191 protein-coding genes, 4 tRNA genes and 1 pseudogene (1 of these 196 running past the window's edge) are annotated in these 230,686 nt (G+C 45.2%); 127 read left to right on the top strand and 69 right to left on the bottom strand.

The features are described 5' to 3' along the window. Nucleotides 1–2: 2 nt before the first annotated feature. Together amrA and amrB are read right to left on the bottom strand one after the other, a co-directional pair. Entirely contained in the window at nt 3–602 is a 600-nt protein-coding gene (gene amrA / locus ACVA6Q_RS05730) for an AmmeMemoRadiSam system protein A (protein ID WP_446646831.1), read from the bottom strand. After that, complete coding sequence (gene amrB, locus ACVA6Q_RS05725) at nt 577–1,371, bottom strand: AmmeMemoRadiSam system protein B (protein WP_353499119.1); 795 nt, start codon at nt 1,369–1,371, stop codon at nt 577–579. The genes amrA and amrB overlap by 26 nt, the downstream gene beginning before the upstream one ends. A gap of 122 nt (nt 1,372–1,493) precedes the next feature. Here amrB and amrS point away from each other — a divergent pair, with 122 nt between their 5' ends. After that, entirely contained in the window at nt 1,494–2,558 is a 1,065-nt protein-coding gene (gene amrS / locus ACVA6Q_RS05720; RefSeq protein WP_446646830.1) for an AmmeMemoRadiSam system radical SAM enzyme, read from the top strand. A 137-nt stretch (nt 2,559–2,695) separates the two neighbouring features. Continuing rightward, complete coding sequence (locus ACVA6Q_RS05715) at nt 2,696–2,845, top strand: hypothetical protein (RefSeq protein ID WP_239670984.1); 150 nt, start codon at nt 2,696–2,698, stop codon at nt 2,843–2,845. A gap of 113 nt (nt 2,846–2,958) precedes the next feature. On the opposite strand, the gene ACVA6Q_RS05710 is transcribed toward ACVA6Q_RS05715, so the two are convergent. Both ACVA6Q_RS05710 and ACVA6Q_RS05705 read right to left on the bottom strand, forming a co-directional pair. Beyond that, nucleotides 2,959–3,465 carry a hypothetical protein gene (locus tag ACVA6Q_RS05710; protein ID WP_446646829.1) on the bottom strand — a complete coding sequence of 169 codons (507 nt, stop codon included), beginning with the start codon at nt 3,463–3,465 and terminating at the stop codon, nt 2,959–2,961. A gap of 509 nt (nt 3,466–3,974) precedes the next feature. Next, nucleotides 3,975–4,592 carry a TfoX/Sxy family DNA transformation protein gene (locus ACVA6Q_RS05705; RefSeq protein ID WP_446646828.1) on the bottom strand — a complete coding sequence of 206 codons (618 nt, stop codon included), beginning with the start codon at nt 4,590–4,592 and terminating at the stop codon, nt 3,975–3,977. Nucleotides 4,593–4,858: 266 nt separating this feature from the next. On the opposite strand from ACVA6Q_RS05705, the gene ACVA6Q_RS05700 reads away from it, so the two are divergent. The 3 genes from ACVA6Q_RS05700 to ACVA6Q_RS05690 all read left to right on the top strand — a co-directional run bounded on the left by ACVA6Q_RS05700 (nt 4,859) and on the right by ACVA6Q_RS05690 (nt 6,968). Then, complete coding sequence (locus tag ACVA6Q_RS05700) at nt 4,859–5,179, top strand: cupin domain-containing protein (protein ID WP_353499123.1); 321 nt, start codon at nt 4,859–4,861, stop codon at nt 5,177–5,179. 46 nt (nt 5,180–5,225) lie between these two features. Beyond that, the gene (locus tag ACVA6Q_RS05695; protein WP_353499124.1) at nt 5,226–5,441 is read left to right on the top strand and encodes a DUF3820 family protein; all 216 of its coding nucleotides are present in this window, start codon (nt 5,226–5,228) and stop codon (nt 5,439–5,441) included. Nucleotides 5,442–5,714: 273 nt separating this feature from the next. After that, a complete protein-coding gene (locus ACVA6Q_RS05690; RefSeq protein ID WP_446646827.1) occupies nt 5,715–6,968 on the top strand; it encodes an alpha/beta fold hydrolase in 1,254 nt (417 codons plus the stop codon). A gap of 62 nt (nt 6,969–7,030) precedes the next feature. On the opposite strand, the gene ACVA6Q_RS05685 is transcribed toward ACVA6Q_RS05690, so the two are convergent. Beyond that, the gene (locus ACVA6Q_RS05685; protein ID WP_446646826.1) at nt 7,031–10,207 is read right to left on the bottom strand and encodes an HD domain-containing phosphohydrolase; all 3,177 of its coding nucleotides are present in this window, start codon (nt 10,205–10,207) and stop codon (nt 7,031–7,033) included. Nucleotides 10,208–10,551: 344 nt separating this feature from the next. Between ACVA6Q_RS05685 and ACVA6Q_RS05680 the strand changes: the two are divergent. The 8 genes and pseudogenes from ACVA6Q_RS05680 to ACVA6Q_RS05645 all read left to right on the top strand — a co-directional run. Next, nucleotides 10,552–10,620 (top strand): annotated as a pseudogene (locus ACVA6Q_RS05680) (putative quorum-sensing-regulated virulence factor); the annotation flags it as partial. 90 nt (nt 10,621–10,710) lie between these two features. Then, nucleotides 10,711–10,953 carry a hypothetical protein gene (locus tag ACVA6Q_RS05675; protein WP_446646825.1) on the top strand — a complete coding sequence of 81 codons (243 nt, stop codon included), beginning with the start codon at nt 10,711–10,713 and terminating at the stop codon, nt 10,951–10,953. Nucleotides 10,954–11,119: 166 nt separating this feature from the next. Beyond that, nucleotides 11,120–20,335, top strand: a complete 9,216-nt coding sequence (locus ACVA6Q_RS05670) for a T1SS-143 repeat domain-containing protein (RefSeq protein WP_446646824.1) — start codon at nt 11,120–11,122, stop codon at nt 20,333–20,335. 26 nt (nt 20,336–20,361) lie between these two features. After that, nucleotides 20,362–22,509, top strand: a complete 2,148-nt coding sequence (locus tag ACVA6Q_RS05665; protein WP_446646823.1) for a type I secretion system permease/ATPase — start codon at nt 20,362–20,364, stop codon at nt 22,507–22,509. Continuing rightward, on the top strand, nt 22,499–23,824 hold the full coding sequence (locus ACVA6Q_RS05660) for an HlyD family type I secretion periplasmic adaptor subunit (RefSeq protein ID WP_446646822.1): 1,326 nt from the start codon (nt 22,499–22,501) through the stop codon (nt 23,822–23,824). The genes ACVA6Q_RS05665 and ACVA6Q_RS05660 overlap by 11 nt, the downstream gene beginning before the upstream one ends. A gap of 18 nt (nt 23,825–23,842) precedes the next feature. Then, on the top strand, nt 23,843–25,174 hold the full coding sequence (locus ACVA6Q_RS05655) for a TolC family outer membrane protein (protein WP_418642331.1): 1,332 nt from the start codon (nt 23,843–23,845) through the stop codon (nt 25,172–25,174). Next, nucleotides 25,174–25,812, top strand: a complete 639-nt coding sequence (locus ACVA6Q_RS05650; RefSeq protein WP_446646821.1) for an OmpA family protein — start codon at nt 25,174–25,176, stop codon at nt 25,810–25,812. Before ACVA6Q_RS05655 ends, ACVA6Q_RS05650 begins: the two co-directional genes overlap by 1 nt. Continuing rightward, nucleotides 25,805–26,734 (top strand): PstS family phosphate ABC transporter substrate-binding protein, encoded by a 930-nt coding sequence (locus tag ACVA6Q_RS05645; RefSeq protein WP_446646820.1) that lies wholly within the window; start codon nt 25,805–25,807, stop codon nt 26,732–26,734. The genes ACVA6Q_RS05650 and ACVA6Q_RS05645 overlap by 8 nt, the downstream gene beginning before the upstream one ends. A 58-nt stretch (nt 26,735–26,792) precedes the next feature. On the opposite strand, the gene ACVA6Q_RS05640 is transcribed toward ACVA6Q_RS05645, so the two are convergent. Next, a complete protein-coding gene (locus ACVA6Q_RS05640; RefSeq protein WP_446647189.1) occupies nt 26,793–27,389 on the bottom strand; it encodes a TetR/AcrR family transcriptional regulator in 597 nt (198 codons plus the stop codon). A 208-nt stretch (nt 27,390–27,597) separates the two neighbouring features. On the opposite strand from ACVA6Q_RS05640, the gene ACVA6Q_RS05635 reads away from it, so the two are divergent. The 10 genes from ACVA6Q_RS05635 to ACVA6Q_RS05590 all read left to right on the top strand — a co-directional run bounded on the left by ACVA6Q_RS05635 (nt 27,598) and on the right by ACVA6Q_RS05590 (nt 38,200). Beyond that, on the top strand, nt 27,598–28,215 hold the full coding sequence (locus tag ACVA6Q_RS05635) for a glutathione binding-like protein (protein WP_446646819.1): 618 nt from the start codon (nt 27,598–27,600) through the stop codon (nt 28,213–28,215). 127 nt (nt 28,216–28,342) lie between these two features. Then, nucleotides 28,343–29,035: a type 1 glutamine amidotransferase domain-containing protein gene (locus ACVA6Q_RS05630; protein WP_446646818.1), complete on the top strand. Its 693-nt coding sequence runs from the start codon at nt 28,343–28,345 to the stop codon at nt 29,033–29,035. 143 nt (nt 29,036–29,178) lie between these two features. Next, nucleotides 29,179–29,748 (top strand): sugar O-acetyltransferase, encoded by a 570-nt coding sequence (locus ACVA6Q_RS05625; protein ID WP_446646817.1) that lies wholly within the window; start codon nt 29,179–29,181, stop codon nt 29,746–29,748. 245 nt (nt 29,749–29,993) lie between these two features. Next, a complete protein-coding gene (locus ACVA6Q_RS05620; RefSeq protein WP_446646816.1) occupies nt 29,994–31,598 on the top strand; it encodes a sensor domain-containing protein in 1,605 nt (534 codons plus the stop codon). A gap of 411 nt (nt 31,599–32,009) precedes the next feature. Continuing rightward, complete coding sequence (gene rbsD, locus ACVA6Q_RS05615) at nt 32,010–32,429, top strand: D-ribose pyranase (RefSeq protein ID WP_446646815.1); 420 nt, start codon at nt 32,010–32,012, stop codon at nt 32,427–32,429. A 49-nt stretch (nt 32,430–32,478) separates the two neighbouring features. Beyond that, nucleotides 32,479–33,984 (top strand): ribose ABC transporter ATP-binding protein RbsA, encoded by a 1,506-nt coding sequence (gene rbsA, locus ACVA6Q_RS05610; protein WP_446646814.1) that lies wholly within the window; start codon nt 32,479–32,481, stop codon nt 33,982–33,984. After that, entirely contained in the window at nt 33,981–34,973 is a 993-nt protein-coding gene (rbsC, locus tag ACVA6Q_RS05605; RefSeq protein ID WP_042497513.1) for a ribose ABC transporter permease, read from the top strand. The genes rbsA and rbsC overlap by 4 nt, the downstream gene beginning before the upstream one ends. A 78-nt stretch (nt 34,974–35,051) precedes the next feature. Beyond that, nucleotides 35,052–35,930: a ribose ABC transporter substrate-binding protein RbsB gene (gene rbsB, locus ACVA6Q_RS05600; RefSeq protein WP_042497516.1), complete on the top strand. Its 879-nt coding sequence runs from the start codon at nt 35,052–35,054 to the stop codon at nt 35,928–35,930. A 290-nt stretch (nt 35,931–36,220) separates the two neighbouring features. After that, entirely contained in the window at nt 36,221–37,141 is a 921-nt protein-coding gene (rbsK, locus tag ACVA6Q_RS05595) for a ribokinase (RefSeq protein ID WP_446646813.1), read from the top strand. A 54-nt stretch (nt 37,142–37,195) separates the two neighbouring features. Further along, on the top strand, nt 37,196–38,200 hold the full coding sequence (locus ACVA6Q_RS05590) for a substrate-binding domain-containing protein (protein WP_446646812.1): 1,005 nt from the start codon (nt 37,196–37,198) through the stop codon (nt 38,198–38,200). A gap of 17 nt (nt 38,201–38,217) precedes the next feature. Here ACVA6Q_RS05590 and ACVA6Q_RS05585 read toward each other — a convergent pair whose 3' ends face one another. Next, nucleotides 38,218–39,396, bottom strand: coding sequence for a multidrug effflux MFS transporter (locus ACVA6Q_RS05585; RefSeq protein ID WP_446646811.1), 1,179 nt, complete (start codon nt 39,394–39,396; stop codon nt 38,218–38,220). A gap of 210 nt (nt 39,397–39,606) precedes the next feature. Here ACVA6Q_RS05585 and ACVA6Q_RS05580 point away from each other — a divergent pair, with 210 nt between their 5' ends. Continuing rightward, the gene (locus ACVA6Q_RS05580; protein WP_446646810.1) at nt 39,607–41,310 is read left to right on the top strand and encodes a protein adenylyltransferase SelO; all 1,704 of its coding nucleotides are present in this window, start codon (nt 39,607–39,609) and stop codon (nt 41,308–41,310) included. A 107-nt stretch (nt 41,311–41,417) separates the two neighbouring features. Here the strand turns inward: ACVA6Q_RS05580 and ACVA6Q_RS05575 are convergent, their stop codons facing one another. The 3 genes from ACVA6Q_RS05575 to ACVA6Q_RS05565 form a co-directional block, all read right to left on the bottom strand. Continuing rightward, nucleotides 41,418–42,725: a serine hydrolase domain-containing protein gene (locus tag ACVA6Q_RS05575; protein ID WP_446646809.1), complete on the bottom strand. Its 1,308-nt coding sequence runs from the start codon at nt 42,723–42,725 to the stop codon at nt 41,418–41,420. 324 nt (nt 42,726–43,049) lie between these two features. Next, nucleotides 43,050–44,393: a TldD/PmbA family protein gene (locus ACVA6Q_RS05570; protein ID WP_446646808.1), complete on the bottom strand. Its 1,344-nt coding sequence runs from the start codon at nt 44,391–44,393 to the stop codon at nt 43,050–43,052. Then, entirely contained in the window at nt 44,393–45,778 is a 1,386-nt protein-coding gene (locus ACVA6Q_RS05565; RefSeq protein WP_446646807.1) for a TldD/PmbA family protein, read from the bottom strand. Before ACVA6Q_RS05565 ends, ACVA6Q_RS05570 begins: the two co-directional genes overlap by 1 nt. A 289-nt stretch (nt 45,779–46,067) precedes the next feature. Between ACVA6Q_RS05565 and ACVA6Q_RS05560 the strand changes: the two genes are divergently transcribed. After that, the gene (locus ACVA6Q_RS05560) at nt 46,068–46,244 is read left to right on the top strand and encodes a DUF6435 family protein (protein WP_446646806.1); all 177 of its coding nucleotides are present in this window, start codon (nt 46,068–46,070) and stop codon (nt 46,242–46,244) included. Nucleotides 46,245–46,269: 25 nt separating this feature from the next. Here ACVA6Q_RS05560 and ACVA6Q_RS05555 read toward each other — a convergent pair whose 3' ends face one another. Next, entirely contained in the window at nt 46,270–48,249 is a 1,980-nt protein-coding gene (locus tag ACVA6Q_RS05555) for a peptidase U32 family protein (protein WP_446646805.1), read from the bottom strand. A 192-nt stretch (nt 48,250–48,441) separates the two neighbouring features. Here ACVA6Q_RS05555 and ACVA6Q_RS05550 point away from each other — a divergent pair, with 192 nt between their 5' ends. Then, entirely contained in the window at nt 48,442–49,029 is a 588-nt protein-coding gene (locus ACVA6Q_RS05550; protein ID WP_446647188.1) for a hypothetical protein, read from the top strand. Between the two features lie 64 nt (nt 49,030–49,093). On the opposite strand, the gene ACVA6Q_RS05545 is transcribed toward ACVA6Q_RS05550, so the two are convergent. Beyond that, complete coding sequence (locus ACVA6Q_RS05545; protein ID WP_112480284.1) at nt 49,094–49,468, bottom strand: hypothetical protein; 375 nt, start codon at nt 49,466–49,468, stop codon at nt 49,094–49,096. Nucleotides 49,469–49,693: 225 nt separating this feature from the next. Here ACVA6Q_RS05545 and ACVA6Q_RS05540 point away from each other — a divergent pair, with 225 nt between their 5' ends. Beyond that, entirely contained in the window at nt 49,694–50,266 is a 573-nt protein-coding gene (locus ACVA6Q_RS05540; RefSeq protein WP_446646804.1) for a dioxygenase family protein, read from the top strand. A 74-nt stretch (nt 50,267–50,340) separates the two neighbouring features. On the opposite strand, the gene ACVA6Q_RS05535 is transcribed toward ACVA6Q_RS05540, so the two are convergent. Next, nucleotides 50,341–50,949 (bottom strand): YitT family protein, encoded by a 609-nt coding sequence (locus tag ACVA6Q_RS05535; RefSeq protein ID WP_446646803.1) that lies wholly within the window; start codon nt 50,947–50,949, stop codon nt 50,341–50,343. Nucleotides 50,950–51,172: 223 nt separating this feature from the next. Here ACVA6Q_RS05535 and ACVA6Q_RS05530 point away from each other — a divergent pair, with 223 nt between their 5' ends. Further along, on the top strand, nt 51,173–51,544 hold the full coding sequence (locus ACVA6Q_RS05530) for a MerR family transcriptional regulator (protein ID WP_446646802.1): 372 nt from the start codon (nt 51,173–51,175) through the stop codon (nt 51,542–51,544). A 37-nt stretch (nt 51,545–51,581) separates the two neighbouring features. Beyond that, nucleotides 51,582–52,154 (top strand): NAD(P)H-dependent oxidoreductase, encoded by a 573-nt coding sequence (locus ACVA6Q_RS05525; protein WP_446646801.1) that lies wholly within the window; start codon nt 51,582–51,584, stop codon nt 52,152–52,154. 41 nt (nt 52,155–52,195) lie between these two features. Here ACVA6Q_RS05525 and ACVA6Q_RS05520 read toward each other — a convergent pair whose 3' ends face one another. Continuing rightward, the gene (locus ACVA6Q_RS05520) at nt 52,196–52,939 is read right to left on the bottom strand and encodes a hypothetical protein (protein WP_446646800.1); all 744 of its coding nucleotides are present in this window, start codon (nt 52,937–52,939) and stop codon (nt 52,196–52,198) included. A 56-nt stretch (nt 52,940–52,995) separates the two neighbouring features. Then, nucleotides 52,996–54,525, bottom strand: coding sequence for a hypothetical protein (locus ACVA6Q_RS05515; protein WP_353499155.1), 1,530 nt, complete (start codon nt 54,523–54,525; stop codon nt 52,996–52,998). A 359-nt stretch (nt 54,526–54,884) separates the two neighbouring features. Between ACVA6Q_RS05515 and ACVA6Q_RS05510 the strand changes: the two genes are divergently transcribed. From ACVA6Q_RS05510 to ACVA6Q_RS05500, 3 genes are all read left to right on the top strand, one after another. Continuing rightward, nucleotides 54,885–55,466: an acyl carrier protein phosphodiesterase gene (locus ACVA6Q_RS05510; RefSeq protein WP_353499156.1), complete on the top strand. Its 582-nt coding sequence runs from the start codon at nt 54,885–54,887 to the stop codon at nt 55,464–55,466. Between the two features lie 81 nt (nt 55,467–55,547). Next, nucleotides 55,548–56,840, top strand: a complete 1,293-nt coding sequence (locus tag ACVA6Q_RS05505) for a DEAD/DEAH box helicase (RefSeq protein ID WP_446646799.1) — start codon at nt 55,548–55,550, stop codon at nt 56,838–56,840. Between the two features lie 28 nt (nt 56,841–56,868). Beyond that, on the top strand, nt 56,869–57,270 hold the full coding sequence (locus tag ACVA6Q_RS05500) for a hypothetical protein (RefSeq protein WP_446646798.1): 402 nt from the start codon (nt 56,869–56,871) through the stop codon (nt 57,268–57,270). A gap of 94 nt (nt 57,271–57,364) precedes the next feature. Here the strand turns inward: ACVA6Q_RS05500 and yjeH are convergent, their stop codons facing one another. The 4 genes from yjeH to ACVA6Q_RS05480 all read right to left on the bottom strand — a co-directional run bounded on the left by yjeH (nt 57,365) and on the right by ACVA6Q_RS05480 (nt 60,737). Continuing rightward, nucleotides 57,365–58,603 (bottom strand): L-methionine/branched-chain amino acid transporter, encoded by a 1,239-nt coding sequence (yjeH, locus tag ACVA6Q_RS05495; protein WP_446646797.1) that lies wholly within the window; start codon nt 58,601–58,603, stop codon nt 57,365–57,367. A 119-nt stretch (nt 58,604–58,722) separates the two neighbouring features. Then, nucleotides 58,723–59,064 carry a c-type cytochrome gene (locus tag ACVA6Q_RS05490; protein WP_446646796.1) on the bottom strand — a complete coding sequence of 114 codons (342 nt, stop codon included), beginning with the start codon at nt 59,062–59,064 and terminating at the stop codon, nt 58,723–58,725. Nucleotides 59,065–59,203: 139 nt separating this feature from the next. Further along, the gene (gene ltaE / locus ACVA6Q_RS05485) at nt 59,204–60,208 is read right to left on the bottom strand and encodes a low-specificity L-threonine aldolase (RefSeq protein WP_446646795.1); all 1,005 of its coding nucleotides are present in this window, start codon (nt 60,206–60,208) and stop codon (nt 59,204–59,206) included. A gap of 10 nt (nt 60,209–60,218) precedes the next feature. Beyond that, nucleotides 60,219–60,737 carry an NUDIX hydrolase gene (locus tag ACVA6Q_RS05480; RefSeq protein WP_446646794.1) on the bottom strand — a complete coding sequence of 173 codons (519 nt, stop codon included), beginning with the start codon at nt 60,735–60,737 and terminating at the stop codon, nt 60,219–60,221. Nucleotides 60,738–60,929: 192 nt separating this feature from the next. Between ACVA6Q_RS05480 and viaA (ACVA6Q_RS05475) the strand changes: the two genes are divergently transcribed. From viaA (ACVA6Q_RS05475) to pulA, 8 genes are all read left to right on the top strand, one after another. Then, a complete protein-coding gene (gene viaA, locus ACVA6Q_RS05475; protein WP_446646793.1) occupies nt 60,930–62,423 on the top strand; it encodes an ATPase RavA stimulator ViaA in 1,494 nt (497 codons plus the stop codon). A 172-nt stretch (nt 62,424–62,595) separates the two neighbouring features. Beyond that, the gene (locus tag ACVA6Q_RS05470; protein WP_353499163.1) at nt 62,596–64,257 is read left to right on the top strand and encodes an ATPase RavA domain-containing protein; all 1,662 of its coding nucleotides are present in this window, start codon (nt 62,596–62,598) and stop codon (nt 64,255–64,257) included. A 58-nt stretch (nt 64,258–64,315) separates the two neighbouring features. Next, nucleotides 64,316–65,761 carry an ATPase RavA stimulator ViaA gene (gene viaA / locus ACVA6Q_RS05465; protein ID WP_446646792.1) on the top strand — a complete coding sequence of 482 codons (1,446 nt, stop codon included), beginning with the start codon at nt 64,316–64,318 and terminating at the stop codon, nt 65,759–65,761. A gap of 512 nt (nt 65,762–66,273) precedes the next feature. Then, nucleotides 66,274–66,347 (top strand) — tRNA-Cys (locus ACVA6Q_RS05460). A 477-nt stretch (nt 66,348–66,824) separates the two neighbouring features. Beyond that, nucleotides 66,825–67,070 carry a nitrite reductase gene (locus tag ACVA6Q_RS05455; RefSeq protein ID WP_446646791.1) on the top strand — a complete coding sequence of 82 codons (246 nt, stop codon included), beginning with the start codon at nt 66,825–66,827 and terminating at the stop codon, nt 67,068–67,070. A gap of 205 nt (nt 67,071–67,275) precedes the next feature. Continuing rightward, nucleotides 67,276–67,362 (top strand) — tRNA-Leu (locus tag ACVA6Q_RS05450). 115 nt (nt 67,363–67,477) lie between these two features. Further along, a tRNA-Cys gene (locus ACVA6Q_RS05445) sits at nt 67,478–67,551 on the top strand. 469 nt (nt 67,552–68,020) lie between these two features. After that, nucleotides 68,021–72,025 (top strand): pullulanase-type alpha-1,6-glucosidase, encoded by a 4,005-nt coding sequence (pulA, locus tag ACVA6Q_RS05440; protein ID WP_446646790.1) that lies wholly within the window; start codon nt 68,021–68,023, stop codon nt 72,023–72,025. A gap of 80 nt (nt 72,026–72,105) precedes the next feature. Here pulA and ACVA6Q_RS05435 read toward each other — a convergent pair whose 3' ends face one another. Next, entirely contained in the window at nt 72,106–72,426 is a 321-nt protein-coding gene (locus ACVA6Q_RS05435; RefSeq protein WP_112462795.1) for a heavy metal-binding domain-containing protein, read from the bottom strand. Nucleotides 72,427–72,581: 155 nt separating this feature from the next. Then, nucleotides 72,582–73,394, bottom strand: a complete 813-nt coding sequence (locus ACVA6Q_RS05430) for a phosphate ABC transporter substrate-binding protein (protein WP_353499170.1) — start codon at nt 73,392–73,394, stop codon at nt 72,582–72,584. A gap of 178 nt (nt 73,395–73,572) precedes the next feature. Here ACVA6Q_RS05430 and ACVA6Q_RS05425 point away from each other — a divergent pair, with 178 nt between their 5' ends. After that, nucleotides 73,573–73,920: a DUF3024 domain-containing protein gene (locus ACVA6Q_RS05425; RefSeq protein ID WP_353499171.1), complete on the top strand. Its 348-nt coding sequence runs from the start codon at nt 73,573–73,575 to the stop codon at nt 73,918–73,920. 86 nt (nt 73,921–74,006) lie between these two features. Here the strand turns inward: ACVA6Q_RS05425 and rnb are convergent, their stop codons facing one another. Beyond that, nucleotides 74,007–76,019 (bottom strand): exoribonuclease II, encoded by a 2,013-nt coding sequence (gene rnb / locus ACVA6Q_RS05420; protein WP_446646789.1) that lies wholly within the window; start codon nt 76,017–76,019, stop codon nt 74,007–74,009. 432 nt (nt 76,020–76,451) lie between these two features. Between rnb and ACVA6Q_RS05415 the strand changes: the two genes are divergently transcribed. From ACVA6Q_RS05415 to ACVA6Q_RS05405, 3 genes are all read left to right on the top strand, one after another. After that, entirely contained in the window at nt 76,452–78,386 is a 1,935-nt protein-coding gene (locus ACVA6Q_RS05415) for a DEAD/DEAH box helicase (protein ID WP_418642996.1), read from the top strand. Between the two features lie 279 nt (nt 78,387–78,665). Further along, nucleotides 78,666–79,859 (top strand): acetate/propionate family kinase, encoded by a 1,194-nt coding sequence (locus tag ACVA6Q_RS05410; protein ID WP_418642995.1) that lies wholly within the window; start codon nt 78,666–78,668, stop codon nt 79,857–79,859. Between the two features lie 122 nt (nt 79,860–79,981). Next, nucleotides 79,982–81,466: an EAL domain-containing protein gene (locus tag ACVA6Q_RS05405; RefSeq protein ID WP_446646788.1), complete on the top strand. Its 1,485-nt coding sequence runs from the start codon at nt 79,982–79,984 to the stop codon at nt 81,464–81,466. Here ACVA6Q_RS05405 and ACVA6Q_RS05400 read toward each other — a convergent pair. Further along, nucleotides 81,456–82,307 carry a patatin-like phospholipase family protein gene (locus ACVA6Q_RS05400; RefSeq protein ID WP_446646787.1) on the bottom strand — a complete coding sequence of 284 codons (852 nt, stop codon included), beginning with the start codon at nt 82,305–82,307 and terminating at the stop codon, nt 81,456–81,458. The genes ACVA6Q_RS05405 and ACVA6Q_RS05400 overlap by 11 nt on opposite strands. A gap of 273 nt (nt 82,308–82,580) precedes the next feature. Between ACVA6Q_RS05400 and ACVA6Q_RS05395 the strand changes: the two genes are divergently transcribed. The 6 genes from ACVA6Q_RS05395 to ACVA6Q_RS05370 all read left to right on the top strand — a co-directional run bounded on the left by ACVA6Q_RS05395 (nt 82,581) and on the right by ACVA6Q_RS05370 (nt 88,904). Continuing rightward, the gene (locus ACVA6Q_RS05395; RefSeq protein ID WP_446646786.1) at nt 82,581–83,630 is read left to right on the top strand and encodes a cysteine synthase A; all 1,050 of its coding nucleotides are present in this window, start codon (nt 82,581–82,583) and stop codon (nt 83,628–83,630) included. 552 nt (nt 83,631–84,182) lie between these two features. Next, nucleotides 84,183–84,755, top strand: a complete 573-nt coding sequence (locus ACVA6Q_RS05390; RefSeq protein ID WP_446646785.1) for a HupE/UreJ family protein — start codon at nt 84,183–84,185, stop codon at nt 84,753–84,755. 12 nt (nt 84,756–84,767) lie between these two features. After that, nucleotides 84,768–85,439: a hydrogenase nickel incorporation protein HypB gene (gene hypB / locus ACVA6Q_RS05385; protein ID WP_418642991.1), complete on the top strand. Its 672-nt coding sequence runs from the start codon at nt 84,768–84,770 to the stop codon at nt 85,437–85,439. A gap of 11 nt (nt 85,440–85,450) precedes the next feature. Further along, nucleotides 85,451–88,153, top strand: a complete 2,703-nt coding sequence (locus ACVA6Q_RS05380) for an FAD-dependent oxidoreductase (protein ID WP_446646784.1) — start codon at nt 85,451–85,453, stop codon at nt 88,151–88,153. A gap of 57 nt (nt 88,154–88,210) precedes the next feature. Then, nucleotides 88,211–88,552, top strand: a complete 342-nt coding sequence (hypA, locus tag ACVA6Q_RS05375) for a hydrogenase maturation nickel metallochaperone HypA (RefSeq protein ID WP_353499180.1) — start codon at nt 88,211–88,213, stop codon at nt 88,550–88,552. 55 nt (nt 88,553–88,607) lie between these two features. Beyond that, nucleotides 88,608–88,904, top strand: a complete 297-nt coding sequence (locus ACVA6Q_RS05370; RefSeq protein WP_446646783.1) for a putative quinol monooxygenase — start codon at nt 88,608–88,610, stop codon at nt 88,902–88,904. Here ACVA6Q_RS05370 and ACVA6Q_RS05365 read toward each other — a convergent pair. The 5 genes from ACVA6Q_RS05365 to ACVA6Q_RS05345 form a co-directional block, all read right to left on the bottom strand. Then, nucleotides 88,876–89,775 (bottom strand): hydroxymethylglutaryl-CoA lyase, encoded by a 900-nt coding sequence (locus tag ACVA6Q_RS05365; protein WP_446647187.1) that lies wholly within the window; start codon nt 89,773–89,775, stop codon nt 88,876–88,878. The two genes, ACVA6Q_RS05370 and ACVA6Q_RS05365, sit on opposite strands and share 29 nt — an antisense overlap. 22 nt (nt 89,776–89,797) lie before the next feature. Further along, entirely contained in the window at nt 89,798–90,595 is a 798-nt protein-coding gene (locus tag ACVA6Q_RS05360) for an enoyl-CoA hydratase-related protein (RefSeq protein ID WP_446646782.1), read from the bottom strand. Nucleotides 90,596–90,604: 9 nt separating this feature from the next. Beyond that, nucleotides 90,605–92,155 (bottom strand): carboxyl transferase domain-containing protein, encoded by a 1,551-nt coding sequence (locus tag ACVA6Q_RS05355; RefSeq protein WP_446647186.1) that lies wholly within the window; start codon nt 92,153–92,155, stop codon nt 90,605–90,607. Nucleotides 92,156–92,218: 63 nt separating this feature from the next. Next, nucleotides 92,219–93,388, bottom strand: coding sequence for an isovaleryl-CoA dehydrogenase (locus tag ACVA6Q_RS05350; protein WP_446646781.1), 1,170 nt, complete (start codon nt 93,386–93,388; stop codon nt 92,219–92,221). Nucleotides 93,389–93,436: 48 nt separating this feature from the next. Next, complete coding sequence (locus ACVA6Q_RS05345; RefSeq protein WP_446646780.1) at nt 93,437–93,808, bottom strand: MerR family transcriptional regulator; 372 nt, start codon at nt 93,806–93,808, stop codon at nt 93,437–93,439. A gap of 194 nt (nt 93,809–94,002) precedes the next feature. On the opposite strand from ACVA6Q_RS05345, the gene ACVA6Q_RS05340 reads away from it, so the two are divergent. From ACVA6Q_RS05340 to ACVA6Q_RS05310, 7 genes are all read left to right on the top strand, one after another. After that, nucleotides 94,003–95,253, top strand: a complete 1,251-nt coding sequence (locus tag ACVA6Q_RS05340; protein WP_446646779.1) for a thiolase family protein — start codon at nt 94,003–94,005, stop codon at nt 95,251–95,253. Continuing rightward, nucleotides 95,254–96,747 (top strand): CoA-acylating methylmalonate-semialdehyde dehydrogenase, encoded by a 1,494-nt coding sequence (locus tag ACVA6Q_RS05335; protein WP_446646778.1) that lies wholly within the window; start codon nt 95,254–95,256, stop codon nt 96,745–96,747. A gap of 40 nt (nt 96,748–96,787) precedes the next feature. Then, a complete protein-coding gene (locus tag ACVA6Q_RS05330; RefSeq protein ID WP_446646777.1) occupies nt 96,788–97,942 on the top strand; it encodes an acyl-CoA dehydrogenase family protein in 1,155 nt (384 codons plus the stop codon). Nucleotides 97,943–97,970: 28 nt separating this feature from the next. Then, entirely contained in the window at nt 97,971–98,753 is a 783-nt protein-coding gene (locus tag ACVA6Q_RS05325) for an enoyl-CoA hydratase (RefSeq protein WP_446646776.1), read from the top strand. 8 nt (nt 98,754–98,761) lie between these two features. Then, a complete protein-coding gene (locus tag ACVA6Q_RS05320; protein ID WP_446646775.1) occupies nt 98,762–99,931 on the top strand; it encodes an enoyl-CoA hydratase/isomerase family protein in 1,170 nt (389 codons plus the stop codon). A 66-nt stretch (nt 99,932–99,997) separates the two neighbouring features. Then, a complete protein-coding gene (gene mmsB, locus ACVA6Q_RS05315; protein ID WP_446646774.1) occupies nt 99,998–100,912 on the top strand; it encodes a 3-hydroxyisobutyrate dehydrogenase in 915 nt (304 codons plus the stop codon). A gap of 13 nt (nt 100,913–100,925) precedes the next feature. Further along, nucleotides 100,926–101,684 carry an SDR family oxidoreductase gene (locus ACVA6Q_RS05310; protein ID WP_446646773.1) on the top strand — a complete coding sequence of 253 codons (759 nt, stop codon included), beginning with the start codon at nt 100,926–100,928 and terminating at the stop codon, nt 101,682–101,684. 123 nt (nt 101,685–101,807) lie between these two features. Here ACVA6Q_RS05310 and ACVA6Q_RS05305 read toward each other — a convergent pair whose 3' ends face one another. From ACVA6Q_RS05305 to ACVA6Q_RS05290, 4 genes are all read right to left on the bottom strand, one after another. Then, complete coding sequence (locus tag ACVA6Q_RS05305) at nt 101,808–102,305, bottom strand: porin family protein (RefSeq protein ID WP_446646772.1); 498 nt, start codon at nt 102,303–102,305, stop codon at nt 101,808–101,810. A gap of 10 nt (nt 102,306–102,315) precedes the next feature. Continuing rightward, nucleotides 102,316–102,573 (bottom strand): hypothetical protein, encoded by a 258-nt coding sequence (locus ACVA6Q_RS05300; protein ID WP_446646771.1) that lies wholly within the window; start codon nt 102,571–102,573, stop codon nt 102,316–102,318. 312 nt (nt 102,574–102,885) lie between these two features. Further along, complete coding sequence (locus tag ACVA6Q_RS05295; RefSeq protein ID WP_446646770.1) at nt 102,886–103,263, bottom strand: hypothetical protein; 378 nt, start codon at nt 103,261–103,263, stop codon at nt 102,886–102,888. A 134-nt stretch (nt 103,264–103,397) separates the two neighbouring features. Then, nucleotides 103,398–103,811 carry a helix-turn-helix domain-containing protein gene (locus ACVA6Q_RS05290; protein WP_446646769.1) on the bottom strand — a complete coding sequence of 138 codons (414 nt, stop codon included), beginning with the start codon at nt 103,809–103,811 and terminating at the stop codon, nt 103,398–103,400. Between the two features lie 135 nt (nt 103,812–103,946). On the opposite strand from ACVA6Q_RS05290, the gene ACVA6Q_RS05285 reads away from it, so the two are divergent. Together ACVA6Q_RS05285 and ACVA6Q_RS05280 are read left to right on the top strand one after the other, a co-directional pair. Then, nucleotides 103,947–105,140 (top strand): C45 family autoproteolytic acyltransferase/hydolase, encoded by a 1,194-nt coding sequence (locus ACVA6Q_RS05285; protein ID WP_446646768.1) that lies wholly within the window; start codon nt 103,947–103,949, stop codon nt 105,138–105,140. Between the two features lie 79 nt (nt 105,141–105,219). Beyond that, complete coding sequence (locus ACVA6Q_RS05280) at nt 105,220–105,483, top strand: hypothetical protein (RefSeq protein WP_446646767.1); 264 nt, start codon at nt 105,220–105,222, stop codon at nt 105,481–105,483. Nucleotides 105,484–105,585: 102 nt separating this feature from the next. Here ACVA6Q_RS05280 and ACVA6Q_RS05275 read toward each other — a convergent pair whose 3' ends face one another. Continuing rightward, nucleotides 105,586–105,816 carry a PAS factor family protein gene (locus tag ACVA6Q_RS05275; RefSeq protein ID WP_446646766.1) on the bottom strand — a complete coding sequence of 77 codons (231 nt, stop codon included), beginning with the start codon at nt 105,814–105,816 and terminating at the stop codon, nt 105,586–105,588. 189 nt (nt 105,817–106,005) lie between these two features. On the opposite strand from ACVA6Q_RS05275, the gene ACVA6Q_RS05270 reads away from it, so the two are divergent. Then, nucleotides 106,006–106,941: a prolyl oligopeptidase family serine peptidase gene (locus ACVA6Q_RS05270; RefSeq protein WP_446646765.1), complete on the top strand. Its 936-nt coding sequence runs from the start codon at nt 106,006–106,008 to the stop codon at nt 106,939–106,941. A 15-nt stretch (nt 106,942–106,956) separates the two neighbouring features. Here the strand turns inward: ACVA6Q_RS05270 and ACVA6Q_RS05265 are convergent, their stop codons facing one another. Then, on the bottom strand, nt 106,957–108,645 hold the full coding sequence (locus ACVA6Q_RS05265) for an electron transfer flavoprotein-ubiquinone oxidoreductase (protein ID WP_446646764.1): 1,689 nt from the start codon (nt 108,643–108,645) through the stop codon (nt 106,957–106,959). 115 nt (nt 108,646–108,760) lie between these two features. Here ACVA6Q_RS05265 and ACVA6Q_RS05260 point away from each other — a divergent pair, with 115 nt between their 5' ends. Both ACVA6Q_RS05260 and ACVA6Q_RS05255 read left to right on the top strand, forming a co-directional pair. Next, nucleotides 108,761–109,510, top strand: a complete 750-nt coding sequence (locus ACVA6Q_RS05260) for an electron transfer flavoprotein subunit beta/FixA family protein (RefSeq protein WP_446646763.1) — start codon at nt 108,761–108,763, stop codon at nt 109,508–109,510. 18 nt (nt 109,511–109,528) lie between these two features. Further along, complete coding sequence (locus tag ACVA6Q_RS05255) at nt 109,529–110,473, top strand: electron transfer flavoprotein subunit alpha/FixB family protein (protein WP_446646762.1); 945 nt, start codon at nt 109,529–109,531, stop codon at nt 110,471–110,473. 59 nt (nt 110,474–110,532) lie between these two features. Here ACVA6Q_RS05255 and ACVA6Q_RS05250 read toward each other — a convergent pair whose 3' ends face one another. Next, nucleotides 110,533–110,742: a hypothetical protein gene (locus tag ACVA6Q_RS05250; protein WP_112462747.1), complete on the bottom strand. Its 210-nt coding sequence runs from the start codon at nt 110,740–110,742 to the stop codon at nt 110,533–110,535. A 193-nt stretch (nt 110,743–110,935) separates the two neighbouring features. Here ACVA6Q_RS05250 and ACVA6Q_RS05245 point away from each other — a divergent pair, with 193 nt between their 5' ends. From ACVA6Q_RS05245 to ACVA6Q_RS05235, 3 genes are read left to right on the top strand one after another with little or no spacing between them, the layout of a single operon-like run. After that, nucleotides 110,936–111,334, top strand: a complete 399-nt coding sequence (locus ACVA6Q_RS05245) for an ACT domain-containing protein (protein WP_446646761.1) — start codon at nt 110,936–110,938, stop codon at nt 111,332–111,334. After that, entirely contained in the window at nt 111,327–111,764 is a 438-nt protein-coding gene (locus ACVA6Q_RS05240) for an NUDIX hydrolase (RefSeq protein WP_446646760.1), read from the top strand. The genes ACVA6Q_RS05245 and ACVA6Q_RS05240 overlap by 8 nt, the downstream gene beginning before the upstream one ends. Before the next feature lie 15 nt (nt 111,765–111,779). Then, the gene (locus ACVA6Q_RS05235) at nt 111,780–112,145 is read left to right on the top strand and encodes an MmcQ/YjbR family DNA-binding protein (protein ID WP_446646759.1); all 366 of its coding nucleotides are present in this window, start codon (nt 111,780–111,782) and stop codon (nt 112,143–112,145) included. 109 nt (nt 112,146–112,254) lie between these two features. Here ACVA6Q_RS05235 and ACVA6Q_RS05230 read toward each other — a convergent pair whose 3' ends face one another. The 5 genes from ACVA6Q_RS05230 to ACVA6Q_RS05210 all read right to left on the bottom strand — a co-directional run bounded on the left by ACVA6Q_RS05230 (nt 112,255) and on the right by ACVA6Q_RS05210 (nt 117,198). Further along, on the bottom strand, nt 112,255–113,394 hold the full coding sequence (locus ACVA6Q_RS05230; protein WP_446646758.1) for a dihydrolipoamide acetyltransferase family protein: 1,140 nt from the start codon (nt 113,392–113,394) through the stop codon (nt 112,255–112,257). After that, entirely contained in the window at nt 113,391–114,419 is a 1,029-nt protein-coding gene (locus ACVA6Q_RS05225; protein WP_446646757.1) for an alpha-ketoacid dehydrogenase subunit beta, read from the bottom strand. The genes ACVA6Q_RS05230 and ACVA6Q_RS05225 overlap by 4 nt, the downstream gene beginning before the upstream one ends. Then, the gene (gene pdhA / locus ACVA6Q_RS05220; RefSeq protein ID WP_446646756.1) at nt 114,412–115,506 is read right to left on the bottom strand and encodes a pyruvate dehydrogenase (acetyl-transferring) E1 component subunit alpha; all 1,095 of its coding nucleotides are present in this window, start codon (nt 115,504–115,506) and stop codon (nt 114,412–114,414) included. The genes ACVA6Q_RS05225 and pdhA overlap by 8 nt, the downstream gene beginning before the upstream one ends. Nucleotides 115,507–115,866: 360 nt before the next feature. Beyond that, entirely contained in the window at nt 115,867–116,259 is a 393-nt protein-coding gene (gene gloA2, locus ACVA6Q_RS05215; protein WP_418642976.1) for an SMU1112c/YaeR family gloxylase I-like metalloprotein, read from the bottom strand. A gap of 9 nt (nt 116,260–116,268) precedes the next feature. Next, nucleotides 116,269–117,198 carry a LysR family transcriptional regulator gene (locus tag ACVA6Q_RS05210; protein ID WP_446646755.1) on the bottom strand — a complete coding sequence of 310 codons (930 nt, stop codon included), beginning with the start codon at nt 117,196–117,198 and terminating at the stop codon, nt 116,269–116,271. Between the two features lie 166 nt (nt 117,199–117,364). Here ACVA6Q_RS05210 and ACVA6Q_RS05205 point away from each other — a divergent pair, with 166 nt between their 5' ends. The 3 genes from ACVA6Q_RS05205 to ACVA6Q_RS05195 all read left to right on the top strand — a co-directional run bounded on the left by ACVA6Q_RS05205 (nt 117,365) and on the right by ACVA6Q_RS05195 (nt 120,858). Beyond that, nucleotides 117,365–118,561 (top strand): glycine C-acetyltransferase, encoded by a 1,197-nt coding sequence (locus ACVA6Q_RS05205; RefSeq protein ID WP_353499221.1) that lies wholly within the window; start codon nt 117,365–117,367, stop codon nt 118,559–118,561. A gap of 61 nt (nt 118,562–118,622) precedes the next feature. Then, nucleotides 118,623–119,654, top strand: a complete 1,032-nt coding sequence (gene tdh / locus ACVA6Q_RS05200) for an L-threonine 3-dehydrogenase (protein ID WP_418642975.1) — start codon at nt 118,623–118,625, stop codon at nt 119,652–119,654. Nucleotides 119,655–119,976: 322 nt separating this feature from the next. Beyond that, nucleotides 119,977–120,858 carry an NAD(P)-dependent oxidoreductase gene (locus ACVA6Q_RS05195; protein ID WP_446646754.1) on the top strand — a complete coding sequence of 294 codons (882 nt, stop codon included), beginning with the start codon at nt 119,977–119,979 and terminating at the stop codon, nt 120,856–120,858. 179 nt (nt 120,859–121,037) lie between these two features. Here the strand turns inward: ACVA6Q_RS05195 and ACVA6Q_RS05190 are convergent, their stop codons facing one another. Together ACVA6Q_RS05190 and ACVA6Q_RS05185 are read right to left on the bottom strand one after the other, a co-directional pair. After that, complete coding sequence (locus ACVA6Q_RS05190; RefSeq protein WP_446646753.1) at nt 121,038–121,784, bottom strand: nuclear transport factor 2 family protein; 747 nt, start codon at nt 121,782–121,784, stop codon at nt 121,038–121,040. A 126-nt stretch (nt 121,785–121,910) separates the two neighbouring features. Beyond that, nucleotides 121,911–123,527: a polysaccharide lyase 6 family protein gene (locus ACVA6Q_RS05185; protein WP_446646752.1), complete on the bottom strand. Its 1,617-nt coding sequence runs from the start codon at nt 123,525–123,527 to the stop codon at nt 121,911–121,913. A gap of 626 nt (nt 123,528–124,153) precedes the next feature. Here ACVA6Q_RS05185 and ACVA6Q_RS05180 point away from each other — a divergent pair. Then, nucleotides 124,154–124,882, top strand: coding sequence for an oligogalacturonate-specific porin KdgM family protein (locus ACVA6Q_RS05180; RefSeq protein ID WP_446646751.1), 729 nt, complete (start codon nt 124,154–124,156; stop codon nt 124,880–124,882). 269 nt (nt 124,883–125,151) lie between these two features. After that, nucleotides 125,152–125,868 carry a FadR/GntR family transcriptional regulator gene (locus ACVA6Q_RS05175; RefSeq protein ID WP_353499265.1) on the top strand — a complete coding sequence of 239 codons (717 nt, stop codon included), beginning with the start codon at nt 125,152–125,154 and terminating at the stop codon, nt 125,866–125,868. Between the two features lie 155 nt (nt 125,869–126,023). Here the strand turns inward: ACVA6Q_RS05175 and ACVA6Q_RS05170 are convergent, their stop codons facing one another. After that, nucleotides 126,024–128,174, bottom strand: a complete 2,151-nt coding sequence (locus ACVA6Q_RS05170; RefSeq protein WP_446646750.1) for a heparinase II/III domain-containing protein — start codon at nt 128,172–128,174, stop codon at nt 126,024–126,026. Nucleotides 128,175–128,569: 395 nt separating this feature from the next. Between ACVA6Q_RS05170 and ACVA6Q_RS05165 the strand changes: the two genes are divergently transcribed. From ACVA6Q_RS05165 to ACVA6Q_RS05145, 5 genes are all read left to right on the top strand, one after another. Then, nucleotides 128,570–128,905, top strand: coding sequence for a cupin domain-containing protein (locus tag ACVA6Q_RS05165; protein ID WP_446646749.1), 336 nt, complete (start codon nt 128,570–128,572; stop codon nt 128,903–128,905). Nucleotides 128,906–128,940: 35 nt separating this feature from the next. Beyond that, complete coding sequence (locus tag ACVA6Q_RS05160) at nt 128,941–129,873, top strand: sugar kinase (protein ID WP_446646748.1); 933 nt, start codon at nt 128,941–128,943, stop codon at nt 129,871–129,873. A gap of 53 nt (nt 129,874–129,926) precedes the next feature. Continuing rightward, the gene (locus tag ACVA6Q_RS05155) at nt 129,927–130,550 is read left to right on the top strand and encodes a bifunctional 4-hydroxy-2-oxoglutarate aldolase/2-dehydro-3-deoxy-phosphogluconate aldolase (RefSeq protein WP_353499269.1); all 624 of its coding nucleotides are present in this window, start codon (nt 129,927–129,929) and stop codon (nt 130,548–130,550) included. A gap of 316 nt (nt 130,551–130,866) precedes the next feature. Then, nucleotides 130,867–132,612, top strand: a complete 1,746-nt coding sequence (locus tag ACVA6Q_RS05150) for a sodium:solute symporter family transporter (protein WP_112462735.1) — start codon at nt 130,867–130,869, stop codon at nt 132,610–132,612. Between the two features lie 248 nt (nt 132,613–132,860). After that, complete coding sequence (locus ACVA6Q_RS05145) at nt 132,861–134,939, top strand: DUF4962 domain-containing protein (RefSeq protein WP_446646747.1); 2,079 nt, start codon at nt 132,861–132,863, stop codon at nt 134,937–134,939. Nucleotides 134,940–135,252: 313 nt separating this feature from the next. On the opposite strand, the gene ACVA6Q_RS05140 is transcribed toward ACVA6Q_RS05145, so the two are convergent. Further along, nucleotides 135,253–135,669: an XRE family transcriptional regulator gene (locus ACVA6Q_RS05140; RefSeq protein WP_446646746.1), complete on the bottom strand. Its 417-nt coding sequence runs from the start codon at nt 135,667–135,669 to the stop codon at nt 135,253–135,255. A gap of 131 nt (nt 135,670–135,800) precedes the next feature. Between ACVA6Q_RS05140 and ACVA6Q_RS05135 the strand changes: the two genes are divergently transcribed. Then, a complete protein-coding gene (locus tag ACVA6Q_RS05135; RefSeq protein WP_446646745.1) occupies nt 135,801–137,012 on the top strand; it encodes a serine hydrolase domain-containing protein in 1,212 nt (403 codons plus the stop codon). 150 nt (nt 137,013–137,162) lie between these two features. After that, nucleotides 137,163–137,561 (top strand): OsmC family protein, encoded by a 399-nt coding sequence (locus ACVA6Q_RS05130; protein ID WP_446646744.1) that lies wholly within the window; start codon nt 137,163–137,165, stop codon nt 137,559–137,561. 11 nt (nt 137,562–137,572) lie between these two features. On the opposite strand, the gene ACVA6Q_RS05125 is transcribed toward ACVA6Q_RS05130, so the two are convergent. Together ACVA6Q_RS05125 and ACVA6Q_RS05120 are read right to left on the bottom strand one after the other, a co-directional pair. After that, nucleotides 137,573–138,925, bottom strand: a complete 1,353-nt coding sequence (locus ACVA6Q_RS05125) for a sensor histidine kinase (protein WP_446646743.1) — start codon at nt 138,923–138,925, stop codon at nt 137,573–137,575. A gap of 23 nt (nt 138,926–138,948) precedes the next feature. Further along, the gene (locus ACVA6Q_RS05120) at nt 138,949–140,511 is read right to left on the bottom strand and encodes a response regulator (RefSeq protein ID WP_446646742.1); all 1,563 of its coding nucleotides are present in this window, start codon (nt 140,509–140,511) and stop codon (nt 138,949–138,951) included. Between the two features lie 468 nt (nt 140,512–140,979). Between ACVA6Q_RS05120 and ACVA6Q_RS05115 the strand changes: the two genes are divergently transcribed. The 23 genes from ACVA6Q_RS05115 to ACVA6Q_RS05005 are packed head-to-tail and all read left to right on the top strand — an operon-like array spanning nt 140,980 to nt 169,076. Continuing rightward, nucleotides 140,980–141,702 carry a hypothetical protein gene (locus ACVA6Q_RS05115; RefSeq protein ID WP_446646741.1) on the top strand — a complete coding sequence of 241 codons (723 nt, stop codon included), beginning with the start codon at nt 140,980–140,982 and terminating at the stop codon, nt 141,700–141,702. Further along, a complete protein-coding gene (locus ACVA6Q_RS05110; protein WP_446646740.1) occupies nt 141,699–143,816 on the top strand; it encodes an MFS transporter in 2,118 nt (705 codons plus the stop codon). The genes ACVA6Q_RS05115 and ACVA6Q_RS05110 overlap by 4 nt, the downstream gene beginning before the upstream one ends. 3 nt (nt 143,817–143,819) lie before the next feature. Then, nucleotides 143,820–144,833: an ABC transporter substrate-binding protein gene (locus ACVA6Q_RS05105; RefSeq protein ID WP_446646739.1), complete on the top strand. Its 1,014-nt coding sequence runs from the start codon at nt 143,820–143,822 to the stop codon at nt 144,831–144,833. Between the two features lie 50 nt (nt 144,834–144,883). Then, nucleotides 144,884–146,938: a type VI secretion system Vgr family protein gene (locus ACVA6Q_RS05100; protein WP_446646738.1), complete on the top strand. Its 2,055-nt coding sequence runs from the start codon at nt 144,884–144,886 to the stop codon at nt 146,936–146,938. Continuing rightward, complete coding sequence (locus tag ACVA6Q_RS05095; protein WP_446646737.1) at nt 146,938–147,516, top strand: DUF6931 family protein; 579 nt, start codon at nt 146,938–146,940, stop codon at nt 147,514–147,516. The genes ACVA6Q_RS05100 and ACVA6Q_RS05095 overlap by 1 nt, the downstream gene beginning before the upstream one ends. Next, the gene (locus tag ACVA6Q_RS05090) at nt 147,516–147,815 is read left to right on the top strand and encodes a PAAR domain-containing protein (protein WP_042471724.1); all 300 of its coding nucleotides are present in this window, start codon (nt 147,516–147,518) and stop codon (nt 147,813–147,815) included. Before ACVA6Q_RS05095 ends, ACVA6Q_RS05090 begins: the two co-directional genes overlap by 1 nt. Before the next feature lie 49 nt (nt 147,816–147,864). Further along, the gene (locus tag ACVA6Q_RS05085) at nt 147,865–148,917 is read left to right on the top strand and encodes a hypothetical protein (protein WP_446646736.1); all 1,053 of its coding nucleotides are present in this window, start codon (nt 147,865–147,867) and stop codon (nt 148,915–148,917) included. A gap of 13 nt (nt 148,918–148,930) precedes the next feature. Beyond that, on the top strand, nt 148,931–150,241 hold the full coding sequence (locus tag ACVA6Q_RS05080; RefSeq protein WP_446646735.1) for a type VI secretion system protein TssA: 1,311 nt from the start codon (nt 148,931–148,933) through the stop codon (nt 150,239–150,241). A gap of 47 nt (nt 150,242–150,288) precedes the next feature. Continuing rightward, nucleotides 150,289–150,813, top strand: coding sequence for an Hcp family type VI secretion system effector (locus ACVA6Q_RS05075; protein ID WP_446646734.1), 525 nt, complete (start codon nt 150,289–150,291; stop codon nt 150,811–150,813). Nucleotides 150,814–150,836: 23 nt separating this feature from the next. Continuing rightward, the gene (gene tssB / locus ACVA6Q_RS05070; protein WP_042497780.1) at nt 150,837–151,340 is read left to right on the top strand and encodes a type VI secretion system contractile sheath small subunit; all 504 of its coding nucleotides are present in this window, start codon (nt 150,837–150,839) and stop codon (nt 151,338–151,340) included. After that, nucleotides 151,340–152,818: a type VI secretion system contractile sheath large subunit gene (gene tssC, locus ACVA6Q_RS05065; protein ID WP_446646733.1), complete on the top strand. Its 1,479-nt coding sequence runs from the start codon at nt 151,340–151,342 to the stop codon at nt 152,816–152,818. The genes tssB and tssC overlap by 1 nt, the downstream gene beginning before the upstream one ends. 33 nt (nt 152,819–152,851) lie before the next feature. After that, nucleotides 152,852–154,276: a type VI secretion system contractile sheath domain-containing protein gene (locus ACVA6Q_RS05060; RefSeq protein ID WP_446646732.1), complete on the top strand. Its 1,425-nt coding sequence runs from the start codon at nt 152,852–152,854 to the stop codon at nt 154,274–154,276. Next, the gene (gene tssE, locus ACVA6Q_RS05055; RefSeq protein ID WP_446646731.1) at nt 154,273–154,731 is read left to right on the top strand and encodes a type VI secretion system baseplate subunit TssE; all 459 of its coding nucleotides are present in this window, start codon (nt 154,273–154,275) and stop codon (nt 154,729–154,731) included. Before ACVA6Q_RS05060 ends, tssE begins: the two co-directional genes overlap by 4 nt. Further along, on the top strand, nt 154,724–156,496 hold the full coding sequence (gene tssF, locus ACVA6Q_RS05050; protein ID WP_446646730.1) for a type VI secretion system baseplate subunit TssF: 1,773 nt from the start codon (nt 154,724–154,726) through the stop codon (nt 156,494–156,496). Before tssE ends, tssF begins: the two co-directional genes overlap by 8 nt. Next, nucleotides 156,487–157,476 carry a type VI secretion system baseplate subunit TssG gene (locus ACVA6Q_RS05045; RefSeq protein WP_446646729.1) on the top strand — a complete coding sequence of 330 codons (990 nt, stop codon included), beginning with the start codon at nt 156,487–156,489 and terminating at the stop codon, nt 157,474–157,476. The genes tssF and ACVA6Q_RS05045 overlap by 10 nt, the downstream gene beginning before the upstream one ends. Then, nucleotides 157,476–160,088 (top strand): type VI secretion system ATPase TssH, encoded by a 2,613-nt coding sequence (tssH, locus tag ACVA6Q_RS05040; protein WP_446646728.1) that lies wholly within the window; start codon nt 157,476–157,478, stop codon nt 160,086–160,088. Before ACVA6Q_RS05045 ends, tssH begins: the two co-directional genes overlap by 1 nt. 25 nt (nt 160,089–160,113) lie before the next feature. Beyond that, nucleotides 160,114–160,866: a hypothetical protein gene (locus ACVA6Q_RS05035; protein ID WP_446646727.1), complete on the top strand. Its 753-nt coding sequence runs from the start codon at nt 160,114–160,116 to the stop codon at nt 160,864–160,866. A 20-nt stretch (nt 160,867–160,886) separates the two neighbouring features. Further along, the gene (locus ACVA6Q_RS05030) at nt 160,887–161,864 is read left to right on the top strand and encodes a type VI secretion system-associated FHA domain protein (RefSeq protein ID WP_446646726.1); all 978 of its coding nucleotides are present in this window, start codon (nt 160,887–160,889) and stop codon (nt 161,862–161,864) included. A gap of 2 nt (nt 161,865–161,866) precedes the next feature. Beyond that, a complete protein-coding gene (gene tssJ / locus ACVA6Q_RS05025) occupies nt 161,867–162,364 on the top strand; it encodes a type VI secretion system lipoprotein TssJ (protein ID WP_446647185.1) in 498 nt (165 codons plus the stop codon). Nucleotides 162,365–162,374: 10 nt separating this feature from the next. Next, nucleotides 162,375–163,703: a type VI secretion system baseplate subunit TssK gene (tssK, locus tag ACVA6Q_RS05020; protein ID WP_446646725.1), complete on the top strand. Its 1,329-nt coding sequence runs from the start codon at nt 162,375–162,377 to the stop codon at nt 163,701–163,703. A 4-nt stretch (nt 163,704–163,707) separates the two neighbouring features. Then, complete coding sequence (locus ACVA6Q_RS05015; RefSeq protein ID WP_446646724.1) at nt 163,708–164,898, top strand: DotU/TssL family secretion system protein; 1,191 nt, start codon at nt 163,708–163,710, stop codon at nt 164,896–164,898. Nucleotides 164,899–164,907: 9 nt separating this feature from the next. Then, nucleotides 164,908–168,324, top strand: a complete 3,417-nt coding sequence (gene tssM, locus ACVA6Q_RS05010) for a type VI secretion system membrane subunit TssM (protein WP_446646723.1) — start codon at nt 164,908–164,910, stop codon at nt 168,322–168,324. Further along, nucleotides 168,315–169,076, top strand: coding sequence for a protein kinase domain-containing protein (locus ACVA6Q_RS05005; RefSeq protein WP_446646722.1), 762 nt, complete (start codon nt 168,315–168,317; stop codon nt 169,074–169,076). Before tssM ends, ACVA6Q_RS05005 begins: the two co-directional genes overlap by 10 nt. A gap of 12 nt (nt 169,077–169,088) precedes the next feature. Here the strand turns inward: ACVA6Q_RS05005 and ACVA6Q_RS05000 are convergent, their stop codons facing one another. Then, entirely contained in the window at nt 169,089–170,420 is a 1,332-nt protein-coding gene (locus ACVA6Q_RS05000) for an MATE family efflux transporter (protein WP_446646721.1), read from the bottom strand. Between the two features lie 317 nt (nt 170,421–170,737). Between ACVA6Q_RS05000 and dctP the strand changes: the two genes are divergently transcribed. The 3 genes from dctP (at nt 170,738) to ACVA6Q_RS04985 (ending at nt 173,861) form a co-directional block, all read left to right on the top strand. Then, a complete protein-coding gene (gene dctP / locus ACVA6Q_RS04995) occupies nt 170,738–171,748 on the top strand; it encodes a TRAP transporter substrate-binding protein DctP (protein WP_418642971.1) in 1,011 nt (336 codons plus the stop codon). An 83-nt stretch (nt 171,749–171,831) separates the two neighbouring features. Next, nucleotides 171,832–172,455 (top strand): TRAP transporter small permease subunit, encoded by a 624-nt coding sequence (locus ACVA6Q_RS04990; RefSeq protein WP_353499274.1) that lies wholly within the window; start codon nt 171,832–171,834, stop codon nt 172,453–172,455. Then, nucleotides 172,452–173,861 carry a TRAP transporter large permease gene (locus tag ACVA6Q_RS04985; protein WP_446646720.1) on the top strand — a complete coding sequence of 470 codons (1,410 nt, stop codon included), beginning with the start codon at nt 172,452–172,454 and terminating at the stop codon, nt 173,859–173,861. The genes ACVA6Q_RS04990 and ACVA6Q_RS04985 overlap by 4 nt, the downstream gene beginning before the upstream one ends. A gap of 65 nt (nt 173,862–173,926) precedes the next feature. On the opposite strand, the gene ACVA6Q_RS04980 is transcribed toward ACVA6Q_RS04985, so the two are convergent. Beyond that, nucleotides 173,927–174,310: a 3D domain-containing protein gene (locus tag ACVA6Q_RS04980; RefSeq protein ID WP_353499276.1), complete on the bottom strand. Its 384-nt coding sequence runs from the start codon at nt 174,308–174,310 to the stop codon at nt 173,927–173,929. A 164-nt stretch (nt 174,311–174,474) separates the two neighbouring features. Between ACVA6Q_RS04980 and ACVA6Q_RS04975 the strand changes: the two genes are divergently transcribed. Further along, nucleotides 174,475–175,398 (top strand): LysR family transcriptional regulator, encoded by a 924-nt coding sequence (locus tag ACVA6Q_RS04975; protein ID WP_446646719.1) that lies wholly within the window; start codon nt 174,475–174,477, stop codon nt 175,396–175,398. An 87-nt stretch (nt 175,399–175,485) separates the two neighbouring features. Here the strand turns inward: ACVA6Q_RS04975 and ACVA6Q_RS04970 are convergent, their stop codons facing one another. Both ACVA6Q_RS04970 and ACVA6Q_RS04965 read right to left on the bottom strand, forming a co-directional pair. Beyond that, nucleotides 175,486–177,480: a TonB-dependent receptor domain-containing protein gene (locus tag ACVA6Q_RS04970; RefSeq protein WP_446646718.1), complete on the bottom strand. Its 1,995-nt coding sequence runs from the start codon at nt 177,478–177,480 to the stop codon at nt 175,486–175,488. Nucleotides 177,481–177,942: 462 nt separating this feature from the next. Beyond that, nucleotides 177,943–178,033, bottom strand: a tRNA-Ser gene (locus ACVA6Q_RS04965). Between the two features lie 331 nt (nt 178,034–178,364). On the opposite strand from ACVA6Q_RS04965, the gene ACVA6Q_RS04960 reads away from it, so the two are divergent. Continuing rightward, nucleotides 178,365–179,045, top strand: coding sequence for a MaoC family dehydratase (locus tag ACVA6Q_RS04960; RefSeq protein WP_429760680.1), 681 nt, complete (start codon nt 178,365–178,367; stop codon nt 179,043–179,045). 96 nt (nt 179,046–179,141) lie between these two features. On the opposite strand, the gene ACVA6Q_RS04955 is transcribed toward ACVA6Q_RS04960, so the two are convergent. After that, nucleotides 179,142–180,758, bottom strand: coding sequence for a VRR-NUC domain-containing protein (locus tag ACVA6Q_RS04955; RefSeq protein ID WP_446646717.1), 1,617 nt, complete (start codon nt 180,756–180,758; stop codon nt 179,142–179,144). A 136-nt stretch (nt 180,759–180,894) separates the two neighbouring features. On the opposite strand from ACVA6Q_RS04955, the gene ACVA6Q_RS04950 reads away from it, so the two are divergent. From ACVA6Q_RS04950 to ACVA6Q_RS04935, 4 genes are all read left to right on the top strand, one after another. After that, entirely contained in the window at nt 180,895–183,639 is a 2,745-nt protein-coding gene (locus ACVA6Q_RS04950) for a M16 family metallopeptidase (protein WP_446646716.1), read from the top strand. Nucleotides 183,640–183,844: 205 nt separating this feature from the next. After that, nucleotides 183,845–184,897 carry a 3-deoxy-7-phosphoheptulonate synthase AroG gene (gene aroG / locus ACVA6Q_RS04945; RefSeq protein ID WP_353499281.1) on the top strand — a complete coding sequence of 351 codons (1,053 nt, stop codon included), beginning with the start codon at nt 183,845–183,847 and terminating at the stop codon, nt 184,895–184,897. Between the two features lie 106 nt (nt 184,898–185,003). Next, nucleotides 185,004–185,399 carry a hypothetical protein gene (locus ACVA6Q_RS04940; RefSeq protein WP_446646715.1) on the top strand — a complete coding sequence of 132 codons (396 nt, stop codon included), beginning with the start codon at nt 185,004–185,006 and terminating at the stop codon, nt 185,397–185,399. A gap of 130 nt (nt 185,400–185,529) precedes the next feature. Continuing rightward, the gene (locus tag ACVA6Q_RS04935) at nt 185,530–186,141 is read left to right on the top strand and encodes a DNA-J related domain-containing protein (protein WP_353499283.1); all 612 of its coding nucleotides are present in this window, start codon (nt 185,530–185,532) and stop codon (nt 186,139–186,141) included. A gap of 63 nt (nt 186,142–186,204) precedes the next feature. Here the strand turns inward: ACVA6Q_RS04935 and ACVA6Q_RS04930 are convergent, their stop codons facing one another. The 4 genes from ACVA6Q_RS04930 to ACVA6Q_RS04915 all read right to left on the bottom strand — a co-directional run bounded on the left by ACVA6Q_RS04930 (nt 186,205) and on the right by ACVA6Q_RS04915 (nt 191,980). Next, nucleotides 186,205–187,860 carry a P-loop domain-containing protein gene (locus ACVA6Q_RS04930; protein ID WP_446646714.1) on the bottom strand — a complete coding sequence of 552 codons (1,656 nt, stop codon included), beginning with the start codon at nt 187,858–187,860 and terminating at the stop codon, nt 186,205–186,207. 122 nt (nt 187,861–187,982) lie between these two features. Further along, nucleotides 187,983–189,815, bottom strand: a complete 1,833-nt coding sequence (locus tag ACVA6Q_RS04925; RefSeq protein ID WP_446646713.1) for a putative bifunctional diguanylate cyclase/phosphodiesterase — start codon at nt 189,813–189,815, stop codon at nt 187,983–187,985. A gap of 219 nt (nt 189,816–190,034) precedes the next feature. Then, nucleotides 190,035–191,231 (bottom strand): enoyl-ACP reductase FabV, encoded by a 1,197-nt coding sequence (fabV, locus tag ACVA6Q_RS04920; protein WP_446646712.1) that lies wholly within the window; start codon nt 191,229–191,231, stop codon nt 190,035–190,037. A 140-nt stretch (nt 191,232–191,371) separates the two neighbouring features. Further along, nucleotides 191,372–191,980 carry an arylesterase gene (locus tag ACVA6Q_RS04915; RefSeq protein WP_446646711.1) on the bottom strand — a complete coding sequence of 203 codons (609 nt, stop codon included), beginning with the start codon at nt 191,978–191,980 and terminating at the stop codon, nt 191,372–191,374. Between ACVA6Q_RS04915 and ACVA6Q_RS04910 the strand changes: the two genes are divergently transcribed. From ACVA6Q_RS04910 to galE, 4 genes are all read left to right on the top strand, one after another. Beyond that, a complete protein-coding gene (locus ACVA6Q_RS04910) occupies nt 191,979–192,653 on the top strand; it encodes an ABC transporter ATP-binding protein (protein WP_353499288.1) in 675 nt (224 codons plus the stop codon). The two genes, ACVA6Q_RS04915 and ACVA6Q_RS04910, sit on opposite strands and share 2 nt — an antisense overlap. A gap of 3 nt (nt 192,654–192,656) precedes the next feature. Further along, nucleotides 192,657–195,137, top strand: coding sequence for an ABC transporter permease (locus ACVA6Q_RS04905; protein ID WP_446646710.1), 2,481 nt, complete (start codon nt 192,657–192,659; stop codon nt 195,135–195,137). Nucleotides 195,138–195,391: 254 nt separating this feature from the next. Continuing rightward, nucleotides 195,392–196,801, top strand: a complete 1,410-nt coding sequence (locus ACVA6Q_RS04900) for an FAD-dependent oxidoreductase (RefSeq protein WP_446646709.1) — start codon at nt 195,392–195,394, stop codon at nt 196,799–196,801. 102 nt (nt 196,802–196,903) lie between these two features. Further along, on the top strand, nt 196,904–197,917 hold the full coding sequence (galE, locus tag ACVA6Q_RS04895) for a UDP-glucose 4-epimerase GalE (RefSeq protein ID WP_446646708.1): 1,014 nt from the start codon (nt 196,904–196,906) through the stop codon (nt 197,915–197,917). A 35-nt stretch (nt 197,918–197,952) separates the two neighbouring features. On the opposite strand, the gene ACVA6Q_RS04890 is transcribed toward galE, so the two are convergent. Further along, nucleotides 197,953–198,171 carry a hypothetical protein gene (locus ACVA6Q_RS04890; RefSeq protein WP_353499291.1) on the bottom strand — a complete coding sequence of 73 codons (219 nt, stop codon included), beginning with the start codon at nt 198,169–198,171 and terminating at the stop codon, nt 197,953–197,955. Nucleotides 198,172–198,403: 232 nt separating this feature from the next. Here ACVA6Q_RS04890 and rimK point away from each other — a divergent pair, with 232 nt between their 5' ends. From rimK to ACVA6Q_RS04875, 3 genes are read left to right on the top strand one after another with little or no spacing between them, the layout of a single operon-like run. Next, a complete protein-coding gene (gene rimK, locus ACVA6Q_RS04885) occupies nt 198,404–199,309 on the top strand; it encodes a 30S ribosomal protein S6--L-glutamate ligase (RefSeq protein WP_353499292.1) in 906 nt (301 codons plus the stop codon). Nucleotides 199,310–199,311: 2 nt separating this feature from the next. Next, on the top strand, nt 199,312–200,331 hold the full coding sequence (locus ACVA6Q_RS04880; RefSeq protein WP_353499293.1) for a succinylglutamate desuccinylase/aspartoacylase family protein: 1,020 nt from the start codon (nt 199,312–199,314) through the stop codon (nt 200,329–200,331). A gap of 4 nt (nt 200,332–200,335) precedes the next feature. Further along, nucleotides 200,336–200,773, top strand: a complete 438-nt coding sequence (locus ACVA6Q_RS04875; protein WP_353499294.1) for an ATP-dependent zinc protease family protein — start codon at nt 200,336–200,338, stop codon at nt 200,771–200,773. 195 nt (nt 200,774–200,968) lie between these two features. Here ACVA6Q_RS04875 and ACVA6Q_RS04870 read toward each other — a convergent pair whose 3' ends face one another. Then, nucleotides 200,969–201,337, bottom strand: coding sequence for a DUF413 domain-containing protein (locus ACVA6Q_RS04870; RefSeq protein ID WP_353499295.1), 369 nt, complete (start codon nt 201,335–201,337; stop codon nt 200,969–200,971). Nucleotides 201,338–201,590: 253 nt separating this feature from the next. Here ACVA6Q_RS04870 and ACVA6Q_RS04865 point away from each other — a divergent pair, with 253 nt between their 5' ends. Next, nucleotides 201,591–202,478, top strand: coding sequence for a LysR family transcriptional regulator (locus ACVA6Q_RS04865; protein WP_446646707.1), 888 nt, complete (start codon nt 201,591–201,593; stop codon nt 202,476–202,478). A 49-nt stretch (nt 202,479–202,527) separates the two neighbouring features. On the opposite strand, the gene ACVA6Q_RS04860 is transcribed toward ACVA6Q_RS04865, so the two are convergent. Beyond that, nucleotides 202,528–203,694: a P-loop NTPase fold protein gene (locus ACVA6Q_RS04860; protein WP_418642964.1), complete on the bottom strand. Its 1,167-nt coding sequence runs from the start codon at nt 203,692–203,694 to the stop codon at nt 202,528–202,530. 188 nt (nt 203,695–203,882) lie between these two features. On the opposite strand from ACVA6Q_RS04860, the gene ACVA6Q_RS04855 reads away from it, so the two are divergent. Next, on the top strand, nt 203,883–204,080 hold the full coding sequence (locus tag ACVA6Q_RS04855) for a DUF3088 family protein (protein ID WP_446646706.1): 198 nt from the start codon (nt 203,883–203,885) through the stop codon (nt 204,078–204,080). A 50-nt stretch (nt 204,081–204,130) separates the two neighbouring features. On the opposite strand, the gene ACVA6Q_RS04850 is transcribed toward ACVA6Q_RS04855, so the two are convergent. Next, nucleotides 204,131–204,586: a methylglyoxal synthase gene (locus tag ACVA6Q_RS04850; protein WP_112462691.1), complete on the bottom strand. Its 456-nt coding sequence runs from the start codon at nt 204,584–204,586 to the stop codon at nt 204,131–204,133. Between the two features lie 178 nt (nt 204,587–204,764). After that, the gene (gene torT / locus ACVA6Q_RS04845) at nt 204,765–205,793 is read right to left on the bottom strand and encodes a TMAO reductase system periplasmic protein TorT (protein WP_446646705.1); all 1,029 of its coding nucleotides are present in this window, start codon (nt 205,791–205,793) and stop codon (nt 204,765–204,767) included. A gap of 192 nt (nt 205,794–205,985) precedes the next feature. On the opposite strand from torT, the gene torS reads away from it, so the two are divergent. After that, the gene (gene torS / locus ACVA6Q_RS04840) at nt 205,986–208,898 is read left to right on the top strand and encodes a TMAO reductase system sensor histidine kinase/response regulator TorS (protein WP_446646704.1); all 2,913 of its coding nucleotides are present in this window, start codon (nt 205,986–205,988) and stop codon (nt 208,896–208,898) included. 132 nt (nt 208,899–209,030) lie between these two features. On the opposite strand, the gene ACVA6Q_RS04835 is transcribed toward torS, so the two are convergent. The 3 genes from ACVA6Q_RS04835 to ACVA6Q_RS04825 all read right to left on the bottom strand — a co-directional run bounded on the left by ACVA6Q_RS04835 (nt 209,031) and on the right by ACVA6Q_RS04825 (nt 213,041). Further along, entirely contained in the window at nt 209,031–209,216 is a 186-nt protein-coding gene (locus ACVA6Q_RS04835; protein WP_353499302.1) for a hypothetical protein, read from the bottom strand. 51 nt (nt 209,217–209,267) lie between these two features. Continuing rightward, nucleotides 209,268–211,622 (bottom strand): fatty acid cis/trans isomerase, encoded by a 2,355-nt coding sequence (locus tag ACVA6Q_RS04830; RefSeq protein WP_446646703.1) that lies wholly within the window; start codon nt 211,620–211,622, stop codon nt 209,268–209,270. Between the two features lie 186 nt (nt 211,623–211,808). After that, nucleotides 211,809–213,041 (bottom strand): L-lactate MFS transporter, encoded by a 1,233-nt coding sequence (locus tag ACVA6Q_RS04825; protein ID WP_353499304.1) that lies wholly within the window; start codon nt 213,039–213,041, stop codon nt 211,809–211,811. 505 nt (nt 213,042–213,546) lie between these two features. Here ACVA6Q_RS04825 and ACVA6Q_RS04820 point away from each other — a divergent pair. The 3 genes from ACVA6Q_RS04820 (at nt 213,547) to ACVA6Q_RS04810 (ending at nt 217,360) form a co-directional block, all read left to right on the top strand. Beyond that, complete coding sequence (locus ACVA6Q_RS04820; RefSeq protein WP_042497969.1) at nt 213,547–213,912, top strand: hypothetical protein; 366 nt, start codon at nt 213,547–213,549, stop codon at nt 213,910–213,912. 379 nt (nt 213,913–214,291) lie between these two features. After that, nucleotides 214,292–216,211 (top strand): TonB-dependent receptor plug domain-containing protein, encoded by a 1,920-nt coding sequence (locus ACVA6Q_RS04815; protein WP_446646702.1) that lies wholly within the window; start codon nt 214,292–214,294, stop codon nt 216,209–216,211. A 30-nt stretch (nt 216,212–216,241) separates the two neighbouring features. Continuing rightward, nucleotides 216,242–217,360, top strand: coding sequence for an HmuY family protein (locus tag ACVA6Q_RS04810; RefSeq protein WP_446646701.1), 1,119 nt, complete (start codon nt 216,242–216,244; stop codon nt 217,358–217,360). A 73-nt stretch (nt 217,361–217,433) separates the two neighbouring features. Here ACVA6Q_RS04810 and ACVA6Q_RS04805 read toward each other — a convergent pair whose 3' ends face one another. Continuing rightward, the gene (locus ACVA6Q_RS04805) at nt 217,434–219,635 is read right to left on the bottom strand and encodes a TonB-dependent hemoglobin/transferrin/lactoferrin family receptor (protein WP_446647184.1); all 2,202 of its coding nucleotides are present in this window, start codon (nt 219,633–219,635) and stop codon (nt 217,434–217,436) included. A gap of 194 nt (nt 219,636–219,829) precedes the next feature. Here ACVA6Q_RS04805 and ACVA6Q_RS04800 point away from each other — a divergent pair, with 194 nt between their 5' ends. Then, entirely contained in the window at nt 219,830–220,717 is an 888-nt protein-coding gene (locus tag ACVA6Q_RS04800) for a LysR substrate-binding domain-containing protein (protein ID WP_446646700.1), read from the top strand. Between the two features lie 27 nt (nt 220,718–220,744). Here the strand turns inward: ACVA6Q_RS04800 and ACVA6Q_RS04795 are convergent, their stop codons facing one another. Further along, nucleotides 220,745–223,429 (bottom strand): bifunctional acetate--CoA ligase family protein/GNAT family N-acetyltransferase, encoded by a 2,685-nt coding sequence (locus tag ACVA6Q_RS04795; RefSeq protein ID WP_446646699.1) that lies wholly within the window; start codon nt 223,427–223,429, stop codon nt 220,745–220,747. A gap of 232 nt (nt 223,430–223,661) precedes the next feature. Here ACVA6Q_RS04795 and ACVA6Q_RS04790 point away from each other — a divergent pair, with 232 nt between their 5' ends. Continuing rightward, nucleotides 223,662–224,291, top strand: coding sequence for an SPOR domain-containing protein (locus ACVA6Q_RS04790; protein WP_446646698.1), 630 nt, complete (start codon nt 223,662–223,664; stop codon nt 224,289–224,291). 162 nt (nt 224,292–224,453) lie between these two features. Continuing rightward, complete coding sequence (locus tag ACVA6Q_RS04785) at nt 224,454–225,449, top strand: D-alanine--D-alanine ligase (protein ID WP_353499310.1); 996 nt, start codon at nt 224,454–224,456, stop codon at nt 225,447–225,449. Here the strand turns inward: ACVA6Q_RS04785 and ACVA6Q_RS04780 are convergent. Further along, on the bottom strand, nt 225,446–226,054 hold the full coding sequence (locus ACVA6Q_RS04780; protein WP_446646697.1) for a tyrosine-type recombinase/integrase: 609 nt from the start codon (nt 226,052–226,054) through the stop codon (nt 225,446–225,448). The genes ACVA6Q_RS04785 and ACVA6Q_RS04780 overlap by 4 nt on opposite strands. A 441-nt stretch (nt 226,055–226,495) precedes the next feature. Between ACVA6Q_RS04780 and ACVA6Q_RS04775 the strand changes: the two genes are divergently transcribed. After that, nucleotides 226,496–226,864, top strand: a complete 369-nt coding sequence (locus tag ACVA6Q_RS04775) for a DUF3319 domain-containing protein (protein ID WP_042495946.1) — start codon at nt 226,496–226,498, stop codon at nt 226,862–226,864. Between the two features lies 1 nt (nt 226,865). Then, nucleotides 226,866–227,177 (top strand): stress response translation initiation inhibitor YciH, encoded by a 312-nt coding sequence (gene yciH, locus ACVA6Q_RS04770; protein ID WP_353499312.1) that lies wholly within the window; start codon nt 226,866–226,868, stop codon nt 227,175–227,177. 1,458 nt (nt 227,178–228,635) lie between these two features. On the opposite strand, the gene ACVA6Q_RS04765 is transcribed toward yciH, so the two are convergent. The 3 genes from ACVA6Q_RS04765 to ACVA6Q_RS04755 all read right to left on the bottom strand — a co-directional run. Beyond that, entirely contained in the window at nt 228,636–228,791 is a 156-nt protein-coding gene (locus ACVA6Q_RS04765) for a YoaH family protein (protein WP_353499313.1), read from the bottom strand. Nucleotides 228,792–228,867: 76 nt separating this feature from the next. Further along, nucleotides 228,868–230,013: a conjugal transfer protein TraF gene (locus ACVA6Q_RS04760; RefSeq protein WP_429760713.1), complete on the bottom strand. Its 1,146-nt coding sequence runs from the start codon at nt 230,011–230,013 to the stop codon at nt 228,868–228,870. Between the two features lie 93 nt (nt 230,014–230,106). Next, nucleotides 230,107–230,686, bottom strand: partial view of a DUF2861 family protein gene (locus ACVA6Q_RS04755; protein WP_353499315.1) — the 3' portion only. 299 nt of this gene lie beyond the right edge of the window; only the last 580 of its 879 coding nucleotides appear in the window; the start codon falls outside the window, past its right edge; the stop codon is at nt 230,107–230,109.

Below are 230,686 nucleotides of genomic sequence, written 5' to 3'. Positions count from 1 at the left end.
GTCTACATTCTCCGGTACTTACGGCTCAATTTTTGAACGTCGAATACTTTTACCGTCATATCTTCTGGCCAATAGGTAGGGTGCCAGCCAGCTTTTTGTTTGAGGTGCTGAAGAAAATGAATAGGACTTGGTAGCTGCTCCCAAACCTGAGGAAGAAACAGTGCGGCTTTTTTTCCATCAGACAACGTCAGTCCACATTTGTTATTGGTAAGATAAGCAATGAGTGCGGATTCAGAAACAACATCGAGGGATTTAGGCTCCGTCAGAACCGATATTTCGATCTCCAAGCCATCGACTTGCGATTTTTGCAGTGGTAGAAACCGTTTATCCTGACAGCAACTCGCCCAAGCTTTGCGCATCACCTCTAGAACTAATGGCACTTTAGGGACGGTGGTTCCAATGCAGCCTTGAAGCTGGCCATCGACATGTAGACTGACAAAGCACGCGCCTTTTTCTGCTATGGCTTTTGGATAGTCGTCAAGTCGCACTTTAGGTAAAGGTTTTTCCGCCAAATAACAGCTCACGGTGACTTCAACCATATCGAGTAGCTTTGATAGTTCCTGATTGGTTAGCGTTTTATCTTGATATTGCGTAGCTGACATAACCTACCACCTTGTTTCTATCGCCATGAGGGCTGTCTCCTGAATTGGTGCGAGATAGTCGTTTCAATTGGCATCGTTGTTGTTTTATGAGCTTATTTGCTGCATTGATTCCAAGATAGCCGCAGGCTTCTTTACTTGTTAGCGGTTTACCAGCTTCTATTTTGTTACAGCTTTTAGTATCAATGTCGTCACACTCTTCGTAGGGATGGAAATGGCTGAGATCCGAGCTAATGACAAGGAGTGTTGTATCGTCCCAGTAAGGTTCGATTAGGTGAGCGACATCGATGGGATCTACCGTGCCAGTTAGCAAAGGAATCAACTCAAAATCGGACAAGCAATGCTGCAAAAAAGGTAGTTGCACCTCGAGGCAGTGCTCCTCAGCGTGGGCATGATCATTGTAGTGACAGTGAGGGTCGTTGACCAGGTGTTCAATCGCCCTAGTGTCGAGAGGTATATTGCCAAGTGGAGTAGAAAAGCTGCGATGTTTCGGTAGCGCACAACCATGGAAGGCGACACGATGATTTGGACCCACTAAGAGTACTCGTTTAAATTGATTTTTCGTATCCTTTAGTAGGCTATAAGCCGCAGCTGCGGTAGAACCCGAGAAGATAAACCCTGCATGCGGAACAATCAGCCCTGACAACGGATGGTTGTCATCGAGTTTTGCGACCTCGTTATAAAGGGATAGCAACTGCGTGAGGTGTTGATGCAGCTGATTGGCATCGGCAAAGTAAAATCGACCCGCGACAGCGGTTGGTCGCACTTCCATGTCGCCTCCATAATCCCTGTAGGGCTAATCTATACTCTAATGAGTATAGATTTTGTGGAGCCTAGGTGCAGGCTGAAATAGCAATGTGATGGTCAAGGTGTGAGATGGGATCAGTAGGTAGCATGTACCCGACAGAGTATTGGCAGCCGTTACCAGATGGCCGTATTCGTTGTACTTTGTGTCCGCGTTACTGCTCTTTAAGAGAAGGAAAGCGCGGTGCTTGCTTTGTACGTCAGGCACATCAAGGTGAAATTGTACTCACAACCTATGGCCGCTCCAGCGGATTTTGTATTGACCCGATTGAAAAGAAACCACTCAATCATTTTTATCCTGGTAGCTCAGTGCTCTCTTTTGGTACCGCTGGATGCAACCTCGGTTGTAAGTTTTGTCAAAATTGGAATATTAGTAAATCTCGTCAAATGGAGTCATTGAGCCGGCGAGCAACTCCTCAACAGATTGCAAACACCGCTAACGTTCATCATTGCGACAGTATTGCGTTCACCTACAACGACCCGGTTATTTTTTTAGAATACGCGGTCGAAACCGCTATGGCGTGTCGCGAAGTGAATATCCACACCGTTGCCGTGTCTGCTGGGTATATCAATGAAAAGCCGAGAGAGCAATTTTTCTCAGTGATAGATGCGGCTAATATTGATCTAAAAGCGTTTTCAGAACGTTTCTACAAAAAGGTTTGTGGTGGAGCGCTCGCACCTGTTTTGGACACACTCAAATATTTGCATCAAGAGACATCTGTGTGGTTTGAACTGACGACGCTATTGATCCCTGGCGAAAATGATAGTGAGCGCGAAATAGATCAAATGACTCAGTGGGTTGTCGAGCATTTAGGGGGCGATGTTCCACTTCATTTCAGCGCTTTTCATCCTGATTTTAAAATGATGGAAACGCCTCGGACACCTTCGAACACGCTTGTCATGGCGAGACATATAGCTTTGCGAAATGGGCTAAATTACGTATATGTCGGTAATGTCCATAATGAACAGTGCAGTAGCACCTATTGCCCAAACTGCGGTCATAAAGTGCTGAGTCGGAATTGGTTTGAGTTAGGAACTTGGACGCTTACTGAAACGGGTCGGTGTAGTCATTGCGATACTCAAATTGCCGGGTGTTTCGCCGCGAATTCCAAACCCTTCGGAAGACGACGAATACCCGTTGATATTATTAAGTAAATCATAGAATTGTCAGCAATAATTTAGAGCGTCTCAAAGTTGATAATGGAAATTATACTTTAGTCTTGAAGGGTTGATCGTTATCGATTGAGTGGCTAAGGTAGTAGTTAAACAGATCAGGAAATCAGGAGATAGACATGGATGTAGTCGTAATGCTAACCAATGGACGTTTTGGTGTTCTTGAGGACTGTGACAAGCTCGAGTTGGAAGGTCAGATGGTCGAATGTTGGGTTGAGGAAGAAGAGGGCTTTGAGCTGGCCACGGGTGAAGTGGAGCGCGTTCTTTAGATTTTAATACCAACTAAATTAACAAATAAAACCCCGCAATTGCGTTCGCTTTGCGGGGTTTTGTTATTTGTGCGTAGTAGTTTCTATTTAGCCGCTGTTGCTTAATCGCGTAATTAAGCTTGCTGTGCTGTTAGGGAACGCTTTTCAAGAAACTTAGCGATAGCAGTAACACCAGCAATGTACATCGCACCACCAAGTAGTGCTACAGCCATCCAAGAGAAACCGTGCTCAACAACGTGATCTTTGTGAAGAATACACATTACTACGTACGCGAATGTGATGTAGCTGAATGCAAAGTGAGCGATAGGACCCATGCCGATAGTGACAAGTACTACACCAGCAACGTAGATGTAGAATGCGTTCTCACCACCAACGACTGGAGCTAGCGCACCAAGTGTTGTTGGGATCAACATACCCATTGCGATACCAACGATACCCGCTGCAAAGATGTTCTTTAGCTTAGATAGGTCGAACTTCGCTTCAAAGAAGAAAATAAGCGCTAGGAAAGCAGGCCATTTGTCGTGGATACCTAGTTTCTGAAGGATAACAGTGCCAGCTACGATCCAGAGCGTTAGCATAAGCGTTTTAGTCATGTGCGCTGAGTTGAATACTTGATTCATGATTTGTTCTCATAGGGTGTATGTAAGAAGTTTGGGCGCGGAGTCTATAGTGTGTTGCGTGTTGGGTCACTAGGGAAAAAATGGCAACCATAGTGAATGTTGGAAGTATGAAGGTCTTATTGATAGCTATATGAATTGGTGTCTAAAACTTGAGCGTAGGCTATTTTGGAGCTGAATAAGGCGGAGGCTTGAATTAAGGGTGTCTATTAGAGCAAAAAAACTAATCGTAGGCGCTAACGCAAAAATGGCGCGATGGAATGTGGGTGTTTTGTTTGAGAAATGCCCAATTGAATGAAACTTACCCTCTCAGCCACATTTGGAAACAATGCTTCACGGTTTTACATTAGCTCGAAACGGTTTGATAAACATCTTCGCTACCAACACGCGGGTTAGGGTGGTTTAATGAAACCTGTGTTTAGTTGTTCTGTCCACTTCAATTAACCACACACATCCAACATTGTATTGATGTTTGCCCTGCTGTGAAAACAGCAGGGCGTTTTTTTATTTGATTAATGTGTTGCGTAATCGCAGCCTGCTTGGTGGGTCAATGTTTGGCGCTGTGGTTCAGGTAGAATAGTCCAATGAATACCTTCTAATGCTCCAGCTATGCAAAATAGTAGGTTAACTCCAGGGTGTTTGTCTTGACTGACACACACAGCCTTGAAGGCATTGACTGGACCGCGCTCTCTTAGCTCGTCAATAGAATGAATTCCTGCTTTGCGAAGCATACGCTCGGTTTTGTACTGCATGTTTGGAAGATCTTTGATTCGCGTTGGGGTCTCTTTGCGTACTTTCTCTTTAAATCCCGCGCTCCAGACTTCTTCGCATAGAGTCGCTACTTGCTTTTGACTGTGCGCGACGGTTTCTGGCAGTGAGTAGTAGTTCGATAGACTAGGGTAGTTACGTGAATGCGCCCGCCAGTTAAACTCATAAGGTGTGCACCCTAGCGCCTTAAACTCTTCCTTCAAACTTGAACTGCTTGCCCTAAGGTAGATATCGTCGCCCTTTATTAGTGCAAACATGATCCCACCAGAGAGCACCCCTTTTCCTCCAAAAACAGAACGAACGCTAATGTCGTCCAGTGCGGTATGAGCTTCGATAGACTCTACAAAGGTTTCCAACATCATATTTCTCTCCTTGAAATGTACTTAGCGTCTTCAAATGACGGCTATCAAACTAAAACTGTGATACATCTTGCATTAAGTGTTCCAACTTTTAGCTTGGTTACAAAATTATGAGAGTTTTGCTGTTTAATCCGCCGGATACAGGTATGAATGTGGCGGCGAGTCATCCTGTCAGGTTCAATGAGAATTTGTTCTGCTTCAAGTATACTATTCCAATTCCAACTCAGATTTTGACATCACAGAACGAGGTGATGTGCCAGGAGTAAAACATGCAGGCCGGAAACATGTTCAGCCAAATTCCATCTCAACTACCCGAAGAGATATTCGAGGATCTCCTCACTACTGACAACCTGAGAATAGAGCGCATTCTTTCTGATGGGCATTTTACCCCAGAAGGAGACTGGTACGATCAAGAGCAAAGTGAATGGGTCATGGTGATGCAAGGTCAGGGGATCATTGAGTATCATGATGGTGCTATGCTGACCCTAAATGTTGGTGACTACGTGAATATTCCCGCGCACATCAAACACCGCGTTAAATCCACCTCTGCTGATGCCGTTACGATTTGGCTGGCTATTTTTTACGGCTAATCCTTTTTTAGACAGACTATTACGCAAAGAGAAAACGGTAACCGAAATGCTTCAGAAAGAAAACTTAATAAAACTAGCCCGTATGCAAATGCCTTTCGGTAAGTACGCCGGGCGAGTACTCATCGACCTACCGGAAGAGTATTTGCTTTGGTTTCGAAAGCAGGGTTTTCCGGAAGGGGAACTGGGGCTTTTGATGGCGTTGGCCCTTGAGATGAAAATTGAAGGGCTAGATAGTGTCATAAAGCCCCTAAAGCGAATGTAATTTGCCACAGACTTAAATAAAAGACTTACTATGAATTTTGATATCGAAGCATTGAGACTTCATCACTGGAAGTAATCTGCTAACACCCCCTTATTTTCTCCCAAAATAAGTCTTTCTTCTATTGAAAGAGTCAGACCGCGAGGCTGACTCAGTTTTCCCCTTTTGGTGTTAGAGCAGATAATCTCTGACCAATCGGAGCGATGTAATACTCGACTTACGAATGCACACTTCTCTGTCTATACTCACGCTATTCGTTTCGAAGGATATAACGCTATGAGTACTAAACTGAGCATCGTCTTAGTGGTGATTCTGTCTGCATTTGCTCTTGTATCTTGCCGAGATAACTCTGGCCCAGAAACAAGAACAGACATTTCTAATTTTATGACATTTTTTCAGTCTATTAGCGCAAAGTACAACCCTCTCGGAGAAGAGATAATACAAGAAAGTTGCACACCCAAAATATTGCAACCCACAGATGCTATGCGCACCAGAGGCACAGTCATTATGCTGCATGGATTTACCGCATGTAACCAGCAGTTTCTTGATTGGGCTGAGCAGTTGATGCAAGAGGGATACTATGTCGTTTTACCTTTATTACCCGCTCATGGCATCGATTTTGGAACCAAATACACCGACAAAGAAGGCGGCCTTTTAGCCAAAGAATCAGAGATTTACGAAGAGTTTGCTAAGGATGTGGTCGAACTTGCTGAAAATGCGCCTGGCCCAGATAAGATAATTGTTGGGTTAAGTGTCGGTGGAGCTATAGCCACTAAAGCAACACTCATTGGCGATGGCTTGTTCGACAAATCAATTATTCTATCGCCTTTCTTGGCTATTCCGGGCACATATTCCAGTAACACCAACGATGAAGAATTATTACTAACATTAAATGAAGAGTTATCAGTTCTGGAAAGTGCTCTTTTAGGTTTAGCTGATGTCAGCGCATTGGATATGTCTACTATTTGGCAAACGATAGAAGCTGGAATGCTCTCAGTGGTTGGCAAAATCGGTAGAGATGCAGTAAAAGTACTACGAGCAGCAGCTGTGGTTCCTACGATAGATGTTGGATGGGGAGACGCGTGCGAATTAGAGAGAAATAGTGGCCGGGCTGGATATTGTAATTTCGAAGTGCAGCATATCTTTGCGGTAGATCAATTTGGTGAACGCACGCTATTAGCCCTTGAATCAATAACAAGCCTGAACACTAGAATTCAAATAATAGGAGTCGAGAACGATGGCGGAGCAGACTCACTCGCAGTCAAAGAGCTAGCTAATTTAATGAACACTCGAACCCCTCAGTCTAGTTTCTGTCTCTACCCAGAAGGAATCGTGCCACATTCCTTTATCTCCAAATACGACAATATTGACCTTGTTGGCGATGTGCACGAAGGCGAAGACGTCCACGAGCTTGCATTACAGGAGATGAGAGAGCGATGGCTGGCCACATTTGAATCCGAAATAATGAGCTTCATCACTTCTGAGGATGCAGATTATTTTGAGGCCATCGATGGAACCTGCATTCTTTAACTTGTTTCTATCTAATTCAGAAAGTGACGTTTAAGTACACTTTAATATAAGGCTGTGCTTATTTAGTGCTGATGTATATATTTACTCAGTTCCACTTCATCAATTTGGCTTTCTGGCAGATACGTTTCCGCGTATCTGAGATAGATCCCGCTAGATAAAAAGAGCTTAAACAAGTCCATGTCAAAATGATCATCCAGTGCCATTCTATACATGATGTCAACTGCAACACTGATAGGTTTGGCCTTTTTGTATGGTCTGTCTGAAGCAGTCAAGGCTTCAAAAATATCTGCAATAACCAAAATACGCTCAGGAATTGAGAGGTCGTCACCTGTTAATTTTCTCGGGTAGCCCGTTCCTTTGAGTGTTTCGTGGTGGGTTGATGCATATCTTGGAACACGACTTAGTTCTGACGGGAAAGGCAATCTTTCGAGCATTTTAATGCCGCTTATCGTATGTTCATTGATTTTAAAGCGATCTTCTTCTGTCAGCGTGCCACGGCGAATCGTTAGGTTATAAACTTCACCCAAGTTATACTGATGCTCTGGTACTTTCACATTGATATTCAACGCGGGATCATACTCTCGTGGACCCGTACGAGGCGTTATATGATCGTCCCTATCTTGAAGCAGTTTTTCTTTGGTTGGAACTGGCGTTGAGGGCTGGGTAATTGCTAACTCTTCTTGAGGGGATAGACCCAGTTTATCATCAAACTGACGCGTCCAAGTCTGTTCGGCAATCTGCTTAATACGCTCTATCTTTTCATCATCCATAAACTCACCGCCAACATTTGCAGTTGCGATAAACTCAAAGTCATCTTTTAGCGCTTGTTGTAGTACAGCGAGTTTTTGACGTAACTGAAGTTCGTCATCTGGTGATTGCATTAACTGTTTCAACATATCAATCTCAGCATCTCTCCACAATACTTCAAACCGCATTCTAACCTCATGAATTCGGTTATAGTTCGCTTCTAGCTTGCTCCCTTTATCGATAATGTGCTCAGGGGTCGTGATTTTTCCACAATCATGTAACCATGCGGCAATTCTAAACTCTCTGCGTTCATCATCATTCGCGAATTTAAAGGTTTTAAACTTGCCATTATCACAAGCTTCAACTGCTTCAGCGAGCATGATTCCAAGCTCAGGAACTCGATTACAGTGTCCGGCAGTATACGGCGACTTGTCATCGATCGCTTCCGCAATAAGTTTAATGATCGCCTCGATTAAATCTTGTTGAGTTTTCTCATGAGCCTGTATCTTGAAGCCCAAATCATGAACTGCGGTTGAAAGATCCCAAATCTCTTTGATCGGAGAGTCAATCAGTTTAAGTTGATCATACTGCCTTGCTTGAATTTTCAACGTTTCCTCGCGCAACAAATTTATTGGACGGACAATTGGACTTCCAAATACCCAGGCTAACGGCAACAATAGCAACATAATGCCTGCTGTAATTGCGATAGACGTTTGCACACGGTCTTTTACTCGGTTGAGAACAATTTCCTCTGATACAACCACAGCAAAGTATTCTTGGATACCACTCGCGCTACCGACCGTTGTGACAAAGAGATATTGCGGTTTTCCACCAATTTCGGCATAGATGAGCTTGTCTAACTCGCTTTTATCATCCGCTACTTGTATCAGCTTTTTATATGGAACCATTGCAGAGAACGCCGCACTTGGCTTGCCAAACTCTGCTTCTAACCATTTTTGACTTAGCGCAGTTCGTTGCTCAGTTGAGAGATTGGTAATTGCTTGATTGAGAATAGGTAGCAGAGCCGCATCTGCTTGTTTTAACACCATATAGAACTGATTAGAAAATTGCTGATTAACATCGCGCAAAGGTGGATGCACTTGCAAATTATAGTCGAATGACTGTGCGGCTTTATGCTTAACAATAGCATCGCTTTCCAATACTGCATCAACATCTCCATTTTTTAGGGCATCAAAGGCGAGGTGAAGCGAAGGAAACGTCATAATTTGTACATTAGGGAAAGCGCGATTCAGGTCAGGAATAATGGACCAGCCAGCTAACATGCCCACTTTTTTCCCGGACAAACTTTCAAAATACTCGATCGTTTTTGTGTTGGCTTGTGTCACTAAGCTAAATGGTAATTGGTAAAGTGGTTCAGTAAATACACCGACGTCTTGCGTGGTACTGGTTTTTTGTATGGAGTGCAAGATATCAATCGATCCATTTTGATAATCAGAGACCAGTTCCTCCCAACTGCGGCCGTTGATATATTCAAATTCCAGGCCAGTATCGTTAGCAATTATGTCTAATAAATCAATGGCATAACCTTTTGGTTCACCGGCTAGAGTAAAATCAATGGGCGCCCAATCGTTCTCGTTTGAAACCTTAAGCGGTTGGGTAGACTCAATCAGTTGACGCTGCTTGTCCGTTAGCTCGAATGGTTTTGAACTCGGGATGATGGTTTCCGCTTCCAAGATTTGATTTGATGCGACAATTTCTCCATTTTCAGAGTATAGATACACTTCTGCCGCTTCATCTTTATTATTCACTTTAATGTTTTCGGAGAAATTTGCTGCCAGAGATGAGAGAACAATGTCAACACCTATTACAGCCTTTCGACCTTCTATGGGTAAAGAATAAGTTTGTCCTGTCACTTGCCAGTTATGGAACAAATACGGTTCCGTTTTGGTCGGTGTCTCGTTGTTTTGAACTTTGTACCAAGGACGCTTTGTTGGGTAATAATTACTTGGCTCCACTTTTGTATCACGAATCGTAAAATCATCATCTAAAAAATAGGACTTCTTAATGCGATTCCCGGCCTCATCATAAAGGTGTGTCACCATTGCCCACCGATCTTGAGCAATCGCATCGGTTTTATCGCGAATTAATATAGAGGCATCAAGATTGACCAGTTGAAAAAACTCATCTTTTTCATTTGCAACATAAATACTGTACAGATTGTTGTTGGCGCGAAGGGCTTCAGCAAATAACTCAGCTAGCGGAAAAATATCATCTGTTGCTTCAAAATGTTGTTCGGAGATCTTAGCAAACAGCTTGGCGGTGTATGAGGCATCGTAGTCAAGTTTATTAATATACTCAGTTATCGTCGCAGCGGTGCGATTGTATCGTGAGAAAATATGTTCTTTTGAAAGCTCTTTGGCAAAGTGATATTGAAGGAAAATAGCAACCGATCCGGTGAGAAATGTCGCGATGATAAACATCCCACTTACCGTTATTCGAATAGAGATTTTTTTTCTCTGTTTGCGCTGCATTTGTAGCTCCTAGCCTTAAAGTAAGGAAATCCTTTCAATTTTTACAGTGTAGCAAGGGGTTATCATTAACCAAGTGCCCTAAGTAAAACGTGACCTTTCCTATACTTCAGCTAATCCGTTATATCCTAATTTAGTAATGTAACTGACAGGCTTTTGTCCAGAGCAGTGCTGACCGAGGCATGTAATACGAACTTGCTTCTTTCCGTGTTTCAAGTCATTCCCTTGCAAAAGGGAGTCTCATTCAGCGCGTTGCAAAGCTGACAGTCACTTGGTCGATGATTTGCAGATATCTACACGCGGTAAGAGAGCCTTACTTTTATGAGGATGACGAATATATTGAAGGAAGATGGTTTGATAAAAAAGGCTTCCCTAATAGTGAACTGGGTGACTTATTGAAACTCTGCTTAGCGTAAAAGATTGAAGGGCTGGATAGTCTGGTTAAGTCCTTAAAACGCATGTAACCTACCGAAGAAATACCATTTATTTAAATAGAAAGAGTGACTATGAATTTTGATATCAATGCATTGAAACACCACCAACTTGTCGAAGACGGCCCACTAGAGGGGTGTTACATTCATCAGCCAGCCAAAGGCAGTCAGCAAGACGACAAAGCGGTTATGGCGGAGCGTGAAGCGCTGGAAAAAATGGGGTTTAAAGTCATGCAGGTTCAAGCCAAGGGCGGAACAACCACCTTTGCCGAGGCGATGCAAAAATTCGCGGCAAAGACCGGGCACCAGCCCAAGTAATAATTAAGGGCAGTCGAACTGGTTTTAATTGTTGTGGATTGAGTGCTTTTTGTCTCACATTGAAATCCACGGGTATTTTCTACGATTTTAATGGCATTTTTCACAACGCTCCGTTCTGTAAATACTATCTTTATATGAAAGACTTAGTATCGAGCGGAGACCAAAGATGGTGCCAGTGCTTTATGTTCAGATGGGTAATGTGGTTTGGAAGGTGTTCCCCAACGGGACGTGGGAGCGCGCTGCGCCTGATGAGCCGTTATTGGAAGGTGTTCAGGTCGTTAATCAACCCATCGTTGAACTGGGTGATGAAGGCACGCTGTCCTCAGAGCAAGTTGCCGCGATTGAAAAAGCACTGTCCGAAACGCTTAACGACCTTACAAGCAATATAGTCAGCCAACAAGGACAAGTTGACCTCAGCTCTGGAGGAAGTAGCGATAGTGCTGGTTTTGTGGTTTCAATTAAAGCCACGCTAGATGAGACAATAGCGCGCGCCGGGTTTGATACGCGGCCTAGTTCGGAGCCAGCCGACGAGCGAAATTCAGAACAAGCCTCACTAGATATCCTATCTGATCAAGCCAAATTAACGGTAGACATCCTTGATGGCGGCGACGGCTATGAAAACCAATTCGAAGTTCCCAGTGTCGTTATCCAAGGTACGGCAACAGACGTACGTGATGGGCGTATTGTGCTTATCACCGTCACTGACCAAGATGGCAATACCATTCAGTTGCAATCCATCACAAGCAATCAAGCCTACTCAGTTTCCGATGTTGATCTTTCTTCTTTAGTTGAAGGCCCTTTAACGGTCGATGCCATTATCTCTGATGATTTTGGTAACAGTATTACCGCTCAAGATACGACGATTAAAGACACGTTAGCCATTATTAACGTTGAACTGGACGGCTTTGGAGATGAGTTTGTTAACGCAGCAGAATCTCCCAATGCAGCATTTACTGGTAAAACCGAATTTGTGGAGTCTGGGCAAACTATCAATTGGGTGGTGACTGACGAACTTGGCGGCACGGTAACAGGAACTGCGTCCGTCACCGAATCTGGTCTTTGGAGCATTTCTAATCTTGATGTTTCTGGGCTCTCTGATGGTGTCCTTACGGTTGAAGCCTCCACCATAGACATAGCCGGAAATCCGGCCGTCGCTACAGATACGATTGTCAAAGACACGAAAGCGGACATCACTGTTCAGTTTGAAGATATCGACGGCATTGTGAATGAAGTTGAAATATCGGGTACTACGTTGTCAGGAACAGTGATCGATGTTGAAGATGGTCAAAGCGTCAATATCACCATATCTGGAAGCCAAGGTGACCCAATAAGTCTAACCACAACGGTGGTCAATGGCGGCTGGACAATACCAGACGTTGACTTATCGAGGTTTGAAGATGGTGAGCTATCTGTCACCGCAACGACAACAGACATCGCTGGGAATCCTGCAACGGCGACGGATACGTCTTTGGTCAATACCGTCAAGCCATTCATCGATATCGATACCTTGCAAGGATTCAATATTCTCGCTTTTCGCGGAGGTACCTTAACCAGCTTACAAGGTACAACCAATCTTGTTGAAGAAGGACTTCCTGTTACTGTCGTGGTCAGTGATGGGGTTTCTACACTTGAATTTCAAAGCGCCGTTGATGCCAACGGCGACTGGCTAGTCGTTGATATAGACGTTTCTAGTTTGGATCTTTCTGTTGAATGGACTCTGGACGCTAAAGTTACTAATGCGATAGGCAACTCAGCCATAGATGATATGCCGACGATAGTGTTACCTGAGTCGCTGGCGTTCAGTGATACGGTGATTGGTATTTTTGGCAATCAAGAGAAAGAATCTGATGTAAGAATTCAAGATGCTGAGTTTGTGTTCTTTGCTGATCAATCGCTGGTCGATGAACTGACATCTAACGGCCTTTCAATCACGGTTTCGGTATCTGATTATCGAGTTATTGGGACTCGAAGCGATGGTGAAGTGGTCTTTGAAGCTAGTTTGAGCGGCGATCAAGTCGATGTCGCGTTCAAGCAAGTTATCGACCAATCTCCAGATTTAAATTCGATACAGACAGCTCTTTTGATCCAAGGTACCCAAACGGATGCCGATGGCACAACAGAAGTCGTCATCGGGCATCTACCCATCAACATAGCCGATATAGAGCCCCTTATTTTTGACGATTTTGCCTTCATGACCGAAGGCGAAGTTAAGTCTGGTAATGTACTGAACAATGATATTGATCTTGATGGAGCATTGATTGTTTCTAGGGTGATTATCGATGGTTCGGAATACCCAGTGTCGGGCAGCACGCCTACCTTGATTTCTCTACCTGAAGGTGAGCTAAGCGTATTTGCGAATGGTCACTACAATTTTTCGGCCAATCGAAATTTAGATAACTCTGCTGGAAGGCAGAGAGTGAGCTTTGATTATGTAGCAGGTGATCAAGAGAATGATTTTGGGCAAGGAACCGCGACGATATTTATCGATGATGGCGAGGCGGGGAGCATTGAATCTAGCAGTTACCAATATACCGAGCCCGACAGCAATCAAAGTCCACAAACTTTTGAAACCACCTTTTTAGTATCGCCTGGCTCTGATAATCCCGATCCCAATAGTCTCTATTTCTCGACTTCTACACTTAACGTGCTCGATAGTTTAGGGTTAACCAGCGGTGCCAGCCCAATTCCTCTCACATACCAACTAAACGATGCTGGCAACACCGTTACTGCATCCATCAGTGGCAACACCGTGTTTACTCTAAGTTTATCGGGGCAAGTAACACCGTCGGATGCGACTTCTGTGACCGCTAACCTGACCATTACACAAGAGCGGCCACTCAATCAGCCCAACAAGAACGATTTGCTAAAACTGCCGCTGCTTATTGGTGGTAGAGACACCGATGGCACTGAGCTAGAACAAGGTGAGTTCACATTAATTATCGCTGATGGCTCTGATCCTATTCTCACCAGTATATCGAACGCATCGGTGTCGGAAGCCGAGCTCGCTTTTAATCCGGTTGTCGATATGGGGCAATTTCGCGTGGAGCTCGGCGCAGATGACCTCGATACTAATATGTCTCTCAATCCGTCACTGTTTTTTGATATCCAGGATCAGCCACAGGTTTGGAGTGATGGCCAACTCATCACTTATACCATTGATGCAACAGGGGCGATTCTAACGGGCAATATCTTAGATGAAAATGACAACAAAATTCCTGTTTTTGAAATCGGCTTTTCACAACCAAGTGCTGCTGTAGGAGGAGACGTTCCTTATACCTTTGTACTGCTACAAAATATCGATAATACCAGCGACCCACTGGAGATCCCCTTTATTGTGACCGCGAGAGATTCAGACGGCGATGAAGCGAAATTGACGCTTAACGTGAGTGTGTCTGATTCTGGCAATGCAACGCTTACAGGTTCTACGTTGACGGTTACCGAACTCCCGCAGAAAACGACAATAACAGAAAGCAACTCTGATACTGCTAGCATTTCGATTACCGCAGCGCAAGATGACATAGTGGATATCGATCTCGCTATCACTGCTGCAAGTCTAGTTCTTGATAGCTCAGGCAACGCCATTACGAGTAATGGATTGGATATCTTATGGCGTAATAATGGTGACAACAGCTATGACGCCGTCGATGAGAATGGCATGGTGGTATTTAGAGTCGCACTACCCGCTGAAATCGATGTTCCTGCTTCTACGAATCAGTCTGTAGACATTGGCGTACGGCTTTTTAAAGAAATCGATCATGGCAGTGTGGGCGATATCGATGAGCTTTCCATCACTCTGCCTATTGTGGTAACGGATTTTGATGGCACTCAGACCCAGCAAGATTCTACCTTAACCATATTAGACGGGCTTGATCCATCGATTGAAACCATTGCTTTGTCAGTAGCAGAGGCCAACCTCGAAGCTACAGGTGAAGTTGAGGTGATTCAATCGAATACGTTGACCTTTGTTCGTGGCTCAGATTCGATTGTTTCTTTTGACATCAATGTTAGTGATTTTGGCAGCTATCAAAGCGGGGGCGAAACGATTGTTTTGGCCGAGCGAGATATCGATGGCTGGTTTATTGGTTCCACACAAAATACCAACCAAGAAGTCTTTCGATTGCGGTTAAATGTCGATGGCTCTGCGGAGTTTTTGCTGTTTAAACCTTTAGACCATTCGACAGGTGATGGCGCGAACCTACTCAATTTACAGTTTCCTGTAGTTGCGACCGACAAAGACGGCGATACTTCAAGCCCTACAATGTTAACGGTTGAAGTTACAGATGATATTCCAACGTCAGGTACTGAACAAACGCTAGAAATCACAGAGGGTGACAGCTTTAGCGGCAACCTGCTCAGTGCAACTCGCATTGGTGTTGATGGAGGTTCAATTACTGAGGTTCGTTACGAAGGCGTTGATTACGATTTTAGTACCACTGACCCTATCTTCATTAATTTGACTAACGAGAACGACGCCAACTCAATATACGGCACATTGGAGTTAAAGTCGGATGGCAGTTACACCATCACCACAATCACCAATGTCGACGCTGATCCTGCTTTGGAAGATAGGATTCGTTTTACTGTAACGGACGGCGATGGCGATACGGTGTCTAACTTTGCCAACTTAATATTGGACGACATTGGCGGCTTTATCCGTGTCGAGAACACTGAAGTTCGCGAGGATGAGCTGGCTGGCGTCGATATCAAAGTGTTTGTTGGTGATATTGACCAAGGGGAAAACGTCACCGAAATCACCATTTCCAATTTACAAGGTGGAACCCTGTATTATGGTGGTGTTGAGCTCATCCCTGATGCTGGTGGGAGCGTTACCTTGACGGACGCGCAAATTATGCAGCAACCGGGACAAAATTATTTCGTGTCCGCTCTACCAATCACCTATTTGCCAAAACTTAATGAGTCGAATACCACGCTTACCTCAAATGTGGTGGCGCTGAGTGTTGGGGCGACCATTGCCAGAAATGGAATTGCGGATGAGATTGTCAGCAATCAAACTTTACAAGTGTCGGTACTACCTGTTGCCGACACGCCAGAGTGGGGCAGTTCTCAGCTTGAATACGTTTTGACCGAAGATATAGGTCGTACTTTCCCATTAGATATTGATGCGTTATTGGTCGATACCGACAGCTCTGAATCCCTGAGCTACCAAATCACCAATATACCGAGCGGCATCACGATAAAGCTCGATGGAAGTAACATAGTCGAAGGCAAATCTTATACACAAAAGCAACTCGACCAAATGACGGTTACAGTGAAGAAAAACCTCGCTGGTGAGTTTAGTTTTGACCTCAAGGCCACCGCGACAGAAAAGGGCAGTGACTTTGCGCAAAGCTCAGATAAAACGGCCGACATTGACACTCTGGTAGTGATTAAAGTATCCCCTGATGCCGATACGCCAGAATTGTCGGTTCGTGACATTCGAGGGCTTGAAGACGTCAACATCGATTTGAGTGATGCGATTTTTGGCAGCTTAACGGATACCGATGGCTCGGAATCGTTGTTTTACGACATTGAAGTGCAAGATGGCTGGTCATTTACAGGAACGGGTTTTGTGCAAACAGGAACCAACTCTTATCGGGTTGAATCTGACGCGATAGCCAATGGCTCAGCGCTGTTAACACCAAAAGCAGACATTAGTTCCGTGACTGAGAGTTTGTTTATTAAAGTGTCTGCGGTTTCTGTTGAATCTACGATTGATGGTTTAACACCAGTGAATCAAGAAGCCAGCAGCGTAGAGAAAACCATCAATATTACCTTAAAAGGTGTCGTGGATGAGCCCATCGCTCAGGATGGCGGTAATGGCCATTGGCAGTATGATGCAGCCAATAGAACCATAGAAACGGCGGCGTCGTTCTACGAAGATGGCTTGGTACCACTCGACTTTCTGTTTGTGACCTCTGATGATGATATATCAGAGTCTTTAAATATCCTCATTACCAATATACCGGATGACATTGCCATTGTTGACAGCAGTGGACAATTTGTAGCACTGACAATCGCTGATCTAGACCCAGTAACTGGCCCTGTGTATCAGGTGAGTAATGCTGATTTAGCCAAACTGTTTGTAAAACCAAAATTAGACTTCAGTGGTCGCATTACTTTTGATGCCAATGTGGTTTCCACTGAGCCCGATGGTGATAGCGGCACATTCGACTACAAGGTACAAATTGATTTATTGCCAGAGGTTGACCAAAGCGATGGCGTCACTGTGGTGACAACAGGTCTTGAAGATAGGCAAATCGCGCTGGATTTAGAGCCTAAGATCAGCGGCGATAGTGATGGTAGTGAAACGCTGACAGGCTACTTCATAGATCCGCTGCCAAGTGACCTCACTTTACTGTTTGATGGATCTCCCATCTCTGTCCCAGCTACAGGCCTAGATCTTGAAGGGTTAATTGATAGTACGACACCAACTTTAGATTCATTACTTAACAGTGGGCGCTTAAGTGTGCAAGCCACCCAGGACTTGAGTGGAACCTTTGTTATTCCAGTGCGGTATGAAGTAACTGATACCTCTGAACTTGGTGAAATTACAACTAAAATGATTTCAGGGTCACTTACCGTGGTAGTGGATGCTAAGGTTGAGGGGGACACTCGTCTCGAAACGTCATCTGAGGTCTTTATTAGTGACGATGGCCGTCCGGTTGATGTATCCGCTGCTGTTAGGTTTATTGAAGAAGATATCGATGGATCCGAATACCTTGACTACATCTTACTTCAGGTGCCCCAAGGCTACGATATTGTTGTTAATAGCGGCACAAATGAAGCACAGCAAACGCCAGATGGTAATTGGATTATACCTGCAGCAGGCTTAACCAGTGACACAGTACAAGATGTGGCTGCGTTTATTCTCGACAATGTGACCATATCCAGTAATCAAGATACACCGGTTCTAGATATCGTTGTGCGAGCGAGAGTCATTGATGGCGAAGACTCGCGTTATATTGACGGGGAATTTCAAATTCAGATTACCGGACACAGTGGTGGCGGTACGCCTTGTGATCCCGTTGGTCCTCCTGGGGAGATCGAGTCTGAAGATGACATCACATTCGATGAAGGAACGGAAGTCTTAGATCTAGGGCAATACCTTGATCCAGACATTGCGAGCGATCCGGACAATGAGATTTCGTTCTTTATTCCGTCAGACTCGCTACCTGATGATGTTGAACTAGAAGGTGATGGTGTGATTGCTGTATTTGATAACGATGGCGATATCATCGGTTATTCAATCAGCCAGACAGGCCTGAGCAACCTTAAAATCACGGGTCTTGATGAAGATTTTGCAGGTTGTATTACTTTTGATATTGAAACGACTGAAACCTCAACTTGTAACGGCTCTAGCTTAACGACTACGCAGACAGTTAGCATTGCAATTCGTCCGATCGTCGATGACATTATTCTGTCAACGGCATTTAGCCGCATTGATGAGGACGTGGCTTCCGATCTTGATTTACAGTTGGTGCTTGGCGATTCAATTAAGCTTGATGGCAGTCAAACGGTCATCGGTGAAGGAGAATCGTCAACAGGTAAAGAAACCGTCAACTCGTTTACCATTCGAGTATCTGACGGAGCAACGCTCTCTGGCGACCCAAGCTGGTTAACCGACAACGGAGATGGCTCTTGGACCGTGACAGATGTGACACGTTTACCGGATGTAGTACTCACACCTCCTACCCACTTTAGTGGCGAAATAACGTTAACTGCCGAAGTAAACATTACCGACAAAACCGATTGTTTAGCAGAAACCGATACCCAAACTAAAGTCGTGACAAAGGTCATCGAAATCAATCCGATTGTGGATCCTGCCAGTTTGGTGTCTGCGGACTTCACTGGTGACGAAGATACTTATATTTCGCTGGCAAGTCTTGATGCAGAGCTGATTGACCAAGATGGCTCCGAAAATATGTCACTCAGTCTCTCTGGGGTTCCCGAAGGTGCAGTGGTTGTGGTTCAAGTGGGGTCAAGCTTTGAGTTAGTGCCAAACAACGGAGTGGACGGAGGCAGTTTCAATGGCAAGCCAACGTATGAGTGGCAGTTAGAGGCAAGCCAACTCGATAATACGTTTATATTACCGCCACTTGATTTTAGTGGGGACATTCCGTTGACACTCAAGGCCATTACTCAGGAGCTTGCAACCGGAGATACTAGGATTACAGAGTCAGCATTTACCCTAGGCGTTAATCCTATTGCCGATGAGATTGAGTTCTTTAACGTCCCAGAAAAGGTAAACGGCGACGAAGATGCCGTCATCGATATCCCTATTGATATCGTTTCACAAGAGACCAATAGTGATGAATCTATCGCGCTATTGGTAACAGCAAAAGCTGTGAATGATTCCAGCTCAATTGATGATATCGCGAGTATTCGAATCGATGGAAAAACTGCACGATTTATCCAAGTTGGTGATAGTGCAACCGCTACTATTATCGTAGCGGCAAGTTCAATTAATAGCATTGAGTTGTTCGCTGGCGATGCCTTTGGCGATATTGACCTCACTATTCGTGCAGACGCAAGAGACACGGCCACTGTACTCGGTGCCAATAAAGGCGACTTTGGCCCGATAAAACAAGAAACTATCCGATTAAAAATCACTCCGGAACCGGATGCCCCAATTTTAGATTTAACTCATGACAACATTCTCGCCGAAGCGAGTAGCGATGCACCTTTAGGGTTGAGTTTTAACCTAGTGAATCCTGCTGCCGATGAACAGGGAATGCTAACCATAGAAGGGCTTCCAGATGAGGTAGAGCTTACTGCTGGGCAGCGAGTAGGCGATGATTGGGAGGTCTCACAAGGCGAGATTGCAGACTTGGCGATTAAAGCCGATGACAATCTTCAAAATGATCTCAACTTTACCTTAATTCTAAAGCCTTCAGCAGAGCTCAACGGCAATACCGCGGATGGGGCGGTAGAGACGATAGATGTTGAATGGTTTATCAAAGGCGATCAAACGCTGATCGGAAACTACCAGCGAGACTATATTTCAAGTGGAAGCGGTGATGACACCATGACTGGCGGGCTAAGCGCCGATACATTTGCATTTACTAATGAAGACATTGGTTTGTTGGCGCACACGGATATCATCACAGATTTCAATGCCAGTGCGAATAGCGACAGTATCGACCTCAGCCGAATCCTGTCTGCTACTAATGCTTCAGATGCAGAAAAGCAACTCGACTTAGTTGAGGTTGGCACCGACCTACGTATCGATTTAAGACCAAATGAAGGTCTGATTAGGCATCATATAGTGCTCGAAAACACCACATTGAACGACTTGTATGGCGGGGATGCGGCGGGTGTTTCTGAGAGCGATATTATTCAAAAAATGCTGGATGACCAAAATCTTATTTTGTCGTCAAACTAGTAAGCAGTAAGCAGTAAGGATGTGCAGTGGAAGTGTCAAAAAGGGACAATTGGCTAGAAGCGATTAAATGGTTGTGCCAGTACCATGAGGTGCGTTGTCACCCGGTTAAAATAGTCAGTGGACTACCGTTAGATGATGGGCAGCTATCAGAGCCCCTCTTTTTAAGAGCGTTGGAAAGCACGCCACTTATGGCGCTTGAGCTCAATGCCCGTGAAGTAGCGAAAGCAAGCACGCCATTTGTGATGATAGACAGTAAAAACGAACAGCCTTTGATCATCACCAAAGTAGCGGGGCAGCGCGTCACTTTGCTTGAAGTCGCTGAGGAGTTTAAACAGAAGGAAATAACCCTAGATGCACTTCGCCAATTGAGCAAAGGAATACTGTGGCAAGTAAGTGGAGATTCCACTATCGATAGCCGAGTTGAGGAGCTTAAACCTTCTACACCCACCAGTTGGCTGTGGAAAACGATAAAGGAAGTTCGCCCTTGGTATCGTGACTTAATGTTGGCATCGTTTGTCATTAACCTGCTGGCTCTCATTGTCCCGTTATTTACCATGAATGTGTACGATCGCGTGGTGCCTAATCAAGCAATGAGTACCCTGTGGGTGCTGGCTGCAGGGGTAATGATCGTTGTTGTGTTTGATTGGATATTAAAAGAAGCCCGCAGCTCTGTAACTGATATGGCTGGGCGCTATATCGATAATAAACTTTCAGCGACACTGTTCTCAAAAACCATCGGCATGAAGTTAGAAAATCGTCCTCAATCCACAGGGGCGTTTGCGCGTCAGCTACAAGACTTTGATGCGGTAAAAGAGTTTTTTACTTCCGTGACGCTGGTGACCTTGGTGGATTTGCCGTTTACCTTTTTATTCCTAGTTTTAATTGGCTGGCTTGGCGGCGCCATGATGTGGATCCCTGTTGTGGTTATGGGATTGCTCGTCGGTGTCAGCGTGCTAATGAAACGTAATGTTGAGAGCACGCTAGAAGAGACATCGCGATTGTCGACTCAACGTCAAGCACAGTTGATTGAAACCCTAAACGCCCTACCTGAAATTAAACAAAACAACGCTCAAAGCTTGCTGCAAAAGCGCTGGGAAAGCGTTATTTCTTCCTTATCGACATGGCAAACGCGCTCGCGTACATACACCAATATTGTCACTCATTGTATTCAATCAAGTCAACAAGTTGTGACGGTGTCACTTATCGTATTTGGCGTCTATCAGATAGGAGCCGGAGTACTCACCATGGGTGGCTTGATTGCTATTGTGATGTTGAGTGGTCGAGCGGGAAACGCAATTAATCAGTTATCGATGTTAATGCTGCGCTATCAGCAGTCCAAAACTGCGTTGGTCGGTTTAAATCAAATCATGGAATTACCGCAAGAGGCCAGTGATCAACAAGTGATCGACCGAGGGGAATTTCAAGGCAACGTCAAACTCAGCAATGTGGGCTATTTATACCCGGAAGCAACCTCAGCGGCAGTGAGTGACATTAATGTCAACATTCAAGCGGGAGAGCGCATTGGTGTGATTGGATCTGCGGGTGCTGGTAAATCAACGTTATTGTCACTGCTTCTCAAGCAGGTCGAGCCTAGCAGCGGACAAATCTACTTCGAAGGACTTGATGCCAAATTATGGCCACATAGTGTGGTGCGCAAAGCATCCGGTTGGGTGGCGCAAAGTAGTGTACTGATGTTTGGATCGGTATTGGAAAATATTGTGTTTGGTGAGTCTAGTATTGATGAGCAGCGGCTCGGTTACGCTATTCAATACTCGGGACTAAATGACTATTTATCACGCCTTGAAAACGGCTTAGAAACTCAAGTTGGTGAGGGCGGCCGACATTTATCGGGGGGGCAACGCCAGGCGGTGGCACTAGCAAGAGCGCTCTACCGTCAACCTAAGTTTCTTGTTCTTGATGAGCCGACCAGCGCGCTAGATAATCAAGCTGAACGACGCTTCTACCAAGCATTAGCACGTATGCCACGTAGCATGACCATAGTAATGAGTTCACATCGTCAGTCGCTCTTGTCGTTGTGCGACAGAGTCTTAGTGCTTGAGAAAGGCAAACTCGTCATGGACGGTCCACCAAAGTCTATTCTGGAAACACCAAGTAAGCAAAAACACAAAGTGAAGAACATCGCTATCGTCAAAGGAGGTAACGATGAGCACTAGTCATATCGAGTGGAGCAACACCCAGTTAGCGTACCGTTCACGCAGGCTTATTTGGATTATCGCCGGTTTATTTGTCTGTGCTTTGCTTTGGGCATCTTGGGCGACGCTTGAAGAAGTCGTCGTGGGAGAGGGCACTGTGGTGCCAAGCCAGTCGGTACAATCGATACAAAGTTTGGAAGGTGGGATCGTAAAAAACATACTGGTGCGTCAAGGGGACAGTGTTAAGGCTGGGCAAAGCTTAGCAGTATTGGACGACACTCGTTTTCGCGCTTCCTATCAAGAGACAGGCAAGCAATTTGATAGCCTGACCGCTCAGCGGTTGAGATTGGAAGCGGAGCTGGCGAGCGTCAAAGTAACCAGTAGCAACAACTGGCAAACACAAGTTCAAATTGAGCCTCGTTCAATCATCGGTGCAGATGACCCCAGCCCAGCTTTGTTTAATGCTCAAGCTAACTATCTGGAGAGGCTGAGCCAACTATCCTCGGAGCTTGAGGAATCAAAATTACGAATCGAGCAACAAGCCCAAGCAGTCAGTGATACTCAAACCTCTATCCGTACTTTGCAAAGTAGTCTCGCAATTGTGGAAAAAGAGCGCGATTTGCTGCGCGTAGTAGTGGAAAGCGGTGCGGTAGCGGAAGTCGAATTGCTGAAACTAAATCGAGATGTCATTCGTCTTGAGGGCGATTTATCTAGTGCTCGTGTCACCGAGCAAAAGCAGCGAGCGGCTTACTCTGAGGCGATTGCGGATCATCGTGGGATTGCTCTGGACTTTCGAACTAAAGCGCAAGGCCAATTAAATGAAATATCCGCCACACTTGCCCAACTGAATGAGAGCCGCCAGGCAATCGCTGATCAATTGAGGCGTACCGATGTCGTTGCTCCAGTAGATGGTACCGTGAAAGAAGTGTTTGTTCGCACCATAGGTGGCGTCGTTCGTCCAGGTGAACCCATTATGGAATTGGTGCCAGAAAACTCGGCACTCATCATTGAAGCTAAGATCGCGCCCCAAGATATTGCTTTTATTTCAGTAGGTTTAGAGGCAATGGTGAAATTTTCGGCCTATGATTTTGTTATCTACGGCGGACAAAAAGGCAAAGTGACCTATGTGAGTGCTGATGCATTGCAAACTGAAGATGGGACTGCCTACTACCGAGCGCACATTGAATTGAATAGTCAACAAGATCAAGAGGTGAACTTTTCTGTAATACCGGGTATGCAAGCCGCAGTGGACATTCTTACTGGCGAAAAAACGGTGTTGCAATATTGGCTTAAGCCAATCTTAAGAGCAAAAGAGAATTCATTGAGAGAAAGATAATAACCATAAGGAAAGCGTATGCGTGTGACAAAACTCGTGCTATCGAGTTGCCTGGCTATCACCCCTCTAGCGTTGACTCCGGCTGCGAGCGCTATTTCTCTGGAACAGTCTGTAGCGTTTGCGATTGATTACAGTCCAGAAGTTTTAGCGCAATATTCTCGATATCAATCCGTTATCAGAGATGGTGATGCTGCTGGTGGTGACCGATTACCACAAGTGAATTTGTATGCCGCAGCGGGTGTAGAGGAAACCCGATATAACAACGGTAACTTCATAGACCCAGACGATAGACGACTTAATCGAACAGAGATGGGTGTGCGTGTTTCTCAGCTTTTGTTTGATGGGTTTGGTACTAGCGCCAATGTTAAGCGTTTGGGCTATGAAGCGGAAGCTGAGCGCTTGACGTTGATATCCCGCGCTGAAAACGTCTCCCTGGATGTCACCAGAACGTATCTTGAGCTTTTAGAAGCTGAAACTCTGTTGCAATTAGCTAACCGTAACGTGCTTGAGCATCAAGAAATCTATAAAGATGTACTCGACAAAAAAGGCCAAGGACTAGCGAGTAATTCGGACTTAGCCCAGATTTCCGCTCGAGTGGCAACAGCGCAATCGTCACAAATTGCGGCACAAAATAACCTGTTTGACCTCAAAACCCAATTTCTACGCCAAGTTGGCAAGCCCGGCAGTGACCTGGTCTTTCCAAAATTTGATAGCGCACTACTTCCCAGCACTTTAGATGTTGCTATTCAACAAGCGGTCGACAACCACCCGGAGATTAAAGCGGCCATGATAGACATGGACGCAGCGAGGCAAGAAATACGACGCGAAAAAGGGGACTATTTCCCAGAGGTTAAAATTGAGTTGCATGCCAACAAAAATCGCAACGTGGGTAATGTCATCGGGCCGGATGAAGACATGCGCGCCATGCTGACCTTAGATTATGACCTATTCAACGGTTTTTCGACCGATGCCAGAGTTGAATCTTCCGCATGGCGATTGGAAGAGGCGCGAGCCATACGTGTAAGAACTGAGCGTGAAGTGCGCGAAGGCACAGAACTCGCTTGGAATGCCTATTCGATGCTAGAGCAGCAAATAAGACTTTTGGAGCAAAATGTGGACGCGGCAAAAATAGCCGAGCTCGGCTATATACAGCAGTTCAATGTCGGGCGTCGCAGCTTACTTGATGTACTTGATGCCAAGGTGGAAGTGTTTCTTGCGAGACAAAACTACGTGAGAAGTAAATACGATAGGACCTTTGCAGCCTATCGATTGCTTAATGCGATGGGAGTGTTGACGTACGCGTTGCGTGTCGAGCATCCAGAAGAGTGGCAGAAAGAGGGGGAGTCATAATGAAGCTAACAGTGAAGACTTTGTCTTTCGTGCTAACTCTGTGTTTGCCCTTATCCCTGCTCATCGGTTGTGCAGAAACGCCAAACACACAAACCACTCGTCATCAGATTGATGATTTACGCGATCAAGACAGTGATGGCATCATCAATCAGCGTGATCGCTGCTTGGATACTCCACTTGGTGTTGTTGTCGATAATGAAGGCTGTGCAGAATGGCAGTTTTCGGAGAAACCTGTTGTGGTTACGGTCAACTTTGATTACGACAAATCGCTGATACGCCCCGATCAAGAGCCAAAGGTATCTGAACTCTCAAATATGCTCAAACAAACTCCACAAGCTAGTGTGGTGTTAATTGGAGATACCAGTTCCGAAGGCACTAACGATTATAACCGCGCCTTAGCTAAGCGCAGAACGGCAGCGATTAAAGAAGCGCTGGAGCAGAAAGGCATTGATAGCGCACGAGTCTCAGAGCAGGAGTTTACCGAGGTGACGTTTTACACCGAAAAGCTCAAGCAACGTAAACGCCGAACCATTGCAGTGTTCTATCATCCTGAAATGTCAGCCACTCAGCAGTGGGATATTTTTACTTCAGAGAAAAGTTTGACCAGTTCAAGCAGTGTGGAGGCGCCTCGTGACTAAGACTTTTAAAGCGTTTAGCGCTGCAGCACTCTCTTGTGGGATGATGGCCTCGCCATTGCTATCAGCAGAGACGCTAGATGCGCAGCATTCTAAAGTGGCCGTTGAACCCAATCTCGTACCTCTTATGGAAGCCTTGATACAAGCTAGGAAACTTGATATTGATGTCCAGGCCAGTGAAGATATCGCGACAAGTTTAACCAAAGATAATCTGCTACTCGGTATCAGTTCACGTAAATGGCAAGATGATGAAGTGGCAAAGTTTACTCATTTGAGAGGTTACAAGCCTACCGAGCTATTTTTTACCGCTGACGTTATCGCCATTATTGCCAATCAAGACAATCCGGCCAAAGCCGTAACCCTTGCTGAGCTCAAGGACGTTTTTGGTTGCAATCAGCACCTTAACGTCACTCGCTGGCGTGATGATCAAGGTACAGAGCTTGGCGCCATGGTTCCATTAGCTATCGACAATCAACTAAAGGGGCATGATACGTTTGCCAAGTGGGTTGCGTGCGACAATGCTGAGTTTTCGACGACTAATTTTGTTATCGACAAGCCTGCATTGCTAAGTGAAATCTCGGCACAGTCAGATGCGATTGGTTACTCGGTTTACACCGACGATCTTAACGATCAAAACTTGCTAAATGTCATCAATAACTTTGGTGAGTCGTACGATGTGAATAAAGAAACCATTTTGTCGGGACGCTATCCACTGGCGAGTGTTTACTACATGTACCTTGACTTGCCACCGAACCGAGAACATTTTAATCAGCAGGAAGAATACTTTATCAGTCTGACGCTGTCTGATGAGCCAAAGCCAACATTAAACCAATTTGGCTTTATCAGTTTGCCGCCAGAGGCAATACAGCGCAATAAAGTTCGTCTGCGTTTAACAGAGCCGATGATTGAAGGCGGTTACAAATAATCAATCTGGTTATATTTATCACCGCAGTAAGACTAAGACAGCTTCTTGGATTCTCTCTTCAAGAGGCTGTTTTTGCGTTTAGCCTTCGCAGATAATCACAAAGAACTCTAGTGGCTACATCAATCTCTTTATGGCGTTTAGCCTTTCCAAGTACGCGCATCCCTTGCATTTGACAGATAACAAATTGTCCTATTGCTGTCACATCTTGCTCATCGCTGATTTCAAGGCGTTGCTGAGCGTGGGATAGCGAAGAAACGATAGCTTGCTCTAAGGTATCGAACAGCATGTTGCTTCGCTTCAATACCTCATCATTTTCACCAGCATGTTCAACGACAGCATTCTGAATAAAACAGCCACAGCTGTCTTGTTTTTGTTTGTCGGCAAATGCGCTGAGAAATTGACAGAGAGTGCCAATTCCAGAGTTTGAGCTTCGAAGCGGTTCAAGCTTGGGAAAAGACACCGAGGTTAAGTAGTTATCAAGCGCTTGGTAATAAAGCGCCTCTTTGTCACCAAAGCTGTTGTAAAGACTAAAGCGGTTGATAGCAAGAGTGTCAGTCAACTCGCTAATAGACGTATTGGCATAGCCCTTACTCCAAAACAGCATCATTGCTTGTTCTAGCTTTTCTTGCTTACAAAAATTGGCTTTTCTTGCCATACGTCCCTCTAAGATAAAAACCGCATCAAACTGCACCTGCTGGTCATTGTACAAGTACTTGCCATTATCCACTAATTAATTCTTGACCGATCGTTTAGTTATTGCATAGAGTGTATCTAAACGATCGGTTAGAAATTAAAGCTGATCAAATAAACGCTCATAAAGATGGGAATTCTCTAAAAACATACGTGCCAAAAGGAATGAACACATGAAATTGTATGATCACTCGGTCACAGTCAGCTCGAAGCGCCTAAATCTATTTCTGAAAGAAATTGGTGTTACCGATATTGAAAGAGTGGAAGTGAATGTTAGGGAAGGGGGAAACCTAGACCAAAGCTATCAGGACAAAAGCGTAAACGGTAAAGTACCATTGCTTGAGTTGGATGATGGCACTTACCTCAGTGAAACAGTAGCGATCAGTCGCTATTTTGATGAAATTACGCCGAACGATCTCAACCTATTTGGCGCTAGCACGTTAGAGCGAGCCAAGGTTGAAATGTGGAATCGCATTGTTGAAATTGATGGTATCCAAAACGCATTCCAAGCCTTTAGAAATCTATCGGGTATCTACGCCGACCGAGAGAATTGCGTTGAAGCATGGGGAGAAGAAGCGAAGCATCGAGTCGAGTTGTTCTTGCCTAAACTCGACAAGCAGTTGGGTCAGTCTAAGTACGTAGCGACAGACAATTACACCATCGCAGACATCAGTGCCTATATTTTTGTTTTTATAGCGGTCAATGCGCTCAAGGTTGATGTATTTGAGACCAGCCAGAACATCAAGCGTTGGTTTGATGATGTGTCTTCTCGTCCAGCTCTACAAAACTAAACTCTAGGCCGCACTTTTGGAAAGTGTCCAATGGAAGAAAAAGGGATGAATATTACTCATCCCTTTGTATTTGAAAAATCTCAGCATTTCACTAGGTTTATAAAGAGCGCCTAATGGAGAGCAGAGAGTGAGCCAAAAAAAAATTCTGATGGTTCTAACATCACATAGTCGGATGGGAGAGACTGAACATAAAACTGGCTTTTGGCTTGAGGAGTTTGCCGCGCCTTACTATGTGTTCAAAGATGCCGGCTTGCATATCACCTTATGTTCACCTGCTGGTGGCCACCCTCCAATTGACCCAAATAGCCAACTAGACGAGCAGCAAACTCCCGCCACTCAACGTTTCGAAGCTGATGAGGTCGCGAAAACCCATCTGACTAACACCTTACGCTTGGTTGAAGTCCGAGAGGGCGATTATGATGCGGTGTTTTATCCGGGCGGTCACGGCCCGCTTTGGGATCTCACCTGTGATCCAGACTCTGTCACACTGATTGATGACTTTTATAGTGCTCACAAACCGATAGGGGTTGTCTGCCATGCGGCTGGTGTACTCATTAATGCCGCCAATGAAGACGAATCCCCAATGGTTGAAGGTAAACAGGTCACCGGCTTTAGTAACAGCGAGGAGCAAGCCGTTGGATTAACAGATATTGTGCCTTTTTCGCTGCAAGATGAACTTGTAAAGCGTGGTGCGAGCTTCTCAAAAGCACCAAACTGGCAAGAGTACGTTGTCGTTGACGACCTGCTCGTGACTGGTCAAAACCCAGCCAGTTCTGAAGCCGCAGCAAAAGCGCTGATAAAACTACTGTTAGCCGACTAAATCTACCTATCATTTTAGTTCCACCAAGTGTGATGGCGGCTACGATTCGAAGAAAATATAATGCCGCTATGACAGGATTCTGACATTGTCCTCAATATTACGTTTTTGAATACAAACAGTCCGTAACATTGTTGGAAGAAAAGATGTCGACAAGAACAGAACGAGAAAAAATGCTGGCAGGTGAGCCTTATCTAGCTTGGGATGAAGAGCTATTATCTGCGCGAGTTAAGTGCCGTCATACACTAAAGAAACTCAACGATAGTATTCCGAATACGCCTGAGTGGAAGGAAGCCCAAGAAGCGTTGATCCCAAACCGTAAAGGCAACCTATACCTTGAGCCGCCATTTCGCTGCGACTATGGTGAAAACATCCATGCTGGCAAGAACTTCTACGCTAACTTCAATTGCGTGATTCTAGATGTCAATGTGGTCGAAATTGGAGACAACGTATTGTTTGCACCAAATGTTCAAATATATACGGCAGGTCATCCGTTAGATGTAAAAGGCCGCGTTGAAGAGGAAGTTGAATTTGGCTTACCCATTAAAATCGGCAATAACGTTTGGATTGGCGGAGGGGCGATCGTTTGTCCTGGTGTTTCGATTGGCGACAATGCGGTCATTGGTGCAGGCAGTGTGGTCACCAAAGACATTCCGGCTAACACTCTCGCTGTAGGCAACCCGTGTCGAGTTATCAAACAAATCAATAACGATTAGAGTTGCCTCCTAATTACTTTTTTGGCGCTTGCCAACTTGTCTTTTGATCACCTAATGTGGGTACATGTTAGGTGACTTTCTCTTTGGTTATCCAAATTAGTACCAATAGTTTATGATGCGTCAAAAAACTGTTGCCAAATCATCGACTTTTTGACGTTTTATTTGATGTTGGTTCCATTAAACCCTATCATGTTCGCTTTGTAATACTCGGTAAAACACTAGTTGTAAACATGGCGTTGCATTATATGGATTTTGAATTGTCGTTAGGTTTGATGGAGTCTGCGTTAGAAAGCGCGTCTGTTGCTGTCATTATTACCGACGAACAAGCTCAAATTTGTTTCGTCAACGATCAGTTCGTCAAGCTAACAGGCTATGCCCGCGAAGACGTCTTGGGCAAAAATCCGAAACTGCTAAAGTCAGGAAAAACCACATTGGCAACCTATGAGGATATGTGGTCGAAGCTGCTTCAAGGTAAAGATTGGGTAGGCGAACTGGTTAACAAAACGAAAAACGGCTCGCTGTTTATCGAGCATGCTCATATCAGTCCTTTCAAGTATTTGGGCAAGTCCTATTACATTGCGGTCAAACGTGATGTGACGTCTGAAAAACACCTCAACGATAAGCTGAGCGATCTCGCTTATTTTGATCCGCTTACTCGTCTTCCAAACCGCACCTCTTTCTTTGAGCATCTGCAACGCTTTCTAGTCGAAGAGCAACAAGCGGAGCACCCGTATTCGTTGTTGTTAATCGATCTCAATGAGTTTAAGTCTATTAACGACAGTAAAGGACACGATTTCGGCGATCTGTTCCTTCAAGATGTAGCGAAGCGCTTTAGAGCGGCGGTAGGGGACAACGGCCTAGTCGCAAGGCTTGGTGGTGATGAGTTTGTCGCATTGCTACCCAATTGCTCACAAAGTCGAGCGGAACATTACGCTCAGCATTTGGTCGACGCGATCGCCTTCATAGAAGTTGGTAACAAATCTGAGCGAGGCTCTGCGTCTGTTGGTGTGACTACAAATGTAAGTCGCAACGTTCCGACGAGTTTGCTACTAAAGCAAGCGGATCTTGCGATGTACCGTGCCAAGCAGTGTCAAACCACCTGGATGAGTTATGACGAAGCAATGGGTGAGCAGTGGGGGCGTAAAACGGCGATGGCTCAACGTCTCTCGCAAGCTATCGAATCACACAAGCTCGAGGTCAGCTTTTTACCCGTAGTTGAGATAGAAACGCATCGTATTGTTGCATTTAAAAGCCGACTAGAGTGGAGCGACTCGATGTTCGGTGATGTTGATAGATTTGAGTTTATTCCTATCGCTGAAGAGTCTCAGTTGATCCGCAAACTGAATTTATTCACTATTGAGCAAGCCTGCAAGTACGCTTCGGTCGGTGAATTAAAAACGGTGGCGGTAAAAGTTTCCTCTAAGAACTTTGGTCATGGATTGTTTACTAAGGAAGTGACAGAGATTCTCAACAAGTATCATCTGCCACCTCATTGTTTGGTGCTTGAAGTGTTCGAGGACATGTTGTCTAAGAAACGTTGTGTGGATGAGTTGTACCAATTAGTGGAGCTTGGTTGTCAAATTACCGTGGCAGACTTTGGTATGGGGCACATTTCTATATCCGAGCTTCGTGAGCTACCATTGCAAAAACTTAAAGTTGGCGCGCAATTGGTGGCAGAAATTGCACAAGATCGCTCGGTGGAGCAGGTGGCGAAAGCGATTGTAAGTCTCGCCAAAGTACTAAACATTGAGACCATTGCCGAAGGTGTTGAAACATCAGGGCAACTAGAGTCTCTAAAAGCTATTGGCTGTCATTACGCCTCTGGTCCCTACATTTCTGCCAATATGTAATTCGCGTAATTTTGTCCAAGTTAATCTCTAGATATTTGCGTCTTGAGATTACTTGGGTATGGCTATTCATTACCTTGCATTCTCATCCTTTTTAGTAATCAGTTAAGCCCTATTTGTAGGCTGTGAAGCCGCTTTCATCCCCCTTCTATCCAGTCAAAAATCTCGTTGAGTAGGAATTTGAATCTATTCACGAAAAATGCATCGAAACGTTTCGATGAGGCGATCTAAGTCACAGTTAAATGCTACCTCTCTCGATCTTTGTACACGCTACGCTAGGATTGTCATCGAAACGTTTCGATGGTTGTTTTATCAACAGTGAATAGGTAGTGATGACCTCTACTTTTGCAACCGTTGTTTGATGGTTATTCAAGCCCTACAGATTTAATAAAGCCGCATGAAGCAGGTATAAAAATGAAAAAAAATGCCCTAATAAATTCAGAACTTTCTTATTTGGTGTCGACATTGGGCCATACCGATGAGGTAACGATTTGTGACGCTGGCCTTCCGATTGCAGATGAAGTTCAGCGTATTGACTTAGCTCTGACCCATGGCGTTCCAGCGTTCTTGGATACGGTAAAAGTGTACCTTTCTGAAGCTCAGATTGAAGGCGTCATTTTGGCAGAAGAGTTTAAGCAGGTGAGCCCTGAGTTGCATGATGCTTTGTTATCCGTGATTGAGCAGGAGCGAGAAACAAGCGGTAAAGCAATTTCGATCTCCTATATTTCTCACGAAGACTTCAAGACAAAAACTTTGGATTCAAGAGCTGTCGTGAGAACGGGTGAGTGTACACCGTATGCCAATGTGATTTTCCAAGCTGGCGTCGTCTTTTAGAGCGCCACTTATTACGAGTTCAGTTCAGCGAAATATACAGGACATCTTCATGCTGCAACCCATTTTACAACTCAGCGAGATTGAAAAAGCTTTCCCGGGAGTGAAAGCTTTGGATAAAGCCAGCTTAAATGTGTACCCCGGAAAAGTGATGGCATTGCTTGGTGAAAACGGCGCCGGTAAATCGACGCTTATGAAAGTGCTGACGGGTATCTACTCGAAAGACTCTGGCGAACTTCGCTATCTAGACCAAGACGTCTCGTTTAAAGGTCCGCGTGATTCACAGCAAGCGGGCATCAGTATTATTCACCAAGAGCTTAATCTTATTCCTGAGCTCACTATTGCTGAAAACATCTTCCTCGGCCGAGAAAAAACCAACGCGTTTGGTCGCATCTTATGGTCGCAGATGTATGCCGAAGCGGATCGCCTACTGGCGAGGCTTAATGTGAAACACCGCGCGAAAACGCCGCTTGGTGAGCTTAGTCTTGGTGAGCAGCAAATGGTTGAAATTGCGAAAGCGCTGTCATTTGAGTCTAAGGTCATCATTATGGATGAGCCGACTGATGCGCTCACTGATACCGAGACGGAATCATTATTTAGCGTGATCAACGAACTGCGCGAACAGGGCTGCGGCATTGTTTATATCTCGCACCGCCTCAAAGAAATCTTCGAGATTTGCGACGATATTACGGTATTACGTGACGGCAAGTTTATTGGTCAGCGCACAGTGGCTGAAACAGACGAAGATACGCTGATCGAAATGATGGTAGGACGCAAGCTTGATGAGCAGTATCCGCGAATTGATGCCGTTCACGGTAAAACCAGTCTTGAAGTGAAAAACCTTTCAGGTTCTGGTGTCAATGACGTGAGCTTCACTCTGGATCAAGGTGAAATTCTTGGCATTTCAGGTTTGATGGGCGCAGGCCGTACAGAGCTGATGAAAATCATTTATGGCGCGCTAAAACGCCAATCTGGTGAGGTGATTCTCAACGGAAAAACGATCAATCCAGACAGCCCTCAAGAAGGTCTTGCCAATGGTATTGCTTACATTTCTGAGGATCGTAAAGGTGATGGCTTAGTTCTGGGCTTATCAGTAAAAGAGAATATGTCGATTTGTGCGTTGGAGCAGTTGTCGAAAGGCATGCAAATTCAACACAGCGAAGAAGTCATTGCTGTTGAAGACTTCATTAAGCTTTTTAATATCAAAACTCCAACACGCGATCAAATTATTGGCAATCTTTCCGGTGGTAATCAACAAAAAGTGGCGATTGCAAAAGGGCTGATGACCAAACCTGCAGTTCTGATTTTGGATGAGCCAACACGCGGTGTTGATGTAGGCGCCAAGAAAGAGATCTACCAACTTATCAACAAATTTAAAGCAGATGGCATGAGCATTATTTTGGTGTCATCTGAAATGCCAGAAGTACTTGGCATGAGCGATCGAATTTTGGTGATGCATGAAGGGCACATAAGCGGTGAGTTTATGGCTCAAGATGCAGACCAAGAGAAACTACTAGCATGCGCTGTCGGTAAAAATGTAAGTGAGGAAGCAGCATGAACAACAAAACCATCAACAAAGAGATGAGCGTTGAAATGGAAAACAAAAAGCCTCTTTTCAATAAAGAATGGTTGATTGAGCAAAAATCACTGATTGCGCTGATCTTCCTAATTGTCGTGGTGTCTTTTTTAAACCCGAACTTTTTCACCGTCGATAATATTCTGAATATTCTGCGTCAAACCTCTGTGAACGCAATTATCGCAGTCGGTATGACCTTGGTCATCTTAACTGCAGGCATCGACTTGAGTGTTGGCTCGGTACTCGCACTTTGTGGCGCGTTTGCGGCCAGTTTGATAGCGATGGAAGTTCCGGTACTGATTGCGGTTCCAACCGCACTTCTTGCTGGTGCAGCTCTTGGTGCTATCAGCGGTATTATCATTGCCAAGGGTAAGGTTCAGGCGTTTATCGCTACCTTGGTGACTATGACACTTCTGCGCGGCGTGACCATGGTGTACACCGATGGTCGTCCAATTTCTACGGGCTTTACTGATACTGCTGACGCATTCGCATGGTTTGGCACGGGTTACGCTCTGGGCATCCCCGTTCCAGTTTGGATTATGGTCGTTGTGTTCGCATCCGTTTGGTATCTACTTAACCACACTCGCTTTGGCCGCTACGTTTACGCGCTAGGTGGTAACGAATCAGCGACTCGCTTGTCAGGTATCAATGTCGATAAAGTGAAGATTGGTGTTTACGCCATCTGTGGTCTGCTTGCTGCACTGGCTGGCATTATCGTTACCTCTCGTCTGTCATCCGCTCAGCCTACAGCGGGTATGGGATACGAGCTTGATGCTATCGCAGCGGTTGTTCTTGGCGGTACCAGCTTGATGGGTGGTAAAGGTCGAATTATGGGTACGCTTATTGGTGCTCTGATCATCGGCTTCTTGAACAACGCACTTAACTTATTAGATGTTTCCTCTTACTACCAAATGATCGCAAAAGCAGTGGTTATCTTGCTGGCGGTACTGGTAGACAACAAAAACAAGTAACTTCGATTAACACTAGATTATTTACAATAACAGGCTCGACAATGAGTTGAGCCGCCCCCTACACAAAGGACTAAAACGATGAAAAAACTAGCCACTTTAATCTCTGCTGCCGTGCTATCTGCTTCTATGTCTACAGCTGCATCAGCACAAGACACGATGGCGATTGTTGTCTCTACGCTTAACAACCCGTTCTTCGTAACGATGAAAGAGGGTGCGGAAGCGAAAGCCAAGGATTTAGGTTACAACCTAATCGTTTTGGACTCGCAAAATGACCCAAGCAAAGAGCTATCAAACATCGAAGATTTAACTGTACGTGGCGTTAAGGCAATTCTTATCAACCCTACAGATTCAGACGCAGTATCGAACGCTATCCGCATGGCAAACCGCTCGAACATCCCGGTACTAACGCTTGACCGTGGCGCTAGCCGTGGTGACGTAGTGAGCCACATTGCATCTGACAACGTAGTCGGTGGCGAAATGGCTGGTCACTACATCATGGAGAAAGTAGGTGAGAAAGCGAAAGTTATCCAACTAGAAGGTATCGCAGGTACGTCAGCAGCACGTGAGCGCGGTGAAGGCTTCATGAACTCAGTAAAAGGTTCTCAAATGGAACTTCTTGCTAGCCAACCAGCAGATTTCGACCGTACTAAAGGCCTGAATGTAATGGAAAACCTTCTAGCAGCGAACCCTGATGTACAAGCGGTATTCGCACAGAACGACGAAATGGCACTCGGTGCACTTCGCGCAGTTCAAGCAGCGGGGAAAGACGTGATGATCGTTGGTTTCGATGGCACTGAAGATGGTATGGCAGCGGTGAAACGCGGCAAACTAGCAGCAACAATCGCACAACAACCAGACATGATCGGTGCACTAGGTGTGGAGACTGCTGACAAAGTACTGAAAGGTGAAAAAGTAGAAGAGTACATCCCAGTACCTCTAAAAGTTGTAGCTGAGTAATCGGCGAAGCGACGGTAGGAGCTAGCCAGTAGTTCCTCCCCTTTATAAGGGGAGGCTAGGAGGGGTGCTCTTAAATTTGCGAAGCAAGTTTGAGTGGTGCGCATGAGTCAAAGTCCCGCGCACTTACCCCCTCTAGCTCCCCCTTATTAAGGGGGAGAACTAACAGGCTCGCTGCGCATCGCCTTACAACCAGATACCTTCGGCTTGCCACTCCAAGGCAACCCCAAGTTATCTATCAAACTGATACTCAAAAAATCAGTAACAAACAAACGAGTTAAAAGGAACAAAGTATGAATAAACTCATTGTGCTGGGTAGTGTGAATGCAGACCACGTTTTGCAAGTTCCTTCTTTCCCTCGACCTGGCGAAACGTTACATGGTGCTAATTACCAAGTCATTCCTGGTGGCAAAGGGGCGAACCAAGCTGTTGCCGCTGCAAGACTGGGTGGCGACACCGGTTTTATCGCCTGTGTGGGTGATGATGCGTTTGGTATTAATATTCGCGAAGCATTTAAAGCTGATGGTATCAACATCGCGGGTGTTCAATTGGAACCGGGCACACCAACTGGTATTGCCATGATTCAAGTAGCAGAAAGCGGCGAGAACAGCATCTGTATTTCAGCAGAAGCCAACGCTAAGCTTACGACCGCACGTGTAGAGCCTCACAAGGGTTTGATCGAAGGTGCAAAATACCTGCTAACCCAGTTAGAAACGCCAATTGAAGGCATCGAGTATGCTGCGAAAATTGCGAAGGCGGCAAAAACTAACGTCGTCCTCAATCCAGCGCCGGCTAGAGAGCTTCCTGATTCATTGCTGGGCTGTGTAGATGTCATTACACCAAATGAAACCGAAGCAGAGGTGCTGACCGGAATAACGGTCAATGATGATGAATCTGCACAAGAAGCCGCAAACGCACTGCATCGCAAGGGTATTGAAATCGTCATGATTACACTGGGCTCGAAAGGTGTATGGCTAAGTCAAAACGGCCGTGGTGAGCGAATCCCAGGCTTTAAAGTTGAAGCGACGGATACCACTGCAGCAGGTGATACCTTTAACGGCGCTTTAGTGACAGGGTTAATTGAAGGCAAGTCTATCGAAGAGGCGATTGTATTTGCTCATGCAGCAGCGGCTATCTCAGTGACTCGATTTGGCGCACAGACTTCCATTCCAACGCTAGATGAAGTACAACAGTTTTTAGAGCAGCAAGCCTAAGTTGAGAAACTAACTCGCTCAATTACAAGAAGAAGCAGTGGAGACCCTTGCCCAATGGCAACGATGAAGGACATAGCAAGACTTGCGGGTGTTTCAACCTCAACCGTGAGTCATGTCATCAATAAAACACGATTCGTTAGTGAAGAGATTTCTGAGCGCGTTAACAGCGCAGCGAAAGAGCTCAACTACGCGCCTTCTGCGTTAGCACGAAGCCTCAAAATGAATCGCACACGAACAATTGGAATGTTAGTGACTACCTCAACCAACCCGTTTTTTGGTGAGGTAGTAAAAGGGGTCGAACGCAGTTGTTATCATCAAAATTACAACCTCATCTTGTGTAATACTGAAGGTGATACTGAGCGCATGAAAGCTTCCATCGATACCTTGCTTCAAAAGCGTGTCGATGGTCTGATTTTGATGTGCTCTACTTTGGAGGGGGAGAAGCTGGATATTTTCGATCAGTATCCATCCATTCCTGTGGTTGTGATGGACTGGGGACCAATGCATTTTGAAAGCGACAAGATCCAAGACAACTCGTTTCTTGGTGGCTACCTTGCAACTAAGCATCTCATTGAAAGCGGGCACACAGAGATTGGTTGTATCACAGGGCCTTTAAATAGGCATCAAGCTTTAATGCGTTATGAAGGGTATAAGAAGGCGTTGAATGAACATCATATTGCGATTAATCCAGGCTGGATTGTTGAGTCAGACTTTGAATGTGATGGTGGTGCGAAATCGCTAGAGGTGTTAATGAGCAGAGGCGCACTACCAACGTCGCTGTTTATTTGTAATGACATGATGGCCATGGGAGCTATCAATGTTGCTCATGATAAAGGTATACATGTTCCCAACGATCTTTCGATCATTGGTTACGATGACATTCACATTGCCAAGTTCATGTCACCGTCTCTCACTACGATCCATCAACCTAAGTATCGCTTAGGAAAAACGGCCGTTGAAACCTTGCTTGCGAAAATTGAAAAAACCAGTCTTGCTGCAGATGTCGTACAACTAGAGCCTTCGCTAGTCGTACGTGGCAGTGTCAAAAACCTTAAATAATGTTTTGTGCGCAGCCTCTATTGAGGCTGAGCAACGCGAAAACCACGAACAATATTACTAAGCGTCACTAATGCAAATAGCGTGATAACAATCGATAGGTGCCAAGGCTGACTTAGGCCGAGCTGAACCAACCCCATACTGACTAGCGATGAGACAATCATTTGTCCACCACCCGATAACGCTGCCGCGGCGCCAGCTTGTTTCTTGTAAGGCAGCATTACCATCGCCTGTGCACAAGGCAGAGCGATGCCATTTCCCAGAATCATCAGCATTTGCCCTAGCATGATATACAAAGGCTCCATCGGGCAAACAAACAACCAAATAGCCGATGCAATGTGTAGAGCTGGAGTACACAACAGCATCTTCCTAGTGCCAATGATAGGTCGAACGCGATTGCAAATGGTGGTTCCACTAATCATACCGAGCGCTGGAATGAGCACCCACAATGCGTATTCATCTGAGTTCATCCCGATTTCGTTCTGCATGATAAACGGCATGACCGATACCGCAGTGATCATCAGGCTGAAGTTGAGCCAACTGATACTAGCGAAACTAATAAAGTAGCTGGAGCGTAGCAGCTCCCCATACTGTTTCACGACACGTTTAAATGAAGGTATTGATGACTTCTCCGCTATGGTCTCTTTAAATAGCATGGTGATGACTACCCAGGCCAGGGCAACGTAGCTAAATAGCGACACAAACACCATGTTCCAACCAAAGTGAAAGTTAATAAACCCACCCAAAACAGGAGCCACCACGGGAGTGATGGAAGCGGCCATGGCGATATAAGAGAGGGCTATAGGGAGCTGAGCTCCACTAAACTGATCGCGCGTTGAGGCCCGAGCGAGGACGGCGCAGCAGCCAGTGCCGATACCTTGCAGAAAGCGGCCAAATACCATGCCTTCAAACGAATGGTTCATAGTAATAATCAAGACAAGGCCGAGCAGGGCGATAACTAGACCAGCAAGCAGCACCTTCTTTCTGCCGATAGCATCAGAGATGGGGCCGTAAATGAATTGCGAGGGACCAAAACCCAGTAGATAAATACCGACGAGCAGTTGCGCCTGATCGAGGCTAATACCAAAATCTTTCGCTATCCAAGGCAGCGAAGGTAGCACTAGCCCCATACTGAGCTGACCGATACTGATAATGAGACACGCGAGAAGAATGACTTTGTAGCGAATTCCTTGAGCCATTAATAATCCATACTTAGAGAAAGGCGATTGCGAAGAACCCAAGATAGTACGCCATTACAGACATCGTTGGCTACTTTTAACCAATGCCCTTAGGTTGTTTAGGGTAAATCTAAATGAATCAAACTATATCATAAGGTTATTGGGCTTTATTGAGCTATCTTCGTATCATGACAACAAAATCACGCATCATTGCACGGAGTAGGATTGACGATGAGCGAACCAAAATCACCAAAGGCGCGTAACTTGATAACCAATATGGATGAGTTTGTAAAGGCGGCAAGTTACTCGTTGCTAGAGACGCTTAATGCGGATCCAGATTCAACGCAAAGTGGCGAAGATTACTGGCCGCGACAAGTGTTTTCGGGTCACTATGTGCCTGTCAAACCGACGCCTATTACTAACCCTGTTTTCATCAGTCACAGTGCTAGCCTTTTTGAGGAGCTAGGAATTGATCCTACACTAGCGCAAGACAAGCACTTTGCAGCTATGTTCTCTGGTGAGTTATCCGGTGTTCCTGCTCTAATAAAGCCATATGGCTGGGCAACAGGCTACGCACTATCTATTTATGGTACCGAGTACAATGAGCAGTGCCCATTCAAAACAGGGAATGGCTATGGCGACGGCCGTGCAGTTTCGGTATTTGAAGGTGTGTTAAACGATAAAAGATGGGAAATGCAGCTCAAAGGCGGCGGCACGACGCCCTATTGCCGTGGAGCTGATGGTAGAGCCGTATTGCGCTCCAGTGTACGCGAGTTTCTAGCTCAAGAGCTTATGCACGCTCTCGGCATTCCATCGACACGCTCATTATGTTTATTTGCCTCACAATCAGAGACCGTTGATCGCCCTTGGTATCGAGAAGGTTCGCACTCAGAAAATCCTGATATTATGGTCTCGAATCCCGTTGCTATTTCCACCCGCGTAGCCTCTTCCTTTTTGCGAGTTGGTCAAATTGAGTTATTCGCGCGCCGAGCGCGTAGTCAAGCCCACCCAACCGCGATGCAAGAGCTAGAACAAATTGTCGAGTACGCGATAGAACGAGAATATCGACAGCAGATAGACGCAAGCTTACCCATTTCAGAGAAAGTGCTCGCCCTCGCCACAGAGTTTAGGGACCGCTTAACCACATTGGTGACACACTGGATGCGCGTTGGCTTTTGCCAGGGCAATTTCAACAGTGACAACTGCGCCGTTGGCGGTTTCACCCTCGATTTTGGTCCATTCGGTTTTTGTGAACGCTTCGAGCCTTATTTTCAGCCTTGGACTGGCGGCGGTCGTCACTTCTCGTTTTTTAATCAGCCTTTGGCCGCAGAGAAAAACTTCGAGTCCTTTTGTTCTGCATTGATGCCGCTTATTGCTACTGACGACGCAGCGGTTGAAAAACTTGGCCTAATTCAGGATGAGTTTTCAACAGTTATGCAAACTAAACTCACTAATATGTGGTCGAAAAAGCTCGGTCTTGAAGAGTTTGATAGCGACTTACTGCAACACTTGTTTAAACTTATGATGATGACGCATGTTGACTACACCATTTTCTTCCGCGAACTCTCTAAACTGCCTGACACAGTTTCAGCTCTTACTGCAAGCTTTTACACCGAACCTGATGAAGACATCATGACTGAGTGGCAAGCTTGGCTAGATGAATGGCGTGTAAAGCTTTCATCCGCAATATCCGAGAAAGAAATAGCGACGAGTATGAAACAAGTAAACCCTAAGTTCACTTGGCGTGAATGGTTAGTAGTACCTGCTTATAAACAGGCAGAGCAGGGGGGGTACTCTTTCATTCATGAGTTGCAGCAGGTGTTTGCTGAACCTTATGCTGAGCAAGGGAAAGAGGTGGAAGGCAAGTATTATCAGTGTCGTCCAATAGCGCTTTTTGATGTGGGTGGGGTGACGCATTATAGCTGTTCTTCTTAATTGTTCGTTTCAATGGCTAGTATAGGTTAGCTGTGTGCAGTCGTGCCTTTAAGTACAGCTGCACACAGTAGTTAAACTACGCTAAGCAACAAACCAGTTACTCTGTTTTAGTCCTTGCTCATCAAGTAATCCGCAACCGCTTGATAAGCAGGTAATGAGGTAGGGTCGATTTGACTGTTCTTAGCACTTGGGAATGAGGAATAACGCACGATCACCATTTCCGCAGTTGGGTCTATATAAATTGTCTGGCCATGAACACCGCGTGCAGCTATAGCGCCATGAGCGTTGTGAAAGATCCACCACATACTCTTGTAACTACCGCCAGGCAGAGTAGTGTATCCGGCTTTCGCAAAAGCCTCTTTATCGCCTCCGGCCATGATGTTTTCTACCACGTCACTTGGGAAAAGGGATTGCCCCTCAAATTTACCTTTGTTGAGCACCAGTGACCCAATACGACCAAGATCGCGAAGACTTGCGCTCAGGCCGCCCCCCGCGAATGGCATACCTTTGGCGTCAACGGTCATATAACCATCTTGCTCCATTCCAATTTTCTGCCAGATTCGCTCAGACAATAGTTCAGCAACGTTTTTTCCGGTCGCTCTTGCGATAATCCAGCCCAGTGCATCTGTATTGATTGTCTTGTAGCCAAAAGCTTCACCATGAGCGCCGCTTTTGCCCACGGTTTGTAAGTACTCAAGATAACCATTTGGACCATCGTAGCCCTGCGGCTTTGGAAGCGGACTCGCTGCCTTAGAATAGATCCAGATGTCAGCATTTGGGTCCGCGTAGTCTTCGCTGTAATCAAGCCCTGTTGTCATGTCCATTACCTGACGTACAGTGGCACTTCCAAAAGCGCTATCCTTGAGCTCAGGGACAATGGAAGTAACTTTTGCGTTCTCATCAAGAATGCCTTCAGCCACTAGAATTTCAGCTAAAAGCCCTGTCAGAGATTTCGTCATCGACATAGCAGCATGCTGACCTAGTTCATCTAGGCAGCCTAGGTAACGTTCGTAAACAATTTGTCCTTTATGGAGAATAAGAATGCCATCGGTGTAGTTTGCTGATAGCGATTCTTGCCATGTCATTTTTCGTTCGCTGTTAAGAGGCTGAAATGTTATGGCGTCGATATTGTCATCTTTGGCATACGTAAAGGGAGTGGGTGCGCCAATCCCGCGGCTGACCTGTTTAGTCGGCATCAACTCACGAATATGACATACAGTCCAACGCATCTTTGGGAAACTGAAAAAGTCGGATTCTGGCTGCATAATCAGCTTATCTTTTGGTGGCGGAAAGCCTACCATCCACTCCATCTTAATCGGATCTGAAGCTTCAGCATCTAAAGCGTCAGAAGGGGCGCTATTAGCATAACTGAGACTGCTTAGTGCCAATGTTAACAATGTAATCGCGATTCTCATTTTGCTCTCTCTTTACTCGTAATTAATACGAAGACGTGAATTTCGGAATCATGTTTTTATAAAGTGGCTAGGTTTAGACTTATGCAGTTTCAAAAGCCGTCTATTTGATAATAGCATTCTCAACAATATAGCTTTAACGGCAAGTGAAATTTAACGCTTATCAGAAAATCAACCATTGTTTAATCGAAGGTTTTTGCTTAAGTGGAGTGTTAGCCAGAAAGGAAGGTAGGCTCAAATTGCGCTTGGTATACTTGGCGTAGTTTCGAAACTATCAGATAAGCTCAAAAACTAAGCCCAGCGTCCTATGCTGGGCTTAATCACTACCTACTTACCACCAATACTCAACCGAGCAAATCTCACATCCGGTGCGAAGAAGGTTCGGCTGTCATTAATAAGCTGGCTATTACCCACCGCATCCACTTCTTGCAACATCTTGTAGAAGTTACCAGCAACCGTGATACCACGCACCGGTTGGACTCTTACTCCGTCACGACACAAGAAGCCGCTAGCGCCAAACGAGAAGTCACCGCTGACTGGATCGGCTCCTGAATGGACGCCTTGCAGTTCAACCAACTCAAGATATTCGCCCGTTTTAACTTCAGCAACACTGCTTAGGCCAGTGGCAATCACTTTATGGTTGGTGGACACATCTAGGCTGGATTTTGCGCCGCGTGCCGCACTAGCGGTTGATACTGCGCCTAGATAGCTTGCAGTATGGCTATTATGCAATAGGGTATTGAGCTTTCCGCCCGAGACTAACACGTTGTCTTGCGTCGCAAAGCCTTCGCTGTCGAAGCTAGCGATTGCCATGCCGTTAGGCATATACGCCATATCTGTCAGAGTAATCAGCTCACTCGCAATTGACTCGCCTATCTTGTTGCCAAGTGGCGTAATGCCTTTCATGGCACTAACACCAGAGAATGCACTGCCAAAGGCTCCGAACAGGCTGCTTAACGCGTTGATATCGAAAATAGCCGAATACTCACCAGTAGCAACCGGAGCACCGTCGAGTAAGTCACGCGCAAGGTTGTAGCCTTGCTCGATACAGTAGCTAGGATTCAGCTCATCAAAGCGGCGCCCCACCGAGACTTTGCCCGCCATAGATTGCTTGCCTTCTTTCTCAAATAGCGTGTAAGCGTAACAGCTAAATGAGCGCTCAAAATGCTGGCAAAGTGTCCCTTGTGTGTTGGCGAGAATAAACTGAGTCTCTCCATCGGCATAACCGTTGTAAGGTGCGCTTGATGCGTGGGGTAGGGAAATAACCCCTTGTTCAAGTGTGAGTGAGAGCTCAATCTTCTCATCGGCGGAAGCGGTATCTTGCTGAGCAATTTCTGCAAAATCTGTGGTGATTTTGCTGTCGATACAGCTGATGGTTTGATGTTCGTCTTGCTTTGAAAAACGCGCACTTTGAAGGGCGTTAGTCAGCATGAGGTCGAGACTAGAGGTCTCTAATGACTCCGAGTAGCTGGTGGCAATGCGCGCATCTTTGACAACGCGAACCCCAAGGACTTGGCTTGAGCTCACTTTGTACTCATCCAGTTGGCCTTGGTTCGCTTTCAGGGAAAAGCTATTGCTACGATTGACGATGACATCAGCTTCAGCACCTTGGCGCTTGGCTTCAGAAAGGACGTAATCGACGGCATCAAGAAGTTGTTTGTCTTGGCTCATTAGTTACCACCTCCCACAAGAATGTTATCAACTTTTAGCGAAGGCTGACCGACTGTTGTTGGTACAGCGCCACTTACGGAACCACACATACCAGGGGCAAGTGCCATATCTTTACCAACCATACTGATTTCTTTGAGCACTTTTGGCCCGGTGCTAATCAGCGTTGCGGTTTTCAGAGGTTTGGTGATCTTACCGTCTTCAATCAGGTAAGCTTCACGAACGGCAAAGTTAAATTCACCCGTACCTGGCTGTACTGAGCCGCCGCCCATTTTCTTAGCGTAAATACCACGTTCAACACCGGCTAACATATCATCAAGAGAATGCTCCCCAGCTTCAATGAAGGTATTACGCATGCGCGACGTTGGAGCAAACTTGTAGTTTTGGCGACGACCAGAGCCTGTTGGTTCAAAGCCGGTCTTCATTCCGCCCATTTTGTCGACCATAAAGCTGGTCAGCTTGCCGTCTTTAATGAGTTGCGTTCGTTGAGTTGCCATGCCTTCGTCGTCAACATGGATAGAGCCCCATTCATTAGTCATAGTGCCATCATCAACGGCACTCACTGCTGTATGAGCAATCATCTCGCCCATTTTGTCATGGAACACAGAAGCCTTTTTAGCCACTGATGTGGTTTCAAGCAGATGACCACACGCCTCGTGGAAGATGACACCGCCAAAGCCATTACCAATGACTACCGGCATTTCGCCGGAAGGGCATGCATCTGCGCCGAGCTTGATCAATGCTTGCTGGGCAATAGTTTGACCAAGTTCCTGAGCATCAAGCTGTTCGCTAAACTCCCAGCCTTGCAGCGCACCAGGGCCTTCTGAACCAGAAGATTGCTCATTGCCTTTTTGGGCAACGGTGTTACCAGACACACGAATGTAGTGGCGCGTATCATCAACATGTAGGCCTTCAGAATTGAAGATGGAAACCTGCTGCTCGCGCTGTAAAACATTACCAATAAACTGAGTAATGTATTCGCTTTCGGCGCGTGCAGCTGCATCAGCTTTAAGTAAGAATGCGATCTTTGAATCTAGATTGGCGTCTTTGCTAAGTGGTAAACGACAACCATGCTGGATAGGGTAGCGATTAAGATTAAGCGCACCTGCTGTAGCTATTTGCTCACGTTTGTCTTTTGCAGCGAGCAAGGATGTAACTCGCTTCAGTTCATTTTCATCCGTGTTATTCGTGTAGCCGTAGAGTACTTTGTGGCCGAAAAATAGGCGGATCCCGATACCAAAATCGATGCCTGAGTTTACTTTGTCCACTTCGCCTGACGCGATTTGGATCGAATTTGTCTGATGGTGCTCGACGAATAGTTCAGCAAAATCTGCCCCTAAGAATAGGGCGTGGTCAATCACTGCTTTCGCCGTTACAGAATTAAGCATGAAATCTCCTTGCTCGTGGAACGTCCGAGAGAGCCTCAATGAAAGTTGAGGCATATCAGAATGTTAACATTTATCAAACAAATGGTCTTGTGGAAAATAATGGCTTTATGTAAGGCTTTTCTTCATTCAATACGAGTAACTCATAGTACGAGCATAGTGATAAGTTTAGACTGGTTGAATGATGAGGAAGAAGGACATACCGTCGATTTTTCTGGTAAATAGTCGAAAAAACTAATCTGATATGTATGTGTGTTCGTAGGTTATTGAAAGCATCGACACGGAGCCCAGTATGTTCTCATTTTTAAAGCGCGATCCTGCTAAAAAACTCAAAAAGCGCCATTCCATGTTGCTAGAGCAAGCGATGCATGCCCAGCGAAATGGCGATATCAAACTGTACTCAAAATTAACCGCTGAAGCCGAAGAGCTCTTTGAGCAAATCAAAAAACTTGCGGCTTCGAATAGCTAGGTTTGAGGAGGGTGGGCGCTGTATCCTAAATGCCTTTTTGGTATTGTTGGTTGCTCGTGTGTTGGATAAGGTTACCAACGATACTGAGGTCGTCATCTAGAAGTAGTGCTTTGAACGCGTTAATGACTTCAAGTTTGCTACCGTCGACTTTTGTTTCTGTCTGAATATCTCTTAGGTCGATAAACACATCGGTAATAAGGTCGCGATGGTCAGTCAGTACCTCTAGGTTCAAAATATTGTGCTCGCTGTAGAGACTGTTGTGTGAGCCTTTTTGCTTTTGCACCACATAAGGGTTGTCTTTAAGGTTGATAATGGACGTACGCTTGCTGCAGCGTCTCAGGCAGCCTTTGTTGACTTTGATTTTCTTGCAGCCTTCCGTTTGTTGGAACAGGCACTGGCGGCTCGTTAGTAACGTATTCGGATGATACACACTATAGAACGTGCGCATACCACTTGGTCTTCTAACGTAGCGAAGCTGCTTGTTACTCAGTTCATTAGATAGGAATGCACCAGCGGCAGAGTACTCCTCTTGAAGACACTTCAATGTGTACGAGTTGGTGCTATTCATGTGTGGCCCTGCTACCCAATCTAACCCTAGCGTTTGAGCGTGGAAACCGACACCTGAGTTATTGGTAATAAGTAGTGATGGCTTAATAGTTTCTAAGAAGACTTTAGCCGCTTCAAAATCATCGCCGATGAGAATCGCTGGGAACCAAGGTTTTAGGTTAGGGTTAGATTCAAACAGCGAAATTATAGCGGGCAGTTCTGCGCTTAGGCCCATTGGTAGTTGAAAATAGACCTCTACGTCTGATTCCAAACTAAGAACGGCATCTTCAGTGCTTGAAACTAGTACCGATAGTGGTTTCTGGCCGCTTAGCTCTGAGTTTTGCGCTAATTTTTCTAACTCTGGCGCTTCAATCGCGCCTTTCAAGCTCGCTGATGGGCGGTCAGCGTTAATATCCATGGCAGCAATTTGTGCATCAACGTGTTGGATGATATCGGTTTTTTTGTCGTAGAGACGCTGCTTAACCGCTTGTACTTGCTCGGTACTGGTGCATTGATACACCTTAGAGAAATGCGTAACCGCGTTGTCTCTTGGGTTGTCGATATACATGCTTTTGCCGTATTCACCTTGTAGGAAACCGTTAGAGAAATCGCGGTTAAATACGGTGTAAAGCTCGCTAGTGTCTTCTGAAAGCGTTTCACCTTCGCACAAGCGATCTATTTGCTTACGCCAGTTGTCGACAACGGTATAAACGTAATGCGGTTTTTTGATGCGACCTTCAACTTTTAGTGAATAGACACCCGCGTCGGCAAGCGCTTGAAGATCGCCAAATGCTGAGTTGTCTTTCAGGTTGAGTGGGTAGTCGTAGCCTTGCTTGGTGGTTTGGTATTGCTCACGGCATGGCTGACTGCAACGACCACGGTTTCCTGAGGCGCCATTGCGCGCCGAGCTGATATAGCAAAGCCCTGAGAATCCGATGCAGTATGAACCATGAACGAACACTTCCATTAACACGTCATGTTGATGCCCAAAATGAGCGAGATGCGCAATCTCATCAATGTTAAGCTCACGAGAAAGGTTAACGCGGCTGGCCGTCATCTGTTTGAGAAACTCGATTTGACCCGTGTTGTGAGTGTTGAGCTGCGTTGAAGCATGAACGTCTAAGCTTGGGAAGTGACGTTTAACCAAATACGCTAAACCAAGATCTTGAACGATAACGCCATCAATATCGGTGTTGACCAACTGCGCCAATAAGCGCATTACAGCGGCAATTTCACTCTCTAAGATCAGTACATTAAGCGTCAGAAACACTTGGCACTGATTAGCATGAGCAAGCTCAAGAACGCCCGAAAGGTTGTCGAGTGTTAAGTTCGCTGCACGGTTTCGAGCGTTAAAACGATCCAATCCGCAGTACACCGCATCTGCACCCGCTGCGATCGCTGCTTTGATTGACTCAACATCACCACCCGGTGCCAACAATTCAAACTGATCTCTTGTCACAACCATACCCTTAGAAAAAATGAGGGCGTAGTCTACAGCAATTTGCCTCAGATTTCGTCTCAAATTCATATCTATCGATATTTATGTAATTAGTTGACTATGTGATCTTGGTTTAAAGAAGGATGAGAATGGTGAGCTAGGTTTACTTCTATCTAATGAAATAAGACCAAAAAAACCAGCAGGGAGATAATGATGAAATGGAGTCTCGCAGTTTTAACAATGGTAATAATTCAAGGTTGTGCCAGCCAAGCAGATAATGTCGTTGATGGGGAGGCGTCAATTCCAAGCAATGAATGTGTAGGTTCAGTTGAACTACCAAGTGAACTCTCGGGAAAATTCAAACAGGTCGACAACCCTCAGGTGCTAGCTAAAGCGATTGGCGAACCTTTGTCCGGTGGTTTGTGTCAAGGCGCTGTTTATCAAAGTACTGAAGAGGTGACAATCTATCGCGCTTGGAATAGCACTAATCCTGGGAGTCAATTTGGAAGCTGGTGGGCATTGACGAAACCCGCAGGGAAAACGGCAGACTATCGGAAGGACTATGAGATTTGCTATCAATGGTCTCCGCTCGACAAACTGGTGCAATGTACACTAAAGGTTGGTTCGACGGTCGTGGTAGGGAATGGGCAGAGTGCCAAATGCTCAGACTATCTTGAGTATCCAGTGTCAGAGGCGCAGCAGGTATTTATTGAATCGGCTTCGGATGCCATGCTTGATTGCAGTGGCTTCGATAGCATGATGAGTTGGCAACCGGAATCGCAGGGTTTGGCTAATCAATGAATCAACGATTACTATAGAGAGCCCGCCTCACGAATGAATGATTTGGTGAGGCGGATTTTTTTGCCTAAGACGTCTCTTTCATAGCCGAAACGACGGATGGGTCGTTTAGCAGGTTAAACAGCAAGCTTTTCGCTGAAGATCGCTGAGAGTCAGAGAGTTTCTTGTTCGGGTTTTCACGCGTTTGAGTTAGGATATTTTTGACAAATCGACTGTTGGTACCTGATAGTTCGTACACAAAGCGCAAGGTATTCATCAGTTCGTCTTGAGGTAGGCTGTACACGGCCATCTCACAGCTAAGACCATCCATAGCGAGTAGGTTATTCACGACCTCGCGTCGCTCAGCATTAAACTTTTCTTTGGCGATGTGGCCGTCGATCAATGCCTGTACTCGGTCTGCAATCGCGACCGGTACTTCCATGGTTTTTGTTTCGTAAGTCATCGCTGAATCTACTCCTTCGACTGGGATGTTTTACTCGGCACTAACCTGCTTCTTATCGTTACAAGGGCGGCCGTCAATGCTGTTCATAATGACAGAAAAACATTTTGATTAGTAGGGTAACTCTGGTCTGACGATTTACTTGGTAGTTTCTTGTTCGATTTTGCACTAGCAAGGGCGTACTTTGCGTACCACAATCTAAATACCCCTCCACATGAGAGTCTAATTATGCAGCGAAGACAATTTCTAGCGCTGTGCTCAGCATTTGTTGCTTGGCCGGTGTTAGCGAACTCTCGGATACAGAAAACGCCATCACAGGCGGAAGGTCCATTCTATCCGGTTACTTCGATTCCATTGCGTGAAAGCTTAGTCCTCGATGAATCGAGCCTGATCGGTGAGCCCATGACTCTTACAACGCGTGTAGTCGATGATACTGGTAAACCAATGTCCGGAATACGTGTGGAAATATGGCAGTGTGATGGGCAAGGCGTGTATGAACACCCTCGGCAACCAGAAGTAGAGCGCTTTGATCCAAGTTTTGCGGGTTTTGCCGCACTTGAAACGGATTCAAATGGTCTATGCCAATTCCAAACCTTGTATCCAGTTCCGTACACGGGAAGACCGCCACACATTCACGTAAAACTATGGCACGGTAAGCGTGAAATGTTAACTACCCAGCTCTATCTAAAAGGTGAAACGGGCAATGAGTGGTGGGGAGGCAGCGAGCGTGATTGGCTACAAATGGACGTTGCTAAAGACGCAAAGGGAAATCAAATGACTCAGTTTCAGTTCGTGGTATAACGAATGACTGTTTAGTGGATTTGACAGCATGCAATGAAAAAGGCAAGACGGGAATGTCTTGCCTTGATACCCGCTTATGCGTTGCTTTGAATCGGTTGATAGCGCCCTGGTTTGTGGTTCATCGCCAAAATCAGGTTAGTGGCAATGGCACCCAAGATGGAGAGTCCAATCAGGTAGATGTCGACCACGAACAGTGACAGCACGACGATTGAGCAATCAAGTGCCATCTGAACTTTACCCGCTCGAATGCCAAACCGTTCCTGCAAGAACAGAGCGAGTATATTGAACCCACCTAAACTCATCTTGTGCCTAAAAATGACCAGCATCCCCATACCAATCATGCCGCCACCTATCAACGCCGCATAAATCGGCTCAATGTGTGAGATTTGAATGACATGGTGTAAATGATCCACCGCAAAGGAGACAATGCTCACGGCAATAAAGGTGTTGATAGTGAAACGCCAGCCCATTCGAGTGACCGATAGAATATAAAATGGCAGGTTAATTGCGAAGAAAACCTGACCAAAACTTAGGGCAGTAATTTTGGTGATAAACAGGGCTAAACCTGCAGTACCGCCTGTTAGAAGGCCAACTTGGTTGAAGAAGATAACGCCAAGAGACACTAAAGCGCTACCAAGCGTGAGGGCGAGCAAATTCTCGCGCAGGCTATGATCTTTATCCATAAAGAAAATTCCAATTTAAAAAACGCCAAAATAGCGTGTTACAAGAAGTGATTTGCGGCGATGTTAGCTTTCTATGGATACTTATGTCGATAACGAGGCGGATTTTTGATTTTTATTGAGTGTTTCGTTAGATTTACACATGGGTTGCAACGAGTACAAATGATGCTAGAGCTGAGCCCGTTATTTGGATACGCTTGGGCGACTATTGAAGCGGAGAAGAAACGTGTATATCGGTAAAGTGTCGGCGTTGACTGGCGCGTCAGAGCGAGCAATCAGACTTTATGAAGAAATGGGTTTATTGAAGGTAGACAGGCAAGGAAAGTATCGAGTCTACACTCAACAAGATGTGGAATTCATTCAACTAATTAAACAGGCACAAGCGCTCGGTGTGCAACTTTCGGAACTGGTTGAGTTAAAAGATGGCAACCATGACTTAGACTGGCGACAGGTGGGAAAGTGGATGGAGCGTAAAATTGCGTTGATTGATGAAGAGATCCAAGCATTAGAGAATCAAAAAGGTCAGATTAAGCAATACAAAAAAAGCATTGATGATTGCTATGCCGCCCTTGACTCTGACTCTAAGGTAAGGGTTTAAGCTAGTCCCATTAGTTAATTAGACAATGAGACTCGCCATGAACAAGATCCTTATTATTAACGCCAATCCAAAAGCCAATAGCTTGTGCAAAGCGATAAGCGAGCGTTATCAAGAAAACATCTCTGAAAGTAAGCAGGCAAAGGTTTTGCATATTGGGGAGATGGATTTTCAGTTATCTCTCGATATGGGCTACGAAGAAACAATGGCGCTTGAGCCATCGCTCAAAGAGTTCCAGCAATCGGTAGAATGGGCAGACCATATTGTCATTGTTTCGCCCGTTTGGTGGGGCACAATGCCAGCAAAGCTTAAAGCACTGTTTGATAGGGCATTTCTACCGGGTTTCGCATTTCGTTATGTCAAAGGCAAAGCCATTCCAGAGAAGCTACTAAAGGGGCGGACGGCAGAACTGATTTTTACCTTAGATACCCCCGTGTTTTGGTATAAGTGGATACAAGGCAACCCAATCTATTTAAACCTAAAACGCACCATTCTCGACTTTGCTGGCATTAAAAATGTGTCAGCCAACTATTTTGGCCCGGTGATCAACTCAACGGATCAGCAGCGCCAGAAGTGGCTGCAAAAAGTCGAGGCCTTAGCGGCGTCGAGGTAGTGGAATCTATCCAGCGTCTACATGAAGAGGAGAAGGTGCATCTAGCTCCTTCTCGCTTCCACTTCCATACTTCGGAGAATGTAATCTGTCATCCAAGCGGTTGCGAGTAGACACATCCACACGACAACAACTTGATGAGGCACTTCGACTCTCGACCAAACAACGAGGGTCGCAAAACCGACCGCTGGCACTGTCCAGTAGATCAGCTTGTTCCAGCGAAAGCCTTTTAGGTGCGATAGGCTGTCCAGCGACGCGATAATGCCAGTGATGGAAAGAGCCACGATAATGGTTTGCGCTTGACCTGCAAACCACAACGGCAAAATGAGAGCCAGCACCCACCAGTTTTGTTTGCGCGATATGCTTCTGCGTGTTGCAGCCCACCAAATAACAAAGATTGAGATCATTTGAACTAGGGTAATTAGTGGTGACCCCTCCAATGTGCCAAGCACTTGGCTCACCATGATTCCCGCCTGTAAGGCACTAACAATGCTGGCGGTAATGATTCTGACGTTGCGATTGCTGCGTTTTGAGAATGCCACAAAAAGCAGCGGGAACAGCGTCCATTGAGTCACAGAAAGCGAGATAGACTGATGGGGCAGAGTGAGACCGTAGCACAGCATACCAGCGAGGAGCACAAGTCCACTTGCGCCTTTGCGTGGTAGTATCCACAGCGCGGGAATGGCTAATGCCAAAACGGAGATATCGCCGTCACTCACGCCAATCGCTTTGGCACAGGAAATGGCCAGTAACGTTGTGATGACAAAATGCAGACTAGAAAACATCATATCCTCTCAAGCTTAACAAGAACCCAACCGAAGAGTTGGGTTCTCAATATTCATGGTTAAATCGAGAGCGCAGAGTAGAGTACACCAAACGTACCAAGAGTGAAGATAAGCAATACGACCTTACTCGACATTTCACCGTTGTTCTCTGTCGCTTTACCAAACAGGCCAAACACCAACGGGTGCACCAAGAATGGTGTGGCGAAGATAAAGGTGATCATGCTTGCCGCATTATCACCAAACATTCCACCTTGCGTTGCTGCGAACAAGCCGAAGTGAGACAGACCAGAAGCCGCTGCCATCGATGCGTGCTCAATAGGCATGCCTGCAAAGTGCAGAATCGTAAAGCTGCCGAATACCGCCACAATTTGCCAGCCGAACGAGAACTGCATCAGTCCCTTAACTTCGATTGCGTGGTCACCATTGGCCTTGCGCAGATTTTTGGTCGCAAGGTACACACACGCTAATCCGGCTAATACAAGAGGTAGTGTCCAACCAACAAGTAATGCGCCACGCTCAGCACTTGCGGCAAGAATCGTAAATACAAAAATATGACCAAGGAATGGGATATTGATCATGATAGGTGCACGCGCTGCCGCAGTGTAGCCAAAGTCACCTGCAGTACACGCGCCAGTGAGTCCTGAGTGTGATAGACCACCTGCCATGCCTGGTGCGAGGTTACGAACATGGTTCGCTTTAGCTAGGAAGATAAGGATAGTCAGACCACCGAACATCCAGAACATTTGTCCCGCGAAGCCATATACGATCACGCTTTGTAGACCAGGAATGCTGAACGCTTCCAACATGTGCGAACCACCAACCAAGAAAGTACCAGTTAGTAGCACTGGTATGCCTGCGAACAATAGTGAGTTCAATGTCGGGCCTGCTTTCCATTTAGGTAGCAGCATGCCTAAACCTGAGGAAATGATCATGGCAAAGAAGATTTGTGGCAAGCCAATTACACTGGCGACAAGGTGAGAAAGTCTAAGTGACAGCATCATAATGATAACAATGGTAAGGATCTCTACAGCACCTTTGGCCAAATAAGTGCGCATTTTAGCGACTTCTTTTTTGCTATCGATGAAGATGATCGCTGCACCAATACACAGGTACGCCATGGCTAAATAAGAATCACCCATAGGGTTGGCGCCACTTCGACCTGTTAGTAATGCCGAGATCATCTCAATGCCCATCAGCAAAACGAACGCTCGAATGATGTACACGAACTGAGTGCTAGTAGTGCCAAAAAACACTTCATTCTTTGCAGGAACGGCTAACACATCTACATGGCCTGTTTGCTTGGACAGCAATCGACGGATCTCTTGCCCACCAACAAAGAATGTCGCGATGAGTGCAATAACCGTAGTTTGGCTCAATAGGACGATAGCGGGGAACTCTTGAAGCCCTGGTTGTGCAAGCCCCGTTGTTACAAACAATGTACCCATAAGTAGACCAAGTACAACAATGACGAGAACAGCCGAGTACTTAGTATTAGCGACGATGGTTCTTGAAAGCAGAACCATGATGACCACAGCCACCATTGAAAACAATAAATGATTAAACGAAATCAGATACGAAAAGTGTTCCATTAATTACACCAGAGAGGTCAGTGAAAGCTGCTACGTAGCGAGCCTTAAATTTATGGCGAGGATCCTATAAGAATTTATTTGGACGCTGTACTTCAAAAATGTAACCGCTGAAACATTTCATCATACAAATGATTTCTCATGGATTAATTCGCCTGGCTAATTATTTGGCTTCTGGGTTAAAAATCTTTATAAAACAGAGGGTAATGTGATTTACTTATTTTTGTTGTTTTGGAAAACTTCAGTTTTTTCGAGGTTTTTGCTCGATATAAAGGTTGAATCTATACCTTGGCAGTCCTCTGAGTTTGACGTCTCTGAATTAGCCACTCAAAATAAAGCAAAGCCATAAAACTTAGGGTGCTATGAACTTTCTAGCTCATTTACATATTGCTGAGCATTGTGACAGCAGTTTACTGGGAAACTTGTTGGGGGATTTTGTCAAAGGTGACCCAACGAAGACCTATCAACAGGAAATTGCTGAAGGCATCATGCTGCATCGATTTGTCGATTCCTATACAGACAATCACCCCATTATGAAGCAGTGCAAAACCTTATTTGATGCCGAACTAAAGCGCTTTTCGCCTATCGCGATGGATATGTTTTGGGATCATTGTCTTGCGAAACATTGGACTCGTTTTCATCGCCAACCGCTTGCGCAGTTTGTTGATCATGCAGAGCTGACCATTAAGCAGACTTCAGCCCCATTACCAGAGCGATTTGTTCGTATGAGCACTCATATGTGGCAAGGGCGCTGGCTCGAGTCGTATCAAGATTTCGATAACATCAAGTTTGCCCTTGAGAGAATGTCTCTGCGAAGTATGCGAATGGCACCACTAGCGGAATGCGGAGAGCAACTGCAGGAAAACTATCAGCAATTTTCAGAGTTTTTCAGTCAGTTGTATCCAGAGGTGCTAGAAAAAGCGAAACAGCAAACTAACAAATAGAGTCGATAAGAATAGCATTAACCTAGCGCGCGGTTTCTGGTACACTCGCGACCCTTTTGAATACATCCTGTTGGCGACGTTATGACAGACAAGACTTTACTCGATACTGCCAGTGAGCAGTCCACCTTTGATGACTTTGCATTTAGCGACACGCTAAAGCAAAACCTTGCTGATCTAAATTATACCTCGCCGACACCGATTCAGGAAAAAGCTATTCCATTTGTGTTGGACGGCAAAGACATTCTTGCAGGTGCGCAGACAGGTACCGGTAAAACCGCAGCATTTGGTTTGCCACTGATTCAGAAACTGCTGGATGTTCCAAAGCCGAGAGAAGCAGACAGCAAAGTCATTCGCTCCCTTATTCTTACTCCAACACGTGAACTTGCGCAGCAAGTGTTTGATAGCTTAGTTCAATACACACAATCGACCGAGCTCAAAGTCGTTGTGGCTTACGGCGGTACTAGTATCGGTGTGCAAACGAAAAACCTGCGCGGTGGCGCGGATATCTTAGTTGCGACGCCTGGTCGTTTGCTTGACCACCAACATACACGCAACCTAACACTTGCTGAATGTGAATACTTGGTACTGGATGAAGCAGATCGTATGTTGGACATGGGCTTTATGCCGGATCTTAACCGTATCCTTAAGCGTCTGCCAAAGCAGCGTCAAAACATGATGTTCTCAGCAACGTTCGAGCAACGCATTAAAGCTCTCGCGCACCGTATTATGGAACAGCCAGTAGAAGTGCAAGTGACGCCTGCAAACTCCACAGCAGATACCGTTAAGCAGATGGTCTATCCTGTAGACAAAAAGCGCAAACACGAGCTACTGGCTTACTTGATTGGTTCACGCAATTGGCAACAAGTTTTGGTCTTTACTAAGACTAAGCAGGGCAGTGATGCCCTGGCGAAAGAGTTGAAACTTGATGGTATTAAAGCGGTATCAATCAATGGCGATAAAAGCCAAGGCGCCCGCCAAAAAGCCCTAGACGATTTTAAATCGGGTGCAGTCCGAGCGTTGATTGCAACCGATGTTGCTGCCCGTGGCCTAGATATCCAGCAGCTTGAGCAAGTCGTAAACTACGATTTGCCATACAAAGCTGAGGACTACATTCACCGTATTGGCCGTACTGGTCGCGCAGGAAAAGCGGGACTTGCGGTGTCGCTAATGAGCCAAGATGAGCAGTATCTACTGGAAGCCATTGAACGTTTGCTCGATTCGCGTTTACCTCAAGAGTGGTTAGCGGGTTTTGAACCTAGCCCTGAATCTGAAATCGAACCCGATCGCGCACCGCGACGACGTGGACGAGGCGCAGACAAGCGCAAGATGAAAGCCAAACTGAAAATCCATGCGGGGCGCGGTAAGAAGCGCTAAAGAGAGCAACAAAGGCAAACCCTAGGGTTTGCCTTTGTTATTTATGGGCTCGACGCTGGCTAACTGCGACCAGATAGGTGAAATTCTAGAATTACCTGAAGGCGTTGTTCCTGTGGTTGGTTATTCATTGGGTTATCCTGCAGAAAACCCAGAAATCCGCGATCGTCTTCCAATGGATGGCTTAGTGCATCACGAGGTATACCAAGATCAGGACGATGCCACGATAGAGGCCATATACAAACAGCGTGAGACAGACGGTTGGGCGCGTTATATGTCTTACCCAGATCTTAAGAAGATGATCGAAGAATCCGATGTTGAGAACCTTGCTCAGGTGTACACAAAACTCAAATACACCCGAGAGTCACATGTGAACTTTTCAAAAAGCGTGTTGGGTTACCTTGAGAAGCAGGGGTTTATGAATCACGGATAACCGAACCACTCAAAAAATAGACATCTATCGTTTTAATTATGTGGCTTGTCAACAAGCCGCATATTTCCCTTCTTTTTTGCCATTTAGAACTCAGTTAAGGCTTTAACTTGCCCAACAACGCCCATAGCAGTGCCAGCATCACAATGGCATACAGCATTGCCAGTCCAATAGAAAACAGCACAACGACACATAAAACCAGAGATAGAGCAGCGAGCTTTTGACGCCAACCATTGAGTAATCGAACGGCACTCCACATCGCAAATAGATAAATAACAACAAAGATACCGTTGGCGAGGGTGAGAAAGATATCGATATCAATCCCAGACCAATAGCCAAGTATGCATGAAACAGCGAGAGTGACACCAACGATAAGCGTTGCAACAGTCGGCACACCATTAACGGAGACGCGCGCGGCGGCGCTTGCAGGGCGATACTCTCGTGCGAGTGACCAAATCATGCGTGACAGACTTTGTGTGTAAAGGTTGATAGTGGCAAAACATGCTAAAAATCCCACGAGACTAATTAGCCACTTCGCTTGCGAACCATAGAGCTGCTCTGCAATAAATGGTACAGAGGTGGTGTTTAGTGCTTGTGTTCCATAGGCATGATGCTCAAGCACCACGACCGAGAACGCATAGTAAACCGCGCCAGCCAATAAGCAGCCGACCAATATGGCGACGGGGTAGTCACGCTCAGGCCGTTTAAATTCCTCTCCCATATGAGCAAAGGCTTCGATTCCGACAAAACACCAAAACATCACCGCGATAGCTTGAGTGATAGGCGCCAATTCGATGGAAGCGGTGGTCGACGGCAGAAACTCTGAGCTATTGATGTCGCTACTGGCTACGAAGCTAACCACCAATAGAATAATACCGATGGCGATAACGGTCTGAAGACGACTGGAGGACTTGCTGCCAGAAAAGTTGACCACCATAAGGAGCGCCACCACAAACAGCTGTGAGGCAACAGGGTGAGATAGGAAACTTGGCAAAAATTGCTGAGCAAAACCGCCTGCAATTGCAATAGCAGCGGGCACACCGACGGGAATAACGCTAATAAACAGCAGTGCGATAGCTTTTTCCAGCCTAGAGCCAAATGCCTGACGGACGAAAAACGAAGCGCCACCAGCATTAGGGTAACGCTTGCCGAGCGATGCAAATGTAATGGCTATCGGACAGATGGCGATAAGCAGCGCACACCATGCCCAGAGAATTTGCTCTCCCGCTATACTGGCAGCGATAGAGGGCACCATAAATAGACCTGTGCCCAACAAAGTCGTAGACATTTGTCCTATGCCGCCAAGCAGCGTAATTTCTTGTTTTAATTGCGACATATCTGAACTTTGATTGTTATTTATTGATGACTGAATGACGCTCTAGCTTATTACTCACCAATAAAATTAACAACTTATTCATCGCTTATGTCGGACACACGTCGCTCTGCTCTGCGTAGCTATTTTGAAGAGTAGAACGCCGCAACGTCACGCAAATCTTGCTCAGTTAAGTTCTGCAACTGCGCTTTCATTAAGGCTGCCATAGCGCCAGAGCGTTCATCGTCCAAGTAGGCATTCATCGCATTAAACAAATACATCGGATCTTGACCGTTTAGATTAGGGTAGCTAGCTTGGCTTGGAGCACCATTGGGGTTATGGCAAAACACGCAGCTAGGCGCTTTCATCTCCCCAAGCTTGGCATCACCAAATGGCGTTTTGCTTTCTTGAGAAGCGAGTGCTTGAGCGCTCGTTAGCGCCAGAGATAAAGTGAGGCCAGTAATGACCTTGAAAAGTGTATTCATAAGGGCTCATAAAAGACTTAACCTAGGCAACAAGATAAACCTTGCCCCTAGGTTAAGCTCAAGCATCTCAGACAGAAATGCGAAGTTGATCAGTATCTTGGCCTAGTATTAAATAATGTTATCACTAACCAAAACTGAGTTAGACCAAAGCTGAAAGCTTCTCTAACAATACATCGATATCTCGGCTGGAAATGTCTTTGTGCGTGACAAAACGAACTGGATTGCTTGGTGAAATTGTAATGTCTTGCTGTGCTAACTCTTTAGCGATCGCATCAATGTCTACGGATTCAGCCAACTTGGCAAACACGATGTTGGTTTGAACAAACTCTGCATTCACACTAAACCCTGGGATGTCATTTAAGCCCTCAGCCAGTTTTTTGGCATTGCTGTGGTCTGTGGCGAGCTGAGCCACTTGTTCGGTTAATGCAAGCTTACCTGCCGCCGCTAAAATACCCGCTTGACGCATGCCACCGCCAACCATTTTACGTAGTCGTCGTGCGCGTTCGATAAATGCTCTAGAGCCAAGTAGTAACGATCCGATTGGTGCGCCAAGTCCTTTGGATAAACAGATGGTCATAGAGTCAAAGTGCTTGGCAATTTCAATCACATCAACGTCCAGTGCAACGGCTGCGTTGTAAACACGAGCGCCATCTAGGTGCAGGTTCAGGCCGTGCTCATCAACGAATTTTCTCGCCTCAGCAAGATAAGAAAGGGGCAGTACCTTACCATTGATAGTGTTTTCAAGGCTGAGTAGCTTAGTGCGCGCAAAATGACTGTCGTCGGGCTTAATAGCAGCCTTAAGCTTGCCAAAATCCAGTGTGCCATCTGGGTTATTTTCAATCGGTTGAGGTTGAATTGAGCCAAGCACGGCAGCGCCGCCCGCTTCGTACTTATAGTTATGTGCCTGCTGACCACATAGATATTCGTCACCGCGTTGGCAGTGTGCCATTAACCCAAGAAGGTTTGCTTGAGTGCCCGAGGTAGTAAACATGGCAGCATCAAACCCGTGACGCTCCGCAGCCCAGGCTTCGAGTTCATTTACGGTTGGGTCATCGCCGTACACATCATCGCCGACGGCTGCATTGGCCATCGCGTCGCGCATTGCTTGGGTAGGTTTGGTGACAGTGTCTGAGCGAAAGTCCATTGAATATCTCCTAAATGTATCCGCATAACGAGGCTTTGCTTAAGCACGCTATGGTTTTGGCGTCGGTAATTGTACCGTCGATGATATGTTGTTGTAGTTTTTCTAGTGACATTGTCACAAGTTCGATGACTTCATCGTCGTCACACTGGTATTGATCGCTCGGTGCAAGTTCCTTGGCGATAAACAGATGCTGAATTTCGTCACAGAAGCCGGCCAACGGCGTAACTTGCCCTAGGGAAATCATTATCTTGGCAGCATGGCCTGTTTCTTCAATCAACTCTCTGTGAGCACATTGTGTTGGATCTTCACCTAATTCCATCGTGCCCGCGGGCAGTTCCAGTAGCCACTTTTTTAAAGATGGACGGTATTGATTGAGTAGCAATAGCTCTCCATTCTCGGTCACAGGGAGTATTACTGCAGCCCCTGGGTGCTTGATAGTGGTGTGAGTAATGGTTTGCTGGTTGGGTAGGGTGACTTGTTCCTCAATGAGTGAAATCGACTTCCATTGGTGAAGGGTTTTGTGAGTCATAAAGCTTCCGTGACTTCGATGTTGAACGCCTAATATGAGCATACAAACTATCAAATGTCGATGGGCAAACTGACAGGATTTTTCGGTTTTGGAACAGTATCGAAAATGGAATCTCTGATTGCTCCACTATTTTGATTTAGTAACTTTCTGTATATCAGAGTGTTCGAGCGGTTTTAGTAAAGGTCAGGCGACGTGTTAGGGGCAGACGGGTTAAATTTAGCATTGATGGTGGCAGAATCGGGAATGATCGATTCCGCTGTCCGTGAAATCATGCAGCACACAGAGCTCATGGGGCTTGGTAACGAAGATGGCGTCAAGCAAAGCCTGACTGCCTCTATGGCGAAATGGACACAGGGTGTCAAACGCAAGCTCGTTAAAACCCAGCAAACCGACTCTATTCAAGCTGAGCTGAACCTCTATCAATATGCTGTGTACCTTACTGAGTCTGAATTTGATCAAAACGTTGAAGACATTATCGAAAAGCTCCCGCAAGATTCGCTGTTCCGTGAAAAAGCCAATCAGCTTTTGGCCTCCAAGCATACTTACCCTAGTTCTTTGTTCGCCCGTCAGTTCTGCACGCACTGGTACGCGAGTTTAAAAGGTGCGGTGGAAGATAAGCAGCAAGTGACGCTAGAACAGCAGAAATCTCGTTTCTTAAAGCAGCTCTATCAACGTATCGATACCCTGAAAGATATGGAAAACCTCACGCAGTCTGGTGAAAACGCGCAACTTGGGCGTTTGTGGGACTTGGCGGGCGCAGAGCTAACCAAACAAGACTGGAAGTCGATTGAACAGACGGCAGATTACCTTGCGAAACACAGTGAACTCACTTCGATTGCTGATAAATTAGGTCGAATGGCGGAAGAGGTGGATGCGCCAGAGCTCAACCGAGTTGAGAGCCATGATGATGTTGTTGTTGAAGAGAAGTCAGACTTTGCCACTGACGATATCGTTGGCATTCACACCAGCAACGATATCAATAAACTGTTGCCGAACGAAACCATGTACCTAGCCTATCCAGAACTAGAAACGGTGTTCTATCAGCACTTAGTGGAAAAGAGGTTATTAACCTACAAGGCGGAAGGTAAGCAGCGCACTATCCGACAATTGCACGCGCCTACGCAGTCTCATGGAGAAGCGACCAAAGAGAAAGGGCCGATGCTTATAGCGGTTGATGTGTCAGGCTCAATGCAAGGTGCACCTGAGAAATCTGCGAAGGCGATGGCCTACGCTTTGATGAAAATGGCGGCAGAGCAACAGCGTGATTGCCATGTCATTTTATTCTCATCAACCTTCATTACCTATGATTTATCTGGCTCGCAAGGGCTCAAAGAAGCGTGCGATTTTCTATCCTATACCTTCAAGGGAGGGACCGATCTCACTAAAGTGCTCAATTATGCTGTCGACATCATGCAGGGTGAGCAGTATAAGAATGCAGACTTGCTTGTGATCTCCGACTTTATTGCGCCTAAACAAGAGCAGGAGACAATTGAGAACATGCTCGTTTTGAAAGGGTGCTACAACCGTTTTCACTCTTTGTGTCTTTCAAAATATGGTAACCCTGAGTTACTGTCATTGTTTGATAGCCAATGGCGTTATCACCCAAGTCTTATGGGTAAAATTGTCAAAAAACCAACCGTGGGTTTTTATCGCGCTAGACAAGCTTTCTCTCATACTTTTGGCTAATATCAACGGCATGACTTGCCGTTGTATTTTTCATAATCTAAATAAAATCAATGCGATAAGAATAAGTTATAAGATTGCGATTAAAAATCTGTCGTCAAAAGATCTTGTAACAAAATGATAACAAATGTATAAAATTACTATGCATTCCAATTTTGTGCACTGAGGTATTGGCATGATTAAGCCCACAGTAGTTTCACACGCTGACAAAGCGTTGCTTTCAGAACGAATTAATAAACTCGCCTCAGCACTTTCTGATGGTGTATATGAGCGTGAAGAGACCATCAAACTCTGTCTATTAGCCGCCTTGGCTGGAGAGAGTGTTTTTCTTTTAGGACCTCCAGGTATTGCAAAAAGCTTGATCGCCAAACGTCTTATCCAAGCCTTTGATAACAGTAGCTACTTTGAATACTTAATGACGCGCTTCTCGACACCAGAAGAAGTTTTTGGTCCGCTGAGTATTCAAGAATTGAAAGATAACGGTCGCTATTTACGACTCACTGAGGGTTATCTACCTACAGCGCAGGTGGTGTTTTTGGATGAGATCTGGAAAGCAGGCCCTGCAATTTTGAATACTCTACTTACCGTAGTGAATGAAAAGACATTCAAAAACGGTAGCGATATTGAAAAAGTACCGATGCGCCTATTGGTATCCGCTTCCAACGAACTGCCAGATGAAGATAGCGGACTCGAGGCGCTTTATGATCGTATGCTGGTGCGCATTTTTGTTAATCGTATCCAGAACAAACAAAATTTCAAATCCATGCTAACCGTTGGTACATTGGAAGAAGCCAAAATTCCGGAAGGCCTCGCTATAACCGACGATGAGTACCATCAGTGGCAGCGAGAGCTCAATGACGTCAAGCTTAGTGACGATGTCTTTGAAAAGCTCTACCAACTCAAAACCATGCTTGAAGCAGCAGCGGAAGAACATCGCTCAACCTTATCCGAGGCAGATCTCTACGTATCCGACCGACGCTGGAAAAAAGCCGTCAAGCTGCTTAAGGCGAGCGCTTTTTTTAATGGTCGTGATAGTGTAAATCCTCTCGATTTACTCTTGCTCCAAGACTGTCTCTGGAATAGCCCTGAGTCACTAGAGATAGTGCGCACCGTTATTAAAGAATTCGCGCTGAACCACGCCTTTGACCAACAAGAAGTGTTCCAACAAATTGAAGAAGGCAAAGAGCAACTGGCCGACATTCAAGATGAAATTGAAGCCGAGTTTGCAATGCCACTTTCTATGGAAGCTGGTTCTGGACTGCTTCGCAAAGATATCTACCAATATGACATCAGCAACGCAAAGTCCTACAAAGTTGGTGCTGCTACTGATTTGGTGAAGTTGGTGTTACTTCAAAGCAATATGTCGGTGTCAGAAAGTGAGAAAGGTGACAGTCGCTGGGTCTATATCGCCAAAGATGAGCTCAGCCGCGCGATCAAAGAGGGTGGGAGTGAAGTCTATGGCTACGTTAACCAAAATACCCATCTTTGCCGCCTGAGACTTGATATCAACGCCTCCAGTCATTTGGTTATTAAGGACATCGCCAACCGCTCTGTTTTAGCAACCTTGGTCACAACCAATGGTCTTGATGAGGCAATGCTTCAAGAATGGGTGACAAAGTCTGAACAGGTACTGGTTCAAATTAAACACGCTGAGCATCACCTACGCTCGGTGCGTTCTAAGTTTCATGGCGCGTTACCACACGGCTTTATTCAGCCTGATATTCCAACGGAAATGGAAGTCAGTATTCAAAATGTGACACAAACACTCGAGTCGACCAGTGTGGAAGCTGAAAAAGCAGTAGCTCGAATTAAGGGACTAGAAACCTTTTTTGCTTAATGAGGCGTGACAGCGCCATGGTGAGTTTTGAGGGTTAATATATCGAACGGAGGCAGTAATGCTGGGAGCAGATGGGTTAAACCTTGCGTTGATGGTTGCCGAGTCAGGGCTTATTGATTCGGCGGTGAATGATTTAATGGCGCGCTCACAAGTGCTGGCGGTCAGTGAAAATCGCGGAATGCGTAGCTCCGTTAAAAACCATCTGCTCAAATGGCGCGGTTCAGTGAAAAAACGCATGACGCGGGTCTGTGAAACTGAACGCTTTCAGCAAGAGCTTGCCTTGTATCAAGAGGTGATTCATTGGAACGAAGCGACCTTTTTCGAGCGCATTCCTAGCGTTGTCAAAAAGTTAGAATGGCACTCTGCATTTTATCTCCAAGCCAGAAGACTTCTGGACAAAAACAAATCCGTTAATAACCCCATGTTCCCGCGTTACTTCTGTGATCTCTGGTACAAGAGTCTTGCCGAAGCCATCAAACAGGCGGAAGTCTCAGAGCTTGAAGCCAGTAAAGAGAAGTTCTTGGCCGATTTATATCAACGGATGGAAACCATCAAGGATATGGATACGGTCACTCAGCAGGGCGATGAAGCAACTATGGGACGACTGTGGGATATGGCTGCCGCCAAACTGACCAAAACCGATCTAAAAACCATGCACAGTCATGCGGAGTTTCTCAAAAAGAATAGCGCGTTAAAGCAAATCGCAGAACAACTTGGTCGCATGGCGAGTGAGCAAGATGATCCCGAGCTAAACAAAGCTCAGGCTGACAATGTGGAAATGGTCGAGGAGCAAAGTGATGAAGCAACCGATGACATTGTTGGCATCCACGAATCAGACGATCTTAATAAATTGCTCCCAAATGAAACCATGTTCCTCGCCTACCCAGAGCTGGAAGTCGTGTTCTACAAACATTTGGCTGATAAGCGTTTGATGAACTACAAAACGCAAGGTAAGTCGAGAACACTCAAGAAAGTTCGCACCACAGCCCCCGATAACAGTAAGGTCGAACTTGAGAAGGGACCATTTATCGTCTGTATTGACGCATCAGGCTCAATGACCGGTTTCCCAGAGCAGTGCGCCAAGGCTATGGCTTATGCATTAATGCAAATCGCTTTGGCTGAGGAGAGGGAGTGTTACGTTATCTTGTTCTCAACTACCCATATCACTTATGAACTCACTAAACAGGATGGTCTTCGTGAAGCGGCAGATTTTCTCAGCTATTCCTTTCACGGTGGCACCGATCTGGAGCCTGTACTAGAGAAATCCATCGACCTGATGCAATCGGATACTTATAAAAACGCCGATATGGTGGTGATTTCGGATTTCATTGCCCCAGAGCAGTCGCAGGAACTTGTAGACAAAGTCGATGAGCTGAAATCGCGTAAGAACCGCTTTCACGCAATTAACTTGTCAAAATATGGTAACCCGTCACTGATGAGTATGTTTGACCACTGTTGGTCGTATCATCCTACTTTGGTGGGGCGTTTAATGAAGACGTGGTAGAGAGAGTAGTAGTGATAGTAAGGTGATACATCCTTGTATCAAAAAGAACTCATCCGTGCGTTCTTGAGCCTAGGGTTGTTGGTCTAACCTAGGATGATTTCGAAGCTAAGTTCTGCGCCGAACAACAAACCAACTTGTTCAAGCATGCCATTGAGAAGCGCAATCACACCAACCGAGCGCTTGTGCTGCTTTGCTCATGGAGCCGTGGCTATGGATCGCGTGTGGGACGATGAGTTGATTGGCTTTTTCTAACATAAGGTTCTTATTGAGGCGTATGAGGGTTAACTTTAGAATGGTGGGAGTCTTATGATCAAGTTTTCTCGTTGGGAATGTTTTGAAAACTTATTGGACTGTGATTGAGATTTAGCCACTGCAGACGTAATCTTGTCCATCTTGGTCGGAAAGTCAGCGAACAAACATTTTTTTCTAGTTTTTGTTTGACTAATTTTCTCATATCCGTAAAGTATGCCTCGAACACAGCGAGAGAGATTCTCTAAAGTGTTGAAAAGAAAGGCGCCTTGGCAGAGTGGCTATGCAGCGGATTGCAAATCCGTGGACCTCGGTTCGACTCCGGGAGGCGCCTCCATTATTTAGAAACCTCGACTTATGTCGGGGTTTCGTCGTTTATGAAGCTAAGAAATTTTCGTATTCTCATACAGTTACCGATCTTAGCCGTGGCTCGAATACTCTCTTCTACAATTGCTCATATCCTACGTACGGGTAAGAATTTGATTGGCTCTTAGTTTGACGTCAGATCAACATTTATAGACGTAAGGTCTGCCTCGCCCGGTTTTACGTGAATGTTCTATATTGACGATCGACGCTAGGGGGGATTCTGGTTTTCTAACTCTGATCTCGCTACAACCAAGCTATATTCATATCACCTACGACCACTCCTTGTTTATGTTCTGTGTCAGGTAAAACTTGAGGCCTAGTTCAATGACTGTAAAAGTAGGTGAGTTGAGACGCGGCACACGTTAGTCATGTTTGAAGGCGTGCATTAATTGCAATTCTTAGAGTGCCTACTTACTCTTGGTTGAGAAATTTATGCATGGAGGTGATTATGACAGACGTTCTTGTGGTACTGATTATTTTTGGCGCTATTTTTGGACGCGGTATGATCCGAGCTTTTGCTGCGCATAGAGAAAAGATGCGTATTATCGAGTTAGACAATGCGAGTTCGCAGGCAGAGCGAGCAAATAGTGAGCTGTTGGAGAAAGTAGAGCGGCTATCAGGGCGAGTAGAGGTACTGGAAAAGATCGTCACAGATGAAAAATATCAACTTGATCGCAAGATTGCCAACCTGTAGTTTGCTGTATTTATCGGCGAATTGTTCGTGCTTCATACCGCAGAGTTCGCTATTTAATCACTTGATTCATAAAGTGAAAAATACCTGTTGACGCAAAATCTCAATCCGTTAAAGTACACCTCGTTCTCACGGGGAAGCCCAAGAGAAACAAGAATTAAAAGATGGTGTTTACTTAGACTAAACGGCATCACAAAGAAATTTGTGTGCCCTGGTGGTGGAATTGGTAGACACAAGGGATTTAAAATCCCTCGACGTTCGCGTTGTGCCGGTTCAAGTCCGGCCCGGGGCACCATCATTTATGAGATTTAGCATCCAGCTCGGAGTGCCGGCCGATATGTCGGACCATCAACTCTAGTCCGGGGAAGCATCTCTTAAAAAGCTGAGTTATTACTTAGCACACAAAAAAAGGCGCCTTGGCAGAGTGGCTATGCAGCGGATTGCAAATCCGTGGACCTCGGTTCGACTCCGGGAGGCGCCTCCACTTTTCAGAAAGCCCCGACTTTGGTCGGGGCTTTCGTCGTTTCGACACCTTAAAGCCCCTCGCATAGCCGAATCTTGGCAGTGAAAATGAGTATACCTTACTAATAAAGTGCTTAATGTTAACAAGAGAGTCAATTGATAAGGCTATTAATTTTCATGTAAAAATAAGTATTGCAATATAAGTGATGCTGCTCTCTCATTGCAGGCTGAATTCTACGCCTTTTGTTCTCCACCCCCTTAACTACGCCTGAAACTGGTTGGGCAGAATGTTGTGCGCTTGGTTGCGTTTTGTTGGCTTTTTTTTGCACTATGTGTGAAATGACTCCAACGAGATGGTTATTTTATCCATTTCAATAACTTTAATTACATTTTTCACAGTTTGTGTATGGCCACTTTTCTTAGGATAGAGGCAGGTGAAGTCTTTGACGTGTAAGACGACTCTTTTCCCTCTATAACAAAAGGTTTAGAAAGTGGACAATAAAAAACTAAACATGACAGTGGTTGCAAAAACCCTAATTCCGTTGCTCTCAGCAGCGGTTTTAGCAGGTTGTAACTCAAGCAGCGATTCAGGCACGGATGCGGGCGGTAATACTGGCAATATCGAAGGTCTATACAACCCAGCTGAAAATGAGGTCGTTATCTATTACAAGCGCGATGTTGCAGCGCAATCGGGTGCCTCCTACGAGGGGTGGGGGTTGCACCTTTGGAATGGTGATGGTTGTAATAGTACTGATCTCGAAGCTATGGGAATTTCAGGTGAGACAGCGTGGACAGATCCGCATCCATACACAGGTGTGAGCGACACCTATGGTGCTTATTATGTCTTAAAGGTCGATCCTGATGCTGCAGATCCACATGAGTGTATGAACTTCATTCTACATAAAGGTGATGATAAAGCGTTTGGTGGTAACAACCTGAAAGTTGAACTTCGCAATCTTCAAAGTAGCGAAAGCAAAGGTCTTTTTGGTTTCCACGGTAGTAGCAAACTTTACTACGCTCCAATAGAAGAGCGTCCAGTGGTAATTGATGGGCGTGCTGCACACTGGATTGATTCAGACACGATTGCTTGGGAAGCGGCGGGAAGTGCTAGTAAACTTGCTCTTTACCACAGCAGCACGGGCGGCATCGAACTTGATGAAGATAAAAACATCACCGGTGGCGAAAAGCTAGAACTTTCCATCGGCGGTGATCTTAGTGATGAGCAGAAAAAACGTTTCAAACATCTTGAAAGCTTAAAAACGGCTACGAATAACTTTACAGCGGAAGAGATCCACGACTTACTCAAAGGCCAAGTGGTTATCGTTGCATACAACAGCAATGATGAAATCATGGCAGCTACAGAAATTCAATCGGCGGGTGCACTGGACGCGATCTATGCTTCAGAAGAAGCGGGTGATGCGATGTCAGAAGTGCTCGGTGCAGTTGTGGAAGGCAGTTCAGCTACATTCAAACTTTGGGCGCCAACTGCACAAAAAGTCGCGCTTGAAATCTATGACGAAGACAAGAAGCTTGAGCAAACGATCGACATGGACGAAAACACAGACAACGGTGTTTGGTCGAGCGATCCGGTCTCTGGTGCTGAAGGCAAATTCTATCGCTATCACGTAACGGTTTACCATCCAACAACGGGCAAGGTAGAAGAGCGTCTCGTCACCGACCCATATTCACTAAGCGTGTCAGCCAATTCTCGTTACTCACATGTTGTGGATCTTAGTGATCCTGCTCTAGCGCCAGCAAACTGGGGTGGTGAGTTTGAAAGCCCAACAAAGAATGACATCGACCACGTATTGTACGAGTCCCACATCCGTGACTTCAGCTTTAGTGATGCAAATGGTACGACCGCAAACAACGGTAAATACCTAGCGTTCACAGAAGCAGAACGTGAGTCAGTGAAACACCTACAAGCACTTAAAGATGCTGGTATGACAACGCTACACGTACTTCCTGCGTTTGACATTGCAACGGTTGATGAAGTTAATCGAGTTGATATTACTGACACGGTTGGCGATCTCTGTGAGGCTAAATCAGACGCAGCAATTTGTGCCACTGGAAATATGGGTGACACCATCGAGTCTGTTCTAGAAGATTACGATACCTCAACGGGTGATGCTCAAGCTCTGATGAATGATCTTCGCATGCTTGATAGCTTCAACTGGGGGTACGACCCGTTCCACTACACAGTGCCAGAAGGCAGCTACGCAAGTGATGCTGACGGCTCGGCTCGCATTAAAGAGTTCCGTGAAATGGTTCAGGCGACTCATGATATGGGGCTGAAATTTGTTATGGACGTTGTGTATAACCATACCAATGCGTCTGGCGTGAACGACAAGTCAGTACTGGATAAGATCGTCCCAGGGTACTACCACCGTCTAAACATCAACACCGGTGACGTTGAAATGTCGACGTGCTGTGATAACACAGCAACAGAAAACCTCATGATGGGTAAGTTGATGGTCGACTCGCTGAAAGTGTGGGCTGAGGATTATAACGTTGATGGCTTCCGCTTTGACCTAATGGGTCACCAACCAAAAGCGTTGATGGTAGAAGCACTTGAGGCGGTTAAAGTGATTGACGAAGACACCATCTTCTACGGTGAAGGTTGGGACTTTGGTGAAGTCGCTCAACACGCTCGTTTTGAACAAGCAACACAGATTGCGATGGCCGGCACAGGCATCGGTACGTTCTCAGATCGTCTGCGTGATGCCGTTCGTGGTGGTAGCCCGTTTGATGGTGGTGAAGATCAAGATGGTCGTCGCTCGCTTAAGTATAACCAAGGCTTTGGTAATGCGGCTTACATGAACGATGAGGTTGAAGACACTGCCGCAACAACTAAGGCGATGCTACATAACCAAGACCTAGTGCGTTTGGGTATGGCAGGTAACCTAGCAACTTACGTTCTTCTTGATTCAGAAGGCAACACAACTCTGGGCAAAAACGTAGATTACAATGGTGCGCCAGCAGGTTACACAGAGCAACCGTCAGAAAACATTTCTTATGTGTCTAAGCACGATAACCAAACGCTTTGGGATAACAATGCCTATAAGATTGCGTCAGGTACATCGTCTGCAGAGCGCGCTCGTATGCAAACGGTATCTCTGTCTACTGTGATGATGGGACAAGGTATACCATTTATCCATATGGGCTCAGAGCTACTTCGTTCTAAGTCAATGCAACGTGACTCTTACGATTCGGGTGACTGGTATAACCGCGTTCGTTTTGACGGTTCAGACAACAACTGGAATGTTGGTCTACCTCGTGAAGACAAAGACGGCGCAAACTGGAAGCTCATTAAAGAGATCATTGCAGACTCAACGGCTAAGCCAGATGCGGACGATATCGAGCTATCTAAGCAGCAGTTCCTTGAGCTACTTAAAATCCGTAACAGTAGTGACCTATTCCGCCTAACGACAGCGGCAGATGTTAAAAACCGTGTTGACTTCCGCAATGTTGGCGAAGATCAGGTTCAAGGTCTAATTGTGATGTCGATTGATAATGGTACGAAAGCAGGTAGTGACAATCTTGATAAAGAAATTGATGCGATTGTTGTCGTTGCTAACTCAACATCAGAGCAACAAGACTTTACTATCGATGGGACTGAAGGCTTCGTTCTGCATGATGTACAACAGAACTCAGCAGATATCATTGTGCGAGATGCAACATTTGCAAATAGCACATTCTCTGTCCCTGCGCTAACTACAGCTGTGTTCGTGCTACCACGAGATGGTGCTCGAGGAGAAGGTCTTCCGGTTGATCTTTCAAACAAAGATGTGTCAAATCTTCCACCGTATGGCGAGACGAATGTTTACGTCCGTGGTGGTATGAACGGCTGGGGAGCGAGTGAGGACTGGAAGCTGCAGTTTATTGCCAATGGTATGTACACGCTGACAGCGCCACTTGAGGCTGGTGATTACGAGTTCAAGTTTGGAGATGCTAACTGGGGTGATGTAAACATCCCTTGTAATTGGGCAGATCAAGCTAACGACTCAATCGACCTTGGTACAGAGGGCAACTGTAAGCTGTCTGTTGAGACTGCGGGCAAATATACGTTCACTGTCGATGCGTCGTACATGCAAAACGATACAGCGGATAAACCTGTTGTGTCAGTTGTTGCAGCACCAGATGCGCCAACTTGGGGTGATACCGCACTCTACCTACGTGGTGATGTGACTGACTCTGGCTGGGCGGCGATTGATTCGGCGAAGTTTACTTACGTAGCTAACGATGTTTATGCACTTGAAGTATCTCTAAGTGCGGGTAACTTCAATATGAAAGTCGCCGATTCTGGTTGGTCAGATGCAACCATCTTCGCGCCAGACGCGGAAGGTGTTTCTGTTGAGTTCGGTACTCCACTAGCGCTTGGCGTTGGTCCTGCTACTAAGAACTTAGGCATCGCTATCCCGAGTGCTGGTGACTATCGCTTTGAAGTTAACTTTGCAGACAAGAGTGCGCCAGTACTTACTGTTACGCAGCAATAACTTGATGTCATCGTAAAAACAAAGGCAGCGGTAATTCGCTGCCTTTTTTTCATCACTAAAACAGAGAAAATAAAGAAAGGTTAGTCGACAACAACCGCTGTACCACTCGCCGATACCATTAACATTCCATTTCCAGTCCCCAAGACTTCGTAGTCTAAATCCACGCCAACAACCGCATTCGCTCCAATATCACTGGCTTTTTGTTCGAGTTCTTTTAAAGCAATTTCACGTGCTCGTTGAAGCTCACGTTCGTAAGTACCAGAGCGGCCACCCACAATGTCACGAAGCCCTGCAAACATGTCTTTAAACACATTTGCTCCAAGGATCGCTTCGCCAGCGATGACACCTTTGTAGCTGACAATTCTTTTTCCCTCAACCGTTTGAGTCGTTGTTACTATCATTGAATGCTCCTGTGTGAGGATGTTTAAACAAGTAGTTACACCTTAGCAGCAGTTCGAGCATACCGAAAAGCGCTATCAATGAAATCAAAGGTTTTGTCACAATCTGAAAAACAGAAAGGGGAGCAGTGCTCCCCTTGAGTAGATAATGAAATCAATTACTTAACTGGTGTATAACCATACTCTTCAATCAATAACTGTCCTTCTTTTGAAAGAACATACTTAATGAACTTGTCTGCATTGTCATCGATGTCGTCTTTCTTGTGAAGTAGTAAGAATGGGCGAGCCAATTGGTACTTGCCGTCTGAAATGTTCTTGGTGTTAGCCTCTACTCCCTCAAAGGTAATTGCTTTTATTGAGCGATCTACTGAACCTTCAGAGATAAAACCAATCGCGTGTGGATTGTGGTTTACGATGGTCTTCACCATGCTGTTGCTGTTAACGACAAGGTTAGTTGGATTGATGTCTGAAACAGTTCTGTCGTTAATCACGCGTGTCAGGCCAAGTAAGCTTTCAAAACTTGCTCGGGTGCCCGAAGATGCTTCACGAGTGACCACAGCGATTTTTTGGTCAGGTCCGCCAATTTGCTTCCAGTTGGTTATTTCGCCTTTGTAGATGTCATACAGTTGCTCACGGCTAACGTTTTGCACCGGGTTAGCCAAGTTTACAACCACCGCTAAGCCATCATAAGCAATTGGGAATACCTCTAGCGACTCGCTGTTTTCTTGCACGGTTAGGAAGCGGCTGCTCATGCCGATATCGGTAGCGCCTTTTTCTAACAAAGTGATGCCCGCGGTAGAGCCAATCCCTTGTACTGCAACGAATGTATCTGAGTTTTGGTTGTTGTATTGCTCTGCTAATACATCCATAACACGAGCGACAGAGGTCGAACCGGATACGTTGACTTCTTCTGCTTGAACATGAGCAAAACTGGCAATAGAGAGTAGGGTGGCTAGGGCAATGCGAAGCATAGTTAACTCCAAATAAAGTAAGAATTTTCCACATCTTATTTCGTTAGTGTGACACTTTTGTGAATTAGCATTGCCTGCTTTGGTGTGAGTTCTCAATTGCATCTAATTGGTGTATGCAACGCTAACAAACTCGTCAAAAAGCAGTTATATTAAAGGTATCTATCGAGAGGAAGGGTGTATGACGTTAATTCAAATGTCGCAGTGCCGCCTAGAGCGGTGCGCAGAAATTGTTTGTAGTAACCGAAACCGCAGTATGCCCGTGGAGCTCGGTAAGTCCCTGTTTGAGATGCTTGAACATGGCGTGCTGTTTTCTAAAGCGCACTACTTACTCGACTCAAAATCTTCCAGCTACACCAGTGCGGTAGCTAAAGTTGAACTTGATGCCAATGATAATAAATGGTTGGTTTATGTGCCCGATGAGCAAGATGGTGAAGCGTGGATACCTTATCCGTTTCTTGGTAAGAGCTCTGATTTAACCGCAGTAATGCGTGAGATTGAGAAAGATCCGAAAGCTTACTTTTGGTGATAGGGCGATGACAACTAGCCGAACCGGCATAAAAAATGGGAGCTTTTGGCTCCCATTTTTACGTTATAGTTCTTGCGCTTAAGAAGCTACTTTTGCGCTTCTTCCGCGTCAGATTTTGCTTCGACAGGTGTTTCAGCAAACACTTCAACAGGTTTAGCAACAAGGCTACGCGTTTCTTGGTTAACGTCTGACAATACCACTTTCAGTGTGTCACCCAGGCGGTACACAACTTCTTTGTCGATAGCGACTGTGCCCGTTTCGTTATTGCTTTCGATGCGCTCTTTATTTGCAACGATAAGCGGATTTGGAATAAACACACCAGCGCCGTTTTCTAGAAGGCGAGCACGCATACCTGCACGGTTAATATCGAAGATTTCCGCAGTAAACTCGGTGCCTGCTTTTGGATCATTCTCTAGCGTACGAGCATACAACCAATCACCAACGGTACGTTCAGCAATCTTGTGATGCTTGCGGTGTATAGCCAGTTCTTCACCCAGTTCGTCATCTGGTTTTTGTACTGGTTCATTGCCAAGGATAAGTGCTTTTAGAAGACGGTGGTTGACCATGTCGCCGTACTTACGAATAGGTGATGTCCACGTTGCGTAAACGTCTAGACCCATTGCGAAGTGAGCATCAGGCTGATTGCTGATTTCGCTGTATGCTTGGTACTTGCGAATGCGGTTATCTAGGTAGCTAGACTCAAGTGCACCTAAGTCACGACGCAGCGCCGCGAAACCTTCTAGTGTCGAGAGAGATTCTGCCGTGTAAGTTGCTTCTTCTTTATCTTGGTTTACTAGATCAACCACATCTTTAAGCTTGTCTGCTTTGAAGCCAAGGTGAGTATTAAATACCCCGTAACCAAATGCTTTGCTTAGAGCACGGCCGGCACAGATGTTGGCGGTGATCATCGACTCTTCAACCAAACGATTAGCAGTGCGGCGCATGTCAGCGTGGATAGCAACGACGTCGTTATCTTCGCTAAGCTCAAAGCGATAATCTGGACGATCTGGGAATACAACCGCGTGTGTTTCGCGCCAAGTCGCACGTGCTTGTGCAAATTCGCTTAGCTCGCGTACAACGTTAGCAATCTCGTCAGAAGGCTGCCATTTGTCACTGCTGCCAGTTTCTAGCCAATCAGACACATGGTCATAAGCAAGGCGTGCATGTGATTTAATGTTGGCTGCGAAGAAGCGAATGTCATCGCCAATTATGCCGTCAGCGTCTACGGTGACTTGGCAGCAAATCGCAGGGCGCACTTCGTTTTCAATCAGTGAACACAGATCGTCGGCCAAATCACGTGGCAACATTGGGATGTTGCGACCTGGAAGATAGATAGTAAAGCCACGCTCGCGCGCTACTTTATCCATATTATCTTCTGGTGTGATGTAAGCCGTTGGGTCGGCGATAGCGATGGTCAGTTCAAACTGGCCGTTATCGTTTTTCTTAACGTAGAGTGCGTCGTCCATGTCTTTGGTCGACTCACCATCGATAGTGACAAACGGCATCTCAGTGAGATCAACGCGCTCAAGTGCTTCGTCATCTTTAATGTCCCACTGTTCAAGACCTTCTGGCTCGGTATTCGGCAGATCATTTTGAGCTAGTGTTACCCACCATGGTGCGATCTTGTCGTCGGCGTCTGTGATTTTTTCTGTGATTTCTGCAAAGAAGCCGTTGTCACCTTTGAGAGGGTGTCGAATCAATTGAGCAACAACCCAGTCACCTTCTTTTAAATCATCAGACTTAAGGCCTTTGATCGTTTTCGCCTTTAGCGTCAGCTTTTTAAGCTGTGGATGATCTGGAGTAACGTTCAGTTTGCCTTTAAATAGCTTAACGCGGCCAATAAAGCGCGTGACTGCTTGTTCAACTAGCTCTTGAGGCTCTGCCACTTCACGCTCTTTTTCCGTACGAATAATCGCAACGACTTTGTCACCGTGCATACATTTCTTCATGTATGGAGGTGGGATAAAGAAGCTGTTCTTTGCGTCGACTTCGAGGAAACCAAAGCCTTTTTCAGTCGCTTTGATAGTACCTTCTTTTTTCGGAAGGTTTTCTTGAATTTGCTGCTTAAGTTGAGCGAGTAACGGATTGTCTTGGAACATGTGGTGTCTGTAAACCTTTGCTTAAGAGAAGCGAATATTGCGCTGGATTCTATCATTGGAAAGGAATGGCGTCACATACAAGTTGCCGTAAATCCGTGATCAAATAGAAAGGACAATAGTGAGCTGAGATGAGCTTAAACCCTGATGCGCTTAGTTTTTAGATTATAAATGTGTCAATTTGACTACGGTTTATACAGATTTTTGCCAAAGAGGAGAAAATTGTGATGTATTTCAATTTTTTCTGGCTTTTTTTGTGCTTTTAGGGAATAATCCGCCTCCTTGTTTACGTCCCTAGCGGCTTGATGCGATTTGTTACTTGTCCGCATCTGAATGGAATCAGCTCTTAATCGATTGTTTTTAGAGACAATCTGGATCAGTTTGGAATTGGTAGAGCTCGTGGGACCTAGTTATTAATCTAAGAATGGGATCCCAATGACAGATTCTACTATCCAGTTTAGCGATTTAGCGCTGAACGACGCAATCCTTTCTGCTCTTGAAGGAATGGGTTTTGTTTCTCCAACGCCTATCCAAGCTGCAGCTATTCCTCACCTTCTAGAAGGTAAAGACGCGCTAGGTAAAGCACAAACCGGTACTGGTAAAACAGCGGCTTTCTCTCTTCCTTTACTCAACAAGCTAGACCTTGGTCAACGCAAGCCACAGGCTATCGTTCTTGCGCCAACTCGCGAACTTGCGATTCAGGTTGCTGCCGAAGTTAAGAACCTTGGTAAAAACGTTGCTGGTCTTAAAGTTCTAGAGATCTACGGTGGTGCATCTATCGTTGATCAAATGCGTGCACTTAAATCTGGTGCTCACATTGTTGTTGGTACTCCAGGTCGTGTTCAAGACCTTATCAACCGTGACCGTCTACACCTAGACGAAGTACACACGTTTGTTCTTGATGAAGCAGATGAAATGCTAAACATGGGCTTTGTTGATGACGTAACAGAGATCATGGAGCACGCTCCATCAACTGCACAACGCGTACTATTCTCTGCAACTATGCCTCCAATGCTTAAGAAGATCGTTGATCGTTTCTTGCGTGAGCCAGAGTACATCGACGTTGCTGGTAAAAACCACACTGTTGACAAAGTAGAGCAGCAATTCTGGGTTGTTAAAGGCGTAGAAAAAGACGAAGCAATGTCTCGTCTTCTAGAAACAGAAGAAACTGACGCGTCAATCGTATTCGTACGTACTCGCCAAGACACTGAGCGTCTTGCAGACTGGTTATCAGCGCGCGGCTTCAAAGCAGCAGCACTGCATGGTGACATTCCTCAGTCTCAACGTGAGCGTACTGTTGATCACATCAAACAAGGTGTTATTGACATCCTAGTTGCAACTGATGTTGTTGCACGTGGCCTAGACGTTCCACGTATTACACACGTATTCAACTACGACATCCCATTCGATGTTGAGTCTTACATCCACCGTATCGGCCGTACTGGTCGTGCTGGACGTAAAGGTAAAGCGATCCTTCTAGTTCGCACAAACCAAATCCGTATGCTTCGCACTATCGAGCGCGTAACTAAGTCTTCAATGGAAGAAATCCAACTTCCTCTACGTGACAAAGTTGCAGAAGCTCGTCTAGTTAAGCTGGGTGAAGAACTTGCTCAAGAAGCTGAGCACAAGTCACTTGATAAGTTTGCTGAGCTTGTTGAGAAGCTGCAAGAAACTCTAGAGATTGACGCGGCTACACTAGCGGCAATTCTTCTTAAGCGCCAGCAGGGTAAACGTCCATTGTTCTACATTGGTGAAGACCCAATGATCGCTGCTATCGAGCGTGACAAGCAGCGTCGCAAAGAGCGCCGTGACAATCGCGATCGCGACGGTGGTCGTGATGGTGGCCGTAATTTCAACACTCAAGATTGGGATACGTACCAACTTCAAGTGGGTCGCGAGCAAGGCGTTCAAGTTAAAGACATCGTTGGTGCACTAGCAAACGAATTAGGCCTAACTAAAGGTTCTATCGGTGCTATCAAGCTAGATCGTGAATCAACTTACGTTCAGCTTCCAAAAGCAATGACTTCAGATGTTGCTGGTAAGCTACAGAAACTACGTATCCGTCAAAAAGAAGCGGGTGCAGTAGTGGTTGATTTTAACGACTTCCGTGAGCCTCGTGGTCGTCGTGATGGCGGTGGCCGTCGTGATGGTAACCGAGATGGTAACCGTGGCGGTTACCGTGGCAACCGTGAAGGTGGTGGTAACCGTGAAGGCGGTGGCTACCGTGGTAACCGTGAAGGCAATCGTGAAGGTGGCCGTGGTCGTGGTGACGGTGAGCGTCGTTTTGACCGCAACCGTGGTGGTGACCACCGTGGCAGCCATCGTGGCGAGCGTTCATTCTCACGCGGTAACCGTCGTGACGAAGCTTAATTAAATTTGAGTATTCAAAAATATTTGAAAGCCGAGCGTAAGCTCGGCTTTTTTGTATGATGAATATGCAACGTGTCCGCGAAGCGACTATAATCAAGGGGTGTAGGTGATTAAATTCAACTCATGAATTAAATCCTAGTTTGATCATCATCAATAAATATCATTTTGATACAATCAAAACCTTAAAAGAAAGTTGAATGATTCAAAAAATATTGAATAATATCAATCAATGCTAGGAAGTCATCTTCCATCCATGCTCAATAACAGGATAACCCCCCAATGTCGAATTCGTTTGTTCTTGTCATCAACTCTGGCAGCTCGTCACTAAAGTTTGCAGTGATTGATTCCCAAACTGGTGAAGCTGTACTGTCTGGTCTCGGTGAGTGTTTCGGTCTTCCAGAGTCTCGTATGAGCTGGAAATTCAACGGTGAAAAAACTGAAATCGCAATCGAGGGCGATGACAGCCACCACAAAATTGCTATCGGTAAACTGGTAGGTCTTACTGATGAACTGGGTCTGCAAGAGGGCATTGTTGCAGTCGGTCACCGTATTGTTCACGGTGGTGAGAAGTTCACACAAACTGTACGCATCAACGAAGAAGTAACCGCTGAAATTGAAAAGCTGGCCGACCTTGCGCCACTTCATAACCCAGCGGGTGCAATTGGCATTCGCGCTGCGATGGAAGCGTTCCCGTCACTGCCACAATTCGCAGTATTCGACACTGCATTCCACCAGTCAATGCCGAAACGTGCCTACACGGGCGCTATTGCTAACGAGTTATATACTGACTACGGTATCCGCCGTTACGGCTTCCACGGTACAAGTCACTATTTCGTAAGCCGTGAAGCAGCAAGAATGATCAATAAGCCTGTAGAGCAATCTAGCTTTATCTCTGTACACCTTGGCAATGGTGCATCTGTATGTGCAATTAACAACGGTGAGTCTGTAGATACGTCAATGGGCTTTACTCCGCTTTCTGGCCTTATGATGGGCACCCGTTGTGGTGACTTAGATCCAGGCATCATTGAGTACCTTCTTAAGAAAGGTTGGTCACAAGACAAAGTCTTTAACGCGCTTAACAAGGAGTCTGGCTTCCTAGGTGTGTCTGGTCTTACGAGCGATGCTCGTGGCATTCTAGAAGCCATGGAGCAAGGTCACGAAGGCGCTGCGCTCGCATTCCAAGTGTTTACTTACCGCGTATCTAAGTACATTGCATCATACCTAGCAGCTCTAGATTCATTCGATGGCATCATCTTTACGGGTGGTATCGGTGAGAATTCGATGCCAATTCGCCGTGAGATCTTAAACAACCTGAAACTTCTAGGTTTTAAAGAAGATGTGAAAGGCAACGAAGACGCTCGCTTTGGTAATGCTGGTGTTATCGCTAAGTCTGAAATGCTAAATGCAGTAGCGATGGTTATCCCAACTAACGAAGAGTTTGTGATTGCTCAGCAGTCGGTAGAGCTTTTGTAATCATTAGATACCCCAATATCTTATGACCCCTCAACCCGAAGTATCTAGCTTCGGGTTTTTTTGTGCTACTCGATAGAAAAATCGTTTATGGTTAGAGGGTTAAGATAAATGATTGGAATGATATGTTTGGGTTGAATACGACGAATCGAAGCTTACTGTTTTGGGTAGTTGCTCTAGTACCACTCGTCTTAGTGACTGTGACACTTATAGTACTAGCGTTGCTGAGCGTGAAAGAGACTATTCGCCAGTTGGGTGATGGGTATGCGAATGCGTACAGTAGGATCGTATACAGTGTCGCGATGGAAAACAAAGCCGCTCTGGTGGCACCAACCAATTGCAATTATCTACAACAAGTTTTGCGATATGAGCGTGAAATTCTTGAAATGCAGATTGTTTCGGATGGCAAAATCATCTGTTCATCATTGGGAAATGTGATCAATCGTTCAATCGTTGACGAGGGTAAGCTAACTACTGAAGCGCAATCGATGGAACTCGTTCCGATGCCAAGATCGCAGAGTACATCAATCGCAGTGATCAATCGAAGGGTTCTCAATGATCAGGTGTATCATGCGGTGTCATTGCTCTCGCCAGATTATATGCGTGCTAATTTAGGCTATCGAACTGAGCCAAGGCTCAAGTCTGCTGCACTGTTTTTTGGCGAGCAGCCGACACCGAGTGATTCAGTCAGAAACGATGGTTTGTTTGCGTATACGACTGGTACTGATATTCCAGGTCAAGAAATTCAACTTATTGCCAGTATGGACTTAATTAAAGAAAAGGGTTGGTTCTATTTCTTAGCAGCGATACCAAGCACCTTTACCGCTTACATGGCCCTTTTTTATATTCGCCGCCTCGTTTCTCAAAGTTCGGGAATTTATAGCGATGTTGAGAACGCAGTCAAACACAAACAGTTCGTATTGCATTATCAACCTCAATTCAATGCGCTGAATGGCAAAGTTAGTGGAGTTGAAGCGCTGGTTCGTTGGAATCATCCAGAGCGTGGTCTTGTTTACCCAGATGTCTTTATTCCTATTTTAGAGGAGTGTGGGTTAATCAACTCATTGACTGATATTGTTGTTGATAAAGCGATTAGTGATTTTTTAGAAATTTCTCTGTCGACGCCTTTTCACCTAGGCATTAACTTTCCACCGGATTATTTTTTAGTTAAAGACAAGTGCGAGAGACTGGTATCTTACGCCGAACAGCTTAAAGCCAATGGGATCACTTTGGGAGTCGAAATAACCGAGCGTCAGTTGCTCAACAGTCAAGCTAAGAGTGCAATAAGTCACTTAAGATCTAATGGAGTAGAAATCTTGATTGACGATTTTGGTACGGGACAAACTTCTCTGTCAATGCTCGAGTCTACGCCAATAGATGGCTTGAAAATCGATAAGTGCTTTGTTGACTCCATCGGACATGACAGTGTAAACGTTCCTGTACTTGATGCGATTATTTCGATGGCTCAGTCTCTAAATCTCAGCTTAATTGCAGAAGGGGTTGAGAAGCTGGAGCAAGCAAATTACCTCAAATCAAAAGGTGTAGCAGTTCAACAAGGCTATTTTTATGGTAAACCAATGGAAATTACGTCGTTGAAACTTAGCGAGTAAATAGAGCTTTCTGAACCAGGTCTCCCGCCGCTCTCAGTCCCATTTGATAACCCGCTTCAAGTTTCTCTTTGTTTGTCGTGAGCCTACCTACAGAGAAGCTCTCGTTGGGCGTAATCACATTAATGGTGCAACCCTTGGGAGGATTATTAATAAATGCCATCGTTTGGTTGTATTGTTCGGCACGATTAATCATTGTCTCCGCGAGCTGTGGTGTGTTTCTCATAAGCTGGCGCAGTAACCAAGGTGCCTTTGGGGGACGCTTCATATAGCCTTGCTTTTGAGACAGGATCACTGTGATCTCTCTCGCGCCTTTTTTGTATGCCTCTACAACTGGGATAGAGTCAGCTACTCCGCCATCAATCATTTTTCGGCCTTCGAAACTGATAGGGGTTCGGTAAGCAACAGGCAGTGAACACGATGCTTTGAGTATGCTTTCCAAATTACTCTCAGTGCCTAATGTATAGACGGGAGAGCCCGTTTTGATATCTGTGGTCACGATATGGAAAGGGGTCGACTGTTGTTTAAAAGCTTGCATGTCATAGGGGTAGTGCAACGCAATATGATCCCATAACCAGTCGAGATCTAGCCAATGGCCACCTCTGGCAAATTTACCGAAGTTGATAAACTCAGGCCGACAAGAGTAGTCGGAGATGATGGTATAAGTTCGCCCACGCTGATTAGAGAGCCAAGAAGCAATATTGGTCGCGCCCGCCGACACTCCAATGCAAAAATCAAATGGGTTATAGTTGTGGTCGATAAAACCGTCCAAAACCCCGGCAGCAAATATGCCTCGCATTGCGCCGCCTTCAACCACCAAAGCGTGTTTTGGTTTGAGTGTCATTTAAATTTGATTCCTTTACTCTTTTTACTGTATCCCTGAATCCTAAGTTTTCGCCAAGCTCTTAGTCAGACGTCTAGGTTCTCATATGTAACATATCAAAAATTGGGTGATTTGCTCTATTAAAATCCGTTTCTGTCGATGTGACAAGTAAGTCGGCTTGTCACTATGAACTCGCTAACGCCCAGTCTTGACTCCACACCCTGCGCGGCTAAGCTTATGATGTTCAAGTAACAAATCGATTAATTAGTGAATCTGATAACACATGGAGCGGTTATGTCATTTGCCCCTATCGCAAACAATGTTAGTGAACTCATCGGTCATACCGATCTAGTTCGAATCAATAGTCTTTCCGAAATATCCGGCTGTGACATTCTTCTTAAATGTGAACATCAAAACCCTGGAGGCTCGATAAAAGATAGGGCGGCGCTGCAACTTGTGAAAGATGCGATTGATAGCGGCGAACTCAAACCAGGCATGACCATAGTCGAGGGTACAGCAGGTAATACCGGTATTGGGTTGGCATTGGTGGCCAAGTCGATGGGGTACAAAATGTTGGTGGTTATGCCAAAAGGGCAAGCGCAAGAAAAAGAGCGTATGGTTGCTCTGCATGGTGCAGAACTGTTGTTAGTCGACCCTTGTCCTTTTTCAAACCCAGAACACTTTTACCATACCGCCAAGCGTATTGGTGCTGAACGTGAAGACTATTGGTGGGCAAATCAGTTTGAAAATTTAAGCAACTACCGAGCTCATTATCTGCATACCGGCCCAGAAATCTGGCAGCAAACTGAGGGTAAGATTGACGCTCTTGTTACCGTTGCCGGAACGGGGGGAACCATTGCTGGAAACTCTCATTATCTATCCCAGCAAAAGCCAAGCTGCAAAACCTGGTTAGTCGATCCTGACGGTTCGGGTATTTACTCTTTTCTGAAGTCTGGGCAGCATCAGTCGAGTGGTAGCTCCTTCACTGAAGGCATTGGTATCATGCGGGAAGTGGAGAACTTTAGGCAGGCTAAAATCAATCACGCTATCACACTGCCGGATCAGGACTTAGTGACAATATCGCGCTTAGTCTCGGATCATGACGGTATTCTATTGGGAAGCAGCTCAGCACTGAATGTAGCCGGGGCTCTCTATGCAGCAGCAAGAATGGGTAAAGGAAAGACGATCGTTACTTTCAGTTGCGATCTTGCTGAGCGCTCATACTCCAAGTTATACAATGAAGAGTTTTTGCAGGCTAAGGAAATCGAACTCAACAAAGAGACTCTGGCTGATATATGGTCTCGCTACCAAATGGAAGATGGTAGCATGGTGGTTAACGTTTAACGCTTAGAAACGTGTCGCAACTAATAACCGGCATTTCATGCCGGTTAAGCGGTTACTTTGCCTGTTAAGTACAGTGCACGTAGCACTCTGATAAGCTCAAGATGCGTCTCATACTGCTCTAATTGGCGAAGCCGTTCATAAATAAACTCTACTGATAATTAAGAATCATTAGAAGCAACGACAAACTTGAGTTTTGGTTGAAAAACACAGTGTGCCACCTATCTTGAGATTATGGAAAAGCTACTTTTAACTTCATAGGGCGCGTTAAATACACTATCCATTTTCTTGACTCACTTGTTATTCGCATTAGTCAAGCATCTACCCGAAGCAGTTTGATTCGGGTTTTTTCTTTATATTCCTGATTATTAGCTTCACATTGATTTAGTAAACAAAGTCGATCTCTGTAGCAAATTTGAACAAGTTTTTTCTGTAATCATTTCCTCAACTTGTAATTGAGAGAGCAATCACAGCAAGCCTCGGCTGTCCATATTATCGTTTTTACAAAATAGAGCATTTGCTCTAATTGAATTTTAAATATGGAAGGAAACAGCAATGAAAAAGGCAATGAAGTTACTTAGCGGGGCAGTGATCTTGGTGTCGCCAATAGCACACGCTCACGGCATTCATGACGGGCTATCAGTCTCGCTATTGAGTGGTTTTTTCCACCCTTTCCTCGGGCTGGATCATCTATTGATCTTGCTTGCTATGGGCGTTGCTAGCCAAATGTCTTGTTTTGATAAGTTAAAAGGCGGGTCTTTTATTATTGCAGCTCTTTGCATGATGGGTGCTGGCTTCGTATTTGGACTATGGTGGGAGGCCAGCAGTCTGATGGAAACCTTGATATTAAGCTCCGTTTTCGTCGCAGGGTTTGCTGTCTGGATGCTTAACTCGGGCTCTTGGCTGGCGAAAGCACTAGTGACTGCGTCATTGTTCGCGGTATCGATTCATGGTTGGGCACACGGCGTTGAAGTGGGTCATGCGTCTCTAGCTACATTTGCCATTGGGATGTTGATGGGATCGGCTGTCATCATGGGACTAGGTAGTCAATTGGTGAAGTTGGTGTCGTCACAAAAATTGGCGGCGGCCATAGTGAGTTGTGGTGTATTGATCGGCGTTATTGGCTAGAGGGGAAGGGTGATGTCAGATTTCAAAGTCATGGAAATTAAAGAGAGTGTGTTTGACAACAATGATCGTCAAGCCGATTTGTTAAGAGACTCTCTAAAAGAACGCAAGCTGTTTCTTCTCAACCTAATGTCGTCCCCAGGCTCCGGTAAAACCACGACCTTGGTTCGTACGTTAGAGCATATCAAACACAACATTCGTGTTGGCGTAATGGAAGCGGATATCGACTCGGATGTTGATGCTCAAACTATTGCTGAGCAAGGCGTCAAAGTCATCCAGCTTCATACTGGCGGCATGTGTCACTTAGACGCTGATATGACCGCACAGGGGTTGGAGGGACTACAAGCCAATGAACTCGACTTGGTCATACTAGAGAATGTAGGCAACCTAGTTTGTCCCGCTGAGTTTGACACTGGGGCAGTAAAAAACGCGATGATTTTGAGCGTACCAGAAGGAGACGATAAGCCTCTTAAATACCCGCTGATGTTCTCTATCTGTGATGTGTTGCTGATCAATAAAATCGATACTTTAGAGTACTTTGACTTCGATTTAGACGCTGTCATAGAGCGCGCTAAAGCACTTAATCCTGAGATTAAAATCTTTGCTATTTCTGCTAAAACTGGCGCAGGGATAGCGGATTGGACAGGGTGGTTACGTCAGCAAGTGAGTGATTGGAATGCTAACTAAGGGGCGAGGCGATGGAACAGGTAGTAAAGCAGAAGGTAATCTCATACGCGAATAAGATCAGTATGGTCAAAGACGGCTCGAAACGCGCTGTGACAGCATCGGATCCTGAGTACCGAATTTTTGAACCCATAATGAGTGAGGCGATGGCTGAGGTAGGACTGGCACTGGAGTTAAAACAGCCATTGAGCGCGGAAGAAGTTGCCAACAAATGTGGAAAGTCTGTCGAAGAAACGGAGATTCTACTTTGGGATCTGGCGGTTATAGGCGCTGCATTTGTCAATAACATCGATGGCGTTGATAAGTACTGGCATGATGTGTGGGTACCGGGTCATATGGAGATGGTGGTCAATAACAAAGCTCTTATTGAGCAATATCCACAGCTTGGCAAAGCGTTTGATGACTTTGGTAAGAAGCGCGGTCCTATGGCCGCAGGTAATGTTCCGATTGGTAAAGGGCCGATGCGGGTTATTCCCATCGAAACCGCGATTGACGGAGATACTAGGAGCGCTTCTTATGAAGAGGTGTCGAAATACCTAGATGACAACCACGTGTTCTCGCTGTCCGATTGTGCATGTCGAGCATCACGTGAAGCTCAAGGTGAGGGTTGCGGGCATATCAAAGACGACATTTGTATCCAGATGGGGCATGCCGCCGAGTACTACATTCGCACTGGCAGAGGCAAAGAAATCTCCCGAGATGAAGCCAAGGCGGTACTGCGTAAAGCCGAAGACAATGGCTTGATGCACCAAATCCCAAACTTTGACGGCTCCGGAGAAACCCACGCCATCTGCAACTGTTGTGGATGTGGCTGTTTTGCTTTGCGGTTGGCAGAGCAGTGGCAAAACCCCGACATGATCCGTTCTAACTATGTGGTGAAGATTGATGAGACCAAATGTGTGGCGTGCGGAGAGTGTGTCGAGACCTGCCCAACCAACGCGCTTAGACTGGGGCAAAAGCTTTGTGCCACGCAGCCAAAAATTAGGAAAGACCGAGAACTTCCATACACCAATGAGTGGGGAGACGATAAGTTTAATCCCGATTATCGTGTGAATCGTCAGGTCGCCAATGACGATGGTTCTGCGCCGTGTAAAGCGGGTTGTCCAGCTCATATCGGTATACAGGGCTACATTAAATTAGCGTCGCAAGGCAGATATATTGAAGCTCTCGAGCTTATCAAGCAAGAAAACCCCCTGCCAGCGGTGTGTGGCCGTATTTGCCCACGCAATTGTGAGTCTGAATGTACTCGCGGAGATATTGATGATCCCGTTGCCATCGACGATATTAAAAAATTTATCGCGCAGCAAGACTTAGACTCAGACACTCGTTATATCCCAACTAAGCGCCATAACTACACCGATAAGAAAATTGCCGTAGTAGGCAGCGGCCCTGCTGGTTTGTCATGTGCGTATTTCCTAGCGGTTGAAGGCTATAGTGTGACCGTATTTGAGAAGCAGCCTGTCTTGGGTGGCATGCTAACGCTTGGGATCCCTTCTTATCGCTTAGAGAAGAATGTGATTAAGGCGGAAATCGATGTACTCAGGGAGCTAGGCGTAGAGTTTCGCACTGGTGTCGACATTGGGCACTCGGTCACGCTGGAACAGTTGCGTCAGCAAGGCTATCGCGCGTTCTATTTAGCGATTGGTGCCCAAAAAGGCAAAGCGTTGCCAATTGATGGAGCCAATGCGAAAGGCGTGATGACGGGCGTCGAGTTTCTGCGAGATATCAATCTTGGTCATCCTTCGACAATTGCAGGCAAAGTTGTGGTTATTGGCGGAGGGAATGTCGCAATTGATGTTGCGCGAACGGCAGTGAGAACAGAAGTCGAAGACGTTTCGATGTACTGCTTGGAAAGTCGAGCAACAATGCCCGCTCATGGAGAGGAAATCACTGACGCACTGGACGAAGGCATCACAATCAACAACGGTTGGGGGCCGTCACGTATTGTGAGCGAAGAAGGTAGGGTCACTGGCGTGGTATTCAAACGCTGTTTGTCGGTGATGGATGCTGAAGGGCGATTTGCCCCTGTGTTTGACGATAGCGAAGTTCGCTATGTGAAAGCGGATCGTGTTTTGATTTCCGTCGGACAGGCCATTGACTGGGGCGAGTTATTGAACGGTAGTGATGTTTCAGTTGCGCCAAATCAACAAGTGCTGGCTGATGAGGTGACCTACCAAACGGCACAGCCAGATATTTTTGTCGGTGGTGATGCGTTAACGGGCCCAAGGTTTGCCATTGATGCGATTGCACAAGGGAAAGAGGGAGCGATCTCCATTCATCGTTATGTTCAACCTGGTCAAAGTCTTCGTCTTGGCAGGTTAGAGCGAGCTTATACCCCATTTGATAAGTCGAATGTTCAATTGGCTGGCTATGACATGGCGCCTCGTCAAACTTTGCACCATGTCGACGGTGCTCAGTCTCGAAATACGTTCCGTGATTTGCGTGGCAACCTGACGCCTGAACAGGTGCAAAAAGAGGCAGAGCGTTGTTTAGGTTGTGGGGTAGTGACTGCGGATGATTTCATGTGTGTAGGCTGCGGCTCTTGTACAACCAAGTGTAAGTTTGGCGCTATCTCTTTGGTGAGAGCTTATGATGCTGAGGGAAGCGAACTGCGAGATGCGCGTAAGCAAATTATCAAGTACGCCATCAAGCGCAAAGTGAAAGTGACTATGTATAAGCCAATCAAAAGAATCAAATCATTGATGCCGATTGGGTAGTCTAGTTAAGTTAATTTTGCTGGCAGTCGAGAGGTTGCCAGCTAATAAGGAGTTGTTATGCATGAACTAGGTGTCGTCATTGAAGTAGTGAAAACGGTGCAGCGCTTTGCTAAGCAGCATCAGGTTACTACCGTAGATACCATAGTGCTGCAAATTGGTGAGTTATCATCGATGATTCCCAAGTACGTGGAGGCGTGTTATCCCGTCGCCGTGGACGGCACCGAGCTGGAACAGACCAAATTAGACATTGAGATCATTGAAGCGAATGCGCGCTGCAGGGATTGTGGGCAGGTTTTTGCTGTATTGAAAAATCATTCCATTTGCCCAGAATGTCGGAGTAAAGAGTGGGGACTGCTATCCGGTAAGGAGTTCAATATTAAACAAATATTGGCGTGTTGAGAGAGGTGATGGTACAAAATAGAAGCGTAACAAAATGACGATGTAAGGGAGTACCATGTCAAAAACGATCCTTAAAGGTCATATCGAGGTGCCGGAAGATGAGCTTTCGGTCGTGATAGAAGCGCTGCACAAACACAGAGCGCTGACCTATGCTGAACCTGGCTGTTTAGTGTTTACGGTAGAGCAGGATGTTAAACAGCCAACTCGATTCAGTCTTTACGAAGAGTTCGTAGACAAAGCCGCATTCGAGCATCACCAAGCCCGCGTTGCTGACTCTGATTGGGGACGAGTGACGGGGAACGTAAAGCGTTTCTACCAAGTATTCACCGATGAAGAATCTGAGCAAGCGTAACTTTTGATTGAGGCGTTTTGTTGAGTGTTTTGCAAATAATTTTAGCAGTATGGATAAGTGTACTTAAATCAACGTCAGTATTGATATTTAATCCATGGCAGAGATATATCACATCTTCTGTCGCGACATTACCACTAGCACCCGGTGCATAGGGGCAACCTCCCAAACCAGCAATGCTACTATCAATGGTGTCAATCCCCATAGTCAGCGCCTGATAGATATTAGCAAGGGCTTGGCCATAAGTATCGTGAAAATGAACGGCGAGATCAGATAGAGATACACGAGCAGAAACGGCTTCTATCATGTTCGCTATACGCAGCGGTGTACCTGAACCGATGGTGTCACCCAGCGATATTTGGTAGCAGCCCATGTCGTACATGGCTTTGGCTATATCAGCAACCATGTTTGGGGAGGTTGCGCCTTCATAAGGACAATCGGCTACACAAGATAGGTAGCCACGCACTTTGATATTGTGCTGTTGAGCTAACGCGATAACAGGTTCAAAACGTGCCAAGCTTTCGGCGATAGAGCAATGAATGTTGTTTTGGCTAAAGGACTCTGAGGCAGAGGCAAATACTGCAATTTCGTCCGCCCTTGCTTCTAATGCTGCTTCTAGCCCTCTAACATTGGGAGTGAGCGCAGAATAGATGATACCGGGCCGACGTTGAATGTTTGAGAACACTCTATCTGAATCGGCCATTTGTGGAACACGTTTGGGCGAAACAAATGCACCAGCCTCGATATAGCGAAGGCCTGATTGTGATAGCGAATCAATAAGGGAGACCTTAGCCTCTAGCGAGACTTTGGGTTCATTTTGAAGGCCGTCTCTTGCGCCAACTTCGACAATGTTAACGGACTCTGGCAGCGTCATTTTCATGGTTCATCTACCTTTTTCATGGCTCATCTACCGTAGCACTCCAATCAGGCGGTACTTTGTCAAAAAAGGAATTGAGACCATTTTGACCCTGGACTGAGACTCGCGCATTGGCTATCACCGCCGCTGTTTGGTGAATAAGCGACGGATCAATCGCAGTAGTACATTGCCGGATTAGCGCCTTAGTGTCACGAATGGCATTCGGGCTGTTAGCAAGTACACTGTTGATGAGCTGAACTAGTACCTGCTCTTGCTTATTGATGTCACAGATTTGGTGGTAAAGCCCTAACTCTAGTGAGGTTTGAGCCGATATCTTTTCTGCGCTTAACATATAGCGACGGGCAGCTCGCGCGCCAATCGCGCGGATAGCGTAAGGCGCGATGGTTGCTGGCACTAAGCCAAGTTTTACTTCACTAAAACAGGCTATACTTGAAGGCTCGGCAACAACAATATCGCAACAGCAGATAAGGCCTAATGCACCGCCAAAAGCGCACCCTTGTACCGCTGCAATGGTTGGAATCGGCAGTTCATCGAGCGTAGACATCAATAAGGCAAGCTGCTCGGCATCGGCAAGGTTGTCCTTATAGCTGCACTTGGCCATTGATTTCATCCAATTGAGATCCGCACCTGCAGAGAAGTGTTTGCCTTTGCCTCTTAGTACTAGGCAGCGTACAGACGGGTTTTCTTGAATCGAATGCAATGCTCCGATCAGCGCTTGGATGGTCTTGGATGAAAACGCGTTGCCCTTTTCTGGGCGATTGAGCGTTATTGAGGCTACGCCCAAGTCAGTAACGTTCACTATTAGCTGTTCGCTCATCGTGTTGCCTCACATTCTGAAGATACCAAACTCGCTGTCAGGTATTGGTGCGTTCAACGCGGCGTTTAGCGCTTGGCTGAGAACATGTCGCGTCTGTTTTGGGTCAATAATGCCATCATCCCAAAGTCTTGCGCTGGCATAGTAGGGACTACCTTCGCGCTCATAATTGTCAACGATGTTCCGTTTGAATGCCTGCTCTTGAGCGAGATCCCATTCGATCCCTTGGCGCTGCTTAACATCGTGCTTCACTTGAGCCAACACGTTAGCCGCTTGCATACCACCCATTACCGAGATGCGAGCATTCGGCCAGATCCACATCATAGTGGGATCGTAAGCTCGGCCGCACATGCCATAGTTGCCAGCACCATAGGAGCCACCAATAATCACGGTGAACTTGGGAACATCTGCGCAGGATACTGCCATAACAAGCTTCGCTCCATGCTTAGCAATGCCACCTTCTTCAGCTTGTTTGCCCACCATAAATCCAGTGATGTTTTGTAGAAACACCAGCGGGATCTTTCGTTTCGCACACAGCTCAACAAAGTGCGCGCCTTTTTGTGCTGACTCAGAAAACAAAATACCGTTGTTGGCAATAATACCAATAAGCCTCCCGTCAATTCGCGCAAACCCGCAAACAATCGTGGTACCAAACAGTGCCTTAAATTCATCAAAATCTGAGTCATCAACAAGTCGTGCGATTACCTCGCGAACATCAAACGAAAGACGCAAATCACGATTGACGATGCCATACAGTTCTTCAGTATCGTATTTCGGTAAAGTCGCTTGGTGTGACTCTTGTGATGGAAACAGCTGACCGGTATTAGAGATGGCTTTTCTCGCCATCTCTAAAGCTTGGTGCTCATTATCAGCATAGTAATCGGCAACACCGGATTTCTTACAGTGTACATCGGCACCACCAAGGGCTTCTTCTGACACTTGTTCGCCTGTCGCCGCCTTTACCAATGGGGGGCCAGCTAGGAAGATAGTACTTTGCTGTTTGACCATAATGGCGACATCAGCCATAGCAGGAACATAAGCGCCGCCGGCAGTACAAAGTCCGAGCACAACGGCGATTTGGGGAATACCTTTGGCGGACATACGTGCTTGATTAAAGAAGATACGCCCAAAGTGCTCCTTATCAGGAAATACTTCAGCTTGATGCGGGAGATTAGCTCCGCCAGAGTCTACCAAATAGACGCAGGGCAGTTGGCATTTAGCGGCTATCTCTTGGGCTCTGAGGTGCTTTTTAACCGTCAGCGGATAATAGGTACCGCCTTTTACGGAAGGATCGTTAGCGATCACCATGCAGAGTATATCGCTGACTTTGCCAATCCCAGCGACAACGCCAGCGCAATGAATCGCCTCATCGTACACTTCCCAAGCGGCAAATTGGCCGACTTCGAGAAACTCTGAATCATGGTCGAGTAGGGAGGTAATACGTTCACGCACGGGAAGCTTACCTTTTTTTCTTTGGTGTTCGATGGCCTTTTCTCCGCCGCCCTGTTTGATTTGTGCAACTCTCGTTTCCATCTCTTCGACAAGCGTGTTCATAGCCCCCATATTGTCACGATAGAGTTCAGAGTCGCGTTTAATCTTAGTGACTATCTGTGGCATAAGTGCTCCTTATATCGATTCGTCAAACAGTTCACGGCCAATGAGCATGCGGCGTATTTCTGAAGTGCCCGCGCCAATCTCGTAGAGCTTAGCATCTCTAAGTAGACGACCTGCAGGGTAGTCATTGATGTAGCCGTTTCCGCCAAGCAGTTGAATCGCATCGAGCGCCATTTGGGTAGCGAGCTCTGCGGTGTAGAGAATAACGCCAGCTGAGTCCTTGCGAGTAACATCGCCTCTATCGCAGGCACTAGCAACAGCATAAAGGTAAGCACGCGCCGCATTACAGCGTGTATACATATCAGCGAGTTTTGCTTGTACTAATTGAAACTCGCCAATGGCCTTGCCAAACTGCTTACGTTCATGAACATAAGGAACCACTAAATCTAAGCAAGCTTGCATGATCCCGAGTGGGCCAGCCGCGAGTACAACACGCTCGTAATCGAGGCCACTCATCAATACTTCAACGCCACGATTGACGTCCCCTAACACGTTCTCAATAGGCACTTTGCAGTCCTGGAATACCAATTCACAGGTGTTTGAGCCGCGCATGCCGAGCTTATCCATTTTTTGAGCGTGGCTAAATCCATCAAACTGTTTCTCGATAATGAAGGCGGTAATACCATGTTGAGCCGCGTTAGGGTCGGTTTTCGCGTAGACAACCAACACATCAGCATCGGGACCATTGGTGATCCACATTTTACTGCCATTCAGAATGAAGTGGTCGTCGTAGCGTTCGGCTCTAAGCTGCATGCTGATGACATCTGAACCAGCGTTGGCTTCACTCATGGCAAGTGCACCGACGTGGGAACCTTCAACCAGCTTAGGCAGATATTTATCCTTTTGAGCCTGATTTCCGTTTCGGAAAATTTGATTCACACAGAGGTTGGAATGAGCGCCATAGGAGAGAGCGATGGAAGCGGATGCGCGGCTAATTTCTTCCAGAGCCACTACATGAGCCAAATAGCCCATATCTGCGCCACCATATTGTTCGCTCACTGTTACGCCAAGGAGGCCCATATCGCCGAGTTTCGGCCACAGTGGGTTGGGAAAGGCGTTGTCGCGGTCAATGTCGCTCGCAATTGGAGCGATGCATTCGCGAGCAAACCCGCTTACATGATCACGAAGTAAATTGATGGATTCGTCCAAGCCAAAGTCCATGGCGCGATAATGAGTGAACATGGTTCCTCCTCATACTGGACATGGACTTAACTTTGGGTACTTACGGAGTTACTTCGCTTTAGCGAGTGATGCCTCACAGCGTTCGCGTGCCGTTGTTAAGTCTTCCAGTAATGTATTGATGTCGTCGAGCTGGCGTTTGAGTACCGCTTCCTTCTCATCAATGATTTTCAGCATTTTGGTTAGCTGGTCATCTTCTTGATGGGTGTCGTACAGCTCGAACAGTTCCCTGATCTCCGCAAGAGAAAAGCCGAGGCGTTTCCCGCGCAGAATTAGCTTTAAACGTATTTTGTCGCGACGTTGATAGACGCGCATGGTGCCTTTTCGGTCCGGTTGGATCAGCCCCTCATCTTCGTAAAAACGGATACTTCTTGTGGTGATATCAAATTCTTTTGCCAGTTCACTGATCTTATACGTGTCCACGTTACCACTCTCCGGGTTCTTGGGTTCTAATCCACACTTGCTCAACCACTGTCGTTCACAATCGCTGTGACATATTGAGCTAGGTTTTAAATTTGTTTCTTTACGTTTACGTAAATGTTAGTGCTATGCTTACTAAAACGTCAAGCTAATCGTTGAGAACTCCAATACATCGAGTTCCAAAGAGGAGGGCAAAGATGGAACGAGCGCAGCAACAGACAAAAGGTCAAAACAACGTATGCATTGTCGCAGCTAAGCGCACACCGATGGGCAAGTTTCAGGGGGCGCTTTCACATATAAGTGCTACTGAGCTAGGCAGTGTTGCGATTGCGGATGCGATTGACGCCGTTGGTATGACACCCAGTTTAGTGGATGAGGTATTAATGGGCTGTGTGCTCAGCGCAGGTTTGGGGCAGGCGCCCGCGCGGCAAGCAGCGATAGGAGCCGGCATCGAAACCCATACGCCTTGCACAACGGTAAACAAAGTATGCGGTTCTGGGATGAAAGCTGTGATGCTTGCGAGTACTCAAATACAGGCGGGTGAAGCTGATTGTGTGGTAGCAGGCGGAATGGAAAGCATGAGTAATGCGCCGTACCTGCTAAATGGAGCTCGCTCAGGGCTGCGCATCGGTCACCATCAAACCCATGACCATATGTTTACCGATGGTTTGCAAGACGCCTATGAGGGTGAACTTATGGGCGTGTTTGGACAGAGAACCGCGGACAAGCTCGGTTACAGTCGCCAGCAGATGGACAGTTGGGCAACACGCTCTGCGAGTCGAGCTAAGGACGCCGTCGGGAATCATCTTTTCCAATCTGAAATTTGTAACCTTACCTCAAGAGATGGGCACTTCATTGATGAAGATGAACTGCCCAATACCATCAAACTAGAGAAAATACCTGCGCTTAAACCTGCTTTTAAAGTCAATGGTTCCATCACGGCGGCGAATTCCAGTGCGATCTCGGATGGCGCAGCAGCACTTGTGCTGATGAGTGAAAATAAGGCACTAGAGTTGGGTATGGCACCGCTGGCTGTGATCAAAGGGTTCACAACCACGGCTCGCCAACCTTCGGAGTTCACCTTGGCACCTGTCGATGCAGTTCGAAAGCTGCTCGATAAGCTTCAATGGCAAAGCGGCGATGTCGATTTATGGGAAATCAATGAGGCTTTCGCGGTGGTGACTCAGATTGCGATTGATGCGCTTGGCTTAGATGAAGCAAAGGTCAACGTGAACGGTGGTGCTTGTGCATTAGGTCACCCGATAGGAGCCAGCGGCGCAAGAATACTAGTGACCTTGATACATGCATTGCAATCACGTGCAGCGAAGAGAGCTACTGGTGATCCTTTTAAAGGAATCGCTACGTTATGCATTGGCGGAGGTGAGGCGACCGCTATCGCGATAGAAGTTTCGCCAGTCGGAGCGGGTACTCAAAAAGTGGGGGGGTAAATGATGAATAAAATAGCCAACTTTATCGATGGTAATGCTGTTGTATCACGAGCGAGTGAATGGATAGATGTAACCAATCCCGCTACCAATGACTTGCTTGGCATGGTACCGATGACGCCAGCAGATGAAATACAAGGTGCGATCGAACAGGCGCTAAGTGCTCAAATGCACTGGAAAGAAGTCGCGATATCAGAGCGGGCACGATTGATGCTCCGGTACCAGCATCTGCTTAAAGAGCGGCACGACGAAATAGCCACCTTACTGTCGAAAGAAACGGGAAAAACCTTAGCCGATGCTAAAGGTGATGTATGGCGTGGAATCGAGGTCGTAGAGCAAGCCGCCAATGTCGCCAGCAATATGATGGGAGAAACGGTAGAAAACGTCGCTACTGACATTGATAGCTACTCGCTCATTCAACCTCTTGGCGTATGCTGCGGCATCACTCCATTCAATTTTCCCGCGATGATCCCCTTATGGATGTTTCCCATCGCTATTGCTGCGGGTAATGCATTTATTCTCAAACCTTCTGAACAAGTTCCGCTGACTGCCGTCCGTTTAGCTGAGTTATTCCATGAAGCGGGCGCGCCGCCAAGCCTTCTTCAGGTGGTGCATGGCGGCAAAGTACAAGTCGACTTCTTACTCTCCCACCAGGCGATTCAAGCGGTCTCATTTGTTGGTTCAGTCCCAACTGCTCAATACATATATCAAACGGCAACGGCCAATCACAAGCGAGTACAAGCGTTTGCCGGGGCGAAAAATCATATGGTTGTGATGCCAGATGCCAATAAAGCGCAGGTCATAAACAACTTGGTTGGTTCTTCTGTTGGTGCTGCCGGGCAACGCTGTATGGCGATATCTGTAGCCGTGTTTGTCGGCAGCGCCAAGGAGTGGATTGTAGAGCTTGCTGCGGAAATGGCGAAAATAAAGCCGGGACTATGGGATGATCCCGAGGCCGCCTATGGACCGTTAATAAGCCAGCAAGCAAAACTGCGTGTGGTCAATTTGATCGAATCAGGCAAGAAACAAGGTGCTTACTGCTTACTTGATGGTTCAGACTGCGTGGTAGAAGGTGCTCCGCAAGGAAACTGGCTAGGCCCCACCTTGTTTAGCGGGGTTAACACCGATATGGAGATCTACCAGCAAGAGATTTTCGGGCCAGTATTGGTGTGTATTGAAGTGGGCTCTTTGGATGATGCCATTGCACTAGTGAATGCCAACCCTTACGGCAACGGGACGTCGATTTTCACTGCGAGCGGCGCGGCGGCCAGAAAGTATCAGCATCAGATCTTAGTCGGGCAAGTGGGTATAAATGTACCGATACCCGTGCCTTTACCCTTCTTCTCGTTCACAGGTTGGCGCGGCAGTTTTTATGGAGATTTGCACGCTTACGGAAAGCAAGCCGTGCGATTTTATACCGAGACTAAAACTGTCACCGCGCGTTGGTTCGATGACGATATTCCGGATGGACCAAACTTAACCATTCAGCTTCGCTAAGCTCGAGCTTTTTCAAGGAACTAGGAATAAGGAGCAAGGTATGGATTTTGAACTCAACGAAGATCAAAGGGCTTTTGCCGATACGGCTCAGCAGTTTGCGATGGATAATCTCCTTCCAAATGCCAGTCGTTGGGATGCCGACTGCCACTTTCCTAAAGAGATCCTTAAACAGGCGGGCGAGCTGGGATTTCTGAGTCTCTATACCCGTGAGGAGCAAGGCGGGTTGGGTTTGAGCCGTCTTGACTCATCGATCATTTTTGAGCAGTTAGCCATGGGCTGCACGTCGACGACCGCCTTTATGACGATTCACAACATGGTGACCTGGATGGTGGCCAGTTTTGCCAATGATGAAACTCGCGAGCAGTTCGTACCCAAACTGCTGACTGGTGAGTGGCTTGGATCCTATTGCTTAACGGAGCCTGAAGCGGGTTCTGATGCTGCGTCGCTAAAAACTACAGCAGTGAAACAGGGTGACAACTATATTTTAAATGGTTCTAAAGCCTTTATTTCTGGCGCTGGTGATACTGAGGTGCTGGTGGTCATGGCGCGAACCGGTGACTCAGGTGCTAAAGGTATTTCCGCTTTTGTGCTAGATGCAACAAGCGAAGGTATTAGCTATGGGCGCAAAGAGCCCAAAATGGGCTGGAACAGTCAGCCCACAAGAGCGATCGCGTTTGACAATGTTGTCGTTCCAGCCAGACAAATTCTAGGCCAAGAGGGTGAGGGTTTTACCTTTGCAATGAAGGGACTGGATGGCGGGCGAATTAATATCGCCACGTGCTCGGTAGGTACTGCGCAGCACGCCCTAAACCTCGCTATTCAATATTTGCAAGAGCGTAAGCAGTTCGGTAAACCGCTTGCAAGCTTTCAAGCGTTGCAATTCAATGTTGCAGACTTAGTTACAGAGCTGGTGGCAGCGCGGCAAATGGTTCGATTGGCTGCGTTTAAGCTTGACCACGGACATGAGGATGCCACCACGTATTGTGCGATGGCAAAACGTTTTGCTACCGATGTGGGCTTTAAGGTGTGCGATGGTGTATTGCAGCTATTTGGTGGCTACGGTTATATCAAAGAGTATTCGTTAGAGCGGCATTTTCGTGACGTTCGTGTCCACCAAATCTTAGAAGGTACTAACGAAATCATGCGGCTGATCATCGCTAGACGCGTTTTAAGCGATGATGACTCGATACTATAGCTGCTAAGCAAACCAAAGGAGAATGGTTATGTCAGAAGCGATACTCATTCCACATACCATTGAAGGGCATGTTGCGACGATTACTATCGACAACCCGCCAGCCAATACTTGGACGGTGGAGAGTTTAGTGGCACTTAAGCAGCTTGTCGGTGAGCTTAATCGAAACCGAGAAGTCTATGCATTGCTGATTACCGGACAAGGCAACAAGTTCTTCTCCGCAGGTGCGGATTTGAATGTGTTTGCTGCTGGCGACAAGGAGAGTGCGTGCCGCATGTCTCGCGTTTTTGGGGAAGCGTTTGAAGCGCTGTCTAACTTTCGTGGTGTCTCAATTGCAGCGATTAATGGGTATGCCATGGGAGGCGGACTTGAAGTTGCTTTAGCTTGTGATATTCGAATTGCTGAGGAGCACGCCGTGATGGCGCTGCCTGAAGCCAAGGTTGGCCTACTGCCGTGTGCAGGCGGCACCCAGAACTTAACCGCTTTAGTGGGAGAAGGCTGGGCGAAGCGGATCATCTTGTGCGGCGAGAAGATTGATGCGTCAAAAGCCCTCCAAATCAAACTGGTAGAGGAGGTGGTGAATTCGGGAGAGGTGTTAACCGCTGCCACTAATCTTGCTAATCAAGTTGCCCATCAATCACCGTCTTCAGTCACTGCTTGTAAAACTCTAATTCAAAATAACCGCCAGCATTTTATCGATCATGGGCTGGTCAAAGAGCGCGAGTTGTTCATTCAGCTGTTTGATACCGAAGATCAACGAGAAGGCGTTAACGCCTTTTTAGAAAAGCGCGCACCACAATGGAAAAATCGTTAGGAGGCGTCATGTCTACAACCAGTTCAACGTCAAATTCGTCGCTAGCGACTCAGGACACAGTTCGATTTCAAGAAATCGTTTGTAGTGACCAACAGAGCAAAATTGCCGTTGCGACCCTATGTAATCCCAAAGCTCTCAACGCCCTAACTCAGAACATGTTGGTATTGCTTAATGACCAACTTGATAAGTGGCACGACGATGACGCGGTACTATGCGTAATACTGGACGGTGAAGGTGAGAAAGCGTTTTGTGCTGGCGGTGATGTGCGTACTTTGCATGACAAGATGAAGCACGCGCCAATAGAAGATGCCAAAGCCTATGCAGAAGCGTTTTTTGGCACTGAATATCAATGCGATTATCTCATCCACACTTACACCAAACCTATTATTGCATGGGGCGAAGGCATCGTAATGGGTGGTGGAATGGGGCTCTTTATGGGCGCGTCTCACAAAGTGGTGACGCCAGATTCGCGACTTGCCATGCCAGAGATTCATATCGGTTTGTTTCCCGATGTTGGCGCGACCTATTTTTTGAACCGTCTCGACGATGACATTGGTTTGTTCCTTGGACTCACGGGCGTAATGATGAACGGCACCGACGCTCTCGACGTTAGACTTGCCGATCATATGAACGCGCCTGCGGATAAACAAAAGCTATTGCATCAATTGCAGCAAACGGATTGGAACAGCATCGAAGACAGCTATGACTACTTAACAGAAGTACTCTCAGAGCTTGCAGACAATGCCAACATAGCTAAACCTGCTGCTCATCTTCTGCCTCTTATTCCCGACATTCAATGCGCTTGTGCGTCTGATACCCTTGAGGAGGTGTTTGATAACATTCAGGCACTACCTTGTAACGAAAAATGGATGCAAGCGGCTCAGCGAAATTTGATGGATGGCAGTCCAATTACCGCGCATATTTGTTTTCGCCAGTTAAAACAGTATCACCAGTTGTCACTTGCCGATTGTTTTAGGCTTGAGCTGATTTTGGGGCTGCGCAGCGTCGAGTTTGGTGAATTTCAGGAAGGGGTGCGCGCTCGCTTGGTGGACAAGGACGGTATGCCTAACTGGACATATGCGCACATCAGTCAAGTGCCAAAGTCTGTGATCGACAATTTGTTCACTTCACTGTGGCGTGAGCAAGAGCATCCTCTTGCGATGCTAGGGCATCATTAACTCGCGCAGACAAATAGTGCCTCTCGTTTAAACCAACGATGAATTGAAACAGCCAAGGAGGTTGTGATGAGTCAGCCAACAGACACGAAGGTTGCATTTATTGGACTAGGAAACATGGGCAGTCCAATGGCAAATAACTTGCTCAAAGCGGGCTTTAGTGTGCAAGTTTACGACCGAGTGCCCGCATTATCGCAACCTCTTGGAGAGAAGGGTGCTCACGTTTGTCATAGCTTGGAGCAGGTGCTCGATTCAGCGAACGTCGTTGTCACCATGCTACCGGCCAGTGAGCATGTCAAAGCGGTTTATCTGGGCAGCGATGATGAGAAAGGCATCATTGAACTAGCCTCGAGCGATGTTTTTCTTATTGATTGTTCAACCATTGATCCTGACTCAGCGCGTCTTGTATCAAGAGAAGCTCTGAACAAAGGACTGGAGTTTGTCGATGCTCCTGTTTCCGGCGGCGTTGCTGGTGCCAGTGCAGGTACTTTAACGTTTATCGTTGGTGGCAGCGATGAAGGATTTACTAAAGCGAATAACTTGCTGTCTTTCATGGGTAAAAATGTGTTTCATGCGGGCAAAGCGGGTGATGGGCAAATGGCTAAAATTTGCAACAACCTGATTCTCGGCTCTGTCATGGCAGCGACTTGTGAATCCCTTAGTCTTGGTATGGATAACGGTCTCAATCCTGAGGTGTTATCAAACATTATTCTTCAGAGCTCTGGCAGAAACTGGGTTTTAGAACTATATAACCCTTGTCCGGGAGTGATTGAGCACGCGCCAGCGAGTGCCCAATATACTCCCGGTTTTATGTGTAAGTTGATGTCAAAAGATTTGGGGCTTGGGCTAGAAACGGCCAAAATTAGCCAATCTTCGGTGCCCATGGGAGCGCTAGCTCATAGTCTCTACGCACTCCATAACCGAAACGGAAATGCGGAGTTGGATTTCTCGAGTCTTTTTGAGTTTTTTCGCAATAAGCAGTAGAAGGGAGAAGTAAATGGAACTTGAACAGAGCGTTATCGCTATTACTGGTGCAGGACAAGGATTAGGTCAAACTATGGCGACTAGCTTAGCTCAGCAAGGAGCAAGCTTAGCACTGCTCGATGTCAATCAAGACGCCTTAACAGAGACAAAAGAACTTTGTGAGGCATTTGGGGTAAAAGCGCAAACTTATCAGGTCGATGTCACCAATGAAGAGCAAGTAGAAAATGTATTTCGTGACATTGTCACTGAATTCGGCTCTTTGAATGGTTTAGTTAATAATGCAGGCATTCTACGAGACGGATTGTTGGTGAAATCTAGAGATGGTGAAATCAGCAAAATGTCGCTTGGTGATTTTAATGCTGTTATCAATGTCAATCTTACCGGTACGTTTTTGTGCGGCCGTGAAGCAGCGGTGCAGATGATCGAGTCAGATTCACGTGGTGTCATTATCAACATTTCTAGCGTGTCGAGAGCAGGCAACATGGGGCAAACCAACTACGCGGCTTCCAAAGCAGCGGTAGCGACGATGGCTTCAGTATGGGGTAAAGAACTTGCTCGCTACGGCATCCGTTCTGTCGCTATTGCACCAGGCGTTGTTGAGACCTCAATGACAGCCTCAATGAAACCTGAAGCCCGCGAACGTCTGGAAAATATGGTGCCAGTACGCCGTATGGCGGATCCAACAGAGATTGCTCACACTGTACGTTTTATTTTGGAAAATGAGTACGTTAATGGGCGAGTGATTGAAGTAGATGGTGGCTTGGTCATTTAACTTGGATCGTAGCTAAGTATCAGTCCCCTTGTCTTTTTGGGGGGCTGACTATCGTTCTATCGAAGACTCTTTTCAATTTGTTGTCGGATAAGTGCATCCATGCACTTGTTTTCCTAGTTAGGGTTAGAATCGGTAATCGATGCCGAAATTAACCGCAGACAGTGAGTAGTCACGTCTTGAGATAACAGAAACGTATTCAGCGTTGATACCTAAACCTTCAGTGACTTCATAACGTGCGCCAAGACCAAAACTTGGGCCAGTGGTATTGCGACTTCCATTTGAAAAATTATCTTCACTTGCGGCATTCGTTAAACCGACAAGGCCGTAAATTTCAAAACCTTGCTCTAATTCATAGCTGCCACGTAGATATAGACTGCTATATGACTTAAGGTTGTTAACTTCACTTGAATGACTGTTGACACCGCCGAAACGATATTCAGCGCCAATATTGTTATTAAAACGGTATCCAGCCATTAAATAGCCAGTCTCGGTGCTAACGTCATTGACAATATTTTGTTGATTGCCGTAGCCGATACTCGCACCAGTATAAAATCCTTGCGCTAGCGTTGGTAGTGACATTAATACTGTTGATAGTAAAAGGCATTTGTGTGTAAGTTTCATAGTTAACTTCCTAGGTTTTGGGGTTTAGTGTTTTTTCTAAATCTAATGATTCAAAAATGTTCAGTGCAGCGGTAAAACCGGTGCTAATCAAAGAGCTACTTAGATACTCTCTTCGGCTAACCATATTGCTAAGTAGGTGCAATATTTGGATTAGGGATAGTCGTCGGCTTTGATCAAGCTCCCATGAAGGTTCTACTTCGATTTTGTTGCCTTTTAGCGCAGAAAGAAGAGGCAGTTTTAAGTCTTTAAATTCCTGTTGATGTTTCAAAACTAAGCAGCTTAATGCTCTGATTCTTCGCCGGTTTTTATCAGTCTCGACCTGCGTACGTCTCTCTGATGACAAGCCAACTACGTGACGATGATGTAATAAGTGACACGGTCTAATTCTCGATGAATAACTTGCTGCTGATAGAGCACACACGTCAGGGATCCTTGCTTTGCTCTCTAAAGGTTTCTGCAACAAACTGCTATGCTCTGTAGATATAAATATGCTTGGAATTACTTGTCTACTTTCCACGTGAAGAACGCCTTTTATAGCTAAATTCTGTAATGATAAATTTGAGAACTAGATAACTAGGTGTTATTCAGCGTCACTTTCTATCAGGCTGCGTTTAATAACTGCAGTAAATCGATTGTCAGTAGAATTGGCAGACACTAATACCCAGCCTTGACTGTTCATATAATTGAGCGCATCCATTGGGGAGTTAAAGGATAGGGTTTTACCTCCTTCATCTCTAAGTAGGTCTTTATTTTTTATGCCGATTTTAAGCGCTTGACCGAAGTCTACTTCTACTTTCCATTGAGTAAGGCTGAGCATTTTTCCCGAAGCGATGACCATCGCATATTGTTCAGTTTGGTTTGATCTAGACGTAGGTTTTGGTGACTTAGCAGCCAATGCAGTCGTGCACATGGCAAGTGTCAGTAAAGGGGTTAGAAAAACTTTATGAATGGCTTTCATGGCTGCCTCCAGTAATCTCGGGCTCAAAGTAAGCACGTTGTGTGCGATTGAGGCTTAGATTACTAGAGGGCTTTTCCATGATTCGGAAAGGGTTGGTGTGAATTGTATGAATTATGGATGTAACTTTGGGTTAATTAGTCTCCGTTGACCCCATCGCGTTTTTTCAAAGACGCATAGAAGTTAGAGAGAAACTCTATGTCCTCTTTTGGTGCCGCTAACATGAGATCGAGAAACTTTAGCGTACTTGCTGAAAGCGGGAGTTGACCGCCATGTAGACGCTCTAACTGAGTCATTGGGAACAATTGCAGTAAGCTCACATCGAGCGCTTTGGCAATTCGAAAAAAATCCAAAATGGTGAAGTGACTCTTCGCTTCTCTATCCATTTTCTCATAAAGAGCAGAACGGCCAATGTCCGCCTTTTTCGCCAGCCCGTTTTTAGATAGCCCTTCTTGAACCATGAGCGCCTCGATTCGCTCTATGACCATTTTTCGAAATACCGTCTCTTCTACGCCAAAAAACTCGAATCCTTCCGTTTCTATTTCTGCCATCGTGTTTGTCCGTTTTTCTGGAATTAATCTCTTAATGGTATCTGAATTTCGGAAATTTGAAATGATAATTTAATAGCCAGACACGAAGACACATACCGTCTCAACTGATTAACCAAATATATAAGGGTAAACACCATGCTAACGACGAAACGCGCAATTCTTGCTACTGCACTTGCACTCTCTGGCGCAGCTCAGGCGATTTCTCTTGAGCCTGCTCCAGGCCTGGATGTGAACCAGCCTTACTATGCTCCGCAAACATTTGTGCAGCAGGAAAGCCTACCTATTGTGGATATCCGCGGTGTAAAGCCAGCAGACTACGCTGAGCTATTTGAAAAGCAGGTAGGCGACGAAGTTCGACGTGGTATTAAGGAAGCGCGGTACGTTTATAAGCTAGCAGGGATTGATGTTGTCGAGTTTGAGAAAAACTCAATTAAGGTGTTGGAAAACTCACGAAAGTTAAACCCAGAATATTTTGAAGTCGTTGAAGCACTAGCCAAAGTGGGGGGCATTTCACTGGAAACCATGTTCACTCTATCGCAGCTAGATGCAGCGTTTGCGTCGGCAGTTCAGTCTTCGCTGAGTGGATGTACAACGGTAAGTTTCGCTGGTACGGGTGTTGTTGGTCAAGTAAATGACACGCCATCACTTTCTGGGGGTAACTATTGGGTATTGCAAGCGGATGATTATGTACAAGTGATGGCATCTGGGTTCTATGGCTCAGGTCAGACGCTTGGTAAAGATATTGGCGTCGTGATTAACTTTCAAGGCACCGACTCAAAAGGTGTTGGGCTTGAAGCAGACAGCGCTATTGAGCTAGGTGCACTTCAAAATTATCTCGTGCGAAATGCTAAGAATGTTGATGATGCAGAAAAGATCCTCGACCAATACCGCACAGTGGTCGCTTCTCACTTTAACTTTGCTGATAGTAACGGTAATACCGTTGGCGTTGAAATGCTTGATGGTGAGAACTATGTGATTAAGCGTCCTGCTGGTGTTGGCCATGCGAACCACTCTGAGCGTCCGGGTGTGATGCAAGCCTTCGCAGAATCGGTTGGTTTAGGTGAAAAAAGTATACAACGCACGGTTGCAACAGCATACACCGAGTGGCGTGCAGAGTTTGCACAGCAGTTCATCGACAACACGCCTGAGGGCAATGTTGATGCCGCTAAATATGTCTTGAATACCAAACCAATCGCGCAGCATGCTGCCTATGGTTCTGATTTCATCTCGACACTGACAGCAGTCATGGATGCTAAAGAGGGTTGTATGGAAGTGGCTCCAGGAGTGGGTGACTGGAATGACTTCCAACGAGTATGTCTTGAGAAGTAATTCCAAATTCGACTGGTAAATCTGAATAAGGTAGTAACGCGCAATCCTTCCTAGGTTTGCGCGTTTTTAGGGGTTGAAGATGAAACTTGCATTGGTGATGTGGTTTAGCGCCACCTTGATGGTTGGGTGTGCTAGCACGCCTATTGAACATCAGGATTCATACGAACTCTGCCAATCGCTTGCTTATGGCTACGATGAGGCGGTGGTTCACGAACTAGAGAGAAGAGGGAAGTCTGCCACCGATAGAGAATGCGGAGATGCCCAACGTGAAATGATAAAAGAAGTCGAGGCTAGGCGTTTTCTATGGAGTGTGGAGCACTCACTGAGACATGAAGTGGATTAGATTTTTGTTCCGTTTTTTCTGCCGGATATTTGTTTGTAGGTAGCTTCAAAAGAAGCGTAACCTAGCTAGAACAGCCCTTTCAAAGGGCTGTCTTTCTATCTATCAATACTCAGGTGTCTCTAACAAACGAATGGCACTTTCTACTGCCGCATTCATTGCCTGATCATCTTCAAACTTACCTGAACCAGCAGGGCCAAGCACGCTCGCAAAAAGATCGGCTTGTTTATTAAAAGGCAGATCTAACTGTTCATAAAGGTTTTGTCTGATTTCAGCATGCTCTTCTGGCATTTTGTTAGAGAGGCTAACAAGCGTTTGATAAATTAACTCTTTCATGGTGTATCCATTTTCTTTTTTACTACGGGGGAGTGTGATTGTAGCGGGCTTGAGAATGAGTTTCTTATGCAACTGTCACACTACTGGCTGTCAACATGAAACTGTTCGCACGTTTTTAACTAGGGTTTGCCTCATGGTCAGCATAATGCTTTGATATTTAGTTCATAGATGGATACTGGGTGAAGCGCGATGAGTGTTGTTTACAAAGTGAGTTCTGTTTTGTTATTGGTGCTATTGTCATATTCAAACCATTCCTTCGCTATTGAAGCTCTTGGGCTGCTAAGGGAAGATGGTTCAAAGCTTCAATACTACTTGAAAAAGACTACCCAAACCCACCATGACTTGCTGATACTAGTTCAAGGTTCAGACTGCAACAGCGTAGCTCGGAACTCCCGAATAAATAAAGAATTACCAAATATACTCCCCGGTGCCGATGTACTGACTGTCGAAAAATATGGTATCGATGCAAGCGTCCCTCGGAGTGATGAGATTGAGAGAACGGACTGTCCTAAAACTTATATTGACAATGACTCTCCGGAGCAGCGTGTCAGTGACTATTTACAAGTGTTAGCCCATATAGAGGCAAACCAACATTACAATACAGTGGTGGTGGTTGGAGGTAGTGAAGGTGGGTTAATTGCGAACATGCTAACAGCGAATTCCGACCTTATTTCCTATACCGTTTCTATAAATAGCGGTGGAAGCCAGTTTCTTGATGATGTCATTCATAGCATTCGTGTGAGCGCACCAACGGATGAGGCGTTTGAACAAGAAAAGCAGGGTTTCTTAGGGTTTTACAATCACATACTTAGTAGTGAGCCCTTTGATCTGGCAATGAGTAATCATGGCTACAAATGGTGGAGTGAGGTATTCGCCATTGACCAAACTGAAGTACTTAAACGGATTGATACGCCGGTATTGTTGATTCAAGCTGGTCAAGATGAAAGTGTCTCGGTTGATTCGGCTATTAAAATGGCAAAAGAATTAGCGGTCAGCAAACCCAATATCGCGTTCAAACTGTACTCTGATCTTAACCATGGATTGAGGCGACCGGCGGGAGATGATGCTTTTAGCCAAGTGATTGAAGATATCCAAGCCTGGTTAAAACAACAGCCGTTGCAATAGAATGATGGGTTTGACTTACATACCACGATAGCTTGGCCCACCGCCACCCTCTGGTGCTGTCCAGTCGATATTTGCTGATGGATCTTTTATGTCGCATGTTTTGCAGTGCAGGCAATTGGTTGGATTGATTTGTAATTGTGGCTGTCCATCGGAATTAAGTATCTCGTAAACACCCGCAGGGCAGTAGCGCTGACTGGGTTCATTGTATTGGGGGAGATGGGTTTCGATTACTAACGAAGGATCGCGCAGAAGAAGATGACACGGCTGGTTTTCTTCATGCTGCGTGCCAGAGAGAAACAATGAGGAAGGCTTGTCAAAGCTAAGCTCTCCGTCTGGCTTGGGGTAGTCGATGGGCTTAGACTGTTCGATTCGATCAAGGCAGGCATGATCTTTTGTAAGATCCAGCACTTTCCATGGTACAGACCTATTGAATAGCTTCGGCCACCAGTTTTGTTCGAGCACATTTAAAAGCCCACCAACGGGTTCACCGAACCGATGAAGGTTGGCACCAAAGTTCTGAGTGCTCGCCAGCTCATCATAGAGCCACGACGCTTCAAACTCACTTTGATAGTCTGCCTCACGATCTGATTTTGAGACTGTTAGAGATTTAAATACTGCTTCTGCCGCCAACATGCCTGATTTCATAGCAGTGTGGCTACCTTTAATTTTGCCCATATTGAGCGTGCCGGCATCACAGCCTATTAGCAGGCCACCGGGAAATTGCTGTTTCGGTAGTGAACGCAGTCCGCCCTTGGCGATGGCTCTTGCTCCAAAACATAATCGCTCACCACCGGATAAAAACTTGGCAATCGCACGATGGTGTTTAAAACGTTGAAACTCTTCAAAAGGGTTGAGATTCGGATTGTGGTAATTGAGATCGACAATTAAACCGACTGCAATCTGATTATCGGGTAAGTGATATAAAAAGCTACCGCCTGTGGTTCCCGTTTCACTGAGGGGCCAACCTAAACCGTGGACAACGCTTCCTTGTTTATAATGCGGATGGTCTTTTGGCAGTTGCCAAAGCTCTTTAAAGCCAAGCGCATAGTGCTGTGGTTGCTTGTTATGGTTGAGGGAAAATTTGTCGATGAGTGATTTTCCGAGGTGACCGCGAGCACCTTCCGCAAAAATCGTGTACTGAGCGATGAGGTCAATACCAGACTCGAAGTTAGGCTTTTTCTCTCTATTTTTGTCTAGACCCATGTCCGCGGTTTGAACGCCAATCACGGTGTTATTTGAATCATATAAAACCTGACTCGCTGCGAAACCAGGAAAAATTTCGACTCCTAACAGCTCAGCTTGATCTGATAACCATCGACATAAATTTCCGAGACTGATTGCGTGGTTGTCTGAGCGGTTCTTTAAGCTGTTCGGTGTCAGTACTTCAGGTATTACAACGTGATTGAGGTGAGTGGTGAGATACAAGCACTCATCATTGGTGACGGGGTTTTTCACTGGAGCACCGAGGCTTGCCCAATCGGGAAGCAATTCATCCAAAGCGCGAGTTTCAAACACGGCTCCAGAGAGTATATGCGCACCGATTTCAGCCCCTTTTTCTATTACACAGATGGAAAGAGTCTGTCCTTGCTCCTGCTGCAATTGAGCTAATCGGATAGCAGCAGAGAGCCCAGCGGGGCCTGCGCCTACAATCACCACGTCAAATTCCATTGATTCTCTTTGCATGTTGTACACCTTGGTTGCCATCCATCGGTTCTTAAAGATGTTACGTATAACTATAGTGCAGTTGACGTAAACGTAAACTTAGCTAAGCTCAATTTATAACCACTTTATGGTGTTTGTGCTTGAAACAGGAGGGTGTATGAAGGTATTAGTGGCGGTTAAACGTGTCATCGATCCCTATGCAAAAATCCGAGTAAATGCCGATGGGTCTGGGGTTGAAACCAGCAACATGAAGATGTCGATGAACCCATTTTGTGAGATTGCTGTTGAAGAGGCAATTCGACTGCGTGAGGCTGGTGTAGCAACAGAAATTGTAGTGGTCAGCATTGGCGATAGTGCGGTTCAAGAGACACTTCGTAATGCTCTCGCCTTAGGGGCTGATCGCGCTATTCATGTTGAAACCGAGTCAATGCTAGAGCCTTTAGCGGTTGCAAAAGTGCTCAAGCAAGTTATGTCACAAGAATCGCCTCAGTTGGTGTTAACGGGCAAGCAATCTATTGATACCGATAACAACCAAGTTGCCCAGATGCTCGCCGCTTTGACTGATCGCTCACAAGGCACATTCGCATCGAAACTTATCATAGAAGGTGAATCAGCGTTGGTAACAAGAGAAGTGGATGGCGGACTGGAAACATTGAGTTTGCAGTTGCCAGCGATTATCAGCACTGATTTACGTCTCAATGAACCAAGGTATGCCTCTCTACCCAACATAATGAAAGCGAAAAAGAAGCCGCTAGATGTCGTTCCCATTGAATCATTAGCGGTTGATATTCAAGCGCGTCATCAGGTGTTAGAAGTGATGGCACCGAAATCTCGCGCAGCGGGTCAATCGGTAGCGAGTGTCGACGAACTGGTGGATAAGCTCCGCAATGAAGCCAAAGTACTTTGAGTAAGGGGAGGATAAATCATGGAGACTAAAACACTGGTTATTGCCGAGCACGTTAATAACAATATCGCGGCGGACACGTTGAAAACACTCTATGCTGCAAGGAAGATTGGCGGTGATATCTCTGTTCTTGTAGTTGGCCACCAAGTTACAGCAATGGCGGAAAGCTTATCAAAGGTGGAGGGAGTAACGCAGGTATTCCGTGTCGATAGCGCGCAATTCACACATCCCACCGCTGAAGATGTTGCTCCTATCATTGTGGAGTTAAGCGAGGCGTTTACTCATTTTCTCGCACCCGCAACAACATTTGGCAAAAATCTGATGCCGAGAGTGGCCGCGCTGCTTGATGTTGGGCAGTTGTCAGACGTGATTAATATCGAATCACCAGATACTGTTATTCGCCCAATTTATGCGGGTAACGCATTAGCTCGTGTAAAGTCGAACGACTCTAAGTTGGTAATGACGATTCGTGGCTCAGCGTTTGATTCAGCTCGTGAGGATAGCCAGGAAAATACATCAGTTGAAGTGCTAGAGCCACAGGCTTCTCACCAAATTCTGGCTAGCTTTGTAGATTCTCAACAGACGATATCAGAGCGTCCCGACTTGTCGTCGGCAAAAGTAGTTATATCAGGAGGTCGAGGTCTAGGCAGTAAAGAGAATTTTGCTTTGGTTGAGCGCTTAGCCGACAAGCTGGGTGGTGCCATTGGCGCATCAAGAGCAGCGGTCGACGCAGGTTTTGTTTCTAACGACCTGCAAGTCGGTCAGACAGGCAAAATTGTTGCTCCTGAGCTCTATATTGCCATTGGTATCTCCGGAGCTATTCAACACATGGCGGGGATGAAGGACTCGAAGGTTATCGTGGCGATCAATAGTGACCCAGATGCGGCGATCTTTGAGGTGGCAGATTATGGGTTAGTTGGAGACTTATTCGAGATCATGCCGGAGCTGATTGATAAGCTGCCTTAGCCTATCTTTCATTGTTCAAACACACCACCTGCAAGGGCTAAGCTTTGTTGCAAGCAATCTTAGCCTTCTTCTTTGTCGCTTTCCTTTAATGTTTTGGCGGCGTAGCGAACCGCAAAAACACACATCAACATCATGATGAAGGGTATCGAAGCCAAAGACATTTCGACCCACGAATACTCAGCGAAGAACTTCGACAACAAAAGATGTGACACTATGTTGAGAACAGCGATAGCGATTGCGACAACGAGTAGCTTTGATTCTCTATTCAAAACGAGTGGTTTCCTCCCTATATTAATACCATCGAATTGGAGCGGGTGTTCCAATTGCTTCGAAGGCAGCGACTATATCATACGGACGACGGCGGTTTCGTGATGGTGCAAATACTTTGAGTTATCGATGCTTGCCGTAGGCGTTTGTGAAGCGCAACATGTTGAAAATATGTTGAAATGCTAAGGGAAAACGATGTCAGGAATTACCGATTTAGAACAGCTACTCGCATCAATGGAGCCAAGTTTAGTCGACGGTGAATTTGTGTTTTGTTCCGTTGAAGGATCACTGGCAGAGTACCTTATGCTCGATATCTTAGGTTCGTTTAAAGAACAGGAAGGTTTGACATTAATACTTCCAAAGCTTCAGGCAGAGCAAGCTGAGCTCGATTATGAAGGGCTGTTTAGAATGATCACCTTGAACGTTCACTCCAGTCTTGCGGCGGTCGGCTTAACGGCAGCGGTATCCAAAAAACTTGCGGAACGGGATATTAGCGCCAACGTGGTCGCGGCTTATTATCATGACCATATCTTTGTTCAATCTTCCAAAGCAGATGCGGCGCTCGCTGCGCTTAAGGAGTTCCTTAGTGAGTAAGTCAATTCGGGTAAAAGCAGTCTGTATTTGTCGACAGGATAGAAAAATATTGCTCGCTGAAGGCTATGATCCGACCAAAGATGAGCACTACCTTATGCCGATTGGAGGCGGCGTTGAGTTTGGAGAACTCGCAGAACAAGCGGCTATTCGTGAAGTTCGTGAAGAAATAGGAGCGGATGTTTTTGGATTACGTTTATTGGGTGTTAGTGAGAATAGGTTCATGTTCGATGGCGTTCCAGGGCATGAAGTGGTCTTTGTCTTCGAAGGCAAACTAGAAGACTCAGAGCTAATGAACAGAGAATATTTTAAAGGTATAGAAACGAACGGCGTTGAATTTACCGTAAGATGGGTGCGCGAAGACTATGTTATCAATGGATCTATTCCTGTTTACCCAGACGGTATTCTGTCTATGTTACAAGAGATGAGTTGATGAAAAGGACATTCAATGAAATACGATGAGTTTAATGAGTATTGTGGTTCCCTTACGGCAACCTCCCATGTTGTTCAGTGGGGTGACGCGCATGTGTGGAAAGTGGGCGGAAAGGTGTTTGCGATTGGTGGCTGGAGTAAGGAGGGGAGTGAGGCTTATATCTTCAAAACTTCGGATCTCAACTTCGATTTTCTCTCAGATAACGAAGGATACCGACCGGCACCGTACTTTGCCAATCGTGGAATGAAGTGGATTCAGCAGACAGATACCAGCGGTCATTTAGACGAGGAGCTGCGCTACTACATCAGCGAGTCATACAAAATTGTGTCTATGGGGCTGAGTAAGCGAAAGAGAGTGGAGCTAGGGATCGTTGTGGAGTGACTCACAAAAACACTCAGACAAAGTCATCTCTACAAACCCTAAAAACGCTGTACGAAATTCCCTTTTGCAAGGGAATGACGGGCACACTGAGAGTGCCCAATGCGCCTAGTTAACCTTGCTGTAAGTGCTCCACCAACACCTTAACGAAGCGAGCGGCTTCACCACCTGTACACGCCCTATGGTCAAAAGTTATCGAAAGCGGTAACGCTTTAACTCCAACCGCTTGCCCATCCAGAATAATAACCTTCTCAATAATTCGACCCGCACCCACGATCGCGACCTGAGGTGGCGTCACCACTGGTGTCGCGAATATCCCAGCGATAGCACCAAAGTTAGAAAGCGTGATGGTGGCGTGTTGCAACTGCTCTCTTCCAATGCGTCTGGCTCTTATGCCTTGGACGGTTTCATTTAACCAGTGGCGGATGCCTGCTTGATCGTATTCATTGGCGTTTCTGAGCACTGGGACATAGAGCCCATGGCTACTGTCTACGGCAATACCAATGTTTACGTTGGAATGGACGCATCGGGTCATGGTTTCTGCATCGAACCACGCATTCAGTGCCGGCTCTGTTTGGCATGCATGCACCACGGCTTTGATGAGTCTTCCTGAGATGTCTTCGTCATTTTGCCAGTTGTCTAGCATGGCTTCTTCGGTGATAGTGACAGAAGCAACGGAGTGGTGCGACTGCGCCATGGTACCAACCATGGTTCGACGTGCGCCTTTGAGAACTTCCGTGCCGGGGGCTTGTTTGTCTATTTGATCGTAAATGTCATTGTCTGTGATCACGCCATCTTGGCCACTGCCTTTGACGCGCAGTAGATCAATTCCGAGCTTTTTGGCTAGAAGCCGAGCAGAGGGCATGGCTGTGATCGAGTTCTCCTCGGCGTTATGGTGTGCTGCGCCGACCCAAAAGTCATCGACTTCGACATGATGAGTATGGCTGGAGACATTGCCAACCACAGTTGCAGCATCGTTGGTGTTTGATGAACCATTGAGGCTAGCGCCTTCCGTGACCGCCTCTTCGATTTCAATCAATAGGCTGCCAATACTGATGACATCACCTTCTTCGCCATAACGTTTGACGATTTTTCCGCTGTACGGCGCGGGGACTTCGACAACGGCTTTAGCGGTCTCAACGGTAAGGATGACTTGGTCTAAATCGACATCGTCGCCGACGTTCACATGCCACTCGACAATCTCCGATTCAGCGAGTCCTTCCCCTAAGTCTGGTAGCAAAAATGACTTCATTTCCAGCCCTCCACTAGCTCTCTTGCTGCTTGTACGATGTCGGCCTCTTGGATCAAAAAGTAGTCTTCGTTTTTGTAGTAAGGCATCACGGTATCAAGGCCTGTTACTCGTTTAGGCGGCGCTTTGAGCATGCACATGGCTTGCTCTGAAGTGCGAGTAATAATTTCAGCGCCTACGCCGCAACTTCTGCTTGCTTCATGAACTACAAGCAATCGACCCGTTTTCTCAAGTGACTTTAGTATCGTCTCCATATCAATGGGTTTGATGCTAGCTAGATCAATAACTTCCACCTCGATACCTGCTTTAGATAGTGTATCTGCTGCCTGAAGTGACTCAACAACACAGGCTCCCCAAGTCACGAGCGTTAAATCCCGTCCTTTTCGAAGGGTGTAGCAAGTATCAAGAGGCAGGGCTTCGCCATTATCAACCACATTTGATTTAACGGTGCGATAGATACGTTTGGGCTCAAAGAACATCACGGGATCGTTGCAGCGTATCGCCGACAACAGCAAGCCATAGGCTCGTTGTGGTGATGACGGAATAACGACCCTAAGCCCCGGAATATGCGCAAACAGAGCTTCGACACTTTCGGAGTGATGCTCTGGCGCATGTATGCCACCACCAAATGGCGCGCGAAAGACAATTGGGCAAGACAGACGCCCGCGGGTGCGATTACGCATTCGGGCAGCATGACAAATGATGTGTTCCATCGCAGGAAACACGAACCCTTGAAACTGGAATTCAGCAATAGGTCGAAGGCCTTGAGTCGCCATGCCCACAGCAACGCCGCCGATGAGCGCTTCGGCGAGCGGTGTATCGATAACGCGTTTCAGCCCAAAGCGTTCTTTAAGGCCAACTGTAGCTCTGAATACGCCGCCGTTATCGCCAACATCCTCTCCAAGCAGTACTACGCGTTTGTCTCTGCCCATTTCATGATGGAGAGCTAAGTTCACCGCATCGACCAGTGTGGACTCCACTGAGGCGATAGGGCTTGCTAGGGGCTCAATATGCAGTTGATCAGCCATGTTGTCCTCCTTGCATGCGCATCGATTTGTTGATGAGCTCATCGCGTTGTGGGCGAAGTTCTTTGGTTGGTTGCTCGTAGAGATAATCAAAGGCGGTTTCTGGTGCTTGGGGTGGGGTATTGAGATAGCGAGCGACGGCTTCCTCAACCTGTTTTTTGCTTTCCGTGATAAGCAGATCTTCATCAGAATCTTGCCACCATCCTTGCGATTCCAAGAAGGTTTTCAGTCGTTGAATGGGCTCATATTCCCATGCGGTATCAAGTTCGTCGTCACTACGATAACGAGTTGCGTCATCGGCAGTGGTGTGATCGCTGAGTCGATAGCTTATAGCTTCAATAAGAGTTGCACCTTTGCCTTTACGTGCATTGGAAATAGCGATGCTGATAGCATCTAACATGGCGATGACATCGTTACCATCGACTTTAAGCCCGGGAATACCCGCGCCTTGTGCCTTGTCTGCGAGAAATTCCGCTCCGCATTGCAGTGCCCTCGGGACTGAGATTGCCCATTGGTTGTTGTTCACTACAAACACCAAAGGGATGTTCCAAGCCCCTGCGCAATTAATGGATTCTAAAAAGTCACCTTTTGAAGTGGCGCCATCGCCGCACGTCACCAACGCGACATCGTGATTGCCTTTAATCTTTAACGCAGCAGCAACACCGACGGCGTGAGTACATTGCGTGGCTATTGGGACACAAAAAGGGAGGTCGGTACATGGGTTATCACTATTGGTGAACTCAAAATCGCTACCGCGTTCGTCACCGCCCCAATATTGTAGGTTTTTTTCCATGGGAATGCCGCGAACCCACATGGCAGGCATGTCGCGATAGTAGGGAATGAAAACATCTCGGTGAGAAAGGGCGTGGCCAATGGCGATACCTATTGCTTCGGCACCAAGGTGCGAAGGGTAGGTACCGAGTTTGCCGGTGCGTTGAAGGGCAACGGCTTTAGCATCGTACGTTCTTGCGACTACCATGTCGCGGTACAGCTTCTTTAGGGTTGCTTCGTCAGCCCAATCGGGTAGAGAGCTAACTAAGTGTCCTTGGTAGTCGATAAAACGATGCATGGGTAATGCTTGTACGTTCATCTCGAACTCCTTTTCACATACTCTGGATAAGAGTGATGTCGATAAGGCTGAAACCAGTACGTGTTTATACGCAATGTTTCAAACGCTTGGATACTATAAGTGTAAACAAATTGTTAAATTTTGCTTCAAAAGAGAAATGGATTTTTAGTAAATAAAACCTTACAGGACTAATCTTTAGATGTTAAATGCTAACATATGACTTATTACTAGTTTAATATTCTGGTTTTTAAAGGGTGAAATCTTTCGAACTGAAATATGATACTGAATGAGAGCTTGGAGAAAAACGAATAAAGTGATCGAGGTTTGGGCAAAAAAGGCCAATGTAGTTGGCCTCTTTATCGTTTGATGACAGAAGGGCGGTTACAATGTCACTTCTTCGCAGAGCTCTAAAGGCAGTCCGTCTGGATCTTGGAAGAAGGTGTAGCGCTTACCTGTATATTCATCGATTCGAATGGGCTCAACAGCAACCCCGTGACTGACCAGCTTGCTCACAGCTTGGTCAATATCATCAACTACAAAGGCAAGGTGCCTTAACCCTTGTGCTTCAGGAAAGCTTGGGCGTGGCGGCGAGCCAGGAAAAGAGAACAATTCTATCTGTGTTCCATCTGGTAATTCGAGATCGAGTTTATAAGAATCACGTGCCTCGCGGAAGTTCTCTGCCAATACGCTTAACCCCAAAACTTCGGTATAGAAATGCTTCGACCTTGGGTAATCAGAACAAATGATGGCGATGTGATGTGTTCCTTTGAGCATAGTCGGATCCTAGTTGTGTTTGATAAGTTTAGAGGGCAGCTCGCGGGCTACATAGTCTATGAAGACGCGCAGTCTTGCCGGCATGTACTTGGTCTGGGCATACTGCATTGCAATCGCCCCATGGTAGTTACTTTTTATAGTCCAATCAGGAAGTACGGGGACTACGCTTCCATCATCAAGTGATTCTTTTATCACGAAGTCATGAAAAATACCGATACCCAGACCCTGTTTCACACCACTAAGACGCATTTGAGAGTGGTTAATGGCGTAGCGACCGGACACAGTGACCGTGTGAAAATCATCATCTTTGAGAAAATCCCATACATTGTCTCTATCTACTTCAGCCAAATAGAGGCAGTCGTGATGTTCGAGTTCGCTAGGTGAAGTAGGCAGGCCATTGGCAGTGATGTAATCTGGACTGGCACAAAGCACCAAGTTTGTTGGACCCAACTCTTTCATCACTAGGTTCTCGTCGGGCTTGTCTGTGAGTTTGAACGCAACATCGATACCTAAATTGAGCAAGTCATAGTTGCCATCAATAGCACGCACCTTGAGCTGGAGCTCTGGATATTGCTGCAAAAATGGGGCGATAAATGGCTGCAGTACAGAGTTTAGAAAGGCTTCTGGTGCCGCAATGGTGAGAGAGCCACTTGGTTCAGCATGATCCGATTGAGAGACTTCAATGGCTTGCTGAGCGGCGTTAACCATGAGTACGCTTTGATCATAAACCTTTCTTCCAGCCTGAGTAATGACCAGCTTTCGAGTGGTTCGCTCAAACAGCTTTACTGATAGGGCGTTTTCAAGTCGAGTGATTGTCTTGGAGAGTGCTGAGGGTGTGACACCTAACTTCTTGGCTGCAGCGGTAAAACTGCCTTCGTTGACCACCAAAATATACGATGCTAAGTCGGGCAGCAGAGCAATAAGCTTCTGGCTAAACATTATTCGTGCCTCAGATTCACTAATGGTTTTCCATGTTAAGGGATAATCGTTTGCAGCACAATGAACTAAAATGATGGCATTCGTGAAATACAACCAATCAATAGAATTTGGCTGTCTCATCCCCTACATAACCTATTGATAAATAGGATTGAAAAAGGAATCTACTATGTCTGCTTCGTTTTATAAGCAAATCCAAGATCAGATTGAAGAAGTAAAAGCGGAAGGTTTGTACAAGTCTGAGCGTATCATCACGTCTCAACAACAAGCCGCTGTTGAAATCTCAACTGGTGAAGAAGTTCTTAACTTCTGTGCGAACAACTATCTTGGCCTTGCGAACCACCCAGCACTTATCGAAGCGGGTAAGGCGGGCATGGATAAAAATGGTTTCGGTATGGCGTCGGTACGCTTTATCTGTGGCACTCAAGACATTCACAAAGAGCTTGAGCAGAAGCTGTCTACATTCCTAGGTAAAGAAGACACGATTCTTTACACGTCTTGTTTCGATGCAAACACTGGTCTGTTCGAAACTATTCTAGGAAAAGAAGATGCAATCATTTCTGACGCACTAAACCATGCATCTATCATCGATGGTGTTCGTCTATGTAAAGCGATGCGTTACCGCTACGCGAATAACAACATGGCTGAGCTTGAAGAGCAACTTATCGCTGCGACTGAAGCAGGTGCTCGCCACAAGCTTATCGTGACTGACGGCGTTTTTTCAATGGATGGCGTAGTCGCAAACCTTCCAGCTATCTGTGATCTTGCTGACAAGTACGGCGCACTGGTTATGGTTGATGATTCGCACGCTGTAGGTTTTATGGGCAAAAACGGCGCAGGTACTCACGAGTTCCACGACGTGGTTGACCGTATCGACATCATCACTGGTACGCTAGGTAAAGCAATGGGCGGCGCGTCAGGCGGCTATACTTCTGGTAAGAAAGAAGTGATTGATTGGTTGCGTCAGCGTTCTCGCCCATACCTATTCTCTAACTCAGTAGCACCGGCAATTGTTAACGCATCTATCCGCGTTCTAGACCTGCTACAAGAGAGTGGCGACCTTCGTGACCACCTTTGGGAAAACGCGGCACACTTCCGTACTCGTATGGAAGGCGCGGGCTTTACTATGGGTGGTGCAGACCACGCGATCATTCCAATCATGCTAGGCGATGCGAAAGTTGCAGCTGAGTTTGCTGAGCGTGCGCTAGAGAAAGGCATCTATGTCATTGGTTTCTCTTTCCCAGTGGTACCTAAGGGTCAAGCACGTATCCGTACTCAAATGTCAGCAGCACACTCACGTGAGCAACTAGACCGTGCTATCGATGCGTTCATCGAAGTGGGTAAAGACATGGGTCTTATCAAGTAATCGCTCTCTCATTGATTTTTTGCCCTGAGCTTTTGGCTCGGGGCGCAGTTTGGTAAATATTATGAAAATCAAAGCACTTTCAAAGCTTAAGCCAGAACAAGGCATCTGGATGACCGAAGTAGACAAGCCTGAGCTTGGTCACAACGACATCCTAATCCGCATCAAAAAGACCGCTATTTGTGGTACTGATGTCCATATCTACAACTGGGATGAATGGTCACAAAACACGATTCCTGTACCTATGGTCGTAGGACACGAATATGTGGGTGAAGTCGTTGGTATCGGTCAAGAAGTCCGCGGCTTTGAAATTGGCGATCGTGTATCTGGTGAAGGCCACATCACTTGTGGTCACTGCCGTAACTGTCGTGGCGGTCGTACTCACCTATGTCGCAACACAGTGGGTGTGGGTGTTAACCGCACGGGTGCATTCTCTGAGTACCTTGTTATCCCTGCGTTTAACGCGTTTAAGATCCCAGAAGGTATCTCTGATGACCTAGCGTCTATCTTTGACCCGTTTGGTAACGCGGTACACACAGCGCTTTCTTTCGACCTAGTAGGCGAAGACGTACTGATCACTGGTGCGGGTCCAATCGGTATTATGGCAGCAGCGGTTGCAAAACACGTTGGTGCTCGTCACGTGGTTATCACAGACGTAAACGAATACCGTCTAGACCTTGCTAAGAAGATGGGTGTAACGCGCGCAGTTAACGTAGCGAATGAAAACCTAAAAGACGTGATGGCTGAACTAGGCATGACGGAAGGCTTCGATGTAGGTCTAGAAATGTCTGGCGTACAAGCCGCATTCAGCTCAATGCTAGAAACCATGAACCACGGTGGTCGTATTGCACTTTTAGGTATTCCACCATCAGATATGGGTATCGACTGGAACCAAGTTATCTTCAAAGGCCTTGTGATCAAAGGTATCTACGGTCGAGAGATGTTCGAAACTTGGTATAAGATGGCGAGCTTGATTCAATCAGGTCTAGATCTAACACCAATCATCACTCACCACTACAAGGTTGATGACTTCCAAGAAGGCTTCGATGTTATGCGTAGCGGTCAGTCTGGTAAAGTTATTCTCGATTGGGAATAGTGTGATTTAGGTAAAGTGTCGTTCATATGGACGACACTTTCACTGAGAACACCACGACTGTACGCTAATCAGTTATTACCTTGTCTATCCTTTGTGAAGACGACATTTGACTTCGATCTACCCTCAAACTATCTACCTCTCAGTTGTCTACTAACAGTAGCCACAACAGTTCTGATTAATGTTTGTCCACTCGCTAAGCTAATCAATATCACATTACTTATTTAAACTCTTTCTTAAGTCGTTTTTTGATTGATTTAAACCGCACTTATCTATATGCTTCACATTAATTAATCATACAATAGTACGTAAAGAGGAATTGAACATGACTAAACCTGTCATCGGCTTCATCGGTCTGGGTCTTATGGGCGGCAACATGGTTGAGAACCTTCAAAACCGTGGTTACGAAGTTAACGTTATGGATCTGAACAAAGATGCCGTTGCAGCTGTTCTAGCTCGTGGTAATGCATCTGAAGCAACTTCTGGTAAAGAGTTGGCAGAGAAAAGTGACATCGTAATGCTATGTCTAACAACGTCTGAAGTTGTAGAAAAAGTAGTATACGGCGAAACAGGTATCCTAGCGGGTATGACTGAAGGCAAAACGCTAATCGACTTCGGTACTTCTATCCCAGCTTCAACTAAGAAAATCGGTGCTGCTCTTGCAGAAAAAGGCGCTGGCATGATCGATGCGCCTCTAGGCCGAACTCCAGCTCACGCGAAAGATGGTCTTCTAAACATCATGGCAGCTGGCGACATCGAAACGTTCAACAAAGTTAAGCCAGTTCTTGATGAGCAAGGCGAAAACGTATTCCACCTAGGTGCTCTAGGTTCAGGTCACGTGACTAAGCTTGTGAACAACTTCATGGGTATGACGACAGTTGCAACTATGTCTCAAGCTTTCGCTGTAGCTAAGCTAGCAGGCGTTGATGGTCAGCAACTGTTTGACATTATGTCAGCGGGTCCATCTAACTCTCCATTCATGCAGTTCTGTAAGTTCTACGCAGTCGACGGTGAAGAAAAATTAGGTTTCTCTGTTGCTAACGCAAACAAAGACCTTGGCTACTTCCTTGCACTATGTGAAGAGCTAGGTACTGAGTCTCTAATCGCTCAAGGTACTTCTACAAGCCTACAAGCTGCGGTTGATGCTGGCCTAGGTCAAAACGACGTTCCAGTGATCTTCGACTACTTCACTAACCTAAAGAAGTAATCGTTGCTGCTTAGTGTGAGCTATATATCGCACTAAGAAACGAATAAATAAAACCCCCGCTGATGCTATCAGTGGGGGTTTTGTTTGCAATATAACTTGAGTTTTTGAAAGGGTAGTGTGCCTAGTTTCATTTAAGTAACTGTATCCGGGCTCTCAGCTATTGAAGGAGTTATTGGGCGTTAAAACTTCCCACCGTTAACCCATTCGCTTTTGGGAGGGACGGGCTCCTGATTAATCCACCATTCGACGATTTGTTTGTTCTCTATGCGAAATATATCGAAGCGAGCTATTTCTGTGTTTTCATAAATCAAACGGCTATAGGCGACGACCATGTTTCCTTGGCCGACAATTTTGAATACCTGATCGTAGCTCCCAACGTATTTCTCGGCAGGATCAACATCTAAAGTGGCGTGCATAGGAAGGCTTGCGAAATCTACGTAGCTGCTAGCGCTATCTTTTCGGCCTAACACCATCACATCACACAAAAAATCTCGGACTAACAGTTTGTTGTCTTCTGTCCTACCGTCGTCAATGGACTCAGTTGGGCCGCTGATTTGATCTCTGCTAGCGTCTGAATTTTCTACATACGCTGATATTACATCCCAATGCTCTATGATCTTGTCATCATTGTCGGTATCAAATAAATCGGTGGTTACCCAGTATGCTTCGCCGTTGTTGATATTTTGATACGCTTGCACAAACACATATTGACCATCGACAAGCGAGCGTACAACGCGTATGTCGCGGTCGTGGCACCGTTCAATAAATGGCTCAAAAAACTCAACAAAGCCCTCTATGCCGTTTCTAACGCCTGTACTGTGTTGGGTATAACGGGCACCGGTATATTTGGTCACGGCTATCCGAGCATGCCCATCACGGATTCCTTCCATGTATAAATTAGTCGCATTGTTCAGCTTCTGACTCATCAGTTAACCCCTGTCATTTCGTCGACACATTCAAAGGTTAAGCCTAGTTGAATATTGTTGTACTCGTGATGAAAAAAAGCCCGGTGAACAGTATCCACCGGGCTTTCTTACACTAGAAGTTGTTTGTTATTTTACTTTGGCTGCATTGATCAACTGATAATCAGGACCAGCGGTTTCTGCCGTGACAACAGAAAGTTTGCTTATGTCGGCACCTGTATCTTCATATGCCATAAGGCCATTTTCCGAAACAAATGTCGGCAGTTCAGTGCTGAAACTGTCAATTTGCGATGCTTCAGTGACTGTCCCCACATAAACTTCATTGTTGTAGCTTGCATTCACCAGTGGGTGATCGGCAACTGCACGAACGCTCACGAAATCTGCATTTTTAGTATTATCGACCACATTGTTTTGGAAGCTAACATCAACGCCTGTAAAGACGGTTTCAACCACATCGTTGTTAAACAGACTGACGCGATGGGTTTGGTTTCCGTAGACAATGCCCCATTCAGTATCTACCAGCGTATTGTTGTTGATGGTAATGTTTTTCGGCGTCCACTGTTTATTGAGCTCTTTGCCTTTTACGCTTTGATCAAGTACCTCGTTGTTCTCTACATCGATAATACCGGTATTGATAACAATGCCGCCACGCAGGTCAGCATTCCCCTCAATAAGACCATCACGGCCACGGGTACCAGAGATGTAGTTATTGCTAATGACATGATTTTCGTCATAGATACGCATACCACCGGTTAGTCTTTTTTCATTGCCAAGAATGATGTTGCTTTCAACCGTGTTTGCTTTGCCGTGACGTAGCGAGATAAGCGATGCGCTTTCAAAGATGGTGTTGCCCGCAATCAGGTTTTCTCCTGATTTGATTGAAATAAGCTCACGCTCACCATCCATATTGATCATAAGGTTGTTGACAAATTTCGACTTAGAAGGCCACTGAGACGCTTTTGAGTCACCAATACGAATCGCCTCCCAGCTGTTTCCGTTGTATCGGATCGATTCTTTGATATCGAGCTCGTTGAACACATTTTTTTGCTGATCTAGGAAGATGTTGTCAGCAATCAGATGATTGTCGGGTTGGTCATCCTTTTGGACGCCAATTAATGTGCCACGTTTCTGTTTACCTTCGAAGCGGTTGTTAATCACCTTGCCGTCTTTACCCCATAGTGACACCCATAAGTACTTTGGATACTCAGAGCGACGCTCATCAGGCTCATAGGCGTAGTCATGATTGAAGTAATAGAAGGTTGAGTTCACAAGGGTGTTGTTGTTACCCATCATGCGAATGCCACCAAATCGCTCTGCAGGTCCGCCTTCAGTAAATACAAGGCCGTCAACCGTAATACCATCACCCTCTAGGACAAGTTGGACAAGGCCCGTAAGCCATGTTTCTCCTGCCGTTTCAGATTTGATTGTAACGTTGTTGGCTGTAATGGTAACGACACCAAGATTAGGAAACTTACCGGAGGGTAGGGTAATGGTCGCTCCGTTTTCGGCATTCTTAAGTTGCTGCTTAAGTTCGTCAACTTGTTGAGACGATTGTTCAACTAACGATGCACCATCGGCAATTGTGTAGCGGTCAGTAGCGAGGAGCATCTCTCTCGAAAGGTCATTCAGATTGATGCTAGCGCTGAATGAACCTTCAGCGTTCACTAATGAAGTGGTGTCAGATGCCGTGCAGCCGACCATAGTCATTGAAGTAGCGATAAGGGCAGCAATAAGTGTTTTCTTCATATTAGTCTCACGTTTTAGTTCTTCGCAGTTATCGAGCATAAGGGAGGCTTGTTTCCACTGAAGAGCGCTTCAACGAGCCAGCATCATACTATCGTTTTTGACTATATTATTGTAGTATAATATCTCAAGTTTGTGATTTGGGGCGCATGTAGCGATTGAACGAGTCAAAGCTGGTCACTCGTTAAGGTTTATGCGTGACTCTTTTACACAGAGAATATCTAGCTAACATGGGCTGTGTAAGGGGTGGCAGCGTTTTAACTGAATGCAGAAATACGCTTTTTAATGAGTACAAAAGCTGTTGCTTGTTGGTTGATTGTGTGTTTTTTAATGATTTTGTAAATGACAATAGTGCCATGTTAGATATAAAATATTACAAATAAAAGTAAAGCAGAGAGCATAATATGTATTGCATCACAGAATTGAAATCAGCTTGATTATTGTTGGTTTGTAGGTGGAACTACTAAAATATCGCTATTTATCAGTGATTAACGGATTGGTTTATTGGTTTCAAGCACGATCCAAGCTGCTAGTTCACATAGTCCTGGTGATGTAGATCACAGATAAATTCTCTCAAACCCCTTAATATATTTGTCATACATTAACACAAGAACTATTAGGGTTTGATTATGAACAACCTGTCTAAAGTAACCATCGCAGTTACGACTCTACTTGCGACAACCGCCGTTTCTGCAGCTTCTTTTAACGTACGTCATGAGTATAAGAACGAAACTAAGCAGCACGCTTCACGTGTAAAGCTTGCGGATAACATCGGCAACTTCCTTGTCGATATTGAAGCTAAGTTCAAAGGCCAAAACGGCAAGTTTATGGAAGATCTGCAAAACAACGGTTGGGAACTTGGCTTGAACTACCGTCATGTTTTGAACGACAACTGGACTCTAACGTACGGTATGCCTATTGAAGGTCGTAGCGCGGGCATGACGTACAAGCCTCAGCTTCGTGCGACTTATCAAGTTGACAGTATTGATGGCTTAAGCCTGAGTGCTCGTTACCGCTACGATATTAAACACACTAATGAGTCTACGTCGTACGAAGAGAACGACCAGGGTGGCTATGATCAAGTTGTAAACGCAAGCAAAGATGAGCGTCGTCACCGTATTACAGCAAACATCAACTACGCTCTAGATGACTGGCGTTTTGGCTTTGAAGGTAACTACTACAAAGCAGAAGGTTACAACCTATACAACAACAAAGACACCAACTATGAGCTAAATGCAACAGTCGCTAAGAAGCTGGGTCAGTGGACACCATCTGTTGAATTTGGTGATGTAAACGTGAGCTCTACTAGCGATAAGCGTGAGTTACGTAGCCGTATCGGTTTGACGTACAGCTTCTAAGCGAAACATAAAGGCTAACCTTGGTCTTTATCGAAGGCTCTCATCAATGAGAGCCTTTATTGTTTCTGGAGCCATATAGGCGCCGTTTGTGACGGTTCCCGTTGTCAACTTTGTGGTTGTTTATTCGCATAATGTCGAATGGTATAGCTCACAATACAGATGAAATGGCAGAAACTGCGAAGAGTTTATCAAGTCTTAAAGCAATAGTTTTAATAATATTGTATTATTTATAAGGGTTTCTAAATCTTAATTTTTATCTGGAGCAGTATATGGCTACTTTTTCACTTGTAGAAGATGCAAGTCGTAAGATTCATGTTCACGTTGCCAGGCAGATTGCTAGACAAATATTGTCTGGAAAGTTGAGTGAAGGTGAAAAACTACCGAACGAGGTGTCACTGTGTGAATCATTCGGTGTCAGTCGTACCGCTTTGAGGGAGTCTACAAAGTTACTTTCGGCAAAGGGGTTGATAGCATCACGTCCTAAGATAGGCACGGCCGTTCTACCCAGGACAGAGTGGCATTTTCTCGATCCTCAATTGCTTCATTGGATTCAAGACCTTGAAGATACCAAATTGTTTCTGTCTCAATTTCTTGGCTTACGAAAAGCGATAGAGCCCGAAGCCTGTGCATTATGCGCGAAATACGCAACAGCGGAGCAGCGCAAATCTCTTTCTCTAATTTTTCAAAAGATGACACTTGCCGCGGAAGCGAACGATCAACAAGAGTGGACCATCAACGACCATCTATTCCATCAAACCATCTTTTTTGCTACCGGAAATCAATTCTACGTACCATTTGGCAATATACTGGAAACTATCTTTAAGCAGTTTCTGGGTGAATCCGCAGAGGGTGGACGCTTCTGTCTAAACGAACATAGAGCAATATACGAAGCGATTATGTCGGGCAGGGCAGACGATGCTCGAAACGCATCGATGTACTTGTTGAATGACGAGAACCAGAGGTTGTCGAAGGTTGCTAATGGCTAACCAATGTCCCACGCGATTGATGTAACCTAATTTCACTCAGTGGTTTGAATAATTCGATTAAAAAATAGGCCTCAACGTTGTTGAGGCCTATTGCGTTATTTAGTGCAGCAAACTGGACGCCGATGTTTTATCGGCATCCAACTAAACCATGCCCATTAAATCAAGCCAAATGAGCCTTCCCATGAGAACTTTTGACCGGCAAATTCAACGCTGTGTTGACCTTGTTGTTCATCTTCCGAGAGATTGCTGATAGCAAAGCAATAGGTTTTACCTGTCGTCATGTTGATTTGAATGACTGTAGCGATGTCATTGTTACCTACAACATCCACTGATTCTATTAAGCCACGAGCATTGACAGATTGCTCAAACTCTTCATTGAAGTAACCGTGAGTCTCTAGTACTGATGCGAATACATGATCTTTACCCGTTTGGCGCATGATCATTGCAGGCTCACTACGTAGGTTGAAGTCAGGGTCATTTGCACCTAGTCGAGCAAAGATTACTTCGCTGTCTTTATTGGCACTTGTCACAAGTGAATAGTAGCTGTTATTAACCAACCAGCTCACAAGCGAGCTGTCTTCAACGCTGCCAGAACCTAGGTTCCAAAGGTGCTGATAACCGTCAGATTCGCCAAGTGGCTTTAATGTTGCTTCGGTTTGATACTCGAAATCGGTACGAATGATTTGGCCTGAATAATGAATAGGAAGATCATACTGATGTTCTGCCTCAGACTGGATTCGGTATACGTCGACAACCAGTGGTTTTTCAAACTCTGGCAATTCAGCAAGCAGGATGCTGCGCTGCATATCTACGCCGTCGTAGTAGCCAGAAATTCGGCCGCTCATGCCTTGAAGCTTGTCGTTTGAGATGTCAAAGAAATGCTTCTCACCAAATTTAGATTCAGCAAGTGCGGTGTTGAAGTTATTCTGCGTCTTCTGATTTACAGTGACCGTGTTGTGAGCGACAGTTTGCTTACAGTATGACTTGTTTTCTGGGATGTAGCGTCCACCAAATTTAGGCTCTACGTTGACCCAGCGTCCATAGCCATAATCGTGAAGTACTTCGTGGCCACGGTTGAATACACTCAAGTGAAGACCATCATAGTGGCCATGATCGAGTGCTGAATGATACTGGTGATCTGAACCGTGCTGGCCGAACCAAATCAGTGCCATGGTATCGTCGTCTTGGTTATCACGGTGACGAAGAATACCTAAACCACCTTTTTCACCTTGAGAACCATCTGTGAGGTATAAGCTACCCCAGTTGAATGGCTTGATCTCGACCGCTGCTTCCACAGCATTAGATAGAGTTAGGCCAGACGAATGTACCCAAACATTTTGCTGGTGGTTTGCCATAGCAAGCAAAGTTTCTGCTTTTTCATAGCGATGGAAGCAGACACTCGTTGCCATAACGACGCCTTCATCGTTGATCGAGATGGTCTTCGATGAGTCGTTACAAGCGGGTAGGGAGCCATCAGGAAACGCCGTTTTGAATACCGCGTAAGAGGTAGTCTTGATAACCGAGTCGTTAAACTGGTAGATAGCTAACTCAGGTTGGCGACGTTCAATAGCTTCTGCAAACAGGTAGATTGGTCGCAATGAGAAACGATGATAGTACGGCCCTTCCATGTAGTAACCATGTGGCGAGAATAGCTGATCTAATTGAGCAAGAAAGCCACCACTCACTTTGTCGAGTTTCAATCCATAGAGCGCTTTATTAACAGACTCTTGATCGTTGATCGCGTAACCACAGATACCTACAGCTGCAACCGCCCAAAGACCATGGTTGTGAACGATATCGAAGTCGTGACCATAGGTTACAACGAAAAGATCGATCATTTGCTTAAACAGGTCATTTTCGATAAGGGCTTTTTGCTCTTCATCTAGCGTGTGATAAATACAAGAATACGCACATGAGGCGTACAGCATCCACATGTTTTCATTAAGAGTCTGATGGAAGATTTTGCCTGGAGGGTTGGTATCTTTACTGGTGTTGCTTTCTAGAGTTGGATACACCTTGGCATAAGCCGTCAGCATTTCAACGATGTAATCGCGGTATTTCTGCTCTTCCGTAATCAAGAACAAGCGTCCCGCTAAGTCGATATGGATGTAGTTTTGTTTGTGGCGGTTGTGTTCGTAACCACCACCTTCACCATGACCAGGAACCTCAATACCTACTTGTGTCATGTACGCATCTGTCTGCTTAATATCGCGCGCCAGTGCTTTTCCCATAAGGCTATCCGTGCCTAAAGCTTTACGAAGCTCAGTGGCTTCTTCAAAGTTCATTAAAAGAGGTTGATAGCTCATTATTGTTTCTCCTAGGTGGATTAGTATACAACTTAACCGTTGGAACTAACCCGGTTGATTGCTTGGAGCGAAACTCTATCGCTTGCGCTGCTGAGTCTTACTCACTAAATTGGTCTCTGCATATAATGGTAATACAATAGCATCTTAAAGCCTAGTTAGAGTCGATAGAATGATGATTGAAGTCACTATGTAATTTTTAAAACACTGTTTATTAAAGATTATATTTGAATGTTTAGCTGTATTTGTTGATGTGTATTGCAAACGATTAACTTTTTCTTTTTAAGCTAATATTGACCTAGATCACAGTTTTGTGGGTATATTGTATGACAAAAGAGTTTTTGATTTATAGTACATACCAGTTAGAACTTAGAGTGAACCTTAAGTGGAGAATCAACATGAATCCTTTCTTTATAAATGACGAGCACGCATGGGACGATCTAGGCGATGGTATAAAGCGCAAGATCGTGGCGTACACTGACGACTTGATGGCTGTTCACCTGTGCTTTGATAAAGGAGCGATTGGTCATCCTCATACTCACGAAATTCATGATCAAATTGGCTACGTCGTACGTGGTAGTTTCGAAGCGGAGATTGATGGCGAAAAGCAAGTGCTTAAAGAAGGCGATGCTTACTTTGCTCGCAAGCTAGCGATGCACGGTGCCGTAGCGTTGGAGCAGGATAGTATTCTTCTAGACATCTTTAACCCTGCTCGCGAAGACTTTTTGAAATAATCAATTAAGCAATCACTGTTGCAAAGGTAACACCCATGAAAAATACTAATATTGCAGTTCTTGGCGAGTGTATGGTTGAGCTCCAGAAGAAAAATGGCCAGCTACAGCAAACATTCGGCGGTGATACGCTAAATACCGCTCTATACCTATCTAGGCTAACGAGAGCGCATGATGTCAACGTCAGCTATGTAACGGCATTAGGTCACGACGAGTTCAGTGGTGAAATGCTCAGCACTTGGCAAAAAGAGGGTATCGATACCTCTAATGTCCTTCAAATCAAAGACAAAAACCCAGGCATCTACTACATTGAGACAGATGAAACAGGTGAGCGTTACTTCCACTATTGGAGAAACGAGGCTGCGGCAAAATTCATCTTTGAACAACCAGAGTCATCGGCTCTTGTTGAGAAACTACTTGGCTACGATTCGCTGTATCTAAGCGGCATCACGTTGGCAATTCTTACACCAGCTGGTCGTGAAAAGCTGATTGAGACTCTAAAGCAATTCAAAGAACGCGGTGGTAAAGTCTTCTTTGATAACAACTACCGTCCGAAGCTCTGGAGTGATGAGCAAGAAGCGATTCACTGGTATGAGCAAGTTCTATCAATGACCGACATCGCGATGCTGACGTTTGATGACGAACAAGCATTATACGGTGATAAAGAGTTAGATGACTGTATTAATCGTACTTCAGGGCTTGGCGTGAAAGAGATTATCATCAAACGTGGTGCGGAAGCGTGTTTGGTTGTTGAAGGTGACAATCGTGAGTTTGTAGCACCTAACCCAGTGTCGAATGTTATCGATACCACTGCTGCTGGCGATTCATTCAGTGCTGGTTTCCTCGCGAAACGCCTAACAGGCGGTACTGCGCAAGAGTCTGCTTTTAGCGGGCACTGCATGGCAGGACAAGTAATTCAGCACAAAGGCGCGATCATTCCTCTGCCTGAAATGCCAGAACTATCCCTATAAATCCCAAAGGCTCGCGTTACTGCGGGCTTTTCTAGAGCATGAGTTTGAAAATTATGACAACCTTAAACGAACAACTAGCAAAGCTAAAAGTTATTCCAGTAATCGCTATCAATAACGTTGAGCACGCCATTCCACTTGGCCGTGCATTAGTAGAAAATGGCATGCCATGTGCGGAGATCACGCTACGTACTGAATGTGCAATTGATGCAATCAAAGCGATGCGCGAAGCGTTTCCAGAAATGCTGATCGGTTCTGGCACGGTACTCACTAATGAGCAGGTTGATGCGTCAATTGAAGCTGGTGTAGATTTTATCGTAAGCCCAGGCTTCAACCCTCGCACTGTTCAATACTGTATTGATAAAGGTGTGGCGATCGTCCCTGGTGTGAACAACCCTAGTCTGGTTGAGCAGGCGATGGAAATGGGTCTTCGTACATTGAAATTCTTCCCTGCGGAGCCTTCGGGCGGTGTTGGCATGCTTAAAGCGTTGTCAGCTGTTTACCCAGTAAACTTCATGCCAACGGGTGGCGTTAGCTTGAACAATGTTGACGACTACCTATCTATTTCATCAGTTCTAGCGTGTGGTGGTACTTGGATGGTTCCAACCAAGCTGATGGATGAAGGTAAGTGGGACGAACTAGGTGCCTTGGTGAAAGCGGCAGTAGAGCACGTGAACTAAGCGAATTAAGTTCTATAAGGGAAAGCGAGCTTTGATAGCTCGCTTTTTTGTTTTTGGCCTCTTTAGCAACTAGGATTAAGCTGCACTTACTTACAATTTTTATTTGGTATTGTATGATTTAAGATTGTTTTTGTAGTGGCTCTGTATTTGTGTGCTTACATCAGTTGTAATAAGTTGTAGTGAGGATTTAAGGTCGTTTTAGAAAGACAGAAACCTTTGTTTTAGATCACATCTTGGGCATATTGTAGTACAAATAAGGTTGGCAAAAGAGTAATCTAACTGCAGTAAATTGATAACCTTAATTAAGGCTGAAAAAATGACTATTGATACTCTCGTTGTTCTTGCCTACTTCTTCTTTTTAGTAGCGATTGGTTGGATGTTCCGCAAGTTCACAACATCAACCAGTGACTACTTTCGTGGGGGCGGTAAGATGTTGTGGTGGATGGTTGGTGCAACCGCCTTCATGACGCAATTTTCAGCATGGACGTTTACAGGTGCCGCAGGACGCGCGTTCAGCGACGGTTTCGTTGTTGTAATCCTATTCTTGGCCAATGCTTTTGGCTACCTAATGAACTATTTGTACTTCGCTCCAAAGTTTCGACAGTTGCGCGTAGTAACAGCGATTGAAGCGATTCGCCAAAGATTTGGTAAAACTTCAGAGCAGTTCTTTACTTGGGCTGGTATGCCTGACAGCTTGATTTCTGCTGGTATTTGGCTAAATGGTTTGGCTATCTTTGTCGCAGCGGTATTCAACATCCCAATGGAAGCAACAATCGTTGTGACTGGTTTGGTGTTGATGCTAATGGCAGTAACTGGTGGTTCTTGGGCGGTTGTCGCATCAGATTTCATGCAAATGCTTGTTATCATGGCCGTGACGATTACCTGTGCGATTGCAGCATACTTCCACGGTGGTGGTATCGGCAACATCGTTAGCAATTTCGACGGTGAGTTCTTCGTTGGTAACAACCTAAACTACGTGAGTATCTTTATCCTTTGGGTAGTGTTCATCTTCATCAAGCAGTTTGGTGTTATGAACAACAGCATCAACGCGTACCGTTACCTATGTGCTAAAGATAGTGAAAATGCGCGTAAAGCGGCAGGTCTAGCATGTGTTCTTATGATTGTTGGTCCAATCATTTGGTTCCTACCACCATGGTACGTAAGTGCATTTATGCCTGACTTCGCTGACCAGTATGGTTCAGTAGGTGGTGATGCAGCTTACCTTGCTTTCGTACAAAACGTCATGCCAGCAGGTATGGTTGGTCTACTGATGTCTGCAATGTTCGCGGCAACCATGTCTTCAATGGACTCTGGTTTGAACCGTAACGCTGGTATCTTTGTTATGAACTTCTACAGCCCGATTGTTCGTCCGAATGCGACCCAAAAAGAGCTAGTGGTTGTAAGTAAGGTTACAACGATTATCATGGGCTTCATTATCATTGGTATTGGTCTGTTCATTAACTCACTACGTCACTTGAGCTTGTTCGACATCGTATTAAACGTTGGTGCGTTGATCGGCTTCCCAATGCTAATCCCTGTACTTCTAGGTATGTGGGTACGCAAGACGCCAGATTGGGCAGGTTGGGCAACACTCGTTGTAGGTGGCTTTGTTTCTTACATCTTTGGTATCGCATTGACGGCAGAAGACATCCAAAACTGGTTTGGTCTAGAGCAAGCTCTTACTGGCCGCGAGTGGGGCGACTTGAAAGTTGCACTTAGCTTGGCAGCTCACGTAGTGCTTACCGGTGGCTTCTTCCTAGCAACAACGCTAGTGTACAAAGGCCGTACGCCAGAGCGTGAAGCTGAAGTTGAAAAACTGTTTGAGAACTGGAACACACCTGTCGTAGCCGACTCGGAAGAACAGCAAAACCTAGACACGAAACAGCGTGGTATGTTGGGTAAACTAATCAGCGTAGCTGGCTTCGGTATCCTAGCGATGGCACTGATTCCAAATGAACCAACAGGTCGCTTATTATTCATCTTGTGTGGCTCTATCGTGCTTTCAGTTGGTGTTCTATTGGTGAACGCAGCGCGAGCACCACAGAAAGCAATTGCAAACTAAGTGTAGATGTAAAGTAATAACGTATTCAACACGTTAACTGAGCAAATAGCCGCTAAAATTAGCGGCTATTTTTTTTATGTCCACGTGGCGACTAGACTGCTTAAGATGTGGACGAGGAAAATACTTAATCTAGGTCACGATTTTCCTTAAAAATAGCGAATACTCATCGAAATCGATTTAATTGTATTACAATACGATGTATATTGGATCTCATACCATTTCACTCAATTTGAAATAAGAGAGTTAGCATGAGCAACCAAAAATCTCTTGATGCCATCAGGAAGATGAAGCTGGAAAATGACACTTCAGCAGGTAACCTTGTAGACCTACTCCCAATCGAAGTCCAAAAACGCGACTTTGATTTGTCTTTCCTTGATAACTTGAGCGAAGCGCGTCCGCGTCTTCTTGTCCAATCTGCTGATTTGGAAGCATTCAAAGCGGCTGTGCGTGCAGACGAATCGCACTGCATGTTCGATGATTTCTACAACAACTCAACTGTTAAGTTTTTGGATACCGCGCCTTATGAAGAGCCGGAGCCATATCCTGAGGAGACAGTTGGTAAGGCCTCTCTATGGCGTCCATACTGGCGTCAGATGTATGTTGATTGCCAAATGGCTCTCAATGCCACTCGTAACTTGGCTATCGCGGGTATCGTCAAAGAAGATGAAGAGTTAATTGCCAAAGCAAAAGCTTGGACGTTAAAACTGTCTACTTATGATCCTGAAGGTGTGACGTCTCGCGGTTACAATGACGAAGCGGCGTTCCGTGTTGTCGCGGCAATGGCTTGGGGTTATGACTGGCTACACGCTCACTTCACCGACGAAGAGCGTCAGCAAGTTCAAGATGCGCTGATTGAGCGTCTAGACGAAATCATGCACCACCTAAAAGTAACGGTTGATCTACTGAACAACCCACTGAACAGCCACGGTGTTCGTTCTATCTCTTCTGCTATCATCCCGACATGTATCGCGCTATACCATGATCACCCGAAAGCAGGTGAGTACATTGCATATGCATTGGAATACTACGCAGTACACTACCCACCATGGGGCGGTGAAGATGGAGGTTGGGCTGAAGGCCCTGACTACTGGAATACGCAAACTGCATTCCTAGGCGAAGCATTCGACCTATTGAAAGCTTACTGTGGCGTAGATATGTTCAACAAGACATTCTACGAAAATACAGGTGACTTCCCGCTGTATTGTATGCCTGTTCACTCTAAGCGCGCGAGCTTCTGTGACCAGTCTTCAATCGGTGATTTCCCAGGTCTTAAACTGGCTTACAACATCAAGCACTACGCAGGTGTTAACCAAAAGCCTGAGTACGTTTGGTACTATAACCAGCTTAAGGGGCGTGATACTGAAGCACACACGAAATTCTACAACTTCGGTTGGTGGGACTTCGGCTACGACGATCTCCGCTTCAACATTCTTTGGGATGCACCGGAAGAGCAAGCACCATCAAATGATCCACTATTGAAGGTGTTCCCAATCACTGGTTGGGCAGCTTTCCATAACAAGATGACTGAGCGTGATAACCATATCCATATGGTATTTAAGTGTTCTCCATTTGGTTCTATCTCTCACTCTCACGGTGACCAGAATGCGTTCACTCTACATGCATTCGGTGAGACGCTAGCAGCGATCACTGGCTACTACGGTGGTTTCGGTGTGGACATGCATACTAAGTGGCGCCGTCAAACGTTCTCTAAAAACCTACCTCTATTTGGTGGCAAAGGTCAGTACGGTGAGAACAAAAACACGGGCTACGAAGGTCACCAAGATCGCTTCTGTATTGAAGCTGGCGGTCAGATCACTGATTACGACACAGAGTCTGATGTGAAGATGGTAGAAGGTGACGCTACGGCATCATACCAATACTTTGTTCCTGAAATTGAATCTTACAAACGCAAGATCTGGTTTGTGAAGGGTAAAGTGTTTGTTATGCAAGACAAGGCTTCTCTATCTGAAGAGAAAGACATGACTTGGTTGATGCACACCACATTCGCTAACGAAGTGGCTGAAAAGTCATTCACAATTCAAGGCGAAGTAGCCCACCTAGACGTAAACTTTATCAATGAATCTCAAGACAACATCCTGTCTGTGAAGAACGTTGAAGGGTTTGGTGAGGTTGACCCATACGAGTACCAAGATCTTGAAATCCACCGTCACGTGGAAGTTGAGTTCGGTGCAGCGAAAGAGCATAACATTCTGACGTTGCTTGTTCCTAATAAGAACGAAGGTCAGCAAGTGGAAGTGTCTCACAAGCTAGTCGGCGATATTCTTGAGCTAACTATAGATGATGAGACCGTTATTATAGAGCTGTAATCACTTTATTAAAGCGATTTAGCACGGCATATGCTTTCGTAACTAAGCTTGCCAAAATCGTAAAGGCTTGGGTATGCGGTGAAATTTTCATTGCAGCTCAAGCCTTTTTAGTATGATTTGTCCTGAAAATATCTGCAATAAAATTAGTGTACTAGAACTTTTCTTGCGAAAAACTACGCACCAATTGGAACTTAAAGTGATGGTATTTTTTATCGTTGAGGTAACTCGCAATGTTCTCTCAAACGCCGGCATACTTCGCGGGTACCGTTTGTTTGTACGTTACTCGTTTCTAATATGAGGGCTGTTAGGTGCCTCATTTTATTGAACTACCCATCCTATGTGTTTTCAATGTTTGATAAATGTTATACATCAACTCAATATCATCTTGCGGCGCAGAAAGCATTTCATCTAGATATTTGAGCGAGCTTGCTGGAAGAGGGACTTCACGTGCCAAATTGCGATCAACGTCATCAACTGGAAACAATTGAAAGATACTGATATCTAGCGCTTTAGCGATACGAAATAGTTCAATGGTTGTGAAGTAGCTACTGCCATCGAAATCCATTTTTTGATAAAGGCTGGTTTTGGCTAGCCCCGATATTTTTGCAAGACCATTCTTAGTGAGATGTTGATGCGCCATCAGTGTTTCCAAGCGCAATATAAAGTGAGTCCGAAACCACTTCTCGTCATCACCAAAAAATTCAAACCCGTGAGTCTCAAAATCTTTCATTGTTTAACCCCTTTAGGTTTCCTAGATATGAAAACTTCGTGAGTGAGTGTATCACATATAGGAATCTTCTATGGCTAAGATAGTTCCCAGTTGAGCAGGACAATCTTTAATCACCTATGTAAGAGGTCACTATGAAGTTCCCAAAGAAAACACTCATTGCAATATTGAGCGCATTTTTTATTGCCGGAGCGGTACAAGCATCTTCGGTTCCAGTCGAGGAGGCGACACCGCTATCAAATCGAGCTAGCGTAAACATTGATAATTGGCAGCAACAACGAGCAAATGGACTCAGCCACCTTCAGCACATCATGCCAAACATCATGGCCGTTAACGCGCAGGATATTTATAACATTGACTATCAAGCGACGGACTACTCACTATATGAAATCTCAAGTGTTGCAGCGTTAATTGCACATCCCGCGGTTAGCTCCATGGTCGTTCTCAAAGGCAATAAAGTTGTGATGGAAAGCTATAAAGCACATATTGACCGAGAATCAACGTTATCGGCTCAATCGTCAACCAAGTCCATCATGTATATTTTACTCAACAAGGCTCTCAGCAATGGCGATATTGCTCTAGACGACAAAGTAGAAAAGTATCTTCCTAAGATTGGTGCGGGTTTTAAAGGTCGTACCGTTGGCGAGGTTGCGTCTATGGCTATCAATCATAATGTTGCAGAATTAGCGGCGTATTTGGGTGATGAAAAGGCATTGGTGATGTTTGACAGAGATGAGCGAATGATAGGCCTTCGTAGAAACGAAAATGGTGAAGCGCTGAAAGATTTCATTCAGGATATCGAGTTGGCTCCCGGTGCATCATCGAATGAATGGAACGGAGAAATGGCGAATTACGCCACTATTAACACCAGTGTTTTGGGGTTGTTAGTCGAGAAAGCAAGTGGTGTTTCATTAGCTAAGCAAGTAAGAGACATGATGCATCAAGTGGGTGGAGAGAATACAGTCTATATGGGAACTGACTTTGATGGTGTTCCTATGGTTGGGGCTTCATTCTTGTTTTCTCCAGTGGACTTTGCGAGATACGGTCGCTTGCTGATTGAAAATAAAGCTCAAGTGCAGAAAGACATTCAGGCGGCGAAAAATGATGGCCAGCCAGTGCCTCCAGAATGGGCGCATGTCGATAGCTACTATTACAAATCCGCCATTATTAATGACTATGGTATTGGTCACAGCGGTTGGGCAGGGCAGTTGATATGGGCAGATCCTCAGTCTGATACTGTGGTGGCGATTAATAGCCAAATGAATAGCGAACTGCCAAACCCAAGTGCTCACTCCGCTAAGCTATATCATGCAGCAATTGATGTTGTTAAAGCACTAAGAAATTAACAGTTAATGAGTATACGAAAATTAATTTAACCCGCTTTAGCGGGTTATTTTTTATGATTCAAGGTAGGGATTTGGTTGTAGGCAGAAATTATATACATCACCACAAGAATCCAGTAGTGTTTGTTTAGGCAGACGCAAGCGGAGAAGATAATGACGTTGAGAGTGAAGCCATCGAGTGAAGGTCCTATATTGGTTTCGTTCGATGAGCATGGAGGTTTAAGGTATGGCCGTGTGCTTAGTGAGCTTTCAGTTGCTCCCGTTTTAGATAATCCAGCAGAGACTTTTCTGTATTCAATTGGTTCTTGTATGACCATCTCTTTGCAAAAGCTAGCGCTTCGAAGAAAAATCGAAATACAGTCATTTTATATCCAAATTACCGGGCACAAAGGCGAGTTTCTGCCGGCCCATTTTACCCACTATGACATCCAGTTAAGTAAAGGCATACATTCAGACCGAGAGCTCGCAGAAAAGTTACTAAAAGACGCTAAGAAAATATGCACGATTAGTAACAGTGTTTCTGGGACTTTTGAGCTGCGACTACAAGCTTAATTCGCCTCATTTTAGTCGAGATGAAGTGGCAGCCTGATTTGAAAATGAGCGCCTATGGAAGCGTGCTGCTCAACAATTCGAATATCACCTTTCAACTTTTGAGTGACTAGGTTGTAGACAATCGATAGCCCCAATCCGGTTCCTCCTTTACGTCGATTAGTGGTGTAGAAAGGGGTAAACACTTCGGTGGCAATCTTGTCATTAATACCCACTCCATTGTCTTGGTAATCAATGATGACTTTGTCATCGACTTTAAATACCTTCACAAAAATTAGATTTTGGTCTTCTTGGCTTTCACTAAAACCATGCTGGCAACTGTTATTGATTAAGTTGGTGAGTATCTGTTCGATAGCGCCTGGTACGGTATGCATTTTTAGTGAGTCAATGATATCGACCATAAACTCCACCTCACTCGGTTCGTAGAGTGGGGCAATACTAGCGATCAATTCTTCACAGAGTGGTTTCAAAAAGACAAGTTGCGAATCACCATGTCCTTGGTTATCAGAGGTTTGTTTGAACTGTTGCACAAGTGAGGCTGCGCGTTCCAGATTAGTGTTGGTCATGGCGATTGCCGGAAGAGTGGAATCAAGAAAGTTAACAAATACAGACTCATCAAGCTGCTGATTTTGATAAGCGCTTTGTAGTTTTTTAACCTGATCTTCGACGATAGAAACTGATGTCATTGCGACGCCTAAAGGGGTGTTCACTTCGTGTGCGACCCCTGCAACAAGCTTTCCTAGCGCCTCCATTTTCTCTACTTCGACTTGGTAGCTCTGAGCTTTTTCCAGGTTTTTGAGCATTTTCTTGAGCCCTTCATTATGCTCGCGCACACTTTGCTCCAACTGGATCTCTCTTTGGCTAGGAGAGTTATTGAAAAGCGATTGTTGTGTGGACTTAATGGTACTTGCTAACGCGAAACAGGCACTGATCACAAACTGAATTGCGGTACTGTCGAGTGCCGCTTGATACGGCTTCTGACGCATCATTATGAAGCCATGTATGTGCCCTTGTAGTTTTATAGGTATTAGTGTGGCGCGAAAATGGGTAACATCTACGTTACCTAGCCAGGTAGCGTGTTGACTGTTATTAAATGCGTAGACTAAATGACTACTGTGGTTGAGTTGGCTAATAAATTTGTCGAAGTCTGTACTATCGATGGCGGTAAACTGATTTAGTGCGCTATTGCTACTAGCATGAAAACCCACGCAATCAACTTGGTTTGCGCTAGTCTTCAACCATAGACTGACGTCGTCTAAATAGAGCGACTCAACTAATATCTGCAAAACTTGGGCTGAAAATCCTGCGATATCGCCTTGGTCAATAAAACTACTGTCTAAAAGCCGCATCAGCTTCTTGGTATACATAATTAACGTCGCTTATTCAGTGATTAGTCTTTGTCTGGATATTGTTTTCTGATTTCCATTATTTGGTCGAAATTGTGAATGACGATGTCAGCAATGTCGGGGTCGAAATGGAGTCCCTTTTGTTCTTGAATTAATGCGATGATGTCTTCATCTTTCCAAGCTTTTTTGTAAGAACGAGTTGAGCCTAGAGCGTCGACGACATCAGCGATGGCCATCAATCTGCCTTCCAAAGGGATGTTAGAACCACTCACACCGTTTGGATAACCTGAGCCATTCCATTTTTCGTGATGAGAAAGTGAGACCATAGCGCCCATTTGAGGTATGCCATAGTTAAGTTTACTCAGTAATTTATGCCCAATCTCAGGGTGCGTTTTCATTACCGCCCATTCTTCATCATCCAGTGCCCCGGGTTTATGAAGAATTCTTTCGGGTACACCTATTTTTCCAAGATCATGCATTGGGGCTGAATGTTTTATTATTTCTACATGTTTTTCACTAAGACCGAGCTTCTTCGCAATGAACTCACAAATCAATGCCACTCTTAGCACGTGAGCACCGGTTTCCTTTGAGCGCGTTTCAATCGCTTCGCTGAGCATCAACATGAGTTGTTGCTGTACTTCCTGGACTTCCGCTTTTGCTCTAATATTTTCAAATACCAACACAAAGTTAGAAGTAAAGTGGGGCAATAGGTTTTTAACACCGTTTGAAAGTGGTTTCTCGAAATTAAACACCAAGGTTACGGTTTCAAACTCATTAATACGCATATAGTGGACATAATGTGTGTCTTCAATTTGAATGAGTGGCTTAAATTCATCATCAATATTTACGTGGCTCAACATATTTTCCACTGCTGGAATAGAATCTGCTTCAAACAGTGAGGCGTCGCTGGTTAGATGAAATTGCTTTCGAACCGGAGTTGAATAGGGCATGTTACTCTCAATACACACGCCTAAGGTAATATTGCTCTGCTTTAGAAAGGAGCTCAACTCGTGATATGCCGATAGAAGAAAACTATTAACCTTAGAGTGGTTAAGGATTTTTTCTGTGGCTGTTAACACATGTTCAAGTTTTTTCTGATTAGATGAGATGATCTTAATGTCTCGGTAAGCTCTTAACGCAGTGAGCACAGAGGTCTTGAGTCGAATTGCATTTAGTTCGGTTTTGTTTTTGTAGTCGTTTATTTCATATTTTTGAATGACGGTTTCCTCTGGTGCTGAACCGGGCTGTCCCGTTCTGAGCACCAGGCGAATTTGTGGGTCCTTTCTTTCTTCTCTTATCCAGCGTACTAACTGCAAACCTGCATCGTCCGTTTCCATAACGACATCGATAAAAGCTAGGGCAATATCAGTATGTAGCATTAATTGCACCTTTGCTTCGGCAGCAGATTTTGCGGTAATAATCTCTACGTTTCCATTTTCAAACCTAAGCCCTCTGAGCGCCATTTGTGACACGGTAAGTACATCTTGCTCATCGTCAACTAGAAGTATTTTCCAAGGTCTTTTTTGACCATCGATCTCTTGAGCTGAATTGGCGTTAGAAACAGAAGTATCAGAAGAAGATTTATTTGAGAAAAGAGTATTGGCCATTTGTTTTCCTTAACAAATAAAACGAATTCTAGCAACTTTAGGTGGTCTGAGTTGTTAGCGACAATCATTGGGTGACACATTTGCCTTGAGCGTCAATCCTTTGTCAGCTCTCATTTATCCTTGCATTTAATCGTTGTAATAGCAATCTGGAATGAAATGAATGTCGCTGTAAATGGATTACACGTAATCTTTGAGGGGTTGTTAATGTATTGTTATGTTGCTATTTTTTTAACGGTCATTCCGTTTTCTGAACTTTTGTAGGCACATTTTTACAGCATGGTCTATTTTAGGATTAAGGAGTGCACTCAGTTTGTAAATAAAATTAAGTAAAGGATCTGAGTGGGTAGTACTTCTTCAGTCGTAGAGGTTAGGAAGATGAGAGCATTTTTTGAAGTTCACTTGAGGCTGGTAATTACCGTTTGGGTAATTCTATTAGCTGTATTAGGACTTCTTTATTTAATGAATTACATGAAATTCGACAGTCTTATGTCGAGCGTTGTGTCGTCTAAGCTCGACGTTATTTCCTCTTCTTTAGATACATCGATACAACGAGTTGATCGCCTGGGCATCCCTTATCAATCCGCAGACAATCTTATTGAACAGTTTAATCTTGCGCGTGAAAGAGAATCTGATGTTACTAGTATCTCTCTAATCGATAACGTTGGTCGCGTTCTCGTACAAACCAGCGAAATATCTGCCTCGGCCAGCACCATCCCTGAAGATGTTGTTCGTCGAGCACTCACATCAAATGAACCACGCTGGCTCTACAGTGATGACACTCGACTTTTCAGCGGCCTTCAAATCTTTGGTGACTTTGAAAACTTAACCGGAAGCTTGGTCATTGAGTATGACAAAACCGCTCTATTCGGCGTATATGCATTGGTTCGATTGCACTTACTTGAAGCAACCGTGGTGATTTTTCTTGTTACGTCACTTACTGTATTTTTTGTCGTTAGGATTGGCTTTAGCGACGTAGCTAATGTGTTCAGGCTGATTCACAACTATTCCTCTGGCGAGAAACCCACGGATGAAAAGTCGACACCGGACGGGTCGATGAGCAGAAGCTTTGCTGATCAGATTAAGCAAAGTGAACAGATGAAAGCGCAAGTTTCTGAAGAGCTGGAACGCTTGCAGGCGCTTTCAAAACAATCTACCCCCAAGACCAAGGATGGTACTGAGGTGGCGAAGTGAACCAAGCGCAGACTATTGCGAGCCTAATTAATAAGCGACTGATTTATATCACTATTATTAGTGCATTTGTTGCCTCTTTTTTGAGTGCAGCATACACGCTTGTTGAGTTTAACTTTTCTATTAAGCCTGAGCTTTTGAAAAAGGCCAATTCGATTGCGCAAATCATTCATGATGATGTTGAACTCGCTATTGATGTCGGTGTGCCATACCAACAAATCAGTGGTATGGAAAGCTACTTGGATGACACGCTAAAGAAGTATCCGGAACTGACGTTCGTTGCTCTGACGCAAAATGATGATGTGCTTTATCAAGCAGGTGTTGTCGAAGAACTTGATCCAACGTATGCCATTTCATTTGAAAAAACGTCGAGTCAATATCTAAGCGCGTCTTTTGTAGAGCGATTGGTTGTCGTTTTGAAAGAGTTGCCACAACTCTTGCCTTCCTTGTTCAACTCCGAAGCGTCTCGTAGTGACTTATTCCAACTTCCAATTAACGTTGAAGAGGAGGTAAGCGCTCGAGTTTATGTTGGTCTTAGTTCAACCTATGTCCAATCTCAGTTAACCGATATCTTCTTTGATATTGCTATTGTGCTGGTCGCCGTACTTCTCGTATGTTTCGAGGTCGTCATGGTTGTGGTCATGGTCTACATCTCTGGGCCATTGGAAGAGTCGGAATCCATATTAAAAAGACAAGTCAAAGGTGATTTCTCTGTTAACGAAAAAATTACCTATCACGGTGTAATCGGTACTTTTGCAGATCGACTCAATCAAGACTCAAAAGATCTTCAATCTCGTTTTAAAGCTCTATTTTCCAAGCTACTACCGCAACGCGCTGACTCAGCAGAGGTGGATTCAAAGCTCAAGTCCGTGTCAGACCGATTTAGTTTGCAAAACAAAATGGGAGTACACAAAGGAGATGTTGTCGACGCACGTATTCCACTTTTTGTTTTCTCTTTTGCTGAAGAACTCTCAAAGTCTTTCATGCCTCTGTTTGTCAACGAGTTCTATCAACCATCAAGCTGGATATCGAAAGATGTCATGCTTGGCTTGCCAATTTCTGTATTCATGTTTGTTATCGCTGCTTGTACCCCATTTGCTGCCAAATGGGTTGACCGCTGGGGGCAAAAGCAGCTGTTTCTAGTTGGGTTAATCCCAGCGATTGGTGGTTACTTTGGATGTGCATTTGCCACGGATGCGATGGATATCGTTATTTCACGGGGTGTTACAGCCTTTGGCTATGCAATTATAACCATCAGCTGTCAGAGCTATATTGCAGCAGTGGTGACATCAGAAAATCGAGCTAAAGGCATGGCTATGTTTGTTGGTGTTCTTATGACTGCAACCATGTGTGGCACTGCCTTAGGAGCCATCATCGCTGATCGGATTGGTTATCAGCCGGTGTTCTTGCTCTCGGCACTACTGGCGGCATTTGCCGGTATTCTAGCGTGGAGAATGTTCATTGGAGAATTGGATACCAGCGAAGGGAAAAAATCGGCAGGACAGAAAGGCAGTGTACTGTTGTTGATGAAGAACCTTCGATTCATGGCGGTAATCTTATTCTGTGCCATTCCTGCCAAAATTGTTTTAACCGGATTCTTGTACTTTTTAGTACCGCTTTACTTGGTGTCGTTAGACGCAAGCCAGTCCGAAATCGGCCGCATTATGATGATCTACTCATTGGTCATCATCCCGCTTAGTCCTATAGCTTCAGGAATTGCAGACCGAACGCAAAAAACTAAGCAGCTGGTGGTACTAGGTACCATATTGTCGGGCGGGATCTTGGTGTCTCTGTACGGTGACGATTCCATTTTCAAAATTCTATTGGCTGTCGCACTTATGGGCGTAGCGCACTCGATATTAAAAGCGCCATTGATTGCTTGTGCTCTTGAAGCCTCGGAAGACACTCCGGAGGTTGGGCGTACAGAAACACTTGGTTTTTTACGAACCTCAGAACGAATTGGTAGTGTAATAGGCCCTATTTTGGTGGCTACCTTATTGGCAACTCATACCTTTGGTGAAGCGATGAGTATTATCGGTGGTGGAATAATTTTGGCTGGTATCGCCATTTTGCTGATACTCAAGAAACCAGCTTCTGACGTGAAAACGGGAGCATAACTTATGAAGCGTATTGTTGTGTTGTCGTTGGTTTCATTGATGTCTGGGCTGGCTAGTTCAAATGTTGTTAGTGCGCAAGAGCGCAAAACGATCTACATGACAGTGTGGCGCGGTTGTGAAGAGGCATGTCAGGGATTTCATGCCTATGTAGAAGCCAACAAATTACCGATTGATATCGTGCTGAGAAATGTCGATAGAGACAGAACGAAACTGCCCGTGTACTTGGAAGAAGCGAAACAACTAAATCCAGATTTGGTAGTGACATGGGGTACGAGTGTCAGTAAAGCGATAATTGGCTCCATCGATGAACTTGGTACAGAAACCAAGCTGGGTGATATTCCAGCCTTGTTTATGATTGTCGCGGATCCAGTAGGTGCCGGAATTATTGTCAACGCTCAGCAATCTGGTCGGACGATGGTCACTGGAATCCGTAATCGAATTGAAGAAGAAGTGCAGATTAGGGCGATGCGTGAGTATTTTCCTGTTAGTCGTATCGGTGTGGTCTATTCTTCCGCTGAGCTTAATTCAGCATTGAACACTGAAAAACTTCGGACATTAGAAGAAAAAATGCAGTTTAAAACCATCGTTGAAACCTACGAGCTAGGCGATGACGATAAACCGCTACCGAACCAGTTTGAACAAAAAATGCAAAGTTTGGCTGAAAAAGGCGTCGATGTCGTTTATGTGGGCTCTAGCTCTTACAACTTATCTCATCGTGACGCGTTTACTCAGGCCGCCCTCAAACATAACTTGCCTGTAGCTTCCGCTTACGACTCTATGGTGACTGAGTCCGATGCACTGATTTCTGTTTCCAATAAGTATTACCGAGTCGGCCAATTGGCAGCGAACCAAGCCGAGAAAGTCCTCTTAGAAGGTATCGAACCCGGTCAATTGCCCATTGCAGAGCTTCAAAGCTATTCCATTACTATCAACATGGATGTTGCGAGACAGATGTCTTTATATCCTCCCATTCAACTGCTTCGTTTTGCGGAGCTCGTCAATGTTGATAAGGAGTAGGAGATGGCTATGACAGATTTCAACACGACTATTAACGTTGAGGAGGTTCAATGAGAGAGATTACTGAACCCCAAGGAAGCTTGCTGGTAGTCACCGACGCGAGTAATAAAGAGTACGTTGCTAGTAACTTCTTTGGTTTTGAAGCAGTCAGTAAAGACTACGAGTGGCAAACCAGTGTGTTGGTCACCAAAGCGAACCCGGCAGATTGGGTTGGTGAGTTGATTAGCCTAAAACTATATGGCGAGACTGGCTCGAGCAGAAATGAACGTCGAACCTTTCAGGGTTACGTTGTGAAGGCTCAGTCTCAATCACAACGAATTGATTCAACATATTCAAGCATTCGTTTAACGGTCAAACCGTGGCTTTATTTGTTGCACCATTCTAGAAAATGTCGCGTGTTCCAAGAAGCCAGTGTGCAAACAATCGTCACTAGCATCTTCGATGAACTGGGATTCAAAGGGGCATACAGTGTAAAAAGTATGCCTTCAACAAAGCGAGGATACTGCATTCAGTTCAATGAAACGGATTTTGAATTTGTGACAAGGCTGTTGTCGGAAGAAGGTGTTCACTATTACTTCGGCAAAGACAGCGATGCAAACAAACTATTTTTACAGCAAGCGAGTAAGCCATTTTCTAGCGATAAGATGATTACACTCGACTATGCTGCCAATCCGTCTGGTGATTACGAAACTCTAGATACATGGCAGCGTGAGCATCGTTTCCATAGCGCTTCGTTAGAGCTAGCAGGTTATGACTACAATCAGTCTAAATTGGTGACCAGCAAAGCCAAAAAGTCGAAATACTCCCTGTCTAACAACACCAAACTTACTGAGTATCGATATCCAACAGCAAGTCGAAGCGGTACCTATACCGATCTGGCAAGTGATATGGTTGAGACGCAGCGAGCTCAACTTGACTCCAGCTACGACAGCGCCTTTGCTACGACACAGTCACCAGATTTATGTGCTGGTTATTTCCTTAAGCTAAATGCGCACACCGATAGCAGTCAACAGGGACAGTATTTGGTAGCTGAAATTAAATACGACTTTGATGATGAAAGTGGAGAGTATCACTCAGATATTCAAGTCATTCCAGAAGGGGATATCTTCTACCCCGAATCACTAGATAAACCCGTATTACACGGACTTCAGTCTGCAACCGTCTCAGGCAGTAAAGTGGGAGAACCCGCCAATGATGCGATGGGACGCGTGCGCATTAAATTCCATTGGGATCCGGAAACTGGTGATAAAACCAGTTGTTGGGTACGTGTCGCTCAGCCTATGGCCGGAAAAGGTTATGGTGCTCAGTTTCTACCAAGAGCTGGACAAGAGGTTCTGGTGAGTTTCGTCAATGGAGACCCTGATCAACCCGTAGTGGTTTCTAGTGTTTACAACAGTGGAAACAAACCGCCATACCCAACCGCCAATACGACGCAAACAGGCGTGATGACAAAGCTTACGGGCGAAAGCAACGAGTTAAGGTTTGATGACAAGAAAGATAACGAACAACTCTACGTTCACGCTGCTAAGGACATGACGAGGGAAGTTGTTAACGATTATACCGAAACAATTGGCGGGGAAATGACCTCCACTGTGACGAAAAACATTACACAAACAGTGGAGAAACAAACCACGCTAACGGCGAAAGAAGGGATCAATCTAAGTACAGACAAGTCCTATAACCTAACCGCCAAAGAGAGCATCAATGAGCAAGGCAAAGAAATCACTCTTACCGCCGATGATACGCTCACTTTGAAAGTCGGCAGTAGCAAAATTGTGGTAACCAGCGACAAAATTGAGATTTCTAGTGGCACAGTGGCAGTGAGCGGCAGCTCAAAGGTTTCGGTAGATGGCGGAAGTTTAAGTCAGTCTGGCACGTCAGTTAGCATCAAATCAGATGGTTCGTTCAGTGGTCAAGCTGGCACCTCAATGTCATTGAGTGCATCGACCAGCTTTGCTGCTAAAGGGAGCACAGGAGCAAAACTTCAAGGGCTTAATGCCGAAGTAAAAGGCGATGTGAGCGCCAAACTATCAGGTGCTGCGCAATCTGAAGTCAGTTCATCAGGTCAAACTGCCATCAAAGGCACGATACTAATGGTGAACTAATGAAAAAGATTCCCTACCAAGACTCGAAAAAAATCCTATCTTACTTTGATCTTTCGGATGAAGCGAAAGACCTAGTGCAAGGCTCGCTTCCTCCTATTGAAATTATTCGTGCTTTGCAAAAGGAAAGCCTAAACATTGATTTAGCAACATTCATCGCACACGCCTTACCAATGCGAGAGTCTATTTGGTGGGCAACCTTAGCGACCAGCTTGCGAAAAGCAGATCTATCTCAAGCTGAAAACAAAGTTATTGAAGATAGTGCCAGTTGGGTGAAGCAACCCAATGAAGCGCTTCGTCGCGACATAGAAAAATTGATTCAACCACTTGCGAATGAAAGCTCTGCTAAGTGGGTTGGACAAGCTGTGTTCTGGAGTGGACAAGGCAGCATCGCACCGATTGAAAATCCAGTGGTTATGCCAGCCGATTTTTTGCATGCAAAGGCGGTTGCAGGAGCGGTCAACACCGCAGCGGCACTACCGGAATGGTCTGGCTACAAAGGCTATTACAAGCAAGTTATCAACATGGCTTTGGATATCGCCGATGGTGGTTCAGGGAAACTTTCACAGGAGGAGCTGTAATGCCAAGTGCAGCCAGATTAACCGATATGCACACGTGTCCAATGCAAACGCCGGGCACTCCACCCATTCCTCATGTGGGAGGTCCGATTGTTGGACCTGGTGCGGTTACCGTTCTTATATGTGGCTTACCAGCGGCGAAAATGGGTGACTCTTTAGTTTGTGTAGGACCACCAGACTCAATCGTGAAGGGCAGTGCAACAGTATTAATTAACAGTACCCCAGCGGCTCGAATGGGCGACACCACCGCACATGGCGGCAGTATTGTGTTTGGTGCACCAACCGTTCAAATCGGTGGATAAAAATAAGCGTCATTTGAATTAAATTGGACTAAGTGGAGCGGAGGGAACCATGCCACCACCATATACTATTGATGGTCATATATCTCAAACAACGTTTTGGGACAATGATCATAAACGTGAGCAAATCGAAGAATTGGTAGAACAAGCAAAGCTTGCTGATCCCAAGTTACACGAGTTCATGCGCCACCTATCGAACACAATTAAGAATGAAAGTGGCAAGCCAATAAGATACGAACGAGGTCCACTTAAAACTCGAGAGCGTATCGCGGCTAAATGTGGAATTACTAAATGGGATGACCCAAAGACAGATAAACAAGGTGGCAAAATACCACTCCAAGTAAAGGATATTTCCCGAGCAACGATCGTGTTTAGCACGATCGCTCAGATGAATGCTTTCAGAGACTACATTTATATGACTCCGGAGTATCAAGCGATCAAAGACAAACAGGGCAAAGCTGTGAAGGATCTCTGGGGTTTAGGTATTCAAGATCAATATAAAGATGTGAAATTCTTCCTCCAAGTCGAGATTGATTTTTCCACTACTGTTGATGGTAAGCCCACAGGCAAAAGAAAGATCCCACATATTGTAGAGCTGCAGCTTAATGTCGGGCAGATGGTTTGGGGTAAAGCATATGGTCACGCTTTCTATAACCTCTCTCGTCTCGCGCGTCTTGATGGTGAAGAGAAATTTGTTTGGGATAATCGCAAGTGTGTCATTACTGTACCTGCAGATATTAGTGGTAAGTGTGCTAACAAACTTCGTACTGCTATCACTCACTGTCGCAGTCTTGCAGAAGGTGACAAAAAAGTACTGTTAGCAGCCAATATCCTTTCTAAGTTGATATCAAACAAATTCAAACTTCCGTCTTCTAAGGAATGTGAAAGCTTGCCTTCTGCAAAGCATTACGACTACAAGAACCGGAAGCAGCCACTCGTCATTAGATGCGGCAAATACAATTGGAAGAAAGAAGAGAGTCAAGACAGTGGTCCAGCGCAAGCGTGGGCTATCTCTTACTTAGCAGCTTTCGTTTGGTCCAATTTTACTAAGTCTCAGAACAAGCCTGGTATCACAGGCACTGCCGCAAGCTTCCACGAGAAATAGGAGTAGTTAGTCGATGTTTGATGATTTATTGGCACCAATTTCTAATGAAGCCCCAAGTGGTGAATATCTAAAAGATAACCGCTCTTTGTTCCGTGGCTATCGTAATGAGTTCAACATGGCGCAGTCGTCGTTTAGGCAACTCGTTGAGGTTCCAGACGCACTTGAGGATGCAGAACTTGTTGATGCCAATACGACAAACTGGAACAAGCTTTCAGAGTCCTGCCATCTTTGCTTGGCAACAAAATCAAAAGATCTCGAGATTTTCTCTTGGTTTACTGTTGCACAGCTTTTTACATCGGAGCCTTTTAATAATCTAAATAGTGCCTTGATGTCTATGGAAGCAGTTGTAGAAAATTTTTGGTCGACCCTTCACCCAATGCTTCCAGAAAAAAAGCGCAAAGGGGATACAGAGCAAGAGCAAGCCGTCGAGATTATCGAACATCGTATTAAGCCTCTTTTACAACTTGTAGGTGATACCGCTGAGAGTGGCCTTCTCTATATGCCGCTGCAAATGCTCCCCTTGATAGGCGATATAGACTTCGGTCGTTTTTACAAAGCGGAAAAAGATGGAAGTTTGTCTAACCTTAAAGGTGAGGCAGTTATTGCATATGGGCATGAAAAAGCTGAAGTAGAAGAAAGAATTAGAGCATTGGGGGGCTCTCTTGATGCTTTGATTCGTTTAGAGACCTCACTGTCAGAGAAGTGTCGAGATGCGGGCGCCACTCCGCTGAGTTTTAAGTTTGTAAAGGATGCGATTGAAAGGCTTATTTCGTCATTAAGGTTTCTGGTTGGTGAGCAGTTCTCTCATTGGCCTCTTGATCCAGAACCTATCGCAGAGGTGACGCAAGATGTGCAAGTTACTGCACTGGAGCAAGTAGAATCAGTTGCGCATTCAGACTCATTTGAACCAGTAGTAGGGACTTCGAATGTAGCTCAAGCATCATTAAATATTGCACCGTTGCCAACAGGTGGCGTCGCGACTAGAGAACAGGCGTTAGCAAATTTACAGTCTATCGCAGATTACTTTTTAGAACATGAGCCACACAGCCCAATTTACTTATTGTTAAAGCGGGCAATACGTTGGGGGGGGATGTCATTACCAGAATTGCTCGAAGAGCTGGTCGGCGACAATAGCGCCGTTCATCAGCGTATCGAACATTTAGCTGGACTGGAGAGTGCGGAGCATAAGGCGACACACAGTGTAGCTGCAGTGCCACAAGCCGTCACTCCAATTGAACCAGTTAAGGAAGAAGTGAAACCAAAAGAAACAGCCACTACCAGTGAAAGTACTACCGATCCAGGGCTTTCAAACATCGAGTGGTAATCGTTACTCACAGTCATAAATGACTATTCATACAAAAGGGAACAAGCATGGCTTCTATTTTTATGCGAATTGATGGACTTACAAGTATTAAAGGTGCAGCAACAATTGGTGATATTGGTGGCAAGAAAGGTTTCTTTGCTGTCGACAATATGTCATGGGGTGCAAACCGTGGTGTTAGTGTAGATGTAGGTAATGCGAATAATGCGGACAAAGGGATGGTATCGCTGGATGCACTGAACATTAGCCGAACTTCCGATGGCGCATCGCCTCATCTAACGACTTTCCTATTCGCGCCAGGCGCAGAAGGCAAAACAGTAGAAATTTTACTGACTAAACCATCGCGTGATGGTGCAGGTGCTGATCCGTACTTAGTTATTACTATGGAGAAAGCGCGTATCGCCAGTTACAACATTTCTGGCTCAGATGGTCAACTACCTGTAGAAGACTTTTCACTCACATATACGACGCTAACTAAGGTTTATTACCAAGAAGGTGACGGCGGTAAGATCGAGAAAGGTGACACCGTTAAGTTTGATTGCACGACTGGCAAGTTAGAGTCGAAGGCAGCTTAATCTGATCAACAGGGAGAAGTAACGTGGCTTTGAATTCACAACACAAACGTGTAAGTAAAAACCGGGTAAGTATTACCTATGATGTCGAAACAAATGGCGCTGTTGAAACCAAAGAGTTGCCTTTTGTTGTGGGTGTCATTGGTGATTTTTCTGCACACAAGGAAGATCGCGAAGATCTAGAAGAGAGAACGTTTTATCAAATCGACAAAGATAACTTTGACACGGTTTTGAAACGTGTTGGACCAGAGTTGAAATTGAAAGTTGATAACACTCTGCAAGACGACGATAGCCAGTTTGAAGCCGCGTTATCTTTCTCTTCAATGAAAGATTTTGAACCTGATGCTCTCGTTGAGCAGATTGAACCACTCAAAAAACTTGCTGAGACCCGTCAACAGCTGAAGACTCTGCTGTCGAAAGCGGATCGTTCTCGCGACTTAGAAAAACTGCTAAAGGAAGTTCTGCAAAGTGCAGACCAAATTAATGCGCTTTCTAGTGAGTTGGGCATCGAAAGCAAAGGAGATGAGTAATGAGTTCTGAATTAGAAACCCAAGCGGGCGCAGGCGCAGAAGCTGAAGCGGGTAGTGTTCTCGATAGAGCGATTGCTGCTACTTCACAAACTCCCGCAGACACGACCAAAGAGTTGTTTTCGGTTCTGGCCGAGCAGGCTCTTAGTGGAACAGTGACTTGGGACAAAAATGTCTCCAAGACGATTGAAAATGCGATTGAGCAGATCGATAAGCAAATGTCGAAGCAGCTCTCAAAGGTTATGCAGGATGACGAGTTCCAGAGCCTAGAAGGTTCATGGAGGGGTCTAAACAAACTGGTTCGTGAGAGTGAAACGGGTCAGTCTCTTAAAATCAAGCTTGTTGATTTTACAAAAGATGAGCTTATTGAACAATTTGAAGATGCACCAGCGGTGGATCGTAGTCCATTGTTTGACGCGTTGTATCAAAAAGAGTTTGGTACAGCTGGTGGCGAACCTTACGGTGCGTTGATCGGCGATTACTCTTTTTCACACAAAGATGAAGATATAGCGCTTCTTCGCTACATGGGTGAAACAGCAGCAGCGAGCCACGCTCCATTTGTTGCAGCCGCAAACCCTGAAATGTTTGAGTTTGACTCTTTTGAAACGTTTGATGAAGGTAAGCCTGTCGCAGCTGGTTTTGACTCTCCTGCTTATGCATCTTGGAATGCATTCCGTGAGAGTGACGATGCCCGCTACGTAGTACTTACGTTACCGCAAACCCTAGCTCGTCTACCATATGGTCAAAAAGGTCTATCGACAGACGCTTTTGAATATGAAGAGCTGAATGTTGATGCTGAAGGTAATCCTAAACCAGCTAACAACTCAGAGTTGGTTTGGTCAAACGCTGCTTTTGATTTTGGTCTAAAAATGACACAAGCTCATACCGCGTTTGGCTGGTGTACAGCAGTACGTGGTCTAGACAATGGCGGTAAAGTAGAAAACCTACCAAACCTTACCTATAAGTCAGACGCTGGTGATATCCAACAGCAATGTCCAATTGAAGTTAACCTAACGGATGAGCGTGAAAAAGAGCTGAGCGATCTCGGCTTCTTGCCTTTGGTTCACTACAAAAACACCAACTACGGTGTGTTTATTGGTAGCCAAACTACTCAAAAACCAAAGACCTATACGGATCCTGATGCAACGAGTAATGCGGCAATTTCGGCTCGCATTCCTTATATCATGGCGAGTAGCCGTATTGCGCACTACCTGAAGGTTATGGGTCGTGACATGCTTGGCTCTAATCTTGAAGCGACAGACGTGCAGAAACAACTGCAAACTTGGATTGACCAGTACACGAACTCGGGAGCGGTTGGCAACGCAGAGCGTTCTAAGACACCGCTCTGTGAGTCTCAAATCTCTGTTGTAGAACAGCCAGGTAAACCAGGCGCTTATTCAGCGGTGGCTCACCTGAGACCTTGGCTACAACTAGAAGAGTTGACGACTTCGGTTCGTATGGTAACCAAAATTCCAGGTTAACTCCTGGACTTCATTGGCTAAATGGGATGATGGATGTTTGACCCAAAACTGCAAACGGAATTTTGCGAACTGAATAGTGATGATGAGTCTTACTTAAAAGATGCGTTGTTGCTACTCGCTCAATTAGATGAGAACTTGGTAAAGGAAACCGATCTTTTCTTTGCTGGTGTTACTCGTTTGATCGCAGAAATCGATAGACGCATGTCATCGCAGATTTCGAACATCATCCATCATCCTAGTTTTTGCAATCTAGAAGCCACGTGGAGAGGCGTCGAGACATTGGCGTTTCTTCCTGTGAATTATCAGAAAGTTCGTATCAAGCTCCTTGATGTTTCTTGGAATGAACTTTCTCATGAACTCAACACGGCTGTATCACTGAAACGTACGGCGCTTTATAACCTTATTGCAAACCGAGAGTTGAATACGTCTGGCGGTCAGCCTTTTGGAATGATGGTTGTTGATCACGATATATCGATGAATGTTGATTCCGATTTTGACGATCTGTATACCTTGGAACTTCTTGCCAGCATGGGCCAGCTTTGTCTTTGTCCCTTTATCCTGTCTCCTGAGGACACATTTTTTGGTGAAGCTGGAGCCGATTGGTTGTCAGATATTCATCGTATTGAGAAGATCCTTCAAGGGCCAGACTACACCGCATGGCAAAGACTTCGCAGCTTAACTCAGGCTCGTTTTCTTGGAGTTGCTATGCCAAAAGTACGCTTGCGAAAAGCTTACGGCACGCAATCTTCGACTTCTTTCATTTTTACGGAAACTTACCAACTACGACAAGGGCTTTGGGGCAGTGCGTCCATCTTGTTTGCGTCAACAGCATTGCGCGAGTTTAACCGAATTAATTGGTTCGGTTTTATGAAATCTCGTTGGCAAGACAAGCTGATGGGGGCTCTTGTTAACGTACCGACGAATGGTCAAGGCACTTTAGCAACATACAACCCAACCCCTGAAATCACCTTCTATACCGATATGGGTAATTTCTATACGGAACATGGGTTTATTCCTCTTTGTCGTAGCGCTACCACTGATAAATATTTCTTTAGAGGTAATCGTTCTATCTGGGACAAAGCGAAGGATGATTCTGAGCTTGTCGCTGGACAGATTCAGACAACGCTCATGATTTGCCGAATTGCACATTTTTTGAAAGTACAGATCCGGGGAATGATTGGTAATTTCCAAAGTGCTGAAGAGTGCGAACTCTACCTAAATGACTGGTTACAAAAGTATACGAGCAACTTGTTTAACGCTGATGAAGCAACAATGGCTAAGTACCCGTTAAGCAAAAGCCGAGTAGAAGTAAAAGAAGTCTCGGGTGAAAGTGACCGTTACGTTTGCAATGTACTTATTCAACCACAGTACCAGTTTGACAATGTGTGCGGTGAAGTTCTCCTGTCGACAGACCTTGGTAGTGAAGATTCCTTATTTACTTCGAGGGCTCGTGCATGATGTTTTGGAAAACGTTCGTTAAAAAGGGCGGAACTCACGTTGACTCGACAGAGCAATCTCGTAATAAAAAACATGGGGATGACCTCCTTGACGCTATTCACTATCAATTGACGACACTGCTCAATTCAGAAGCACCGATGCGGCTAATTTCAAATTCATATCCTGAGGTGCAACGATCTCTGTATTGTTTTGGTCTTGATAACTCTCAGAGCTTGAGCAGTCAAATCGATCATGATCAATTTTCTCGAGCCTTAGAGCGCATGATTAAAGTGTTTGAACCCAGATTATCTGAGGTTAGTGTGTTTGTACAAGAAGGTGACCAATCAAAAAACGCAGTGTGTTTTTCGATCATGGCTAAAGTAGAAACGGCAAAGGGCGAGCATGTCTTTTTGTTTGACTCCAATATAAGCCTGTCAAACCAGTCTGCAACGATGGAGGGACAGGAAATTGTCTGATCAGCTTCTTAGTTATTTTGAAAGAGAATTAGCGAGCATTAGGGGCGCATTGAGCGAATATGGCCGCGACTATCCTGAACATGCCGCGGCTATGCGCTTGAATCAAAGCGATCAAGAAGATCCTAATATTAGTCGCTTCATTGAAGCTGCTGCGTTGCTAAATGCGAAAACAGAGAAGCGTTTGGATGAGCAGTTTCCCGAAATATTGCAAGATCTCATCAACATTGTCTATCCAGGTTATCTTCAAGTAATTCCGAGTTATACACCATTGCATTTAGGTGTGGATACCGAAGCGGCGACGGGTGCAATCACGCTAGACAAGGGTTCTGAGCTGGCAGTGACTTATGATGATACTGAATCGATATTTACGTTAGTGGATGAGTTAGTTGTTGAGCCATTTTATATCTCTGATATAAGCGCAACGACGGCTCCTTTTAATTTCCCAACCCCGAACAATCTGCGAAGGGCAGAGTCCGCGGTACAGTTGACACTCAGATGTAACGACCCTGATGCAACGTTTAGCCAACTTGGTATCAAGCATTTTGATTTTTATGTACGCGGTTTCGAGAGTAGTTCCCGTGGACTCATCGATCTTTTGTTGCTGAATACGGAAGCCCTGACGCTATCGAACAATGACAAACTGGTTAGTATTGACCCCTCTTACTTGAGAACTAGAGTTTCTGATGCTGATTTTACCTGGCTTCCGAGCTATGAAGGTCACCTTACCGGGTTTGATATATTGCGTGACTACTTCGCGTTTCCCGACAAAGCAGCCTTCATGCGTATCGACAATCTTGGCGAAAAGCTCCGTGATTTCGATACCAATGAAGTGACGTTGACGCTCTTCATTCAACATTTGCCGGTAGAGTACCTGAGTTTATTCGAACCAGGAGTCATACAGCTCAATACTGTTCCGGCGCTAAATCTATTTCGCCGTCGTGGAGAACCGCTTCGCTACGACTTTTCAAAGCTTTCCATGCCGGTTATAGCTGACACTCAGCAGCAGGATCACTACACCGTTGTTTCTGTTGAGTCTGTCAATGAAGTTCTTTCTACTGGTGAGGTGCCTCTAACTCCTATTTATGAGAGCGGTTATTGGTCAGACAGCGATGCCCCTCAGTGGCAGAGCAGCCAATATTGGGATCACAAAGGTCGAAGGCGTATGAGTCTTTCCGTTAGCTATGCTCAGATGCCAATGGATCAAGAGTCGGTAGTACTCTCTACTCAGTTGATGGTCTGTAATGGGCGAACACCATGTTTAATCCCAACTGGTACCGAGGCTGAGTCTTTGGCTGCGGTAGATTTGCCAGGTGATTTTACGGTTGTGAAAACGCCAACTGCTCCGCAATACCCATCGTTGGATAACCAATTAACTTGGCGCTTCCTTGCTATTCTCAATGCCAATTTTGCGACTTTAGTTCAAACGGATGAACCGACGTTAGCGCTCCAAGATGTACTTAGACTTAGCTGTAATACTATTCAATGCCCACAGGCATTTGCAATCAAAACGGTCTCATACAAACACCTTATCGCACCTATCACGATAGATGGACAAAGTATTTTCGCTTCAGGGACTGAAATAGAGGTGATGGTAGATGATGAGCTATTAGGCGCTGATTTTTCTGTATTTGCAGAGATCTTGAATGCGGTGTTTGCCCAGTATTGTAGCTTCGACCGGTTTATTCAGGTCTCCGTAGAAAGGTTTGGTAGTGACAAGGCTGGCGTACAGTTTCCTAAAGCTCATGGAAGTCAGCTATGTCTATGATTCAGGAACGTGTGAAAGATAATCTGGTCAATAAGCCCTATGCTTTTGATTTTATACAGGTCATTAGACTTTTGAGAGCGATGAAAGTGAGTGATAAGGTGCCTTTGTCATTAACACCAGAGGTGATGCCAGAAGGGATGCCGGATCAAGTCACTAATATTCGATTTGAAAGAGATAGAGTCCGAATAAAGCTTGGCCTAGAGGCGCTGTCCGGCTCGAAAGGTCTTATCCCGGATTACTTGTATGCAGAGCTATTAAATAGCTTGCACCAGGATGACAACGCGCTACAAAAATTTATTGATGTGTTCAATCAACGTTATTTTGAATTGAGAACGCACGTTGAAACCAATCAGAGCATGTTGTTAAAGCAAGAAAAAGATGCTTCGGCAAACAATGTTTTGGGGCGTTTGACCCAGCAAGCTGCTCTGGCATGCATGTTCTCATTACCGGGTTCGAACAAAGAGGAAACCCACCCAAGTATGCTCCGTCACGGTTTGGCGCTTGGTAATAAAAGCCGGAACCTACATGGCCTGAAGCGGCTACTCAGCGATTATTTTTCGTTGTCTGTCACACCTGTAGTTGTGCCTTCCTCATTCTACAGAATCAACGCAAAGTATCAGTCCAAGCTTGGCGAAAACAAAGGCCAGAATCAAAGTCTAGGTCAGGGTTTCTGGCTTGGGGGCACGGGGACTCAAGCTTTCAAAGCGCTTGAAATTAACATTACGCCTAAAACCCGAACTGAGTATTTGGGATTGCTCAACAACGCACAATTTGCACAGTCAATGAAGTCCCTTGTTCAAGCATACCTTAGAGAGAGCCTCGATATCAGACTCTACATGTATGTGAAGCGTGACTATATCGACGAGCCACAGCTATCGAATTCTAAGCAAGGTCTGAGGCTTGGAGAAGCCAACTGTCTTGCTTCAAAAAGGCGAAAATCGGAATTTCGCAAGATACTTATTCAACAGGAGAAAGTTTGATGTCTCAAATAAAACTAGGGAACCTTGTTTCTAAGCTGGATATGCCTCTCAAAGCGGCACTAGAAGAGGCTGCTGGCGCAGCGATGACGCAAACGGTCGCTGCAATCGAGATTGAACACTGGTTAGTTCAGTTGCTAACGACAGACGAAAGCCACTTAAAAAGCTTTCTTGCTAAGCAAAACATTGACCCAAGTGCTCTGTTGAGTGAGTTAACTGAACGTATTAACCGTCTTCGCCCTGGAGCAAACGGTCAACCGACTATTAGCCGTGCGTTGAGTGAGGTAATGGAAAACGCATGGATGCTAGCCTCGGTGAACTACGGGCATCAAGAGGTCACGAGTTTGCATTTGTTGTTAGTGTTGAACCAGGCTGACAGCTTTGGCATGAAAACATTGTCGCTGCCATCATTAGAAAATGTGTCTACAGAAGCACTAGGTGCACAGATTGCTGGTTTGAAGCTTGCCACAAAATCCGCTTCAGCTACTGCGGGGGGGAGTGCTCCAGCAGCGGTAACTGCGGGAGGCGCTCTCGATAAGTATACCGTTAACCTGACTGAGCAAGCTCGTAATGGTGAGCTTGACCCCGTGTTAGGTCGAAATAGCGAAGTCAGAATGGCTATTGATATCTTGTGTCGTAAACGTCAAAACAATCCAATTCTTGTTGGCGAACCCGGTGTTGGTAAAACGGCGGTGGTAGAAGGTTTGGCACACAGTATAGTGGCTGGTGAAGTACCTCCGGTAATTCAAGGTGTTGAAATCCATACTCTTGACCTTGGCCTTCTTCAAGCGGGTGCGAGTATTAAGGGGGAATTTGAGAACCGCCTTAAAGATGTCATCAATGAAGTAAAAAGCTCGGAAACGCCGATTATTGTCTTCATTGATGAAGCGCACACGCTTATAGGTGCTGGTGGAGCTGCGGGCCAAAACGATGCGGCCAATCTGCTTAAACCAGCGCTAGCTCGCGGTGAATTCCGCTCTATCGCCGCAACGACATGGGCTGAATACAAAAAATATTTTGAGAAAGATCCTGCGCTTACTCGTCGCTTCCAAGTGATCAGTGTTGAAGAGCCCAATGCAGAAGATGCTAAGCAGATCCTTCGTGGAGTCGGTGAAGCGCTTCGGAATCACCACGGTGTCTTTATTTTGGAAGATGCGATTGAGGCTGCGGTCAATCTTTCTATTCGCTACCTACCATCACGACAGCTTCCAGATAAAGCGATAAGCCTGCTTGATACTGCGTGTGCACGCATTGCCTTAACTCAAGGCGCGAAACCAGAATCGATTGAAAGCTTGGAGCAAAACATTCGATATCTAGAGAGCGAGCTCAACGCTCTTGAAGCCGAAGGTACGGTATTTATCGAAAAAGCAGGCGACCATCAGGCGCTTAAAGATAAAATTGTAAACAGCAAGTCGGACTTGGAATCGCTTAATTCTCAGTGGGACAAAGAGCGTGAATTAGTATCAGAAATTACCTCTCTGTGCGAGAAGATCGAATCGGATCGAGAACAAAATACGGTGGATTCTGAAAGTCAGCAAAGCCTGAATCAGGCGTTAACCAAATTGCGAGAGATTCAAGGAGAATCACCACTAGTTTTCCCTGTCGTCGATGAGCAGGTTATAGCGACGGTCATTGAAAACTGGACGGGTATTCCAGCCGGTAACATGGTCAAAGAAGAAGTCGCACAATTGCTATCGCTTGGAGATGCGTTGCATGAGCGTGTCATTGGACAAGATGTGGCTATCAGTGAGTTGGTCAAAAGTATCCAAATCTCACGAGCTGGCCTGACGGATAGTCGAAAACCTGTCGGTGTGTTTTTGATGTGTGGTCCAAGTGGTGTGGGTAAAACGGAAACGGCCATGGCGCTGGCTGATGAAGTGTTTGGCGGTGGCGACAACCTGACCATTATTAACATGACCGAGTTTAAGGAAGAACACAAAATCTCAATGCTGCTTGGCTCTCCTGCTGGTTATGTCGGTTTTGGTGAGGGCGGCGTGCTGACCGAGGCGATTAGGCGTAACCCTTACTCAGTGCTACTTCTTGATGAAATGGAGAAGGCTCACCCCGGTGTGCACGATTTGTTCTATCAAATCTTTGATAAAGGCCATATTAAAGACAGTGAAGGCCGCACAGTAGACTTTAAGAATACTATCATCATTATGACCTCGAATGCGGCCGATCAAGCCATCGTGGATATTTGTGAGGAAAACGAAGAGCGTCTTGCCAATGAAGCGCTTCTTGAGCAAATTCGTCCAGCACTTCAGCACTACTTCAAACCTGCTTTCTTAGGGCGTACCACGATTGTTCCTTACTACCCACTTAATCGTGATGAACTCAGCCAGATTGCGGCAATTAGCTTGAATCGAATCGCGACCAAACTTAAAGAGAAGTACAAAGCGGACTTTAAATGGGACGACACCTTCATTGATTTTGTGGTTAGCCGCAATACAGACCCTACAACGGGTGGTCGAGCGGTAGAACAGATCATTAACCGTTCACTGATGCCAAAACTTGCTGTCGAGTGTATCCATCGTCTAAGTGAGGGCCTGGGAGTGAATAAAGTGTCTGTGACAACGGACTCGGTGACGGGTGAGTTGGTTATCGACATCGCTTAATTACAGGACGTAATAGGAGTGCGGAATGGAAAAGCGTGCCTTGAGGTTCCAACGATTTGGAAAGGCCAAAATCACTATGAAAATGCTGACTAAGCTCTGCTTCGCGTTAAACGTATTTTTTGTGGGAACGTTTAGTGTTAGCGCGGTGGAGCGCATAACGCTTGCGACACAGATTTGGACTCCCTATCAAACCGTTGATAGTAACGGCACGATAGGGGGTGTAGCTGTCGATCGTGTTAAGTGTGCGCTGGGCAGAATGGGGCAGCCATACGAAATTCGAGTCATGCGTTGGGACAAAGCTCAGTTAATGGTTGAAACCGGAGAAATGCATGGCTTTTTTGCCGGATCTTCAAATAGTCGTCGAGCTCAATATGCCACGGCTTCATATCCGATCGTATCGGAAAATTTGGCATGGTTCATAGCACCGAACATCTATGCCGACATAAATGATGAAACAACTAAGTACAGTTTACGTTTTGGTGCTAAGTTTAATACAAACAAGTGGTTATCTTTAAAGAGAGATGGCTACAACGTAATAAGAAAACCGAGGGATGCCGATTCGCTACTGCAAATGCTTTGGAAAGGGGATTTGGATGTGGCTTACGAGTATGAACTTGTGTTTGAAGAGTCGATGAAGAAAGCGAACCTACCCCTGGATTACTTCCAGCGGGTGAGAATTAAAAAGCAAGATTTGATGGTTCATTTCTCAAACGATTTTTTGCGTCAAGCCCCGGGCTTTTTGGAGCAGTTTAATGCCTCCTTACGCAAGTGTTATTGAAGTACAGGTAAGGGAATGCCATGGATATTAGTTTTCAGTTGATAGAGTTACCTGAAAACGAACAGGTGATGAGTCGACAAATAACCCTTCCTAGTGGAGGAGGCACAATAGGCCGTTCATACGAATGTACGGTTCAACTGCCTGATCTCAGTCGTACGCTATCCCGTGTTCACGTCGAAATACGTCCTCACTCAGAGGGCGGCTTTCAAGTTATCGATAGAAGTGTCAATGGATGTCAGGTTAATGGTGTAGAGCTCGGTGTCGGTCAATCTGCCAAATTAAACGACGGCGATAACATCCGAATAGGCGGATATCTGATGCTGGTGAGTGACATGGATGAGCTATTTTCTCAAGAGCCCACTACAAACAGCTCGACATCTCACGCAGAAGCGATGTTTACAGATAAAAGCGACACATTTGATTTTGATAGTGTCATGGAAGAGCCGACCGAAGCGATATTCGCTCAGGAAATTGCACCAGAAACGACGAGTAAAACTGAAGAAGTTGATACTTTTTCCGTCGAAAATGTTGTTGGAGAGGATGTTTATTCCTATGACCCATTTGAAGACGATGATGACCTTGCCATGGATCTATCCAGCAATGATGACAAAGACAGTGTGGTAATGATCACTGAACATCAACATCAGTCGGTTACCGACGATCATTCAATGGCAATTGCAAACGGATCACAGATTCAAGCTCTTGATTCTAGTATCGAAAGGCTGACAAAGCTTGTTGAGCATCAGCAATCATCGGTAACGGCCGCGATTGATAGGGAGCGTCTGTTTTCATGTATCGAAGTGACCTTAGATAAGTTCTTAGATGACTTTAACCCTAACGCCCTAGAAGAAGAGTTTGATGACTACATTACGGGGTGGGGAAATAAGGATAAGAAATATTGGTCACTTTACAAAAAGCAGTTTTTAAGAAAACAGCAAAAAAGTGAGTTTAAGCGACAGTTTACCGCTTTGTTAATGGAAGAGCTGAGGGAGAAATAGTGATGCGGATAAACGCTAAGCGCCTTTTCTCTAGCTCGTTGTTATCGGTCACCTTGATGGGTTGTGGTTCGAGTGCACCCGTATTCGAGCCTTCTATCGCAGTGACAGTAAATATGCAGGCTGCTGAGGATATCAATCGATTCGAAGATGATATTCCAAGGCCACTCATTATTAGGCTGTATCAACTGAAAGAAAGCGGAGCATTTGAAAATGCCGAGTTCGTCAGCATTTATGAGTCGGATACAAGCGTGCTCGCCAGCTCATTGATTGACTCGAAAGTGATGCCACCTGTTATTCCTGGTGAGACTCGCTCTTTCACATTAGAAGTACAGCAAGAGACAAAATTTATCGCAGTGTTTGCAGAGTTTGCAGACTATGAAGTTGCAACATCAAAGGCAGTGGTTGCGTTGGTCGAAGAGCCGGATGAAAACCCAATAATAATAAGAATTTCTCAAGCAAAAATTGAGATTTCTCAGCCTGTTGATAGTTCATGGTGGTAAGGAGACCCAATTGAAACATCAGAGAAAAGTGGTTTGGAAAGAGGGCATGTTTGTTGCTCCTCAACATTTCCAACAGACCGAGAGATACACTACGCAGTACGTCCAAAAGTACGCGGATTTAACCTCGAATGGGAAAAGTTTTGGCGTTTCTGTATTGGAGAGCGAATCCAACTATTTAAAACTAGGTAAGTTCAGTGTTGTCCGCTGTAGCGGTGTTTTTCAAGACGGTACTTTATTTGACTGCTCCCGAGAGCTGATTATTGAAATACCAGAGAACACTATGAATAGAGTGGTGTACTTGGCGTTACCGCTCTCTATAGAGGGGGAAAACGAGTACGGAGAGCGCGAGCAGTTAAAACGTTACGTTGTCGCGGAGCATAACTTGTTCGATTCAAGTGATGCCGAGCAAAGCGGTATAAAAGCGTCACTAGCAGAGCCTAACGTTCGTCTGATTTTAGAAGGTGAAGATACCAATGGCTTAGTACTGCTTCCGATTGCTCGTGTTTTAGAGCGACGTGACGATGGTGAGGTAGTACTGGATAAGAGTTTTATTCCTGCATGTCTTCAGTACGGCGCGTCTTCGTTACTTAAAGACCGCCTGAAAGAGCTGCTCATACTCGTTCAGGCAAGAGCTAAAAATGTTATCGAGAGAATAGGTGTTGGAGAGCAAACGAAAAGTGACTTGAGTTTGATGCGAGAGTTTCTTTGGTTGCAAACACTCAACCGATGGATTCCACAATTCACCATATTAGTAGAGAAACCAGAAACCAATGTGGATACCTTGTATGAAAAGTTAGCTAGCTTTTCTTGTGAACTTGACAGCTTCACACCGGCCATGGCGAATCTTGAGCATAGCGTTCTTAACAAAGATAACCTTCACCTTGCATTTGGCCCGTTGCTTTCCGGTCTGAGAGACAAGCTTTCAATGGTTCAAAGTGACAAGGTCACAGAATTTGAATGGGATACCAACCTGTTCGAAAAACGCAGACTCCTCAGATTGTCGATACCAACTCTAAACCAAATGGACAGCCGACGTTTGGTTATCTCTGTGAAATCATCGGTTGGGGCCGCGACACTGAGTTCAACGTTTGCGAGTGTGTGTACACTGAGCGGCATCAGTTTAATCGCTGAGCTTGTTAGAAACAGTCAATCAGGAGTGACTATCAACCCACTGCCAGTTGCTCCTTCTGAATTAAAAGCTCAGGTGGATTTGGCTTATTTTGAAATAGATACCTCTCATGAGTATTGGCAACAACTCAAAACAAAACGTGAGCCTATTGCTTTGCACGTCGATAGCCGCATTCCAGATTTAACCATCAAGCTTTACGCTTTAGGGTAATGCTATGAATGATCTATTAGACGAAGTCACGGTTCCGATAAGAAATCATGTTGATGACGAAGAGTCGCTGTCCTCAGGTGGAATTCGTCTCACAAGCTTAAACGCTATAAAGAATCAAGCTCGTTATAGTTTGGCACAGCGTGAGAGTGACCTGTTTGATAACGAAATTCTCCGTGTTAGCTCGGAGCTGCTATCGCTTATTATCTCAGTAAAACGTCTTGAGTGCCCAACTGACATGTACACATTTCGTTTGGGTTTAAAGGGGCAGTTAACGGATCTAAAATACAAAGTAGCGAAGCTTGACTATCCGCCTTCAGTGGCTGATAAAACCTGTTTCTTGTTCGCAGTGATGCTGGACGAGCAAATCCTGCATTCTGAATGGGGTGAGGAATCTGGCTGGGAAAATCAAACGCTAGTTAGCGAACTGTTCGGTGTGAAAAATGGCGGTGAGCAGTTTTATTTAGTCGCGGAGCGGGCATTACTTCAACCCATCTTACTCAGAGATTTACTTGAACTCGTCTATATCATGATCAAGCTGGGTTTTCGTGGACGTTATCGTGTAGAAGGTAAAGAGTTGCTTGGTGTTTTGGTGCAGCGACTTGAAGAAGCGGTATTTGCCGACAGTGAGGAAACACTAGAAAGCGAGAAAATGCCGTTATCTAGGCCGGTAGTATCGAAAATCCATCGCAGAGCCAGACCTCAAAGACCGGTAAGACTTTGGCGAGGAGCGGCGCTGTTTTTTTCACTGATCGCAGCTTTCTGGGGCGGTATCTATTATTGGTATCAAGTCACGGTTCCCATTAAAGCGGAGCCGTTCACCACGTTATCGAGCTTCACTGATAAATACTACAGCCAAGCTAATGCACAAGAGAAAGAATACATATACATAAGCACCAATGAAGATTTACGAGGTGCCAAAAAGTCTTATGTGCCAGCAGCAAACAGCTCAACATCTTCTAACATTTCCAGCAGCTCGCGTTTTCGCGTACAGCTAGCGACGCTTTCTTCGAAATCGTCAGCACAGAACTTCCTTTCTCTACACGGCGAAATGCTTCCGAATGCTCAGGTTGAACGCCAAGGTAATTTCTATATCGTGTCTAGCCATGTAGCGACGACTCAAGAAGCACAACAAGTGTTAAGTGCTGCGAAAAGTGCAGGGATAGATGACGCGTTCGTCATCAAAGCGAAGCAGTAGGTCAAATTAATGAAAAAAAGAAATAAAGCGATCATCTTATCCAGTCTAATAGCCGTCGTCGTCACGTCTCTGCTGTTACTTTGCTTTTGGTTGTTGGGTTGGTTCGGGGCAGAGCCCGCGTGGATCGTTGTCCTTCAAACTCTTGGGGCACTGGCGGTATTGATTGGTTCTTGTCTTGGTAGTTTCCGCTTATTTACCAGAGAGCGAGTCAATGAGGATGACAGAAAGCTTGAGCTATGGCGAGCTGAAGAGATCAAACGCACTTTCAATTTAGTTTGGAAAAAGCACTCTAAGCTTGCGGCGAATCCATATTCGATCCCTTGGTATGTTCAACTTACCGAAGATCCAAGTCACGACCAATCTTTGCTGCAGCAAATGGGATTCGAACTTATTGACCCTGTAGACGAGTTGCCAACCGATTTAGTCGCAGTGCGCTTTTGGGCGTCTGATTCAGCGATTATTGTCACTATCGACTTGATGATGTCCAAAGACAGTGTTACGAAAAGCGTTCAATCATTGTTAGAGCTTTTAAAGAAAAAGCGTGCCCGACAAATTTTCAATGGCGCTTTATGCTCAGTCAACCTGGGTAGTCTACTTAACAGCACAGAGATATCATCGAGTGAGATTAGCCAGAAGTATCGCTCGATGCTTGAGGATCTAAATAAGCAAACAGGACTTGTTCTACCTGTCTATTGTGCGTTCACTGATATGGCACAAGTCAAAGATTTGTGCGAGCTATTTTCTCCATTGGATGAAACCGAGCGTGATCAACCTTTCGGTGCCTTGATAGATGTCAACGAGAGTCGCCACTATGAGAAGCAGTGGTTTGATGATTCGTTCGAAGCTTTAGTCAAAGGTATAGCAAGTTCGATTAGCGCGTCGTTAAAGCATCAACTTAACGCCGATTATCGCGACTCTTCCGTAGCGGGATTGTTTCAGCTGTCAGCCTTGCGGTATGACATTGAAGACTTTCTATCGCTCACTTTCAATCAACATCAATTTGATGATGTTGAGCTGTTCTTTAGGGGCTACTTTTTTGTTAATACCGGCGGCGATAGCAAAACGTTGGATGTTGTTTCCGCTATGCATGCATCTGATCTGGGCTTTGACTCGATATCGACGGTTCAAACGTCTTCGAAAACACTCAGTTTATTTGCCAAAGGTTTGTTCCCAAACCTTGTCTTGAAAGAGTCTGAACTGGTTGGAGTGAATAAGAAGCGTGAATTGACTTATCGTACCACCCGTTTGGTGGCGACCGTTGGTCTCGTGGTGTTGTTTGCGGGCTTCTTAGCCATGATAAGAGCCAGTTATATTTATCAGCAAAGTTTGGACGACAAAGCGCAAGCGATGTTAAGCCAATACAAAGACAACCTTAGAGTGAATAAAATTCAGCCCGATGATCTTGCTTCTCCCGTGTTTAGTTTGTATGAGTTGCGAGAAATTGATCAGCTCTACAAACAAGACAATCGCCCGTGGTATGTATTGAGCTGGTTGCCAAGCTCTAGTATCGCTCAGTATGTGAATGAGGCTTATTATGGTGAGTTGACGTCAGAACTGCTGACCTTGATGCGTGATTACCTCATGAAGGACATGTTTGTGTATAACTCACTTGATGACAAAGTGAAAACGCTAGAGCTACTTAACCTACAGCAGATTCTATACAATCCAAACCGCCATTCTTCAGAGCCTCTGGTTAATTACTATATTAACGCGCTAGACGAAGAAGGTAGCGGCTATGCAAACTTAATTGAACGATTTACGTTACTGGCGAAGGATGCGTTGAATACCAAGTCGGTACCACCAGCGTTTGATCCGCAATTGTTAGAGTTAGTGCGCGGGACACTGTCTTCCAATGATGTGAGTGAGTTGTTGTACCAACACATTATGCAGCATAAAGATTTCTCTCGCCGTGTTGATCTTCGTAGTCAACTTAATCCCACCTATGACCAGGTGTTCAATTTTAAACAAGACTTTAGTGGTTATTTGATCCCATACGCGTTTACTCGTGATGGTTTCGAGGAGCTAAGCAACGAAACAGGCTTTCAACTCGCGTCAGAAGCTATCAAAGCTTACGAAGGCGTGATGGGGCGGATTAGTGGCGATGCAGAAATGAATCGAATCAATCGACAATTGCGTGAGCGTTATATTAAGGACTATATACGCTACTGGAGTGCGTTTACGTCGAGTGTTAGTTTGACGACGGTTGATAGCTGGGGAGGCAGTGAGCAGCAGTTGGCGTTAGTTACCGATCCTAACTTTTCGCCGCTATTACAGTTCTATCAAGTCATTGATGAAAACACTAATCTGTTAAAAAGCCTTGTTGCTAAGGAAACACCGACAGAAGAAAATGCTCAACAAAAGGATACAGACACTGCCAAAGAAGAGTCACCGCTGACGCCAGCCAATGGTGCTGCAATGGAGCGTGTGGCTGAATCTATCACTTATCCATTTCGCCATGTGCATAGTGTTATTGCTGCCAATAAAACAGGTAAGAGTCCGTACGATGTGGCGATTGCGGACTTACTGGCATTGAGAGACTGGATTGCGAAATCCAAAGAGGTTCAGTTCAAAGGACATTACTTCCTCGAGCAGTTGAAAAATACAGACACCAGTAACCCAGTTGCGAAGCTTAACTCTGCGGCCGATAACTACAATGTGCCGATATTGCCAGAGCTGATGCAGCAACAGGCTACTTTAGTTAATGGATTGGCATTGGACTCCGTTCGTGAGGTCATTAATCAGGACTGGTCGAAAGTGAGCGATTTTTATCAAACGAGATTGGCAAACCATTATCCGTTTAGTCCATTGTCGACCACAGATGCTGCTTTATCGGATGTAGAGTCGTTCTTCAAACCGAATGGGCAGTTTGACCAGTTCGCGTCTAAATATGCAAATCAGCTAGATATTACTATTAGCAAAGAACTGTTTATTAACGGTTTTGTGCCACATCAGTACTTATCATTGTCTTGGCAATATCAGCCTTTTAAAGAGTCGGTTTCTCGAATACAGAAGCAGTTGTTTACTGGTGATAAGCTAGGGTTCAAGTTCTCAGTTAAAGCAGAGCAGATGTCTCCTGTGCTGACACGATTCGCTTTGATCACCAATACCAAACTATTCGAATACCAAAATGGTCCAAAGCTTTGGCGTGCTCAAGCCTGGCCCATTCCGACTAACCAAGTTCAAGATATTTCAGTTTTGATTGAAGACACCAGCGGTGTTATCAAGCGAGATAAACAGTCTGGGGTTTGGAGTTGGTTTAAAGTAGCCGATTCGATGCATGGCGCCTCACAAGTAGGTAGCAGTGAGCTGATTTGGCGCTATCAAGTTGGTGACAATGAAGTCAACTTGGTTGTTAAGTCAGATGGAGTCGGGCAGCCATTTGATTCAAGTTTCTTCAAACAGCTGACGTTGCCGCAATGGCTATAGAATCCGCGCCTCCGTTGTGGGTGAATACAGTCGTTCCAGAGCATAGGTTGGAGCGACTGCCTAATACGCGAATATTGCACACTGCTGAGCGAGATATAAGGATCAAATTCTCTGACAATGTGTTAGATACCGCTTTACTGCAAAGAGAAGCGCTGTGGTTGTCGAGAGCAGAAACTCTTGGCGTCGAGACTCACCGATGTTTGCGCTTTTTTAAGGATGGTTGCCGGGGCGTACTGACGACGAGTTATATTGATGGTAAGTCTTTATCGGAGTTGATTCGAGTTCATCCTGTGGTTGATCATGGCAGCGGTAGATGCAGCTCTATAGTCGGTAACTTAATCTCTCAAATAGAACAGCTTCATCGTGTTGGTATTGTTCACGGTGATATTAAGCCCAGTAATGTCGTTATTGCCGACAATAGCAAGGTCTCACTCATTGATTTCTCCAATGCAAGACGATTAGGCGAGAACTGGTCTGAGCGTGGCGTGAGCCAAAGTACCCAAAGTTTTGCTTATCCTAGGGAAGATAAGCAAGCAAGCCAACTTCATGACTATTACGCACTTTTAGTCACAGTGTCGTCGTTGGTTGGAGTGTCGCTTAAGCCAACTCGCCATAATTTCGAAATCTGGAGTCGCTCGTTAATCGCCGAGATACAAAAACTGAGTTTCCCAAACAAGCTTACAGAACAAATTATCCAACTAGTGGAAGTTATCGGTGATGATCTTAATAAACATCACCCCAACGTTGCTTGATGGTTCGCTACTTTACAGCATCGAAGCATTAAAGCGTTTAAAGCTAGTAGTCAGCAGTCCTATTAAAAGTAAGCCAGTCGCCGCGAGCCCAATTGCAACGCCGCCCCAGACGCCAGCCAATTGAAAGTGTGGCATTAGCCACCACGCACTGGTGATACCAAAGACCCAGTAACCAATTGCGGTAAGTAGCATTGGCATATTGACGATTTTCATACCGCGTAAAAGGTTCATAGTTAGAAGTTGCCAACCATCCACCACGAAGCAAAGCGCAACAACCCAAATAATTGACGCTAGCTCATTACTAAGGTTTTGGTTCGAGCTATCAAAATCAAACATACCAGCAATGACGTGCGGCCAGGTGCTAAATGTTATCGCCAGCAAGGCGCTAATCAATGTGACTAGAATGAAACTTCGCAGTGCAATCACTTTAATGTTTTGAAAGCGCTCTTGACCAAAGTCTTTGCCTGTCAAAATCGCAGCGGCTTGGGAGAAGCCAAAGTTTATGTTGAAACTAAAATTTAAACACTGAAGAAGTACTTGGTGTAGTGCCAGTGCTGTCACGCCAAGCATGCCTGCGAGTATGGTACTACCATAAATTAGGCTCAGTTCTAGTGCGCTAGCAACGGCTATAGGTAAACCGAGCGATAACAGCGGGAGTGTTAAGCGCCATGAATATTCTGAAACCCTTTTCCATGGCGCGAACCGATAATATTTTTCTTGACGAAACACCCACGTACCGTATGCAAACAGAATTAATGTTGCTGCGAGAGTTGTCCCCCAACCAAGCCCTGCAATTCCACCTTTAAGGGTAAAAGCAAACCAATAACTTAGCGGTACGTTGAGAACGACGGTGGCAAGTGACATCCACATTACCGACTTTGCATCACCAAACGTGCTAGTTAGACCGCGTAGGATCAGTAACAACAGGGTAGGTAACATGGCCCATTTAAGCGCATCAAGATAGTTGGTAGCGATTGGAATGGCGTCAACGGGTTGTTTCGCCACTGCCAGTAACTCATCTGTAAGGTTAAGAGCAAGGCTAGCAAGCGCGGTTATTACGACAGAGAGAATAAGAGCGCCCTTAACGGCAAAGCGTATTTGTTGTCTGCCAAAGGACGGTCTTGCAACGCTTTGCCCGTACGCTATTGCAATGAGGTTAGCTACACAGCCGACGATGCTTCCTGAAACCAGGAAAACGAATGTATACACAGACGCTCCCAATCCGCCGCCAGCAAGATCTTCTACGCTGAGTCTGGCCATCATCCAGACATCGGTCAATACCAGCGCCATTGAGATAAGTTGAGAGACAATAAGAGGAATAGCCAAAGAAAGAATGTGCTTCATAAAAGACTCAATAAAACAGGCGTCGAGTAAAATCAGGGCGATGCTAGTGTATCTGCAGGAGAGCGTCAATCATCATAACCCTTGGAAATGAATGGGTTTTGAATTGACAGTCGTGATGAATGACCAGTTCAAGTGCGTTTGAACAAAGATAACGTGCCCTGCACTGCAAAAACGTTAACATTTTGAGCGAAATGTTAACAATACTCTATTCTTATCATTGAGTTAGCTTAAGACCCAGGTAAACAGTGGATTCTGGGCTAGTAGTGTCGTGGTCAACGCGCGCTAAAGATATGAAAAAGGATTAGGAGAAGTTGTCGATGAAAGCAACAAAAACGGCATTAACAGTATCACTTATTTTGACAGGATTCGTCGCGGCAGAAGTTCATGCTGCTACTGAGTGGAATGTATCTTTATGGGGTAAACGTCGAGCGTTTACCGAGAATGTTGAAAAGCTAGCAGAATTGGTCGAGCAAAAAACCAACGGTGATTTCAAATTAGTGCTTTCCTATGGCGGCTTGTCGAAGGCGCGTGAAAACCTTGATGGTATCTCATTTGGTGCGTTTGAAATGGCGCAGTTTTGTTCTTTCTATCATACCGACAAAAACCCGACAATCACGGTGACTGAACTTCCATTCTCACAAGATGTGTCTTTAGCGCGAGTAGGGGAGATTTATACCGAGGTGTTTAATCACCCAGAGGTAAAAAAAGATTTGGCGAGATGGAACGCAACCTTGTTAATGCCAACGCCACTTCCTCAGTACAATATTGCCAGTAAGAGTGATGACCTTGAGTCTTTGGAAGACTTTAAAGGGCTTAGAGTACGTGGTCCCGGCGGAATCATGAGTGTGTTGGGTAAGATTGGTGCAGTCAAAACAACGGTACCTTTCTCTGAAGTACGTCAATCTATGGACTCTGGGGTCATCGATGCGGCTTCGTTTGCGCCTCATGCTCACCTAGCGACCAATACCTATAAAGTGGCTAATTGGGTGACGACTAACCTCAACCTCGGTTCTGCAAACTGCCCAGTTGTTGTCAATACAGAAGCACTGGAAATGCTAAAACCGGAACACCGCGAAGCCTTATTAAGCTCGGTACCAGAAGCACTTGATTACTATGTTTCAAACTATGAGCAAAATACCACCGCTAAGTTTGACAAAGCCATTGCGGATGAGTCGGTGAAACAAGTGACATTTACCCCAGAACAAACAGCACAGCTGAATGAACTCGCAGCCTCAGTGCGTGAAGATTGGGTGAAAAAATACCAAGGGCAGTTCGACGCTAAGGCGCTATTCGATTATACCGACGCTCTGTTCAAACAGAAAAACTAACTTCACTATTTCTATTTAGTTGTTTTAGCGCTAGGTAACACTAGCGCTCGTTTTTATTTGTAAATACCAAAAGGATTTCGAGTATGTCTGCGTCTGTATTAGAGGACAGCTCGGCGGTAAGTCGGGTCGATAGGGTATTCTTTAAACTTGAGTCATTACTCAATCTCGCCGCGGGGTGCGTGATCGTTGCACTGGTGGCATTAGCGACCACCAATATATTGGGCCGCTGGTTGTTTTCGATGCCGATTAGTGGCTACATCGATTGGGTCGAGCAAGCCATGGCGTTCATTGCCTTTCTGGGTATTGCTTACACTCAGCGGATGGGCGGTCATATTCGTATGGATATTCTTGTTGGCCGTTTCAAGGGGCGTTGGCTGTGGCTGACCGAGTTTATCTCGACACTGCTGATGCTGGTGGTTACATCATTGTTGATATACGGCTCTTATCTGCATTTTTGGCGCGCATACTCCATTGGCGACTCTTCGGTAGATATTAATCTACCAACTTGGCCAGCTAAACTTGTCGTACCCTTTGCTTTGTCAATATTAGCGCTTAGGCTCGTCTTACAACTGTGGGCGTACCTTAGAGCGTTTAAACGAGGAGATGACAAGCCCGTAGCAGTACCAATGATTGAATCTGCCGCGGAAGTTGCTGCCAAAGAAGCCGAAACGGTAAGTGCTGATGATGGCAAGGAGGGGCAGAAATGATGTCTCTGTTTGACGCAATGGGCTCTATGGATTCGATTGAAATAGGGCTCTGGGTCTCTGGTTTTATGTTGCTCTTAGTGGTCATTGGGGTTCGCGTTGCGTTTGCTGCGGCAATCGCGGGCTTCTTTGGACTGGTCTGGATCTTCTCCGCCAAGCTAGGTTTTGAGCGTGGTCTACTGGTTGCCATCAAAATGGCAGGGACGATCCCGCATTCTAAAGTGTCATCACTGGCACTATCGCTCATTCCAACCTTTATCCTTATTGGCTTTCTCGCCTACCATGCAGGTTTAACTCGCTCTCTGTTCGAAGCTGCCAAACGTTGGGTGGGCTGGCTACCGGGTGGTATGGGTGTGGCAACGGTATTTTCAACAGCCGGCTTTGCTGCTGTGTCGGGAGCCTCTGTCGCCACCTCTGCTGTTTTTGCGCGTATAGCTGTACCAGAAATGCTAAAGCTCGGTTACGACAAGCGATTTGCTGCGGGCGTCGTGGCGGCTGGTGGCACGCTGGCATCGCTTATTCCCCCGTCTGCCATATTGGTGATCTACGCCATTATAGTTGAACAAGATGTTGGTGCATTGCTCATGGCGGGGTTCTTACCTGGAGCGGTATCGGCGTTGATCTACGGTGGACTAGTCGTATTTTTAGCGCTAACCAAAAAGAACTTTGGCCCACCGGTGAGAGGCTTTACTTGGAAGGAAAGATTTGAAACGCTGCCGGGTGCAATGCCAATCTTTGCTGTAGTGGGCATTATTGTTGTTTGCATCTATGGTGGTGTTGGCACACCAACCGAGGCTGGTGCGCTTGGTGCTTCGCTTATTCTGGCGCTGGCTATTTTTCATGGTAGTCGCTGGAAAGAAATCAAAAGCTCTTTGATGGAAACAGCAAAGCTGTCTGCGATGATATTTGCGATTATCTGGGGCGTGCTGATATACGTCCGCTTCCTGGGTTTTGCCGATTTACCAACGGCTTTCTCCGATTGGATAGTGAGTCTTGAACAAAGCCCAATGTTGACGCTTCTACTCATCCTTTGCGCCTATGCTGTGCTTGGTATGTTTATGGATGCGATTGGGATGTTACTGCTCACACTACCTGTAGTGTATCCCGCCGTGATTGCCCTAAATGGTGGCGCGGATGTGGCTGCTGTGGATTCTGCTTTTGGGGTGTCAGGAGTAGGGTGTGCGATTTGGTTTGGTATCATCGTGGTGAAAATGGCGGAGTTGTGTCTAATTACGCCGCCTATTGGTCTAAACTGTTTTGTGGTCGCGGGTGTCCGTCCTGAATGTTCGGTACAAGATGTCTTCCGTGGCTGTTTGCCATTTTTTGTTGCGGATGTCATCACTATAGCGGTGCTACTGGTCATGCCTGGAATAGTACTTTGGCTGCCGAGCCTAATGGGGTATGCCTAGTTTTATTCAATAAACAAGGACGGCTGGCTGAGAGGCGGCCGTTCGTTTTTAATAGAGTGTTTCACTTATTTTTCTTCGTTAGTCCAGTAAATAGTGACGTTTCTTACTCCCCATTGCTTTGCCTTCTCAACATCGTTTCCCATATAGATATCGATTTTTTTAGTCCAACGCTTATTCATCTTGTCTAAAACGAAATAGGTACCTTCGAACCCTTTAATTGTAACGCGCTGGTTGTGTGTCAAACCAAGCTCAATGAGATCACGAGAGACGGCGATAGCTTTCATTCCTGGTGTCAGTTTATCCCCCCAGGCGCCAATGTTAGGCGTAGAGTCGGTTTCGCCGATTGCTGAGGTATAGGCACTCGCTTTAACTCTCATGCTGTGAGTGTCGGCGGCAAGACTGATCATAGGGAAATACAGTAGTAAGGCAAGATAACGGATTATCTTCATATTCGTTTCTCACTCCGTTAGAAGTTATGTCTATTAGTATAGTTGACTCCTCATAGTGGACTCTTTGCGGTTAGTAGATGTCATTGTGTTTCTATGGTTCTTTCTGGATACAAGTTTTGTTACACTTTATTGATAACGATTCCAATTTACATCAGCAGTACTCGATGAACTTTAGTCAAATAGATCTTAATCAGTTGGTGGTATTGAAACACTTACTCCAAGAGAAGCACGTTAGTAATACCGCGCTCTTTATGAATTTGAGTCAACCGACGGTTAGCCGAGCACTTAACAAGTTGCGAAAGCTGTTCGACGATCCTCTTTTGGTTCGTAGTTCTAACGGATATGACCTTACACCCAAAGCAGAACGAATTAAGCTCCAACTAAATTCTGTCCTTGCTAACTTAGAAGAGCTAATAGATGGGGAAGAGTTCGACCCGGAAGTGAGTGAAAAAACAATAAAGTTTTTTGGCTTATCCCCACATATGGACTTAATGTTTCCAGACTTTTTGGCGCGAATGCGCTGTATTGCGCCACAAATGACATTTGAACTCGATACCGTCTCGAAACCCCATTTTGAAGGTTTACTGTCCGGAGAGCATCACTTTATTATTTCTCATCACGAACCACCTTTTAGTGATCAAGAGTTGTATAGGCATCGTTTGATACAAAGAGATTTTCGACTAGTGATGTCCGCAGCTCACCCACTTGCGCAAGCTAAGTTGACGCCGGAATTATTACAGCACTGTCATTTTGGACAAATCGCACTCCAAGGAGATAAGAGGTTATCCATAGAACCACGTTTTCAAGCTTTAGGTTTACTGGGTCATAATGGTCAGATTTCTACGCCAGTTCGGCTGAATAATTTTTCGTCTGCAATCCCCATTGCGGCGTCTACAGACATCATTTTTCATCTACCAACGTCATATGCAGAGAGAGCTGAGAGTTGCCATGACATCGTTTGTCGAGAAGTTCCAAAAGAACTGCAGCATCCTTCTAGAGATGTTTACTTGTATTGGCACAAGCGATATCACCAAGATCCTGCTTTCATATGGGTTCGAAATCAATATATCGAGTCAGTAAAAAACTAACGTGATTAAAAAAAGCTCGCTATGCGAGCTTTTTTGATGGGAAGGGGAAGGGCGTTCTTATGTATACCTCTCTAGGCTGGAAAACGTTTAAAATACGTATGCAGCTGAGAGTTTAAAGTTACGACCTGGTTCATAGTCCGCATACCCAAGGTCATGAGACGCATGTGACACATACTGCTCGTTAAATATGTTCTCAATAGATGCGGTTACTGTTAGATCTCGTAGCGTCGTCGGTACCCAACGCACATCAAATTTATGCGTGTTATAACCTTCTTTTGCCGTGTCTTCTTCGACTTTTTTATCGAGGTCGAACACAATTTGGCTGTTCCAATTCATGTCTAACCCTAGCTCAGGAAAAGCGTAACCTAGGTTAACAGAAACGCTATCACCGACTTCATCATCAAGAGATTGCCCCACTACATAACGGCCGCCAGGCTTAACAGAAGTGAACTCAGAGTCTGATTTCGCGTAGGTTACACGACCTGAAAAGTCTGAATAAGTCATATTAACCACAGACTCGAAGCCTTGGATTTTTACGTCACCTTCGTTGTCTATGAACTGAGATTTACCAGTCCAAACGTCATCAATATAGTCATTGATGTCTGTTTGGAAAGCAGTGAACGAGAAACCGAACTGATCGAGCCCAAGCATGCCAATAGTCTGGTAGGCTAGGCCAGCTTCATAGTTGACGCCAGTTTCAGCTTTTAAGTTTGGGTTGTAGCTCGACCCTGATTCTAAGTAAGAACCTGTCAGACCTGGCCCCTTAAAGAGTTCGGTAGCGCTAGCTCTTACCCGCCATTCATTGGTAATATCATACGTTGTTGCTAAACCGAAAGTCGGTGTGGAAAATGAGTTGTCCGAAGCCTTCATATCCAACTTGTAGTAGTTGTAGCGAACGCCTGGTATCACGGTCCAACTGTCGGAAATAGCAATCTCATCTTCGGCATAAATTGCGAAGGTATCTGCTGACTCTTCACCCGATGAGGTTCCTGCATCTATTCTCTTAGCTTCTTCTTTCTTTGCGTCCAATCCATAGCGAACCAGGTTACTAGTGTCGCCAATGAATAGAGATGACTCAGCAAGGCTGTTTAAGCCAAACACTTGTGTATTACCTTCAGAGACAATGCTTGTTTGTGGGTTCAGGTTCGAGTAGTTCATCTGGTTCCAGTACAAACTCGATCTTACCTCGGTCATGCCCAAAGAGAGCTCATGGTTAAGTGTTACAGTATCGCGAACGTATTTGGTTGGTCGGATTAGCTTTTTATGGTCTGGATAGCTATCTCCCATGTTCGACTTAACGCTGTAGTCACCTGCATCTTTGTAGTAGTCATAAGAAAGTTTGATACGGTTAGAATCATTGATATCCCAACCTAGCTTGGCGATGTAGTTTTCGGTTTTACCCTCTTCACCAGTCATGGTGTTGCCTTCACCATCGTTAGGGTTTTTACGGTCAATAGCGTTGTAATAGAAAAGGCCATCGACATTGTCCGAAAGCTGAGAGAACAATGTCCCAGAATAGTGATGATAGTCGTTTGTCGCTATCCCGCCAAACAAACGAGCACCTGCTGTCTCACCTGGACGCAACAAATCTTTCGCGTCTTTTGTTTCGAATGCAACGCCGCCACCAAGACCACTATTGAGCACAGAATTATTACCAACTCTAAGATCAACAGCTTTTAAAATATCTGAGTTAATCAGAAGGTTACCGACGTGGTGAAAAACGTTGTTTGTTTGGCTGGCACCATCGATAGTGATGTTTAGGTCAAGTTCACTTAAACCACGGATATTGATGCTTTGGTTCATAGAGTGAGTGCCACCCACATCAACGCCTGGCTGATCGCGTAGTAAATCGCTGAGGTGATCAGCTTGCTTTAATTCAATGTCATCACTGAGCATAGACGTAGAGCTAGAAATCGTTGTTCCCCAAACTTGTAGAGTTTCGTCTGTCGTTGGCTGATGAGCTTTATCGTCGTTGGTATTTTTAGCGTTAGCGTCTTCAGCAAAGACGTTTGAAGAAAATGCGAGGGTAGAGCTGATAACTAATGCTAAGGGGTTAATAGCGAATCGATGGTACAAAGACATGAACCAAATCCTTTTTGATAATACAACTGAGAATGGTTCGCATTTTATGTGTCAATTATGTAAAGTTCCATGAATATCCCATTCAGAATTTAAATACTAATGATTCGTGAATGTAATAAAGTATTTCATAGATGAGTGATGACATTGAAGTTTAAATGTGTAGTGGGAATAGTAGCCATGGCTAATATTGCCTGTGTTTACGTAGGGCAAGTCATGCTCACATGAGTCAAATCACTACATATACGAGTAACTACTGAGAAGTTAGCTTCTTTACGACATAGAAGGGCAGAGTCGCGTTAACTGGATTCGTGTATGGTTTCACAACTTAGAACCGGATCTTTAACGGTGGAGATAGACAGGGGGTAGGTAGATTTTGTGAGTCTAGTAGCGTGCTAGCAATTGATAAGTTCTATGAACTAGAACGAAAAAAAGCCGCTGAATTATCAGCGGCTTTTTAGAATGTGGCGGAGAGATAGGGATTTGAACCCTAGAACCGCTATTAACGGTTGCCGGTTTTCAAGACCGGTGCTTTCGACCACTCAGCCATCTCTCCGTGTTGGCGCTAATAATAGAGGGGGGGGAGGTAACTGTAAAGCGAAAAATTCATGCTTTTTGACTGTTTGCTTTAAATCTGGCCAATCTGGTGAAACGTTACGCAATGTATGTGTTTTAGAAACGAGTGCCTTAGCAGCAAACGATTCCGTAGCGGATCGAGGCTGATGGAGTGCACAAAATAAAACTTTGTTTTTTATTGCTAAGATATTGTTTTATTGGAATAAAACACCATTCAGAATACGCATGTTCGCTCAAAAATGTTTGCGTGTTCGCGTATGTTGCTTCAAAATATTACGGTTAGTTCTCGCGAACTGTGATTTGAGGTCAAGATGAAAGTTGTTAAATTGTTTAAACAAAGAGCTGATTCTATTAAGCATCAGTCTGAGCTTATGCAATGGATGTCGCCGGCGATTAGAGAGTATTGGACTGAGTTTGTTGATAAAACGAACCACAGTAATTTCCTAGCGTGGGTTCGAGACTATCACAAGCCAGCGGTGAATGAACCAGAAGTTGCACAGGTCGAACCAGAAATTGTGCTCAAGCCCGCAGCTCAAGTGTTATTTGATGAATTGCAAGACCAAATAGGTACAGTTATTCACGAAGGTAGCTGGATTCATGTGGGTCAGGAGCGTATCAATCAATTCGGTTCGATTACAGAAGATAATCAGTGGATACACACAGACCCTGAACGTGCTGAACAAGAGTCACCGTTTAAAACGACGATTGCGCACGGCTTTCTTACTCTGTCATTGTTGCCAGCCCTGACGGACAGTGTTGATCCAGACAAACCACTGTTCCCTACAGCGAAAATGATGGTGAATATTGGCCTTAATCAGGTTCGATTCCCCTATCCTGTGAAAGTAGGCAGTAACCTGCGCGCTAAGAGTACCTTGGTTAAGGTAACACCTATTCGTAAAGGTTTAGAAATTGAACGTGAAATTCGAGTTGAGATCGAAGGTGTGCGCCGCCCAGCATGCATTGCAACATCGGTTATTCACCTGCATTTCTAAATCTAGATACTGAATTGCTAAAGCCCAGTTTTAACGCTGGGCTTTTTTGTGCTTGGTATCTTGGTTTTTACCAATAATTGTTTAATGCGTGATTAGTTATCTATGATTCACGTAGCACACTTGGTAGCGGATATTGAGTCTCTCGAACTGTTTCATCCATCGTATTTGGTTGTGCTGTAATTTGTCTCCAGGACCTTTTACTTCATACCACATCCAATCACCATCTTTAAAAGCGACAACGTCGGGCTGACCGGCTCGATATGCGCGAATGTCTGAGAGTATCACTTCAAATAGACCGACAAGCTGGTCGTTGAGAATGCTTTCCATAGCAAGAGTCAGCCATGAGTCATCTAATAATTCCCAAACAATAAACGGATTTTGAAGGCCGTTTTTGTTTTTGTGGCGGTCAACCAAATAGGCTATGCCTTGCTGGCGGATGTCATTAAGTCTGCGCTCGACTAACTGTTTGCGGCTTTCAACGAACTCCTTGCGATATAAATCCAGAGGCTGGCGTTGATAGGGGTTTACAAAAGCACCCTCAACAGGAGCAAACAAAATGTCCCAGAAAGCGAGCCCAAACAAGGTATTTAGAAACTGATTCTCTAGGTAAAAAGCCTGCCAACCTTCTTTGTTTAGCGCTTCTACAACGGCAAGTTCGACACGGTTCGCGCTAAGATCGAGTTTACGATGTACTTCTGGGGGAGACAGTTTTTCTATTTTTGATTTTGGATGACCCAGCGCTTTGCAAAGAGGTGCTGACAAACGTTGCGCCACCTCGAATTCATCAATGCTAAGTGGAGTTTCGAGCATTGTATCTACGATGTTTTTTGCACTTTCCGGCTTGCCCTGAGCTTTCAGTATGCGTGCTTGACGCTCCCTAGAGGGGGGAGTGACTGTTTGGCTAAATAGAGCCAATGCGTCATCAAATGCGCCGACTCGCTCAAGATCTCGCGCAACCAAATTAACCAATTTATTGTATGTGCGAGAAGCGTGTTTACCATGTGGCTCTGGTATGAATTTAGAAAAATCTAGCAATTCCGGTTGTGATTTACGATCTATCTCTTCATAGGAGGCAGCGAGTTCGCCTATCGCCAGTGATGAGACTACTTCTTCTCGAGAATGAAATATACGTGTCTTAGTAGAAACTTCGTACTGTTCGAAAGTATGGATCCCTAAGTTCTCGAGTACAAACTGAGCGAACTCTTGATGCCGATTCCCAAAGAACAGTAAACAAAAAAGTGGCAATTTATCGTTGTCGACAAGTTTAATTGGCGTAAATGGTAATGATACAGTCGAGCTTTCAAACTGTTCAGGCAACAGTTCAATGAGTTTTGGCTTACGAAGTGTCTTTGGTAGCTCAGGGTATAGGGATAAAAGCTCAGGTTTGGTAAGGAGTTTGTCGGCCAATACATTCGGCGAGCTTGGTAGAGTGATATTGATGAAGCCTGCGAGTTCGAGTTTGCTGAGTAACAGTTCTGTAGTTGCAAGTTCTGGGTATACCAGTTTATCGCTTCGAAACCATTCTCCTTTGCGAGTCATCAGTCGGATCAATAGACATTGTTCATCTTCCTCCAGAGAGTAAAAGCGATCTAACCAGTTTCGCTCCGATGCAGCCAATAGATCACCATACAGCCCCTCTACGCTGCGAAGCAACGTTATGAAGTTACTCAGATAGTATTTAGGCTCGAGGATGATAGGGGAAGGATTACTCACGACATAACCTATAGGTTGGTTTTATGAATTGACTCGCATTGAGTCGTAAAACTAGATGCAAACCATTGAACAGTATTTCAATGGTTTATGAAACATCGTAGCGTTTACCGGTATGAGTCGCAAGCTAGGTATTGGTATGAAAAAACTGCAATTATGGTGTGTATCTTGGGTATTACTGTTTGTGTTTGGCTGTTCGCCAGAAAGCGATGTGCCCATTAAACCAGACCCGGGTTGGGTTTCGACTGAGTTGGAAAATGGTCTTACAGTAAGCCAATACCAAAAGGCGGGTGCGCCGATTGCGCTCAGGCTCGTTGTTCATGGAGGAAGCCTTCAAGAAACACCAAAACAATCGGGTTATGCACATTTTCTAGAGCACTTATTTTTCCGAGTGGAGGATGTGCCTGAACAGAACGCCGCGAAAGAAGTACTGTTCAAATCAGGGGTAAGTTTTGGTGCTGATCTTAATGCTTTTACATTCAACCAATACACGGCTTATGAACTCTCTATAGATGATGTAGAGTCACTAAACGCGGCTCTATCTTGGCTAGCTTATGTCGCAGGTGGGATGACCATTACCGAGAAGATGATCGAGCAAGAAAAAGGAGTGGTCATTGGCGAGATGAGACAAAGAAGACCAGAACCTCAACCCTACGTCGACAAAGCGTATCTGCATTTGCTGAAGGGAACGGAACTAGAATTTCATGACATCCTCGGTAGCAAATCTTCAATTGAAAATTTGGACTTGGAGGAACTTAAGCGATTTTATCAGCAATGGTATCAACCGCAGAACATGGATCTCATGATCGTAGGTGACTGGGGACAAAGCGACGTGGTGGCTAGTATAAGTCGCTATTTTGGTTCAATAGAAAAGGGCGAACAGCCAAGGCGAACCCTCATTAAGCCTATTGAATTTAATGATGAACCTTTAGTCGCGACGGCTTTGTCACAGGAGCATGCGGCTTTGGATCTCGCTTATCAAATGCCAAACCCGATAGTGAATACCGAAGCTGATCAACTCGTTCAACTAGGTACCTATTTTATTGGTGATTTGATTTCAAACAGACTGTCTGAACTAAGCCGGTCTCCAGAGTTTACCCTACAGTGGAACAATTCTCATACATTGGATTTGAATGGCAACCGTTTGTTTGTGATTGGTGCGGGATTTGAAGAGTCAGAGCGGGATCAAGTCCAGCAAGCGGTGACCGCTGCTATTGCATCTTTAACTCAGCACGGAGTCAGTGAAGAGGAGCTAGATACGGTAAAACAAAGTTGGTTATCGTTTAATGACCAATTGCTCAATGATATTCAGACTTGGACGCCTAACGAGCTAGTCGACTATAAGTTCGGTATGCTGCAAGCTCAGAGTATTGCTCAAGATCCAAATCAATATGTTGCTGTTCATCGTCGTTTGGTCGATAAGATGACTTTAAAAGACGCCAATAGAGCCATCAAGAAGCTGCTTTCACAATCCCCGATTATTGCGGTGAATACTAAACTTGAGTCTGTTGATGTTGGAGACATTACTGCTGGACTTAAGCAAAAAACAGACAAGCCTCTTGAGATGGTCGTCTCTAAGGCACTTAATGCTCCAAACACCAAAGGAAGCGTTGTCTCATTGGAGAAGCAAGGCCATGATTTGGTTCTGTTGACGTTAACTAATGGGATTGAAGTTTTATATGCGCAACATGATAAAGCAGCCGATAAGTTCTACGGTTGGTTCGGCTCCCTTGGTGGTTCTGCGGCACTCGACAACGAGTTAATGGCCTCCGGGCAACTTTTCCCGCTAGTTGCACTGAACAGTAATATTGGCCCCTTGACTCCAGAGCAAATAGAGCGAGCATTTCGTCGAACCAATAGTTACATGGAACCGTTCATTCACGACGTTAAACACGGGGTGGTGTTTGGTACCAATGAAAAGGGTATCGCAGATGTCATGTCAGTAATGCATCATGCTATGTCTTTGACCGATGTAGATAGTTCGGCAGTGGATAAAGCCAAGACAATGCTTACCAATGAAATCAATCGCTTAAATCAAAATCCTGAATTCAAAACGTTTAATGATGCGTTTAAACTCGGTTTGGATGCCAATAGTCACTTGCAACCTAGGACAGGAGCAGAGATTGCGATGGTGAATAAAGAGGATGTACTTGAGGCTTACAATAAACTATTCCGAATAAACCGTGGATATAAAATGGTTCTAGTAGGAACTAAACCGGTAACTGAGGTTCAACCGATAATAGAGCAGTACATTGCGAACATAGAATTTACTGGTGAAGCTGCATACCCGTGGCCTACCGCCTCGCTGAAATTGTTAGGGGAAGGAAATATTACGACCGTCGACAACTATCCTTCTGACGACGGTAAATCTAAAGTGTATATGGTGACTGTTGCCGAACGAAATGAACCTAGAACAGCAAAAGATGTGTTTGCAGAGGATTTATTACAAAGGCTACTCAATGAGCGAGTAATGCAAACGGTTCGAGTGGATAATTCTCTAGACTACAGCCCAGAAGCTTATGGTTTTGTACAGGAAGGAAATGGCTTAGTTGGTTGGTCGTTCTATGCACATGTAGAGCCGGAAGACGAAGCGAAGGCCATGACTTTGTTTAACGATGTCACCAAAGGCGTGATCAAAGGCTTCGAAGCGCAAGAGCGTGACAAAGTGGTTGCCCAGCTAAAAAGCGATCTCTCCCCTTGGGCAGATAATCCAGAAAATATGAGTTTTATGCTGTTCCGTTATTGGCTATTGGGTTATGGCATTGAGGCACTTTATAACTACGAATCGGTGGCAGAGAGCGTAACTTTGAGTGATCTTGATCGTATGGTCAAACAGGAGTTTGGTCGAAATTCCAGCAAGTTTTCTTTGCTAATCAATCCTTAAGGGTAAAAATTTGACTGTATTTAAAAGTTTACAGGGTGTTAATTTGTAAAAACGGCTAAGTAATTTGCGTTTTTTTAAAATTAGTGATTGCACTTCTTGTTCTAAGCGGATAAGTTACAGGAAAGAGCGCGATACAAATCACAGAATGGATTGTGGTGGTCGCGCTCATAAGATGTAGATTCAAAAGAATAGGAAGAAGTAAGCGATGTTCCAAACTGATGACGTAAGAATTAATAAAGTAAAAGAACTTTTACCACCGGTTGCTGTGTTAGAGAAGTTTCCAGCGACTGAAGTTGCTTCTTCTACCACGTTTAACGCGCGCAAAGCGATTCATAACATTCTAGAAGGCGAAGATGACCGACTACTGGTTATCGTTGGCCCTTGTTCAATCCATGATGCTGAAGCTGCGGTTGAATATGGCAAGCGTTTGAAAGTACTTCGTGATGAGCTTGGTGATCGTCTAGAAATCGTGATGCGAGTTTACTTTGAAAAGCCGCGTACTACGGTTGGTTGGAAAGGTCTCATTAACGACCCGTACCTAAACGATACGTTCAAGATCAACGATGGTCTTCGCATGGGTCGTAAACTTCTGCTTGATCTCACCGATATGGGCATGCCGACAGCCAGTGAGTTCCTAGATATGATCACGCCACAATACGTTGCAGATCTTATTAGTTGGGGCGCAATTGGTGCACGTACTACGGAATCTCAGGTTCACCGTGAGCTAGCGTCTGGTATTTCATGCCCAGTTGGCTTCAAGAATGGTACAGATGGCAACATCAAAATTGCATCAGACGCAATTCGCTCTGCAAGCGCTTCTCACCACTTCTTGTCAGTAACTAAATATGGTCACTCTGCGATTATTGAAACCGCAGGTAATCCAGATTGCCACCTCATTTTGCGTGGTGGTAAAGAGCCAAACTACAGTGCAGCACATGTTAAAACGATTAAAGATGAGCTAACTGCTAACGGTCTGCCGGCGAAAGTTATGATCGACTTCAGTCACGCTAACAGCTCTAAACAGTTCCAACGTCAAAAAGTCGTGTCGACAGATGTTGCTGAGCAAATGGCGAACGGTGAAGACGCTATTTTTGGTGTCATGATCGAGTCGCACCTAGTTGAAGGTCGTCAAGACTTGGTTGATGGTGTTGCACCAACTTACGGCCAATCAATCACAGATGCTTGTATCGGTTGGGAAGATACTGAGCAAGTTCTACGTGAACTAGCGGATGCTGTTGAAGCGCGTCGTAAAGCGTAAGTAACCCCCTTTTATTTGAAGCCTTTACCTTGGTGAAGGCTTTTTTATTTGTGATTTACCGTACGTCATGCTTTAATGTGCAGCATACTGTATAGGGGAGAAGCAAATGAAAGTTAATAATTGGATGTTACTTGGCTTGGCGTTGGTAGCATCGACTCCGACTATGGCGGCGAATATGAGTAACGAACAGATCTGTACTGCAGGACTGTCATTAGCCCTGGACAAAAAACCACGTGGGATCAAGACACAAGCGGGTTCGGGAAAGCGTGTATTGCTGTCATTAAAAGACTTTGATGGTGATTGGGAATACCGTTGTGAGGTTAGTCGCAGCAGTAAAACAATGAAGCTTGAGGCGAGAGAAGGTCGTAAAAATGACACCTACTTAAATCAAACTATTCGTTACAAGGTCACTAATAGTGCGAGATCGATTGAAGTACTAATGAAGAAGCGCCAATCCGGTGTGAAAAGCGAGACTTACAACGCGATGCAACTGAAAAGCTAACTGGCTGTTCAGTTAACACGGATTTTCGGAATCGGCATAGCACTTTGCGTGTTTTGCCATTTCCTGTTCTTTGCGATGTAGTGCTACCATAGAGAGATAGAAGTATCGCCGTTTAGACAGGGAGTGCGGCTTGACGGAATTTACATCTCATCAAATACACGTTCAGCGTCAGGCCGAGAACCCATTGCTATGGTCTGTACTGAACGTTGTAGAGCGGCAGACCGACAGCCTTCAAATCCATAAACTGTTTGCTGTACTCGCTGAAAAAGAACTTATCCCAATTCTCGATGACAGCGCAGAGAAAGATCTATTCAAACGAAACTTCTTGCTAATGAACGCGCTCTATCAACTTCAGGCGATATTGTTGCCTGAAAAATGGCTACAAGTCGAAGCGATGGACATTCGTTTAATGCCATACAATCCTTCTAAACATAACGTTACCAATGAAGACCCATTGCGTGATTACTATCTTGATTGGTCACATTACGAAGCTGATAACCGAGAAGTAAAACGGCTACTCGAAGAGTTTTGGACTCGATACAAGCAGTATGTTGGCGTTGGAGAAGTGACAATGTCACAAAAACAGGCTTTGGCTTGTTTTGAGCTAGATGAATCAGCAACACAAAAGGAGATACGCCATGCTTGGCGTAGGTTAGCCTTGAAATGGCATCCAGATCGATCGGGTGGGGATACAGAAAAGTTTCGGATTTATTGTGAAGCGTGGTCATTGCTTAAAGAGTAGTGACCACGCGGTGCTTAACTATTTTGTTTAATTAAAGAGTGCTGTTTAATGAGAGAGTGCTTTTTAGCGAGGCTGTCTCATTTTTCCAGCTCGCAGACGGTTTAAGGTTGCGAGCACATCAACAACGCGTGGCTTAGCAAGATCGCCCGAGTTTGGCATTGTCGCACTCCAATTCCCCTCTAGCAGTGTCGCAATATCTTTTGGCGGATGCATTGACCAGCCTGGATTTTGCGCAAACTGAAACAACGTCCAGCCAATTGCATTGAGTTCAGAGTTCGATTCCAATTGCTCAAGTGCCTGAACATCAATGTGCTCTTTGCCAAATCTTAGATTGTTGCCACCTTTGCCAGAAACGCGATACTTACCGTCGACAAGTAGTTTCTGGAGGTGAGCACAATCCACATGACGTGGCGGGATCAGTTCAATCGGCTTCTCACATTCGTTTTGGCGCTCGGTTGGGTGAAGCTTGATGACTTCACGTGCTTTATCTGTTACATCAATCGCTTGGTAGTCGTGCATTTGAATCACAGTGTCAGCCACATCCAAATAATCGCCTGAACCGCCCATAACTATGATGGTTGAGATATCAAGTTCATCACGAAGTTGACCGACTCGATCGACAAATGGGGTGATAGGCTCATCGCCTTTTGATACCAATGCCTGCATACGTTCATCACGAATCATGAAGTTTGTTGCTGAGGTGTCCTCATCAATCATGATAGCTGTCGCGCCAGACTCAATAGACTCTTGAAGCCAAGCCGCTTGTGAAGTAGAGCCTGAAGCATCTTGAGTGCTAAAGTCACTAGTCTGTTTACCAAATGGTAGGTGGTTGATGTAGTTACTTAAGTTGAGGTTGTGGATTGAGCGACCATCTTCTGCCTTGATTTTACAAGCATCATTGAGAGTCACCACACCTTCGCGACCATCACCCGGGATATGATCGTAAATCGCTTTCTCTAGTGCGTTAAGAAGTGTGGATTTGCCATGGAAGCCACCACCAACAATCAGGGTAACACCTGCTGGAACGCCCATACCTTGTATTTCACCTTGGCTAGGGCGTGACAACGTCACCTCTAGAGATGCAGGCGAGCGGAATGGCACAGCATCTTTCATAGGTAGGTCACAGTTGCCGGCTAGACGAGGGAGAACACTGCCATTAGCAACAAAAGCCACTAGACCTTTGGCTTTAAGCTGTTCGCGCAGCATGACTTGGTCTTCAATCACTTCGCAGTGATGTTTCAGAGCCGTGATATCCAGTTCGCGATCAATCGTGGCTTTACGAATGTATTTAGGCAAATGGAAAGTCATGATGTTGATCGCTTTCTTCGCCAAAATACTGCGACCTTCGGCCGGTAGATTAATGCGGAAGCGAAGTTCAATACCTTCATCAGTAAACACGACAGCGGTCGAGTCAAGTACGGTTTGGCCTGTTGTTGAAATCGAGACACTATTTTCTTGTTTAGCAAATAAAGCAAACTGCCTAGCAAGATAATCACGAGCAGCAATCTGGTAGGCTGGAGATTGCTCTTTTAGCCATTCTAGGCCTGTTGGTGCCCAGCGACGAAAAGCACGCACTCGTGAGGCCGCTGCGTATGGATCAGACTGTACGTGATCGATGTGAAACTCAAAATCAGTGAAATCGAAGCTACCTTTAATTTGCTGGTAAGCACGATAATTTTGCTTTTCGATCTTTTTAAGTTTGGCTATGAGTAGATCCATGTCGAATGTCTCGAATTTCAAAAGGTTGGTGCGCGATTATAGGAGGCGATCCATCGCGGGTAAAGGGTTTGCTTGAATAATCGTACTTCCATGATGGTTTATCGATATTACAGCAACTAGTGTCACCGAATGATGAACTTGTCCGGGAGCGGGTATTGCTTTTGAAGCTCGCTTTCAAAAATATCGCGAGACATTGGTTTCGCGTAGTAGAAGCCTTGTCCTACATCACAGTGCTCTTTGGTAATAAACAGGTGTTGCGCCTGCGTCTCAACGCCTTCTACTACGACTTGCTTGTTTAGTTTTTTCGCGATGCTCGTGATAGAACGAAATATCGATTTGTCTTGCGAGTTGTCAACAATGTTAGATAGAAATTCTTTGTCAATCTTCAGTGCGCTAAATGGAAGTTTCTTCAGATAGTTGAAAGAAGCATAGCCAGTTCCAAAATCATCCAGCGCAAACTTAACGCCTATTGTTTCTAGGGTGTTAATGTTCGCTTTGGCGATATCAAAATTAGAAACTAAACAGCTTTCAGTCAGCTCTAACTCAAGGTTGTGTGCTGGCAGTTCATATTGATCTAATAGCGCCATGACTTTGTTGGCAAACGCAGGAAGGCATATCTGCTTTGCAGAAACATTAATCGAGAGGCAAAAGTCTGGCGCAAATTCTATCCACTCCGAGGCGCGATCCATAGCGTTGCTCAGCACAAAATAACCCACTTCAATAATGAGACCATTTTGTTCCGCCATGTGTATTAGTGCTTCATTAGACATTTCTCCAAGGACAGGGTGTTTCCACCGCAAAAGGACTTCTGCGCCAATCCATTTCTGCGTTTTAATATCAACCTTGGGTTGAAAGTACAAAATTAGGTCGTCGTTTCGGACTGCTTGTAGTAAATAGTGTTCAAGTTGATTGAATGCTTTTTGGTCTTGTTGATCGGCTTGGGTGAAAAAGGTGATTAACTCACCGGACTCCTTACATGCGAGGGCGGCGTGGAAGGCATTATTGATTAGCTGATTTTCATTCTGAGTGTGGAAAGAGTTCGCAACACCCATATAGGAGTGAAGATGAACTTCGCTGTCTTTAAATACAAAACCTTGCTTGGCAATGGTAGCGATCTTTTTACACAAAGTAGGGAGATACTGTTCATTCATAGCAGGAACAACAGTAGTAAGCGCAAGTTCAGTCGTCGATATTCTTGCTATGTGCTGTATCTGCTCAGTCACTTCATTTACTTTTTTCTCAAACCCCTTAAGAAGGTCGTCGAGGCCGTCACAACCGATTCTAGCCTGAACTCGCTCACCGTTGGTGAACTGAACGAATATGACACTAATAAAAGCGTCCCCGTTAACAATTGGAACACTGTTTAATGAGGTGATAAGCGCACTTTCTAGACCGTTCCGGTTTAGCATGCCTGTCGCCGAATCATGACTTAAGTGGTAAAGCATGCGCTTTTCGAGTTGGTGGTTATTGTAAGCTAATGACTCAATGTCGATTCGGCTTTTTCGTAGTTTTTGTTGGTACTGTTGTCGCACGCGTTTTATGGAATCAGCCATTCCTTGACGAGTCATCCAAGACGAAATCTCATAACTTAAACTGTTTAACTGCTGCTCGCCATCGCTTGATCTTACCGAAAGGACAAAGGCTAAGCCTGTAGGTTGTTTCGATATTGAAGATAGATACAAACAGCGCAAGTAAGAGGTCTTAACGGGAGAAAGGAGCTTTGCTAGTGCTTCCTTTAGTGAACGCTCAGACATATCGTTGAACGACACTGTGTTTGTTTTAGGAACTGCATAGTTGTTGATATAAAGTAGTTCTAATTGATTGCCTTCAATCGCACACCAGCCCCAAACGGACTTTACATTAGATGGGGACTTTGATGACTCAACGAGTTCAAAGATCCTTTGTCGCTCACTTGGGCTCAGCCTGCGTAATACTGAGCGATTATCTCTTTTCATCAATGTTGACCACATCCTGTGGAAACGCTTCGTTAACACTAACAAAGCAAAAGATTCAGTCTCTACAGTATAAGTGTTGAATACTAGACGGTTGGGAAATTATGAATTGAGACAGGTGAATAGCACTAAGAATGGCAACAGTCTCAAAGTTGAGAGGGAAAGGCAGTCGTATTAAAGGAAAACGGCAGAAGTCCGAAGGAGCTTCTGCCGCAATGATTGCTATGGCTTTAACCGTTTTAATGCTTGGACATCTTGCGGTTGGCTGTAATCAATGTCATCAAATCCAAAACCATTCAGATTTAAGAATGAGCGTTGGAAGCCTTCAAAGTCGCCAATTTGCTTGAAGTTGTCTTGATTCATTTCAGATAGACACTGCTTAACCTTATCTTGAACTTCGGGATTGAGCTCCCAGTCGTCCATGCGAATTAAACGTTCACCATCAAGAGGAACCTTGTCTTGTCCGTAGACCTTGGTGGCAAACAAACGTTGCATTTGCTCAATACACTCTTCGTGAGTACCTTGCTCTTTCATGGTTTTGTACAGCGCAAGTAGGTATGGAGATAAGCCCGGGATAAACACACTGGCCTTAGTGACGAGTGCTTTACAGACCGCAGCATAGGCGTTGCCATCAAAGTTAGACAGTTCAAGATTGAGCGCATGACTCGTTTGATGTAAGTCGACTTTGGCACGACCTAACGTACCATCCAAATAAATTGGGTGAGTGATCTCTGGCCCAACATAAGAGAATGCGACGGTTTTAAATCCGTTGGCGACGGAATCAGAGTTGACCAGGGTGTCAATCCAGCTTTCCCAATCTTCACCGCCCATGACTTTTAGAGTGCCTTCAATTTCTTCGTCTGAAGCGGGTTCGAGTAGCGTATCTTCCCACTCTTGTGTTTCAAGGTTAATGAGTGAACCTGAAACGGCTTCACCAATCGGTTTGATAGCTGAACGCCAGAATTCACCGTTTGCTTTCGGTCTAACGCCCGTAGCGAGACTGTAGATAACGAGGTCAACTTCGCCTTCAAAGTAAGTTTCTATGGCTTCAATAACTTGCTCTCGGACATCATGAGAGAACGCATCGCCAACGATATTGATAGCTCGTCGGCCGGCTTGCTGGGCACGTTGTTTGAAGTAGATGTTGTTGTACCAACCAGCAGTTCCCAATCCTTTCTCAGAAGGGCCACGCTCAAAAGAAACACCAATGGTATCGGCGTCTGAACCACCAAAGGTTAGGGCAATGCGGGCCGCTAAGCCAAACCCTGATGACGCGCCCAAAATAAGCACGCGTTTGGGGCCATTTTTGATCGGACTGGCCGATTTCACGTACGCGATTTGGTCATCGACGGCCTTTTTGCACCCTTGTGGATGAGAGGTCTTTGCGACAACACCGCTGATAACTGGTTCAACTATCACTGTATACAACCTATCTAAGACGATGATAAAAACTCAAGATAGCGTAAAGTGTTGTAAATTATATTGAGCTAGGGCATCAATTTGGCGATTCTGAGCGTATTTACTCTGCAACAATGTTGCTAAAATCGCCAATTATCAATTTAAAGGTGCGGCCTTAGTGCTTCAGCTACAAATTGTGCGATGAAGGGTTGAGCATCAGGTTTTGGGTGCAAACCGTCTTGCATCATCCATTCTGGCTTGATGATAACTTCTTCAAGAAAGAAAGGTATGAGTGGAATGTCGTGCTCTGAAGCCAACGTCGGGTAGATGTTCTCGAACATGGTGCTGTAGCGTTTGCCGTAGTTGGGCGGTACACGAATTTGCATCAAAAATACGCTAGCACCAGCCTCTTGGCTTTGGGTGATTAATGTCGATAGGTTGCGCTCAATGATAGGCGGCTGAAAGCCACGTAGTCCATCATTTGCGCCGAGCTCAATGAGCACATAGTCGGGTTTGTGTTCACTCAACAAGCCTGGCAGTTTTGCAAGACCGTTGCCTGTGGTATCGCCTGATACGCTGCCATTGATGATGTTGTACTCGGTATCATCGTCAGATAGGTGTTTAGAGAGCATTGTCGGCCAACTGAGGTCTGCCGACATGTTGTAGCCAGCACTCAGACTGTCGCCGAGAATAAGAATAGACGCCGCCTTTGCGTGAAAAGAGGCCAAGGAAACAAAAATAATAATCAAAGAGGAAAGTTGCCGAATCATGAGTTCTTCCATAATCAAAGCTGAATCAGTGTCCAAAGTAGTGTCTACGAAAACGGAACATTTAACAATCCTCGAGGATGTGAATCTGTCGATTCAAGAAGGAGAGTCTATTGCTATCGTTGGAACGTCAGGGGCAGGAAAATCCACGCTAATGACGTTACTGGCTGGATTGGACGTCCCAAGCACGGGCAATATTCAATTACTTTCTAATCCCATTTCTCAGATGAGTGATGAAGCTAGAGCCAGCATTCGTAGTGAGCACCTCGGTTTTGTGTTTCAGAGTTTTCTATTAATCCCAAGTTTGTCCGCACTTGGAAATGTGACGTTGCCCTGCCTTTTAAAAGGTGAGCAAGAGGACGAAGCGAAAGCTCGTCAACTCCTTGAGTCAGTAGGGCTTGGACACCGTATTGATCATTTGCCATCACAGCTTTCTGGCGGCGAGCAGCAGCGCGTCGCCATTGCTCGTGCATTTATGACCAGCCCTAAGATACTCTTTGCAGACGAACCAACGGGCAACTTAGATCAGAATACAGCGCACAAAATTGTCGAGCTATTGTTTGATCTTAACCAGCAGCATGGTACGACGCTCGTGCTCGTTACTCATGATTTGTCGCTAGCTAAACGTTGCGATCGCATTTTCCATATGAATGCGGGTCGGCTTGAGCAGGAGTAGCGGATGTCACAACAGCAAACCAGTTCTACTAAAATCAGTTCCAAACACAAAAACACGGGTGCGAATCTAAACAGTCGCCTCGTAACGTGGAGCTTTGACGAGATTAGGCAGGGGCAGCTTTGGCCTATTGCTATTTCCTTGACGCTAATTATCGCCTGTATTTTCGGTCTAGCGGCACTCGCTGAGCGAATGGAGCAGGTGATTGTCAAACAAGGGAAAGATGCGCTAACTGCTGACTCTATATACATTTCAGCAAATCCGATCACCGAGAAAAATACTGATTTTATCAAAGGCTCAGGACTTGAAACGTCGTGGTATACGCGCTTCGCGACTATGTCGTTCAGTGACAGCGGTATGCAGTTGATAACGGTGAAAGCCGTGGACTCAAAGTTTCCACTTCGCGGTACGCTAACCTTAGGATCCGAACAAGGTACACAAAACCAGGTCAAAGAAGGTGAACTATGGCTTGATAGCAGGATAGCGGAGCAATTGAACGTTTCCTCTGGTGACCTTGTCACTATTGGCGATGCTGAGCTTGCTGTGAGTGGGGTGATATTAGAAGAGCCTGGTATCAGCTTTAATCCGTTTCAGCAGATGCCAACCGCTTATATACACCAAAGCTCTGTGGATGAAACCGGTGCAGTGCAGCTTGGTAGTCGAGTTCAGTTTCGCGCATATTTAGTCGGTGATGAGGTAAATATTGACGCACTCAAGCAGCAAATAGAACTCACGCCAAGTGACCGATGGCGTGACCAATCATCCGGTAGCCGAACCAATGATATTTTCGACAGGACAACGCAATATCTATCTCTCACTGTTGCAATCATCATTATTATGGCAGCGACGACACTTGTTTTGACCTGTCAGAATTACGTGCAAAGTCGCAGACAAACGGTCGCCATGCTTAAAAGCCTCGGCGCAAGTAAACATTGGTTAGTACGTTGGCTTTCAATTCAAACCTTGCTGCTTGTAAGTATGTCGGTTGTCGCGGGATTATTACTAGGGATGGGCTTAGAAACGCTACTTCGCGTGCCTCTTACCGATCTACTGCCAGATCCTCTTCCTACTTATGGATCTAAACCAGCCGTTATTGCGATTGTATCGAGCTTACTCATAGGCGTTCCGGCTTTGGGTATCCCGCTCTATAAGTTGATTTCTGTATCATCTGTAGAAGTTTTGCAAAGTGCTGACGAGAAGCGTGGGGGCTGGATCTATTTGTTGGTCTTAGTCCCGGTTATTCCACTACTCGTTGCGTATCGCGACAATAATCTCGTGTGGATTGTACTGGCTGGTATTATTGGTCTGTTTGTCGTTCTGGCTGCCATTAGTGTTCTTTTCACGCTGCTCTTGAGCCGCCTGTCTTTGCCGATTTCGATGAAACTCGCGGTTAGCCGTATTAATCGCAGTAAACGTCATACAGGATTGCAATACGGGGCATTAGGGCTTTCGCTGATGCTGCTTACAACAATTTGGCTGGTTAGAAATGACCTACTCAGTGACTGGCAGAGAACACTTCCAGCTGATGCGCCCAACGCGTTTGCTCTTAATATTGCTGATTACGAGAAAGATGCTTATCTGAGTGCTCTAGATGGTAACAACATTGATCGCTCTCAAGCGTTTCCGATCTCTCGTGGACGATTGACGCTCATCAATGGCGAAGATGCACAAACCAGACAAAAAACGGGTGTTGATGAGGAAGATGCGTTAAGTCGAGAGCTCAATTTTACCTATGCAGACACTCTTCCTGGCTACAATGATGTTCTTTCTGGAGAATGGACGCAGACAGGTGGTGTATCAGTGGAAAAAGAGGTGGCCGAAAATCTTGGTCTTAGGATAGGAGATGAGCTTGGCTTTACCATTAACGGCCAAGAGGTTAGGGCTGTCATCAACTCAATTCGATTTGTTGAATGGAGAGACATGAAGCCTAACTTTTACTTTATCTTTACTCCAGATGTGTTGGCGAATATACCGAGTGCATGGTTAGTGAGCTTTAGGCTTCACGATAAAGACAATGATTTGATAGCCACCTTGTCACGCAACCACCCAACGGTTAGTTTGATGGACATACGCTTGATGGGAGAGAAGATACAAGGGCTGCTCAGTCAGATAGTGTGGTCGATAACGGTATTAGCAGCATTGGGAGTACTTTCAGGAGTATTGCTTATCTTTACTTTACTCAGGTTGAGTCTCTCTCAGCGTCAAGCTGAAATTCGTCTTTATCGAACCTTAGGAGCGAGCCGTAAACGGATCGTTAGAACGATTTGGGCTGAATACGGGATCATGGCGATTACGGCGGGTATTGTTGCGACATTTGGCGCTGAATTAGTCGTTGGTTCGATCATGACTATTGGGTTTGATTTGCCGTGGAGTTGGCATTTATCCACTTGGATTATGGTTCCCGCAATCGCTTTCGCGACGTTAGCCTTGGTTCTTTTTTCATTGATAAGACAGATGCTTACTACCTCGCAAAAGCAGTTTGCATAATGCTTAGCCACCGTTTTTGTTAAGTTATCCACAAAAACGGTGGATAAGGTTTTGGATAACTCAATCGTATCCTTAGTGATAAAAATCGTTAGCCTTTGATTGGTCGGTGATGGCGGGTAATCTGATTGTCATGTTGCTGTCAAAAAACTTATTCACCGATTAACTGTCAAGAAAAAACATCACAAAAAATAGGATTTTTTTTCCCTCTAGATGCGGCTAAAATGTCGCATCTTCATCACTTCAATCAATAAGAAATGAGTCAAGAATTCCCAGAGATGCAGAGTCGTCAACGAGTGGCCATCATAGGTGGGGGCGTCGCAGGATCTACGGTTGCTTTGTACCTTGCAAAACAAGGTATTGATGTGACCGTTTATGAAAAAAATCAGCGCCTTGTTAGTGGCCCACCGATTTGTCACCTCCATGCTGGTGGTAATTTGTATCGTGAAATCTCTGAGCAACATTGTCTTGAGCTACTTAGGCAATCGATAGAATTTGTACGCTTCTTTCCGTCGGTCGTTAATGTTCGCCCAACCGTCATTGCGGTTCCACGAGGGGATGAGGGTAAGCCAGAGGCCTTGCTTCCTCGTTTAAATGTACTTCGAGATGCATACAAAAAGTTAGTTGAGTTGGACGCTGACAACCAAGTACTGGGTAAACCGGATGACTACTTCCACGAATTCGACCGTCAAACTTTGAATGAGCTGTCAAAGAGACAGCCGCCAGAAGCGCCGCAAACACTCGAAGAGTGGCTTATCCCCTTTGCTAAACATACCGATCTAGATAAGCTTAAATACCCAGTCTATGTTGTTCAAGAATATGGACTCAGCTTGTTCCGTGTCGCCTCGTCTGTTGAACTATGGTCTCAGCAAATAGCTAACCTGCATATCCGCACTGGTGCCAAAATAGAACAGGTTCGTGAGTTAGAAGATAGATATGAGTTAGAGCTAGCGGCAGGGCAAACAGAGTCGTTCGATTTTGTTATCAACGCTTGTGGATTTCGTACCGGCACTATTGACGATAAGTTAGAGAAACCTCGACAAAGGTTAGTAGAGTTTAAAGCCGCTTACGTCACCAAATGGGTAAAACACCAGCATGAAAAATGGCCAGAAGTGATCTTTCACGGTCAGCGCGGTACTCCGCAAGGTATGGCGCAATTAACGCCTTACCCTGGTGGCTATTTTCAACTTCATGGCATGACCAAATCGATCACCTTGTTTGAGAATGGCTTGGTGCAGTCAGGTGGTAACACGTCACAGCCACAGCTTCCACAGCACTTAGTCGATAAAATTGATAATGGTTGGCCAGAGCAGGTACAAACCTCGCGTTCGCAAAGCGCTATCCAACATCTTGCTCAGTATGTTCCTGAATTTGTATCAGCTGAACCTGCAGGAAAGCCTTTGTATGGCGCACAGCAAATACCAGGATTGGAGCCAAGTCTTCGTTCTGCTGATGTTAGTTTTGATGGTGAACGTTATGCTCGCCTAGAGATTGTTAAAGCTTCATCCGCTTTAATTGCTGCAAAAAAGATAATGAGTCGTTGGTTTGTTAATCAGCCGTTCAACGTGAGCACGACTCTTGCGTTAAAGCCTTTAGATGTTGAATTAGCAGCAAAGCAAATAGCACGCGATCGAGGTTACCCAGAATCTTTAGCTGTAGCCTACTAAATATACGCTAATCCATTGGTTTATAAAGACAAGGCAAAATAAAGGGTCGCAAATCTGCTCCGATTGCATATAATCGCTGTAGAGAAATACAAGGAATTTATGATGAACGTACTAGTAACAGGTGGCGCAGGCTACATCGGAAGTCACACATGTGTGCAGCTTATTGAAGCGGGTATGACACCAATTATCTTTGATAATCTTTACAATGCAAAATCGGCGGTGATTGATCGTATTGAGAAAATCACAAAAAATCGTCCGGTGTTTGTAAAAGGTGACGTGCGCGATAAGCAAGCCCTGGTAGACGTGATGACGAATCATAACATTGATGCAGTGATTCACTTTGCCGGCTTAAAGGCGGTGGGAGAGTCTGTTGAAAAGCCGCTTGAATACTATGATAACAACGTCAATGGAACTTTGGTTCTCGCGGATGCGATGCGTGAAGCGGGCGTGAAGCACATTGTGTTTAGTTCATCAGCAACGGTTTACGGCGATCCTGCATCAGTGCCAATTACTGAATCATTCCCAACCAGTGCCACTAACCCTTATGGTCGCAGTAAACTCATGGTTGAAGAATGTCTGACTGATTTCCACAAAGCCAATCCAGATTGGACCATTACCTTGCTTCGTTACTTCAACCCAGTAGGTTCTCACCCTTCCGGTGAAATGGGTGAAGATCCTCAGGGGATCCCAAACAACCTAATGCCATTTGTATCTCAAGTTGCTGTGGGTCGACGTGAATGTCTATCGGTCTTTGGTGACGACTATCCAACACCCGATGGTACGGGCGTTCGTGATTATATTCACGTAATGGATCTGGCAGATGGTCACATCGCCGCTCTGAAAACGTTAAATGGCAAAGAAGCGCTCTCTATATACAACCTAGGAACAGGTAACGGAAGCAGCGTACTGCAAATGGTTAAAGCGTTTGAAGAAGCCTCTGGTAAGCCAGTTCCTTACAAAGTTGTGGAACGTCGCCCTGGTGATATCGCTGAATGCTGGGCAGATCCTAGCAAAGCTAACCAAGAGCTTGGCTGGAAGGCGACACGTACCTTATCCGATATGACAGCAGATGGATGGCGCTGGCAGTCGCAGAATCCGACTGGTTATCCAGAGTAATCTGGTGGTTTGTCGCATAAACTTAACAAAAGGCGCTAAAAGCGCCTTTTTTTGATCCAAGTCGCCTTATTTATTGAATAAAAAATATCATATTGTTGAATATTTGCTAAAATGGTTTCAGTACTTAATTTAACCAGTAAAATTAGTCTTGAACCACAAGGGGACTCCATGGAGTTAGCACTCATCATTGCTTTCGTTGTAGCTGCGGTTGTAATGGTTAAAAAAGAAATGGCTGCAAAATAGTCTTCATTCATACATTTTATTTACAAATCTTTTAACTGAATGAAAGTATTAACAAAAACCGACGAAAGTCGGTTTTTTTATGCGTGAAATCTGCGTATTCAACAACAACTTTTCTTTGTCGTCACGACTAAAAACAATCGTTTTATTTTTAATTGCTAAACTCTTAAGGTGCACGCTCTTTCCGGTCGTTCGTAACCGGCGTTTCACACTCATAAAACAATATACCTAAAAGAGGATACTGCCATGCGCATTGCGATTCTATCTCGCAACGAAAACTTGTACTCAACTCGTCGCCTAAAAGAAGCAGGGGAAGCGAGGGGACATCAAGTGGATATCATAGATACCCTGCATTGCTATATGGATATTACTAGTAGTAACTCTAAAGTCCGTTATATGGGTGAGGAGTTGCCTCAATACGATGCGGTGATTCCACGAATTGGTTCATCTATTACTTTCTACGGAACCGCTGTGGTTCGTCAGTTTGAAATGATGGGTACTTTCTGTGTTAACGAGTCAGTAGCGATTAGCCGTTCACGTGACAAACTGCGTTCCTTGCAGTTGCTATCACGTAAAGGCATTGGTCTACCTCGCACTGGTTTTGCAAGCAAGCCAGACGACATTCCAGATTTGATTAAAAATGTTGGCGGCGCGCCACTTGTTATCAAGCTTCTTGAGGGTACTCAGGGCATTGGTGTGGTGCTCGCAGAGACACAAAAAGCTGCAGAAAGTGTTATCGAAGCTTTCATGGGTCTAAAAGCCAACATTTTGGTTCAAGAGTTTATCGAAGAAGCTAACGGTGCTGATATTCGTTGTTTTGTTGTCGGTGGAAAAGTGATTGCTGCAATGAAGCGACAAGCTGCCGAAGGTGAATTCCGTTCAAATCTACATCGTGGTGGTACTGCACAGCTAATCAAGCTCACTAAAGAAGAGCGTGCGACAGCGATAGCGGCTGCCAAGGCGATGGGGTTGAACTTGTGCGGGGTTGATATCCTTCAGTCGAAAAATGGTCCAGTGGTTATGGAAGTAAACTCATCACCAGGCCTAGAGGGAATTGAGAGCGCGACAAGTAAAGATGTGGCGGGCCTTATTTACGAATTTATCGAGAAAAATGCCAAGCCAAACAACAATAAAACGAAAGGACGTGGTTAAAAATGGCTAAAGAGCTTGTCATAGCGGGCGTAGAAATACGCCCTGGTGAGCGTAAAGAAATCGATATCCCAGTTGCGAAATTATACACGGACGCAGAAGTAAGTATCCCAGTCCAAGTAATACGAGCAAAGAAAGAAGGACCAGTGGTGTTTGTGAGCGCCGCTGTCCACGGGGATGAGTTAAATGGCATAGAGATTATTAGTCGCCTAATTGCAGAAAACTTAAAACTGCAGTGCGGCACGTTAATTTATGTACCTATGGTCAACGTATATGGTGTTCTAAACCAGAGCCGCTATATGCCAGACCGCCGAGATCTAAACCGTTGTTTTCCTGGCTCAAAGAAAGGATCGTTGGCTGGACGTCTAGCGCATACTTTCCTAGAGAGTATTGTTTCTCATTGTGACTATGGTATCGACCTACACACAGGCGCTATTCATCGTTCTAACTTGCCGCAAATTCGAGCAAACTTAGAAGACGAAGAAACAAAGCGTCTCGCAGAGGCCTTTGCTGTGCCGGTTTTGCTTAATGCCAACATTCGAGATGGCTCATTACGTGAAGCCGCTGTTAACCACGGCGCTCGCGTACTTCTGTATGAAGCAGGCGAGGCGCTACGATTTGATGAGCTATCTATTCAGACCGGTGTCAAAGGCGTACTTCGCGTACTTAAAGCGCTAGGTATGACTCGCAAACGTGTATCAAAGGCAAAAACGGATCCCTTTATTGCCAACCGTAGTGACTGGACTCGTGCAGATGCGAGTGGATTTGTTAAAGAATACGTTCATTTGGGCTCTATGGTCGAGAAAGGCGAGATCCTAGCCGACATTAACGGCCCGCTGGGTAACAATATTGGTCAGGTTACGTCAAACCGCACTGGTATCATTATCGGCAAGCAAAACATTCCTCTGGTTCAAGAAGGGGAAGCTATGTATCACATTGCGTATTTTGGAGATAACGCAGAAGAGGTATTTGAACACATCGAAATCATGCAAGAGTCGATTGTTCCAGTAGAACCGAGCATGTAACACTATGCCAAACACATATAACGACAGAATGATCATTGGCAACTTGGAAGTTTGTAGCCTTCCTGAGTTGGGTATTTTTGATTTAGAAGTACGCATTGATACAGGTGCAAAAACCTCTTCGCTTCACGTTGACAACTTACAGCGTGTGAAACGAGATGGTCGTTTATACGTCCAATATGACTTGCATCCAGACATCTACCATTTAGATGAGATCGTACATTGTGAATCGTTAATTTACGACTCAAGACGTATCAAATCATCCAACGGTGATTCAGAACAGCGCTGCGTTATCCAAACCTTGTTCAAACTTGGTGACAGAGAGTGGCCCATTGAGATCACGCTAAGCAATCGCCAAGACATGTCTTATATGATGCTGTTGGGGCGTGAAGCTATGATCGACAAAGTATACGTGGATCCAAGCAGAGCGTTTCTGATTGATTAATCAGTCTGACTAACCAGCTTTCCTAGCCGCCTTTGGGCGGCTTTGTTTTGCTCGTATATTGGGAACGAGAACAACCGACAGTTTCTGCTGTTAGAATGTGGTATTGAGAAATGGAGAAAGAGGGGGGAGAAACTGGCGACAAAAAAAAGCAGAGCGCTAGGCTCTACTTTTGCGTTTAGGAGGAAAGATCACAACTTATGCTGGCTCTAAAACGTCGTCGTTTTCCATGTCGTAATCATAGTCTTTCGCGGCTTCATGAAACTTAGATTTACTATTCAACGTATGGAAAGCTCGTCTTCCGCGCGCCAAGCGAACGTATTTAAGCCAGGTGTGTTCCAGTTTGGATTTCGCTTTGCTAGGGTTAACGATCACTTTTGTGAAGTGTTTTTCTTCGGCGTTTTCCGGGGTAATGTCACCGCGTTCAAGCGCTAACATGGTTTCTCCGTAAGTTACCAAGATGTCTTCTTCAATCAGTGTAAAGTCACCCGATTTCGCGAATCCGCGTGGGAACTTTACTGCATCATAAAAACGTTTCTTGCCGTGGCGAAATTGAGTTTCAGTCATAGAGACCTCAAAGCAAATAGGTAGTAAAGCAAGGTAATTCAAGGGACTTTTTGCCATCCAAAGACGCCGAGAAGCCTTAGAATCCCGTGCTGGTTCGATGCTGAAAATAGTTGGAAATGAACAAGAAAGAAAACGAATTGTTTTTGTCGAATGCACAAAATTTCTTTATGCTTAACTAAGCTTAATTGTGTAAGAATACGTGGCTAACCAGAACGTTAGCTCAATCTATTAGAAATATCTTAAGAGTCACATTATGGACGTAAAAGTATTCCAAACCTTCCTTGAAGTCGCTAAGGAGAAACACTTTGGTCGCGCATCCGAAAACCTCTACATCACGCAGGCGGCGGTGAGTGCACGTATCAAACAGCTCGAAGAATACTTTGATACGCGGTTGTTTACCCGACATCGCAACAATATTCAATTGACCTCAGCGGGTCAACGGCTGGTAGGTTACGCAGAAGTGATGGTTTCGACGCTTAAGCAAGCGACCTTTGACTTATCATTAGAGAGCAATAAAGCGCTGCAACTCACGTTAGGCGGCACACCTAATATCTGGGATGCGTATTTGCAAAACGGCTTGAGTGTGGTCACGGATTCTTTGACTGGTTATGGTTTTGTTGCGGAGTCTCTGGGTCGTGAGCAGCTAAACCGCAAGCTACTTGAGCGCACATTGGATGTGGCGTTTTCTTTTGATCCATTTAAGGTTGAAGAGTTCAAGAGTCATCAGATTGCCGAACTGCCTTTGGTGCTAGTATCAACAGAACCAAGTAATATTGAATCCGCGTTTAACAGTAAATATGTCTACGTAGATTGGGGCACGCAATTCGCGTTTGAGCATGCTGATCGTCACCCAAATATTCCAGCGCCGTACCTGCGCACGTCAACGGGTCGTATTGCACTGGATTTTGTTTTGGAAAAAGGTGGCTGCGCCTATCTACCTGCTTCGCTGGTAGAGCCGTTCATTGAGTCTGAGCAGCTATTTAGAGTCGAGGGAGCCGATGAATGGACTCGGCCTTTGTACATAAGCTACCGTAAAAACAGCACCTCATTAGAGGCGATTTTACAAGTTGAGTCACTCATCAACACTGTTAAGCCAACTACCTCGTTTGTCGTACAGCAGGCGGGTGAAAGTGTGGAATAAAGACTTTATAAAAGCCTCTTGTTAGAGGCTTTTTCCTTCAGCGTTAGAGTTAATCAAATCGCTTTTCAGGGATGTCAATGTCTTGCCAAACTGCATCAATGAGCCCATACAGTTCGACAATAACTTTCTTATTGGGGAGTGAGCTAATTATCATTTTTGACTCTAGTTTTCGCTCTGCGGCTTGTACCGCGCTTCGGGTTGCTTTACCGCCGATTTTCTTTACAAACGCCTGAGAAGCTTCACTGTAAATCCCACGCTGCGCATGGAGCAATAGCAAGACCGCTTTGTCTGTTTGCGTTAAGTTCTTAATGATGTCCTTATGTCCTTCCTCGGCACGAATCGCCTCTCTGATAAAATTAACACCTTGGTTGAGCGTTCGTTGATTGGCGACCAATTCACGCATCAGGTTAATTATCCAGTGTGGTGAGTGATCAATTTCGTTCCAGAAGTCGAGCAGCTCCAAGCGGTTAATATGAATGTTATAAGAATCCTTGAGCCGGTTGGTGCAATGCTCAATGAAACCGTCATCAATCACAGGAAATTCGTTCACTTGTGCAGACTGATAGAAGGGCACTTTATCGTCTTCAAAAGCCGCTTTCATGCCTGTCCTGCTTGAGCCAGTAAAGATCACGGTAATTCTAGAGCCGTAAGAGTCGAACAGAGTTCTCAGGGTGTAGAGAAAGTTGTCAAAAGCACTAGATGTAGAAAGGTGTTGGAATTCATCCAATATGAAGACTACCTTAGAACCGCCAGCAGCCTCTATCACGGATTTAAGATGACTCTTAATGTTGAGTATATCTGCGTCGCTGGCAGACCTTGGTTTAAACTCGAGTTCAACTTTGGCAATTTGATTGCCAATCGCGAGTTTTTTTATTTCTGTATTGAGGAGCCGCTTCAGCGCGCCTTCTTGCTTTATTTCATCAAGCGCTCTTGCTAACTGTTCAGCGAATTCGGTATGAGGTGCACTCTTGTTGCCCCACATGTTGATATAGATAGGCAACAGACCGTTGTTGATAAGCTCGGGGCTTAAATCACTTAAGAAGAACGATGTCTTGCCAATCCTGCGCGTACCTAAGTACACCATTCGAGAAAATAGCGTGTCTTTACACATATTTGTTATGTGCTGTGCTAATACTGGGCGATGATAAAACCATGGGTCAGAATAAGGAATGTAACTGGGCTTACTCATAGTTGTATGACTCGGTGTACTTTTCATTGCTTTTCATTATAGCAAAATGAATTCATCACGTCGTGATGAATTAAGGTGAAGTTAGGCAGAGCAGTGGCAGTAAGACACTAGAGGGCGAGCCAGATAGGGAATTGGTATTCGCTTAAAAAGAAAAATTCCCGCTTGAGCGGAGGGGCTGGCGGTTCTGGTCGTGAACCCATCTGAACCTTCGGGGTATGGTGCTCTGCGAGCCGAATGTTGAGGTGTGTCGTATCCCTTTTGCGAAACCTCGTGACGTATTAGTAGCTGCATTAGGATCAGAGCATCAATGGCTACCCGTACTGATTCTGGAGGATAAACAGACCATCACTGAGCCTGAAGCGATCATTGATTACTTGGCGGAGCAATTTAGTGGGCCTCAAGTCCACCCCTGAATAGTGAAAGGGGACGATGCCCCCTTTGGTACACCAAATAATGTGTGACACTAGATGCGTTCAGCCAAGTAAGCATCATAGTCTGGAATTTCAATATCCACTTCTTGCGAGAGTAGATTAGATTCAAACAAAAAGTTCGCGGTAGCGCGGTTGGTTGCGACAGGGATGTTCCATACGCTGGCAATACGCAGTAGGGCTTTTACATCAGGGTCGTGTGGTACTGCGTTAAGAGGATCCCAGAAGAAGATCAACATATCCAGTTTCCCTTCAGAAATGAGCGCACCGATTTGTTGGTCGCCACCCATTGGGCCACTGATCATGCTTTTGATGGCAAGGCCAGTTTCCTTACTAAGCATATTACCCGTTGTCCCTGTTGCATACAGAAAGTGACCTTGTAACTTTTCCTTGTTCTCTTGAACCCAGCGCAGAAGCTCAGGTTTGTAATGATCATGAGCCACCAGTGCGATGTGCTTGTGTGCCGGCATTGTGCGAATCGTTTTCTGCATGTACTTTTGTTCCTAATTGTCTATTTTTGAATTCTGCTCGTTCTAATTCGAATGCACACAATAGGCTGACGTGAGTGCATTGGAATTAGTTTGATTTAAGTTATTGATATTAAAATCAAGCTTCATACTACGCATCACAACCAAAGCTCGCAATGAGCTTCCTTGGTATCTGTGACAATTAATGCTCTTCGACACTAAAAATAGGCCTGAATGCACTGGGAGACAAGGATTCCCCGATGATTTGTTCATCAAGTGAATCAGGTGTTAGCACTTCAATTTTAGGTGCAAGATCTGTTTCGTAGGGCTCATCTCGTAAATAATGTACGGCTTGACGGATAGACAATTGACCTTGCTCTACCATTTTGTCTGTCGGTGCAAACTCTACTTTGTTGCGAAGTAAGCCGCGATATACCCCGTGACTCAGGTAAATCGATAGAAGCTTGATATCAGAGTGGTGCGGCTGTGCACGTAGCTCACTAATAGCAGCTTCAATAGCAACTGCGCTGCCAACGACATAATCGAGGTTCGGGTAGTTTTCAATGACCTCTTGAACTAGGTTACGCTGTAACTCCTTGTCATTGTCTGCCCATAGGGTTTCAACAATGTTTACATCACTGTGTTTGACTGCTTCTAGAAATCCAAGAATGACAGGCTTTGTCCCACCACTTGATTCTGGGCCAGGAAGAAAAGCCACATCGACGACACCACTGCCTTTAGGGTGCTGCTCTGCCAAGTGTTTACCGACTCGATGACCCATCCAGTACCAATCAACGCCGACAACACCTTTTACGTGTTGACGTTGCGCTTTATCGACAATGAGATGATTTACTGTCGCAAATACAGGCGTGTCTTGTGTGTAGCGACTTAAATCCTGGCTAAATGCGGTGGGAGAGACGGTACCAAGAATGATCGCATCGGCGCCCCAGTCGCGACATGCGACAAGCTGAGCTCGTTGTTTGTCGATGTTCGGGTAACCCCCAGACTCCAAGACTTTGAGTGTGATATTTTGCTTCTCTGCTTCTGTTACCATCCCATAGTTTACGGATAGCCAGTATGAGTCTTTAAGGTGTGGGTAAATGGCGCACACTTTTTCTGACTCCGGTGCGTTCTTAACAGTAGTGGCATTTGCTGCATTACTGCTCAGTGGAACACTGGTGGCAATCATTAGCGCACAAATTGTCGAAAAAAAGTGAGTTTTATTAGGCATATCGTCAACGTTTAGTGGTATCTAGCTCTGCTACACTGCAAAATATAGCGTAATACAGTCCAATGAGCGTCGGCAAGCGCTAAGTGTCGATGAGTGGGCGTAATTTTAGTAGTTTGCGTGCTTCTTTCAGGTTCCGATCGATATTGGAATAGCAATCCTGGATGGAATCGAAGTAAAGTCAATGGAGTGGGTATGTTGCTCTCTAAAGCCAGTATTGGCCGTAAGTTATTATTTTCCTTTTTAGTGATGGCATTACTCGTATTGCTGTCGACGGCGATTGGCGTGTCTGGATTCTCATTTGTTGCTAAGACAGAGCGCAATGTGGTTGATACAGCCATTCCTTCAATGCTTGAAGCTCGTGAAGTCTCTGAGTTAAGTTCGCGCATCATTGCATCAGTACAAGTGCTCTCGAACGCAAAAACCAAACCACAGCATCAAGAGGCTGGGCGTGTGTTGTTTTCGCGTCTCGAATCTTTGCTCCTGCACATAAAAAGTCTTGGCTCAGATTCGTTCGATTCCAAATTGCTCGATAGCCTTGAACAAACCGTTCAATCTATCATTGATAGTCTTGCAGAGCTGGGCAGCTCTGTGGAACAAACCATCACGCTCGATCAATCAATTTTACAACTGACGACTCAGCTACGAGTGCAAGCGGAAGAGCTAGAGCAACTAACGCGCACCCAAGTTCTCAATACCAGTACGATTGCTGTTGCCAATGTGACTCATATTTACGGTTTGCTTGAAAAGGAAAAGAAAGCAGAAGCACTCAGTGCCTTGGACAGTCTAGTTGAAGTCGACCTTGATCTGTCCGAACGATTGCACGAGTTGCACCTTCTTGCCTTTAAAACACTCAATCAGATTGAGGAGGCGAGAACGGTTTCTGATCCTGGGCGTATCGATGAACTACAGCGTCAGTATCAGACCAACATTAATATCATGCAAAGACGGGTACCCGGAGTTGAGGATCCTACTCGCTCAGAGCAGATGGCTTCGCTTTTAGATGAACTGTCGTCCGGGAAAACGATTTTTACCTTACTCAAGCAAAAATACAACGAGAGGCAGCGGTCTAAAAGCTTAATGCACGAAACGCTCGAATTGTTTACCAAGCTCAATGAAACCATTTCAAAACTTGTCGACCAATCTAACGCAGCGACAACGGCCGCTGTGGCCGACTTATCTGCGACATTAAAATACGCGCAGTGGACGTTGGGTATACTGTCTATTATCGGCTTTGTTGTGGTTGTATTGATTGTGTGGCGCGTGGTTTATGTGTCGGTAGTAAAACGACTGGCAGAATACTCTGGCGCGCTGCTATCTATAGCGAAAGGGCAGCTCAATGTTGATGTCAGTGTAAAGGGTAATGATGAACTCGCCCATATGGGTCAAGCCATCATCACTGCTCGTAATACGGCACAGGCTCTTAAAGTTGTCGCTGAAGCTGAAATCAAAGCCAAGAAAGAGCTCGAGAATCATAGAAATCAGTTAGAACAAATCGTTACCGAGCGGACACTCCAGTTGCAAACCAGTAATGAAAAACTCAACCAGGAAGTATTAAATCACGCCAAAGCACGCAATGCGGCTGAACAAGCGAGCCGCGCTAAGTCTGCATTTCTAGCGACCATGAGTCATGAGATCCGGACTCCGATGAACGGGGTACTTGGCACCGCAGCCTTAATGGAAGATACCTCGCTGAACTCTCAGCAACGTAATTACTTGCAAGTGATTAATCGTAGTGGGCAGAATTTGCTTGCGATTCTCAATGATATTTTGGACTACTCGAAAATAGAGGCTGGCCACCTTGAGATCCGAAACAAACCGTTTGATCTTTATCGAATGGTGCAAGATTGTTATCAGCTAATGCTCGGCAAGGCTCTGGAGAAGAACCTAGATTTTCGTTTTCATATTGAGAGTGATGTATCTGATGTTTATTGCGGTGACGTTACCCGCCTAAGCCAAGTGCTTAACAACTTGGTTGGTAATGCGATTAAGTTCACCTCGTCCGGCCAGGTTGATATCTACGTATCTCTAGACCCTGATGATGAAACTTGTGTGATGATCGAGGTCTCTGATACTGGTGTTGGGATTAGCCCTGATGACCAATTGCGTTTGTTTGAAGCCTTTACTCAGGCGGAAAATGGTCACAGTACCATTGGTGGTACTGGGCTCGGTCTAGCAATAAGCCAAAGGCTTGTACATGCGATGAATGGCGAGATCTACGTTGATTCCTATCTTGGGGAAGGAAGTCGTTTCTGGTTTGTCATTCCTTTGGAGCAATGTGCACTTGAAGGGCAAGAAATACAAACGCCTATTGGTGGCACTGAAACAGTAAACGGTCGCGTGCTGTTGATAGAAGATAACGCGGTGAATCTCATGGTTGCAGAAGGTTTTCTGGTCAATATGGGGCATCATGTGATTGCAGCGGAAACAGGAGAGGATGCCAAGGTTATGTTTTCCGAGCATGATTTTGATATTGCACTCGTTGACATTAACCTACCAGACTGTAGTGGTGTTGATTTATTAAAAGCATTCAGACAAATAGAAAAAAACAAAGCTGCGAACGAAAAGACACCAATGATTGCGGTATCAGCTCACGTATTTAACGAAGAAGTCGAGTCATACTTAGAAGCAGGCTTTGACGGCTATCTTCCAAAGCCCGTCGACAGAGAAGATCTGCGAGACACAATACAGCAGCATCTTGCCAATAAGGTGACGACCTACTTGGCTTCGGAAGCGCAACCCTCTCAAACTGAGTTGGACACGTTGGAAGAATCGATGATTATTGATGAAAAAGTACTGCGTGATGACTTGTCGATATTAGGTCATGACAGAGTAAAAAAAATTGTTGATGCGTTTGTTGAGTCGAGTCAGCAGATCATTGAAGAGCTAGAAAGTGCAGCACAAACGGATGATGGGCATGAAGTTAAAGCATTAGCTCACAAACTCAAAGGTAGCGCGGCTGCACTAGGCTTAACGCAACTATTTGAAATCTGCCTTGCTATCGAAACGGCCGATGATCATATTGGTCGATTGCTGTCAGTCCTAGAGCTTTTAATTCTGTCAAGGCAACAGTCCGTTAATCGCTTACAAGGTCTGCTAAATAACTGATACTGTGTAAATATACAGCTCGTGGCTTTTCGCTACTTTTTTGACTATTAGCGAAGCTTTTTAGTCACTAAAAATCCAAACCAGAAAAGGGCTCACATTGAGCCCTTTTTCGTTATACAGTTGGGTATGACCTTACCAATCATCATCAAGATAGGTTCGGTGTTCAACTGCATAGGGATCTTCATCAATCCCTTTGTTAGAGAGTCCTCTCAAGTGTTCGAGTTGGTGTTCCAACATGTTGACGGTCTCGTAGTCACCGTCTGAACAGGCAACATAAATCTGTTGCTCGATGGCTTCAATGCTATCTCTAATGCTCATCTTACACCTCCTAAGAGTTCCCGCGAGCACCTATCTGTTCTTAAGTCGATTCTATCTATTCTCAAACCGATTATAGTCCAACAGCCCGAATTCGATAGGTTGAGTGCGCTGGTAAAACTCATGAACTTGGTCGCTAAATTGCCAAAAATCAGGAGAGCTACGTCTAACTGCATAATTGTCGAGCAGTTTTACATAGTCCTCTTCGCCGTTGATATTACGAAGTGCAACGACAAAATTTTCGATCTCTGACTCTTTGAGACTTAGATACGCGCTGGGATAACTCCCGATCACACCTCGAACAAAGGTAAGGTCATCGTTCTTATAATCGCGATTCTTCTGTTCAGAGAACAAGCTTGAGATGTTGATGTGTGCATTATTGTGAAGCAGAGTAAACAGTTGTTGATTCCCATTGTCCGCTTCAATCATCACCATGACAATTTGAGGTACGGTTTGAAGTCCTTCTCCTCTAATGTCATCGATACTGCGAAGCAATGCTTCGTTTTTCTCAGACAAACCCGTGTTCACGATTTTGAATCGATCGTGAATTACTGGCTCGAGTTTACTCTGTAACTTGCCATACAACTCTTGCTTATAGTTCTCGGTTAAATAGAGCTCTTGAGTTGGTTGGCTAAAGGGCTTGATGTTGCGTTGTAAAAACTCACTAAATTGTGGGCTTTGCTCTTGATACCAGCTACTGAACTCTTGGTGACGTACCGTATTTGGCAATAGGGCTAAGAAGTTACTTTCACCTTCCATTCGCAAGAAGTCCATGAACATACGAGTGATCAATTGATGGCCAAAGTTACCATAGACGTCAAAACCGGCCACCAGCAAATAATGGATACGTTCTAGAAGAGCGTAATCAAGGATCCACGCCGTTTTAGGTGGCGTGCCCACCATCCCCTGAACTACAGATGCACTATCGAAATGGCGGAAAACGGTCAGAGCTGCGTTTGGGTTCTCGCCATTACCGGTCCAAAGTACGTCGGTAGTCAGGTGTTTGCCGCCTTCAAACCATTTGTTCATGAACTCCGATTTAGCTTCAAGGTAGCGAGTTTGTTGATTTGCATATTTAACCCAGTTAGTAATTGGGACTGTATTGCTTTCAAGCTCACTTGGCAGCTTCAGGTTGTCTGCTTGCTGCTGATAAAATGCATTCACTTCTGGTAAATCTGCTTTGTCTGGGTCGAGGAAGAAGACCCAAAAGCGATCATTAATGACGTTGAGAGCGAGCTGACCGCGACACACAGGCCCTTTGATATAGGCCATGATAGTATTCTGAGCGTTATCAAGCATAAACTTGAAACGTGCATTCACGGGAAGATCTCTAAACGCTGTCATTGGGTTCGCAGAGACTGCGATATCATAGCTAGGAAGGCTATTAACCTCATAGTCTGGCATAATGAACCATTGGTACCAGGACTCGAGCCTCGGCATGTTAAGCGCAAAAGGCATATGAGTTTTATCAACAATCGTGCTTCTTACCGGTACTAGGCGGTAATAGACGCGGTCAACACCTGGGGCATCATAAGGTCTCCGAGCTACGATCCTGTCTATAGGTTTACCAGGCGGAGTGGCGGAACGAACTATAGTGAAAAAGCGTTGCTCGGTTTCCACTTCTGAGAAATAGAGGTGAGCAAGATAGAGGTGCTCATAGATATACCTTGCCGTCAGCTGGTTTTTTAAGTCGTCATGATTGAGCAGCTTTTCATATTCATTGACTAGGCTTTGCTCTTCATCAGTAAGTGGCAGTGGTGAATTCATTTTTGCGCCATTACCAAGCCATGAGATGAGCGTTTGGTACTCTGTGTTGGTAATGCCTGGCATACCATAAGGCATACCCCAGAGAGGGTAATCGGCTTCGTACGCATCGTATTCTTCGATCGTTGGGCAAACTTGCGTACGATCGATGGAGAAATCAAATCCTTCAAGCTGATCCGTTTCTGGCAAAGGGTGACGTGCTTTCTGTGTTAGCATTCTCGCAACTAAGCCAGCATCTAAGTTACCTGACAGAGATTGTTCGCGCTCATTAAGCACTGGAAAAAACCCTAACTTTCTCCACTCGGCGGTGGACTGAGCGTCTTCAAATAGACGAGTTGGCTGCGAAGCAGTCAAACGGGTGCCTTGATAGACAAGTTCTTTGCTTGAGCCACGGTCAATACCATCAACAGAAGAGAGTTTGAGCTGACAAGGGGCGTCGTAGCATGCGTGACAAACGACACAGCGATTGTCGATGATAGGTTTAACCTCAGAGAGGAAGAAGTCTGATTCGGGGGAAGAGACGGGAACGGTACGTTCTCTTACTTCAGGTTTGCCAAATAGCTGGTCATAGTTGAGCCCTGCGTAAGTGGCACATCCGGAAAAAATCAGGATAAGCAGGGTGAGTGAAAATCGTTTTATTGTCATATTGTGTTCTCAATGCATCGCATAGTGCGAGTGATTCCTTTTGCATAAAGCTAATTTTCATTGATAACTCGATAATTTTCCAACTATATATCCAAATCAGCGGATTTATAATGTTCTGAAGAAACAAAAAAAGCCTGACGATTTATCGTCAGGCTTCGATGCGATGGTACTTTTAAAGTAAGAGAATTACGCTGTTTTTAGCTCAGCTGCTTTCTCTTCAGAAATCGGTTTAGTCACGAGCGAAAGTACGATACATACGCCCATCATAACCGCAGAAATTGTGTACGCTAGGTTGTAACCACCACCATGAGTCATTGAGTAACCTACAATAGCCGCACCGATTGCGCCGCCAATACCCCAAGATGTGTAAAGTACGCCGTAGTTAGTACCGTAGTTCTTAAGGCCGTAGTACTCAGCGGTTAGTGATGGGAATACCGCTAGCAGTGTACCGTAGCCAACTGCAGCAACGGCTGTACCGATGATCAACATGAACTCAGAAGTAAACGTTGAGAACAGTACCATATTCACACCCTGTAGGATGAACGCTAGCATCAGTGTACGTACGCCGCCGATCTTATCGGACAGGATGCCTGCTGCAATACGACCGCCAGAGTTAAAGATAGCAAGTAGAGAAGCTAAGTAAACCGCGTTCGGTAGGTTAGCTTGCACGCTAGCAATGTTTGTGATGTTACCAATGATCATTAGACCAGCAGCAGCTGCAAACGCATACATAACCCATAGAGAGTAGAACTGAGGCGTTTTTAGCATTGCTTTCCAGCTCATGTCAGCCGCTTTCTTAACTTGTACCGGTGCTTGACCTGCTTTTACTTTTGGCTCTTGTGGCTGATAACCCGCTGGTGGGTTATTGATTGTTGCCGCAAGTGGTACAGCAACGATAAGGACGCCAACACCTAGCACCATAAATGTAGAGCTAATACCCATAGAACCAATCAGAGAAGAGGTTAGGGGAGCTAGGTATACTGCTGCTAGACCAAAACCAGCTGCGATAAGGCCATTAACCATGCCTTTCTTTGAAGGGTGGAACCATTTCATTGCTGAAGGAGATAGACATGCGTAACCGAAACCAATACCCGCACCAGTGATCATGCCGAAAGTGATATTAAGCATCATAACTGATTGAACAAAGCTTGAAGCAATCATGCCAAGGCCAGTTAGCGTTGCACCCAAGATAAGGATGTTACGTGGACCCATACGGTCTTGAAGTACGCCAGCCACAAGAAGACAGATAGAAAAAGTGATGGTCGCGATAGCGTAAGGAGATGACGCGTCAGCTGCACTCCAACCCCATTCACTTACTAGGGCTTTGTTAAATACACTCCAAGCATACAGGATGCCAAGACAAAGGTTGATACAGAATCCTGCAATTAGGATTCGCATAGCTTTATCAATCTTGCTCATTTTTGTTCTCTGATATGTCGAACAACGTTCGGGGGGTTAAACACTCAAATTAAGTTTGCGTTTATCAACAGATGACGCAAAGGAGCGCGGATTATAACCAATATTCCTACAATTGGAATCGATTTTTCCGAATTAATTCAATTAACTTATTGATGTAACAAAGGTGTAAATTTGATATTAATTTGACGTGTGAATTATTGGCGTGGTTCGTCGGATCACAAATTTAGCAAGTATTAAAAAAAACTGAGTTGTAAATACATTGTTACAATGGAACTTTGTTGATTGGTAAAATACGTAACATACTGTTACCCAAGGCGATCTATATTTTCGATTGTTGTCTAAATGTAACGGGAAATGAATGGGTGAAATTTGCACTAAAAACGTTCAAAAAGTAAGCTTGAAATATCATCAATTAGGAATCACAATACAGGCAAAATGAGATTTCAAAATTGAAAATGGACATTTCAAACACGTTTTTGATTATTTGTTGAGGTGACGTATGTTCATGACCAAAATTCTAATGTTGCTCGGTGTCTCTCTTGGAGCAGGCTACGCAGCTGCTGACCACATTCACTCTTATCTACTTGGTTTGTCTATTGCTTCTTTAGCGGTTGGAGCTTGCTACATGATCGCATTTGCGAGTACACGTTTCCCGCAATTCGCTATGGGTCTTTTACTCCTAGGAACGATCGCGAAGCTGACAGTCACCGTGGTGGGGGTAGGGTTAAGTATTTCGAATGATTTGATCACCTCACCAATCGTATTTGCGCTGTCTTATTTGTTCTACATCATTGCAGTGAGCTATTTGTGGTTCAGCTATCGCGATAGCATTACGCCAGCGCCTAAAGGACTAAAAGCACAAACTGCATAACCTCTAATCCGGCAGTGCCGGGTATGTTACCCAAACATAAAAACCGCCGAGTCGTTTTGACTCGGCGGTTTTTTTATTGCCAGGTATGTTACTTATTTACGCTGAAAGATCACTCCCTTCGCTCCCACAATTTAAAGATCAAATACGGATTCTCAATGTTGTCTTGCTCGAATAGTTGAGAATGAGTATCAAAAATGTGAATTAGTCTTGATAAATCATTCAACAAGCCATTAAGTGCTATTGCAAATGATACTGACTATCATTAACATTACGGTGATGTTAATGATCGATATACAGGATGTAACCGTTGAAAGGCGTAGAATATTCACCCCTATTTTTGGCCATAGCAGGCTCTCTTGCTTTACCTACATGGAGTCAAATGGCGTTGGCGAGCGACTCCCCTCAAGATGTTATGGTGATAACTGGAACCAAGACAGAGAAGAATCTCGTTGATGCCCCTATTCGAACGGAAGTTGTTACCGCTGCCGAACTCGAAAGAAACCACGCTCAAGATCTTGCGGAGGCAATTCAAAATGTTCCGGGATTAACGCTTGTCAATATTCATGGTAGGAGCGGGCAAGAAGTTTGGATCCAAGGCATAGATGCAAAACGTGTATTGATTTTAATGGATGGAATGCCAATTAGCGGTACTTCTGGTGCCGTTGACCTTACACAAATCACGTTAGCAAATGTCAAACAGATCGAAGTCGCGAAGGGCGCACTGTCTGCGCTTTATGGCAGTGAAGCGATGGGCGGAGTAGTCAACATTATTACCAAGACACCCCAGGAGCCAGTTGGATTTTCTGTTACTGCCGATACGGGTGGTTATGGGAGTAATGGTTTACGGAACGACTACTTTAATGACGGTCATATCAAGGTTCAAGGACATAAGCGTTGGGACCAATTCTACATACAATTAGCAGCAGACCATCGAGATAAAGGTGGTGTTGATCTCGATCCTTCTACGTTTCCATTTGAAGGTGCAAGCGGTACGAAAACCGGATTTTCAGGTGTATTGGGGTATGAATTTGAGAATGGTGGCCATCTAAAGCTGTCTCCTAGCTGGTATCAAGAAGATCTCGAAAGAAACTTTGATGAGTTTACGCCTGGTATAGGCTATGTCGACCAAGTGAAAAGTGAAGTCATTACTCGTCAGAACACGAGTATTAACTACACTGGGGCTATCAATGAAGACATTTTCCTTACGACATACTACATCAACGAGAGGGTGACTGAGGAAACTAAGCAAACTGTCGTTAGCTCCAACAATGTTAATAATCCACGGTTTGGTGAACTTAACTCACACAAGGCTGAGGCTCAAATAGACTTTGCGTTGGGGAGTAACCATGTCATTACAACTGGGATTGTTGGCTATCAAGCAGATTTAGTCCAAACCAAAAATGGTGTAAGTGAACTTAAACCAGAGAACCCTAGCCGAACAAACTACGAATACTATATCCAAGACGACTTTTTTGTTACTGACTCTTTTGAACTTTTACCTGGTGTAAGAGCACAAACGGACTCGGATTTTGGAAGTCATTTCTCTCCTAAATTAAACGCTATGTATCGTCCAGAGTCACTCTCGCAATATAACGTTCGTGTTAGAGGCGGTGTCGGCGCAGGCTATCGAGTACCGACTTTAAAAGAACGTTATTACGAGTTTGACCATAGCTCACTCGGTTATATGGTTCTGGGCAACCCTGAACTTCAACCGGAATCTTCCGTTAGTTACCAACTTGGCATTGATGCGCAGTTCAGCAAGTTAGTGTGGGGTGAACTAAGTCTGTATCGGAATGATATTAAAGATCTTATTGCAGAAGATCTAAATGCTGATAAATCGACACCGGATCTTCAAATCTATGAGTACATGAATATGGCTCGTGCTCTTACGCAGGGCTTTGATGCGTCAGTTCGTGTATCCGAAGTCTCCGGTTGGAGTGGCAACGTAGGATATTCATTCCTCCATGCGGAGGACAAAGATACAGGAAAAACCTTGGTTAGGCGTCCTAAGCATCAATTGAAATTCAGCGTTAACTACCTCATTGCTGCAATCAACACAAACCTTACGTTGTTGGGTCGAGCAGAAAGTGAATCTTATGCAGACAGCGCTAATACTCTGGTTAGCCCTGCCAATTCAATATTCGATTTTAAGATCAATTCACAAATCACAGACCAAATAAAGCTGTTCGCAGGTGTTGACAATTTGACTAATACAGTTCGAGACACACCATCAACCGGGAATGACTTTAGACCGACAGAAGGCCGCTACATCTATGCTGGCGCCACATATACCTACTAATTAAGAAAAGCAGTTTAATAAGGAAATACCATGCAAAATAAATATAAATTTCTAGCCCTTTCAATCTCAAGCGCTTTGCTTGTTGGGTGCGGTGGTGGCTCATCCGATAGCGGTAGCATTGATGGTACACCAGGAGCAGGAACGCCGGATGGCACGACCGTTGTTGTAGATGCAACATCTGGTGAGCGTTCAATGTTAGATCTCGCATCAGGCGCTGTTGTACCAACAGAAGATGATGTTTGGCACGTTGCTTACCAAAAATACGTCGGATTTAGTGCCAATGGTGGTGCTTCGGGGCCAGGCAGTGTCGAGGGGTGTATTGCTCATCAATATGATGCGCTGTTTGATGCTGATGGAAAAGCAGTTGAAGCAGAATTTGCAGCACTAACAATGGAAAATACGATTAACAATTACAACGCCGTTGATGCAGACAGTTGTACTGACTTTGAAGCTGATTCGGTTAAACCCGGGATTGTAACCGAAGATTGGTATGCTTATGGATCACCAAATAATGTTGTAGCGGACAACGCCTTTATTATTCGTCACTCTGATGGTCAGTCATACAGCCGAGTAAAAGCGACCGAGTATTACATGGCACCTGACCACAGTTCATATGATGTGTCACTGGCCGTTGAAACATGGAATGAAAATAACCAAGCGTTCGATGCAGCCTTTACTGTAACGCTTCCTTATGCGACAAGGAATCCTGTTGCTCAATACTATGATATTGATACGCAGCAAGTCGTTGCTGCAGATGGAGATTGGGATATCTACTATCATGTTGGCGGTCGCGACATGATGCTACAAACCAATGGCGGCGTATCTGGTGAGGGTAAAGGTGGAACCGCCGTAGTTCTTCTTGATGGCGGCGCAAACGCGGTAACAGATCCTACATCCGTTGGTCGAGACGATGCAAAACAAATTTATGATTACGAGGCAGACAATGGTTCAGGTGTATTAAGCAAGCCGGGATCTTACGGCCCGTTGCAGTATGGCGTAGCAGGTGGTCACAAAATGTGGCCAACATTTACGACATACTTAATCAAAGACGGTAGTAGTCTGTTCAAGATGCAAGTTACAGGCAACTATGGTGCTGATGGGTCACTAGGTAGCGGTAATGTTGTATACCGAATCGACCAGGTCAACTAATCAAGTGAAAGGTTATCACCCATAAGAAAAGGAGAGCATTTGCTCTCCTTTTGTTTAACTAAATACGATTCCTTTAAAACAAGTACTCTAACGTTACCGACCAGTTACGTCCTGGTTGAGTATAGATGTCGTAGTTTTTTGGAGACATAGAGCCTGGTTTCACCGACTTAGAACGCAAGTCATCATGTAACCAATACTTAGTATCAAAAGCGTTAAACAGGCCTGCACGCAATGTTAAATCGTTCATAGGGCGATAGTAAGCGGTGAGATCAACCACTGCATAGCCAGGCGCATCGACGTTTTTGTTGTCCGCATCCGCATCGTTATCCTGCCAATCCGTCTTACGACTAGCCATGGTTACTGAGCTTAGTAATCCCCAATTGTTTTCCACATTGTCATAACCGACAGCGAATACTGAACGAACTGGTGTAACCGTATCAAGCTGTTCACCTGTTTTCTTATCTTCACCATCTGTATAAGTCAGCGAGAAACGAGAATACAGACCTTGTGGAGCGCCTAATAATTCATCTAGGGCAACATTGGTAGAGAATTCAACGCCGCGAATATCGACATTATCAAGGTTAACCATGGTATAAACTTCTTTGCCTGAATCTGGATCGGTTCCTAGATCCTTGCTTGAAATGAAGTCGGTGTATTGGTTGTAGAAACCTACAAGTTCATAGGTCGCTGCTTTAGACTGGCTTCTAAAGCCAAGTTCATAAGAAGTACTGCGCTCAGATTTGAGATTAGGGTTGGCCTTTATAATCGCACCTTGGTTATACGTGTAGTAAAGATCGTGTACCGTTGGTGCTTTAAAACCTTGACTTACTTGACCAAACACACTGTATTGCTGCGACAAGTGATAGACAGCACCTAATTTCGCGGAAAAGTCATCATCTTGGTACGGACTAATTTGGTTGGTGTAGCCTTCACTGTCTTTAGGATCGGTTTTAAAACTGTCATAACGCAGACCCGCATTGACCACTAAACGTTCATTAAGTAGGAAAATTTGGTCGTCGATGAATAGGCCAAAGTTTGTCGTCGTTGCATCAGGCACACCCGTAGAGCCAACACTTGAACCACTGGTTTTGTAGTCATCATTGTTGAGTTGAAATTTGTTGTCTTTGTAGTTCAACCCGTAGGTAAGTAGATGATAGTGACTATCAAAATCTAACTGTTTGTGAAGTTGAGTATCAAACTGCCAAGAACGATCCTGAGCATCACGCTCGCGTAAGCGATCCCCATAAAGGTTGGTGTTGTCATAGTTTTTATTGTTACTGCGACTGTCTTGGTAGTTTAGCGTCCATTTTAGGTCGTCAGCGAAAGCGGTATTCATCTGCCACTCATGCTCGAAACCGACTCGGAAGCGTTTGTTTTCATCCTGGGTGTTTCGCGAGTTATAAGTGAAGTCCATACCTGGCCCCATAGGGATACTGATTCCATAGTAGGAGAGCTCATCTTCTTTGTGAGAGTAGTTGTAGTACTCACCTGTAATACCAATACGGTGATTATCATTTAACTGATAAAAAACTTTACCCAGTACATTACCAAGTTGCTTACTCGCGGGATTGGCTGCGCCGCGCTGGTCACCCACAACATCGGCGCCACTTCCATGGGTTTTTGTTTCTGAACCGTCGGCATAGGTCAGCATCAATAGCGTCTCGAGTTTGTCTTGTCGCATTGCCCATGTGGCCGTCGTTTTAAATTTCTCATCAGCAGAGCTATAACCTGTTTTAATACCGAATCGGTGTTCATCGCCATCCGTTACGAGTACATCATCTGGATTCTTAGTTCTCATAACAACTGCGCCAGCAACTGCATCGGAGCCGAATAGTGAAGAGGAAGCGCCTTTATTTACTTCTATTTCGGCTAAGGTGTCGACTTCAATTGCATTGGGATATTTGCGCTGCTCAGTGGCTCCGGGATTATAGCCATTTGGCTGTTGTACGCCATCTACCATGATCTTTACACGTGAACCGTTCATACCTCGAATGTTAAATCCTGATAAACCAAATCGACCGCTTCCCTCTGCCTCAACCCCCGGCAAGTATTTAACTGCCTGTTTAATGTCGCTAGCCATTGTTTGTTCAAACTCTTCACTAGAAATCTTACTAATAGATGTAGACACGTCTGAGTAAGATTGTGGAGTTTTTGATGCCGAAACGACAACGACTTCATCGAAGGTTTTTTTTTCGGTTTCAGCGTGAATATGAGGAGCGATAGCCATCAAAACAGAGGTCGCAATTAACTGCTTTTTGAAAGGAAACTGATACATCATTGTTATCCATAAATTGAGTGTAATAGAAGCCTGATAGGGCGGAATGGCGATACTACTTAATGCAAATGATAATTACTATTATTATCGATACGATCGGGATTCGTTCGATTAAAAAAGAATCAAGTTGTATAACTCGAAGAGTTTTGCTATCACTGACAGTGAGTTAAGTTATTGAATTAGGAAAGCCTAACATGCCAGTGTCGATTACCTTGGAAGCTCTTACCATATTGGATGCCATTGAAAGAAGAGGCTCCTTTGCCGCCGCTGCGGCTGAGTTCGACCGTGCGACTTCATCGCTCAGTTATCAAATGCAAAAGCTTGAGCAAGATTTGGATATCATGATTTTCGATCGCTCTGGCCATAAAGCGACACTGACCGAAGCAGGGAAACTGATTCTAGAAAGGGGTAGAGTCATTCTTCAGGCAACGGAGAGCATGATTAATGAAGCAAGATTGCTCGCTAATGGTTGGGAACTCGATCTGACCATTGCTTACGACAGCATTATTCCAGTTGCTAACTTTTTTGACCTTGTTGATAAGCTAGGCAATGTCAGCAAAACACGAGTCAAATTAGAAGAAGAAGTCCTTGCTGGATGCTGGGAGGCGTTGAGTGAAGGGCGTTGTGACTTGCTTGTTTGTCCACAGCCAGATGTATTGCCGCAGGGAGTTAAAGCACAGCGTCTTGGTGAAATGTCGATGACATGGGTTGCCGCAACGGATCACTATGTACATAAACGTAATGGTGAGTTTGATAGCGAAGCACGCAGTAAATACCGAGTAATTGCCATTGCTGATACTGCTCGTGAACAGCCTGCATTAAGCGTCAATATTTTAGAGAAACAGCCACGATTAACGGTGTCTAATTTAGACGCGAAAGTTGAGGCTTTGGTCTCTGGGTTAGGAATTGGAACATTGCCAACACAAGTCGCGGATAGACTGATAGCAGAAGGAAAGCTCAAAGTTATTAAAGATACTGAAGTGAGCAGTATCGATGTAGTTTTGGCATGGAAACGTAATCACATTGGTGAAGCAAAATCTTGGTGTATTCGACATCTCACTAAAACGTGGGATTTAAAATAAGGGGCTTTCGCCCCTTTATCATTTCATTTAATCAAGTCTCAACACCATATCGGCAACGCCATCCTCAAACTGCACATCGAGTTCAAAGCCAAGCTTTTGAGCGAGGGTAAGCATGCCGCGATTAGTGGGCATCGTCATGCCTGAGATTTGCTTGGTTTGCTTGCTCTTGCAGTAATCGATGACCTTGTTCATCAAGATACGACCAAGTCCATTACCTTTAAGATCTGAGCGGATCAAGATAGCAAACTCAGCATCGCTGTTATCCGGCGTGACGAGCACTCGAGATACCCCAATGATATGTGGCGTTTGCTGGCCCATATCAACAGCAACAAACGCCATCTCTCGGTCATAGTCAATTTGAGTGAAGTTCGCTAAAGCTTCATGATTGAACTCTCCCACATCGGAAAAGAATCGCTTGTAGAGATCTTCTTTGGTGACGTTATTGATGAAGTCCGCATGGTAGGGCTCATCTTCAGGTCGAATGGGGCGCAGGAGTACTTGAGTCTCATCACGCAGCGTTAATGTTTGTTCCATTTCAGTTGGATAAGGTCTAATCGCCAGCCTGGATTGCGGCTCTCCTTCATAGCGTTTAATCACGACGGAAGCATCGAGAATGGTAATGTCATCGCCATTAAGAAGTAGTGGATGAATATCCAGTTCGTGGATTTCAGGGCAGGCCACCACAATCTGAGAGATCTTTACTAAGAAGCCAGCAAGCTTGGCGAGATTGACCGCATTGGGCGATTGTTGGAACTTAAGTGTCCCTTTATTAATCGCGTTAATAATCAAGTAGCGGGCGAGTGCCATGTTTAAAGGTGGTAACGCGGTGACGGCCTCACGCTCAATATTCCATTCTGAGCCACCTTGTCCTATAAAAATAGCCGGGCCAAATGTTGGGTCGCTAAGCACTTTGACACGAATTTCTTGACCGCCGGCTACTTTCGCCATCTGTTGTACCGTAAGACCTTCGATACGCGCATCAGGGTAAGAGAGCCGGGTGCGATCAAGAATGGACTGGGCAGCATTCGACACTTCTTGCGCATCTTTAAGATTAAGCATTACCCCGTGAATATCAGATTTGTGGGCGATATCCGGAGAGCGAAGTTTTACAGCAACGGGATAGCCAATATTATCGGCTAAGTGTATAGCTTCGCTTTGATCGTGAGCCAACCATGTGGGGAGTGTCGGTAAATTGAGAAGACCAAATAACTGTTCACAGACATGAGATTCGAGCGATGAAGATCCGTTCGCTTCTGGCAATGTGGAGATTTGTCCTGCCAGCCATTCGTGTGCTTTGTCGAGTTGATCCGTTGAATAGGAATCCGTCGTGGTCGGCGTTTCCATGAGCTGCCATTGATTTCGTCGGTACTCGACAAGGTGCATGAAAGCAGTCACCGCACTCTCGGGCGTTCGATAGGTCGGTATACCTTGACGGGTGAACAGAAGACGTGCTTCTTTCGCTGTCGCTTCACCGGACCAGTTCGTAAGGATATTAAAGCGTTTTGCTTTAGGGTGTGCTTGGATGGTTTCTATAACTTCATGCGCAGTTTGTGAAGGCTCGGCTGTTGCTGATGGGCTGTGCATGATAAGCAGTGCGTCAATGTCTTCACTGTCGAGTATACACTGTATCGCTTGGCAGTATCGCTCGGATGTCGCATCACCGCCCAAATCGACAGGATTCGATTTAGGCCAGTTTGTAGGCAGTACTTTATCAAACTCGTCAATAGTGTTCGCTGATAGTTGGGCTAAACTCCCCCCTTTATCCGCGAGCGTATCGAGCGCCATTAACGCTGGCCCCATACCATTGGTAATAATGGCTAAACGCTCCCCTCTGAGTGGAACAGAGTGGGTAAGTGTTTCTACCGCTGCAAACAGTTCATGAGTGTTATTCACACGCAACATACCTGCTCTTTGAATTGCGGAGTCATACACAATATCGAAAGAGCGTGAACTCTGATGAGGTTGAATTAAACTACCTGTTGTGTGTCGACCGGCTTTTAGTACCAAAATACGACGATTACGAGAAGCGGCACGTGCTGCAGAGAGAAAGCGTCTTGCATCTCGAATGGAGTCTACGTAGAGCAAGATAGCTTCCGTTTTACTGTCTCGAGACAAATAATCAAGAATGTCATCGAAATCGACATCGCTACCATTGCCGATGGAGATGAATGCCGAAAAACCGATATTCTTGTCGTTAGCCCAATCCAAAATCGTTGTGCAGACGGCTGAAGACTGGGAAATGAATGCCAACTTCCCGGGTAAACAGTCAACTGGTGAAAAAGAGGCGTTGAAATTTTGCCAAGGCAGCAATACCCCAAGACTGTTTGGGCCGACGATTTTCATTCCTGCTTGCTGAGCGATGCGCAAACATGTTTGTTCTATCGTATTGTCATTGTCATAAGGCACGGACATGTCCGAGGCCATTATGATCGCAACTTTAACCCCAGCGACCGCTAAATCGTTTATCAAATCAACATTTCTATCACCTCGGGTACAAAGGATTGCAATGTCCGGAACCAGTGGTAATTCACTCACAGAGCGATAACATAGAATCCCATTAACAGATTTGTATTTAGGGTGAACCGGTAAGATGGTGCCTTGATATCCGCCCATGAGAAGATTCTTGATGACGACGCTACCTGCACGATTCGGTTTACGAGAAGCTCCGATTACGGCGATAGAGCTGGGTTTGAAAAGTGTATCCAACGACATAGCGTCTCCCTGAGCGATGGAGTGATGGGTATAAGATGCATTATTCAACAATACTAGACTAGCTTTGAATCGATTAAAGTTGGTTTGCTCTTAAATTTAGATATAACGTATTGCTGTGCCTCAATTATTGTGTAACATGTCACAGGTAGTTAAGACAGGGTTTTGGAATCATCGTTAGATGATATTCCTGTCTGATAAAGGATAGACAATAGTTAATTCAGGCAGTGATACGATGAAGAAAGTGGTAATAGTGAGCTTAGCTACCATGTTGGCAGCTTGTTCGTCTGGTGAGTTCACAGCAGAAGTGAAATCTGAAAGTTATCGTGAGGACTATCAACCGGTAGCAACAACCGCTGCGCCTGTTGCTGTCGCGACAACAGCAGTTGCAAATGCTGAGTCAGAAAAAGTAGCGAAGAGTAAAACAGTAGAAAGTCAGCCTGCAAAAGCTCAAGCAGCGTCGGCTCAAACAGCATCTACTGCGACTAAACAAAAAGCAGCTCCAACAAAAGCACAGCCTGTTCAGGACAACAAAGTTGTTAAGATTGTCCCGCCGTCTAAAAAGCAAGCAGAGCAAAACGTTCGCTTTGGGTATACGATTCAAGTTGTTGCCGTAGGTAGCCAAGATAAAGTAACTCGCTTTGCAAATAAGCTACCGAACAGTAGCCAACCGGTATGGCAAAACTACAAAGTGGTAAATGGCACCAAGTGGTATGCGTTATTATACGGAGATTTTGCGTCTAAAGCGAAAGCGCAGCAAGCTATCAAAACTTTACCCCAGGAATTCCAAGACTTAAAACCTTTCGTTCGCAGCATCGACAAGATCAAAAAGTCCGATTACCCTACATTGAGCAAGCTTAATTAGTAAAATGAATTACCAAGATGCCCAGCGCTTAGATGCACTGGGCATTTTTGTATGCAAACTGCTCATCCGAGTGAATAAATGGCAAATTTAACAGATTTAGAACTGAATCTTGCTGTTCAATCGTTTATGATTCTTTGAAAGCAATCTAAGGACAAGCTTAAGATGTCAAAACTGAATATCCTGCTTCTATGTGGCGGCGGCTCTGCTGAACATGAAGTCTCTCTCGTCTCTGCGAACTATCTAGAAAGCCAACTCAAATTGAACACGAAGTTCAATGTCACCAGAGTTGAAATCACCAAAGAAGGTTGGAAGTGTAGCGATGGTCACCTCGTTGTTTTGGACCTCAACCAAAAGGCATTGGTGGGAGAACATCTTAAACTTAATATCGACTATGTCGTTCCTTGTATTCATGGATTCCCAGGAGAAACAGGTGACATTCAATCACTGTTTGAAATGGCGGGTATCCCGTATCTAGGTTGTGGACCAGAGGCAAGCAGTAACAGCTTCAATAAAATCACTTCTAAGTTATGGTACGACACCCTAGATATTCCTAACACACCATACCTTTTCCTCACTGAAAATGACGAAAAGTCTCACCAGGCAGCAAACCAAGCGTTTGATAAATGGGGTAAAGTGTTCGTTAAAGCGGCCAAGCAAGGGTCTTCAGTGGGTTGTTACAGTGTAACTGAGAAGTCTGCGCTAAACGATGCCATTGACGCAGCATTCGGTTACTCAGACCAAGTTGTCGTAGAGCAAGCGGTGAAACCACGTGAACTTGAAGTAGCGGCCTATGAATATCAAGGCAAACTGGTTATTACTCAGCCTGGCGAAGTGACAGCTCCAGATGGTGCGTTTTATAGCTATGATGAAAAGTACAGTGCAGATAGCCACTCGACGACTACCGTAGAAGCGACCAACTTAACAGACGAGCAACGCGTCATTATTCATGAGTCGGCTCACAAAGTGTTCACTCGAATGAAGCTTAAGCACTTGTCACGCATAGATTTTTTCCTTACAGAAGACAATAAAATCTATCTAAATGAAGTCAATACATTTCCAGGAATGACACCGATTTCCATGTTCCCAAAAATGGTAGAGCATTCAGGTGTGCCTTTTTCTGAGTTTTTAACTGATTGTATCGAATCTGCTTTTAATTAATCGTGATCTTTCTTAGTCTTGAAGAGTGATTTTTGCTCTTCTGACAGCGACGTTTTGCCACTGTATTGCAGTGGCATCGCTGGACTTGCCCATCGACCAAACTCTTGTATTTCTCTGATTTTCAGACCTTCGCGAGACAACGCCTGAACCGCGCCAACGCGTCCTGATTGAGAAGAAAAACTGAGTGCTTCATCCAAACCAAGTAACTGACTTGCACGCTTCAGTACCCGATGTATTGAAGAGTCATCGAGCGGCGAATCGCTGATATTACCGTGTCTATCGATAGCTCTGAACAGAACAGAGTAGGGAACATAGTCTAACCAACGCTGAATACTCGCACCCCCATACTCACTTAATCTATATTGTCTGTCATCTAATGTTACAGTGTAACCATCTTCGTCTTGTGCGATATCCTCGGCTGCTAAGGACTTTAGATCCCGGCGCTTTAGTGCACATTCGTACAATAGAAAGTAGATAGCCAAATCACGAATGTCTTTCTTTTCATCACTGTAAGATAAGAGGCTATGTAGCTTTGCCAAATGGTCAGCAGTAAAAGGGGTGGTTTGTTTGACTTTAGTGTAGCTAGCAATTTTCAATTGATTCATCACCAATCCTACCTGCCGTGAACGAGTAGGGTCTTTATAATCAAACAGATAGTGAACGACGGATATGGTGACAATGTAACGCCTGACGCTACTGTACTTTTTTTCTTGTCTCGTATACTCGATAAATTCAAGTAAGGTTGCTTCGGAGGCTGGCAATGAAGGATGACTATGTAAGTTACAAAACTCATTGAAAGTGCGCCAATCTTTAGACATAGCCAGATTTGTACTACGTGAGTAACAATTAGCAGTCATGTCAGCGAACTCTTGATAGCTGATCGAAGAACGTAACAACCCTTTAAATCTGTTAGCTTCGTCAGGTTCTGTTATTTGTGGGATGTCTTTTTTCATACTAATGCACTATAACTTAATTGATTGACTTACAATACCTGATAACATGTCAGGTGGACAGTGTTACTACAACGATACAAGAGAAAAGTCTTTATGGCTCTAGCGAGTTATCGAGGGTTTACCCTTAAATCTATCGGCTCTTCCAATCAAACATGGAAAGTCACTATTAAAAACCGCGAATTACAGGGTAATCTTGCTGCTGTAAAAAAGAGCATTGACTGGTGGTGCGACACCGCGTCGATCATTGACCCAGCGACATTAGCCGCAAGTTCCGAAAAAGCCCCAGCGAAAGGTGCTCAAGAAAACTTCAACGGCTTTACTATTCGTAATGATACGGGTGAAAACAACGCCTGGTACTGTATGTTTAATGGTAAACTTATCAAAGGTGGTAAGCTTGCTATACAAAGACATATCGAAGCGTACCTAATTGCAAAGAAAAAAGCCGAACTAGCAAAGAAATAATATGACTCTCGTATACTCAACGGAAACAGGCCGTATCAAAGAAGAAAAACAAAAGCCAGAGCGTCCAAAAGGCGATGGCATTGTTCGAATCCAAAAACAGACTAAAGGCCGCAAAGGAAAAGGAGTTTCGATCATCACTGGTTTAGACCTAGATGATGCGCCGCTCAAGTTACTTGCAGCAGAACTTAAAAAAGTTTGTGGCTGTGGCGGCTCAGTAAAAGATGGCGCTATCGAAATCCAAGGCGATGCCCGAGATAAGATTAAAGCCGCTCTTGAAAAGAAAGGCTACACAGTAAAGTTAGCCGGCGGTTAATCAAACCAGAATAAAGCAAAAGCCAGCATAATTCAGGTGCTGGCTTTTCTGTATCTAGAACCACATTATCTAAATCGCAGATTAAGATAATGTGGTTATTAGGTATTTTATGGTAAATCGCCGTTATGGTTAAATTGAACATGTTTGAGGGATAGAGGAGCGAGAAAGGTAAACAAATCAAGCTCCCTCACACTCCATTTAACATAATATACATAATGCGCACTAAGGTTGTAAGAGCAATATAGTAATGTCCGGTTTGAGCAACTTTAAAATGTCCTCCTAAGCTTTAATCATCGTTGGCTTATGAGGACCTAAACTGATGTTAATTGCTATGAGTGATCACGAGATTAATCGATTCAAAGTCCTGACTGATGTGCGAGAAAAACGTTTAAGACAAATCGACGCTGCTGATATTTTGCATATCTCTACTCAACATGTCAGACGCCTACTAAATCACCTGGCAAATTATGGTGTTCAAAGCTAGGTTCATGCAACTCAAGCCCATCCATGCAACCGCCGTTATGATGATCGCTTTCGCTAATGGTGGTTGATTCATAATGCCACTAGTGAATCAACCTACAAATTCCTCCTCTGCTGTATTCGGTGACTAATGGGCGAAATCTTTGCCGCTATCGAATTATCCGTTCAAAACCTACTGTTGTTGGTCATTAACAATCATTCCTTTAGTTCCTATCACTCATGGTTCAATAGTGAGCTGAAAATCTGTCGTTTCTTTTGATATTCGAACATACAGCTTTTGTAGCAAATCCGCGAAATAAAATTCAGTTACAACGTAACCCATACTGGTGGTTCATTGGGTTTAGTTCTTTACCTTAGACGTTATGTAATTTAGAAAACTCAAGTAAAGCAATATGTGGCCGTAGCAATAGTTAGCATCCAGAAATAACTAGTTATAGTGCGTTAAAGTGAAACCTATCAGTGCGCATGACGTAATCACTTAATCTACTGCTGATTAGAATTTTTGTACCGTTCTTAACTGAGTTAAAACACTTGATCGACTCTGAAATGAAAACCGAACAACACGACATTAATCAGATTGGTTACAGCGTAACATGAGAACTTTAATTAAATATGCCCTTGTGCTGGCAAGAAAATCAATAGTTGCCCAACGGATCTAAAAGAAAGTGCGCATTCAAAGCTAGTAAGTTTGTAAACACCTACTGTCTCTGAAAGTTCCGCGTTAAAAGCAGCATAAAACTCTAGTGGTTTACACTAAAGAAAATCAGCCTGTAACTAAATTACACAACCGCAAACCTAAGATTGCCACGATAGTGTTTTATGCTATGGTAAGTTATTGTTTTAACTGTGTGTGTATGGAATTTATATGTTAGGAACAATGTTGCGTCGCCGCGAAAGATGACTTATTGGATTTTTATATAGGTGGATTCCGGGCACAAAAAAACCCACCGTTTGGTGGGCTGATTATGCTAATCGCGACTATTTGTCTTCTTTATTGCTCATATCTTCACGAATTTCTTCCGCTACTATCTTGATAGCTTGGGCAGTACTAATGCCCTGCTTCATGAGCTCTTGAATTTTTTCGACAGCCGCTTGTTGTTGTTCATGGCTTAAGGTTGGTAAGTCATCAAACATATAGTCCTCCAGTTACAACGGACATTTGTGATTGGAGGACTATAGACGAATTCAGGTTAAGCGCAAGTCATTTAGATTAGTAGGTTGCTAGGAAGTTGACCGATGCACCCATCGCTTGTGGAGATGTATAGCTTGCCGCAACGGAAAGTTCAAATAGGTTAAGTGGACTTAGTCCGATACCCGCAGTTAATGTTCCTTCAGAATCTCGGGCGAGGTTTTTGTGATACCCTCCCCTTAACTGTATTTGACGAACTAAATCGACCTCAATACCAGCACGGAACATTTGCACGTCGTCATCAAATTGGGTGAATTTATTTTCTTTGTTCAGATCGTAGTCGATAGATAGCTGGAAATAGTCTGCAATAAAGCCAGCGCCTACTGTGTAGAGCGGCTGTAATTGATATTGATAGCCATAGGCAACATCGCGTCCACCTACAGTAACGAAACCACTTTTAGTGTCTATATTTCTTGAAAACAGGTTTCTCGCAGATATGCCCGCTCTAAAAGGGCCATGAAACCACAGAGCACCTGCATCTAAGTTAAACGCAGTTTCACCCGTAGAATCCTCACGAATATTGTCAAACTTAAAATCTTGTAGTGAATTCACACTGGTGTAGGTGTAGATCCGTTGCAGTTTTGGTGAGATACCAAATGAGAAGTGTTGGCCAAACAAGGTTTGGTATTTAGCTAACGATAACCCAACTTCTGTTACCGCAACAGATGCAGTTTTAATCGCAGTATTCTGCGCCTGTGTTACAGGGTCACCCAGATCTGGTGCAATATCAGGCGTTGCTACATTTTCGATGTAAGCTTTTCCAAATATATTCGCTGCAATAAATCGATTTGGAAGACCAAATGCAACAGCCCCTCCAAAATCAACTTTAGCTTGCGTACCATCTAACGCTTGTAACGCTGCTTGCGTTGCTGCCGCGTCATTTCGATCCGCAGCACTGAATGCATCATCGACTTTGTCGAGTAATTGGTCTTGATCATCGTAGCTGATCCCTAAACTTGGTACCAACATACCTGCGTCGTCATTACGGCGGTAAATGGCCGTTAGAGCTGGATTGTAGAAAGGAGCGGTTAAATATGAAGCCGACACAACGCCAGTGCCCCCCATTGCATCTCCTCTGGCATCGATCGAAAGTGTCGACGCTACGAGTTGGTTTGATGCCGTTGCTGTAGTAACGAGAAAAGCGAGGGTTTTTAGTTTGGTCTTCATATAAAAAATAACGCCGTTAATCCTTTGTGTAGGTATTAACGGCGTCAATTATAAATTCTTTAGCGTGTATGCTAGGAAATTAGTGAAAATGTGTTACTCGTCTGCAGATACATCAAATGTCTTGTTTATGATCTGCGCGCGTTCAAATCGAATTGGGCCTTGCCAGCGACTTTGCTTCATAGAAACTGCTAACACATATCGATCTGGTGCAATACCTTTCGTATCAAGTGTGGTTGGATAATCTGATTCGTATTCCTGTCCCCAGACCTGAGTATATTTGCCATCGATGTAATCAAATAGTCCGACTTCAAGTTTTGGCAACGGGCAATATGGGTTGAGAAGCGCGTTCTTTTCTACCTGCCACTTGTCTTTTGATGCCCATCTAACCGTTTGTTTTAACGCTTGATTAGTCAATATTAGCCATTGGCTCCAACTCTCACCGTTAACTAGTGAAACATCTAGACGATATAAACCGACTTCTAGTGGCGATGCTAAGTTATAGCGAATACCGTAAGTGGTCTCATCAGTGACACCGTCACTACTTCCAGTAACATAGAACTCACTGTCGTTAGATACTCGTTTATCAACCCAACGCTTAAGGCTAATTTCCGAAACTACTTTATTTGAGTCCAGTTCAATCGTTGATAAATAAGTATCTCGACCTGGACTTTGA

The organism is Vibrio sp. DNB22_10_4 (assembly GCF_052879755.1).
The sequence above is the reverse complement of the archived record's forward strand: the minus strand, read 5'-3'. Positions and strand labels throughout refer to the sequence as shown.

Coding starts and splice junctions, on each gene's coding strand:
- amrA (WP_446646831.1), bottom strand. CDS start 602: ATGTCAGCTACGCAATATCAAGATAAAACGCTAACCAATCAGGAACTA.
- amrB (WP_353499119.1), bottom strand. CDS start 1,371: ATGGAAGTGCGACCAACCGCTGTCGCGGGTCGATTTTACTTTGCCGAT.
- amrS (WP_446646830.1), top strand. CDS start 1,494: ATGTACCCGACAGAGTATTGGCAGCCGTTACCAGATGGCCGTATTCGT.
- ACVA6Q_RS05715 (WP_239670984.1), top strand. CDS start 2,696: ATGGATGTAGTCGTAATGCTAACCAATGGACGTTTTGGTGTTCTTGAG.
- ACVA6Q_RS05710 (WP_446646829.1), bottom strand. CDS start 3,465: ATGAATCAAGTATTCAACTCAGCGCACATGACTAAAACGCTTATGCTA.
- ACVA6Q_RS05705 (WP_446646828.1), bottom strand. CDS start 4,592: ATGATGTTGGAAACCTTTGTAGAGTCTATCGAAGCTCATACCGCACTG.
- ACVA6Q_RS05700 (WP_353499123.1), top strand. CDS start 4,859: ATGCAGGCCGGAAACATGTTCAGCCAAATTCCATCTCAACTACCCGAA.
- ACVA6Q_RS05695 (WP_353499124.1), top strand. CDS start 5,226: ATGCTTCAGAAAGAAAACTTAATAAAACTAGCCCGTATGCAAATGCCT.
- ACVA6Q_RS05690 (WP_446646827.1), top strand. CDS start 5,715: ATGAGTACTAAACTGAGCATCGTCTTAGTGGTGATTCTGTCTGCATTT.
- ACVA6Q_RS05685 (WP_446646826.1), bottom strand. CDS start 10,207: ATGCAGCGCAAACAGAGAAAAAAAATCTCTATTCGAATAACGGTAAGT.
- ACVA6Q_RS05675 (WP_446646825.1), top strand. CDS start 10,711: ATGAATTTTGATATCAATGCATTGAAACACCACCAACTTGTCGAAGAC.
- ACVA6Q_RS05670 (WP_446646824.1), top strand. CDS start 11,120: ATGGTGCCAGTGCTTTATGTTCAGATGGGTAATGTGGTTTGGAAGGTG.
- ACVA6Q_RS05660 (WP_446646822.1), top strand. CDS start 22,499: ATGAGCACTAGTCATATCGAGTGGAGCAACACCCAGTTAGCGTACCGT.
- ACVA6Q_RS05655 (WP_418642331.1), top strand. CDS start 23,843: ATGCGTGTGACAAAACTCGTGCTATCGAGTTGCCTGGCTATCACCCCT.
- ACVA6Q_RS05650 (WP_446646821.1), top strand. CDS start 25,174: ATGAAGCTAACAGTGAAGACTTTGTCTTTCGTGCTAACTCTGTGTTTG.
- ACVA6Q_RS05640 (WP_446647189.1), bottom strand. CDS start 27,389: ATGGCAAGAAAAGCCAATTTTTGTAAGCAAGAAAAGCTAGAACAAGCA.
- ACVA6Q_RS05635 (WP_446646819.1), top strand. CDS start 27,598: ATGAAATTGTATGATCACTCGGTCACAGTCAGCTCGAAGCGCCTAAAT.
- ACVA6Q_RS05625 (WP_446646817.1), top strand. CDS start 29,179: ATGTCGACAAGAACAGAACGAGAAAAAATGCTGGCAGGTGAGCCTTAT.
- ACVA6Q_RS05620 (WP_446646816.1), top strand. CDS start 29,994: ATGGATTTTGAATTGTCGTTAGGTTTGATGGAGTCTGCGTTAGAAAGC.
- rbsD (WP_446646815.1), top strand. CDS start 32,010: ATGAAAAAAAATGCCCTAATAAATTCAGAACTTTCTTATTTGGTGTCG.
- rbsA (WP_446646814.1), top strand. CDS start 32,479: ATGCTGCAACCCATTTTACAACTCAGCGAGATTGAAAAAGCTTTCCCG.
- rbsC (WP_042497513.1), top strand. CDS start 33,981: ATGAACAACAAAACCATCAACAAAGAGATGAGCGTTGAAATGGAAAAC.
- rbsB (WP_042497516.1), top strand. CDS start 35,052: ATGAAAAAACTAGCCACTTTAATCTCTGCTGCCGTGCTATCTGCTTCT.
- rbsK (WP_446646813.1), top strand. CDS start 36,221: ATGAATAAACTCATTGTGCTGGGTAGTGTGAATGCAGACCACGTTTTG.
- ACVA6Q_RS05590 (WP_446646812.1), top strand. CDS start 37,196: ATGGCAACGATGAAGGACATAGCAAGACTTGCGGGTGTTTCAACCTCA.
- ACVA6Q_RS05585 (WP_446646811.1), bottom strand. CDS start 39,396: ATGGCTCAAGGAATTCGCTACAAAGTCATTCTTCTCGCGTGTCTCATT.
- ACVA6Q_RS05580 (WP_446646810.1), top strand. CDS start 39,607: ATGAGCGAACCAAAATCACCAAAGGCGCGTAACTTGATAACCAATATG.
- ACVA6Q_RS05575 (WP_446646809.1), bottom strand. CDS start 42,725: ATGAGAATCGCGATTACATTGTTAACATTGGCACTAAGCAGTCTCAGT.
- ACVA6Q_RS05570 (WP_446646808.1), bottom strand. CDS start 44,393: ATGAGCCAAGACAAACAACTTCTTGATGCCGTCGATTACGTCCTTTCT.
- ACVA6Q_RS05565 (WP_446646807.1), bottom strand. CDS start 45,778: ATGCTTAATTCTGTAACGGCGAAAGCAGTGATTGACCACGCCCTATTC.
- ACVA6Q_RS05560 (WP_446646806.1), top strand. CDS start 46,068: ATGTTCTCATTTTTAAAGCGCGATCCTGCTAAAAAACTCAAAAAGCGC.
- ACVA6Q_RS05550 (WP_446647188.1), top strand. CDS start 48,442: ATGAAATGGAGTCTCGCAGTTTTAACAATGGTAATAATTCAAGGTTGT.
- ACVA6Q_RS05545 (WP_112480284.1), bottom strand. CDS start 49,468: ATGACTTACGAAACAAAAACCATGGAAGTACCGGTCGCGATTGCAGAC.
- ACVA6Q_RS05540 (WP_446646804.1), top strand. CDS start 49,694: ATGCAGCGAAGACAATTTCTAGCGCTGTGCTCAGCATTTGTTGCTTGG.
- ACVA6Q_RS05535 (WP_446646803.1), bottom strand. CDS start 50,949: ATGGATAAAGATCATAGCCTGCGCGAGAATTTGCTCGCCCTCACGCTT.
- ACVA6Q_RS05525 (WP_446646801.1), top strand. CDS start 51,582: ATGAACAAGATCCTTATTATTAACGCCAATCCAAAAGCCAATAGCTTG.
- ACVA6Q_RS05520 (WP_446646800.1), bottom strand. CDS start 52,939: ATGATGTTTTCTAGTCTGCATTTTGTCATCACAACGTTACTGGCCATT.
- ACVA6Q_RS05515 (WP_353499155.1), bottom strand. CDS start 54,525: ATGGAACACTTTTCGTATCTGATTTCGTTTAATCATTTATTGTTTTCA.
- ACVA6Q_RS05510 (WP_353499156.1), top strand. CDS start 54,885: ATGAACTTTCTAGCTCATTTACATATTGCTGAGCATTGTGACAGCAGT.
- ACVA6Q_RS05505 (WP_446646799.1), top strand. CDS start 55,548: ATGACAGACAAGACTTTACTCGATACTGCCAGTGAGCAGTCCACCTTT.
- yjeH (WP_446646797.1), bottom strand. CDS start 58,603: ATGTCGCAATTAAAACAAGAAATTACGCTGCTTGGCGGCATAGGACAA.
- ACVA6Q_RS05490 (WP_446646796.1), bottom strand. CDS start 59,064: ATGAATACACTTTTCAAGGTCATTACTGGCCTCACTTTATCTCTGGCG.
- ltaE (WP_446646795.1), bottom strand. CDS start 60,208: ATGGACTTTCGCTCAGACACTGTCACCAAACCTACCCAAGCAATGCGC.
- ACVA6Q_RS05480 (WP_446646794.1), bottom strand. CDS start 60,737: ATGACTCACAAAACCCTTCACCAATGGAAGTCGATTTCACTCATTGAG.
- ACVA6Q_RS05470 (WP_353499163.1), top strand. CDS start 62,596: ATGATTAAGCCCACAGTAGTTTCACACGCTGACAAAGCGTTGCTTTCA.
- viaA (WP_446646792.1), top strand. CDS start 64,316: ATGCTGGGAGCAGATGGGTTAAACCTTGCGTTGATGGTTGCCGAGTCA.
- ACVA6Q_RS05455 (WP_446646791.1), top strand. CDS start 66,825: ATGACAGACGTTCTTGTGGTACTGATTATTTTTGGCGCTATTTTTGGA.
- ACVA6Q_RS05435 (WP_112462795.1), bottom strand. CDS start 72,426: ATGATAGTAACAACGACTCAAACGGTTGAGGGAAAAAGAATTGTCAGC.
- ACVA6Q_RS05430 (WP_353499170.1), bottom strand. CDS start 73,394: ATGCTTCGCATTGCCCTAGCCACCCTACTCTCTATTGCCAGTTTTGCT.
- ACVA6Q_RS05425 (WP_353499171.1), top strand. CDS start 73,573: ATGACGTTAATTCAAATGTCGCAGTGCCGCCTAGAGCGGTGCGCAGAA.
- rnb (WP_446646789.1), bottom strand. CDS start 76,019: ATGTTCCAAGACAATCCGTTACTCGCTCAACTTAAGCAGCAAATTCAA.
- ACVA6Q_RS05415 (WP_418642996.1), top strand. CDS start 76,452: ATGACAGATTCTACTATCCAGTTTAGCGATTTAGCGCTGAACGACGCA.
- ACVA6Q_RS05410 (WP_418642995.1), top strand. CDS start 78,666: ATGTCGAATTCGTTTGTTCTTGTCATCAACTCTGGCAGCTCGTCACTA.
- ACVA6Q_RS05405 (WP_446646788.1), top strand. CDS start 79,982: ATGTTTGGGTTGAATACGACGAATCGAAGCTTACTGTTTTGGGTAGTT.
- ACVA6Q_RS05400 (WP_446646787.1), bottom strand. CDS start 82,307: ATGACACTCAAACCAAAACACGCTTTGGTGGTTGAAGGCGGCGCAATG.
- ACVA6Q_RS05395 (WP_446646786.1), top strand. CDS start 82,581: ATGTCATTTGCCCCTATCGCAAACAATGTTAGTGAACTCATCGGTCAT.
- ACVA6Q_RS05390 (WP_446646785.1), top strand. CDS start 84,183: ATGAAAAAGGCAATGAAGTTACTTAGCGGGGCAGTGATCTTGGTGTCG.
- hypB (WP_418642991.1), top strand. CDS start 84,768: ATGTCAGATTTCAAAGTCATGGAAATTAAAGAGAGTGTGTTTGACAAC.
- ACVA6Q_RS05380 (WP_446646784.1), top strand. CDS start 85,451: ATGGAACAGGTAGTAAAGCAGAAGGTAATCTCATACGCGAATAAGATC.
- hypA (WP_353499180.1), top strand. CDS start 88,211: ATGCATGAACTAGGTGTCGTCATTGAAGTAGTGAAAACGGTGCAGCGC.
- ACVA6Q_RS05370 (WP_446646783.1), top strand. CDS start 88,608: ATGTCAAAAACGATCCTTAAAGGTCATATCGAGGTGCCGGAAGATGAG.
- ACVA6Q_RS05365 (WP_446647187.1), bottom strand. CDS start 89,775: ATGACGCTGCCAGAGTCCGTTAACATTGTCGAAGTTGGCGCAAGAGAC.
- ACVA6Q_RS05360 (WP_446646782.1), bottom strand. CDS start 90,595: ATGAGCGAACAGCTAATAGTGAACGTTACTGACTTGGGCGTAGCCTCA.
- ACVA6Q_RS05355 (WP_446647186.1), bottom strand. CDS start 92,155: ATGGGGGCTATGAACACGCTTGTCGAAGAGATGGAAACGAGAGTTGCA.
- ACVA6Q_RS05350 (WP_446646781.1), bottom strand. CDS start 93,388: ATGTTCACTCATTATCGCGCCATGGACTTTGGCTTGGACGAATCCATC.
- ACVA6Q_RS05340 (WP_446646779.1), top strand. CDS start 94,003: ATGGAACGAGCGCAGCAACAGACAAAAGGTCAAAACAACGTATGCATT.
- ACVA6Q_RS05335 (WP_446646778.1), top strand. CDS start 95,254: ATGATGAATAAAATAGCCAACTTTATCGATGGTAATGCTGTTGTATCA.
- ACVA6Q_RS05330 (WP_446646777.1), top strand. CDS start 96,788: ATGGATTTTGAACTCAACGAAGATCAAAGGGCTTTTGCCGATACGGCT.
- ACVA6Q_RS05325 (WP_446646776.1), top strand. CDS start 97,971: ATGTCAGAAGCGATACTCATTCCACATACCATTGAAGGGCATGTTGCG.
- ACVA6Q_RS05320 (WP_446646775.1), top strand. CDS start 98,762: ATGTCTACAACCAGTTCAACGTCAAATTCGTCGCTAGCGACTCAGGAC.
- mmsB (WP_446646774.1), top strand. CDS start 99,998: ATGAGTCAGCCAACAGACACGAAGGTTGCATTTATTGGACTAGGAAAC.
- ACVA6Q_RS05310 (WP_446646773.1), top strand. CDS start 100,926: ATGGAACTTGAACAGAGCGTTATCGCTATTACTGGTGCAGGACAAGGA.
- ACVA6Q_RS05305 (WP_446646772.1), bottom strand. CDS start 102,305: ATGAAACTTACACACAAATGCCTTTTACTATCAACAGTATTAATGTCA.
- ACVA6Q_RS05295 (WP_446646770.1), bottom strand. CDS start 103,263: ATGAAAGCCATTCATAAAGTTTTTCTAACCCCTTTACTGACACTTGCC.
- ACVA6Q_RS05290 (WP_446646769.1), bottom strand. CDS start 103,811: ATGGCAGAAATAGAAACGGAAGGATTCGAGTTTTTTGGCGTAGAAGAG.
- ACVA6Q_RS05285 (WP_446646768.1), top strand. CDS start 103,947: ATGCTAACGACGAAACGCGCAATTCTTGCTACTGCACTTGCACTCTCT.
- ACVA6Q_RS05280 (WP_446646767.1), top strand. CDS start 105,220: ATGAAACTTGCATTGGTGATGTGGTTTAGCGCCACCTTGATGGTTGGG.
- ACVA6Q_RS05275 (WP_446646766.1), bottom strand. CDS start 105,816: ATGAAAGAGTTAATTTATCAAACGCTTGTTAGCCTCTCTAACAAAATG.
- ACVA6Q_RS05270 (WP_446646765.1), top strand. CDS start 106,006: ATGAGTGTTGTTTACAAAGTGAGTTCTGTTTTGTTATTGGTGCTATTG.
- ACVA6Q_RS05265 (WP_446646764.1), bottom strand. CDS start 108,645: ATGGCAACCAAGGTGTACAACATGCAAAGAGAATCAATGGAATTTGAC.
- ACVA6Q_RS05260 (WP_446646763.1), top strand. CDS start 108,761: ATGAAGGTATTAGTGGCGGTTAAACGTGTCATCGATCCCTATGCAAAA.
- ACVA6Q_RS05255 (WP_446646762.1), top strand. CDS start 109,529: ATGGAGACTAAAACACTGGTTATTGCCGAGCACGTTAATAACAATATC.
- ACVA6Q_RS05245 (WP_446646761.1), top strand. CDS start 110,936: ATGTCAGGAATTACCGATTTAGAACAGCTACTCGCATCAATGGAGCCA.
- ACVA6Q_RS05235 (WP_446646759.1), top strand. CDS start 111,780: ATGAAATACGATGAGTTTAATGAGTATTGTGGTTCCCTTACGGCAACC.
- ACVA6Q_RS05230 (WP_446646758.1), bottom strand. CDS start 113,394: ATGAAGTCATTTTTGCTACCAGACTTAGGGGAAGGACTCGCTGAATCG.
- ACVA6Q_RS05225 (WP_446646757.1), bottom strand. CDS start 114,419: ATGGCTGATCAACTGCATATTGAGCCCCTAGCAAGCCCTATCGCCTCA.
- pdhA (WP_446646756.1), bottom strand. CDS start 115,506: ATGAACGTACAAGCATTACCCATGCATCGTTTTATCGACTACCAAGGA.
- gloA2 (WP_418642976.1), bottom strand. CDS start 116,259: ATGCTCAAAGGAACACATCACATCGCCATCATTTGTTCTGATTACCCA.
- ACVA6Q_RS05210 (WP_446646755.1), bottom strand. CDS start 117,198: ATGTTTAGCCAGAAGCTTATTGCTCTGCTGCCCGACTTAGCATCGTAT.
- ACVA6Q_RS05205 (WP_353499221.1), top strand. CDS start 117,365: ATGTCTGCTTCGTTTTATAAGCAAATCCAAGATCAGATTGAAGAAGTA.
- tdh (WP_418642975.1), top strand. CDS start 118,623: ATGAAAATCAAAGCACTTTCAAAGCTTAAGCCAGAACAAGGCATCTGG.
- ACVA6Q_RS05195 (WP_446646754.1), top strand. CDS start 119,977: ATGACTAAACCTGTCATCGGCTTCATCGGTCTGGGTCTTATGGGCGGC.
- ACVA6Q_RS05190 (WP_446646753.1), bottom strand. CDS start 121,784: ATGAGTCAGAAGCTGAACAATGCGACTAATTTATACATGGAAGGAATC.
- ACVA6Q_RS05185 (WP_446646752.1), bottom strand. CDS start 123,527: ATGAAGAAAACACTTATTGCTGCCCTTATCGCTACTTCAATGACTATG.
- ACVA6Q_RS05180 (WP_446646751.1), top strand. CDS start 124,154: ATGAACAACCTGTCTAAAGTAACCATCGCAGTTACGACTCTACTTGCG.
- ACVA6Q_RS05175 (WP_353499265.1), top strand. CDS start 125,152: ATGGCTACTTTTTCACTTGTAGAAGATGCAAGTCGTAAGATTCATGTT.
- ACVA6Q_RS05170 (WP_446646750.1), bottom strand. CDS start 128,174: ATGAGCTATCAACCTCTTTTAATGAACTTTGAAGAAGCCACTGAGCTT.
- ACVA6Q_RS05165 (WP_446646749.1), top strand. CDS start 128,570: ATGAATCCTTTCTTTATAAATGACGAGCACGCATGGGACGATCTAGGC.
- ACVA6Q_RS05160 (WP_446646748.1), top strand. CDS start 128,941: ATGAAAAATACTAATATTGCAGTTCTTGGCGAGTGTATGGTTGAGCTC.
- ACVA6Q_RS05155 (WP_353499269.1), top strand. CDS start 129,927: ATGACAACCTTAAACGAACAACTAGCAAAGCTAAAAGTTATTCCAGTA.
- ACVA6Q_RS05150 (WP_112462735.1), top strand. CDS start 130,867: ATGACTATTGATACTCTCGTTGTTCTTGCCTACTTCTTCTTTTTAGTA.
- ACVA6Q_RS05145 (WP_446646747.1), top strand. CDS start 132,861: ATGAGCAACCAAAAATCTCTTGATGCCATCAGGAAGATGAAGCTGGAA.
- ACVA6Q_RS05140 (WP_446646746.1), bottom strand. CDS start 135,669: ATGAAAGATTTTGAGACTCACGGGTTTGAATTTTTTGGTGATGACGAG.
- ACVA6Q_RS05135 (WP_446646745.1), top strand. CDS start 135,801: ATGAAGTTCCCAAAGAAAACACTCATTGCAATATTGAGCGCATTTTTT.
- ACVA6Q_RS05130 (WP_446646744.1), top strand. CDS start 137,163: ATGACGTTGAGAGTGAAGCCATCGAGTGAAGGTCCTATATTGGTTTCG.
- ACVA6Q_RS05125 (WP_446646743.1), bottom strand. CDS start 138,925: ATGTATACCAAGAAGCTGATGCGGCTTTTAGACAGTAGTTTTATTGAC.
- ACVA6Q_RS05120 (WP_446646742.1), bottom strand. CDS start 140,511: ATGGCCAATACTCTTTTCTCAAATAAATCTTCTTCTGATACTTCTGTT.
- ACVA6Q_RS05115 (WP_446646741.1), top strand. CDS start 140,980: ATGAAATTCGACAGTCTTATGTCGAGCGTTGTGTCGTCTAAGCTCGAC.
- ACVA6Q_RS05105 (WP_446646739.1), top strand. CDS start 143,820: ATGAAGCGTATTGTTGTGTTGTCGTTGGTTTCATTGATGTCTGGGCTG.
- ACVA6Q_RS05100 (WP_446646738.1), top strand. CDS start 144,884: ATGAGAGAGATTACTGAACCCCAAGGAAGCTTGCTGGTAGTCACCGAC.
- ACVA6Q_RS05095 (WP_446646737.1), top strand. CDS start 146,938: ATGAAAAAGATTCCCTACCAAGACTCGAAAAAAATCCTATCTTACTTT.
- ACVA6Q_RS05090 (WP_042471724.1), top strand. CDS start 147,516: ATGCCAAGTGCAGCCAGATTAACCGATATGCACACGTGTCCAATGCAA.
- ACVA6Q_RS05085 (WP_446646736.1), top strand. CDS start 147,865: ATGCCACCACCATATACTATTGATGGTCATATATCTCAAACAACGTTT.
- ACVA6Q_RS05080 (WP_446646735.1), top strand. CDS start 148,931: ATGTTTGATGATTTATTGGCACCAATTTCTAATGAAGCCCCAAGTGGT.
- ACVA6Q_RS05075 (WP_446646734.1), top strand. CDS start 150,289: ATGGCTTCTATTTTTATGCGAATTGATGGACTTACAAGTATTAAAGGT.
- tssC (WP_446646733.1), top strand. CDS start 151,340: ATGAGTTCTGAATTAGAAACCCAAGCGGGCGCAGGCGCAGAAGCTGAA.
- ACVA6Q_RS05060 (WP_446646732.1), top strand. CDS start 152,852: ATGTTTGACCCAAAACTGCAAACGGAATTTTGCGAACTGAATAGTGAT.
- tssE (WP_446646731.1), top strand. CDS start 154,273: ATGATGTTTTGGAAAACGTTCGTTAAAAAGGGCGGAACTCACGTTGAC.
- ACVA6Q_RS05045 (WP_446646729.1), top strand. CDS start 156,487: ATGTCTATGATTCAGGAACGTGTGAAAGATAATCTGGTCAATAAGCCC.
- tssH (WP_446646728.1), top strand. CDS start 157,476: ATGTCTCAAATAAAACTAGGGAACCTTGTTTCTAAGCTGGATATGCCT.
- ACVA6Q_RS05035 (WP_446646727.1), top strand. CDS start 160,114: ATGGAAAAGCGTGCCTTGAGGTTCCAACGATTTGGAAAGGCCAAAATC.
- ACVA6Q_RS05030 (WP_446646726.1), top strand. CDS start 160,887: ATGGATATTAGTTTTCAGTTGATAGAGTTACCTGAAAACGAACAGGTG.
- tssJ (WP_446647185.1), top strand. CDS start 161,867: ATGCGGATAAACGCTAAGCGCCTTTTCTCTAGCTCGTTGTTATCGGTC.
- ACVA6Q_RS05015 (WP_446646724.1), top strand. CDS start 163,708: ATGAATGATCTATTAGACGAAGTCACGGTTCCGATAAGAAATCATGTT.
- tssM (WP_446646723.1), top strand. CDS start 164,908: ATGAAAAAAAGAAATAAAGCGATCATCTTATCCAGTCTAATAGCCGTC.
- ACVA6Q_RS05005 (WP_446646722.1), top strand. CDS start 168,315: ATGGCTATAGAATCCGCGCCTCCGTTGTGGGTGAATACAGTCGTTCCA.
- ACVA6Q_RS05000 (WP_446646721.1), bottom strand. CDS start 170,420: ATGAAGCACATTCTTTCTTTGGCTATTCCTCTTATTGTCTCTCAACTT.
- dctP (WP_418642971.1), top strand. CDS start 170,738: ATGAAAGCAACAAAAACGGCATTAACAGTATCACTTATTTTGACAGGA.
- ACVA6Q_RS04990 (WP_353499274.1), top strand. CDS start 171,832: ATGTCTGCGTCTGTATTAGAGGACAGCTCGGCGGTAAGTCGGGTCGAT.
- ACVA6Q_RS04985 (WP_446646720.1), top strand. CDS start 172,452: ATGATGTCTCTGTTTGACGCAATGGGCTCTATGGATTCGATTGAAATA.
- ACVA6Q_RS04980 (WP_353499276.1), bottom strand. CDS start 174,310: ATGAAGATAATCCGTTATCTTGCCTTACTACTGTATTTCCCTATGATC.
- ACVA6Q_RS04975 (WP_446646719.1), top strand. CDS start 174,475: ATGAACTTTAGTCAAATAGATCTTAATCAGTTGGTGGTATTGAAACAC.
- ACVA6Q_RS04970 (WP_446646718.1), bottom strand. CDS start 177,480: ATGTCTTTGTACCATCGATTCGCTATTAACCCCTTAGCATTAGTTATC.
- ACVA6Q_RS04960 (WP_429760680.1), top strand. CDS start 178,365: ATGAAAGTTGTTAAATTGTTTAAACAAAGAGCTGATTCTATTAAGCAT.
- ACVA6Q_RS04950 (WP_446646716.1), top strand. CDS start 180,895: ATGAAAAAACTGCAATTATGGTGTGTATCTTGGGTATTACTGTTTGTG.
- aroG (WP_353499281.1), top strand. CDS start 183,845: ATGTTCCAAACTGATGACGTAAGAATTAATAAAGTAAAAGAACTTTTA.
- ACVA6Q_RS04940 (WP_446646715.1), top strand. CDS start 185,004: ATGAAAGTTAATAATTGGATGTTACTTGGCTTGGCGTTGGTAGCATCG.
- ACVA6Q_RS04930 (WP_446646714.1), bottom strand. CDS start 187,860: ATGGATCTACTCATAGCCAAACTTAAAAAGATCGAAAAGCAAAATTAT.
- ACVA6Q_RS04925 (WP_446646713.1), bottom strand. CDS start 189,815: ATGAAAAGAGATAATCGCTCAGTATTACGCAGGCTGAGCCCAAGTGAG.
- ACVA6Q_RS04910 (WP_353499288.1), top strand. CDS start 191,979: ATGAGTTCTTCCATAATCAAAGCTGAATCAGTGTCCAAAGTAGTGTCT.
- ACVA6Q_RS04915 (WP_446646711.1), bottom strand. CDS start 191,980: ATGATTCGGCAACTTTCCTCTTTGATTATTATTTTTGTTTCCTTGGCC.
- ACVA6Q_RS04905 (WP_446646710.1), top strand. CDS start 192,657: ATGTCACAACAGCAAACCAGTTCTACTAAAATCAGTTCCAAACACAAA.
- ACVA6Q_RS04900 (WP_446646709.1), top strand. CDS start 195,392: ATGAGTCAAGAATTCCCAGAGATGCAGAGTCGTCAACGAGTGGCCATC.
- galE (WP_446646708.1), top strand. CDS start 196,904: ATGAACGTACTAGTAACAGGTGGCGCAGGCTACATCGGAAGTCACACA.
- ACVA6Q_RS04890 (WP_353499291.1), bottom strand. CDS start 198,171: ATGAATGAAGACTATTTTGCAGCCATTTCTTTTTTAACCATTACAACC.
- rimK (WP_353499292.1), top strand. CDS start 198,404: ATGCGCATTGCGATTCTATCTCGCAACGAAAACTTGTACTCAACTCGT.
- ACVA6Q_RS04880 (WP_353499293.1), top strand. CDS start 199,312: ATGGCTAAAGAGCTTGTCATAGCGGGCGTAGAAATACGCCCTGGTGAG.
- ACVA6Q_RS04875 (WP_353499294.1), top strand. CDS start 200,336: ATGCCAAACACATATAACGACAGAATGATCATTGGCAACTTGGAAGTT.
- ACVA6Q_RS04870 (WP_353499295.1), bottom strand. CDS start 201,337: ATGACTGAAACTCAATTTCGCCACGGCAAGAAACGTTTTTATGATGCA.
- ACVA6Q_RS04865 (WP_446646707.1), top strand. CDS start 201,591: ATGGACGTAAAAGTATTCCAAACCTTCCTTGAAGTCGCTAAGGAGAAA.
- ACVA6Q_RS04860 (WP_418642964.1), bottom strand. CDS start 203,694: ATGAAAAGTACACCGAGTCATACAACTATGAGTAAGCCCAGTTACATT.
- ACVA6Q_RS04855 (WP_446646706.1), top strand. CDS start 203,883: ATGGTGCTCTGCGAGCCGAATGTTGAGGTGTGTCGTATCCCTTTTGCG.
- ACVA6Q_RS04850 (WP_112462691.1), bottom strand. CDS start 204,586: ATGCAGAAAACGATTCGCACAATGCCGGCACACAAGCACATCGCACTG.
- torT (WP_446646705.1), bottom strand. CDS start 205,793: ATGCCTAATAAAACTCACTTTTTTTCGACAATTTGTGCGCTAATGATT.
- torS (WP_446646704.1), top strand. CDS start 205,986: ATGTTGCTCTCTAAAGCCAGTATTGGCCGTAAGTTATTATTTTCCTTT.
- ACVA6Q_RS04835 (WP_353499302.1), bottom strand. CDS start 209,216: ATGAGCATTAGAGATAGCATTGAAGCCATCGAGCAACAGATTTATGTT.
- ACVA6Q_RS04830 (WP_446646703.1), bottom strand. CDS start 211,622: ATGACAATAAAACGATTTTCACTCACCCTGCTTATCCTGATTTTTTCC.
- ACVA6Q_RS04825 (WP_353499304.1), bottom strand. CDS start 213,041: ATGAGCAAGATTGATAAAGCTATGCGAATCCTAATTGCAGGATTCTGT.
- ACVA6Q_RS04820 (WP_042497969.1), top strand. CDS start 213,547: ATGACCAAAATTCTAATGTTGCTCGGTGTCTCTCTTGGAGCAGGCTAC.
- ACVA6Q_RS04815 (WP_446646702.1), top strand. CDS start 214,292: ATGGCGTTGGCGAGCGACTCCCCTCAAGATGTTATGGTGATAACTGGA.
- ACVA6Q_RS04810 (WP_446646701.1), top strand. CDS start 216,242: ATGCAAAATAAATATAAATTTCTAGCCCTTTCAATCTCAAGCGCTTTG.
- ACVA6Q_RS04805 (WP_446647184.1), bottom strand. CDS start 219,635: ATGTATCAGTTTCCTTTCAAAAAGCAGTTAATTGCGACCTCTGTTTTG.
- ACVA6Q_RS04800 (WP_446646700.1), top strand. CDS start 219,830: ATGCCAGTGTCGATTACCTTGGAAGCTCTTACCATATTGGATGCCATT.
- ACVA6Q_RS04795 (WP_446646699.1), bottom strand. CDS start 223,429: ATGTCGTTGGATACACTTTTCAAACCCAGCTCTATCGCCGTAATCGGA.
- ACVA6Q_RS04790 (WP_446646698.1), top strand. CDS start 223,662: ATGAAGAAAGTGGTAATAGTGAGCTTAGCTACCATGTTGGCAGCTTGT.
- ACVA6Q_RS04785 (WP_353499310.1), top strand. CDS start 224,454: ATGTCAAAACTGAATATCCTGCTTCTATGTGGCGGCGGCTCTGCTGAA.
- ACVA6Q_RS04780 (WP_446646697.1), bottom strand. CDS start 226,054: ATGAATCAATTGAAAATTGCTAGCTACACTAAAGTCAAACAAACCACC.
- ACVA6Q_RS04775 (WP_042495946.1), top strand. CDS start 226,496: ATGGCTCTAGCGAGTTATCGAGGGTTTACCCTTAAATCTATCGGCTCT.
- yciH (WP_353499312.1), top strand. CDS start 226,866: ATGACTCTCGTATACTCAACGGAAACAGGCCGTATCAAAGAAGAAAAA.
- ACVA6Q_RS04765 (WP_353499313.1), bottom strand. CDS start 228,791: ATGTTTGATGACTTACCAACCTTAAGCCATGAACAACAACAAGCGGCT.
- ACVA6Q_RS04760 (WP_429760713.1), bottom strand. CDS start 230,013: ATGAAGACCAAACTAAAAACCCTCGCTTTTCTCGTTACTACAGCAACG.